Source organism: Pseudomonas sp. MS01C9 (assembly GCF_058202755.1).
The window spans coordinates 2084722-2311584 of sequence record NZ_CM177073.1 but is presented as its reverse complement, the minus strand read 5'-3'; the positions used below and the strand labels follow the sequence as shown (position 1 = coordinate 2311584).

203 protein-coding genes, 1 other RNA gene and 4 pseudogenes (1 of these 208 only partly in view) are annotated in these 226863 nt (G+C 62.7%); 108 read left to right on the top strand and 100 right to left on the bottom strand.

Annotated elements, in window-relative coordinates:
• From pstA to AC1M7R_RS10680, 6 genes are all read left to right on the top strand, one after another.
• Nucleotides 1–1066, top strand: partial view of a phosphate ABC transporter permease PstA gene (gene pstA, locus AC1M7R_RS10705; RefSeq protein WP_072397246.1) — the 3' portion only. 605 nt of this gene lie to the left of the window's left edge; only the last 1066 of its 1671 coding nucleotides appear in the window; its start codon lies beyond the left edge, outside the window; the stop codon is at nt 1064–1066.
• A gap of 138 nt (nt 1067–1204) precedes the next feature.
• Nucleotides 1205–2038 carry a phosphate ABC transporter ATP-binding protein PstB gene (pstB, locus tag AC1M7R_RS10700; protein WP_072397244.1) on the top strand — a complete coding sequence of 278 codons (834 nt, stop codon included), beginning with the start codon at nt 1205–1207 and terminating at the stop codon, nt 2036–2038.
• A gap of 109 nt (nt 2039–2147) precedes the next feature.
• Nucleotides 2148–2909 (top strand): phosphate signaling complex protein PhoU, encoded by a 762-nt coding sequence (gene phoU, locus AC1M7R_RS10695; protein ID WP_030139132.1) that lies wholly within the window; start codon nt 2148–2150, stop codon nt 2907–2909.
• Nucleotides 2910–3077: 168 nt separating this feature from the next.
• Nucleotides 3078–4049, top strand: a complete 972-nt coding sequence (locus AC1M7R_RS10690) for a response regulator (RefSeq protein ID WP_165888058.1) — start codon at nt 3078–3080, stop codon at nt 4047–4049.
• Between the two features lie 252 nt (nt 4050–4301).
• Nucleotides 4302–5387, top strand: coding sequence for a hypothetical protein (locus AC1M7R_RS10685; RefSeq protein ID WP_165888059.1), 1086 nt, complete (start codon nt 4302–4304; stop codon nt 5385–5387).
• Between the two features lie 151 nt (nt 5388–5538).
• Nucleotides 5539–6435, top strand: coding sequence for a peptidoglycan DD-metalloendopeptidase family protein (locus AC1M7R_RS10680; protein WP_072397236.1), 897 nt, complete (start codon nt 5539–5541; stop codon nt 6433–6435).
• Between the two features lie 84 nt (nt 6436–6519).
• Here the strand turns inward: AC1M7R_RS10680 and AC1M7R_RS10675 are convergent, their stop codons facing one another.
• The 3 genes from AC1M7R_RS10675 to phoB all read right to left on the bottom strand — a co-directional run bounded on the left by AC1M7R_RS10675 (nt 6520) and on the right by phoB (nt 10042).
• On the bottom strand, nt 6520–7860 hold the full coding sequence (locus AC1M7R_RS10675) for a hemolysin family protein (RefSeq protein ID WP_072397234.1): 1341 nt from the start codon (nt 7858–7860) through the stop codon (nt 6520–6522).
• A gap of 124 nt (nt 7861–7984) precedes the next feature.
• The gene (phoR, locus tag AC1M7R_RS10670; protein WP_243750511.1) at nt 7985–9271 is read right to left on the bottom strand and encodes a phosphate regulon sensor histidine kinase PhoR; all 1287 of its coding nucleotides are present in this window, start codon (nt 9269–9271) and stop codon (nt 7985–7987) included.
• A gap of 81 nt (nt 9272–9352) precedes the next feature.
• On the bottom strand, nt 9353–10042 hold the full coding sequence (phoB, locus tag AC1M7R_RS10665) for a phosphate regulon transcriptional regulator PhoB (protein ID WP_053148877.1): 690 nt from the start codon (nt 10040–10042) through the stop codon (nt 9353–9355).
• A 153-nt stretch (nt 10043–10195) separates the two neighbouring features.
• Here phoB and AC1M7R_RS10660 point away from each other — a divergent pair, with 153 nt between their 5' ends.
• Nucleotides 10196–10582: a COG4315 family predicted lipoprotein gene (locus tag AC1M7R_RS10660; RefSeq protein WP_072397230.1), complete on the top strand. Its 387-nt coding sequence runs from the start codon at nt 10196–10198 to the stop codon at nt 10580–10582.
• Nucleotides 10583–10665: 83 nt separating this feature from the next.
• Here the strand turns inward: AC1M7R_RS10660 and ubiA are convergent, their stop codons facing one another.
• Together ubiA and AC1M7R_RS10650 are read right to left on the bottom strand one after the other, a co-directional pair.
• Nucleotides 10666–11556: a 4-hydroxybenzoate octaprenyltransferase gene (gene ubiA / locus AC1M7R_RS10655; protein WP_072397228.1), complete on the bottom strand. Its 891-nt coding sequence runs from the start codon at nt 11554–11556 to the stop codon at nt 10666–10668.
• Nucleotides 11556–12119 carry a chorismate--pyruvate lyase family protein gene (locus AC1M7R_RS10650; RefSeq protein WP_072397580.1) on the bottom strand — a complete coding sequence of 188 codons (564 nt, stop codon included), beginning with the start codon at nt 12117–12119 and terminating at the stop codon, nt 11556–11558. Before AC1M7R_RS10650 ends, ubiA begins: the two co-directional genes overlap by 1 nt.
• A gap of 195 nt (nt 12120–12314) precedes the next feature.
• Here AC1M7R_RS10650 and AC1M7R_RS10645 point away from each other — a divergent pair, with 195 nt between their 5' ends.
• The 4 genes from AC1M7R_RS10645 to AC1M7R_RS10630 all read left to right on the top strand — a co-directional run bounded on the left by AC1M7R_RS10645 (nt 12315) and on the right by AC1M7R_RS10630 (nt 15991).
• Entirely contained in the window at nt 12315–12482 is a 168-nt protein-coding gene (locus AC1M7R_RS10645) for a rubredoxin (protein ID WP_072397226.1), read from the top strand.
• Nucleotides 12483–12518: 36 nt separating this feature from the next.
• Entirely contained in the window at nt 12519–13667 is a 1149-nt protein-coding gene (locus AC1M7R_RS10640; RefSeq protein WP_341965571.1) for an NAD(P)/FAD-dependent oxidoreductase, read from the top strand.
• Nucleotides 13668–13857: 190 nt separating this feature from the next.
• Complete coding sequence (locus AC1M7R_RS10635; protein WP_072397222.1) at nt 13858–14133, top strand: HU family DNA-binding protein; 276 nt, start codon at nt 13858–13860, stop codon at nt 14131–14133.
• 343 nt (nt 14134–14476) lie between these two features.
• Nucleotides 14477–15991 carry a DUF6630 family protein gene (locus AC1M7R_RS10630; protein WP_076405927.1) on the top strand — a complete coding sequence of 505 codons (1515 nt, stop codon included), beginning with the start codon at nt 14477–14479 and terminating at the stop codon, nt 15989–15991.
• A 128-nt stretch (nt 15992–16119) separates the two neighbouring features.
• On the opposite strand, the gene comJ is transcribed toward AC1M7R_RS10630, so the two are convergent.
• From comJ to tssA, 16 genes are all read right to left on the bottom strand, one after another.
• Entirely contained in the window at nt 16120–16599 is a 480-nt protein-coding gene (comJ, locus tag AC1M7R_RS10625; RefSeq protein ID WP_072397218.1) for a competence protein ComJ, read from the bottom strand.
• Nucleotides 16599–20963, bottom strand: a complete 4365-nt coding sequence (locus AC1M7R_RS10620; RefSeq protein ID WP_490610393.1) for an RHS repeat-associated core domain-containing protein — start codon at nt 20961–20963, stop codon at nt 16599–16601. The genes comJ and AC1M7R_RS10620 overlap by 1 nt, the downstream gene beginning before the upstream one ends.
• 85 nt (nt 20964–21048) lie before the next feature.
• A complete protein-coding gene (locus AC1M7R_RS10615; RefSeq protein WP_072399298.1) occupies nt 21049–21327 on the bottom strand; it encodes a hypothetical protein in 279 nt (92 codons plus the stop codon).
• Between the two features lie 2 nt (nt 21328–21329).
• On the bottom strand, nt 21330–25772 hold the full coding sequence (locus tag AC1M7R_RS10610) for an RHS repeat-associated core domain-containing protein (RefSeq protein ID WP_165888060.1): 4443 nt from the start codon (nt 25770–25772) through the stop codon (nt 21330–21332).
• 12 nt (nt 25773–25784) lie between these two features.
• On the bottom strand, nt 25785–26219 hold the full coding sequence (locus tag AC1M7R_RS10605) for a DcrB-related protein (protein ID WP_072430979.1): 435 nt from the start codon (nt 26217–26219) through the stop codon (nt 25785–25787).
• Nucleotides 26220–26237: 18 nt separating this feature from the next.
• On the bottom strand, nt 26238–28169 hold the full coding sequence (locus tag AC1M7R_RS10600) for a type VI secretion system Vgr family protein (RefSeq protein ID WP_165888061.1): 1932 nt from the start codon (nt 28167–28169) through the stop codon (nt 26238–26240).
• Nucleotides 28170–28341: 172 nt separating this feature from the next.
• Nucleotides 28342–31020 (bottom strand): type VI secretion system ATPase TssH, encoded by a 2679-nt coding sequence (gene tssH / locus AC1M7R_RS10595; RefSeq protein WP_072390847.1) that lies wholly within the window; start codon nt 31018–31020, stop codon nt 28342–28344.
• Nucleotides 31013–32065 (bottom strand): type VI secretion system baseplate subunit TssG, encoded by a 1053-nt coding sequence (gene tssG / locus AC1M7R_RS10590; protein WP_072430978.1) that lies wholly within the window; start codon nt 32063–32065, stop codon nt 31013–31015. The genes tssH and tssG overlap by 8 nt, the downstream gene beginning before the upstream one ends.
• Nucleotides 32029–33888 carry a type VI secretion system baseplate subunit TssF gene (gene tssF, locus AC1M7R_RS10585; protein ID WP_092179934.1) on the bottom strand — a complete coding sequence of 620 codons (1860 nt, stop codon included), beginning with the start codon at nt 33886–33888 and terminating at the stop codon, nt 32029–32031. Before tssF ends, tssG begins: the two co-directional genes overlap by 37 nt.
• The gene (gene tssE, locus AC1M7R_RS10580) at nt 33885–34397 is read right to left on the bottom strand and encodes a type VI secretion system baseplate subunit TssE (RefSeq protein ID WP_072390839.1); all 513 of its coding nucleotides are present in this window, start codon (nt 34395–34397) and stop codon (nt 33885–33887) included. The genes tssF and tssE overlap by 4 nt, the downstream gene beginning before the upstream one ends.
• Nucleotides 34391–34828, bottom strand: coding sequence for a hypothetical protein (locus tag AC1M7R_RS10575; RefSeq protein ID WP_072390836.1), 438 nt, complete (start codon nt 34826–34828; stop codon nt 34391–34393). The genes tssE and AC1M7R_RS10575 overlap by 7 nt, the downstream gene beginning before the upstream one ends.
• Nucleotides 34828–35277 carry a type VI secretion system amidase effector protein Tae4 gene (locus AC1M7R_RS10570; protein ID WP_072390833.1) on the bottom strand — a complete coding sequence of 150 codons (450 nt, stop codon included), beginning with the start codon at nt 35275–35277 and terminating at the stop codon, nt 34828–34830. The genes AC1M7R_RS10575 and AC1M7R_RS10570 overlap by 1 nt, the downstream gene beginning before the upstream one ends.
• A gap of 81 nt (nt 35278–35358) precedes the next feature.
• Nucleotides 35359–35847, bottom strand: coding sequence for an Hcp family type VI secretion system effector (locus AC1M7R_RS10565; RefSeq protein WP_072390829.1), 489 nt, complete (start codon nt 35845–35847; stop codon nt 35359–35361).
• 165 nt (nt 35848–36012) lie between these two features.
• Complete coding sequence (gene tssC, locus AC1M7R_RS10560; protein WP_072390825.1) at nt 36013–37509, bottom strand: type VI secretion system contractile sheath large subunit; 1497 nt, start codon at nt 37507–37509, stop codon at nt 36013–36015.
• A 2-nt stretch (nt 37510–37511) separates the two neighbouring features.
• Entirely contained in the window at nt 37512–38018 is a 507-nt protein-coding gene (gene tssB, locus AC1M7R_RS10555; RefSeq protein ID WP_003177230.1) for a type VI secretion system contractile sheath small subunit, read from the bottom strand.
• An 81-nt stretch (nt 38019–38099) separates the two neighbouring features.
• Nucleotides 38100–39137, bottom strand: a complete 1038-nt coding sequence (gene tssA / locus AC1M7R_RS10550) for a type VI secretion system protein TssA (RefSeq protein ID WP_072390822.1) — start codon at nt 39135–39137, stop codon at nt 38100–38102.
• 431 nt (nt 39138–39568) lie between these two features.
• On the opposite strand from tssA, the gene tagH reads away from it, so the two are divergent.
• The 12 genes from tagH to tagQ all read left to right on the top strand — a co-directional run bounded on the left by tagH (nt 39569) and on the right by tagQ (nt 56907).
• Nucleotides 39569–41032 carry a type VI secretion system-associated FHA domain protein TagH gene (gene tagH, locus AC1M7R_RS10545; RefSeq protein ID WP_337349428.1) on the top strand — a complete coding sequence of 488 codons (1464 nt, stop codon included), beginning with the start codon at nt 39569–39571 and terminating at the stop codon, nt 41030–41032.
• A 66-nt stretch (nt 41033–41098) separates the two neighbouring features.
• On the top strand, nt 41099–41605 hold the full coding sequence (gene tssJ, locus AC1M7R_RS10540; RefSeq protein ID WP_072390816.1) for a type VI secretion system lipoprotein TssJ: 507 nt from the start codon (nt 41099–41101) through the stop codon (nt 41603–41605).
• A 15-nt stretch (nt 41606–41620) separates the two neighbouring features.
• On the top strand, nt 41621–42955 hold the full coding sequence (gene tssK / locus AC1M7R_RS10535) for a type VI secretion system baseplate subunit TssK (protein ID WP_337349429.1): 1335 nt from the start codon (nt 41621–41623) through the stop codon (nt 42953–42955).
• A 6-nt stretch (nt 42956–42961) separates the two neighbouring features.
• On the top strand, nt 42962–44272 hold the full coding sequence (locus AC1M7R_RS10530) for a DotU family type VI secretion system protein (RefSeq protein WP_072390810.1): 1311 nt from the start codon (nt 42962–42964) through the stop codon (nt 44270–44272).
• Nucleotides 44269–47769, top strand: a complete 3501-nt coding sequence (gene tssM / locus AC1M7R_RS10525; RefSeq protein ID WP_072430973.1) for a type VI secretion system membrane subunit TssM — start codon at nt 44269–44271, stop codon at nt 47767–47769. Before AC1M7R_RS10530 ends, tssM begins: the two co-directional genes overlap by 4 nt.
• Nucleotides 47766–48419: a type VI secretion system-associated protein TagF gene (gene tagF / locus AC1M7R_RS10520; protein ID WP_072390804.1), complete on the top strand. Its 654-nt coding sequence runs from the start codon at nt 47766–47768 to the stop codon at nt 48417–48419. Before tssM ends, tagF begins: the two co-directional genes overlap by 4 nt.
• Nucleotides 48420–49151 (top strand): PP2C family protein-serine/threonine phosphatase, encoded by a 732-nt coding sequence (locus tag AC1M7R_RS10515; protein WP_072390801.1) that lies wholly within the window; start codon nt 48420–48422, stop codon nt 49149–49151.
• Complete coding sequence (locus tag AC1M7R_RS10510) at nt 49148–52252, top strand: serine/threonine-protein kinase (protein ID WP_072459696.1); 3105 nt, start codon at nt 49148–49150, stop codon at nt 52250–52252. The genes AC1M7R_RS10515 and AC1M7R_RS10510 overlap by 4 nt, the downstream gene beginning before the upstream one ends.
• Nucleotides 52252–52968, top strand: a complete 717-nt coding sequence (locus AC1M7R_RS10505) for an ABC transporter ATP-binding protein (protein WP_072390795.1) — start codon at nt 52252–52254, stop codon at nt 52966–52968. The genes AC1M7R_RS10510 and AC1M7R_RS10505 overlap by 1 nt, the downstream gene beginning before the upstream one ends.
• The gene (locus tag AC1M7R_RS10500; protein WP_072390792.1) at nt 52968–54164 is read left to right on the top strand and encodes an ABC transporter permease; all 1197 of its coding nucleotides are present in this window, start codon (nt 52968–52970) and stop codon (nt 54162–54164) included. The genes AC1M7R_RS10505 and AC1M7R_RS10500 overlap by 1 nt, the downstream gene beginning before the upstream one ends.
• A gap of 16 nt (nt 54165–54180) precedes the next feature.
• Complete coding sequence (locus AC1M7R_RS10495; RefSeq protein ID WP_371264377.1) at nt 54181–55884, top strand: formylglycine-generating enzyme family protein; 1704 nt, start codon at nt 54181–54183, stop codon at nt 55882–55884.
• A gap of 84 nt (nt 55885–55968) precedes the next feature.
• Nucleotides 55969–56907, top strand: a complete 939-nt coding sequence (gene tagQ, locus AC1M7R_RS10490; protein WP_490610392.1) for a type VI secretion system-associated lipoprotein TagQ — start codon at nt 55969–55971, stop codon at nt 56905–56907.
• 677 nt (nt 56908–57584) lie between these two features.
• Here tagQ and AC1M7R_RS10485 read toward each other — a convergent pair.
• A pseudogene (locus AC1M7R_RS10485) lies at nt 57585–57958 on the bottom strand (DUF6124 family protein).
• A gap of 463 nt (nt 57959–58421) precedes the next feature.
• On the opposite strand from AC1M7R_RS10485, the gene AC1M7R_RS10480 reads away from it, so the two are divergent.
• Nucleotides 58422–58805 (top strand): helicase, encoded by a 384-nt coding sequence (locus AC1M7R_RS10480; RefSeq protein ID WP_072430967.1) that lies wholly within the window; start codon nt 58422–58424, stop codon nt 58803–58805.
• An 82-nt stretch (nt 58806–58887) separates the two neighbouring features.
• Here the strand turns inward: AC1M7R_RS10480 and AC1M7R_RS10475 are convergent, their stop codons facing one another.
• The 6 genes from AC1M7R_RS10475 to exbB all read right to left on the bottom strand — a co-directional run bounded on the left by AC1M7R_RS10475 (nt 58888) and on the right by exbB (nt 65723).
• Complete coding sequence (locus AC1M7R_RS10475; RefSeq protein WP_072430966.1) at nt 58888–60288, bottom strand: aminoacyl-tRNA deacylase and HDOD domain-containing protein; 1401 nt, start codon at nt 60286–60288, stop codon at nt 58888–58890.
• A 78-nt stretch (nt 60289–60366) separates the two neighbouring features.
• A complete protein-coding gene (gene recG / locus AC1M7R_RS10470; RefSeq protein WP_076405947.1) occupies nt 60367–62442 on the bottom strand; it encodes an ATP-dependent DNA helicase RecG in 2076 nt (691 codons plus the stop codon).
• A 9-nt stretch (nt 62443–62451) separates the two neighbouring features.
• The gene (locus AC1M7R_RS10465; protein WP_072390764.1) at nt 62452–63372 is read right to left on the bottom strand and encodes a hydrogen peroxide-inducible genes activator; all 921 of its coding nucleotides are present in this window, start codon (nt 63370–63372) and stop codon (nt 62452–62454) included.
• 183 nt (nt 63373–63555) lie between these two features.
• Nucleotides 63556–64311, bottom strand: coding sequence for an energy transducer TonB family protein (locus AC1M7R_RS10460; RefSeq protein WP_072390761.1), 756 nt, complete (start codon nt 64309–64311; stop codon nt 63556–63558).
• A complete protein-coding gene (exbD, locus tag AC1M7R_RS10455) occupies nt 64308–64736 on the bottom strand; it encodes a TonB system transport protein ExbD (RefSeq protein WP_072390758.1) in 429 nt (142 codons plus the stop codon). Before exbD ends, AC1M7R_RS10460 begins: the two co-directional genes overlap by 4 nt.
• Before the next feature lie 6 nt (nt 64737–64742).
• Entirely contained in the window at nt 64743–65723 is a 981-nt protein-coding gene (exbB, locus tag AC1M7R_RS10450) for a tonB-system energizer ExbB (protein ID WP_072390755.1), read from the bottom strand.
• Between the two features lie 187 nt (nt 65724–65910).
• Here exbB and AC1M7R_RS10445 point away from each other — a divergent pair, with 187 nt between their 5' ends.
• A complete protein-coding gene (locus AC1M7R_RS10445) occupies nt 65911–66768 on the top strand; it encodes an SDR family oxidoreductase (protein WP_072390752.1) in 858 nt (285 codons plus the stop codon).
• Between the two features lie 30 nt (nt 66769–66798).
• Here AC1M7R_RS10445 and AC1M7R_RS10440 read toward each other — a convergent pair whose 3' ends face one another.
• A complete protein-coding gene (locus AC1M7R_RS10440; RefSeq protein WP_092179921.1) occupies nt 66799–68547 on the bottom strand; it encodes a diguanylate cyclase in 1749 nt (582 codons plus the stop codon).
• A gap of 146 nt (nt 68548–68693) precedes the next feature.
• Nucleotides 68694–69059, bottom strand: a complete 366-nt coding sequence (locus AC1M7R_RS10435; RefSeq protein WP_072390746.1) for a hypothetical protein — start codon at nt 69057–69059, stop codon at nt 68694–68696.
• A 189-nt stretch (nt 69060–69248) separates the two neighbouring features.
• Here AC1M7R_RS10435 and AC1M7R_RS10430 point away from each other — a divergent pair.
• Nucleotides 69249–69389: pseudogene (locus AC1M7R_RS10430) on the top strand (DUF6124 family protein); the annotation flags it as partial.
• 320 nt (nt 69390–69709) lie between these two features.
• Here AC1M7R_RS10430 and AC1M7R_RS10425 read toward each other — a convergent pair.
• The 7 genes from AC1M7R_RS10425 to AC1M7R_RS10395 all read right to left on the bottom strand — a co-directional run bounded on the left by AC1M7R_RS10425 (nt 69710) and on the right by AC1M7R_RS10395 (nt 76213).
• Nucleotides 69710–70453 (bottom strand): SDR family NAD(P)-dependent oxidoreductase, encoded by a 744-nt coding sequence (locus tag AC1M7R_RS10425; RefSeq protein WP_072390739.1) that lies wholly within the window; start codon nt 70451–70453, stop codon nt 69710–69712.
• A gap of 469 nt (nt 70454–70922) precedes the next feature.
• The gene (locus AC1M7R_RS10420) at nt 70923–71663 is read right to left on the bottom strand and encodes a hypothetical protein (RefSeq protein WP_072458526.1); all 741 of its coding nucleotides are present in this window, start codon (nt 71661–71663) and stop codon (nt 70923–70925) included.
• A 55-nt stretch (nt 71664–71718) separates the two neighbouring features.
• Nucleotides 71719–72099 (bottom strand): RidA family protein, encoded by a 381-nt coding sequence (locus AC1M7R_RS10415; protein ID WP_024780260.1) that lies wholly within the window; start codon nt 72097–72099, stop codon nt 71719–71721.
• 23 nt (nt 72100–72122) lie between these two features.
• A complete protein-coding gene (gene spoT / locus AC1M7R_RS10410; protein WP_072390731.1) occupies nt 72123–74228 on the bottom strand; it encodes a bifunctional GTP diphosphokinase/guanosine-3',5'-bis pyrophosphate 3'-pyrophosphohydrolase in 2106 nt (701 codons plus the stop codon).
• Nucleotides 74229–74285: 57 nt separating this feature from the next.
• Nucleotides 74286–74549 (bottom strand): DNA-directed RNA polymerase subunit omega, encoded by a 264-nt coding sequence (gene rpoZ / locus AC1M7R_RS10405; RefSeq protein ID WP_003177259.1) that lies wholly within the window; start codon nt 74547–74549, stop codon nt 74286–74288.
• A 167-nt stretch (nt 74550–74716) separates the two neighbouring features.
• Nucleotides 74717–75337 carry a guanylate kinase gene (gene gmk / locus AC1M7R_RS10400; protein WP_072390727.1) on the bottom strand — a complete coding sequence of 207 codons (621 nt, stop codon included), beginning with the start codon at nt 75335–75337 and terminating at the stop codon, nt 74717–74719.
• Between the two features lie 12 nt (nt 75338–75349).
• Nucleotides 75350–76213, bottom strand: coding sequence for a YicC/YloC family endoribonuclease (locus AC1M7R_RS10395; RefSeq protein ID WP_072458527.1), 864 nt, complete (start codon nt 76211–76213; stop codon nt 75350–75352).
• A 262-nt stretch (nt 76214–76475) separates the two neighbouring features.
• On the opposite strand from AC1M7R_RS10395, the gene rph reads away from it, so the two are divergent.
• Both rph and AC1M7R_RS10385 read left to right on the top strand, forming a co-directional pair.
• Nucleotides 76476–77198 (top strand): ribonuclease PH, encoded by a 723-nt coding sequence (rph, locus tag AC1M7R_RS10390; protein ID WP_003229494.1) that lies wholly within the window; start codon nt 76476–76478, stop codon nt 77196–77198.
• 30 nt (nt 77199–77228) lie between these two features.
• Entirely contained in the window at nt 77229–77597 is a 369-nt protein-coding gene (locus AC1M7R_RS10385) for a DUF4870 domain-containing protein (protein WP_072390721.1), read from the top strand.
• Nucleotides 77598–77661: 64 nt separating this feature from the next.
• On the opposite strand, the gene AC1M7R_RS10380 is transcribed toward AC1M7R_RS10385, so the two are convergent.
• On the bottom strand, nt 77662–77733 hold the full coding sequence (locus AC1M7R_RS10380) for a hypothetical protein (RefSeq protein ID WP_490610481.1): 72 nt from the start codon (nt 77731–77733) through the stop codon (nt 77662–77664).
• Nucleotides 77715–78494 (bottom strand): catabolite repression control protein Crc, encoded by a 780-nt coding sequence (crc, locus tag AC1M7R_RS10375; RefSeq protein WP_072390719.1) that lies wholly within the window; start codon nt 78492–78494, stop codon nt 77715–77717. Before crc ends, AC1M7R_RS10380 begins: the two co-directional genes overlap by 19 nt.
• Before the next feature lie 83 nt (nt 78495–78577).
• Between crc and pyrE the strand changes: the two genes are divergently transcribed.
• A complete protein-coding gene (gene pyrE / locus AC1M7R_RS10370) occupies nt 78578–79222 on the top strand; it encodes an orotate phosphoribosyltransferase (RefSeq protein ID WP_072390716.1) in 645 nt (214 codons plus the stop codon).
• A 167-nt stretch (nt 79223–79389) separates the two neighbouring features.
• On the opposite strand, the gene argB is transcribed toward pyrE, so the two are convergent.
• The 4 genes and pseudogenes from argB to coaBC form a co-directional block, all read right to left on the bottom strand.
• Nucleotides 79390–80295 carry an acetylglutamate kinase gene (gene argB, locus AC1M7R_RS10365; RefSeq protein ID WP_053192101.1) on the bottom strand — a complete coding sequence of 302 codons (906 nt, stop codon included), beginning with the start codon at nt 80293–80295 and terminating at the stop codon, nt 79390–79392.
• A gap of 24 nt (nt 80296–80319) precedes the next feature.
• Nucleotides 80320–81723: pseudogene (locus AC1M7R_RS10360) on the bottom strand (phosphomannomutase/phosphoglucomutase); the annotation flags it as partial.
• A 249-nt stretch (nt 81724–81972) separates the two neighbouring features.
• Nucleotides 81973–82428: a dUTP diphosphatase gene (dut, locus tag AC1M7R_RS10355; RefSeq protein WP_072390710.1), complete on the bottom strand. Its 456-nt coding sequence runs from the start codon at nt 82426–82428 to the stop codon at nt 81973–81975.
• A gap of 6 nt (nt 82429–82434) precedes the next feature.
• On the bottom strand, nt 82435–83643 hold the full coding sequence (gene coaBC / locus AC1M7R_RS10350) for a bifunctional phosphopantothenoylcysteine decarboxylase/phosphopantothenate--cysteine ligase CoaBC (RefSeq protein ID WP_072390707.1): 1209 nt from the start codon (nt 83641–83643) through the stop codon (nt 82435–82437).
• Nucleotides 83644–83790: 147 nt separating this feature from the next.
• Here coaBC and radC point away from each other — a divergent pair, with 147 nt between their 5' ends.
• Complete coding sequence (radC, locus tag AC1M7R_RS10345) at nt 83791–84465, top strand: RadC family protein (RefSeq protein WP_072390705.1); 675 nt, start codon at nt 83791–83793, stop codon at nt 84463–84465.
• A gap of 71 nt (nt 84466–84536) precedes the next feature.
• Here radC and AC1M7R_RS10340 read toward each other — a convergent pair whose 3' ends face one another.
• A complete protein-coding gene (locus AC1M7R_RS10340) occupies nt 84537–86126 on the bottom strand; it encodes an ABC transporter substrate-binding protein (protein WP_072430957.1) in 1590 nt (529 codons plus the stop codon).
• A 438-nt stretch (nt 86127–86564) separates the two neighbouring features.
• Here AC1M7R_RS10340 and rpmB point away from each other — a divergent pair, with 438 nt between their 5' ends.
• Entirely contained in the window at nt 86565–86798 is a 234-nt protein-coding gene (gene rpmB / locus AC1M7R_RS10335; protein WP_007921114.1) for a 50S ribosomal protein L28, read from the top strand.
• An 11-nt stretch (nt 86799–86809) separates the two neighbouring features.
• Nucleotides 86810–86965, top strand: coding sequence for a 50S ribosomal protein L33 (gene rpmG, locus AC1M7R_RS10330; protein WP_003177274.1), 156 nt, complete (start codon nt 86810–86812; stop codon nt 86963–86965).
• Nucleotides 86966–87090: 125 nt separating this feature from the next.
• Here the strand turns inward: rpmG and AC1M7R_RS10325 are convergent, their stop codons facing one another.
• On the bottom strand, nt 87091–87453 hold the full coding sequence (locus AC1M7R_RS10325) for a cupin domain-containing protein (RefSeq protein ID WP_072390701.1): 363 nt from the start codon (nt 87451–87453) through the stop codon (nt 87091–87093).
• A gap of 234 nt (nt 87454–87687) precedes the next feature.
• On the opposite strand from AC1M7R_RS10325, the gene AC1M7R_RS10320 reads away from it, so the two are divergent.
• A complete protein-coding gene (locus AC1M7R_RS10320; protein WP_072390699.1) occupies nt 87688–89181 on the top strand; it encodes an aldehyde dehydrogenase in 1494 nt (497 codons plus the stop codon).
• Between the two features lie 179 nt (nt 89182–89360).
• Nucleotides 89361–90503: an MFS transporter gene (locus tag AC1M7R_RS10315; RefSeq protein ID WP_490610391.1), complete on the top strand. Its 1143-nt coding sequence runs from the start codon at nt 89361–89363 to the stop codon at nt 90501–90503.
• Between the two features lie 23 nt (nt 90504–90526).
• Here AC1M7R_RS10315 and AC1M7R_RS10310 read toward each other — a convergent pair whose 3' ends face one another.
• Both AC1M7R_RS10310 and AC1M7R_RS10305 read right to left on the bottom strand, forming a co-directional pair.
• Nucleotides 90527–92095, bottom strand: a complete 1569-nt coding sequence (locus tag AC1M7R_RS10310) for a phospholipase D family protein (protein ID WP_072390693.1) — start codon at nt 92093–92095, stop codon at nt 90527–90529.
• A 60-nt stretch (nt 92096–92155) separates the two neighbouring features.
• Nucleotides 92156–93589, bottom strand: coding sequence for an aminotransferase-like domain-containing protein (locus AC1M7R_RS10305; RefSeq protein ID WP_072390690.1), 1434 nt, complete (start codon nt 93587–93589; stop codon nt 92156–92158).
• A 178-nt stretch (nt 93590–93767) separates the two neighbouring features.
• Between AC1M7R_RS10305 and AC1M7R_RS10300 the strand changes: the two genes are divergently transcribed.
• Nucleotides 93768–94013 carry a DUF1127 domain-containing protein gene (locus tag AC1M7R_RS10300; protein ID WP_072390687.1) on the top strand — a complete coding sequence of 82 codons (246 nt, stop codon included), beginning with the start codon at nt 93768–93770 and terminating at the stop codon, nt 94011–94013.
• A gap of 68 nt (nt 94014–94081) precedes the next feature.
• On the opposite strand, the gene AC1M7R_RS10295 is transcribed toward AC1M7R_RS10300, so the two are convergent.
• The gene (locus AC1M7R_RS10295; protein ID WP_072390684.1) at nt 94082–95395 is read right to left on the bottom strand and encodes an NAD(P)/FAD-dependent oxidoreductase; all 1314 of its coding nucleotides are present in this window, start codon (nt 95393–95395) and stop codon (nt 94082–94084) included.
• A 146-nt stretch (nt 95396–95541) separates the two neighbouring features.
• Here AC1M7R_RS10295 and AC1M7R_RS10290 point away from each other — a divergent pair, with 146 nt between their 5' ends.
• A complete protein-coding gene (locus tag AC1M7R_RS10290) occupies nt 95542–95895 on the top strand; it encodes a YkgJ family cysteine cluster protein (protein WP_072390681.1) in 354 nt (117 codons plus the stop codon).
• A gap of 17 nt (nt 95896–95912) precedes the next feature.
• Here the strand turns inward: AC1M7R_RS10290 and AC1M7R_RS10285 are convergent, their stop codons facing one another.
• On the bottom strand, nt 95913–96401 hold the full coding sequence (locus tag AC1M7R_RS10285; RefSeq protein ID WP_003206849.1) for an Lrp/AsnC ligand binding domain-containing protein: 489 nt from the start codon (nt 96399–96401) through the stop codon (nt 95913–95915).
• Between the two features lie 154 nt (nt 96402–96555).
• Between AC1M7R_RS10285 and dadA the strand changes: the two genes are divergently transcribed.
• The 6 genes from dadA to AC1M7R_RS10255 all read left to right on the top strand — a co-directional run bounded on the left by dadA (nt 96556) and on the right by AC1M7R_RS10255 (nt 102691).
• Nucleotides 96556–97860 carry a D-amino acid dehydrogenase gene (dadA, locus tag AC1M7R_RS10280; RefSeq protein ID WP_072458532.1) on the top strand — a complete coding sequence of 435 codons (1305 nt, stop codon included), beginning with the start codon at nt 96556–96558 and terminating at the stop codon, nt 97858–97860.
• Nucleotides 97832–98185 carry a RidA family protein gene (locus AC1M7R_RS10275; protein ID WP_053148623.1) on the top strand — a complete coding sequence of 118 codons (354 nt, stop codon included), beginning with the start codon at nt 97832–97834 and terminating at the stop codon, nt 98183–98185. Before dadA ends, AC1M7R_RS10275 begins: the two co-directional genes overlap by 29 nt.
• A 97-nt stretch (nt 98186–98282) precedes the next feature.
• Nucleotides 98283–99356: an alanine racemase gene (gene alr / locus AC1M7R_RS10270; RefSeq protein WP_072458533.1), complete on the top strand. Its 1074-nt coding sequence runs from the start codon at nt 98283–98285 to the stop codon at nt 99354–99356.
• 125 nt (nt 99357–99481) lie between these two features.
• Complete coding sequence (locus tag AC1M7R_RS10265) at nt 99482–100030, top strand: cupin domain-containing protein (RefSeq protein ID WP_072390670.1); 549 nt, start codon at nt 99482–99484, stop codon at nt 100028–100030.
• Nucleotides 100031–100214: 184 nt separating this feature from the next.
• Nucleotides 100215–100628, top strand: coding sequence for a c-type cytochrome (locus AC1M7R_RS10260; RefSeq protein ID WP_072390667.1), 414 nt, complete (start codon nt 100215–100217; stop codon nt 100626–100628).
• A gap of 140 nt (nt 100629–100768) precedes the next feature.
• The gene (locus AC1M7R_RS10255) at nt 100769–102691 is read left to right on the top strand and encodes an acetyl-CoA hydrolase/transferase C-terminal domain-containing protein (RefSeq protein WP_072430951.1); all 1923 of its coding nucleotides are present in this window, start codon (nt 100769–100771) and stop codon (nt 102689–102691) included.
• A 116-nt stretch (nt 102692–102807) separates the two neighbouring features.
• Here AC1M7R_RS10255 and AC1M7R_RS10250 read toward each other — a convergent pair whose 3' ends face one another.
• Nucleotides 102808–103380, bottom strand: a complete 573-nt coding sequence (locus tag AC1M7R_RS10250) for a xanthine phosphoribosyltransferase (protein WP_072390660.1) — start codon at nt 103378–103380, stop codon at nt 102808–102810.
• Nucleotides 103381–103434: 54 nt separating this feature from the next.
• Nucleotides 103435–105444 carry a DNA helicase Rep gene (rep, locus tag AC1M7R_RS10245; RefSeq protein WP_072390655.1) on the bottom strand — a complete coding sequence of 670 codons (2010 nt, stop codon included), beginning with the start codon at nt 105442–105444 and terminating at the stop codon, nt 103435–103437.
• Between the two features lie 273 nt (nt 105445–105717).
• Here rep and AC1M7R_RS10240 point away from each other — a divergent pair, with 273 nt between their 5' ends.
• Nucleotides 105718–107391, top strand: a complete 1674-nt coding sequence (locus tag AC1M7R_RS10240; protein WP_072390651.1) for a putative bifunctional diguanylate cyclase/phosphodiesterase — start codon at nt 105718–105720, stop codon at nt 107389–107391.
• A gap of 111 nt (nt 107392–107502) precedes the next feature.
• Here AC1M7R_RS10240 and AC1M7R_RS10235 read toward each other — a convergent pair whose 3' ends face one another.
• Nucleotides 107503–108903, bottom strand: a complete 1401-nt coding sequence (locus AC1M7R_RS10235; protein WP_490610390.1) for a NorM family multidrug efflux MATE transporter — start codon at nt 108901–108903, stop codon at nt 107503–107505.
• A gap of 151 nt (nt 108904–109054) precedes the next feature.
• Here AC1M7R_RS10235 and AC1M7R_RS10230 point away from each other — a divergent pair, with 151 nt between their 5' ends.
• From AC1M7R_RS10230 to AC1M7R_RS10220, 3 genes are all read left to right on the top strand, one after another.
• Nucleotides 109055–109975 carry a LysR substrate-binding domain-containing protein gene (locus AC1M7R_RS10230; RefSeq protein WP_072390645.1) on the top strand — a complete coding sequence of 307 codons (921 nt, stop codon included), beginning with the start codon at nt 109055–109057 and terminating at the stop codon, nt 109973–109975.
• Nucleotides 109976–110161: 186 nt separating this feature from the next.
• On the top strand, nt 110162–112138 hold the full coding sequence (locus AC1M7R_RS10225) for a methyl-accepting chemotaxis protein (protein WP_072390638.1): 1977 nt from the start codon (nt 110162–110164) through the stop codon (nt 112136–112138).
• 278 nt (nt 112139–112416) lie between these two features.
• Nucleotides 112417–113631: an aldose 1-epimerase family protein gene (locus AC1M7R_RS10220; RefSeq protein ID WP_072458537.1), complete on the top strand. Its 1215-nt coding sequence runs from the start codon at nt 112417–112419 to the stop codon at nt 113629–113631.
• A 5-nt stretch (nt 113632–113636) separates the two neighbouring features.
• Here the strand turns inward: AC1M7R_RS10220 and AC1M7R_RS10215 are convergent, their stop codons facing one another.
• Entirely contained in the window at nt 113637–115127 is a 1491-nt protein-coding gene (locus AC1M7R_RS10215) for a YifB family Mg chelatase-like AAA ATPase (protein WP_072390632.1), read from the bottom strand.
• A 200-nt stretch (nt 115128–115327) separates the two neighbouring features.
• On the opposite strand from AC1M7R_RS10215, the gene AC1M7R_RS10210 reads away from it, so the two are divergent.
• Nucleotides 115328–116605 (top strand): sensor histidine kinase, encoded by a 1278-nt coding sequence (locus AC1M7R_RS10210; protein ID WP_072390629.1) that lies wholly within the window; start codon nt 115328–115330, stop codon nt 116603–116605.
• A gap of 44 nt (nt 116606–116649) precedes the next feature.
• On the opposite strand, the gene AC1M7R_RS10205 is transcribed toward AC1M7R_RS10210, so the two are convergent.
• Nucleotides 116650–116910 (bottom strand): accessory factor UbiK family protein, encoded by a 261-nt coding sequence (locus AC1M7R_RS10205; RefSeq protein WP_072390626.1) that lies wholly within the window; start codon nt 116908–116910, stop codon nt 116650–116652.
• A gap of 414 nt (nt 116911–117324) precedes the next feature.
• Here AC1M7R_RS10205 and glnK point away from each other — a divergent pair, with 414 nt between their 5' ends.
• The 4 genes from glnK (at nt 117325) to sutA (ending at nt 120089) form a co-directional block, all read left to right on the top strand.
• Nucleotides 117325–117663: a P-II family nitrogen regulator gene (gene glnK, locus AC1M7R_RS10200; protein WP_002555808.1), complete on the top strand. Its 339-nt coding sequence runs from the start codon at nt 117325–117327 to the stop codon at nt 117661–117663.
• 33 nt (nt 117664–117696) lie between these two features.
• Nucleotides 117697–119031 (top strand): ammonium transporter, encoded by a 1335-nt coding sequence (locus AC1M7R_RS10195; RefSeq protein WP_072390623.1) that lies wholly within the window; start codon nt 117697–117699, stop codon nt 119029–119031.
• Nucleotides 119032–119241: 210 nt separating this feature from the next.
• Nucleotides 119242–119667, top strand: coding sequence for a secondary thiamine-phosphate synthase enzyme YjbQ (locus AC1M7R_RS10190; RefSeq protein ID WP_072390620.1), 426 nt, complete (start codon nt 119242–119244; stop codon nt 119665–119667).
• Nucleotides 119668–119768: 101 nt separating this feature from the next.
• A complete protein-coding gene (sutA, locus tag AC1M7R_RS10185; protein ID WP_072390617.1) occupies nt 119769–120089 on the top strand; it encodes a dormancy-specific transcriptional regulator SutA in 321 nt (106 codons plus the stop codon).
• Between the two features lie 211 nt (nt 120090–120300).
• Here sutA and AC1M7R_RS10180 read toward each other — a convergent pair whose 3' ends face one another.
• From AC1M7R_RS10180 to lptM, 6 genes are read right to left on the bottom strand one after another with little or no spacing between them, the layout of a single operon-like run.
• Entirely contained in the window at nt 120301–121005 is a 705-nt protein-coding gene (locus AC1M7R_RS10180; protein WP_072390614.1) for an HAD family hydrolase, read from the bottom strand.
• A complete protein-coding gene (xerC, locus tag AC1M7R_RS10175) occupies nt 121002–121901 on the bottom strand; it encodes a tyrosine recombinase XerC (protein WP_072390611.1) in 900 nt (299 codons plus the stop codon). Before xerC ends, AC1M7R_RS10180 begins: the two co-directional genes overlap by 4 nt.
• A 2-nt stretch (nt 121902–121903) precedes the next feature.
• On the bottom strand, nt 121904–122629 hold the full coding sequence (locus tag AC1M7R_RS10170; RefSeq protein ID WP_337349435.1) for a DUF484 family protein: 726 nt from the start codon (nt 122627–122629) through the stop codon (nt 121904–121906).
• Between the two features lie 13 nt (nt 122630–122642).
• Nucleotides 122643–123473, bottom strand: coding sequence for a diaminopimelate epimerase (dapF, locus tag AC1M7R_RS10165; RefSeq protein ID WP_072390607.1), 831 nt, complete (start codon nt 123471–123473; stop codon nt 122643–122645).
• Nucleotides 123474–123477: 4 nt separating this feature from the next.
• Nucleotides 123478–124725, bottom strand: a complete 1248-nt coding sequence (gene lysA, locus AC1M7R_RS10160; RefSeq protein ID WP_165888069.1) for a diaminopimelate decarboxylase — start codon at nt 124723–124725, stop codon at nt 123478–123480.
• 9 nt (nt 124726–124734) lie between these two features.
• Nucleotides 124735–124905 carry an LPS translocon maturation chaperone LptM gene (gene lptM / locus AC1M7R_RS10155; RefSeq protein WP_072390601.1) on the bottom strand — a complete coding sequence of 57 codons (171 nt, stop codon included), beginning with the start codon at nt 124903–124905 and terminating at the stop codon, nt 124735–124737.
• Nucleotides 124906–125117: 212 nt separating this feature from the next.
• Between lptM and cyaY the strand changes: the two genes are divergently transcribed.
• From cyaY to rnk, 3 genes are all read left to right on the top strand, one after another.
• Nucleotides 125118–125450, top strand: a complete 333-nt coding sequence (gene cyaY, locus AC1M7R_RS10150; RefSeq protein ID WP_072390595.1) for an iron donor protein CyaY — start codon at nt 125118–125120, stop codon at nt 125448–125450.
• 4 nt (nt 125451–125454) lie between these two features.
• Nucleotides 125455–125673 (top strand): DUF1289 domain-containing protein, encoded by a 219-nt coding sequence (locus AC1M7R_RS10145; protein WP_072390592.1) that lies wholly within the window; start codon nt 125455–125457, stop codon nt 125671–125673.
• A 279-nt stretch (nt 125674–125952) separates the two neighbouring features.
• Nucleotides 125953–126363, top strand: a complete 411-nt coding sequence (gene rnk, locus AC1M7R_RS10140) for a nucleoside diphosphate kinase regulator (RefSeq protein ID WP_072390586.1) — start codon at nt 125953–125955, stop codon at nt 126361–126363.
• Nucleotide 126364: 1 nt separating this feature from the next.
• On the opposite strand, the gene AC1M7R_RS10135 is transcribed toward rnk, so the two are convergent.
• The 3 genes from AC1M7R_RS10135 to AC1M7R_RS10125 all read right to left on the bottom strand — a co-directional run bounded on the left by AC1M7R_RS10135 (nt 126365) and on the right by AC1M7R_RS10125 (nt 130066).
• Nucleotides 126365–129208 (bottom strand): class I adenylate cyclase, encoded by a 2844-nt coding sequence (locus AC1M7R_RS10135; protein WP_072430944.1) that lies wholly within the window; start codon nt 129206–129208, stop codon nt 126365–126367.
• Between the two features lie 175 nt (nt 129209–129383).
• Nucleotides 129384–129632: a TIGR02647 family protein gene (locus tag AC1M7R_RS10130; protein WP_072390580.1), complete on the bottom strand. Its 249-nt coding sequence runs from the start codon at nt 129630–129632 to the stop codon at nt 129384–129386.
• Nucleotides 129633–129781: 149 nt separating this feature from the next.
• Entirely contained in the window at nt 129782–130066 is a 285-nt protein-coding gene (locus tag AC1M7R_RS10125) for a hypothetical protein (protein WP_072390577.1), read from the bottom strand.
• 123 nt (nt 130067–130189) lie between these two features.
• Here AC1M7R_RS10125 and AC1M7R_RS10120 point away from each other — a divergent pair, with 123 nt between their 5' ends.
• Nucleotides 130190–130849 (top strand): glutathione S-transferase family protein, encoded by a 660-nt coding sequence (locus AC1M7R_RS10120; protein ID WP_072458538.1) that lies wholly within the window; start codon nt 130190–130192, stop codon nt 130847–130849.
• Between the two features lie 125 nt (nt 130850–130974).
• Here AC1M7R_RS10120 and argH read toward each other — a convergent pair whose 3' ends face one another.
• Nucleotides 130975–132369, bottom strand: a complete 1395-nt coding sequence (argH, locus tag AC1M7R_RS10115) for an argininosuccinate lyase (protein ID WP_072390570.1) — start codon at nt 132367–132369, stop codon at nt 130975–130977.
• 462 nt (nt 132370–132831) lie between these two features.
• Between argH and AC1M7R_RS10110 the strand changes: the two genes are divergently transcribed.
• The 7 genes and pseudogenes from AC1M7R_RS10110 to AC1M7R_RS10080 all read left to right on the top strand — a co-directional run bounded on the left by AC1M7R_RS10110 (nt 132832) and on the right by AC1M7R_RS10080 (nt 139228).
• Nucleotides 132832–133578 carry a LytR/AlgR family response regulator transcription factor gene (locus AC1M7R_RS10110; RefSeq protein ID WP_072390564.1) on the top strand — a complete coding sequence of 249 codons (747 nt, stop codon included), beginning with the start codon at nt 132832–132834 and terminating at the stop codon, nt 133576–133578.
• 136 nt (nt 133579–133714) lie between these two features.
• A complete protein-coding gene (gene hemC, locus AC1M7R_RS10105) occupies nt 133715–134656 on the top strand; it encodes a hydroxymethylbilane synthase (protein WP_072390561.1) in 942 nt (313 codons plus the stop codon).
• A pseudogene (locus tag AC1M7R_RS10100) lies at nt 134653–135351 on the top strand (uroporphyrinogen-III synthase); the annotation flags it as partial. The gene hemC and the pseudogene AC1M7R_RS10100, both read left to right, overlap by 4 nt.
• A gap of 84 nt (nt 135352–135435) precedes the next feature.
• The gene (locus tag AC1M7R_RS10095) at nt 135436–136569 is read left to right on the top strand and encodes a uroporphyrinogen-III C-methyltransferase (RefSeq protein ID WP_256343717.1); all 1134 of its coding nucleotides are present in this window, start codon (nt 135436–135438) and stop codon (nt 136567–136569) included.
• Nucleotides 136566–137810 (top strand): heme biosynthesis HemY N-terminal domain-containing protein, encoded by a 1245-nt coding sequence (locus AC1M7R_RS10090; protein WP_072390555.1) that lies wholly within the window; start codon nt 136566–136568, stop codon nt 137808–137810. The genes AC1M7R_RS10095 and AC1M7R_RS10090 overlap by 4 nt, the downstream gene beginning before the upstream one ends.
• A gap of 242 nt (nt 137811–138052) precedes the next feature.
• Complete coding sequence (locus AC1M7R_RS10085) at nt 138053–138595, top strand: disulfide bond formation protein B (protein WP_072390552.1); 543 nt, start codon at nt 138053–138055, stop codon at nt 138593–138595.
• A gap of 174 nt (nt 138596–138769) precedes the next feature.
• Nucleotides 138770–139228 carry an Rsd/AlgQ family anti-sigma factor gene (locus AC1M7R_RS10080; protein WP_072390546.1) on the top strand — a complete coding sequence of 153 codons (459 nt, stop codon included), beginning with the start codon at nt 138770–138772 and terminating at the stop codon, nt 139226–139228.
• Nucleotides 139229–139285: 57 nt separating this feature from the next.
• On the opposite strand, the gene AC1M7R_RS10075 is transcribed toward AC1M7R_RS10080, so the two are convergent.
• The gene (locus AC1M7R_RS10075; RefSeq protein ID WP_072390543.1) at nt 139286–139951 is read right to left on the bottom strand and encodes an FKBP-type peptidyl-prolyl cis-trans isomerase; all 666 of its coding nucleotides are present in this window, start codon (nt 139949–139951) and stop codon (nt 139286–139288) included.
• Nucleotides 139952–140144: 193 nt separating this feature from the next.
• Between AC1M7R_RS10075 and AC1M7R_RS10070 the strand changes: the two genes are divergently transcribed.
• A complete protein-coding gene (locus tag AC1M7R_RS10070; RefSeq protein ID WP_490610389.1) occupies nt 140145–141287 on the top strand; it encodes an AlgP family protein in 1143 nt (380 codons plus the stop codon).
• On the opposite strand, the gene AC1M7R_RS10065 is transcribed toward AC1M7R_RS10070, so the two are convergent.
• Nucleotides 141284–141748, bottom strand: a complete 465-nt coding sequence (locus AC1M7R_RS10065; RefSeq protein WP_072430937.1) for a TIGR02444 family protein — start codon at nt 141746–141748, stop codon at nt 141284–141286. The two genes, AC1M7R_RS10070 and AC1M7R_RS10065, sit on opposite strands and share 4 nt — an antisense overlap.
• A 50-nt stretch (nt 141749–141798) precedes the next feature.
• Here AC1M7R_RS10065 and AC1M7R_RS10060 point away from each other — a divergent pair, with 50 nt between their 5' ends.
• From AC1M7R_RS10060 to rhtB, 3 genes are all read left to right on the top strand, one after another.
• Entirely contained in the window at nt 141799–143709 is a 1911-nt protein-coding gene (locus tag AC1M7R_RS10060) for an ATP-binding cassette domain-containing protein (protein WP_072390534.1), read from the top strand.
• Complete coding sequence (locus tag AC1M7R_RS10055; RefSeq protein ID WP_072390531.1) at nt 143709–144290, top strand: mechanosensitive ion channel family protein; 582 nt, start codon at nt 143709–143711, stop codon at nt 144288–144290. The genes AC1M7R_RS10060 and AC1M7R_RS10055 overlap by 1 nt, the downstream gene beginning before the upstream one ends.
• Before the next feature lie 100 nt (nt 144291–144390).
• Nucleotides 144391–145023, top strand: coding sequence for a homoserine/homoserine lactone efflux protein (rhtB, locus tag AC1M7R_RS10050; RefSeq protein ID WP_072390528.1), 633 nt, complete (start codon nt 144391–144393; stop codon nt 145021–145023).
• A gap of 59 nt (nt 145024–145082) precedes the next feature.
• Here rhtB and AC1M7R_RS10045 read toward each other — a convergent pair whose 3' ends face one another.
• The 4 genes from AC1M7R_RS10045 to AC1M7R_RS10030 all read right to left on the bottom strand — a co-directional run bounded on the left by AC1M7R_RS10045 (nt 145083) and on the right by AC1M7R_RS10030 (nt 148266).
• Nucleotides 145083–145826, bottom strand: a complete 744-nt coding sequence (locus tag AC1M7R_RS10045) for a hypothetical protein (RefSeq protein ID WP_053148498.1) — start codon at nt 145824–145826, stop codon at nt 145083–145085.
• A 3-nt stretch (nt 145827–145829) separates the two neighbouring features.
• Complete coding sequence (lpoB, locus tag AC1M7R_RS10040; protein ID WP_072430935.1) at nt 145830–146417, bottom strand: penicillin-binding protein activator LpoB; 588 nt, start codon at nt 146415–146417, stop codon at nt 145830–145832.
• Nucleotides 146418–146481: 64 nt separating this feature from the next.
• Nucleotides 146482–146853 (bottom strand): YcfL family putative periplasmic lipoprotein, encoded by a 372-nt coding sequence (locus AC1M7R_RS10035; RefSeq protein WP_003206754.1) that lies wholly within the window; start codon nt 146851–146853, stop codon nt 146482–146484.
• A gap of 18 nt (nt 146854–146871) precedes the next feature.
• Nucleotides 146872–148266: a COG3014 family protein gene (locus tag AC1M7R_RS10030; protein ID WP_490610388.1), complete on the bottom strand. Its 1395-nt coding sequence runs from the start codon at nt 148264–148266 to the stop codon at nt 146872–146874.
• 314 nt (nt 148267–148580) lie between these two features.
• Here AC1M7R_RS10030 and AC1M7R_RS10025 point away from each other — a divergent pair, with 314 nt between their 5' ends.
• Entirely contained in the window at nt 148581–150479 is a 1899-nt protein-coding gene (locus tag AC1M7R_RS10025) for a cytochrome c/FTR1 family iron permease (RefSeq protein WP_092179895.1), read from the top strand.
• A 55-nt stretch (nt 150480–150534) separates the two neighbouring features.
• Here AC1M7R_RS10025 and elbB read toward each other — a convergent pair whose 3' ends face one another.
• Complete coding sequence (gene elbB / locus AC1M7R_RS10020) at nt 150535–151203, bottom strand: isoprenoid biosynthesis glyoxalase ElbB (protein WP_072390514.1); 669 nt, start codon at nt 151201–151203, stop codon at nt 150535–150537.
• Between the two features lie 123 nt (nt 151204–151326).
• On the opposite strand from elbB, the gene AC1M7R_RS10015 reads away from it, so the two are divergent.
• Complete coding sequence (locus tag AC1M7R_RS10015) at nt 151327–152562, top strand: sterol desaturase family protein (RefSeq protein WP_490610387.1); 1236 nt, start codon at nt 151327–151329, stop codon at nt 152560–152562.
• Here the strand turns inward: AC1M7R_RS10015 and AC1M7R_RS10010 are convergent.
• The gene (locus AC1M7R_RS10010; RefSeq protein WP_072390509.1) at nt 152543–153166 is read right to left on the bottom strand and encodes a DedA family protein; all 624 of its coding nucleotides are present in this window, start codon (nt 153164–153166) and stop codon (nt 152543–152545) included. The two genes, AC1M7R_RS10015 and AC1M7R_RS10010, sit on opposite strands and share 20 nt — an antisense overlap.
• Nucleotides 153167–153523: 357 nt before the next feature.
• On the opposite strand from AC1M7R_RS10010, the gene hemB reads away from it, so the two are divergent.
• Together hemB and ppk1 are read left to right on the top strand one after the other, a co-directional pair.
• A complete protein-coding gene (hemB, locus tag AC1M7R_RS10005) occupies nt 153524–154537 on the top strand; it encodes a porphobilinogen synthase (RefSeq protein ID WP_072390506.1) in 1014 nt (337 codons plus the stop codon).
• Between the two features lie 17 nt (nt 154538–154554).
• Nucleotides 154555–156777, top strand: a complete 2223-nt coding sequence (gene ppk1, locus AC1M7R_RS10000; protein WP_072390503.1) for a polyphosphate kinase 1 — start codon at nt 154555–154557, stop codon at nt 156775–156777.
• A gap of 222 nt (nt 156778–156999) precedes the next feature.
• Here the strand turns inward: ppk1 and ppx are convergent, their stop codons facing one another.
• The 5 genes from ppx to AC1M7R_RS09975 form a co-directional block, all read right to left on the bottom strand.
• A complete protein-coding gene (gene ppx / locus AC1M7R_RS09995) occupies nt 157000–158502 on the bottom strand; it encodes an exopolyphosphatase (protein WP_072390500.1) in 1503 nt (500 codons plus the stop codon).
• A gap of 199 nt (nt 158503–158701) precedes the next feature.
• Nucleotides 158702–159439, bottom strand: coding sequence for an amino acid ABC transporter ATP-binding protein (locus AC1M7R_RS09990; protein ID WP_072430932.1), 738 nt, complete (start codon nt 159437–159439; stop codon nt 158702–158704).
• On the bottom strand, nt 159426–160076 hold the full coding sequence (locus AC1M7R_RS09985) for an amino acid ABC transporter permease (RefSeq protein ID WP_072390494.1): 651 nt from the start codon (nt 160074–160076) through the stop codon (nt 159426–159428). The genes AC1M7R_RS09990 and AC1M7R_RS09985 overlap by 14 nt, the downstream gene beginning before the upstream one ends.
• Nucleotides 160073–160753, bottom strand: coding sequence for an amino acid ABC transporter permease (locus AC1M7R_RS09980; protein WP_072430931.1), 681 nt, complete (start codon nt 160751–160753; stop codon nt 160073–160075). The genes AC1M7R_RS09985 and AC1M7R_RS09980 overlap by 4 nt, the downstream gene beginning before the upstream one ends.
• A 21-nt stretch (nt 160754–160774) precedes the next feature.
• Entirely contained in the window at nt 160775–161560 is a 786-nt protein-coding gene (locus AC1M7R_RS09975; RefSeq protein WP_072390488.1) for a transporter substrate-binding domain-containing protein, read from the bottom strand.
• A 255-nt stretch (nt 161561–161815) separates the two neighbouring features.
• On the opposite strand from AC1M7R_RS09975, the gene AC1M7R_RS09970 reads away from it, so the two are divergent.
• The 6 genes from AC1M7R_RS09970 (at nt 161816) to AC1M7R_RS09945 (ending at nt 168059) form a co-directional block, all read left to right on the top strand.
• On the top strand, nt 161816–162523 hold the full coding sequence (locus tag AC1M7R_RS09970; protein WP_072390485.1) for a FadR/GntR family transcriptional regulator: 708 nt from the start codon (nt 161816–161818) through the stop codon (nt 162521–162523).
• 121 nt (nt 162524–162644) lie between these two features.
• Nucleotides 162645–162974: a thioredoxin TrxA gene (trxA, locus tag AC1M7R_RS09965; RefSeq protein WP_072390882.1), complete on the top strand. Its 330-nt coding sequence runs from the start codon at nt 162645–162647 to the stop codon at nt 162972–162974.
• A 239-nt stretch (nt 162975–163213) separates the two neighbouring features.
• On the top strand, nt 163214–164473 hold the full coding sequence (gene rho, locus AC1M7R_RS09960; protein WP_003206716.1) for a transcription termination factor Rho: 1260 nt from the start codon (nt 163214–163216) through the stop codon (nt 164471–164473).
• Nucleotides 164474–164597: 124 nt separating this feature from the next.
• Nucleotides 164598–166064 carry a 4-hydroxy-3-polyprenylbenzoate decarboxylase gene (gene ubiD, locus AC1M7R_RS09955; RefSeq protein WP_072390482.1) on the top strand — a complete coding sequence of 489 codons (1467 nt, stop codon included), beginning with the start codon at nt 164598–164600 and terminating at the stop codon, nt 166062–166064.
• The gene (locus AC1M7R_RS09950) at nt 166064–167032 is read left to right on the top strand and encodes a CDP-6-deoxy-delta-3,4-glucoseen reductase (RefSeq protein WP_072390479.1); all 969 of its coding nucleotides are present in this window, start codon (nt 166064–166066) and stop codon (nt 167030–167032) included. Before ubiD ends, AC1M7R_RS09950 begins: the two co-directional genes overlap by 1 nt.
• 358 nt (nt 167033–167390) lie before the next feature.
• Entirely contained in the window at nt 167391–168059 is a 669-nt protein-coding gene (locus AC1M7R_RS09945) for a gamma-glutamylcyclotransferase (RefSeq protein ID WP_072430928.1), read from the top strand.
• On the opposite strand, the gene glpT is transcribed toward AC1M7R_RS09945, so the two are convergent.
• Both glpT and AC1M7R_RS09935 read right to left on the bottom strand, forming a co-directional pair.
• The gene (gene glpT, locus AC1M7R_RS09940; protein WP_072390475.1) at nt 168035–169384 is read right to left on the bottom strand and encodes a glycerol-3-phosphate transporter; all 1350 of its coding nucleotides are present in this window, start codon (nt 169382–169384) and stop codon (nt 168035–168037) included. The genes AC1M7R_RS09945 and glpT overlap by 25 nt on opposite strands.
• 285 nt (nt 169385–169669) lie before the next feature.
• Nucleotides 169670–170647: an NADPH:quinone oxidoreductase family protein gene (locus AC1M7R_RS09935; protein WP_072390472.1), complete on the bottom strand. Its 978-nt coding sequence runs from the start codon at nt 170645–170647 to the stop codon at nt 169670–169672.
• Between the two features lie 150 nt (nt 170648–170797).
• On the opposite strand from AC1M7R_RS09935, the gene AC1M7R_RS09930 reads away from it, so the two are divergent.
• Nucleotides 170798–171214 carry a flagellar basal body-associated protein FliL gene (locus AC1M7R_RS09930; protein ID WP_072390879.1) on the top strand — a complete coding sequence of 139 codons (417 nt, stop codon included), beginning with the start codon at nt 170798–170800 and terminating at the stop codon, nt 171212–171214.
• A gap of 60 nt (nt 171215–171274) precedes the next feature.
• On the opposite strand, the gene AC1M7R_RS09925 is transcribed toward AC1M7R_RS09930, so the two are convergent.
• The 4 genes from AC1M7R_RS09925 to AC1M7R_RS09910 form a co-directional block, all read right to left on the bottom strand.
• Nucleotides 171275–172393, bottom strand: coding sequence for an ABC transporter permease (locus tag AC1M7R_RS09925; RefSeq protein WP_490610386.1), 1119 nt, complete (start codon nt 172391–172393; stop codon nt 171275–171277).
• The gene (gene rbbA, locus AC1M7R_RS09920) at nt 172393–175119 is read right to left on the bottom strand and encodes a ribosome-associated ATPase/putative transporter RbbA (protein WP_490610385.1); all 2727 of its coding nucleotides are present in this window, start codon (nt 175117–175119) and stop codon (nt 172393–172395) included. The genes AC1M7R_RS09925 and rbbA overlap by 1 nt, the downstream gene beginning before the upstream one ends.
• The gene (locus tag AC1M7R_RS09915) at nt 175116–176081 is read right to left on the bottom strand and encodes an HlyD family secretion protein (RefSeq protein WP_371919345.1); all 966 of its coding nucleotides are present in this window, start codon (nt 176079–176081) and stop codon (nt 175116–175118) included. Before AC1M7R_RS09915 ends, rbbA begins: the two co-directional genes overlap by 4 nt.
• Nucleotides 176082–176162: 81 nt before the next feature.
• A complete protein-coding gene (locus AC1M7R_RS09910) occupies nt 176163–176612 on the bottom strand; it encodes an EVE domain-containing protein (protein ID WP_072390460.1) in 450 nt (149 codons plus the stop codon).
• A 195-nt stretch (nt 176613–176807) separates the two neighbouring features.
• Between AC1M7R_RS09910 and AC1M7R_RS09905 the strand changes: the two genes are divergently transcribed.
• Nucleotides 176808–176954, top strand: coding sequence for a hypothetical protein (locus tag AC1M7R_RS09905; RefSeq protein WP_092179885.1), 147 nt, complete (start codon nt 176808–176810; stop codon nt 176952–176954).
• Nucleotides 176955–176989: 35 nt separating this feature from the next.
• On the opposite strand, the gene AC1M7R_RS09900 is transcribed toward AC1M7R_RS09905, so the two are convergent.
• The 4 genes from AC1M7R_RS09900 to AC1M7R_RS09885 form a co-directional block, all read right to left on the bottom strand.
• Nucleotides 176990–177595 (bottom strand): 5-formyltetrahydrofolate cyclo-ligase, encoded by a 606-nt coding sequence (locus AC1M7R_RS09900; RefSeq protein WP_490610384.1) that lies wholly within the window; start codon nt 177593–177595, stop codon nt 176990–176992.
• A gap of 116 nt (nt 177596–177711) precedes the next feature.
• Nucleotides 177712–177891: non-coding RNA, 6S RNA (ssrS, locus tag AC1M7R_RS09895), on the bottom strand.
• Between the two features lie 30 nt (nt 177892–177921).
• Nucleotides 177922–178239 carry a cell division protein ZapA gene (locus AC1M7R_RS09890; RefSeq protein ID WP_072390454.1) on the bottom strand — a complete coding sequence of 106 codons (318 nt, stop codon included), beginning with the start codon at nt 178237–178239 and terminating at the stop codon, nt 177922–177924.
• Nucleotides 178236–178445, bottom strand: coding sequence for a TIGR02449 family protein (locus AC1M7R_RS09885; RefSeq protein WP_017845111.1), 210 nt, complete (start codon nt 178443–178445; stop codon nt 178236–178238). The genes AC1M7R_RS09890 and AC1M7R_RS09885 overlap by 4 nt, the downstream gene beginning before the upstream one ends.
• Before the next feature lie 121 nt (nt 178446–178566).
• Here AC1M7R_RS09885 and AC1M7R_RS09880 point away from each other — a divergent pair, with 121 nt between their 5' ends.
• The 8 genes from AC1M7R_RS09880 to gcvH all read left to right on the top strand — a co-directional run bounded on the left by AC1M7R_RS09880 (nt 178567) and on the right by gcvH (nt 187769).
• A complete protein-coding gene (locus tag AC1M7R_RS09880) occupies nt 178567–179121 on the top strand; it encodes a YecA/YgfB family protein (protein WP_072390451.1) in 555 nt (184 codons plus the stop codon).
• A gap of 27 nt (nt 179122–179148) precedes the next feature.
• Nucleotides 179149–180483, top strand: coding sequence for a Xaa-Pro aminopeptidase (gene pepP, locus AC1M7R_RS09875; RefSeq protein WP_072390448.1), 1335 nt, complete (start codon nt 179149–179151; stop codon nt 180481–180483).
• On the top strand, nt 180480–181679 hold the full coding sequence (gene ubiH, locus AC1M7R_RS09870) for a 2-octaprenyl-6-methoxyphenyl hydroxylase (RefSeq protein WP_072390445.1): 1200 nt from the start codon (nt 180480–180482) through the stop codon (nt 181677–181679). The genes pepP and ubiH overlap by 4 nt, the downstream gene beginning before the upstream one ends.
• Before the next feature lie 80 nt (nt 181680–181759).
• Nucleotides 181760–182977, top strand: coding sequence for a 2-octaprenyl-3-methyl-6-methoxy-1,4-benzoquinol hydroxylase (locus AC1M7R_RS09865; RefSeq protein WP_172834653.1), 1218 nt, complete (start codon nt 181760–181762; stop codon nt 182975–182977).
• A 113-nt stretch (nt 182978–183090) separates the two neighbouring features.
• Nucleotides 183091–184095 (top strand): extracellular solute-binding protein, encoded by a 1005-nt coding sequence (locus AC1M7R_RS09860; protein WP_072390439.1) that lies wholly within the window; start codon nt 183091–183093, stop codon nt 184093–184095.
• Nucleotides 184096–184309: 214 nt separating this feature from the next.
• Nucleotides 184310–185917: an ABC transporter permease gene (locus AC1M7R_RS09855; protein WP_123595380.1), complete on the top strand. Its 1608-nt coding sequence runs from the start codon at nt 184310–184312 to the stop codon at nt 185915–185917.
• 334 nt (nt 185918–186251) lie between these two features.
• Entirely contained in the window at nt 186252–187334 is a 1083-nt protein-coding gene (gene gcvT, locus AC1M7R_RS09850; RefSeq protein WP_072390433.1) for a glycine cleavage system aminomethyltransferase GcvT, read from the top strand.
• A gap of 48 nt (nt 187335–187382) precedes the next feature.
• Nucleotides 187383–187769: a glycine cleavage system protein GcvH gene (gene gcvH, locus AC1M7R_RS09845; RefSeq protein WP_072390428.1), complete on the top strand. Its 387-nt coding sequence runs from the start codon at nt 187383–187385 to the stop codon at nt 187767–187769.
• Nucleotides 187770–187858: 89 nt separating this feature from the next.
• Here gcvH and AC1M7R_RS09840 read toward each other — a convergent pair whose 3' ends face one another.
• From AC1M7R_RS09840 to AC1M7R_RS09830, 3 genes are all read right to left on the bottom strand, one after another.
• Nucleotides 187859–188179: a DUF2388 domain-containing protein gene (locus AC1M7R_RS09840; protein WP_172834654.1), complete on the bottom strand. Its 321-nt coding sequence runs from the start codon at nt 188177–188179 to the stop codon at nt 187859–187861.
• A gap of 85 nt (nt 188180–188264) precedes the next feature.
• A complete protein-coding gene (gene tfpB / locus AC1M7R_RS09835; RefSeq protein ID WP_072390422.1) occupies nt 188265–190049 on the bottom strand; it encodes a type IV pilus assembly ATPase TfpB in 1785 nt (594 codons plus the stop codon).
• 144 nt (nt 190050–190193) lie between these two features.
• On the bottom strand, nt 190194–190532 hold the full coding sequence (locus AC1M7R_RS09830; RefSeq protein WP_072458554.1) for an ACT-like domain-containing protein: 339 nt from the start codon (nt 190530–190532) through the stop codon (nt 190194–190196).
• Nucleotides 190533–190658: 126 nt separating this feature from the next.
• Between AC1M7R_RS09830 and AC1M7R_RS09825 the strand changes: the two genes are divergently transcribed.
• Nucleotides 190659–191129, top strand: coding sequence for an Lrp/AsnC family transcriptional regulator (locus AC1M7R_RS09825; RefSeq protein WP_072430920.1), 471 nt, complete (start codon nt 190659–190661; stop codon nt 191127–191129).
• 140 nt (nt 191130–191269) lie between these two features.
• Here AC1M7R_RS09825 and AC1M7R_RS09820 read toward each other — a convergent pair whose 3' ends face one another.
• Nucleotides 191270–192637, bottom strand: a complete 1368-nt coding sequence (locus AC1M7R_RS09820; protein ID WP_072390413.1) for a CYTH domain-containing protein — start codon at nt 192635–192637, stop codon at nt 191270–191272.
• 156 nt (nt 192638–192793) lie between these two features.
• On the opposite strand from AC1M7R_RS09820, the gene argE reads away from it, so the two are divergent.
• The 10 genes from argE to AC1M7R_RS09770 all read left to right on the top strand — a co-directional run bounded on the left by argE (nt 192794) and on the right by AC1M7R_RS09770 (nt 203055).
• Entirely contained in the window at nt 192794–193951 is a 1158-nt protein-coding gene (argE, locus tag AC1M7R_RS09815; protein WP_072430919.1) for an acetylornithine deacetylase, read from the top strand.
• Between the two features lie 132 nt (nt 193952–194083).
• Nucleotides 194084–195382: an amino-acid N-acetyltransferase gene (gene argA / locus AC1M7R_RS09810; RefSeq protein WP_072390407.1), complete on the top strand. Its 1299-nt coding sequence runs from the start codon at nt 194084–194086 to the stop codon at nt 195380–195382.
• A gap of 475 nt (nt 195383–195857) precedes the next feature.
• On the top strand, nt 195858–197177 hold the full coding sequence (locus AC1M7R_RS09805) for an OprD family porin (protein WP_072390404.1): 1320 nt from the start codon (nt 195858–195860) through the stop codon (nt 197175–197177).
• A gap of 282 nt (nt 197178–197459) precedes the next feature.
• Complete coding sequence (locus AC1M7R_RS09800) at nt 197460–198098, top strand: peroxiredoxin (protein ID WP_072390401.1); 639 nt, start codon at nt 197460–197462, stop codon at nt 198096–198098.
• A gap of 299 nt (nt 198099–198397) precedes the next feature.
• Entirely contained in the window at nt 198398–198991 is a 594-nt protein-coding gene (ssuE, locus tag AC1M7R_RS09795; protein ID WP_072458555.1) for an NADPH-dependent FMN reductase, read from the top strand.
• A 91-nt stretch (nt 198992–199082) separates the two neighbouring features.
• Nucleotides 199083–200048, top strand: a complete 966-nt coding sequence (locus tag AC1M7R_RS09790; protein WP_490610383.1) for a sulfonate ABC transporter substrate-binding protein — start codon at nt 199083–199085, stop codon at nt 200046–200048.
• 25 nt (nt 200049–200073) lie between these two features.
• Nucleotides 200074–201222, top strand: coding sequence for an FMNH2-dependent alkanesulfonate monooxygenase (gene ssuD / locus AC1M7R_RS09785; protein ID WP_072458556.1), 1149 nt, complete (start codon nt 200074–200076; stop codon nt 201220–201222).
• Nucleotides 201223–201229: 7 nt separating this feature from the next.
• The gene (gene ssuC / locus AC1M7R_RS09780) at nt 201230–202012 is read left to right on the top strand and encodes an aliphatic sulfonate ABC transporter permease SsuC (protein ID WP_072390390.1); all 783 of its coding nucleotides are present in this window, start codon (nt 201230–201232) and stop codon (nt 202010–202012) included.
• Complete coding sequence (gene ssuB / locus AC1M7R_RS09775) at nt 202009–202815, top strand: aliphatic sulfonates ABC transporter ATP-binding protein (protein WP_072390388.1); 807 nt, start codon at nt 202009–202011, stop codon at nt 202813–202815. Before ssuC ends, ssuB begins: the two co-directional genes overlap by 4 nt.
• A gap of 24 nt (nt 202816–202839) precedes the next feature.
• Nucleotides 202840–203055, top strand: coding sequence for a TOBE domain-containing protein (locus AC1M7R_RS09770; protein WP_072390386.1), 216 nt, complete (start codon nt 202840–202842; stop codon nt 203053–203055).
• A 237-nt stretch (nt 203056–203292) separates the two neighbouring features.
• Here the strand turns inward: AC1M7R_RS09770 and AC1M7R_RS09765 are convergent, their stop codons facing one another.
• A complete protein-coding gene (locus AC1M7R_RS09765) occupies nt 203293–203928 on the bottom strand; it encodes a TetR/AcrR family transcriptional regulator (protein ID WP_490610382.1) in 636 nt (211 codons plus the stop codon).
• A gap of 215 nt (nt 203929–204143) precedes the next feature.
• Nucleotides 204144–205520: a glutamine synthetase family protein gene (locus AC1M7R_RS09760; RefSeq protein WP_072390381.1), complete on the bottom strand. Its 1377-nt coding sequence runs from the start codon at nt 205518–205520 to the stop codon at nt 204144–204146.
• 604 nt (nt 205521–206124) lie between these two features.
• Here AC1M7R_RS09760 and AC1M7R_RS09755 point away from each other — a divergent pair.
• The 7 genes from AC1M7R_RS09755 to AC1M7R_RS09725 all read left to right on the top strand — a co-directional run bounded on the left by AC1M7R_RS09755 (nt 206125) and on the right by AC1M7R_RS09725 (nt 214619).
• A complete protein-coding gene (locus AC1M7R_RS09755; protein ID WP_072390379.1) occupies nt 206125–207483 on the top strand; it encodes a glutamine synthetase family protein in 1359 nt (452 codons plus the stop codon).
• A gap of 57 nt (nt 207484–207540) precedes the next feature.
• Complete coding sequence (locus AC1M7R_RS09750; protein WP_072390376.1) at nt 207541–208905, top strand: aspartate aminotransferase family protein; 1365 nt, start codon at nt 207541–207543, stop codon at nt 208903–208905.
• Nucleotides 208906–209227: 322 nt separating this feature from the next.
• On the top strand, nt 209228–210325 hold the full coding sequence (locus tag AC1M7R_RS09745) for a polyamine ABC transporter substrate-binding protein (protein WP_072390373.1): 1098 nt from the start codon (nt 209228–209230) through the stop codon (nt 210323–210325).
• A gap of 184 nt (nt 210326–210509) precedes the next feature.
• Nucleotides 210510–211607 (top strand): polyamine ABC transporter substrate-binding protein, encoded by a 1098-nt coding sequence (locus tag AC1M7R_RS09740; RefSeq protein ID WP_072390370.1) that lies wholly within the window; start codon nt 210510–210512, stop codon nt 211605–211607.
• A gap of 68 nt (nt 211608–211675) precedes the next feature.
• Nucleotides 211676–212818 carry an ABC transporter ATP-binding protein gene (locus tag AC1M7R_RS09735; protein WP_072390367.1) on the top strand — a complete coding sequence of 381 codons (1143 nt, stop codon included), beginning with the start codon at nt 211676–211678 and terminating at the stop codon, nt 212816–212818.
• The gene (locus AC1M7R_RS09730; RefSeq protein ID WP_072390364.1) at nt 212815–213735 is read left to right on the top strand and encodes an ABC transporter permease subunit; all 921 of its coding nucleotides are present in this window, start codon (nt 212815–212817) and stop codon (nt 213733–213735) included. The genes AC1M7R_RS09735 and AC1M7R_RS09730 overlap by 4 nt, the downstream gene beginning before the upstream one ends.
• Nucleotides 213732–214619 carry an ABC transporter permease subunit gene (locus tag AC1M7R_RS09725; RefSeq protein WP_072390360.1) on the top strand — a complete coding sequence of 296 codons (888 nt, stop codon included), beginning with the start codon at nt 213732–213734 and terminating at the stop codon, nt 214617–214619. The genes AC1M7R_RS09730 and AC1M7R_RS09725 overlap by 4 nt, the downstream gene beginning before the upstream one ends.
• Nucleotides 214620–214816: 197 nt before the next feature.
• On the opposite strand, the gene AC1M7R_RS09720 is transcribed toward AC1M7R_RS09725, so the two are convergent.
• The 3 genes from AC1M7R_RS09720 to AC1M7R_RS09710 form a co-directional block, all read right to left on the bottom strand.
• Nucleotides 214817–215158: a carboxymuconolactone decarboxylase family protein gene (locus AC1M7R_RS09720; RefSeq protein ID WP_072430913.1), complete on the bottom strand. Its 342-nt coding sequence runs from the start codon at nt 215156–215158 to the stop codon at nt 214817–214819.
• A 97-nt stretch (nt 215159–215255) separates the two neighbouring features.
• Nucleotides 215256–217664 (bottom strand): penicillin acylase family protein, encoded by a 2409-nt coding sequence (locus AC1M7R_RS09715; RefSeq protein WP_490610381.1) that lies wholly within the window; start codon nt 217662–217664, stop codon nt 215256–215258.
• 98 nt (nt 217665–217762) lie between these two features.
• Entirely contained in the window at nt 217763–218353 is a 591-nt protein-coding gene (locus tag AC1M7R_RS09710) for a DUF6436 domain-containing protein (RefSeq protein WP_072458559.1), read from the bottom strand.
• A gap of 99 nt (nt 218354–218452) precedes the next feature.
• Here AC1M7R_RS09710 and bipL point away from each other — a divergent pair, with 99 nt between their 5' ends.
• Nucleotides 218453–219400 (top strand): phospholipase BipL, encoded by a 948-nt coding sequence (bipL, locus tag AC1M7R_RS09705; RefSeq protein ID WP_072390348.1) that lies wholly within the window; start codon nt 218453–218455, stop codon nt 219398–219400.
• A gap of 33 nt (nt 219401–219433) precedes the next feature.
• Here the strand turns inward: bipL and AC1M7R_RS09700 are convergent, their stop codons facing one another.
• The gene (locus AC1M7R_RS09700) at nt 219434–220177 is read right to left on the bottom strand and encodes a DUF2059 domain-containing protein (RefSeq protein WP_072390346.1); all 744 of its coding nucleotides are present in this window, start codon (nt 220175–220177) and stop codon (nt 219434–219436) included.
• Between the two features lie 146 nt (nt 220178–220323).
• On the opposite strand from AC1M7R_RS09700, the gene AC1M7R_RS09695 reads away from it, so the two are divergent.
• A complete protein-coding gene (locus AC1M7R_RS09695) occupies nt 220324–220956 on the top strand; it encodes a 2OG-Fe(II) oxygenase (protein ID WP_072390344.1) in 633 nt (210 codons plus the stop codon).
• Nucleotide 220957: 1 nt separating this feature from the next.
• The gene (locus AC1M7R_RS09690; protein WP_072390341.1) at nt 220958–221449 is read left to right on the top strand and encodes a 2-thiouracil desulfurase family protein; all 492 of its coding nucleotides are present in this window, start codon (nt 220958–220960) and stop codon (nt 221447–221449) included.
• A gap of 193 nt (nt 221450–221642) precedes the next feature.
• On the opposite strand, the gene AC1M7R_RS09685 is transcribed toward AC1M7R_RS09690, so the two are convergent.
• A complete protein-coding gene (locus AC1M7R_RS09685; RefSeq protein WP_490610380.1) occupies nt 221643–223016 on the bottom strand; it encodes a DUF3482 domain-containing protein in 1374 nt (457 codons plus the stop codon).
• A complete protein-coding gene (locus tag AC1M7R_RS09680) occupies nt 223009–224376 on the bottom strand; it encodes a DUF2868 domain-containing protein (protein ID WP_072430982.1) in 1368 nt (455 codons plus the stop codon). The genes AC1M7R_RS09685 and AC1M7R_RS09680 overlap by 8 nt, the downstream gene beginning before the upstream one ends.
• 96 nt (nt 224377–224472) lie before the next feature.
• On the opposite strand from AC1M7R_RS09680, the gene AC1M7R_RS09675 reads away from it, so the two are divergent.
• Complete coding sequence (locus AC1M7R_RS09675; protein WP_072458562.1) at nt 224473–224985, top strand: dihydrofolate reductase; 513 nt, start codon at nt 224473–224475, stop codon at nt 224983–224985.
• A gap of 115 nt (nt 224986–225100) precedes the next feature.
• Here the strand turns inward: AC1M7R_RS09675 and AC1M7R_RS09670 are convergent, their stop codons facing one another.
• Nucleotides 225101–226492 (bottom strand): L-cystine transporter, encoded by a 1392-nt coding sequence (locus AC1M7R_RS09670; RefSeq protein WP_072430909.1) that lies wholly within the window; start codon nt 226490–226492, stop codon nt 225101–225103.
• Nucleotides 226493–226863: the final 371 nt, after the last annotated feature.

The window sequence follows — 226863 nt, the reverse complement described above, 5'->3', positions numbered from 1 at the left end:
CAAGCTGGAGCTGGACGGCAAGCTTGACGCCGCGGCCCAGGCCGACCTGGACAGCGAGCGTGCCGAGCTCAACGCTCGCTACAAGGACATCGAGGCACGCCTGACCGACCTGCACGCCCAGTTCAACCGCGACAGCCTGACCGCCCGGGATGCCAACGGCAAGGAAGTGGAAATCAGCATCGGCAAGGTGGTGCACGCCTATCAGCCGAACGGCATGGGTACCTTCACCAAGCTGGGGTTCTATTTCAGCAAGGTCTGGGAGTTCCTCAGCGACGACCCTCGTGAAGCCAACACCGAAGGCGGGATTTTCCCGGCGATCTTCGGCACCGTGATGATGACCCTGATCATGGCGATGATCGTGACGCCGTTCGGCGTACTGGCGGCTGTATACCTGCGCGAATATGCGCGCCAAGGCACCATGACCCGGCTGATCCGTATCGCCGTGAACAACCTGGCGGGCGTCCCGGCCATCGTCTACGGCGTGTTCGGCCTGGGCTTCTTCGTCTACGTGCTGGGTGGTTCGGTCGACCGGCTGTTCTTCCCCGAAGCCCTGCCGGCGCCGACCTTCGGGACTCCTGGCTTGCTCTGGGCGTCCCTGACCCTGGCGCTGCTGGCGGTGCCGGTGGTGATCGTGGCGACCGAGGAAGGCCTGGCGCGTATCCCGCGGACCGTGCGCGAAGGCTCCCTGGCCCTCGGCGCGACCAAGGCCGAGACGCTGTGGAAGATCGTGCTGCCCATGGCGAGCCCGGCGATGATGACCGGCATGATCCTCGCCGTGGCCCGCGCCGCGGGCGAAGTGGCGCCGCTGATGCTGGTGGGCGTGGTGAAACTGGCACCTTCGCTGCCGCTGGACGGTAACTACCCGTACCTGCACCTGGACCAGAAGATCATGCACCTGGGCTTCCATATCTATGACGTGGGCTTCCAGAGTCCGAACGTCGAAGCGGCGCGGCCGTTGGTCTACGCCACGGCGCTGCTGCTGGTACTGGTGATCGCGATACTGAACCTGTCGGCGGTGTGGATCCGTAACCACCTGCGCGAGAAGTACAAGGCACTGGATAGTTGATTACGCACTGATTTTCTGTGGGAGCGAGCCTGCTCGCGATGGCATCGCCTCGGTCCAGCGCCGGGCCGAGGTGCCAGAAACGCGAGCAGGCTCGCTCCCACACAACCGAACCGAATTTGTTAGCACAGGGAGCCTCCCATGCAACACGAAGCACATACACATGGCATCAACATGTCGGCCCTGGGCCGCGACAAGCAGAGCCTGAACCTGGCCGAAGAAACCGTCGCCATCGAAGTGCCCGGCCTGAACCTGTTCTACGGCCAGAAGCAGGCGCTGTACGACGTCAGCCTGAACATCCCGAAACAGCGCGTGACCGCGTTCATCGGTCCGTCGGGTTGCGGCAAGTCCACCCTGCTGCGCACCTTCAACCGCATGAACGACCTGGTGGACGGTTGCCGCGTCGAGGGTGAGATCAACCTCTACGGCAACAACATCTACCGCAAGGGCGAAGACGTGGCCGAGCTGCGCCGTCGCGTGGGCATGGTGTTCCAGAAGCCCAACCCGTTCCCCAAGACCATCTACGAGAACGTGGTCTATGGCCTGCGCATCCAGGGCATCAACAAGAAGCGCGTACTCGACGAAGCCGTGGAGTGGGCGCTCAAGGGCGCGGCCCTGTGGGATGAAGTCAAGGATCGCCTGCACGACTCGGCCCTGGGCCTGTCCGGTGGTCAGCAGCAGCGTCTGGTGATTGCCCGCACCATCGCCGTGGAGCCGGAAGTATTGCTGCTCGACGAGCCTTGCTCGGCCCTGGACCCGATCTCGACCCTGAAGGTCGAGGAGCTGATCTACGAACTCAAGTCCAAGTTCACCATCGTCATCGTGACCCACAACATGCAACAGGCGGCTCGGGTCTCCGACTACACCGCGTTCATGTACATGGGCAAACTGGTGGAATTCGGCGATACCGATACGCTGTTCACCAATCCGGCCAAGAAGCAGACCGAAGACTACATCACCGGTCGCTATGGCTAGTCGAGGCCGTTGCAAGCCGCAGAGCACAGGCGGCAGATGCGATCCGGATCAACATTTAACTGCTTGAAGCTTGCAGCTTGAAGCGTGCAACTTTCGCGGAGCGAACAAGATGATTTCGAAGGAAGGCCTTACTCACCACATTTCCGCACAGTTCAACGCCGAGCTGGAGGAAGTGCGCAGTCACCTGCTGGCCATGGGCGGGCTGGTGGAAAAGCAGGTCAACGACGCGGTGACCGCGCTGATCGAGGCCGATTCGGGCCTGGCCCAGCAAGTGCGCGAGATCGACGACCAGATCAACCAGATGGAGCGCAACATCGACGAGGAGTGCCTGCGCATTCTGGCCCGTCGCCAACCCGCTGCTTCCGACCTGCGCTTGATCATCAGCATCTCCAAGTCAGTGATCGATCTCGAGCGGATCGGCGACGAAGCCACCAAGATCGCTCGCCGCGCCATCCAGTTGTGCGAAGAGGGCGAGGCGCCGCGCGGTTACGTCGAGGTTCGCCACATCGGTGACCAGGTGCGCAACATGGTGCGCGATGCCCTGGACGCCTTTGCCCGTTTCGACGCCGACCTGGCGCTGTCGGTGGCCCAGTACGACAAGATCATCGACCGCGAATACAAGACCGCCCTGCGCGAGCTGGCGACCTACATGATGGAAGACCCGCGTTCCATCTCCCGGGTGCTGAGCATCATCTGGGTCCTGCGTTCCCTGGAGCGTATCGGCGATCATGCGCGCAACATCTCGGAACTTGTGATCTATCTCGTGCGTGGCACCGATGTACGGCACATGGGGCTCAAGCGAATGAAGGAAGAAGTTGAGGGCACCCCGTCCGAAACCGCTAATGTTCCGGGTGAAACTGACGATAAGTAAGATTGCCCAAGAAAAGCGCCCGGCCTTCTGGTCGGGCTTTTTTTTGTGGCCTTTTTAATCGAAAGCAGCACCCCGCGAACGAAAAGTCCCGGCGTGACTGACGGTTTTTGGCAATATGCCATCAGTAAAAGCGGTATGCTTGCCGGGATTTTTTAGAGGTGGATCTGGATGAGTAAGGTCAGTGTGTTGGTCGTGGACGATGCTTCGTTCATTCGTGACCTGGTGAAGAAGTGCCTGCGCAATTACTTCCCGGGCATCCGTATCGAGGACGCGGTGAACGGCAGGAAAGCCCAGGCCCTGCTGGCCCGTGAGGCATTCGACCTGGTGCTGTGCGACTGGGAAATGCCGGAGATGTCCGGTCTTGAGTTGCTCACCTGGTGCCGCCAGCAGGACAACCTCAAGGGTATGCCGTTCGTGATGGTCACCAGCCGTGGCGACAAGGAGAACGTGGTCCAGGCGATCCAGGCCGGCGTTTCCGGCTACGTCAGCAAGCCCTTCACCAACGAACAGTTGCTGACCAAGGTCAAGCAGGCCCTGCACAAGGTCGGCAAGCTCGACACCCTGATGAACAGCGCCCCGACCAAGATGAACTCGGCGTTCGGCAACGACTCCCTCAGCGCACTGACCGGCGGCAAGGGCGCGCCGGTAGTGACGGCTGCCGCGCCAGCTCCTGCTGCCGCCAGACCGGCCGCCGCTGCCCCTGCCCCTGCCGCTGTCGCACCGGCTGCTCCCGCCGCCGCGCCGGCCCGTGGCTTGCTCAACAGCCCGCCCGTCAAGGCGCCGGCCGCCTCCGCAGCGACCGCCAACCGCGGCCAGGGCCAGTTGCGCCTGTCCAGCGGCACCCAGCAATGCGTGATCAAGGCCCTGAGCCTCAAGGAAGCGCTGCTGGTGGTCAAGCGCACCGACACCCTGCCTCAGGTGCTTGAAAGCTCCGTACTGGACATGGAGCAGGGCGACAACGCCGAAACCGCGCGCCTGAACGGTTATCTGCACGCCATCGTCGCCCATGAGCAGACACCGGACAGCGAATGGCTGCAACTGACCTTCCGCTTCGTCGACAAAGACCCGCAGAAGCTCGACTACATCTCCCGCCTCATCGCCCGCGGCACGGCGCAGAAGCACTTCGTTCCCGGCGCCTGATCCGGCGACGGCCTCCAGCCCGCTGTCGCGAGCGGGCTCGCTTCCACATTGGTTTGCAGTATCCACAGTCCTCTGTGAGAGCATGCTCAAGACCGGCTCCTCCAATCTTGAGTGCAACATGCTCGTCATGTCGGACAGCAAGACTGACCATTGGTCCGGACTGTTATTTCCTACAGGTTGTTCTTCAGGTTTTTTCTCCTAAGTTGCTGCGGACAGTCGTCCTGATGGTTGCCTGCACAATGGGAGAGCGTGATGAGCCTATTTATCAGCCTGGAAGAAAGAAATCGAATAGCCGACGCATTACACCGTGATCAGGCACCGTTGCTCGAGGCTTCGGTCGATGAAGCCGTGGACGGGAAAGTCTCGTATGCCGATCTGGAGATGGGATTGACCATCCGTATTCCTTTTGTCGATGGGATGCGGGTGGATGGTCGATATCATGCAGTGCTGCAATCGGTGGATGGGCCTGGCGGGTTTGGTATGGGTGGAACAATCCAGGAAGCGAACCAGGACATCGTCGTGGACGTGCCGGCTGACCGGGCGTTGGAGTTCCAGGGGCAGCAGGCCGCACTCTATTATTTCTATCTGGAATATCCGGTCGAAGAGACGAAATCGCCAGTCGTCGTGCTGTCAATGGAGGGTCAGATATATAAGCCTGTAGTGGATGAAGCGGTTGACGGCATGATTGCCCTCCCGGTGGTTGTGCAAGGCGTCAACCTGCGCATCAGAGCCGGCTCATCGCTCACGTCGGGTGCTCTTGTTTCTGTCTATTGGTGGGGTTCGAGCGCGGATGCCTGTTTCGTAAAGCACATGGTTATTGGGCCGGGTCCGGTGGAGGATCTGGTCGTGCCCGTGGGGGCGGATTTTCTGGTACCGATCAAACACGGCACTGTCAGGGTTATCTACACGGTGCAATCGACAGCGGGAACGAGGGTATCCCCTGTCCTTGAACTCGGTGTCGCTGGCGACCTGGCCGTGCCCGCTGGGATCCACCAGCAAGGACAGGAAACTCGTAGCGTGGTCTATCTTTCGGCCATCAGTGAGGGAGGCTCTTATCCGTTTCGGCTGTTGACTCAGGGAATGGTTGCGGGCGATGTCGTGATATTTTTCTTCACCGGCTTTCGGCTCGGCTCTGAACTGGTGATACGGCATACGGTCAAGCAATCGGATATCACCGCTGGCCTGATAATGTTCGGGGTACCGATTTCGTATTTATCGTTGCAAGAGAGTGCCTGGGTTTGGAGTATGGTTGATCGTCCGGAGGGTGGTGCTGTAGGGTCTCCTGATCTGCCTTTGTTCCTTGTGTCCCCTTCCCGAAGCGGGGGCCAGTGCCTGTAGATTGATTTTGGGAACCCATCTGCTCGCGATCAGGCCATGGGCCTGAGCAAAGCGCCTGTGGCCTGCATTTTGAAACATCCGTCGACTACGCTGGTCCATCCCAGCTGCTAGGCTGCTGTGCAGGCCTTCACTTTTCGACAGAATCTTGCCCATGCTCGTGCCTTTGCTGTTTGCCTGTGGTCTTGTCCTGGCCTCCACGTCGGCCGTGGCCATGACAATCTACAAATCCACCGATGCCAATGGCGTGGTGTCCTATAGCGACCGCCCCAGCAAGGGCGCCCAGGTGTTCGTGTTCCGTGATCGCATGGTCGAGCGCCTGGAACGACAGGTGTTTCTTGATATCCGCAAGCAAAAAGGCGCGGACGCGGTGTTCGTGCGCAATGACCTGTACGCGCCGGTGGAGATCGAGTTGAGCTTCGCCGGGTTGAGCAACGTCAGTGGCGCGCCGAGCCGGCCGATTCGTCGGGTGTTGCCGGCGCGCAGCAACCTGCGCCTGGCGCTGCTCACGGCCACGCAGCCCGGCCGGCCCCTGGTGTACACCCCGCGGTTCGAATACTCCCTGGGCGACCCCGCCGGCACGGCGCAAGCCTACCGCTACCCATTGCCGTGGCGCGGCGGGCCGTTTCGCCTGAGCCAGGGCGCCAATGGCCAATACAGTCATTACGGCCCCAAGAATCGCTACGCCATGGACATCGCCATGCCCGAAGGCACGCCGATCATCGCGGCGCGTGGCGGCGTGGTCATCAAGACTGAAAACGAACAGACCGGCAGGGGGGACGATCCTTCGGGCAACTTCGTGCGGATACTGCACGACGACGGGACCATGGGGGTCTACCTGCACCTGCAGAAAGGCTCGGTGAGCGTGCGGGAAGGGCAACGGGTGGGGGTGGGTACGCCGTTGGCGTTGTCCGGCAACACCGGCAACAGCTCCGGTCCGCACCTGCATTTCGTGGTGCAGCGCAACACCGGCTTGGGGTTGGTGTCGATTCCCTACCAGTTCAACCAGCCCGTGGGGGACTTGCCCAACTTTGCGGTGGGCAAGCAGTAGCCTCTGCAGCAGCAAAAGCGCTTCTGTGGCGAGGGGACAAATCCCCTCGCCACAGAAGGGTCGTCGCCGCAAAGGTGTTGATGCTCAATCGAGCATCAACACCTTCGCCAGGATGATCTTCGGGCCTTTCATCTTCTTGATGATGATCCGCAGGCCTTCGACTTCCAGCACTTCTTCCTCTTCCGGCACCCGCTTGAGGGTTTCATAGACCAACCCTGCAAGCGTCTCGGCCTCGATGTGATCCAGGTCGATGCCCAGCAGACGCTCGACCTTGAACAACGGCGTGTCGCCCCGTACCAGCAGCTTGCCCGGCTGGTAGGCCAGGATGCCGCGCTCGGCCTTGCGGTGTTCGTCCTGGATGTCGCCCACCAGCACTTCCAGCACGTCCTCCATGGTCAGGTAGCCGATGATGTTGCCGTCGGCTTCCTCCACCAGGGCGAAGTGCGAGCCGCCCTTGCGGAACTGCTCCAGCAGCTGCGAAAGCGGCATGTGCCGCGACACACGCTCCAGGGGCCGGGTCAGCTCGGCCAGGTTGAACGATTCGGGGATGTGGTCCAGGGCCGCCAGTTCCAGCAGCAGGTCCTTGATGTGCAGCAGGCCCACGAACTCCTGGCGTTCGCTGTCGTACACCGGGTAGCGGCTGAATTTGTGACGGCGGAACATCGCCAGGATTTCCTTGAGCGGCGCGTTGAACTCCAGCGTCACCAGGTCTTCCCGGGAATTGGCCCAGTCCACCACCTCCAGCTCGCCCATTTCCACGGCCGAGGCCAGCACGCGCATGCCCTGGTCGCTGGGGTCCTGGCCACGGCTGGAGTGCAGGATGAGCTTGAGCTCCTCACGGCTGTAGTGGTGCTCGTGATGGGGCCCCGGTTCCCCTTGGCCGGCGATGCGCAGGATGGCGTTGGCGCTGGCGTTGAGCAGGTAGATGGCCGGATACATGAGCCAGTAGAACAGGTACAGCGGCACGGCGGTCCACAGCGACAAAAGCTCGGGTTTGCGGATGGCCCAGGATTTGGGCGCCAGTTCGCCGACCACGATGTGCAGGTACGAAATGATGAAGAACGCGGTGAAGAAGGAAACGCCCTTGATCACTTCCGGCGATTCGACGCCCACCGCGCCCAGCAGCGGTTCGAGGATGTGCGCGAACGCCGGCTCACCGACCCAGCCCAGGCCCAGGGAGGCGAGGGTAATGCCCAGCTGGCAGGCGGACAGGTAGGCGTCGAGCTGGCTATGGACGGTGCGCAGGATGTGCCCGCGCCAGCCGTTCTGCTCGGCGATGGCTTCGACCCGGGTCGAGCGCAGCTTGACCATGGCAAATTCGGCCGCAACGAAGAATCCGTTGAGCAGAACCAGGATCAGAGCAAAGAGAATCATGCCGAATTCGGCGAAAAGTGTGACGAGGGACAAGCCAGGGGATGGGTCCATGATGGGGTTTTGCAGGTTCCGTGAGTGCTTGGAGGGTCAAAAATGCATGCCTGCAAAGGCAGGCGCAAGTCAGCCAATGTAGCGGCTGACTCGGCAATTGCCTAGAGGGAAGCGCCGACGTGCGTCAATCGGCAGCGGTGGCGTGACGCGCGCGAACCACCTGCGCCGGGGCGAAATGGCAAGTAAAAGTGCTGCCGTGGCCGGGCACGCTGCTGATTTCCATGCGGCCTCGGTGCCGCAACAGGACATGCTTGACGATCGCCAGCCCCAAGCCGGTGCCACCGGTATTGGAGTTGCGGCTGGAGTCGACACGGTAGAAGCGTTCGGTCAGGCGCGGCAGGTGCTTGCTGTCGATGCCGATGCCGGAGTCCTGCACGCTCAGGTGCGCGCCTTGCACGTCGCCCCACCAGCGGATATGGATCCGGCCTTGTTCCGGCGTGTACTTGACCGCATTGAACACCAGGTTGGAAAACGCGCTGCGCAGTTCTGCCTCGCTGCCCTTGAGCTGCACCAGCGGGTCGGCTTCCAGGGTGATGGTCTGTTGCTTGGGGCCGGACAGCTCCTGGGCATCTTCGCTGATGATCTGCAGCAGGTCGTCGATGGGGACCGGCTGGTTGTCCGACGGGTAATCGGTGGCCTCCAGCTTCGCCAGCAACAGCAAGTCGTTGAGCAGGGTCTGCATGCGTCCGCTCTGCTGGTGCATCTGCTGCAGGGCCCGGCGCCAGCGCGGGTTCACCTCGTCGACATTATCGAGCAGGGTTTCCAGGTAGCCGCAGATCACTGTCAGGGGCGTGCGCAGTTCGTGGGATACGTTGGCGATGAAGTCCTTGCGCATCTGTTCCAGCTGATGAATGCGTGTCACGTCGCGCACCAGCATCAGGTGTTCGTTGTTGCCATAGCGGGTGATGTACAGCTGGATGCGCAGCCGGTCATTGGTGGGGGACGGGATTTCCAGGGGTTCGGCGTAGTTTTCCTGCTCGAAGTATTCCTTGAATCGCGGGTGGCGTACCAGGTTGGTCACCGGCTGGCCGCTGTCCTGGGGCGTCTTGAGGCCCAGCAGGGTCTCGGCGGCGCGGTTCCACCATTCCAGGTTGCCGTCGCTGTCGAGCATGATCACCGCGTCCTTGAGGGCCGCCGTAGACTCCTGCACCCGGTCGATCACCGCTTGCAGGCGGCCACGCACGCGCTGGTCGCGCCGTTGCAGGTGGTAGATGCTGTCGAACACCTCGCCCCACAGTCCGTAGCCGTCGGGCGGGGCCTCGTCGGGTTTGTGCAGGCGCAGCCATTCGTGCAGGCGCAGCAGTTGCTTGAGGGTCCAGGCCAGGTAGAGGGCCAGGCCCGCCGCCAGGCTCCAGGCGTAATGCCCGCTGATCAGGCCGATCACCAGGCAGCCGGTGACCAGCAACAACATGTGGCGAATCAGGGTGCCATGCCAGTTTTGATTCAATTGAACACGCGTCCTTGTCAGCTTGTCGGGCGGTAAGGGCTCGGATCAGGCCTTCGTCGAAAAACGATAACCGGTGCCACGCACGGTTTGTACCAGATTCTCATAGGCATCGCCGAGGGCCTTGCGCAGGCGACGGATGTGCACATCCACGGTGCGCTCCTCGACATAGACGTTGCCGCCCCAGACCTGGTCCAGCAGCTGGCCGCGGGTGTAGGCGCGTTCCTGGTGGGTCATGAAGAACTGCAGCAGGCGGTATTCGGTCGGCCCCATCTCGGCAGGCTTGCCGTCGATGGTCACCCGGTGGCTGATCGGGTCCAGCAGCAGGCCGCCGACTTCGATCGGCGCCTCGCCATCGGTCGGCCCGGCGCGGCGCAGTACGGCCTTCAGACGCGCCACCAGTTCCCGTGGGGAGAACGGTTTGGTGATGTAGTCGTCGGCGCCGACTTCCAGGCCCTGGATCTTGTTGTCTTCCTCGCCCTTGGCCGTGAGCATGATGATCGGAATGTCACCGGTCAGCTCGTCGCGCTTGAGGCGCCGCGCCAGCTCGATACCGGAGGTGCCGGGCAGCATCCAGTCCAGCAGGATCAGGTCGGGCTTGCGGTCGATGATGATCGCGTGGGCCTGTTGAGAGTTTTCTGCTTCCATGCAGTCATAGCCGGCCATCTCCAACGCAACGGCAATCATCTCGCGGATGGGCGCCTCGTCGTCGACGATCAGAATGCTCCTGCCAACCATGGGGTAATCCTCTTGTCATTTAACTGTCTTGCGCCGCATTAGATAACGGAATTATTGCAGTCGTGTGACAGTTATTTCGTGCTTCGGCAGCAAAAGGGATCCTGGGCTACGCTTTTCAGTCCGAATCCTGGCTACCACACAAGAAGGTTTTCCATGGCTTATTACACTCGATCCATCAACGCGCTGGGGCTGTTGGTTGCGTTGGCATTACCGGGAATGGCGTTTGCGGCTGGCGAGCCGGCGATGGTCAAGGACGGTGTGCTGGTCGATCACGCGGGCATGACGTTGTATACCTTTGACAAGGATGACGACGGCAAGTCGATGTGCAACGACAAATGCGCCGTGAACTGGCCGCCGCTCAAGGCTGAAAGCACCGCGACGCCCTCGGGCGAATGGACTGTGATCACCCGTGCCGATGGCTCTTCACAATGGGCCTATGACGGCGATCCACTGTATACCTTTGTTGGTGACAAGAAAGCGGGAGACATGACCGGCGACGGCAAAATGGATGGCGCATGGAAGATCGCCAAGCCCGACTGACTCCCGTCTGTCGAAGATCGCTGTGGCGAGGGGATTTATCCCCTCGCCACAAGGTCCGGTGACTACTAAGAAATAGGTGTGCCTCAGCGCAACGCGTAATCCAGCACGATCCCCGCGAAAATTGCCAACCCGGCCCAGTGGTTGTGCAGGAATGCCTTGAAGCAGCGCATCCGGTCCCTGCTGCGGGTGTACCAGAACTCCCAGGCAAAACACCCGGCGGCGACCACCAGCCCCAAGTGGAACCAGGTGCCCAGCTGGAACTTTACGCCGGCCAGCAGCAGGCAGCCCAGCGCCAGGCCCTGCAGCGTCAGGATGATCACGCGGTCGGCGTCGCCGAAGAGAATCGCCGTGGACTTCACCCCGATCCGCAGGTCGTCGTCCCGGTCGGTCATTGCGTAGTAAGTGTCATAGCCCACCGTCCACAGCAGGTTGGCGATGTACAGCAGCCAGGCGGCCGCCGGCAGGTGGCCGGTCTCGGCGGTGAACGCCATCGGCATTCCCCAGGAGAACGCCGCGCCCAGCACCACTTGCGGGTAATAGGTGTAGCGCTTCATGAAGGGGTAGGTGAAGGCCAGCGCCAGCCCGCCGAGGGACAGCAGGATGGTCGGTGCGTTGGTGCACAGCACCAGCAGGAAACTCACCCCCATCAGCACCGCGAAAAACACCAGCGCTTCCTTCGAACTGACCTTGCCGCTCACCAGCGGGCGCTGCTCGGTGCGTTTCACATGGCCGTCCACCTTGCGGTCGGCCCAGTCGTTGATGACGCAACCGCCAGCGCGGGTCAGTACCACGCCGAGGACGAAAATCACGATGTTGGCCAGGGAAGGGGAACCCTCTCCGGCGATCCACAACGCCCAGAGCGTCGGCCACAGCAACAGGTAGATGCCGATGGGCTTGTCCATGCGGGTCAGTTGCAGGAAATCCCAGGCCCGTGGGTTGAGGCGATTCAAGGATTTGAGCAGTTGCAGGTACATCAGCAAGTCTCCGAATAGGCGCGCGCGACGCTCCACAGGCGCGGCAGGAAGATTTCCGCCACCAGCACGCTCAACGCGCCGCGATCGAAACGCGAACGACGGCCCCACAGTTGTGGCGCGCGCACCTGCGCCGGCAGCCACGGCTCAGGGTAATGGCAAACCTCGATGGCGCGGCGCTGGAACGCCTGGTCGCAGAACAGCAGCTCCCCCAGGGAGCGGCTGCCCAGTGCGTCCATCTGCAACCCGTCCCCTTCCAATGCGCTGCGCGCCGCCACACTGCGGGCGAACACCCAAGGCTCGCCATGCCCCAGCAGGTACACCTCGCGGACCCAGCCTTCGCTGCCCTCGGCCAGGTCCAGGGCGGCGCATTCGTCGGCCCGCAATGGCTGCCAGCCTTCAAGCAGCGGCATCACACTGAAGTGGTCGTCCGACAGGCGCGTCAGGCGCCGGGTCAGGGAACCTTCGTCATACAGCCAGTCGAGCACACAGGCATCGGGGCGGGGCGAAAGCAGGTGCCGAGGCCACCAGTGAAGTGTAGGAAATATCGAATTTGTATGCGGCACAGGGGTCTTGAATGGCAGCAAAGGAGGTCGCGAGCTTACCATGGCGATCGTCGGTTTTGACGGCCCCGGCCTGCCATCGCGTCGATCGTGCTTGCATCTGCGGCGACCGATCAGTACAAAACGCCCTGAGCCGGAAGGGCGACCGCATCGACCCAACCATACCGGCAAACGCCTGATACCCGAGGAAGTACCCGAATGAAGAAGTGGCAATGTATCGTCTGCGGCCTGATCTATAACGAAGCCGACGGTTGGCCGGATGATGGCATCGCCCCCGGCACCCGCTGGGAGGATGTTCCGCAAGACTGGCTGTGCCCGGACTGCGGTGTCGGCAAAATGGACTTCGAAATGATCGAGATCGCCTGATCCGTCGTCCCCATCAAGAACAGCATGGAGAGCAACATGAGCGCACCTGTCGTCATCGTCGGTACCGGACTGGCCGGCTACAACCTGGCCCGGGAGTTTCGCAAGCTCGATAGCGAAACCCCGCTGCTGCTGATTACCGCGGACGACGGACGCTCCTACTCCAAGCCGATGCTCTCCACCGGCTTCGGCAAGAACAAGGACGCCGACGGCCTGAGCATGGCCGAGCCGGGCGCCATGGCCGAGCAACTGAAGGCCGAAGTGCGTACCCATACCCGCATCAGCGGTATCGATCCGGGCCACAAGCGCCTGTGGATCGGCGAGGAAGCGGTGAGCTATCGCGACCTGGTCCTCGCCTGGGGCGCCGAAACCGTGCGGGTGCCAGTACAGGGTGACGCCGCGGACCTGATCTTTCCCGTCAATGACCTGGAAGACTACGGGCGCTTCCGGGCGGCTGCTGTCGGCAAACGTCGGGTACTGCTGCTCGGCGCCGGCCTGATCGGCTGCGAATTCGCCAACGACCTGATCCTTGGCGGCTACGAAGTGCAACTGGTGGCGCCGTGCGAGCAAGTCATGCCGACGCTGCTGCACCCGGCTGCCGCCGCCGCGGTGCAAGCCGGGCTGGAAAGCCTCGGCGCGCGTTTCCACCTGGGGCCGGTGCTCAATCGCCTGCAGCGGGTGGCCGACGGGCTGGAGGCGCACCTGTCCGACGGCCAGGTGATTGCCTGCGACCTGGTGGTCTCGGCCATTGGCTTGCGCCCGCGCATCGACCTGGCGGCTGCCGCGGGCCTGGTGGTCAATCGCGGCGTGGTGGTCGACCGTCACCTGAAGACTTCCCACGCCAACATCTTCGCCCTGGGCGATTGCGCCGAGGTCGATGGCTTGAACCTGCTCTACGTCATGCCCCTGATGAGCTGCGCCCGGGCCCTGGCCCAGACCCTGGCCGGCAATCCGACCGCCGTGAGCTATGGCCCCATGCCGATCACCGTGAAGACACCGGTATGCCCGCTGGTGGTTTCACCGCCACCGCGAGGCCGCGAAGGCGTCTGGAGCGTCGAAGGGCAGGGCGCCGACATCAAGGCCCTGTGCCGCGATGCCCAGGGCAACCTGCTGGGCTATGCCCTGACAGGTGCGGCAGTGATGGAAAAGCTGGCGCTGAACAAGGAACTTCCGCCCCTGTTGGCGTAAATACTGGGGGTTCTGTCGCAAAAACCCTACTTTTCGTCCCACAAAGCTCATCCGGCCACTGGCGCCGCCTGCTGCCCCGTGCCATTCTCACTTCCGTCTGCCGCAGTGTAGAGCCTGCGGTGCCTTAGGGGCTGTTCCCATGAGACCAGCCCAGACATAACAACAAAAAACCGTCAAAGGGGCTTCATTCATGCGTAAACCAGAACTCGCCGCCGCCATCGCGGAAAAAGCGGACCTCACCAAGGAACAGGCCAACCGCGTCCTCAACGCCGTTCTCGAAGAAATCACCGGCGCCCTGCATCGCAAGGACAGCGTTACCCTGGTAGGTTTCGGCACCTTCCTGCAACGCCACCGCGGCGCCCGCACTGGCAAGAACCCACAGACGGGTGAGCCGGTGAAAATCAAGGCCAGCAACACCGTCGCTTTCAAGCCGGGCAAATCGTTGAAGGACATCGTCAATCCGTAATTGCTGCAACCACCTCGGTTGGGGGGAAGTGGCAACAAAAAGGGCACATCGGTGCGAATCGAGTGCCCTTTTTCATGGTTTTTTGCCTGAGCCTCCCGAGTCGCCGTGGGCGCTGACGTGAACATGGGCAGCGTCGGTGCGGCGCCATGCGGCTCCTGGAACGCCACAAGGCCGAGCGGGTGGCCGATACGCGCTGGGCGGGCGCGGCATGGCACAGCCCGGACGGCCTGTGGACGCCGTTGATGCATTCGCCCTGATGGTGCGGGACAAACGGGGCGGTCCGGATTTCGTGCCGGCCAATATCTGACGGGGCTGGCTCTTACATTCAAGGAGTGCAGGCGTGATGCGATCTCGTTTCGATCCGCTGGTTCATGTCGATTGGAAAATCCCGGGGGGCGAGCTCCTTGCGTTGCTCCAGCATTACTACCCCGATATCGACGTGTTTGTCGGCCGGCCCTTCGAGGCGCTGCTGGATGAGCTCTGCAATGAGATGCCCGAGATCTGCTTCCAGGCGCTGGCCAATGCCTTGGCCGAACGAGGCTACGACCTGTGGAACCTGGATGCCGGCGGCGATGACTACCGACCGGTCATTGTCCCGACCGATCAGCGCCAGGCATTTGCCAGGCACTGGCAGGACCAGGAGGACTTCACGCCGAGCCTGATCGAGCCCCGGCAACCGGTTGTCGCCGAGGGAAAAGCCCCGCGCAAGCCGGCCAGGTCCAAGCGCGGCAAGCTGAACTGGCTGCAGGAAGTGCACGACTATCCCGGCCCCACCTACGTCGATGAATACAACTACCGCAACGGTTGGGCCGCCGTTACCGAGCAGGACGATGAACGGTGGCTGTGCTTCCTGATCGACTATAACCAGTGGCCGCCTGCGGAGCAGGACATGCTCGAGCACCGTACCGATGGGCTCGACGGTGCCGACCTGCAACTCATCGATGCCAATGCCCGGCGCAGCCTGTGGAGACGTCGGGTCAAAAGCGGCGATTACAGTGCGGACGACCGCTACCGATACGAAGTGCGCCAGGGTGACGATATCCAGGATTTCGGCCCTGCCCAGGTGCAATGGCCGGGCTTCGAGCAGCCCTGTGTCGTGGTGGACGGCGAGGTCTTCGAACGCCAGCGTATTTACGAGCCAGTGCCGATGACGCGTATCTGGCGGATCACGGCGCAGGCCAGCGAAGTCATTTTCGAACACCCGGATGAACTGACGATATTGCCTATCGGGGCCCGTCGCCTGCTGTTCATGCAGCACAACGGCCCCCTGTGCTGGACCTGGAGTCAGGACCCACCGCACCAAGCCATCGCCGCCCAGCCGATGCCGGCGGTGGACGGTTACCACCTCCGAAGTTCGACCGCCTACCTGGGGGGTGATGAGATCCTGCTGTTCAGCGAAGACAAGCGAAAGAGCCTCCAAGACCCGCGCTACCACGAGACCGTGCTGCTGGCCTGGCGCTTCAACGTGGTCACGGGGGCCGCAACGAAGGCGCTGCTAGATGGCTTTGGCAGCGAGGTGCGCCAGGACACGCGCCTGCTTGTCACAGAACCCAGGAACGTCATCACGCTGCGCACGTTCCACGGGCGGGTTCATGTCAGCCGGGGGCACGGTGACTGGTGGGTCTGGAACTACGTCACTCAGACGTTCGGTTCCCACACCCTGGCCTGGTTCTGGAATCAGCGCAGCAACCAGGTGCTCAAGCTGTCCAGCCAGGATATCCGGCGTATCAAGCCGCAGGTGCGTTACCTGCCGGCCCAGGATCGCTACCTGGCGTTCGAAGCGGATTTCGTCGCCAGGTTGCCGACGTTCGACGCGATGCTCGAGGCCAAGGGCAGCGAGGTGCTGGGTTTCGACTGACCGTGGCGACAGCCAGGATGTGCGCCTGCGCCCAGCTTCCTGGGCGCTGCGCTCCGGCTGTGCCGGGATGGACGGATTGGCACCTTGTCCTGTTCGCCTTTGTCGACCCGCCCTGGAAACGTAGAGCGCTAGCGAACCCCTTCCACCAGGACCTTGTCTTTCTCACCGCCCCAAGGGTCGTCCAGCAGGTACTTGGCAGGTGCCTTGCTGTCTGAGGGCACCAGCGTGATCTTGTAGAAAATCTCGTCCCCTTCGCACACTTCGAAGTACAACGCGTAGTCGCGTGCCTGCAGGTCAAGCTCGACCTTGAATTTTTCAGCGGCGGAGGCGACTTCCACATGGTTGATGTCGGTGACTTGAAACGGCACGACGATGCAGCGCTGGGCGGTGGGATCAAGGTTGAAGTGATCTTCCAGTTTCAAATGCACATTGGCGCCGAAAGCGTCCTCGGGCAAAGGGTCGAACACCACATAGTCTTTATGGATGATCGCGCCTTGTTCCAGGTTGGTCTTGCCCCACTGGCTCGAGGTCTCGTCGAAGGGCCGTGAACGGAATTGAATCTGGCTGTGGGAGATCAACAGATCCACGGATTGAGCGGTATTTTTCATCAGTAAACCTCGATTTTGACTCTGGTTCCGTCGGGTAGGTCGGACAGGATGTTGCCGATACTCGAGCCGGCCCCCCGGTTGTCGCTGGGATCGATGTACTTGACGCTGGCGCCGGTGCCGCCTTCCTTGAACATTGCCATCGGCCACTCGTCCCGGTCCTTGCCTGCTTTGGTCTTGACGTCCTTCAGGCTGAGTTTGCGATTGAGCTTAGCGGTGTCGCGTTGAATGGTCACAATGTAGGGATGACCTTTTTTGATCGCGCCGTCGATGTGTCCAAATGTCTGGGGATACTCGGAGCGTTTCAATCGCAGCCTGTAATCGTACTGTTTTGACCGTGCCTTGATCAGCGTACAGCCGGCAAGGCCAAGGGGGTCCTGCCAAGTGAATGGATTCAGGACGAACGCGTAAAGATTGAACCCTCCGGCCAGCCCGATCGGATCCGGTGTGATGAATCGGCCGGTGTCGGGATCGTAATATCGGTGCAAGTTGTAATGCAGCCCCGTCTCCCGGTCCAGGTACTGTCCCTGGAACCGCAGGTTCTGCTCTTCGATGTAATACGGCTCGCGCAGCTCTTCCAGCGTGTTGCCCCACACCCGATAGGTCGCCCGCCAGATGTTGTGTCCGTCGGCTTCGGTGAGCTGCTCTGGCAGGCCATTGAGGTCGTTGTGGTAATAGCGGATTTTTTGCAGCGGGCCAGTGCCATCGACCCGGGCCAGGGGTTCGTAGCTGTTGTCGTCGTAAAGGTACAGGCTGGTCTGCTGGTGGCGATGCTCTTGCAACAGGCGCAGGCCGTCCCAGGCGAAACGGGTTTCGCCCAGCGGATAGCCATGGGTGTCATGCTCGGTTTTTGCGATGCGTCGGCCCAGCGGGTCGTAGGTCATGCGCACGATGCTGCCGTTCTCGTTGCGCACTTCGACCAGGCGGCTCTCGGCATCATAGGCAAAGCGTTGCAGGCCCCGTTTTGCGCTGCGCTTTTCGATCATCCGGCCAAAGGCATCGTAGCGGTAACGCTTGTCCTCATAAGTCAGCAGCTTGTTGTGCACCACCCGTCCAGCGCCGGCCTGCGGGCCGTCCAGCAGGTTGGCGGCGGCGTCGTAGGCGAACGTCTCGCGTTGGCCGTGGAGGCTGTCCTGGCTGGCGAGGATGCGGCCGGTGGCGTCGTAGTGCAGGAGTTGGCGGTGTGGTGCGGCCGGTTGCTGATCGAGCTTGCCGATCAGGTTGTCGGCGGGGTCGTACTCGAAGCGTTTTTGCAGCGTCGCCGGCAGGTTCGACGGTTGGCTGCCGTGGCGGCGTTGGCGCGCACGCAGGCGGCCGCAGCGGTCGTATTCGCTGCGGGTGCTGACCTGTCCTTGGGTACGTAGCACTTCGCGGTGCAGGCGGTCGCGCTCGAAGTCGCTGATGACCTGGCCGTCGAGGTTGATCTGGTGCAGATGCCCGCTGCCGTAGTACAGCCGGTTGAGCCAGCGGCCATCGGGCAGTTGGGTCTGGATCAGGTTGCCGAGTTCGTCGTAGTGGTATCGCAGGCTGCCGGCGGCGCTGTTTTCGGCCACCAACTGGCCGAGGGCGTCGTAGGCGAAGCTCAGGCCTTGGGCGTTGCCCTGATGGTCGGTGAAGGTGACGGCGGTAAGCTGGTCCAGCGGGTCGTAGGCGTATTCGGTGCGGCCATCGTCGGTGACTTTGGCAATCAGCCGGCCCACGGCGTCGCGCTCCAGTCGATGCACGATGGGCGATGGTGGCGTTTCGGGAACGACCGCCAGGCCTGTGCCGTAAGGGGCCGGAACGGCCGTTATCGCTGTGACGTTGTCCAGTCGGTCGTAGGTGTAGCGCTTGGCGCTGCCATCCAGGTCCTGCTGTTCGGCCAACCGGTCTCTCGCATCCCAGGCAAACCGATAGCTCTCGCCGTTCTCGTTGACCAGCGCCTGCAGTCGCCCATAGCTGTCATACGCAAACTGCACCTGCCGGCCCTGGGCGTCGGTGCGCTGGCGGACCTGGCCGCGGCGGTTGTGCTGGTAGAGCGTGGTGTGTCCGGCAGGGTCGGTGTAGCCGGTCAACTGGCCGGCGACGTCGCGCTGGTACTGCTCGGTGCGGCCGTCCGGCAATTGGCTGCCGATCAGACGGCCCCGGGCATCGTAGCTAAATTGGGTGCGTTCGCCCAGGGCGTTGGTGATGGTTTGCAGGTGGCCACGCGAGTCGTAGCTCAAGCGTGTCGGATAACCCGAGCAGTCGATGTGCTCCACCAGTTGCCCGAAAGGGTTCCAGCGCAGCTTCTTGCTTTTGCCGGTGGCGTCGATGATCTCGATGGCCTGGCCGTGGGCGTCGTAGCGGTAGCGGGTGACGTGGCCCAGGGGATCGGTTTCGCCGATGCAGTTGCCACGTTGATCGTAGCGGTATTTCCAGCTGTTGCCGGCCGCATCGGTGTACACCAGCGGCAGGGACCAGTGTTCGAGCCAGAGGGTCGATTCGCTGCGACCCAGCGGGTCGGTTTCGCCGATCAGGTTGCCGGCTGCGTCATAGCTGTAGGCGTAGCGCCCGCCCTGCGGGTCGGTGGCGCCGAGCATCTGGCGTTCGTCGTTCCACTCGAACGTCCAGGTCTGACCGAGGTTGTCACTGCATCGGGTGATCTGGTACTGGCTGTTCCAGTGTCGCGTGCTGACACGCTGCAGGCTGTCGGTGATGCGCGTGGTGCCGGCCGAAAGGTCGTAGTCGAACTGGTAGGCATCGCCCTCGTCGGTCCAGTGACGGACCACGCGCCATTCCTGGCCGTCGATCAAGGCCCAGTCGTAGAAGCAGCGCAGGCCCGTCGGTAACTGGTGTTCCACCATGCGCCGCCCTGCGTCATAGGCGAAGCGTCGTTGCACCAGGCCGGCGGCGTCGCGTACTTCGACCAGGTTGCCCAGCGCATCGTAGCCGTAGCTGACCAGTGCTTCGCGTTGCTGGTCGGGGTACAGGCGCTCGATCTGGATGACACGTTCACGCTCGTAGGCCAGCTCCACCTGTATCAGGTCGAAAGCATCGCGCAGCCGCACCAGGCGCCCGGTTTCGTCGTAGTCGAGGTGAATACGGTTGTCGTTGCGATCGCCCAGCTGGCTCAGGCGCAAGTGCGATGGGTTGGCAGGCGCGGGCTCGAACAAGCGGTACAGGCCGTCGTCGCTTTCGATCAGCAACTGGCCGTTGACGTGGCGACGCACGGCCAGGCCTTCGCCAGCGCTGAACACCGCACCGCCCAGGGGGATCGAGCCCATATCGATGGGGCGGCCCTGTTCGTCGGTGTAGACCAGGGTTTCGCCGCCCTCCGGATGCGGCCGGATTTCGACGCACACTTCGTAGGGCACGCTCCAGCCGACGCCGAACAAGCCTTCGCCGCGCTCGTCGCGGCTGCAGTAGAAACGTTGCCAATCGATGGGCAGGATCCCCGGCAGCACGAAATCCCGCTCCTCGTCACCACCCAGCACCTTGGCCCCGGTGGCGGCATGCACCGGATTCGACGAGCCCATGGCCGCATTGGCCGCCGCGCCCATCGCACTACTGACGGCCATCGAGGCCGCGCCGCCTATCAACATGCACGGCAGGTTGCTCAGGAACTTGCCCTTGCCACCCTTGAGCATCAGCAACGCAGTCACCGCCAGGCCCACGCCCGGTGTCTTGCCGCTGCGGATCTCGCGCACCACCACCGAACCGCCGCCGATGGTCACATCTGGAGAGATCAGCCCGGACGACACCACCTTGGCATCGCAGGTGCTGCGGTCGCCGCTGCGCACGGCGGGCTGGCCGTTGATGGTGACCTTGTCCGAGCCTTCGGCCAGGAACTGCGGTGGCATCGGCGGGTGCTTGGTGCAGATGACCAGGTCTTCTGGCTTGGGCACGGCACCGGGAGCAGGCGTGGCGACGGTGGGTCGCCACATCTGCGAGAAGAAGCTCTCGGCCATGTCCAGGTAGCTGGGCTCGGCCTCGGGGGCCTCCAGTTCGGTGCCGGCCGGCGCGACATGGGACTCGATCGCTCCGGCGGCGCGGGCCGCGGGAATGTTGTTGGTGAGCGTGTCGGTGGAGCCAGTGAGGATGTTGGCCTGCACCGTGGGGGGAAAGAGGGCATTGCCGATGCCCTCGCATAAATTGCTCAGGCCCTTGTCGGCTCCGGTCTTGCTCATGGCGATGCCGACGACGGCGCCGACCACGGCGCCCAGCAGGAAACAGCCCAGGCCGCCGGTGGCGACGGTGATCCCGGTGGCCGCCACCACGGCAGCGGTGGCCAGGGCGGTGATCGCGATATTCGCTGCCACCTCCAGCACGCCGCCGAGGATGTCGGCCATCATCGAGGTATGTTCCAGTGCATCGCCCAAGCGGGCCGCCCAGAGTGCGTCAGGCATATTGAATACTCATGGGACTCGGATGTCTGGCGGATGCGTTTGCATGTACTTCGATGCTTTCCATTGCATCCTTTTTCCTATGGGGTCAAGGCATGCTCATCAATGCCATTCTCAGGCGCCTGATCAGCTTCGGGCTCTTGAGGCAATCGGCCGGGCGTTTGTTACCCAAGGCCGGCACGACTTGTTCCATCCACCACAGGCCTTCCTTGAGCCCTCGTTTTCCATAGAGCACCACGGCCATGTCGAGGTTGTCGTCCATGGACTTGGCGAGCGTGCGGGCGTTGTCGTCGAGGTAGTCCTCTTCATACAGACGCACAAAAGTTTGCCAGTCGGCGTCGCCGACGTATTCGTCTTCCAGTCCCATTTCTAAAAGCCCGCGAAGGAAATCAGATTACTGCCGGTCGGGTTGCGCGCCGACGGCGCCAGGATCCCATCATAACCGTTGGCCTTGGCCCAGGCGCCGATCTGGTGGGTCTGGGTGTATTTGTTGCCAGTGATGCTTTTCAGCGACACGCCCAATTGCTTGCGCACATCGGCGCGGGTCAGGTCCAGGACGTTGTTGAGCTGAACTTTCTTGCTCACCAGGACCCGCGTGGACAGGTCCACGCCCCAGTGATTGACCTCGCCCATGGCGGTCTTGCGCGAGTTGGCGCCGTAGACGCCACCCAGGCCGGGGGCGGTATAACGGTGTCGGGCGGCGACGTTCCATTTATGCACCGTCCAGGTCGTGCTGATCCGCCCAGGCTCTTCAAAGCGATAAACCGTCCGGTTGACCTTGCGACCTTTCGGCGGGGTCGTGCACTTCATCAGCCCCAGGGGGTCGATCCAGCTCACCGGGTTTGGCGCGTATTGGTAGAGGTTCAATCCACCTGCCAGGCCGATGGGGTCCGGGGTGGTGAACCGGCCGATGTCCGGATCGTAAAAGCGCAGGGTGTTGTAATGCAGGCCGGTTTCCCGGTCCAGGTACTGGCCCTGGAACCGCAGGTTCTGCTCTTCGATGAAATACGGCTCGCGCAACTCTTCGGCGGTGTTGCCCCAGACCTGGTAATGGGCACGCCAAAGCGTGTGGCCGTCGGCTTCGGAAAGTTGTTCGGGCAGGCCGTTGAGATCGTTGTGGTAATAACGGACTTTCTGCTGCTCACCGATGCCATCGACCCTGGCCAGGGGCTCGTGGCTGTCGTCGGCATAAATGTAGAGGCTGGTCTGGCCGTTGCGGTGCTCCTGTAACAGTTGCAGCGCATCCCAGGTAAAGCGGGTCCGGCCGAGCACGTTGGCGTGACGGTCGTATTCGGCCTTTTCGATGCGTCGACCCAACGGGTCGTAGGTCATCTTCACGACCGAGCCGTTGTCGTTGTGGACCTCCAGCAAACGCTGCTCTGCGTCGTACTTGAAGCGCTGTACGCCGCGTCGGCTGCTGCGTTTTTCCACCATGCGGCCGAAACCGTCGTAGCGGTAGCGCTTGTCCTGATAGGTCAACAGGCGGTTATGGGTGACATGCCCGGTGCCCATCAGTCCGTCGAGCAGGTTGGCCGATGGATCGTAGGCGAAGCCTTCGCGCTGGCCCTTGAGGTTGTCCTGGCTGGCAAGGATCCGACCGGTGGCATCGTAATGCAGCAGTTGGCGATGAGGGGCTTCGGGCTGGTTGTCGAAGCGCTCCACCAGTTGATCGCTGCTGTCGTAGGCAAATAGCGACTGCGCTATTGGCGGCAGCAACGTCGACTGGCCCTGCTGCCGTCGCTGGCGAGCCCGCAGACGACCGCTGCGGTCGTATTCGCTGCGGGTGCTGAGGCGTCCCTGGGTGCGCAGTACTTCGCGGTGCAGACGGTCGCGTTCGAAGTCGCTGATGACCTGGCCATCAAGGTTGATCTGGTGCAGATGGCCGCTGCCATAGTGCAGGCGGTTCAGCCAGCGGCCATCGGGAAGCTGTGTCTGGGTGAGGTTGCCCAGTTCGTCATAGCGATGCTCGAGGCGTCCGGCCCAGCTCTGTTCAGCAATCAACTGCCCGAGGGCATCGTAGCTGAAGCCGACGCTCTGCTGGTCACCGGTCAGGCTGGTGAAGGTTACGGCAATGACCTGGTCGAGGGCGTCATAGCGATATTCGGTGCGCCCGTCGGCGGTGACCTTGGCAACCAGCCGTCCTACCGCGTCGCGCTCCAGTTCATGGACGATGGGCGCTTGTGGCGAGAGGTCCAGGTTGGTGCTGCCGGGAGCGGCGTGGGCTTGCACGCGAGTGACGTTGTCCAGTGCGTCGTAGGTGTAGTGCTTGAGGCTGCCGTCCAGGCTCTGCTGGGTGCTCAGCCGGTCGCCCGCATCCCAGGCGAACCGATAGCTTTCGCCGTTCTCGTTGGTCAGGGCCAGCAGGCGCCCGTAGTGGTCGTAGCTCAACTCCACCCGCCGGCCATGGGCGTCGGTGCGCAGGTGCAACTGGCCGCTTGGGGTGTGCTGGAAGCACGTGGTGTGCCCGGCGGCGTCGCTGTAGCCGATCAACTGACCGCTGGCATCGCGCTGATAGTGCTCGGTTCGCCCGTCGGGCAGTTGCTTGCTCAGCAATCGGCCCAGGTCGTCGTAGCTGAAACGGGTGCGTTCTCCCAGTGCATCGGTGCTGCCGAGCAACAGCCCACGCTCGTCGTAGCTCAGTCGCGTGGTGTAGCCGGAGCAGTCGGTGTGTTCGCTGAGTTGACCCAGCGGCGTCCAGCGCATCGTTTTGCTTTTACCGCTGGCGTCGATGATTTCGACGACCTGACCGTGGTTGTCGTAGCGGTAGCGGGTGACATGGCCCAGTGGGTCGGTTTCGCGGATACGGTTGCCACGCGCGTCATAGCGGTACTGCCAGGTGTTGCCCGCGGCATCGGTTTCAGCCAGGGGCAGGGCCCAGTGTTCGAGCCACAGCGTCGACTCGCTGCGCCCGAGCGGGTCGAGGGTCTGGCACAGATTGCCCGCTTCGTCATAGCTGAACCGATGCTGCCCGCCGTTGGGGTCGGTGGCCCCCAGCAACTGGCTTTCGTCGTTCCACTGGAAGGTCCAGGTGCGATCCAGTGCATCGGTGGCTTCGGTGATCCGGTAGCGCTCGTCCCAGCGCCGGGTACTGATGCGGTTCAAGCCGTCGGTGATGCGGGTGATGCCGCCGGCCAGATCATAGGTGAACGTGTAGGTATCGCCAGCGTCGGTCCAATGGCGCACCACGCGCCATTCCCGGTCTTCAAGCAGGGCCCATTCGTAGAAACAGCGCAGGCCGGTGGGCAGTTGGTGCTCCACCATGCGCCGCCCCGAGTCGTAGGCATAACGCCGTTTGACCTGGTTGTTGGAGTGGCGCACTTGCGCCAGATCCCCTTGGGCGTCGTAGCCGTAGTGCATCAGCACTTCGCGGCGCTGGTCGGGGTAGAGGCGTTCGATCCGACTGACGCGTTGTGGCCGGCGCTGGTCGTAGACCAGTTCGACCTGTACCTGATCGAAGCTGTCGCGCAGCCGCACCAGGCGCCCGGTTTCGTCGTAGTCGAGATGGATGCGGTTGTCGTTGCGGTCGCCCAGTTGATCGAGGCGCAGCTGCGCAGCATGGCCCGGTGTCGGTTCGAACAGGCGATACAGCCCATCCGCGCTTTCGATCAGCAGTTTTCCATCGGAGTGCCGCCGGACCGAGAGCCCTTCACCGGGGCTGAACACGGCGCCGCCCAGGGGGATCGAGCCCATGTCGATGCGGCGGCCCTGTTCGTCGGTGTAGACCAGGGTTTCGCCGCCCTCGGGATGGGGCAGGACCTCCACGCGTATTTCGTAGGCGACGCTCCAACCGGCGCCGAACAAACTGTCGCCCCGTTCGTCGCGGCTGTTATAGAAGCGCTGCCAGTCGATGGGCAGGATCCCGGGCAAGACGAAGTCCAGCTCCTCGACATCGCCCAGCACTTTTGCGCCGGTGGCGGCATGCACCGGGTTCGACGAGCCCATGGCCGCATTGGCCGCCGCGCCCATCGCACTACTGACGGCCATCGAGGCCGCGCCGCCTATCAACATGCACGGCAGGTTGCTCAGGAACTTGCCCTTGCCACCCTTGAGCATCAGCAACGCAGTCACCGCCAGGCCCACGCCCGGTGTCTTGCCGCTGCGGATCTCGCGCACCACCACCGAACCGCCGCCGATGGTCACATCCGGAGAGATCAGCCCGGACGACACCACCTTGGCATCGCAGGTGCTGCGGTCGCCGCTGCGCACGGCGGGCTGGCCGTTGATGGTGACCTTGTCCGAGCCTTCGGCCAGGAACTGCGGTGGCATCGGCGGGTGCTTGGTGCAGATGACCAGGTCTTCTGGCTTGGGCACGGCACCGGGAGCAGGCGTGGCGACGGTGGGGCGCCACATCTGCGAGAAGAAGCTCTCGGCCATGTCCAGGTAGCTGGGCTCGGCCTCGGGGGCCTCCAGTTCGGTGCCGGCCGGCGCGACATGGGACTCGATCGCTCCGGCGGCGCGGGCCGCGGGAATGTTGTTGGTGAGCGTGTCGGTGGAGCCGGTGAGGATGTTGGCCTGCACCGTGGGGGGAAAGAGGGCGTTGCCGATGCCCTCGCATAAATTGCTCAGGCCCTTGTCGGCTCCGGTCTTGCTCATGGCGATGCCGACGACGGCGCCGACCACGGCGCCCAGCAGGAAACAGCCCAGGCCGCCGGTGGCGACGGTGATCCCGGTGGCCGCCACCACGGCAGCGGTGGCCAGGGCGGTGATCGCGATATTCGCTGCCACCTCCAGCACGCCGCCGAGGATGTCGGCCATCATCGAGGTATGTTCCAGTGCATCGCCCAAGCGGGCCGCCCACAGTGCATCAGACATGCAAGCGACTCATCAGGCGGGAACGTCGAACAGCAGGGAGTTCTTGATGGTTGCCCAATGAGCGGCCTCGGCGTCGCCCAGCTTCTGGGCTTTCACATAGCTCAGGGCGAGCATTTTGCGGGTGCCGGGCAGCACCAGCGCCAACTGGTACTGGAAGACCTTTTCGTTGCCCTTGTTGAACTGGCTGCGCAGCTCGATGCCTTCGACTTCCTGATTGGCCCCCAGGCGCACGCTGGCACCTGGTTGGCAGCGCAGGTCCTGCACCTGTTTTTCCAGGCGCTTGAGCTGGTCGTCGAGGTTGCTTTGCAGGGTTTCGCCCTCGGCCAGCAGGCTGCGGCTGACGATCAGGGAAGTGCCCAGCTCGGGAAACTTGAGAATATTGATCGAGGCGTCCAGCAATTCGCTGGGCGGCAACTGGAACTGGAACTCATTGATGCGGTAGCTCATGGCGCGAAAAACTCGAGATTAGGCCTTGGGGAATGCAGCACTGATGTTGGCATCGATGCTCGCCTTGACGCCCTGGCCATCCGGCGTGGCACCGGGGCCGCCGCCGTTGTTCAGGTGCAGCACGCCGCCGGTGTTGAATTCGGCGTCGCCACTGGCATAGAAACTGATCTGCACGCCGGTCAGGTTGATCTGGCCGCTGGCGTTGAGCTCCAGGATGCTTTCACCGCATACCAGGCGCAGGTTCTCGCCCACTTCAATGACGTAGCTCTGGCTGATGCTGTCGGTCTTGCGCAGGCCGACGGACAAGATGTCCTCCTGCTTGACGATGCGCAGCCGGTTGTTGCCGATGGTCACCGTCTCGTCGTGGCCGATGCTCTTGTTGCGGTCGTGGCCCACTGAATGGCTTTCGTCCACCTCGACCACGATGTCCTGGTTGCGCTCGGCATGGATGTACAGCTGCTCGGCGCCCTTCTTGTCCTCCATGCGGATTTCATTGAAGTTCGCTGGCGTGCCGCCCTTGCTCGAACGGCTTTTCATGCCGCTCTGGGTAGCGTTCGCGGGCAGTTCGTAGGGCACGGTCTGTTCGGCGTTGTAGACGCGACCGGTGATGATCGGCCGGTCGGGGTCGCCTTCGAGGAAGCTGACGATCACTTCCTGGCCGATGCGCGGGATCTGCATCGAGCCCCAGTTCTTCCCGGCCCAGGATTGCGAGACGCGAATCCAGCACGAACTGTTTTCGTTGGATTGATCGTGACGGTCCCAGTAGAAGTGCACCTTCACCCGGCCGAACTGATCGGTCCAGATCTCTTCGCCCTTGGGGCCGACCACCAGGGCCGTCTGCGGTCCCTTGACGATGGGCCGGTGGGTAATGGGCAGCGGCCGATAGCTTTGCTGGGCCGCGATACAGGTCAGGCTGCTTTCGAACTGTGCCGAAGGCGCGCCACCACCGGTCTCCCCGCTTTCCTGGGAAATGTAATAGCGGGCGCCGACGATCAGGTATTCGCGGTTCTGGTCCTGGCGGGTAAAGCCGGTGAGGCTGAACAGGTGACCCGAACCCAGGCCACGGGCGTTGCCGGCCAGCTCGACCTGCTCGTGCAGGGTCTGCAAGGCTTCGATGCGGGTACGGGCATAGTGTTCGCCGTCTTCGCTCTGCACGTAGGTGCCGGGGTAATCGTACAGCGGATAGTCACCGGCGGCATGGGGGCGAGGCATGGCCGAGCGCACGTCGATGCGGGCGCTGGGGCGCTGGAAATCGTAGTCGTTGAGCTCCAGGGAGCCGGGCTGGACTTCCTGGGCCAGGTGCCAGTCGTGGATGTGGTCGCGCTCGCGCTGCTGCTCGTTCTTGGGGTAGTAGGGCACCGAGCCGTAGCCGGGTACCGTGGTGTGGGCGCCATAGGCGTCTGCCAGCACCAGCACATGCCGGCCCTGTTCATGGCGGAAGAAGTAATAGATCCCTTCCTGCTCCATCAGGCGGCTGACGAAATCGAAACTGGTCTCGCGATACTGCACGCAGTATTCCCACTCGCGATAAGGCCGGCTCAGGGCGTCCTCGAAATCCGAGAAACCCAGGTCGCGGAACACCTGCTTGATGATCTGCGGGATGGTCAGGTTCTGGAAGATCCGGCAATCGGAGGTCCGGGTCAGCAACCACAGCCAGGGCCGCAGCGTGGCCTGGTAACTGGCGAACTGGCCCTGGTCGACGTTCTGGCTGAAGCGGGCCACGATGCCGTGGAAATGCCGCTCGCCACCGCCGTCCAGCTGCATGCTCACGCACATGGGCTTGCCGAGCACCTGGTTGAGGTCGATGGCGTTGTCCAGCGAGTGCAACTGCAACTCATAGTTGAACAGCCGCCCCAGTTCTTCACCGCCGCCCATGTCCTTGAGCAGCAGCACCTCCGGCCCGAGGGGACTGGTGATTTTGGCCAGGCGTGAGGCTTGGTTCAATAACATCGGTTATCTCATCGTTGTAATGGCTGCGCCGCCGATTCCCTGAAGGGGCCGGATTCACTGTGGGAGCGAGCCTGCTCGCGATGGCGGTGTGTCAGTCAACATCGAGGTCGAATGTTATGCCGCTATCGCGAGCAAGGCTCTCTTGCACAGGGCTATCGGTGTACCTGCCAGGTCAGGCCGCGTCGCTGAAATCGTATCGCAGTTCGTTATCCTCGGCGCGGATCCGCACCCCGGCCAGGGCCTTGCCTTCGAGCATGCGGGTCAGGAATTCGCGGCTCATGTCCGGCAGCAGGCTGTTGGTCAGGATGGCGTCGATCATGCGTCCGCCGCTTTCGGTTTCGGTGCAACGGGAGACGATCAGGTCGATCACCGCGTCGTCGTAGTCGAACGCCACCTTATGGGTGTTTTCCACGCGCTTCTTGATGCGGTCCAGTTGCAGGCGGGTAATGGCCTTGAGCATCTCGTCGCTGAGGGGATAGTACGGAATCGTCACCAGGCGCCCCAGCAACGCCGGCGGGAAGATTTCCAGCAGAGGCTGGCGCAGGGCCTTGGCGATTTCCTCAGGCTCCGGCACGTCCTGCGGGTTCTTGCAGACATCCGCGATCAGCTCGGTGCCGGCGTTGGTCGTGAGCAGGATCAGGGTGTTCTTGAAGTCGATCACCCGGCCTTCGCCGTCTTCCATCACACCCTTGTCGAACACCTGGAAGAAAATCTCATGCACGTCCGGGTGAGCCTTTTCCACCTCGTCCAGCAGCACCACGCTGTAGGGCTTGCGCCGCACGGCTTCGGTCAGTACACCGCCTTCACCGTAGCCGACGTAGCCCGGTGGCGCGCCCTTGAGGGTGGACACGGTGTGGGCTTCCTGGAATTCGCTCATGTTGATGGTGATGACGTTCTGCTCGCCACCGTACATGGCCTCGGCCAGGGCCAGGGCGGTCTCGGTCTTGCCCACCCCGGAGGTGCCGGCGAGCATGAATACCCCGATCGGCTTGCTCGGGTTGTCGAGGCCGGCGCGGGAGGTCTGGATGCGCTTGGCGATCATCTGCAGGGCATGGTCCTGGCCGATGATGCGTTTTTTCAGGTGCTGGTCGAGGTTGAGCACGGTTTCCAGTTCGTTGCGGGCCATGCGGCCCACCGGGATACCGGTCCAGTCGGCGACCACCGAGGCCACGGCCTGGTAATCCACGGTCGGCAGGATCAGCGGGGTCTCGCCTTGCAGGGCGGTCAGGCGCTGTTGCAGGTCCACCAGTTTCTCGCGCAAATCGTGGCTGGCTTCGCTGCCGTCCTCGCTGTCCACTACGCCGACGCGCTCGCGAAGGGTGGCGCGGGTGGCGAGCAGTTCGTCCACCAGGGTTTTCTCTTCGGCCCAGCGGCTTTCCAGTTCGGCCAGGCGTTCGCGCTCGGCGCTTAGCAGGCTTTCGGTCTGGGTCTGACGGGTGCCGATGACCACGCCGATGGCATGCTCGCGAGCGATGATCTGCAGCTCGGTTTCCAGCGCTTCGATGCGCCGGCGGCTATCGTCCACTTCCGCCGGCACGGCGTGCAGGCTGATGGCGACGCGGGCGCAGGCGGTGTCCAGCAGGCTCACGGATTTGTCCGGCAACTGGCGCGCGGGAATGTAGCGGTGGGACAGCTTGACCGAGGCTTCCAGGGCTTCGTCGAGGATCTGCACCTGGTGGTGTTTTTCCATGGTCGAGGCCACGCCACGCATCATCAGCAGGGCCTTGTCTTCCGACGGCTCGGCCACTTGCACCACCTGGAAGCGACGGGTCAGGGCCGGGTCTTTTTCGATGTGCTTCTTGTACTCGGCCCAAGTGGTAGCGGCCACGGTGCGCAGGGTGCCACGGGCCAGGGCCGGCTTGAGCAGGTTGGCCGCGTCACCGGTGCCGGCGGCGCCACCGGCCCCCACCAGAGTGTGGGCTTCGTCGATGAACAGGATGATCGGCTTGGGGGACGCCTGGACGTCTTCGATGACCTGGCGCAAGCGCTGTTCGAACTCGCCCTTCATGCTCGCGCCTGCTTGCAGCAGGCCGACGTCGAGGCTGCGCAGCTCCACGTCCTTGAGGGACGGCGGTACGTCACCGGCGACAATGCGCAAGGCGAAGCCTTCCACCACGGCGGTCTTGCCCACGCCGGCTTCACCGGTGAGGATCGGGTTGTTCTGCCGACGTCGCATGAGGATGTCCACCAGCTGGCGGATCTCCTCGTCGCGCCCGACGATAGGGTCGAGCTTGCCGCTGCGGGCCTGTTCGGTGAGGTCGACGGTAAAACGCTTGAGGGCTTCCTGCTTGCCCATGGCGCTGGGGGCCATGGCGCCGCTGGCTTCGCCGGGCACGCTGCCGGCGTTGAAACCGTCGCTGGCGGTCAGGGCGTTTTCCGGTGAGTCGCCGATGTATTCGTCAAAACGCTCGCTCAAGGTTTCGACCTTGACCTTGTCGAATTCCGACGACAGCCCCAGCAGCGCATGGCGCAGGCTCGGGGTCTTGAGGATGCCGATCACCAGGTAGCCGGTGCGCACCTGGCTTTCGCCGAACATCAGGCTGCCGTAGACCCAGCCGCGTTCCACGGCTTCTTCCACATGGGAGGACAGGTCGGTGATGGAGGTCGAGCCTCGGGGCAGCCGGTCGAGGGCGTCGGTCAGGTCGCGGGCCAGGCGCGCCGGTTCGATGTTGAACTGGCGGATGATGCGATGCAGGTCCGAGTCCTGCAGCTGCAGCAACTGATGAAACCAGTGGGCCAGTTCCACGTAGGGGTTACCGCGCAACTTGCAGAACACGGTGGCGGCTTCGATGGCTTTGTAGGCCACGCTGTTGAGTTTGCCGAACAACGCGGCGCGACTGATTTCACCCATGCTCATGGCTCCTTGAGGTCTGTGAGGTGTTGGCCTGTTCGGCGTAATGCCGGGCCAGTATTAGATCGTTGGCATCGGTCTGCGGCCGTCCCAGCCAGGTATTGAAGCCCAGGCGGAAACGGCCGTTGAGTTGAAGCGGCGGGACTTCGGGCTGTTCAAGGACCAGGTTCAAATCCCAGTCCAGCTCATGACCCAGGTATTCGGCGACCCAGGCCACCAATTCGTTGAACGGTTGTCCGCCGGGCAGCATGCCCATGTAGTCGACGAGCTTGAGCGGCCCCAGGCGGATGCGGAATTTGTGCTGGCGATCCCACACATGGCGACCCAGGCAGAAGTCCACGCCCAATTGATGGGCGCTGACGCCCACGCGGCTGCGCTCCGGCAATTCCAGCCATTGGCCGACGTATTCTTCGATCTCCACCGGCAGGCCGAAGTACTCGCCGAGGATGGCCTTCAAACCGTCCGGGTAACGGGTCTGCGCCGCCAGGTGACCGCTGTAGTGCAGCTTCGCCGTATCGGGAATCAGCCCTTGTTCGAGCAGGCTTGGCATGCCCCGGCCGCTGAGGGCGGCCAGGCGCGCCGACCAGTAGTCATCGTCCGGGCGGTCGTGGCTGACGGTCGGCCGCGCCTCGGCCCAGGCCCGGTAGAACAGGCTGAGCAGGCGATGGTGAAACACGTCCAGGAAACGTTTGCTGGTGCTGTCGGCGTTGTTGCGCTGGCGTTCGCGCACGTATTCGGTGATGTGCAGCGGCATCGGGCCGTTGGGGCCACCGAGACCGAAGAAGAACTGCTCCAGGCGTGCCGGTGCCCCGTCGACACCGGGTTGCACCGAGGCCAGGGTCGCGGGCGCGAAGGTGCACTCGGCCTGTTGCCCCAGGCGCAGCGGGTCGTCGGCCAGGCGCAGGGAATGGCCCAGGCGCGGCAGGTCGGGGGATTCGCATTCGATACGCCGCAAGGCCTGGAAGAAGTCGTATTCCCAGGGCTCCTGGTGCATCGCATCCAGGGTACTCACAGGGTCGGACGTCGTCCGGGCTTGGCTTTCCATCGCATGATCTCGCCGCGTTCGGTGGTACGGATCACCGTCTCGGTAAAACTGTTGATCGACACGTAGCGTGCCAGGAAGCGCTCGAACACGGCGCCGAGCAGGAATACCCCGGTGCCGCGAAACGCGTTTTCATCGAATTCCAGCGTGATTTCCAGGCCTCGACCGAAGACGATCGGGCCGGGCATCGGCAGGCGTCGGGTGCAAGCCTTGCTGCTGACTTCCCGCAGGCCTTCGATCTGCAATTGCAACGCCGCATCGTTGCTGTCGCCGTACAGGCGCAGCAGTTCGCGCAGGGCGGCGGCGCCCTGGCCTTGCTCGCTGAGGGACAGGTAGTTCAACGACAACTGGCTGATCAGGCGCCAGGCCTTGGCGTCGTGGGCGTGGCTGGCGCGCGGGCGGCTCGGGCCGGCCACGCTGCGCACCGCGCCTACCGGCGCGCTGTCGGCGAGGGTGAAATCGGTCTTGCCATTGCCTACGCTCATGAACAGCGGCAGGTCGCGGTTGGTGCACAACGCGGTCACGCCCAGTTGGCGCAGGTCGTGGCGATAGGGCGCCTGATGGCTGTCCACCAGGCTGACGAAGGTTTCGCTGCCGACGTAGGTCGAGCGTGGGCCGTTGCGCCGCTGGTCGCTGGACAGCACCCGCGGCTCGCGGCGCACGGTGTAGTAGGCCTGGTCGCGGCCATAGCGGGACGGGTCGCGCACGGCATAGAACGGCAGGAACGGCTGCTCCGGCCCGGTTCCATGGCCGGCGAGGGACGTCAGTGAATGCACTTCGAAATCCATCGGCCGGGTACGGTCGGCGATGACGTGGTGTTCATTGACCCGTTCCGACAGGTGGATGCGATCCAGGCGCTTGGGAAACAGGTTGATCGCCGGGGTGCAGAACGGCAGGAACTGTGCGGCGCCGACGCTGCCTTCCAGGCTCGGGTCGTGACGGTCGAACAGCACGATCAATTCCAGTTCCTGGCCGTCGCAGCGTTTGACCGCCTGGCCCAGCTGGGTGAAGTCGACGAACAGGAACCGCTGGGGCAGGGCGAAGTATTCCTGCAACAGGCGATAGCCCTGGAAGGCCCGGGCAACCACCGGCAGCGCGGCATCCCTGTCATCGAAGCCGCGGGACTGCAGGGCGTCCTGGGGCAGGCGCTCGACCCAGTTGCCGCCGGGCTGGCGGGCGAATACCGCGCAGGCATTGCCCAGCAATTGTTCGTAGAGGCGGAACGGTTGCTCATCGGCACCGCTGAGGTACAGCGGCAGGTTGTCCAGGGCCAGGCTGTTGAACGGCAGTTCGGCGCCGGTGCGCAGGGTCAGGCGCAGGCCGGCCTTGGCCTTCGGCTCGCTGGCGGCCAGGCGCCCGAGCACGGTGGAGGGGTTGCCGAAATAGTCGGCCTGGCTGACCTGCAGCGGCCACAACGTCACCGCGTGGGCGGTGCGGTACTCGCAGCAGGTCTGGGTTTCGCGTCCCAGGGCCGCCCGCAGGACACTGTCCCGGGGCAGCTCGAAGCCGCTGCTCAATGAGCCCTCGTCCGGATCGGCCTGCATCTGCACCACGGTCATCGACGGCGTGGGTGCCAGGTAATGCGGGTAGGCGATTTCCAGCAGGTTATGGGTGAACGTCGGGTATTCGGCATCGAGCTTTAGCTGCACCCGCGCGGTCAGGTAGGCGAAGCCTTCCAGCAATCGCTCGACGTAAGGGTCGGCGCAGTCCATGCCGGACAACGTCAGCCGACTGGCGATCTTCGGGTATTCCTTGGCGAACTCCGCAGCGCTTTCGCGCACGTGGTGCAGTTCCTGGTTGTACAGCTCCAGCAGGCGCGGGTTCATGAGCGTCTCCGCTGGTCGGCGTTGACCACGCGTACGTGGCCGGTCTCAAGGTCCAGGTCGGTCTGCAGCATCAGGCGCAGCGGCACAGGCTGCGCCCAAAGGTCACCTTCGATCTCGAAACTCAAGGCGTTGTGGTTCATCTCCGCCGTCGCCCGGGCCCGCACACGCAGGGTGTGGCGCAGGATCCGCGGCTCGAAGGTGGCGATGGCCTGGTGAATCAAGGTTTCCAGGGCCGCGACATCGACATTCGATGCGCTGTTGCCGGCCAGGGCCGGCAGACCGAAATTCACCACCGATGTTCCAGCCGGCGTATGCAGCGTGGCATCGGCGTCGAGCAGGGAGGTGGTGTTGAGCAGCCACGCCAGGTCTCGCAGCACCGAGGCTTTCAGCTGGGTGAGCGACAGCACGCGCTTATCGGCGCTTTCCTTGGGATTGGTCGGGTCGTCGTCGGTCAACCGATCCAGCAGGGACGGTTGCAGGCGATCGCGGGTAGCGATTTCGGTTACCACGTAAAGGGCGCCACGTACATTTTCTGGTCCCAGTGGCCCGGCCCGCAGGAGGCGAACTGGCTCACTTGCGAGACTTCCATCGTTCCCTTGATCTGGCGCACCGCCTGGAGTTTGGTCAGACAATCGCGGCTGGGGGCTGGCATATGCTCGCTGCGTTCAACGGAGAAGATCGGAACTTGATTGAACATCTCCACGCGCAACTGCTTATCGGAACCCAGGCTGAACTGGCAAGGCCATTCCATATCGAGTGTCAGGCGGCTCTGGTCAGGTTTGACAAGTGTGCAGCGACCTTGATCATTGACCAGACTTATCGGCTGTCCGACGAAAACCGCCTGGGTCGGCGCAGCAACAGCGGCTGTGTCCTGCCCGGCGCATGCACTCAGGCTGACGAAGCTTGCCGTCAGCGCCGAAAGGAACATTGGGCTGCGCATCAGGTAAGCTCCCAGAACCAGACGGCCTTGGACCTCGAGAACAAGTCTCCACTCTTGGTCAGGCCACGGTTCCACAGGTCAATGTGGTCGCCGGTAGGTCGACCGGCCGTATCGCTGCTTTGCTGGTAGCAATCCTTGAAGAAAATGATGCCGGTCTTGCCCATCAGCGTTGTACGGTCAGCCACGCTATTGGTGTAGATCTTGGGTGGGCCGAGCTGGCTTTTTTTCCATAACCAGTTCGCTAATGACTCCGCGCCACGGGCGTGCCCATGCGCGCATCGAGGGTCGAGGGTATAAGTCGAGGAGTTGACGGGTAACGTCCGTTCGCCACACAAGGCGATACTCATGCGAATGGCGCACTGATTGATCCAGGGGCCGTCGCAGGCCGGCGTCGCCGACGGGTAGGGCGGATAGCTGTTCCACAAATTGATAAACGAAGGCTTGGCCATGACTCAGATACCGCGCTGTAGAGGATTGGATTCGAGCAAGCACCAAACACCCCCGGCGCGTTGCACCGGGGGTGTGTTTGACTACACCTTGACGTTCTGACGGATGTTCCAGCCGAACTTGACCGGACCGCCTTCCTTGGTGCCGTCGGCTTTCTGCGGCTGGTAGTCCACCAGCACCTTGGCGAAGTTCAGGGTAACGTTTTCGGTCAGGCGATCATCGCTGCCCGAGCCGCCGGTACTCAGGGAGGTGATCAGCACTTCTTCCAGGTTGATGATCATGTACTCGACCTGGCTTTCGCCGCCGGCCTTGCGCACGGTCAGCTTGACCTTGTCGATGTGCTTGCCGCTGGCGCAGTGCATCATCAGGTTCGGCGAAGCCTTGTCGACGAACTTGGTCAGCGACAGGTCCTGGACGTTGACCTTGCCCGCGCCGCCGCCGCTGCCCACGTGCATGTTGCCGGACTGGGACATGCCCCAGCTCCAGTTCAGGACGTCGATCTCGTCCTTGTGGGCCTTGTCCATGGACTCGCCCTTGATGTCGCCGATCTTGATGAAAATATCAACAGCCATGTTTTCTCCCTGTGTGGCTTCTAACCACATTGTTTGGTTGACGCTGACCTTGCGAAATTACGGGTGCTGAACGGGGGAAGACGATCTCCAGCCTGCTGGAGATCCTCTGTGGGAGCGAGCAAGCTCGCTCCCACAGGGTTACCGGCCACCCGTTTCAGTAAATCTTTACGCGCCCTTGGCCGACGGCAGTTTCGATACCAGGCGCAGCGACACGGTCAGCCCTTCGAGCTGGTAGTGCGGGCGCAGGTAGAACTTGGAGTTGTAGTACCCCGGGTTGCCCTCGACTTCTTCGACGATCACTTCGGCCGCCGCCAGTGGGTGCTGGGCCTTGGTGGTCTCGGTGGAGTGCGCCGGATCGCCATCGACGTAATTGAGGATCCAGTCCTGCAGCCAGCGCTGCATTTCGTCCTTCTCTTTGAAGGAGCCGATCTTGTCGCGCACGATGCACTTGAGGTAGTGAGCGAAACGGCAGGTGGCGAACAGGTACGGCAGGCGCGCGGCCAGGTTGGCGTTGGCAGTGGCGTCCGGGTCGTCGTATTCGGCCGGCTTCTGCAGCGACTGGGCGCCGATGAACGCGGCGAAGTCGGTGTTTTTCTTGTGCAGCAGCGGCATGAAACCGTTCTTCGCCAGCTCCGCTTCACGGCGGTCCGAAATGGCGATTTCGGTCGGGCACTTCATGTCCACGCCACCGTCGTCGGTGGGGAAGGTGTGGGCCGGCAGGTTTTCCACTTCACCGCCCGACTCCACGCCACGGATGCGCGAGCACCAGCCGAAGTGCTTGAACGAACGGTTGATGTTCACCGCCATCGCGTAGGCAGCGTTGGCCCAGGTGTACTTGGAGCTGTCGGCACCGTCGGTGTTTTCTTCAAAGGCGAAGGCCTCCACCGGATCGGTCTTGGCGCCGTACGGCAGGCGCGCCAGGAAGCGCGGCATGGTCAGGCCGATGTAGCGCGAGTCTTCCGATTCACGCAGCGAGCGCCAGCCGGCATATTCCGGAGTGGTGAAGATCTTGGTCAGGTCACGCGGGTTCGACAGTTCCTGCCACGAGCCCATGCCCATCACCGTTGGCGAGGCGGCGGAAATGAACGGTGCGTGCATGGCCGCGCAGACTTTGGACAGCTCGCCCAGCAACTCGACATCCGGTGGCGACTGGTCGAAGTAGTAGTCGCCCACCAGGCAGCCGTAAGGCTCGCCGCCGAACTGGCCGTATTCTTCTTCGTACATCTTCTTGAAGATCGGGCTCTGGTCCCACGCCGTGCCCTTGAATTTCTTCAGGGTCTTGTGCAGGTCGGTCTTGGAAATGTTGAGCACGCGGATCTTGAGCTGCTCATCGGTCTCGGTGTTGTTGACCAGGTAGTGCAGGCCACGCCAGGCGCTTTCCAGCTGCTGGAAGTCCGGGTGGTGGATGATCTGGTTGACCTGGGCGGTGAGCTTGGCGTCGATGGCGGCGATGATCGATTCGATCGACTTGATGGCGTCGTTGGACACCAGGTCAGTCTGCGCCAGGGCCTGCTCGGCCAGGGTGCGCACGGCGGTCTCGACCGCTTCGCGGGCGCGCTCGGTCTTGGGTTTGAATTCCTGCAGCAGCAGAGACGCGAACTCGCTGGTTTCTTGGGTCGCACCCAGGTTCTGGGCGCCTTCGCGGGCTGTATTGTCGGTCATGATCATTGATCCTGTGCTGGCTTCGGCGCGCTCGCCAGGGCCTGCAACAGCGCTGGGTCCTTGATCGCCTTCATGATGATTTCTTCGGCACCGGTCTTGCCGTCCATGTAGGTCAACAGGTTGGCCAGTTGGGTGCGCGCTTCGAGCAACTTGTTCAGCGAGTCGACCTTGCGGGCCACGGCTGCGGGGCTGAAGTCGTCCATGCTTTCGAATGTCAGGTCCAGGCTCAGGTTGCCTTCGCCGGTCAGTTCGTTGGGCACATGGAACGCCACGCGAGGCTGCATGGCCTTGAGGCGCGAGTCGAAATTGTCGACGTCGATCTCGAGGAACTTGCGATCGGCCACGGGTGCCAGAGGCTCGGCAGGCTTGCCGGCGAGGTCGGCCATAACCCCCATGACGAAGGGCAACTGGACCTTCTTCTCGGCGCCGTAGAGCTCGACGTCGTACTCGATCTGCACTCGAGGCGCGCGGTTGCGCGCGATGAATTTCTGAGAACTTTGCTTCGCCACGTTGCTGCTCCTGGTCGCTTGAGCGACGGTGTTGGCGTCATCCGGTGGGGCCGGTGACGTGACTGCGTGATCCGCTCGCTTTTATTCGCTGTCTGGGCCGCGCAGGTTTTCAAATTGACTCATGCCGTCGGGAATCAGGTTACGCACGATGGTCGCGAAGTCGGCGTTGACCAGAAGCTTGGCCCGGTTCAACAGCACCGGCAGGGGGCTGGAGGGCTCATGACGGGTGTAGTAAGCGAGAATCCGGTCGAGGCTGCGCTGCACATCGTCGCGGTTGTTGATTTCAGCGCTGCCAGCGTTCGTACCGGTGCTGCGCGGCGCGCTCGGCGCATAGGCATGTTCGGTGGATGCATCGCTGTCGTCGCCGCTGGCCTCGGGTTGCTCGCTGTCGCCGTTCTGCGCGGCGGGCTGGCCGAGAATCTGCAGGGCCATCTTCAGAGGTTGCTTGAGTGGACCGAGGTCTACGCCCTGGGCGGAACCGACCTGATCGCTGACCTGCTGCTCGATGGCTTCGGCGGCGCTGCGGGCCTCCAGCAGAGCGGCGCGGATGGTTTCCAGCTGCTCGGGGTCGCTGTCGCGCAAGGCACCGGCAAGTTGCTCGGCGCCGAGTGTTTCGTCGGGAAAGCTTTGCAAGCCGCTGGCGTTGGCGGCAGCGCGCAGGCTGACGGACCCGAAGGTGCGCGAACGGGTCAGGATGCTTTCGCGCAACAGGCGGATAGTGGCATCGGACGTCAGGCCGGCGAGGGCGTTGATGCGCACCGTGGGGTCATTGTCGTCGTCGGCGTCCAGGCGCGGGTGCAGGTCGGCCCAGTATTGCTTGAGCAACTCGCTGATCAGCGTCAGGGCGCGAGCGAGCCCGGGAATGCCTTCGAGGGCCAGGGAGCTCTGCAACAGGTAATGGGTGATGCGCAGGTCTTTGCTGCGTTGCAGCAGGTCCAGGCTCTGCTGCCGGACGCTGCGCCACTCGGGAGGTTCTGCGGGGAGGATCGAATCGCCCATGCTGCGCTCGGGCTGACCGCGGGAGTCACGTTCCAGGCGCAAGAAATCCGGGTCATATTCCAGGTCGTCGCCGCACGGCGAGGTCGCGGAAACGGCGGCGAGCAACAAAGGCACATCCACTTGGATCGATCTCCCTATCGCCCGATGAATGAAGTCGGGCAGTGCATACGCAAGTTCCAGACGGAACCTCGCATGAAACTTTGCATATTCCTTGAGGGTAATGGCCGTTTAGATGCTTAATGATCTTAAAGTGCCATCACGCTTAATCAAGAAGTTGTGCATTTTTGGTGTAGTACTTATCGCTTGTCAAGGTAAGCTATTTCCAGTCTGTTACAGTTGTGAGGCGCTTAACAACCCGCGCGACTGGCAGGTCGAGGAGGGTACGCAGACAGGTTTTTTGTCATGCAGGCCGGTTAATATCAGCCATCATGCTGGCAAAAAGCCGTTTCACGGCAGTTTGCAGGGGTTTTTCAAGCGAGTCGCCGAGGTGCGTATGCCTCGATACGCTCGCATGCGAAGACGAGTAAAGAAGTGTTCAGCAAGGAGGCGAGATGCCGCTGTGTTTGACTATCACTAGTTATCACAAGATTACTCCCGGTCAATGTTCTGAAAAGTCCATGGATCAAGGAGTGATGGCAATTGGCCGTAATTCCGATAATGATTGGGTATTACCGGACCCCGAGCGCCTGGTTTCCGGTAAACATTGCGTTATTCAATACAAGGATGGCCGGTATTATCTGACCGATAACAGCACTAACGGTGTGGAATTGGTCAAGGCCGGCGTTCGCCTGCGCAAGGGCAACAGCGAGCCCCTGCAGGACGGCGAAGTGATCCGCATCGGCGACTACGAGATCCAGGCGCGTGTCGATTTCAACCTGCCGGTCACCGACAGCAACCCGTTCGCCGAATCGCCCAGCAGCTTCGAAGCCCTGATGGGGCAGCAGAGTGCCCCCCTGCATACGCCTTCGCCAATTCCCGTGGTGTCGCCTGCGCAGTTCCAGGGTGTGTCCTCCATGGACACGATGCCGGATCTGTTCGACTTCCTGACACCCTCGAGCATCCCGCCGGCCACCCAGCCCGATCACGTACCGGCCCAGCAGCACGATTTCCGTCCGCCCACGCCGATGCCGCGCCCCAGCCCGCCGCCGCTGGTCGAGCCTGCGGCGATGACGGGCGCCCCGGTGATTCCGGAGGACTGGGACCCGTTCAGCGACAAGCCCGCGCCAGTGGCGGTCAACCCCCAGCCTGTTCCGCCGCCTGTGGTGGAGCCGGTATCGATACCGGTGTCTCCGAACCCGGTCCCTGCGCCGCAGATCAGCGTGTTCGAAACCCGTGTGCCGGACGAGCCTGTTCCACCTCCGGTCGCCCGTGTCGAGCCGCCGGTTGCACCGCCGGTCGCACCCGAGCAGCCCGTCGAAGGCGCCCGGCCCGATCTGCTGCAGGCCTTTTTGCGCGGAGCCGGGCTGGAGCAGTTGCGCCTGGACAAGGCCCAGGCCGAGGCGCAGATGGAAAGCATCGGTCGCAGCTACCGGCTGATGGTCGAAGGCCTGATCGATGTCTTGCGCGCCCGCAGCAGCCTCAAGGGTGAGTTCCGCATCCAGCAGACGATGATCCAGCCGGTGGAGAACAACCCGCTGAAGTTCGCACCCAACGTCGACGAGGCCATGCTGTTGCTGCTGCGCCATGGCAACCAGGCGTTCATGGCCCCGGACGCGGCGGTGCGTGACAGTTTCGATGACCTGCGCGCCCACCAATTGGCGGTGATGGCCGGTGTGGAAGCGGCCATCAAGCATCTGCTGGGGCGCTTCGAGCCGTCGCAACTGGAAGAACGCATGGCCAAGCCCGGTGGGCTTTCGGGTATTTTCAGCGGCTCGCGGCAGGCCCAGTACTGGCAGCAATTCACCGAGCTCTACAGCAACATTTCCCGGGAAGCCCAGGAGGATTTCCAGGACCTGTTCGGTCGGGAATTCAGCCGTGCCTACGAAGAACACAGCACACGACAGCGACGCCGTTGAGCGTCGCCGCCCCCTAACCTTTCATAGTCAAACAACGGATAGCTCAAACGTCATTGAGGACGCAGGATGATTCCCAGGTTTTTACTCGCAGTCGCCGCCGCGCTTGTGCTGACGGCGTGCGCCAAGGATGCGGCCAACAACCAGCCCGAAGAGGCTGAGGCCGATACCGCCGCCATCGAGCTGCACTTCCACGCCATAAACGGTCTCAACCCCGGTGCCACCGGCCAGCCGGCCCCGGTCCGGGTGCGGATTTTCGAACTGAAGAACGCCGCCACCTTCGGTCGCTCCGATTATTTCGCCCTGGCCGAACGGGCCCAGGCGACGCTGGGCGCTGACCTGATCGATCAGGACGAAGTGCTAGTCCAGCCCGGCCAGCAGCTGAGCCTGCAACGCGATCTGGACCCATCGACCCGCCATATCGGCATCCTGGTGGGTTATCGCGAGCTGGACCGCTCGTTGTGGCGCACGGTGTTGAATGTCCCGGCGCGCCAATACACCGAATACCAGATCAGCCTCGATGTACGCGCCGTGCGCAGCGACGTCGTCGTTACCCCATCCAGCCCTGCCCAATAAGCAATCGGAGCCCCCATGTCCTGGAACAATCGCGTGGTCTGGTCGGAAGGCATGTTCATTGGAACGCAGCACTTCCAGCAGCATGACCGTTACCTGGAAAACCTTATCGACGCTCGCAGCCGCCCGCTGTCGGCCGGCGCCTGGGGGTTTTCCGAATTGCTGATCGACCAGGGCCTGCTGGCCCAGGGCAAGCTGGCGATCATCTGCGCGCGGGGGCTGTTGCCGGACGGCACACCGTTCAACATCCCCCAGGACGATGTGGCGCCGACGCCCCTGAATGTCGATGACAACCTGCGCGATGGCCTGGTGTACCTGGCCTTGCCGCTCAAGCGCGCCGGTACCCGGGACACCGTCGATGAGGGCGAAGCCCTGGGCGCGGCGCGCTATGTGAGCCAGGTCTGCGAAGTGCGGGACGACAACGCGCCGTTCGAAAACCGCGCACCGGTGGCGGTGGGTTCGCGGGCGTTGCGCCTGTTGACGGAGCAGGACGGCATCGGTGACTACGCTGCCGTCGGCGTGGTGCGCATCAAGGAAAAGCGCGCCGACCGCGCCCTGGTGCTCGACGAGACCTACATCCCGCCGGTGCTCGATGTGCTCGCCTCCAAACCGTTGGCCGCGTTTCGCAGTGAGCTGCTGGGCCTGCTTCACCAGCGTGGCGAAGCCCTGGCCGGGCGCGTGGTGGCGTCCGGCGCCGGTGGTGCCTCGGAGATTGCCGATTTCATGCTGCTGCAACTGGTCAACCGGGCTCAGCCGCTGATCCAGCACCTGAGCCAGTTGAGCCCGCTGCACCCCGAGCGGTTCTACAGCGAGCTGGTGGCCCTGGCCGGTGAGTTCTCCACCTTCACCGCCTCCGGCCGACGACCGCAGGAGTACCCGCAGTACCAGCACGACGACCTGGCACTGAGCTATGCGCCGGTGATGCAGGCCCTGCGCGAAGCCCTGTCCATGTTGATCGACAGCAAGGCGATTCCCATTCCGATCGTGGAAAAGGCCTACGGCATCCACGTGGCGATGCTGGCCGACAAGACCCTGCTCGACAGTGCCAGCTTCATCCTGGTGGTGCGCGCCGACGTTCCCGCCGAGACCCTGCGCAGCCGCTTCGGCCAGCAGAGCAAGATCGGTTCGGTGGAGCACATCCGCGACCTGGTCAACCTGCAACTGCCGGGCATCGGCCTGTTGCCGTTGCCGGTGGCGCCACGCCAGCTGCCGTACCACGCCGGGTCCACCTACTACGAGCTCGACCGGGGCAGCGACCATTGGAAGCAGTTGGGCAACTCCGGCGGTTTTGCGTTCCACATCGCCGGCCAGTTCCCGGGGCTGAACCTGGCTTTCTGGGCGATCCGAGGATAATTGGCGATGAGCAACGACGATCGTACCCAGTTCATGCCGACGCCCGGTGGGCGTGGCGCCGATCCCTTCCGTCCGGAGGCGGGCCGCCCCGCACCGGCACCCGCGTCGACACCGCTGTCGGTGCCGGCCGCGCCGGTCCTGACCGGCAAGGCCCAGGGTCTCAATCCGCTGGAAAGCGCCGCCGGCCCCTTGCTGGCGTTGCTGACGCGCCTGCGCAACACCATCGCGCACCCGGCGCCGGCCAGCCTGCGGGCGCAGTTGCTGGCCTACCTGCGGCAGTTCGAGGAACGCGCCGAAGCCGCCGGCGTGGTGCGCAACGATGTGCTCCTGGCCCGCTACGCCTTGTGCACCGCCCTGGACGAAGCCGTGTTGAGTACGCCTTGGGGCGGCACCAGCGATTGGGGCAAGCAAAGCCTGTTGATCACTGTGCATAACGAAGCCTGGGGCGGCGAAAAGGTCTTCCAGTTGCTGGAGCATTGCCTGCAAAGCCCACGGGAGCGCCTGTACCTGCTGGAGCTTCTGTACCTGTGCATGTGCCTGGGGTTCGAGGGACGCTACCGAGTGATGAACGACGGTCGCAGCCAGTTGGAAGCCTTGCGCGAACGCACCAGCGCGGTAATCCGCAGCGCCCGTGGCGACTACGAGCGCGAGCTGTCGCCGCACTGGCGCGGCGTCACCGTGGGCCGGGATCGCCTGGCGCAATTCATGCCGCCATGGATCGCCGTGGCCATCGGCGCGGCCCTTTTGCTGGCGCTGCTGTTCGGCCTGCGCATGAAACTGGCCTCCGATGCCGAGCCGGTGTTCAAGAATATCCATGCCCTGGGGGAGATCCCGGTGCAGGCCATCGACCGACCCGTGGTGCAGCCCAAAGTCATCGAGCGCCCACGCCTGGCCGGTTTCCTGGCCGATGAAATCAGGGCCGGTCGGATCGCCGTGGAAGACGCCGTCGACCGTTCGGTGGTGACCATCCGCGGCGACGAACTGTTCGCCTCCGGCAGCGCCAGCATCAAGGACGATTTCCAGCCGCTGATGCTGCGCATCGCCGACGCGGTGCGCAAGGTCAAGGGCCAGGTGCTGGTCACCGGCCACAGCGACAACCGACCGATCGCCACGTTGAGGTTCCCGTCCAACTGGGCGCTGTCCGAAGCACGGGCCCAGTCGGTGCTGCAGATTCTTTCGGCCAAGACCGGTCAACCCGAGCGCTTCAGCGCCGAAGGCCGCAGCGACACCGAGCCGCTGGCGTCCAACGCCACCACCGAGGGGCGTGCACGCAATCGTCGGGTTGAAATCACAGTTTTGGCGGAGGGGGTCGAGTGAAAGCGTTTTTCAGTTTTATGATCCGCTGGGTCATCCCGTTGCTGGGGCTGATCGCCCTGAGCCTGATCATCTGGTTCGTGGGCCCGCTGCTGGACTGGCTGGTGCCCGAAGGCCGGCGTTGGGCATTGATCATCCTGGTGTTCGCGGTGTGGATCGCCTATCGGGTGTTGCGCATCATCCAGGCCCGCCGGCAGGCCGCCGAAGTCATGCGCAGCCTGGCCGCGCAAACGCCGCCCGACCCCACCAGTATCGCCACTGCCGAAGAGCTCGAAACCCTGCGCCAGCGCATGGACGAAGCCTTGGCGCTGCTCAAGAAAGCCAAGCTTGGGGGCGACGAGCGTCGCAACCTCTATGAACTGCCGTGGTACGTGATCATCGGCCCGCCGGGTTCGGGCAAGACCACCGCCTTGGTCAACTCGGGGCTGCATTTCCCGTTGGCCGCGCAACTGGGCGCCGGTGCGGTGCGCGGTGTCGGTGGCACACGCAATTGCGACTGGTGGTTCACCGACGAGGCCGTGTTGCTCGACACCGCCGGGCGCTATACCACCCAGGACAGCGATGCCACCGTCGACAAGGCGGCATGGCTGGGCTTTCTGGGCCTGCTGAAAAAGCAGCGCGCCCGTCGCCCGATCGACGGTGCCTTCATCGCCATCAGCCTCTCCGACCTGCTGCTGGGCAGCGACGCCGAGCGCGCCGCCCATGCCGCGGCGATCCGGTTGCGCATCCAGGAGCTGTACACCCAGCTGGGGGTGCGCTTCCCGGTCTACCTCATGTTGACCAAGCTCGACCTGGTGCCGGGGTTCATGGAGTTTTTCGACACCCTGAGCAAGGAAGAACGCGCCCAGGTCTGGGGAATGACCTTTGCCCTGGACGATGGCAAGAGCAACGACAGCCCGCTGGCCCACCTGCAAAGCGAATTCGCCGGCCTGGAGCAGCGCCTCAACGACCGTCTGGTAGAGCGCCTGCAGCAGGAGCGCGATCCGGCGCGACGCGACCTGATCTATGGCTTCCCGCAACAGTTCGGCGCCCTGAAGGATTGCCTGCAAAGCTTCCTCGAAGGGGTGTTCAAGCCCAATGCTTTCGAAGAGCGCGTGTTGCTGCGTGGGGTGTATTTCACCAGCGGTACCCAGGAAGGCAGCCCGATCGATCGACTGATCGGCTCCATGGCCCAGAGCATGAACCTGGACCGCCAGCATCTGGCGCGCCAGACCGGTACCGGGCGCAGTTACTTCATCGAGAAGCTCTTCACCGCCGTGGCCTTCGCCGAGCGTGGGCTGGTGGGCGTCGACCCCAAGGTCGAGCGCCGGCGCAAGTGGATCGCCCGGGGCGTGCTGGCTAGCACCGTGGTGCTGGTGCTGGTGGTCGGCACCTTGTGGTGGGTCAGTTATCGCGCCAACCAGGCCTATATCGCCCAGGTCGACCAGAAGGTCGCGCCGCTGGGCCAGACGGTGCAGAACCTCAGCCCGGCGCAGCGCGATGTGCTGGCGGTGCTGCCATTGCTCAACGCCGTGAAACATCTGGCCGACGACGCCCCGAGCTGGGCCGAAGGCCTGGGCCTGTACCAGGGCGACATGCTCGAAGCCGAGTCCGGCAGTGTCTACCGCAAGCTGCTGATCGCGGTGTTCGCCCCGCGCCTGCTGACGCGCATCGAAGAGCAACTGCACAGCGGCGGCAATTCGGACTTCCTCTATGAGGGCTTGAAGGCCTACCTGATGCTCGCCGACAACGAGCACTACGATGCCGATTTCATCAAGGCCTGGGTCGCCCTGGACTGGGATCGCAGCCTGCCGCGAGACCTGCCGGCCGAGCAGCGCCTGGCCTTGGGCGAGCATCTGCAGGCGTTGTTCGAGCGCCGTCCGCCGACCGCGCGCCTGGACCCGCGGCTGATCGACGACCTGCGTCGGCAATTGCAACAACTGCCGGTGGCCCAGCGTGTCTACGACCGGATCAAGCGGCAGAAACTGCCCGACGGCGTACCCGACTTCCGCATCAACGAAGCCGCCGGGCGCGACGCCGCGCTGGTGTTCAGTCGCAAGAGCGGCAAGCCGCTGGGCGAGCCGTTGAGCGGGTTCTTCACCGTCAAGGGTTATCGCCAGGGCTTCCTGCTCGCCAGCCTGAGCCAGACCGGCACCCTGGCCGAAGAGCAGTGGGTGCTGGGCTTTGAGCAGGCCGACCAGCAGAACGTCGCCAGCCTGGCCGCCGATGTGCGTCGCCTGTACTTCGAGGACTATCAGCGGCAATGGGACGCACTGCTGGCCGATATCGACTTCGTGCCCATCACCAGCGTGGCCCAGGCCGCCGACGTGTTGCGGGTGATTTCCGGTCCGACGTCGCCCCTGAAAAAACTGCTGGTGGCCGTGGCGAAGGAAACCGATCTGCAACAGCAAGAGCGCCAGCTGGCCGCCCAGGGCGTGCCCACGGAGGGGGGGGTCGACAAACTCAAGGAACGCCTGGGCAGCCTGCTGGGCCAGGAACAGGCGACCCAGAGCGCACCGGCGCAAAGCGACGATCCAGTGACCGCGCACTTCGCCGAGCTCAACAGCATCGTCAGCAAGACGGATGGCGAGCCGGCGGCCATCGATGGCCTGTTGGCCGACATGAACGCCCTGTACGTGCAGGTCAGCGCCATGGTCGGTGCCAGCGGCGACGCGCTGCTCGGTGAAGCCAAGAACCAGGCCGCCGCTGCGGCCACCCGTGTCAGCCTGAACGCCGAGCGCCAGCCGCCGCTGGTGCAAGGGCTGGTCAAGTCGGTGGTCAACTCCACCACCAACAGCATGATGGGCGGGGTACGCAATCAACTGAACGCCGCCTGGACCAGCGAAGTGGTGAACATCTATCGCCAGTCCCTGGCGGGGCGTTACCCCATGTCGCCGGGCAGCGCGCGGGATGCGACCCTGGATGACTTCGGCCAGTTCTTCGGGGTGGGCGGGGTGATGGACAATTACTTCCGCAAATACCTGCAGCCCTACGTCGACACATCGACGCCGACCTGGCGCTGGCAACCGGGCGCCGCCCAGAAGCTCGGCATCGCCCCCGGCGTGCTGCAGACCTTCCAGCGCGCGGCCACCATCCGCGATGCGTTCTTCCGTTCCGGCGGCACGCAACCGATGGTGCGTTTCGAGCTCAAGCCAGTGGCGATGGATTCCACCATCACCCAGTTCCTGCTGGACCTCGACGGTCAACAGCTGAGCTACGACCACGGTCCGAGCCGGCCGACCGCCATGCAATGGCCCAACCCCGGCAGCATCGGCGTGGTACGGATTTCCATCATGCCGCCATCGTCCAGCGGCCGTTCCGGCATCACTCTGGACGGTCCGTGGGCCTGGTTCCGCCTGCTGGAACAATCGGACCTGACGGCTGGCAACTCGCCGGACCGCTTCAACCTGCGGCTGCGGGTCGATGGCGCCAGCGCCTCCTACGAGCTGCGGGCCAACAGTGCCTTCAACCCGTTCAAGAGCCGGGTACTGAGCGGCTTCAGCCTGCCGGAGCGGCTATGAGTACACCGGGCTTCTATGGAAAGTTGGCCAGCCGGGGGGACTTCGTCAGCCGTGGCTTGCCCCAGAGCTTCATCGCCCCGTGGGACTCCTGGCTGGCGGCGGGGCTGCTCGCCAGCCAGACCAGCCTTGGCGAGCGCTGGCTGGACGCCTATCTGGTCAGCCCGCTGTGGCGCTTCATGGTCGCGCCGGGCGTATGCGGGCCGGAGGCGGCCGTGGGCGTGGTGATGCCCAGCATCGACCGGGTCGGCCGCTATTTCCCCTTGACGGTGGCGGTGCTGCTGGAACCCGACGCCGATCCGGCGTCGGTGGTGGGTGGTGCGGACGAGTGGTTCGAGCGGGTGGAAAACCTGCTGTTGAGCACCCTGAACGTGGAGGCCAGTTTCGAGGCTTTCGGCACGGAGCTGGAAAGCCTGGGCAGCCCTGCGTATCGAACGCGCCTGCCGAGCAGCCAGTTCGCCAGCCTGCATCGCTTCGATGCCACCGACCCACAGGCGCGCATGACCGCGCTCGCCGAGTCGGCCTGCGAAGGCACAAGCCTGTGGTGGGGGCAGGGTTCGGAGCGCATCGCGCCCGGTTTGATGCGGTGTCGGGGCCTGCCGGCTGCCGCCGATTTCGCGCAATTTTTGCTCGGCCAAGAAGGTGTTGTGTAGATGCGTCCAAGTGCTGGGAAAGCATTCAAGTCTGCAAGCAAGAGCCATGTCGGCATGGTCCGCCAGGTCAATGAAGACGCCTGCCTGGACCTGCCGGAAAACGGCCTCTGGGTGGTGGCCGATGGCATGGGCGGGCACGCCGCGGGCGATTACGTCAGCAGCCTGATCGTCGACAGTCTGCGATCCATTGCCGTGGGCCGCTCCCTGGATGAATACGTCGCGGCGCTGCAGAGCGATCTGCTGCGGGTCAACGCCGCCGTGCGCGAAGAAACCGCCAACCGCGGCGTCACCATGATGGGCAGCACCGTCGTGGTACTGGCCACCCGAGACCTGCGCGGCATGTGCCTGTGGGCCGGTGACAGCCGCTTGTATCGCCTGCGCGACGGGGTGCTCGAAGGCATCTCCCGGGACCACAGCTACGTCCAGGACCTGCAGGACAGTGGCCTGCTCAGCGAAGCCGAAGCCCGGGTCCATCCCCGGGCCAACGTGGTCACCCGGGCCATCGGGGTCGAGGCGCAGTTGAAGCTGGCGCTGGTCGAACTGCTGCTGGTGCCCGGCGACAGTTACCTGCTGTGCAGCGACGGGCTGACCAAGACCGTCGAGGACGATGAGATCCGCGAAGTGCTGAACCACGACGACCCCGGCGAAATTGCCAGCAGCCTGGTGTCCCTGGGCCTGATGCGCGGTGCGCCGGACAATATCACCGTGGTGGTCGTGAAGGTGCCGTCATGAGTTCCGTGTTGAATATCCAGATCCCCGGCTACGACATCGAAGGGGAGATCGGCGAAGGCGCCATGGCGAGTGTCTACCTGGCGACCCAGCGATCCCTGGAACGCAAGGTGGCATTGAAAGTCATGGCCGCGGCACTGGCCGCCGACCCGACGTTCTGCGAGCGCTTCCTGCGCGAAGGCAAGACCCTGGCCCGCCTGTCGCACCCTCACACGGTCACCATCCATGACATCGGCAACGTCGGTGAGCTGTATTACATGGCGATGGAGTACCTGCCCAACGGCACGCTCAAGGAGCGCATCGCCGCCGGCCTTTCGCCGGAGCAGGGGCTGGCCTATATCCGCCAGATCGCTTCCGCGCTGGGCTATGCCCATGGGCTGGGCCTGGTACACCGCGACGTCAAGCCGGCCAACATCCTGTTCCGCGCCGACGGCACGGCGGTGCTCTCGGACTTCGGCATCGCCAAGTCACTGGACGACCGTACCCAGTTCACCCAGGCCGGTTTCGCCGTGGGCACGCCCAGCTACATGAGCCCGGAACAGGCTCGCGGACAGGACATCGACGGCCGCGCCGACCTGTATGCCCTGGGCGTGGTGCTGTATGAAATCCTCGTCGGCAAACTGCCCTATACCGGCAACGACGCGCTGTCCACGGCACTGGCCCACCTGACCGAACCGCTGCCGGAACTGCCGGTGCATCACGGCCGGTACCAGGACGTGCTGCGCAAGCTGCTGGCGAAGGATCCGGCGGAGCGCTTCCCGGATGCGGCCGCCTTGCTGCGGGCCCTGGACAACCTGCCGCCGGAGTCCGACGCGACCCTGATCCGGCCTTTGCCGCTGCCGGTGTCGACGAAGCCTGTGGGGGATGACCTGGCCGGCCTGACGCCGATGTCCATTGATATCCCGAGCGGCCCGGTGCCGCCCTCGTCCCAGGCTCAACCCCAGGCCAGGCCGGTTCCACCGCCGGTGAGCCCGTCGCGACCGGCGGTTTCGCCACCGCGCAAGACCCCGGTATTCGCCCTGGCCGCCGTGGCGGTGGCCGTGGCGCTGGCATTGGGCGGCGCGGGTTATTGGTGGCTGTCCGGCGACAGCGGCCAGGCCAGCAAGCCGCCGCTTGCTTCCGGTTCATCGGCCACGAAACCGCCGGCCAAGACCCCCGACGTGCCACCGGCGAAAGCCCCCGATGCCTCACCGGCCCAGCCTCCCGTGACGCCCCCAGTGAATCCGCCCGTGGCGAACCAGGCCGATGGCGGCCAGCGGCCGTTGTTGATGGCTGGCAAGAAAACCCTGTTCCAGCGGGTACTGAGCAAGCCGGGCGCGACCCTGGTCGATGAGCCGGGTGCCGCGCCGGGCAAGGCGCTGCCGGCGTTTTCCGTGTTGTATGTCTACCAGCGCAAGGACGTCGATGGCAGTCCGTGGGTACGGGTGGGCGCCGCCACGGACGGACGCAGCGATGGCTGGCTGCCGGCCGCCCAGGTCAGCGACTGGAAGCAGAGCCTGGTGCTCAAGTTCACCGAGCGTTCGGGCCGCGCGCCGGTCATGTTCCTGCGTCAGCCCGGTGAAGTGGAGAAGCTGCTGGCGAATCCGACGAACGCCAGGAACGTCCTGCTCAAGGCCCAGCAGAACCGCGAGGACAACCAGCAAGTGTTGGCCCTGGAACCGGCCGCCAGTGCGGTGCCGCAGAATCAGTTCTACCTGTTGCCGATCTTCGATTCCCGCGAGAGCTTCGATGAAAACGGCCAGCCGGTGCAGTTGTTGAACGTGGCCTCCATCGACCCGGGCAACACGCCCCGCGCCTCGACCAACACCCCGATCACCACGGCCAACGCCGATGCGTTCCGTACCGCCGTGGTGCTGGTGGTGGACACCACCGTGTCCATGCAGCCCTACATCGACCAGGTTCGCGACGTGGTCCATCAACTGCAGACCCGTATCGCCGAACGGGGCGAGCTGGACAGCGTCAGCTTCGGCATGGTGGGTTTCCGCAGCAGCGTCAAGAAGACCCCGGGCCTGGAATACGTCGCCAAGACCCTCATCACCCTGGAGCAGGGGCGCGACCCGCAACGTTTCATGGATCTGGCGCGGCAGGTCAAGGCTTCCATGGTATCGAGCCATTCGTTCAACGAGGACGCGTTTGCCGGTGTCATGGAAGCGGTGGAAGGCATGGACTGGTCCGGCTACGGCGGGCGCCTGATCCTGTTGGTCACCGACGCCGGTGCCTTGCGCAAGAACGACCCGTTCGCCGCCACCCAGATGAACGAGGCCGAAGTGCGCCAGGCGGCCCTGGGCAAGCAGATCAAGATCTACGCCCTGCACCTGCTCAGCGACGCCGGCAAGAAAACCCACGCCGGCGCCCAGAGCCAGTACCGCATCCTGACCGCCGACGCCAACCCGCAGATCGGCGACCTGTACATCCCCGTGCCTGGAGCCGATGTGCGCAAGTTCGGCGAGCGCGTGGACGAGATCGGTTCGGTGTTCGCCGACCTGGTGCACCAGGTGCGCAGCAACAAGCCGCAAAGCGTACCGATGTTGAGTGCCGCGCCGAGCCTGGCCGACAAGTCGGCAGCGGTGGGCTATGCGATGCACATGGATTTTCTGGGCCGCAAGGCCGCCAGCCAGGCGCCACAGCTGGTCAGCGCCTGGACCGCCGACCGCGACCTGACCAATCCGGCGCTGCCGGCGTTCCAGGTCTGCGTGATGCTGACCAAGCTGCAACTCAACGACCTGCAGCAGTCGCTGAAGCTGATCGTCGACGCGGCTCGCAAGACCCAGCGTTCGCCCAAGGACTTCTTCCAGGAAATCGCCAGCGCCAGTGCCTACATGAGCCGCGACCCGTCGGCCTTGCGCAAGGGTGGCAACCTGGCCGATGGCGGGATTCTCGGCGAGTACCTGGAAGGGCTGCCGTACCGCAGCAAGTCGCTGAACATGACCCAGGATCTGTGGCTGTCGTTGAGCGTGGCCGAGCAGGAAGATTTCATCGATGAGCTGGATTCCAAGATCCGCCTCTACGAGACCTTCCACAACGACCTGGCGAACTGGGTACGGTTCGGCGATGCCGAGCCGGGCGATGCCTTGTACCGTGTTCCGCTGTCGACGCTGCCGTGATGCTGACCCTGAACGCCGTGCACAAGAGCCGGGGCACCGGCAGCCAGCGCTACAGCCTGGTAATTGGGAGGCTGCACCTGCGTGCCGGTGAACAATTGGCGGTGGTCGGTCCCAGTGGCTGCGGCAAAAGCACGTTGCTGGACTTGCTGGCGCTGGTGCTGGCGCCGGACCAGGCCGGGCAGTTCGACTTCGCGCCCGGCAATATGTCGCTGGATATCGGCAAACTGTGGCGTGGGTCGCAACAGGACACCTTGGCTGAGCTGCGCAGTCGTCACCTGGGCTATGTTCTGCAGACCGGTGGCCTGCTGGGCTTCCTGAACGTACGCGGCAACATCGAGTTATCGCGCAAACTGCTGGGCTTGAAGGATGACGGCAGCGTGACGCGCCTGGCCGAAAAATTGGACATAGCCGACCAACTGGACAAGAAGCCGGCGGACCTCTCCGTGGGCCAGCGCCAGCGGGTCAGTTGCGCGCGCGCCCTGGCCCACGGCCCGCGCCTGTTGTTGGCGGACGAACCGACCGCTGCCCTCGACCCCTTGAACGCAGAGCGAGTCATGCAGTTGCTGGTGTCCCAGGCCCGTGACAGCGGCGTGTGCTGTGTCGTCGCCACCCACGACGAAGCCTTGGCCCGGGCCAGCGGTCTGCAGGTACGGCGTATCAGTTGCCGTCGCGACACGGACGGCGGCGTGACCGCCACCCTCGGGGAGGCTTGCTGATGCGCGGCGCGCTGGTGGCTTCCCTGGCCTGGCAGGATTACCGCAACGATGCCTGGCTGTCGGCGTGCTCGGTGCTGGCGCTGGTGGCCGTGGTGGCGCCGTTGCTGGTGCTGTTCGGCCTCAAGTTCGGCCTGGTCACCAGCCTGACCGAACGCCTGCAGAACGATCCGGCCACCCGGGAAATCATCCCTCTGGGCGGTGGCCGGTTCAGCGCCGCTTTCATCGAACAATTGAGCCAGCGCGGTGACGTGGCCTTTGCCTTGCCGCGAACCCGGCAGATCGCCGCCACGGCGGACTTGAGCAGTGCCACGGCGGGCGTCACCGTCGAGATGATACCCACCGCCGCCAACGATCCCTTGCTGGAGCGTCTGCCGCTGCCACAAGGACTGGACCAGGTGGTGCTCAGCCAGACCGCGGCCGAGAAGCTCGGTGCCAGGGCGGGTGATTGGTTGCAGGCCAGTTTCGGCCGGCAGGTGGCCGGTCGCAGCGAGGCGCAGCGCACGCGGGTCCAGGTGCTGCACGTGCTGCCCCTGGAGGCCTTTGCCCGGGATGGCCTGTTTGCGCCACTGGCCTTGCTGGAGGCGGCCGAGGACTACCGCGACGGTCGTGCCGTAGCCGCGTTCGGCTGGTCCGGCGATGCGGTGGGCGTGGCCGAGCAGCGGGTGTACCCGGCATTCCGCCTGTATGCCCGCAGCCTCGGCGACGTGGAGCCGCTGCGTCAGTACTTCGCCGCGCAGAACCTGCTGGTGGCCACCCAGGCCCAGGCCATCGCACAAGTGCAATCGCTGAGTCGCAATCTGTCGATCGTGTTCTGGATCATCGCCGGCTTGGCCCTGGCCGGGGCATTCGCGGCGATCTTCGCCGGAGCGCTGGCGGCGGTCGAGCGCAAGCGTCGGGAGCTGTCGGTGCTGCGCCTGCTGGGAGTCTCCACCGCGGCGCTGTTGTTGTTCGTGGTGCTGCAGGCGCTCTACAGTGCCACGTTTGCGGCCTTGCTCAGCGCCGGCCTGTATGGCCTGGCGCAGTCGGGCCTCAATTATCTGTTTGCGCAGATGCCGGGCGAGTACGCCAGCCATCTGCTGGTGCGTCACTACATCCTGGCCCTGGTGGCCGTGCTCGGCACCAGTGCCTTGGCGGCGGCGTGCGGCGGCTGGCGGGTGGCGCGCATCCAGGCCTCTGAAGGAATCCGCGATGTATAAGCTATTGGGCGCCGCCATGGCGCTGAGCCTGGCCGGCCTTGTGTGTGCCGATGAAGGCACCGACAAGCTGGACAACCCCAAGCCGTTGCCCGACGACGTCAGCCTGCCGCTGCCGTGCGAGGGGCAGATGGTGTTCCGCTACGTCTACATCCTCGCCCAGGGCACCCTGGACGACCGCGAGATCAGCCTGGGCTATCCGTTCAGCGAGGGTGAGGCCGGCTACCAGCAGTCGTTCATTTCCGGTTACCGGCGCGACTTCATCAACGGCCAGTTCACCCTCAAGGACCTGCCCAAGGAGTGGAACAAGACCATCACGCCGTTGATGCCCAAGACCGATGCCCAGACCCCGCTCAAGCCGATGCTGTACTTCATCGGCAAGTACGAAGTCACGGCCCGGCAATACGCCCAGGTGATGGCCCAGGCACAGTCCCTGGCCAGCGGCGAACCGGCACCGGCCTGTGAGGCTTTGCTGGCCGAGCTTCCCCAGGGCATGGCCGGGCGCCTGCCCAAGGTGAAATTGTCGAAATTCGAGGCTGAGCGTTTCTCGGCCGTTTACAGCGCCTGGCTGATGAAATACCACAAGGACCTGTTGCCGGTGAGCGGCCGCGGTACGTCCGCCGAAGACGGCGGGTTGGGCTTCGTGCGCCTGCCCACCGAAGTGGAATGGGAATTCGCCGCCCGGGGCGGGCAAGCCGTCAGCCGCCAGGATCTGGAAGGGCGGCTGTTCCCCCGGCGGGTCGAAGGCAGCGAAGGCGATGGCCCATTGGCTGACTGGGCGGTGTTCAACCAGGTGGCCGGCGGCACCGGCCAGGCCGCACGCTTGATGCCTATCGGCACCAAACTGCCGAACCCTGTCGGTCTGTTCGACGTGATCGGCAACGCGGCGGAAATGGTTCAGGAGTCCTTCCAGCTGGTGCATTCCGGACGTCGCCAGGGGGCCTATGGCGGCTTTGTGGTCAAGGGCGGCAATTACCTGGAAGGCGAGGGCACGCTGTTCACCGGCATGCGCCGCGAGTACCCGCTGTTCGCCGCTGACGGTACCGAGCAAAGCAACGAAACCACCGGTTTCCGGGTGGCCGTGGGGGCCTTGTCGGCACCGCGCTCACGCTACAAGGAACTGTTCGCCCAGTGGCAGAAAGAGGGCCGCCTCGCGTCCCTGACCGATGCCATCGACGACGCCCAGGATCCCACCAAGCGCCTGGACAGCATCATCGCCGCCAGCGTCGATCCACGCCTGCAGGCCGAGCTGGGGCTGGTCAATGAAGAGCTCAAGCGCAACGTGTCGCTCATCGCCCAGCAGCGTGAGGAAGCGGCCGGCAACCTGATCCAGTCTGCGGCCCTGGTGGCCGAGACCGTCAACAACTACAACATTCGCCTGACCAATCTGCAGCGCAGTCGCGAGGCGGCCGTGGAGGCCAAGGACGAAGCCAGCGCCCAGCTGTTCGCCACGGCCATCGACAACGGCCGCAGCGCGCTGGACGGCGCGGTGGCGATCTACATCGACAACCTCGCCACGGGCACGCGCTACACCGATGCCGTGATCCAGGCGCAGTTTCAACGCATCAAGGAGGAATTGGAGCGCAAGCCGGTGCTGGGCAAGAGCCTGGTGGCGCGCGCAACGTTGTTCGTTCGCCATGTCGGTGACTATCGTCAGCAAAAACGAGCCGATCCGGCGGCGATATTGAAGGAATTGCTCGCATCGAGCGGTCAACGATCATGACCGCCCGTTGTCAGCGAGCTTGGAAGGGACTCAGGCGGCGTTGGGCCGTGCTGAGCTGGTCAAAACTTAAAAGAGAACACAACTATGCTTTTCTCCCGTAAACCTTTTGCTTCGGTTTCCAAGCGTCATTTGCTGATGGTCGCGGTCGGCTTCAGCACCGTCCTGACCGGCTGCGCGACGTCGCCGACGTCCAAGGTCGCATCGAGCACCAAGGTCGAGTACTACCCCAACTGCTACGAGCCGGTGCAGCACCTGCGGGCCACTGAGGGGAACATGACCAAGTCGGTCATCACCGGTGCCGCTGTCGGTGCCGTCGGTGGTGCGCTGCTGGGCGCCCTGACCGCCGACAAGGAAGACCGTGGCCGCAACGTCGCCATCGGCGCGGCGGGCGGCGCCTTGGCAGGCGGCGCCGCCGGTTACTACACCGAGCGCCAGAAGCAGATCGCCGACGACAACCAGCGCATCGCTTCCTACGCTGCCGACGTCAACAAAAGCGTCACCGACATCGACCGCAGCACGGCGTACGCCAAGGCTTCGCAACAGTGCTACCAGAGCGCGTTCACCAAGCTGGTCGCCGACCGCAAGGCCAAGACCGTCAACGACACCGAGGGCCGCAAGCGCCTGGCGGAAATCGTCGCCGGCCTGAAAGAGTCCAACGACCTGATCGTCGCGGTCAACGGCAAGGCTTCGGAAGACCTGAACAACTACACCCAGGCCTATGAAAAAGACCTGCAGCAAGTGGGTGTGCAGCGCACCGACGTCGTGACCGTGGCGACCGCCGAGACCACCCCAGTCGTGGCGACCACCACCAAGACCAAGAAATCCGTGAAGCCTGCGAAAAAGCCGCCAGTGCTGCCAACCGTGCCGAAAGAGGCGGTGACCACCGAGAAGACCCTGCAGACCGCCAAGGCCAAGCAGGATGAAAGCAAGCAGGTGGCCAGCGCCGGTACCACCCAGGTCAACAGCATGTGCAAAAACCCGGACCTGGGCGACTGGGCACCGGTGCCTTGCCCGAATGTTTGATTGAGTGAGGGCTGCTGATCATTCCCTCGGGGAGTGATCGCTGCGTTAAAGCTGTGGGAGCGAGTTTGCTCGCGATAGCGTCCGTTCAGTTGGCATTCATGTTGACTGACCCGCCGCCATCGCGAGCAAGCTCGCTCCCACAGTTGTTTTGTGCTGGTCGCAGTATCCGCGTTATCCCCGATTCCCTTGTGAGAGCGAGCTTGCTCGCGATGGCTGCCTGGCAGTTGGCGGGGATTTTGTTGACCGTGTGCATATCCATTGCTGCGGTAACGGCTGCTTATGGTTCCGCCCTTACGGCGGGTTACTTTTGGCAAACGCCCCAAAAGTAACCAAAAAGGCTTCGCCCCACCACTGGGCACCTCGCCAAGGCGAGGTGTTCCCGAACGAAGGCATTGCTCCGTGGGCCCGCCGCGAAGGGCCATCCATGGCCCAGCGCGGCTATCCCGACATCCATGCCGGGATGCCCACTCCACAATGCCTGCGTTCGGCCCTTGTGGTTAATGGGGCGCCTAAGATCAAAAGCTAAAGCCAAAGCCAAAGCCAAAGCCAAAGCCAAAGCCAAAGCGAGGCGGCCTGACAGCCGACCTATCTCGTCCGGCCATGCGTCGGTCCAATTGTGGGAGCGAGCCTGCTCGCGATGGCCTCGCCGCGGTTTGCCTCATTGCAAGGCTTTACATCTAGGCGTTCTGCACCGTCTCTCGGGTTTCCAGATCATCCAATGCCCGCTCGACCAGCAACTGAACCCCATCGGCCATGCGGCTGATGGCCAAGGCTATGCTGCGGCGGGAGTCGTCGACGTCGTCGGCCAGGTCGGCGGCGATGGTGTTGATCGATTGCAGGTCTTCGGAGGCGTTGGCCAGCAGGGTTTCGGTGTCGATATGAGGGGCAACGATGAACAGCTGGTTTTTATCGGGTGCGGGAGATGGGGAGGGGTGGGGTTTGAGGTAGTAGTCGAGGGCGCGGGTGGCGGCGTCTTCGAGCTTTTTTCTTCGAGGGCATCGACGCGGGACATGTGACCGCTTGGCGGTGGATTAGGGGTGACCTTGAACATAGTGAATATCCTGAGAGTGATGGAGCCGACACCCTTCGATTGCACTTCGAAAGTGGTGGCAGCTGTGCGCAGGTGTGCAAGACCGGTCTCAGGAACCCGGCAGATCCGAAGATCTCCCACGCGCAGCCGCCATAACAGTCCGCGAGCATAGAAAAATGCTCGACGAATAGCCATAAACGAATGCGACCTGAGACGGACTTGCACGTCCGTGTCACCGTTTTTTTGCGATGACGAACAGAGGTTAGCGGCGCTCGGAAGCCCTGCCTAGTTCATGGACAGCCCGGCGTTTTGAAGGAAATCTCCGAGGGAGCTGAAGGGAAACGGTCATGCTGGGAAAACGTGACTTGGCAGTCATCATGCAGGAAATACTGCTCATCTTCCGCTAAAGCGTCACGATGATGGCGTTCCGCCAAAGAATCGCTAAACTGCCCCGGCCATTCATCTTTCTTACGAGGCCGTGCCGATGAAATTTCGTTTCCTGCTGTGGATGCTGGGGTTGTTGATGGGCAAGGCCAGCCGGACCAACCCGGCGTTTCAGCAGCAACTGGGCGACAAGGACCTGGTGTTCCAGCTGCAGACTCTGGATGGCAAGGTCGCCCGGCATTTCACCGTGAAAAACCAGCGCATCACCAGCCAGTCCGGCACCCACCCAACTCCAGCGTTCGCCATTGCCTTCAAGGACGCTGCCTACGGCTTGGCCACGATGCAGGCCAAGAACAAGCAACTGGCGTTCATGAGCGGTATCCAGGACAAGTCCATCCAGATCAAGGGCAACCCGGCGCTGGTGATCTGGTTTCAGGGGTTGACCCGGTACTTGAAGCCGAAGAAGGCCAAGTCCAAGGTCTGAGGTGCTGCGGATACTTGTGGCGAGGGGATAAATCCCCTCGCCATAAGAGCTTCACTGACCTGCACAAGCCAGGTGAGTCTACTCAGCCGTGGCTGAACTGCGATGCCAGTTCCCGCAGCAACACTTCAGCTTCAAGCACTTTGCTGACCACGTCGTTGGCTTTCTCTCGCGCCAGGCCCACGCGTTCGAGCAGGGCGTCGGGGATTTCCTCGTCGGGACCCGAGCCGATGCCCCGGGCGCGCAGCAGACGCACCGCCAGGCAGACCAGGTTCGGGTAGGCGGCGTATTCGCCGTCGTAATGCGGATCGTGCTGGAAGCGCAGGGCGGTGGCCAGTTCGTCGGGCATGTCCCAGTAGCGCATCAGCCATGAACCGATCTGCTCGCGGCTGATGCCCAGCAGGTGCTGCTCGACATAGCTGTGGCACAGGTGCGGGTTGACTTCCAGGTGCCGGCACATCAACGAGAAGTGCGGTGGAAAGACGTGGGCAAGCAGCAGGTAGCCGAAATTGTGCAGCAGGCCGGAGAGGTACGTCAGGCCGCCTTCCGGGCGCTGGGCGCGAGGCATGGCGCGGGTCAGGCCTTCGATGACGGCGGCGGTGTAGATCGATTGTTGCCAGTACGGCGTGGTGTGTTGCGGATGGTCCTTGGGCAGGCTCAGGGTCTTGCCCAGGGCCAGGCCCAGCGCCAGGTTGATCACCAGGTCGAAGCCCAGCACCCGGACGATGGCGTCTTCCACCGAACGGATCTTGCCCGGCGAGGCGTAGTAGGGTGAGGCGGCCCAGCTCACCACTTGCGCGGCCAGGGCCGGGTCGGTTTCGACGACGCCGGTGATGTCATCGATGGTGGCGTCCGGATCGACCCGCAGCTTGATGATTTTCTGAGCGGTCTCGGCCAGCGGCGGAATCTCGATGGTTTCTTCCAGCCGTTGCTGGATGCGCCGGGCCGTGAAGGCCTGTACCGCCTGGGTGATTTCCGCGCGGTCGTCGTGGGGACGGTCCAGGTTGGGGGTGATATTGCTCAAGGCTTCGCCGAATGTGGCGGCGCTGGCCTTGGTGAGCATGCTCTTGAAGGCCTCGCTGGTCACTTCCAGCAACACCCCCGGCTCGCCCGAGTTGATCAGCAGCATCGGCTCGCGCAGCAGGCTTTCTTCATACAGGCACGGGGAGCTGGTGAGCGCGGGCAGGCCTGGCAACATGTTCAGGCTGTGTTTGCCGAGCATGCGCTCCAGCTTTTCGGTCGGCACCGCCGTGAGCTTGCGGCCGGTGAGCTCGGCCAGGCGATTGAGATCCAGCAACTGGCTTTGGGGAAACAGCACCATGAGTGCGCCGACGGCATCGTGCAGCAGAACGGCCTGCACCTTGCGGGCAGGGTTCAGGCCCGGTCGTTCGAGAACTTCGTCGAAGGCGATGCCTGATTTCTCGAGCAGCAGCCGAATAACAGACGGAGCATGCGGGATTTCTGGGGCGAGAGCAGCGTCAGTCATGGTCTGTATCCGTTTTCCAACAAGTTGAGCAGTATAACCAGCTTGCCCGGCGGACGCGCCCGGAAACTGAGAGACTGCTCACACTTGGCCGTATTGCTGCCCATGACGCAGCCAGCGATCCAGCAACGGGCTGACGTGGTCCGGCCAGCGCTCCAGCAGAGCCTGGGCTGCGTCGCGTACCGCAGGCAGCAGATCGGCGTCACGCATCAGGTCGGCTACCTTGAATTGAAGCAGACCGGTCTGGCGCGTGCCGAGCATTTCACCGGGGCCGCGCAGTTCAAGGTCTTTTTCGGCGATGACGAAACCGTCGTTCGTTTCGCGCATGATACCCAGGCGCTGGCGGCCGATCTGGGACAGCGGCGGGTGATAGAGCAGGACGCAATGGCTGGCGGCGCTGCCTCGACCGACCCGGCCGCGTAGCTGGTGCAACTGTGCAAGGCCCAGGCGCTCGGGGTTCTCGATGATCATCAGGCTGGCGTTCGGCACGTCCACCCCCACTTCGATGACCGTGGTGGCGACCAGCAACTGCAAGGCTCCGGCCTTGAATTCGGCCATGACGGCGGCCTTCTCGGCGGGCTTCATGCGCCCGTGGATCAACCCGACCTTCAACTCGCCGAGGGCGGCGGTGAGGTCTTCATAGGTGCTCTGCGCCGCCTGGCAGGTCAGCTCTTCGGACTCTTCGATCAACGTGCACACCCAATAGGCCTGACGCCCTTCGGCGCAGGCGCTGCGCACGCGCTCGATCACTTCCACCCGGCGGGTGTCGGTGACCAGCACGGTGTTGACCGGCGTTCGCCCCGGCGGCAGTTCGTCGAGGATCGAGGTGTCGAGATCGGCGTAGGCGCTCATGGCCAGGGTGCGGGGGATCGGTGTGGCGGTCATGATCAACTGATGCGGGCACATGCGCCCGCCCACGCCTTTCTGCCGCAGGGCCAGGCGCTGTTGCACGCCGAAGCGATGCTGTTCGTCGATGATCACCAGAGCCAGGTTCTTGAACTGCACTTCGTCCTGGAACAGCGCATGGGTGCCCACCACCATCGGCGCGCCTTCGGCGATCTGCGCCAGGGCGGCGGTGCGGTTCCTGCCCTTGAGCTTGCCGGCCAGCCAGGCGACTTCGATGCCCAGCGGTTCGAGCCAGCGCTGGAAGGTGATGAAATGCTGTTCGGCGAGGATCTCGGTGGGCGCCATCAGCGCTACCTGATACCCCGCTTCCAGGGCTTGCAGGGCGGCGAGGGCGGCGACCACGGTCTTGCCGGCGCCCACGTCGCCCTGGATCAGCCGCAGCATCGGCTCGGGCTGGCTCAGGTCGTAGGCAATCTCGTTGCCCACCCGTTGCTGGGCGCCCGTGGGGGTGAAGCCGAGGTTGGCGAGGTAGCGTGCCGGCAGATCCCTGGCCTTGGGCATCGCCGGGGCGCGCAACGAGCGCAGGCTTTCCCTCAGGCGCTGCTGGGACAGTTGATGCGTCAGCAACTCTTCGAAAGCCAGGCGGTGCTGGGCCCAGTGATGACCGAGGGCAAGCTCCTCGACATCGGCATCGGCGGGTGGGTGATGCAGATAGCGGATCGCATCGGCCAGCGGCGCCAGTTGGTAGTCCCGGGCCAGCTCCGTGGGCAGCCAGTCCGGCAGGCTGCTGGGGCCGAGCAGGGTCAGGGCCTGCTGGCAGAGCTGACGCAGGCGCTGTTGGGTCAGGCCTTCGGTGAGGGGATAGACCGGAGTCAGGGTCTCATCTACCGGAGGCGGCTCGTCGCCGGTGATGGCGCGGTATTCCGGGTGATAGATTTCCAGCCCGGAAGCGCCAGGCCGCGCCTCGCCGTAGCAGCGCACGCGAGTGCCACGCTTGAGGCCTTCCTTCTGGGCATTGCTGAAATGATAGAAGCGCAGGCTGAGCCCGCCGGTGCCGTCCTGCAGGCGCACCACCAGGCTGCGGCGCCGGCCCATGACCACATCGGCGCCGCTGACGGTGCCTTCGATCACCGCGTCCTGCCCCGGCCGCAAGTGGCCGATGGGCACCACGCGGGTACGGTCCTGGTAACGCAACGGCAGGTGGAACAACACGTCCTGGAGGTTTTCCAGCCCGACCCTGGCCAGTTTCTCGGCCATGGCCTCGCCTACACCCTTGAGTGCCGTGACCGGTACTTTGGACAGCTCAGTCATGGCAGCGGCTTACTTGGCGGACGGCGGCTTGGCCACGGAACACAGGCGGATCGAATCAGCGAGGATCTCGATGGCCTTGGGTCGCGGGAAGCTGGCGCGCCAGGCAATGGCGACGGTGCGGAACGGCACGGGGGCGGTCATCGGGCGGACTTCGATCACGCCGGGGGCATAGTGATGGCTGTCCACCGCCGACAGCGGCAGGATCGAAATCCCCAGGCCCGAGGCGACCATGTGGCGAATGGTCTCCAGGGAGCTGGATTCCACCGTGGTGTGCTTGGCGCCTTCGCTGCCCTTGGTCAGGGTCGGGCAGGCCTCGAGCACCTGGTCGCGGAAGCAATGGCCTTCGCCCAGCAGCAACAGGCTCTTGTCGTTGAGCAGGGCGGCGTCGATGGTCTTTTTCTGGGTCCAGGGGTGCTGGGCCGGCATCAGGACGTAGAACGGCTCGTCGTAGAGCGGCAGGGTCAGCACGTCGGCTTCGTTGAACGGCAGGGCGATAATGATCGCGTCCAGCTCGCCGTTGCGCAGTTTGTCGCGCAGCACATGGGTGAAGTTTTCTTCGATGTACAGCGGCATCTGCGGGGCGACCCGGTGCAGCTGTGGAATCAGGTGCGGGAACAGGTACGGACCCACCGTGTAGATCGCGCCGACCTTCAGCGGAGCGGTGAGCTGGTTCTTGCCGGCCTGGGCCAGTTCGCGGATGCCCTGGGCCTGCTCAAGGACCTTCTGGGCCTGGGCAACGATGCCTTCGCCTACCGGGGTCAGGCGCACGGCGCTTTTGCTGCGCTCGAAAATCAGCACACCGAGTTCGTCTTCAAGCTTCTTCACGCCCACCGACAACGTCGGCTGGCTGACGTGGCAACGCTCGGCCGCATGGCCGAAATGCTGCTCTTGGGCGAGGGTCACGATGTAGCGTAATTCTGTGAGGGTCATAGCGAGCATCCATGAAGTTGCGAGCCAAGCATACCGGCTGCAATCGATAGACGCACGTTATCAGACTGAAGGTGCGGTGTGACACCGGGCAATAGGGGGCGGTGGCGAAAGAAACAACCTGTGGCGAGGGGATAAATCCCCCGCCACAAGGTCACAAGCCCCTGTAACAGGGGCTTGCAAATATCAGCGCCTGCGCTTGTCGATGGAATACACGAACGGCGCAACGATTTCGATGGAGCCGTTGGTCAGCATGTCCGCCGGGGGCTTGGGCAGTGGCTGGGCGCGGCGGATCATTTCCAGGGTGGCCCGGTCCAGATCGGCGTTGCCCGACTTGCCTACCAGTTCGAAGGACAACACGTTGCCTTCGGCGTCCACCACGAACCGCAGGCGGTTCAAGCCTTCCTTGCCCCGCGCTTGTGCGCTGGCCGGGTACTTCTTGTACTTGCCCAGGTGGGCCAGCAAGGTACCTTGCCAACTGGCCTTGGCCGCCAACTGTGCGGGCGAAGGGCCAGGGGCCGGCTGCGCGGATTTTTCCGTCGGTGCCTGGGTCGGCTGGGCGTCGCTGGGCTTCTGCTCCGAGGGCTGTTCCTTCGGCGGCTCCGGCTTTTTCTCCACGGGCTTGGGCTTGGGCGGTTGAGGCTTGGGCTTGGGCTTGACCGGCTTGGGCACGGCGATTTCCGCCTTCGGCGCTTCGGCGAGTTTGGGCAACGGCAGCTCTTCGACCGGCTCCGGCGGTTTCGGCGGCGTGACGACTTTAGGCGGCGCCGGCGGTGGCGGGGCGGGAACCGGTGCCAGCTCCACCATCATCGCCTGGGGCGGCAGTTCGATGGGGGGCCGTGTCGTCCAGTTCAGCGCCAGCGCGATGGCGAGCGCATGCACGCCCAGCACCACGGCCAGGCTACCGCTGTAACGCGTCAGCTTTTGGCGCGTCGTGATCATTTCTTGGGCGCCGTCTCTAAGCCGACCAGACCGACCTTCAAGTAGCCGGCGCCGCGCAGGGCATCCATCACGCTCATCAGGTCGCCGTAGTCCACGCCTTTATCGGCCTGGAAGAAGATCGTCGTGTCCTTCTTGCCCTGGGTCTTGGCATCGAGGGCCGCGCCGAGGTTCTCGGCCTTGACCTCCTCTTCGCCCAGGAACAGGCGCTGGTCGGCCTTGACGCTCAGGAACATCGGTTTCTCAGGCCGGGGCGAGGGCTTGGCCGTCGACGCCGGAAGGTCGACCTTGATGTCCACGGTGGCCAGCGGGGCCGCCACCATGAAGATGATCAACAGCACCAGCATCACATCGATGAATGGGGTGACGTTGATTTCGTGGTTCTCGGCCAGATCGTCGTCTGCGCCTTCTTTCAAATGCAGGCCCATGGCCGATTACCCCACTTTCACCATGTGCGGTTGCGAGCTGCGCTCAGGCGGCAGGTGGTCGAGGTCGCGGCTGACCAGCAGCAGCACCTCGGCCGACGCGTCGGACACCTGGGCCTTGTAGCCGGCAATGGAGCGGGCGAAAACGTTATAGATGACCACGGCGGGGATCGCCGCCACCAAGCCCAGCGCAGTCGCCAGCAAGGCTTCGGCGATGCCGGGCGCCACGACGGCGAGGTTGGTGGTCTGGGTCTTGGCGATGCCGATGAAGCTGTTCATGATGCCCCACACGGTACCGAACAGGCCCACGAACGGCGCGGTGGAACCGATGGTGGCGAGTACGCCGGTGCCGCTGCTCATGTTGCGACCGCAGGCGGCCACCAGGCGCTCGAGGCGGAAGCTCACGCGTTCCTTGATGCCTTCCTTCTCGCGGCTGTTGGCCGACAGGCGCATCTCTTCGAGCGCATCGTGCACCAGCAGGTTGGCGAGGGTGCCTTCCTTCGCCGCAGTGGCGCTGGCTTCCTTGAGGGTGGTGGCTTTTTTCAGGGCGGCGATCTCACCGCGCAGGCGACGCTTGGCTCCCAGCAGCTCGAAGCCCTTGGCGATCCAGATGGTCCAGGTGATGATCGAGGCGATGGCCAGGCCGATCATCACGGCCTTCACGATGACGTCGGCGTTCTGGTACATGCCCCATGGGGACAGGTCATGGGCCATGCCCAGGGTGTTGTCGGCTTCAAGCACTTCAGGCGCGTCGGTCGGTGTGGCTTCGACGGCCTGGGCCGGCTCGGTGGCCACCGGCGTTGCAGCCGGAGCGGCCGCATCGGCAGGTGCCTGGGTGGCAGGCGCGGTGGCTGGGGCAGTCGTCGCGGGCGTCTGCGCATCGGCGAACGCGGCGGCCGGCGCCAGCAGCAGGCTGAACAACAGCGCAGCCACGGCGCTCCAGGCGCGAGGTCGTTGGGTTGGCGAAGCGAAGGATAGAGAGTGTTTCATGCTGGCCGGACCTGAGAGATAAGAAGGTTGATGTTCTTCCAGGCCTCGTGGGGCCGAGAACAAAAGTGGCGAGCATTATTGCAAGTAATTCTTGTTAGCAGAAGTAATAGAGTATCTTTTTTTCCGACATCGCTAGCCGCTCGTCCCTTTCGAGGGCTAGTCTGCGGCTTTAAACGAGGAGTTTCTGATGTCCGCGCCTTCTGTTCTGATCGCCGGTTGCGGTGATATCGGCGGCCGTCTGGCCAGCCAGCTACAGGCCCGACACTGGCAGGTGTATGGCTTGCGCCGTACGGTTTCCAACCTCCCGGCGGGTGTGCTCGGGGTGGCGGGAGACCTGTTCAGCCAGCAATGCCCCGCCGATTGGCCTACCGCTCCGCTGGACTACCTGGTGTATAGCGCCGCAGCCACCGAACATGACGAAGCGGGCTATCGCGCCGCCTATGTCGAAGGGTTGAAGCATGTGCTGGGCTGGTTGAGGCAGCACGGGCAGCAACCGAAACGGCTGCTGTTTGTCTCCAGCAGCAGCGTGTACGGGCAACAGGCGGGGGAGTGGGTCGATGAAACCTCGCCCACCGTGGCCGGCGGCTACTCCGGCCGGCTGATGCTCGAGGCTGAGCAAGTGGCGCTCGAAAGCGGCATCCCGGCCAGCCGTGTCCGCCTGACCGGCATCTACGGCCCGGGCCGCGAATGGCTGCTGACCCAGGTGCGCCAGGGCTACAGTGTGGTGGAAGACCCACCCCTGTACGCCAACCGCATCCACGCTGATGACGCCGCAGGCCTGCTGGCCTTCCTGCTGGAAGCCGATCGCCAGGGCAAGACCCTGGACGACTGCTACATCGGCGTCGACGATGCTCCCGCCGCCCTGGCCGACGTGGTGGGCTGGCTGCGGGACTACCTGGGTGTCACCCAATGGGCCGAAAACGCCAGCGTCCGTCGCGCCGGCAGCAAGCGTTGCAGCAACGCCCGGGCCAAGGCCCTGGGCTGGTCGCCGCGTTATCCGAGCTTTCGCGAGGGGTATGCGGCGATTCTCGAAGGGCGTTGCTGATCCGTCAGCCTGCGGTGGATGCGGCTGTGCTCAGGGCACCTGCGGGTGCACCGGGCTTGCAGTCGCCTCAGGGCGGCAGGCTTGCAAAACAACCCGGTCGCGCCCCGTCTCCTTGGCGTGGTAAAGCGCCTTGTCCGCCATCCCGACCAGCTCCGCCGCATCGAAATGACCGATGCCCGTCGAGGCCACGCCAAACGAGGCCGTGACCGAGATGGCCTTGCCGGCCTCGGTGATGATCAACGCACGCACCGAATCGCACAGCTGTTGTGCCTTCTGCACGGCGTGCTCGCTGGTGCAGTTGGGAAGGATGAGCATGAGCTCCTCGCCGCCATACCGACAGGCCACGTCCGAAGTCCGTAGCGACTGTTTCAGCAGATTCGCCACCGAACGCAGCACGGCATCGCCGACAGCGTGGCCATGCATGTCGTTGATCTGCTTGAAGTGATCGAGGTCCAGCATGACCACACTCAACGGCGACTCCATGCGTTGTGCCCGGGCCATCTCCCGGTTGAGGGTTTCCTCCATATAACGGCGGTTGAACAGCCCGGTCAGTGGGTCGCGGATCGACTTGTCATGCAGCGCATTGCGCAGCTTGACGTTGGACAGGGCCAGCGCGACCTGCTCGGAAATCGACTTGGCGATCTCCATTTGCGTCTCGCTGAAAGCTTCCTGGCTACCGGCCTCGGCAAGCTTGCGAATGTAGAACATCCCCATCACTTCGCCGTAGGCGATGAGCGGAAGGCAAAGGTTGGACTGGTTGCGCTCGGAGGCTGGGTCCAGCGGCGAGTAATGCTCGCAGCAAATCAGTGGCTGGCCGAGCACACCATGGTGGGCATTGCCACGCCGCAGGCCCCAGCATTCGTGGGGGATGATGGTCGGGGAGGCGGGTTGTCCATCCCCCCATTCACCGGCCAGCTCGAACAGATCGGCTGCCTGGCTGTACAGATAAACGGAACCTGCGGTTCCCGCCAGCAGATGATTGCAATATTCCGCAGTGACTTTCAGGCCTTCGGCCAGGGTCATTTCGGTCTGCAGCAGTTGGGACATTTCTCCGAGTAGCGAGATTTCCCTGTTGCGTTTTCGCAGCAACACCATGCCCGCCTCGACACGACTCGACTCCTGGGACGCCTCCAAAGCCGAGTTTTCGGTCTGGCGTATGGCTTCACGCATCCTCAGGAAAAGCCAGGTCAGCAGCACCAGCGTGAGCAAAGTGCCCGACAGGGAAAAGGCAACGGCCAACAGGGCTTTTTGCACCAGTTGCTGATCGAGCTGCACGACTTCATCCATTTCGCCTTTGACCTGGGTGGCGATGCTTTCCCTGATGCGGTCCGTCAGCCCCTTGCCGACGCCCTGCATCACCACTTGCATGGCCGCGTCGTAGCCTTTGTCACGGCGCAGCTTGATGGTCTCGGCCAGGTTCGCCATCTTCTCGTCCACCAGGGCCCGTATGCCCTGGACGGCCTGTTGTTCTTGCTCCGGATCGGTGGCGTACAGCGCTTCGAGCGTGCGCAGTCCTTCGGGCAGATTGGTCATGGTGGCGTAGTAGGGCTGCAGAAAACGGTCATCGCCGGTGATGATGTAGCCGCGCTGCCCGGTTTCAGCATCCACCACCAGCTCGAGCAAGCCACGAAGGGAGGTCAGTTGGTCCTCGACCAACTGACGGTCACGTTGGGTCTGCCCCACCCAGGACAGGCACAGCGGCGCAACGGCGGCATTGAAGCTCATGATGATCACCGCCGCGGCGGCTGCGATTTTCAAGCTGGGTTTACGGTATCCCATCAAGGCCCCTGCACATGGAGGTAAACGACCTGCGCTTTGAAGATACGGAACAGGAGGTTTCGTTGGAGTTCATCCCAAGCCTAGTCCGTGTGGGCCAAAGCCCGGGGTGGGAATGCTCTCAAGGGGTTTCAACCAGGCGTCATTGCTCAGAAAGGCGACGGCGGCAAGAACCGTCCCCACGCTGAAATACGTTCGGCGGTCACGGCGCCCATCATGATCAAGGTGAGAAATCCCAGGCAGAGCACCACGAGGGGAAGTTTGGTAAAGGCGAACCGGATGCCGCCCAAGGGGCCTGGGTATTGCTTGAGGTAGGCCTTGGCGACCCGCCGGTAACCGTCGCCCGACAGATAGCCCCAAAGAAAAAACAGCGCAGTGACGATCATCGCGAAGGGGCGGGGATCGGGGAATTGCAGGCAGGTGAAGCCAGCGCTAATGCCAAACAGGGCGCCAATGTCCTGGGAGGAGCGGAAGTAGCGCTCGGCGATCAGCTCGTCATCGGTTTTGAACAGCATGGTTTCTCTTCCAAGCGAAGTGGTGGATTGCGCCGCTGCCTTGTGGCAGAGCGACTCGACACCATAGATCAAAGCCTGGCGGCCAGGGCAATGAGAGGCTCCCGCCGCGTGCTTCATCTCCTGACTGCCAGGCTTCCACCAGGCCACGCCGCTTTGCGCCTCTGCCTACGACTACGCCAGAATCCGCCGGCTTGTGCGGATGCCATGGTCAGCGACTTGGCTTTCGAACTGGATGGCTCCCGCCGCCATGTTGCCCATGGAATTCAGCAATTGATCGAGCTGGGTACGTTGCTGGCGAATCGGGCGTTGGATAACGTCGAGCCGCGATAACGGCAAGTGGGACCGATGAAAAAACCGATGCGTTGTATCGGGTTTTTCAGGGGGGGCGCCATCTAGAGCAGCTTTTCGCAAGGCTGCCTTTACGGAACATCAGCCGGATCGAACCGGTAATCGTGGATGCGATTCACATCTTCCTGATCTGGCGAGGCGAGAGCCGTGAAGATAATGTCGCGGATTCTGGAGCGTAATGGATACCGGTTGATCAGAAGCACCTGCCTCGCTCTTCGGGCAGATGCTTCGTTCGCAGCCGGTCCATGGGTGCGTAGCCCAGCATCATCACGCGTTGTAAGTCATTCGATATGTCGCTGCGTCTAGCGCAGTGTGTAGCCGCCGTCCACCACGATGTCCTGTCCATAGATACCGCGTGAGCGGTTGGACAGCAGCAACAGGATCACATCGGCCACTGCCTCAGGCTGGAGAAACTCGCCTTCGATCAAGCGTTCATTAACCGCTTCCGCTACCGCCGACAATTGAGCATTGTCCAGCCCTAATGTCTTCCAGATCGGCGTCGCGGTTGGCCCCGGCGATACAACGTTGACCCGGATGCCCGCACTGGCCAGTTCCACCGCCAGCGTGCGTGCATGAGCGGTCAATGCCGCTTTTGAAGCGATGTAGCCGGCAAGGCCTGGAAATGCCAGCGCGCTGAGAAAGGTTCCGATGAATACCACCGAAGCGGACGTTGCCAATTGCGAACGTAATGCCGATAAGGTGTTTAGTGCTCCTGCTCCGTTCACCTCCCAGTTGCGGGCAAAGCCAGTGCTGTCCAGGCTGTTTTCCAAGATTGCCACTCCTGCATTGGGCACCAGGAAATCCACCGGGCCGAGCTCGCTGCTGTAGCGCGCCAGCCCTTCCAGGTCAGCCATCGAGGTGACATCGCCCTTGAACAGATGCAGGCGATCTCCATGGATATCCTTGAGTTCGGTAAGTCCGCCTCGCCCTCGCGCCATTGCCACCACCGACGCGCCCTGAGTCAGCAATTGCTGCACCACGGCCAGGCCGATGCCTGAACTGGCACCCGTTACCACTGCAATGCGATTGTCGTACTCACTGTCCATTACGCTGCTCCGCGATCATTGAAATAACCGCATTGCTTTTTACATTTTCTGTGCCAGCAGCATGATGCTAATAAAATCAGCAGGTTGAGAGCATTAGGTGTCTTTATGACAACTTACTAGAGTTGTCGTAAAGACTAGGGAGGAGGTCTTAATGACCCCATCTCGCTCTCTACTGCCTATATACATCACACGCGTCGACCGCCTGAATTGGGCACTACTGAAGTGAAAAACCTTGGATCCTAGAGAGTCTGGGCTGGGTGCGGGTCGCCTTCCGGCGTATTCAGGGGAGGGGCGCCGCTGGGGGGTTATCGGCGAGAGAATGTGCGATAGAGATTCATTGGGTGGGTAACTGGTCTACTGAGTTCGCTAGCGGCAGTCGCACCGGCATCGATCAGTCAACCTTGCTCGCGATGGCTGCGGCGCTTCACCGCGCTATCGCGAGCAGAGGATTGAAAGGCTCAGGTCCAGCTTATTGCTGTTCCAATACCCACTGTCGGTTGCCCGGCGAGAACGACGGCATTTCATCCGCCAGTGCCGCGTTCACGGTCTGGAAGATTTCCAGCGTCTTGCCATTGCGGGCGAAGATCCAGGTGTTGCCCTGGCCATTCTGTTGCAGCCAGATGTTGTCGTTGCCGCCGCTCATGGAGGCGCAGTCGCCTGCCAGGCACAGGGCATAGCGGTCGGCGCCCGGTAGGCCGCTGACCTGGCCGTCGGGCTGGAATTGCACGGTGGCGCCCTGGCCGGGGCCGCTTTGGATGTGCCAGGTGCCGCCCAGGTAGGCGGCGTACAGGGTGCGTTCGAAGCTGGCACCCAGGGGAGCGCCTGCCGGGACCTGAACCTGGGCACGGTCGAAGACTTGTTCGGGTTCGTTCTCGGTGGCGGCCTGGTTCAGCTGATCGCCGTCGCGCTTGAGTTCGCTGGCGGAGCTGCCATAGAAATCGACTTTCCACGCGCCGTCTTCTTCGCCCAGCAGCTTGCCTTCGACGTTTTCAAAACCATTGGTGTAGCGCGCCTGGCCGGCCCGGGTGTTGACGTCCCATTCCAGGTTCGGGCCATAGGCCTGCAGCGCTTCGCGCAGTGGACCGCCCTTGGCGGCAGCGTCGATGGCCGCCTGGTTGATCCAGGTGCCGCTGATATCACGGTCGGCGGGGTCGCTGGCGCAGGCGGCCAGGAGAAGGGCGAGCAGCGGGAGAGCAAGCGCTTTGCGCATGGTGAAATCCTTTCAAAACGAAAACGGCGCAGCGGGGGACGCTGCGCCGGCCTTGTTACTCGATGACCAGGATGGCATCCATCTCGACCTGCGCGCCCTTGGGTAGGGCGGCTACGCCGATGGCGGCGCGGGCAGGGTAGGGCTGTTCGAAGTACTTGCCCATGATCTCGTTGACCTTGGCGAAGTGGCTCAGGTCGGTGAGGAAGATGTTGAGCTTGACGATGTCCTTGAACGAACCGCCGGCCGCTTCGGCCACGGCTTTCAGGTTTTCGAATACCTGCACGGTCTGGGCTTCGAAGCCTTCCACCAGCTCCATGGTTTTCGGGTCCAGTGGGATCTGGCCCGACATGTACACGGTGTTGCCTGCCTTGATCGCCTGGGAATAGGTGCCGATGGCGGCCGGGGCCTTGTCGCTGGTGATAACGGTCTTGGTCATGAGGACTCCTTGTTATGGGTGGGCTACGCGCGCATGCGGGTGATGCGGATGACCCCGGCCAGGGCGCGCAGTTTCTTGATCACGCGGGCCAGGTGCACGCGGTCGTGCACGCTGACCACCAGTTGGACGACGCTGATGCGGCCATCGCGTTCGTCCATGCTGATTTTCTCGATATTGCCGTCGGCGGCGTTGACACTGCTGGCCAGCAGGGCGATCAGGCCGCGCTGGTGTTCAAGCTCGACTCGCAGCTCGACGTTGAATTCGCCAGTGACATCCTTGGCCCAGGAGAGCTGGATGCATTTTTCCGGGTTGTGGCGGATTTCGCTGATGTTGCGGCAGTTGTCCAGGTGCACCACCATGCCCTTGCCGGCGGACAGGTGTCCGACGATAGGGTCGCCCGGGATCGGCGTGCAGCACTTGGCGTAGCTGAGTACCAGGCCTTCGGTGCCGCGAATCGCCAGCGGGCCTTCGGGGCTTGGCAACTGTTCGCCCTCACCGAGCAAGCGGCGGGCGACCACATAGGCCATGCGGTTGCCCAGGCCGATGTCTTCGAGCAGGTCTTCGATGAGTTCGAGGCGGTACTCGTTGAGCATCACCTGCACGCGCTCGGCCGGGATCTTGTCCAGGGAGCTGTCAAAGCCGTTCAGCACTTTGTTCAGCAGGCGTTCGCCCAGACTGATGGATTCGGAGCGGCGCTGCAGTTTCAGGGCGTGACGGATGTGGGTGCGGGCCTTGCCGGTGACCACGAAGTTGAGCCACGCCGGGTTCGGCCGCGCGCCGGGGGCGCTGACGATTTCCACGGTGGAGCCGCTTTGCAGCGGCTCGGACAGCGGCGCCAGGCGACGGTTGATCCGGCAGGCGATGCAGCTGTTGCCGACGTCGGTATGCACCGCATAGGCGAAGTCCACCGCCGTGGAGCCCTTGGGCAGCTCCATGATCCGGCCCTTGGGCGTGAACACGTAGACCTCGTCCGGGAACAGGTCGATCTTCACGCTCTCGATGAATTCAAGGGAGTTGCCGGCCCGCTGCTGCATTTCGAGCACGCCCTTGACCCACTGTCGGGCCCGGGCATGGGTGCTCTTGGGCTGTTCGTCGCCGCTGGACTTGTAGAGCCAATGGGCGGCGATGCCGTTGTTGGCCATTTCTTCCATTTCACGGGTACGGATCTGGATCTCGATCGGTACGCCGTGCATGCCGAACAACGTGGTGTGCAGCGACTGGTAGCCGTTGGCCTTGGGGATCGCGATGTAGTCCTTGAAGCGCCCCGGCAACGGTTTGTACAAATTATGCACAGCACCCAGTACGCGGTAGCAGGTGTCGACCTTGTCGACGATGATCCGGAACGCGTACACGTCCATGATCTCGTTGAAGGCCCGGCGCTTGCCGCGCATTTTCTTGTAGATGCCGTAGAGGTGTTTCTGTCGGCCGCTGACTTCGCCTTCGATGCCGTCGATGGCCAGGCAGTGGCTCAACGACTCCTCGATCTTGTTGACGATTTCCTTGCGGTTGCCCCGGGCGCGCTTGACGGCCTGGTTGATCCGCGCCGAACGCATCGGGTGCATGGCCTTGAAGCCGAGGTCTTCGAATTCGATGCGGATCGCATGCATGCCCAGGCGGTTGGCGATGGGTGCGTAGATTTCCAGGGTTTCCTTGGCGATGCGCCGGCGTTTTTCACCGGACAGCACTTCCAGGGTGCGCATGTTGTGCAGGCGGTCGGCGAGCTTGACCAGGATCACGCGGATGTCGCGGGCCATGGCCATGGCCATTTTCTGGAAGTTCTCGGCCTGGGCCTCGGCCTTGGTCTCGAAGTTCATCTGGGTCAGCTTGCTGACTCCGTCGACCAGTTCGGCCACGGTTTCGCCGAACTGCGCTTGCAGTGCTTCCTTGGCGATGCCGGTGTCTTCGATCACGTCATGGAGCATGGCCGCCATCAGGCTCTGATGGTCCATGTGCATGTCGGCAAGAATGTTCGCCACGGCAAGGGGATGCGTGACGTACGCCTCGCCGCTGCGGCGGCGTTGGCCGTCGTGGGCTTGTTCGGCGTAGAAATAGGCTCGGCGGACCAGGTTGACCTGGTCCTTGCCGAGGTAGGCCGATAAGCGATCGGCGAGGGCGTCTATGCTCGGCATGATGACTCCTGCCGTTTGCTGTGACCCCGCGCCGTGCTACGTCGACCAGGCATAGGCTTAGACCGCCTCGTTGGACTCGTCCTCGAACGCTGCGAACAGCGGCTCGTCTTCAACGATTTCGGCATTGGCGATGAACTCGTAGCTCATCAGGCCTTCGGCGATTTCACGCAGCGCTACCACGGTAGGCTTGTCGTTTTCCCACTGGACCAACGGCTCTTTGCCACCGGTGGCCAGCTGACGGGCCCGCTTGGTAGAGAGCATGACCAGCTCAAAGCGGTTTTCCACGTGTTCTAGGCAGTCTTCAACGGTTACGCGGGCCATGGTATTCCTCGGAGCGAATGCAATATGCGCGCTGCCCGGTTGGGCGAGCGGACTCGACAGTTTAAAAAAACACCAGCGTTTAGGGAAGCGCTGATTTTTTAACCAAACCCCTCGGCGCGCTGCGAGTACCAATGTAAGGCCGTCGCAACGGTTTTGGGAAGGGCTGTTCAGCCCAATAATTCAGCCAGCAATTTGCCGAAACGTTGTTGCTGGCGTTTCTGTTGCAGCTGGCTGGCGCGGAAAATCGCCTTGAGGTCGTCCAGTGCGTGGGCAAAATCGTCGTTGATGATCAGGTAATCGTAGTCCACGTAGTGGCTCATTTCGCTGACCGCTTCGCGCATCCGGCCTTCGATGATGTCGTCGCTGTCCTGGCCGCGATTGGTCAAGCGCTGGCGCAACGCTTCCTGGCTCGGTGGCAGGATGAAGATCGAACGGGCCTGGGGCATCAGCTTGCGCACCTGTTCGGCACCTTGCCAGTCGATTTCCAGGATCAGGTCGTGGCCTTCGTCCAGGGTCTGCTGCAAGAAGCTCTGCGAGGTGCCGTAGAGGTTGCCGAAGACTTCGGCACGCTCCAGGAAGTCGCCGTGCTCGGCCATCCTCACGAACTCTTCGCGGTCGACGAAGTGATAGTTCACGCCGTTCACTTCGCCCGGGCGCATGGCGCGGGTGGTGTGGGAGACGGAGACGCGGATCTGCGGCTCGGCGTCGATCAGTGCCTTGACCAGGCTGGTCTTGCCGGCGCCCGAGGGCGCGGAGATGATGTAGAGAGTGCCGGTGCTGTGGGTCATGTCGGGTTAGCCTTACTCAATGTTCTGCACTTGTTCGCGCATCTGCTCGATCAACACCTTGAGGTTGACCGCAGCCTGGGTACTGCGCGGGTCGAAGGCCTTGGAGCCCAGTGTGTTGGCTTCGCGGTTGAGCTCCTGCATCAGGAAGTCGAGGCGGCGGCCGGCCGCGCCGCCGGACTTGAGCACCCGGCGCACTTCGATGATGTGGGTGCTCAGGCGATCCAGTTCTTCGGCCACGTCGCTCTTCTGTGCGAGCATGACCATTTCCTGTTCCAGGCGCTGGGGGTCCAGCTCGGCCTTCATGTCGGTGAAACGGTCGAGCACTTTCTGACGCTGGGTGGCCAACATCTGCGGGACCAGTTCGCGCAGGGTCGCCACGTCTTCCTCGATGGAGGTCAAGCGTTCGTTGATCAGCCGGGCCAGTTCCGCACCTTCGCGCTCGCGCCCGGCCTTGAGCTCCTGCAATCCCTGGTTGAACAACGCCAGTGCCTCGGCGTTGAGAGCCTGGGGATCGCTGGCGTCACCCACCAGCACGCCGGGCCAGGCCAACACTTCCAGAGGGTTGAGGGCGGCGGGGTTCTTGATCAGGCTGGCGACGGTTTCGGCGGCGGCCACCAGTTGCGCGGCGCGTTCGCGATCTACCTGGAGGGTCTTGCCGGTATTTTCCTCGGTGAAGCGCAGGGTGCATTCCAGCTTGCCCCGGGACAGGCCCTGGCGCAGCGCTTCGCGTACGCTGCCTTCGAGGTCGCGGAAGGATTCAGGCAGGCGCAGGTGGGGCTCCAGGTAACGGCTGTTGACCGAGCGCAGCTCCCAGCTCAGCGTGCCTTGTGCGCCGGCTTTTTCGACGCGGGCGAAGGCGGTCATGCTGTGCACCATGGGGGTTCCTCGCAATGCAGGCTGGGCACGACGGTGGTCGTGAGGCCTGGAATCTGTGAATTAAAGCCGAAGGGCCGCAAAGGCGCAGGATTGTAGCGCAGTGGGGCGCATGCCCCAAACCGAGCATGTGACAAAGCGCTGCAGCCCGTCGGCCGGGCCCGGGAGAGGCTTCGCTCGTCGCACCGGTTTTTTAGAACTGCCCTCCGCAGGCTCACGGCTCTATAATGCCGGCAGTTTTCCGTCCTCTGTACAGGTGTCCCCTATGAAACGTCCAAGTGGTCGCGCTGCCGATCAGCTTCGCTCGATCCGCATTACCCGCAACTACACCAAACACGCCGAGGGATCTGTACTGGTCGAATTCGGTGATACCAAAGTCATCTGCACGGTGAGCGTCGAAAACGGCGTGCCACGGTTCCTCAAGGGCCAGGGTCAAGGCTGGCTGACCGCCGAATACGGCATGCTGCCGCGTGCCACCGGCGAGCGGAACCAGCGCGAAGCCAGCCGTGGCAAGCAGGGTGGCCGGACCTTGGAAATCCAGCGCCTGATCGGCCGTTCGCTGCGCGCCGCCCTGGACATGTCCAAGCTGGGCGATGTGACGCTGTATGTCGATTGCGACGTGATCCAGGCCGACGGCGGGACCCGCACCGCGTCCATCACCGGTGCCATGGTCGCGCTGGTCGATGCCTTGAAAGTCATCAAGAAGCGTGGCGGTCTCAAGGGCGGCGATCCTCTCAAGCAGATGATCGGCGCGGTGTCCGTGGGCATGTACCAGGGTGAGCCGGTGCTGGACCTGGACTACCTGGAAGACTCCGCCGCCGAGACCGACCTGAACGTGGTCATGACCAGCACCGGTGGCTTCATCGAGGTGCAGGGCACCGCCGAAGGCGCCCCGTTCCAGCCTGAAGAATTGAACGCTATGCTGGAGCTGGCGAAGAAAGGCATGAACGAGATCTTCGAACTGCAAAAGGCCGCACTGGCCGACTGATCGTGACACGCTTCAGACAAGGAGAGCGACATGAGTGATGAGCAAGTCCTGCTGCCTAAGCCAAGCCAGGAGGCACGTCAGTGGGCAATGTTTTGCCACCTGTCCGCCCTGCTGGGCATCGTGATTCCGTTCGGTACGCTGATCGGGCCCCTGGTGCTCTGGCAGGTCAAGCGCGAGTCTGACCCGTTCATCGATGCCCAGGGCAAGGAAGCACTGAACTTCCAGATCACCGTGGCGATCGCTTCGATGATCAGTTTCCTGCTGATGCTCGTGGTGATCGGTTTCTTCCTGTTCGGACTGATCGCCATTGGTGCGCTGGTGTTGACCATCATTGCCGGGGTCAAGGCCAACGAGGGGCAGCCGTATCGGTATCCGTTCACTTGGCGGCTGATCAAATAATGATCAGCTAGTCATTGATAGGGGAGGCGAGCAGGTTCGCTTCCCTTATCGAAAAAATGGTCGCTCACAAAAAAACCGACAGTTCTGTCGGTTTTTTTTGTGGCGGCCGGACGACACTCAGATCGTCAGCGTCCAGTCGTAGTCCACGATCAACGGTGCGTGCTGCGAGAACCGTGGCTGGCGGGGCAGGCGTGCGCTGCGTACGAAACGGCGCAAGCCTGGCGTCAGCAGCTGATAGTCGAAACGCCAGCCGAGGTTGAGCATCTCGGCCTGTTCGTTGTCTGGCCACCAGCTGTACAGGTCGCCTTCGCGGCTGACTTCACGCAGGGCATCGACATAACCCATGTTGCCGATGATCTCGTCCATCCAGGCCCGTTCCGGCGCCAGGAAGCCAGGCGATTGCTGGCTGTCGCGCCAGTTCTTGATATCCAGCTTCTGTTGCGCCACGTACAGCGAGCCACAATAGATGTACTCGCGACGTTTGCGCCGCTGTTTATCCAGGTAACGGGCGAAGTCGTCCATCAACTTGAATTTCTGATTCAAATCTTCATCGCCGTTCTGCCCCGACGGGAGCAGTAAGGTCGCGATGCTGACCTTGTCGAAATCGGCTTGCAGGTAGCGCCCGTAGCGGTCCGCCGTCTCGAAACCGAGACCGTTGATGACAGCCTTCGGTTGCAGCCGCGAGTACAAGGCCACGCCACCCTGGGCGGGGACTTCGGCATCGCAGGCATAAAGGAAGTAACCATCCAGTTGGAAGGCTGCATCGTCCAGTTCAAAGGCGGAGGCGCGGGTGTCCTGCAGGCAGATGACGTCGGCATTCTGTGCTTGCAGCCAACTGAGCAAACCTCGCTCCACTGCAGCCTGAATACCATTGACGTTCACACTGATGATCCGCATAAATGGCCCCAAAAATCACGTGCGTGTATGATACACGCCGTCTACCTATTTAGCTAAATCCGCGGTATCTGAGGCTTTTTTTCATGCAGGCGTATCAACGCGATTTCATTCGTTTTGCCATCGATCGCGGCGTTCTGCGCTTCGGTGAGTTCACCCTCAAGTCCGGGCGTACGAGCCCGTATTTCTTCAATGCCGGCCTGTTCAACAGCGGTTCGGCCCTGGCGCAGCTGGGGCGTTTCTACGCGGCGGCCATTGTCGAGAGTGGTATTTCGTTCGACGTCCTGTTCGGCCCCGCCTATAAAGGTATCCCGCTGGCCGCCAGCACCGCCGTCGCCCTGGCCGAACACCACGGCCGCGACCTGCCCTGGTGCTTCAACCGCAAGGAAGCCAAGGCCCATGGCGAAGGGGGCAGCCTGGTGGGCGCGCCGCTGACCGGTGACGTACTGATCATCGACGACGTGATCACCGCCGGCACCGCCATCCGCGAGGTGATGCAGATCATCGCTTCACAGGAAGGCGCCAAGGCCGCCGGTGTGCTGATCGCCCTGAACCGCCAGGAGCGCGGTAACGGCGAACTGTCGGCGATCCAGGAAGTGGAGCGTGATTTCGGCATCCCAGTGATCAGCATCGTGTCGCTGAATCAGGTCCTGGAGTTCCTGGCCGACGATCCGCAGCTCAAGCAGCATCTGCCGGCGGTGGAGGCCTACCGGGCGCAGTTCGGTGTTTAAAAGGCCTGTGCCAAGCCTTGTGGGAGCGTGCTTGCTCGCCATAGCGGCTTATCATTCAGCATTGATATTGACTGACCCACTGCTATCGCGAGCAAGCTCGCTCCCGCAATAGTCAAAAAAAGACCCCGCTCAACCCGTTGAGCGGGGTCTTTTTTTACCGATATCGCTTAAGGACGCTTGCGATTGCTGATCAACGTACCCACGCCGGTATCGGTGAAGATTTCCAGCAGGATGGCGTTCGGTACCCGGCCGTCGATGATCAACGAGCTGCCCACGCCGCCTTGTACCGCTTCCAGCGCGCAGCGGATCTTCGGCAGCATGCCGCCGTAGATAGTGCCGTCGGCGATCAGGTCGTCGACCTGTTGGGTCGACAGCCCGGTCAGGACCTTGCCCGACTTATCCATCAAACCGGCGATGTTGGTCAGCAACATCAGTTTTTCGGCCTTCAGGGCTTCGGCGACCTTGCCGGCCACCAGGTCGGCGTTGATGTTGTACGACTCTCCATTGGCGCCCACGCCGATCGGCGCGATCACCGGGATGAAGTCGCCCTTGACCAGCAGGTTCAGCAGGTCGGTGTTGATGCCGACCACTTCGCCCACGTGACCGATGTCGATGATTTCCGGCTGGGTCATTTCCGGTGTCTGGCGGGTAACGGTGAGTTTCTTCGCCCGGATCAGCTCGGCGTCCTTGCCGGTCAGGCCGATGGCGCTGCCGCCATGGCGGTTGATCAGGTTGACGATGTCCTTGTTGACCTGGCCGCCGAGGACCATTTCCACCACATCCATGGTCTGCGCGTCGGTGACGCGCATGCCATCGATGAAGTGGCTTTCGATCGACAGGCGCTTGAGCAGGTCACCGATCTGCGGGCCACCACCATGTACTACCACCGGGTTGATGCCCACGGCCTTCATCAGCACGATGTCGCGGGCGAAGCCGGTCTTCAGCTCCTCGCTCTCCATCGCGTTGCCGCCATATTTGATCACCAGGGTCTTGCCGACGTAGCGTCGGATATACGGCAACGCTTCGGACAGAACCTTGGCGGTATTGGTGGCGGCTTCGCGTTCGAGGGTCATTCAGGGCTCCGGAGCTTCAAAAAGTCAGAACGGTAGTTTGAGATCGGGTGCAACACGTTTGAGTTGGGTGTGGAACACATCCTTGATGCGCTGCAGTTCGGCTTCGTTATCGGCCTCGAAACGCAATACCAGCACCGGTGTGGTGTTGGATGCGCGAACCAGGCCCCAGCCATGGGGATAGTCGACCCGTACACCGTCGATGGTGGTCAGCTCGGCCCCTTCGCCCCATTGAGCGTCGTGCAGTGCATCAATGATGCTGAATTTGCTCTCTTCGGTCACATGGATATTGATTTCCGGCGTAGAAATATCGTTCGGGAAGGTCGCGAACAGCTCTTCGGCGCTCGCAGGCTCCTTGCTGAGGATCTCCAGCAGGCGCGCGGCACTGTAGATACCGTCGTCAAAACCGAACCAGCGCTCCTTGAAGAAGATGTGGCCGCTCATCTCGCCAGCCAGCAGGGCGCCGCTCTGCTTCATTTTCTTCTTGATCAACGAATGACCGGTCTTCCACATCAGGGGGCGACCACCATATTCCTTGATCAGCGGCACCAGGCGACGGGTGCATTTGACGTCGAAGATGATTTCCGCGTCGGGGTTGCGAGCCACCACATCCTTGGCGAACAGCATCAACAGACGGTCGGGGAACACCACGCTGCCGGTATTGGTCACTACGCCTACGCGGTCGCCGTCACCGTCGAAGGCCAGGCCCAGGTCGGCATTGGTTTCCTTGACCTTGGCGATCAGGTCTTCGAGGTTTTCCAGCTTGCCCGGGTCCGGATGGTGGTTGGGGAAGTTGCCATCCACGTCGCAGAACAGCGGGATGACCTCGCAGTTCAGGGCTTCGATCAGTTGCGGGGCGATCACGCCGGCCGCGCCGTTGCCGCAATCGACCACCACTTTCAGGCGACGGGCGAGTTTCACGTCCTTGACGATTTCGTCGTTGTAGCGCTCGAGGATATCGACCTTGGTCACGCTGCCCTTGCCGCTGCTCAGGTCGTTGGTCTTGAGGCGGGTATGCAGGGCCTGGATCTGCTCGTTGGCAAGGGTGTCGCCAGCGATCACGATCTTGAAGCCGTTGTAGTTGGACGGGTTGTGGCTGCCGGTGAGCATCACGCCCGATTTACCTGCCAGCACATTGGCGGCGTAGTACAGCGCAGGGGTCGGGACCAGGCCCACGTCGCTGACGTGGCAGCCGCTGTCGGCAATGCCCTTGATCAGTTGTTCGACCAGTTCGGGGCCGGACAGGCGGCCATCGCGACCGACGCATACGTTGGGTTCGCCTTGGGCCAGGCTCTGGGAACCGATGGCACGACCGATCCAGTAGGCGGTTTCGGCGGTCAGCGTCTCCGGCACCACGCCACGGATGTCGTAGGCGCGGAAGATGCTGTCAGGGAAGATCGGGGCGATTGCGGCTGGGGTGTTCATGGACGGGGCGCTCTATCAGAAGGTGACTGGACAGGCCGACGGACAGCGTCGGCAGGCTCAAGCTGAAGGGTATGACGGCGTTTTTGACAGAGAGTTCGTGGTGGGAAAGTGCCATGAGACAGCGTTACCCCGGCCTCGCACGCCTAATACATTGATTCCGGATGGGAAACCTAGCAGAAAGCCATTGCGCATTTTTTGCCCTGAAACAGAAGCTTAATAAACCGGCCGGGCAGGACGCCCGGCCGATCTCACCGGTCAGTGGCTGCCCGAGTGCCCGAAACCGCCTGCGCCGCGCTGACTCTCGTCGAATTCCTCGACCAGTTCGAAGTGGGCCTGGACCACCGGTACGAGCACGAGTTGGGCGATGCGTTCGCCCACCGCGATGTTGAATGTCGTATGGCCACGGTTCCAGCACGAGACCATCAGCTCACCCTGGTAGTCGGAATCGATCAGGCCCACCAGGTTGCCCAGCACGATACCGTGCTTATGACCCAGGCCCGAACGCGGCAGGATCAGAGCGGCCAGGCCCGGATCGCCGATGTACACCGACAAACCGGTGGGAATCAGCAGGGTCTGGCCTGGTTCCAGGATGGTGTCCTGCTTGAGCATGGCCCGCAAGTCGAGACCGGCGGAGCCCGGTGTGGCGTACTGCGGCAGCGGGAATTCGCTGCCGATGCGGGGGTCGAGGATCTTGGCTTGTAGAGCGTGCATGGAAAATTAAACCTGGTTCAGCCGTTCGGCGATAAAAGTGATCAGTTGGCGGGCGATCTTGCCCTTGCTGGTCTGGGCGAAAAGGGTGGCGTGCAACTGGCGGTCGATCACGCTGCAGGCGTTTTCTTCGCTGTTGAAGCCGATGCTCGGGTTGGCGACGTCGTTGGCGACGATCAAGTCCAGATTCTTGTCCTTGAGCTTGCGCGCGGCGTAATCGAGCAGGTTTTCGGTTTCGGCGGCGAAGCCGACGCTGAAAGGGCGGTCGGGACGGGTGGCGATGGTGGCAAGAATATCCGGGTTGCGGACCATTTGTAATAACAGGCCGTCGCCGCTTGTAGGGTCTTTCTTCAATTTTTGTGGGGCGACGACCTCGGGACGGTAGTCCGCAACCGCCGCCGAGGCGATGAACAGGTCGCAAGGGATGGCCGCTTCGCAGGCCGCCAGCATGTCCCGGGCGCTGACCACGTCGATGCGGGTCACCCGGTCCGGCGTCGGCAGGTGCACCGGGCCGGTGATCAGGGTGACCCGGGCGCCGGCTTCCACGGCGGCTTCGGCCAGGGCGAAGCCCATTTTCCCGGAGCTGTGGTTGGTGATGTAGCGCACCGGGTCGATGTTTTCCTGGGTGGGGCCGGCGGTGATCAGCACGTGTTTGCCGGTCAGCGCCTGGCGCTTGAAGCAATCGGCGGCGCATTGGGCCAGGTCGGTTGCTTCGAGCATGCGACCCATGCCGACATCCCCACAGGCCTGGCTGCCGGAGGCCGGGCCGAAGACTTTCAGGTCGCGGCTTTCGAGCAGTTGCAGGTTGGCCTGGGTGGCCGGGTCGCGCCACATGGCCTGGTTCATCGCCGGCGCGACCGCGACCACCGCGTCGGTGGCGAGCACCAGGGTGGTCAACAGGTCGTCGGCGATGCCTTGGGCCAGGCGGGCGATCAGGTCGGCGGTGGCCGGTGCGATCAGCACCAGGTCGGCCCACTTGGCCAGCTCGATATGCCCCATGGCGGCTTCGGCCGCCGGGTCGAGCAGATCCAGGTGGACCGGGTGCCCGGACAGGGCCTGCATGGTCAGCGGAGTGATGAACTCACTGCCGCCGCGGGTCATGACGACCCGTACTTCCGCGCCCTGGTCGATGAGTCGGCGAACCAGCTCGGCGCTCTTGTAGGCGGCAATGCCGCCGCCGACGCCCAGAACGATGCGTTTCCGATACAGCCGCTGCATAGGCCTGCCTTTCGATTTCAGTGGTCAGTGCAAGGCGAACCTCTTGGCAACCGCTTGCCAGGGTGCAAATCGCCTGCAAAAAAGATGGGCTACGATATCACAGCGTCCGCTATGGAACAGCGGCGCACCACTGACCAGGGAGGTCCTATGAGTATTCGTGATTGGCCGGCGGCCGAGCGGCCCCGGGAAAAGTTGTTGGAGTTGGGCCCGGCGAGTCTTTCCGACGCCGAGTTGCTGGCGATTTTCCTGCGAACCGGTGTTTCGGGCAAAAGCGCGGTGGACCTCGCTCGACACCTGCTGCGGCAATTCGGTTGCCTGCGCGTGCTGCTGGAGGCCGACCTGCGAACGTTCAGCGCGCAGTTGGGCCTGGGGCCGGCGAAATTCGCGCAATTGCAGGCGATCCTGGAGATGGGACGCCGGCACCTGGCCCAGGATCTGCGCCGCGCGTCGGTGCTGGAGAGCCCGTTGGCCGTGCGTGATTACCTCAAGGCCATGCTGCGCCATGAACCCCATGAAGTGTTCGGTTGCCTGTTCCTGGATTCGCGACACCGGGTGCTGGCCTACGAAGCGCTGTTTCGCGGTTCAATCGACAGCGCCAGCGTCTATCCGCGGCAAGTGGTCAAGCGCGCCCTGGCCCACAATGCCGCCGCGCTGATCCTGTGTCACAACCATCCTTCGGGCAACACCGAGCCGAGCCAGGCCGACCGGGTCCTCACCGAGCGCCTCCAGGAGGCGCTGGAACTGATCGATGTGCGGGTGCTCGATCATTTCATCGTGGGCGACGGGGAGCCGCTGTCCATGGCGGAGTCTGGGTGGATGTGAGGCGGTGGCAAGCTGTCAGCTTCAAGCCGCAAGTCCAGGGCAGGGTGTGATCTGAGCTTGCGGCTTGCGGCTTACGGCTTGAGATTGACCTTCGAGTAATCCTGTCGACCAAACGGGCTGACCGCGTAACCCTGGACTTCCTTGCGAGCCAGCGCGAAGGCGGTGGGGTGCGCCAGGGGCAGCCATAGGGCCTGTTGCTGGATCTGTGCCTGGGCCTGCTCATAGAGCTTGGTGCGCACGCCCTGTTCGCTGGTGGTCTTGCCGGCTGCGATCAGCTTGTCCAGGTCGGCATTGCAATAGCGAGCGAAGTTGGTGCCGGACTTGACCGCCGCGCAGGAAAACTGCGGCGTGAGGAAGTTGTCCGGGTCGCCATTGTCGCCGGCCCAGCCCATGAACAGCAGGTCGTGCTCGCCGGCCTTGGCGCGGCGGATCAACTCGCCCCATTCGATCACGCGGATCTCGGCCTGGATGCCGATTTCCGCCAGGTCCGATTGCAGCAGTTGTGCGCCGAGGCTGGGGTTGGGGTTCAGCAGGCTGCCGGAAGGTCGGGTCCAGATCGTCGTCTTGAAACCGTCCTTCAGGCCCGCCTTGGCCAGCAGGTCGCGGGCCTTGGCCGGGTCATGGGCGTAGCCGGGCAGGTTCTTGGCGTAGCTCCAGGTGTTTGGCGGGTAAGGGCCGTTGGCCGCCTGGGCGGTGCCTTCGAAGACGGTCTTGAGGTAGCTGCCCTTGTCGAAGGCGAGATTGATGGCCTGCCGGACCTCGGGTTTGTCCAGCGGTGGGTGCTGGCTGTTGATCGCTACGAAAGCGGTCATGAAGGCGTCGGTCTGTTCCACTTTCAACGTCGGCTCCTGTCGGGCGGCCTGTACGTCGAGCGGCTTGGGCGAGAGGGCGATCTGGCATTCGTTGCGTCGCAGTTTCTGCAGGCGCACGTTCGCATCTGGCGTGATGGCGAAGACCAGCGGGTCTACCTGGGGCTTGCCGCCGAAATAGTCGCTGTTGGCCTTGTAGCGGATCGAAGCATCCTTCTGGAACCGGTTGAAAATGAACGGGCCGGTGCCGATGGGCTGGCCGTTGAGTTTTTCCGGCGTGCCGGCCTTCATCAACTGGTCGGCATATTCAGCCGAATAGATCGAGGCGAACCCCATGCTCAAGGTGGCCAGGAAGGTCGAGTCCGCGTGGTCAAGGGTGAAGCGCACGGTCAGCGGGTCGAGGGCGTCGATCTTCTTGATCAGCGCCGGCAGTTGCATGGATTGGGCGTGGGGGAAACCGCTCTGGGCGACTTTATGCCAGGGGTTGGCCGGATCCAGCATGCGCTCGAAACTGAACTTCACGTCCTCGGCGGTCAGCTCGCGGTGCGGAGTGAAATATTCGGTGCGATGGAATTTGACCTTGGGCCGCAGCTTGAACACATAGGTCAGGCCGTCGGGCGAGATATCCCACTGTTCGGCCAGGCTGGGGACCACCTTGCCGCTGGCGGTGTCGAAATCCACCAGTCGGTTCATCAGGACGTCGGCCGAGGCGTTGGTGGTCGTCAGGGAGTTGTATTGGACGACGTCGAACCCTTCCGGGCTGGCTTCGGTGCAGACGCTCAGGGCAGCGGCCTGGGCCAGGGGGCTGGCCAGCAGGGGGACGAGCAACAGTGATAGGGCAGCGAGGCGCATGAGCAGGTTCCTTGTGCAGGTCGGAGGCCCATCTGCGAGTGCAGTCTGGAAAAGGCCTACCCTAGTGGGCTCGTTGGCAAATGACTATCCCCTTTTTGCTTTTTCCGGCAGGCTTTGCAGGTCAATTGATGAGGCGAAACCCACTGGCGGTTGAAAAAACCTCAATCCAGCGACGAGCGGTCATGGGTCTCGCCAGCCTTTGCCCCAGTGATCCGGGGCTGCAGGCCTATGCATTCTCATGAAGACAAATCACACGGGCTGTTGTTGCACCGAGGTCTTTCTGGTATAAAGCAGCGCTCTTTTCTAGGGGCCCGGTTCCTTCACTGTAGGTGTAGCCGGTAAGACCCTTAAAGAAACGCGGCGCCTGGCGCCAAATGACTGAGAGATTAAGCGGCCAACCCATGCCGGGTTGGGCATGTGGTTTTAGAGGGCTGAGGCATGTCTAGAGTCTGTCAAGTTACCGGTAAGGGTCCGGTGACTGGGAATAACATTTCCCACGCAAACAACAAAACCCGTCGTCGTTTCCTGCCGAACCTGCAGCATCACCGCTTCTGGGTTGAGTCCGAGAAACGTTTTGTACGTCTGCGCGTATCTGCCAAGGGCATGCGTATCATCGACAAGCGCGGCATTGATGTCGTGCTGGCCGAACTTCGCCGCGATGGCAAGGTTTAAGGGAGCTAATCATGCGTGAATTGATTCGTTTGATCTCGAGCGCCGGTACTGGTCACTTCTACACTACCGACAAGAACAAGCGTACTACCCCGGACAAAATCGAGATCAAGAAATATGATCCGGTTGTTCGCAAGCACGTGATCTACAAGGAAGGCAAAATCAAGTAATTGATTTTTCCTTCTTACGAAAAAGGCCCGTATCGCGAGATACGGGCCTTTTTTGTTGCTTGTCGGATCAGGAGCGCACCGCAATACCTGTCCGCCGTGAGGTCAGGCCCGCAAGACTCCCATCCTCAAGCCTTCTGTTCGAACACCACGTAGATCTTGCGGCACGGTTCCAGCACTTCCCAGGTACCCTTGAAACCTGCCGGGATCACGAAGCGGTCGCCGGCCCGCAAGGTCTTGGCATTGCCTTCCTGGTCTCGTAGTACGGATACGCCCTGGACGATCTCACAGTATTCATGCTCGGTGTAGTTGACGGTCCACTGACCGACGGCGCCTTCCCACACGCCAGCATTCATCTGCCCGCAAGGGCTGTTGTAGTGGTTGAACACGGCCTGCTCGGGGTCACCCTTGAGGACCTTGGCCGGATCCGGGCGATAACGGTCGGCGGCGGTGCTGGCCTGACTGAAGTCGACGATGTCCTGGATGTTCATTTGCGTAATCCCTGGTGAATGCCTGGAAGGTTCCGAGTCTATGTTTATTAAAATGAACATCGCAAGGCCGTTTACTGGCCTTGTGTCAAATATATTGAAACTTGAGGGGCGGCTGGTTTAGGGTGGCGGGTGCCCTGTGCCAAAAACGTATGCCGCGAATAGGCTGGCCGGGCAGAATTCTTGAGCGCTGCGCGCAGCACGGCGTTTATTTTCCAATAAGAGGAGGACACTCGCATGACCACCCTGACTCGTGCCGACTGGGAACAGCGTGCCCGCGATCTGCGCATTGAAGGCCGCGCCTTCATCAATGGCGAATACACCGATGCAGTGTCCGGTGAAACCTTCGAGTGCGTCAGCCCGGTCGATGGCCGTTTGCTGGGCAAGATCGCCAGCTGCGACGTTGCCGATGCCCAGCGAGCCGTAGAGAACGCACGCGCCGTCTTCAATTCCGGCGCCTGGTCGCGCCTGGCGCCGAGCAAGCGCAAAGCCACCATGATTCGTTTCGCCGGCCTGCTCAAGCAGCACGCCGAAGAGCTGGCCCTGCTCGAAACCCTGGACATGGGCAAGCCTATCAGCGACTCGCTCAACATCGACGTTCCCGGTGCGGCCCAGGCATTGAGCTGGAGCGGCGAAGCCATCGACAAACTCTATGACGAAGTGGCCTCGACCCCGCACGACCAACTGGGCTTGGTAACCCGCGAGCCGGTGGGTGTCGTGGGAGCTATCGTGCCGTGGAACTTCCCGCTGTTGATGGCCTGCTGGAAGCTGGGCCCGGCGCTGTCCACCGGTAACTCGGTGGTACTCAAGCCCTCGGAAAAATCCCCGCTGACCGCTATCCGTATCGCCGCCCTGGCTGTCGAGGCGGGCATTCCGAAAGGCGTGCTGAACGTGTTGCCCGGCTATGGTCATACCGTAGGCAAGGCCCTGGCCCTGCACATGGACGTCGATACGCTGGTGTTCACCGGTTCCACCAGGATCGCCAAGCAGTTGATGATCTATTCCGGCGAATCCAACATGAAGCGCATCTGGCTGGAGGCCGGTGGCAAGAGTCCGAATATCGTGTTCGCCGATGCCCCGGACCTGCAGGCCGCCGCCGAAGCGGCCGCCAGCGCCATTGCCTTCAACCAGGGCGAAGTCTGCACCGCCGGCTCGCGCCTGCTGGTGGAGCGCTCCATCAAGGACACTTTCCTGCCCCTGGTGATCGAAGCCCTCAAGGGCTGGAAGCCGGGTAATCCACTGGATCCGGCCACGACGGTCGGTGCGCTGGTGGACACCCAGCAGATGAACACCGTGCTGTCCTACATCGAGGCCGGTCATGGCGATGGTGCCAAGCTGGTGGCTGGCGGCAAGCGGATCCTGGAAGAAACCGGTGGCACCTACGTCGAACCGACGATTTTCGACGGTGTGAGCAATGCCATGAAAATCGCCCAGGAGGAGATCTTCGGCCCGGTCTTGTCGGTCATCGCCTTCGACACCGCCGAGCAAGCCATCCAGATCGCCAACGACACGCCCTATGGCCTGGCGGCGGCGGTATGGACCCGGGACATCTCCAAGGCCCACCTCACCGCCAAGGCCCTGCGGGCCGGCAGCGTGTGGGTAAACCAGTACGACGGCGGCGACATGACCGCGCCGTTCGGTGGCTTCAAGCAGTCGGGCAACGGACGCGACAAGTCGCTGCATGCGTTCGATAAATACACCGAGCTGAAGGCGACCTGGATCAAGCTCTGACAACGAAGACCCCGCGCTTCATGTAGCCCGGGTCCCTTGTGGGGGCGAGCTTGCTCGCGATAGCGGTAAGGCAGTCGACGACTCTGTTGAATGTTGCGCCGTCATCGCGAGCAAGCTCGCTCCCGCATTTGTTTTGGGCGAACACTGAAAAGCGAATAACTGTCCACAGGAGCGTGGAAATGCGTTGGGCGACTTATTTCGCCGTGTTGTCGTCAGTCCTGAGCGTCGGCCTGGCCCTGGGCGTAAGCATGCCGCTGGTGTCGCTGCGCCTGGAGAGCTGGGGCTATGGCTCGTTTGCCATTGGAGTGATGGCGGCCATGCCGGCCGTGGGAGTGTTGCTCGGTGCCAAGGTGTCGAGCCGCCTGGCGGCGCGTTTCGGCACGGCGGCCTTGATGCGCCTGTGCCTTTGGGGCGGCGCGGTGTCCATCGGGATGCTGGCGCTGTTGCCCAGCTATCCGGTATGGCTGGTATTGCGGTTGTTGATCGGTGTGGTCCTGACCCTGGTGTTCATTCTGGGTGAGAGCTGGATCAACCAGTTGGTCGTTGAACAGTGGCGGGGCCGACTTGTGGCGCTGTATGGCAGCAGCTACGCCTTGAGCCAACTGTCTGGTCCGTTGCTGCTCGGCGCCTTGGGCACCGAGCACGATTACGGCTTCTGGGTGGGCGTAGCCCTGCTGCTGGTCTCGCCGCTGTTATTGCTTGGCCGTAGCGGTGCTCCCAGCAGCGAAGCCTGCAGCGTTACGCTCAGGGATCTATGGGGTTTCTGCCGGGGCTTGCCCGCGATTGCCTGGGCCGTGTCGCTGTTCGCCGCGTTCGAGGCGATGATCCTGACGCTGTTGCCGGTGTATTGCCTGCGCCAGGGGTTCAGCGCCGATATCGCCCTGGCGATGGTCAGTACGGTGGTTGTGGGTGATGCCTTGTTGCAACTGCCCATCGGAGCCTTGGCCGATCGGTTGTCGCGCCGCTCGCTGTTCACCGGTTGCGCGGTGGCGCTGACCTTGTCCAGCCTCGCTGTTCCATTGTTGATCGAAACCTTGCTGATCTGGCCCCTGTGGGTGCTGTTCGGTGCCAGTGCGGGCGGATTGTTCACCTTGTCCTTGATCCTGATCGGCGAGCGTTATCGCGACGATGCGCTGGTGCGGGCCAATGCCCATGTCGCCCAGCTGTGGGGAATCGGTTGCTTGATCGGCCCCTTGGTGGCGGGCGCGGGCAGCCAGTGGATCAGCGGCCATGCACTGCCCTTGTTCATGGCCGTGGGAGCGTTCGGGCTGGTGATCCTGTTGTTGCGCCAGGGAGCGTTTGGCACCGCGCAGACCGCCTGAATCCTGCAAGCGCGACACAGCGCCTACAGCATTCGCTCCAGTCCCACGGTGGTGGCGAACCAGGCGTTGAAGCGTCGCCACCAGCTACCCGGCTCGCTGTCCAGGTCGTGCAGTTTGCCGTTGTCCTCGGTGCTCCACACGAGCCTGCCATCCTTGAGCCGGGCTTGATAGCTGAGCGGCGGCGCCATGCCTTGCAAGGCCAGCTCACGCACTTGGCCGGCAAGTTCCGGGCTGTCCACCAGGACGCCTACCTCGGTGTTCCACAGCACTGAGCGCGGGTCGAAATTGAAAGACCCGATGAAGGACTTCTGCCGGTCGAAAATGATCGCCTTGCTGTGCAGGCTGGAATCCGATTCGCCGTAGGACTTGCTGTAGAACAGGTGGGGGCTGCTGCCTCCGGTATCCCCGGGTTGGCGGCGCAGTTCGAACAGGCGTACCCCATGCTCCAGCAACGCCCTGCGATAGGGCGCATAACCGCCATGCACCGCGGGTACATCGGTGGCTTCCAGTGAGTTGGTCAGCAGGCTCACCGAGACTCCGGCATCGGCGCGGCTGGTGAGGTACACCAGCCCTGGCTGACCGGGCACGAAATAGGCCGAAATCATGATCAGTTCGTCCTGCACCCCCGTCAGCTCCGGTCCCAACTGCGTGGTCAACAGCAACTGCGGATCCGGCTCGTCCTTGGCCAGCACTTTGCTGGGGGCGTCCCACAATGCCTGGTTCCAGGCCCAGATCAACTGAGTGCGCCAGATATCCAGGCGTGGCTGAGTCCTGTAGGTGGTCAGCTGTCGGTACAGCGCCTGGTTCTCCTTGTGCGTCTGTTCCAGGGACTCCTGCAGGCGTTGGCGACTGTTGGCCAGGTCCTGGGCGGTGGGGCGATGGGACAGGAATTGCTCGATGGGCTTGCTCAGGGCACTGTTCCAGTACTGGTCGAAGCTGTGTCCCAGCTGTTCGGCTACCGGGCCGACGCCTAGCAGGTCGATGTCGGTGAAGTTGAGGTTGGGCTCGGCATCGAAATATTCATCCCCCAGGTTGCGCCCGCCGACGATCGCCATGCTGTTGTCCGCCAGCCAGAGCTTGTTGTGCATCCGCCGATGCTGCAACGACAGGTTGAACAGGCGCCCCAGGCCACGGGTTACACCGGTGGCGCGCCCCAGGTGCAGCGGGTTGAACAGGCGGATCTCGATCTGTGGATGTGCGGCGAGGGTGGCGATGATTTGCTCCTGGCCGTCGCTGGTGGTGTCGTCCAGCAGGATCCGCACTCGCACGCCGCGGTCGGCGGCCTTGAGCAACTCATCCACCAGCATCCGCGTGCTGATGCCGTCGTGCACGATGTAGTACTGCAAATCCAGGCTGCTCTGGGCCTGGCGAATCAGCTCGGCGCGGGCGGAGAAGGCGTCGGCGCTGTCGGACAGCAGGCGGAACCCCGAGCGCCCCTCGTGCGGGGCGGCCTGGCTCTGGACCGAGCGGCCGAAGGAAGACTGTGAGGCCGGCAGCGCCTGGGACGGCTCGCGAGTGACATCAAGACTGGCGCAGCCACCCAACAGCGAGGCGATTAACAGTAGAGCAGTCAGGATCGGTCTGGGTCTCACGTAGGAGCGTTCCGCAAGTTGGCATCTATCGGCTGTCGGGTGCTGCTTCCCTGCGTAAGTTCAGACGACGTCGCGTTGGCTTTCGTTCAACAACGCGATGGCGGCCGCACCGACCCTGCGCACGGCTTCTTCGATCTGTGCCGTTGGTTTGGCAGCGTAGTTCATCCGCAGGCAATTGCGGTATTTGCCCGACGCGGAAAAGATGCTGCCGACGGCGACCTGTACGCCCTGGTCGTTCAGGACCCGGTTGAGCTTCAGCGTATCGAAGCCTTCGGGCAACTCGACCCACAGCATGAAGCTGCCCCGCGGGCGACTGGCCCGGGTGCCCGGCGGAAAGTAGCGACTGACCCAATCGATCATCACGTCGCGATTGCGCTGGTACTGGGTGCGCATCCGGCGCAAGTGGGGTTCGAAATGCCCGGCCTTGAGGAACTCGGCGATGGCGATCTGCGGCTGCGGGGCGGTGGAACCGGTGCTGATGTATTTCATGTGCAGCACCCGTTCCAGATAGCGTCCCGGCGCTACCCAGCCGACCCGCAGGCCGGGTGCCAGGGTCTTGGAAAACGAACTGCAAAGCAGGACTCGGCCGTCTTCGTCGAAGGACTTGATCGTGCGTGGTCGTGGATAGGTGTAGGCCAGTTCCCCATACACATCGTCTTCGATAATCGCCACGTCGAAGCGTTGAGCCAGGGTCAGCAGGGCGCGTTTATTGGCGTCCGGCATGATATAGCCCAGCGGGTTGTTACAGCTGGGCGTCAACTGTATGGCCTTGATCGGCCACTGTTCCAACGCCAGTTCCAATGCATCCAGGCTGATACCGGTCAGTGGGTCGGTGGGGATTTCCAGTGCTTTCATGCCCAGGCCCTTGAGGGTCTGCATGGCGCCGTGAAAGCTGGGGGAGTCTACCGCGACGATATCGCCTTGCTCGCAAGTGGCGCGAATGCTGACCGACAGCGCCTCGTGGCAACCGGTAGTGACGATCAGGTCACCCGCCCCGAGTGTGCAGCCGCAAGCCAGTAACAGGCGGGCGATCTGCTCGCGCAGTGCCAGGTTGCCGTAGATATTGTCGTAATACAGCCCCGGCATATCCTGCCGGCGGCTGATTTGCGCCAGGCTGCGCAGCAGCGGTTTCATGGTCGGTGAGTGGATATCCGGCATGCCGCGCCCCAGCTGTACCACGTCCTTGCGCGGTACCGCACGTATCAGTTCAAGCACCTGGTCCCATTGGGAGATGTCCACCGGACGCTGGGCCGGGCGGCCAACCGCCGGCAGCTCGGGCAATTCTCGGCTGACCGGCACGAAATAACCGGACTTGGGCTTCGGCATCGCCAGGCCGCTGTCTTCCAATACGCGGTAGGCCTGCTGCACCGTACTCAGGCTGACCCCGTGCTCCACGCTCAGGGCCCGCACCGACGGCAGCCGGTCGCCCGGACGATAGAAGCCCTGTTCGATGCGAGTGCCGAGCAATTCGGCGAGGTTCACGTAGAGGGTCATGGCGTACTCTCGATAGAGGTGAGAACGATACCGATACAGTTGGCCGGGAAAAACAGGATTCAGTGACGGAAAAGCCTTATCTGTATGTTTCTAAAAGACAATGGTTGAATCTGTATTGCATTTGGCCGTCCGCGCATCATGAAAGCTCTGGCTACCCAAGTAAACAGGAGCGATGAAAATGAACGGCTTGAGCGATGTACGGCTGGCGCTGCACGGTCAGGAACTCCAGGCGGGGCAGGAAAGGGAGTTGCGCAATCCAATGTTGCGCAGCGGGCCTGCCTGCCTGAGCCGCTGGGGCCTGTTCTGGCATCGCTTGCATACACGCAAGGCCTTGCTGGAGCTGACGCCCGAACAGTTACGGGATATCGGGTTGACGCGTGAACAGGCGAGGGAGGAGGGGCTCAAGCCATTCTGGCGGCTTTGAGCAATCGCTCGCCAAGCGCAGACGGGGATGGCGAGAGTCTGGATGCCCTCGCCACACCCCACCATGGATCAGACCAGCTCTTTCATCCTGTGCCACAGCATGCCCAGCGCCAGCAGCGGCGAGCGCAAGTATTTGCCGCCGGGGAAGGTGATATGGGGCACCCGGGCGAACAGATCGAACCTGCCGCTTTGTTGCCCGCTGATGGCCTCGGCCAGCAACTTGCCGGCCAGGTGCGTGGCATTCACCCCATGGCCTGAGTAAGCCTGGGCGAAATACACATTGGGTTGATCCTTCAGCCGGCCGATCTGCGGCAGGCGATTGGCGCCGATGCCGATCATCCCACCCCACTGATAATCGATTTTCACATCAGTCAGTTGCGGGAAGACCTTGAGCATCTTCGGACGCATATAGGCGCCGATGTCCTGCGGATCCCGCCCCGAATAATGACAGGCGCCGCCGAACAGCAAGCGTCGGTCCGCCGAAAGCCGATAGTAATCCAGCGCCACTCGCTGATCGCAGACAGCCATGTTCTGTGGCAATAGACGCTGTGCCAGGTCCTCGCTCAGGGGTTGTGTGGCAATGATGTAGCTGCCGGCCGGCAGCACCTTGCCGCTCAGTTCCTGGTTGAGGCCATTGAGATAGGCATTGCAACCCAGGACCAGGGTCTTGGCGCGGACCGAGCCCTGTTGTGTATGTACCGTCACTTCCGGGCCGTAGTCGATGCGCGTGACCGCCGATTGCTCGAACAGGCCGACCCCCAGGCGCTGTGCCGCATCGGCTTCGCCCAGGGCCAGGTTCAGCGGGTGCAGGTGGCCCGAGCCCATGTCGATCAGGCCACCCACGTAGCGATCCGAACCCACTACGCTGTGCATCTCGTGGGCCTGCAGCAGTCTCGTTGTGTGGCGATAACCCAGGGCGCGCAATTCTTCGGCGTCTTCGGCGAAACCTTCCAAGTCGGCAGGTTTGTTGGCGAGGTCGCAATAACCCCAGGTCAGGTCGCAAGGAATCTGAAAACGCTCGATGCGTTGTCGGACGATTTCTACCGCTTCCAGGCCCATGAGTTTCATCTCGCGCACGCCATCGGCCCCGATGACCGGGGCGAACTGATCGAGGCCATGGCCGACGCCACGGATCAACTGGCCGCCGTTACGCCCGCTCGCCCCCCAGCCGATCTTGTGTGCCTCCAGCAAGATGACGCTCATGCCGCGCTCGGCCAGTTCGATGGCGGTGTTCAGCCCGGAAAACCCGCCGCCGACCACGCACACATCCGCCATCCGCTCGCCTTGCAGCACTGGGTGGTCCGGCTGTGGCAGGCTGCTGGCGGCGTAATAGGAGGCGGCGTGTGCGTGGCTCGGGACAGCTTGCTGAACACGGGCGTTCATGTGCGTAATCCTGATTGTCATGTTTGAGAAATTTTACGGAGCATAAGCCGCGACTTCGCTCATGGGCAACATCGGTCGGCCGACGCTGTCTGGCCCACTGCTTTTAAGGCAGAATCCCGAACTGTCTCGCCTTGGTAGCCGTTTCGATGAGTTGCAACAGTCAAAAAATCCGCACGCTGCGCCAGCAGATCCCGTCGTTCGAATGTGTGCCGGGCTGCCATGACTGCTGCGGACCGGTGACGACGTCCCCCGAGGAAATGGCCCGTCTGCCGCGCAAGACCCGGGCCGAACAGGACGCCGCCCTGGAAGCGCTCGATTGCGTTCACCTGGGACCGAACGGTTGCACCGTCTATGACGAGCGACCGTTGATCTGTCGGCTGTTCGGCACCACGGCGAGTCTGCCATGCCCCAATGGCCGGCGCCCGGTGGAGCTGATTCATCCGCGGGTCGAACAGCAGATCCATGAGTACATGGCCAGCAATCGGCAGGTATTGGTTTGACGCCGCAACGCCCAGGTTCAATCCGGAATCGGCAGGTTCAGGCTCTCCTTCACCTCTTCCATCACGATGTAGCTCTTGGATTCGCGCACGTGGGGCAGCTTGAGCAGGATGTCTCCCAGCAGCTTGCGATACGAGGCCATTTCGGAAATCCGTGCCTTGACCAGGTAGTCGAAATCCCCCGACACCAGGTGGCATTCCAACACATGGGGCAATTTCAGCACGGCGCGTCGGAACTCTTCGAAAGTGTCGCCGGACTTGTAGTCGAGGCTGATCTCGACAAACACCAGCAGGCTTCCTTTGAGGTGCTGCGGGTTTAGCCGGGCGTTGTAGCCCATGATGATCCCTTCGCGCTCCAGGCGCCGCACCCGCTCGGTACACGGTGTGGTGGACAGGCCGACCTTTTCGCCCAGCTCGGTGAAGGAGATCCGCCCGTCGGCCTGGAGGATGCGCAGGATGTTGCGGTCGATTTTGTCCAGCTCGCGTTTGGTCTGTGTATTGGTACGCACAGGGGATGCTCCTCCATGAAAAGGGTTTTTGCCGAGAATTCTCGCCAAATATAGGCATTTATATAGTGAAAAGCACTGGCTGATCTTTTTTAAACTGCGCGCATCAAAGCTGTGTACAACAAACGTCAGCGGTTATCCGCGATGAGGTCATAAAATGCGCGTTCTGGTCTTGGGTAGCGGCGTCATCGGCACTGTCAGTGCTTACTATCTGGCCCGGGCCGGGTTTGAAGTGGTGGTGGTCGACCGTCAGCCGGCGCCGGCCATGGAAACCAGCTTCGCCAACGCCGGCCAGGTATCGCCGGGTTATGCCTCGCCGTGGGCCGCGCCGGGTGTGCCGCTCAAGGCCATCAAGTGGCTGCTGCAGCGTCATGCCCCGCTGGCCATCAAGGCCACTGCCGACATCGACCAGTACCTGTGGATGGCGCAGATGCTGCGCAATTGCACCGCCAGCCGTTATGCCATCAACAAGGAGCGCATGGTGCGCCTGTCGGAGTACAGCCGCGACTGCCTCGACGAACTGCGCGCCGAAACCGGCATTGCCTACGAAGGCCGTACCCTGGGGACGACACAGTTGTTCCGTACCCAGGCCCAGCTCGACGGCGCGGCGAAAGACATCGCGGTGCTGAAGGAGTCCGGAGTGCCCTTCGAGGTGCTCGATCGCGAAGGCATCGCGCGGGTCGAGCCGGCCCTGGCCAATGTCACCGATATCCTCGCCGGCGCCTTGCGGTTGCCCAACGACCAGACCGGCGATTGCCAGATGTTCACCACGCGCCTGGCGGAAATGGCCGTCAAGCTCGGTGTGGAATTCCGCTTCGGCCAGAACATCCAGCGCCTGGACTCTGCCGGCGACCGCATCAACGGCGTCTGGATCGACGGCAAGCTGGAAACCGCCGACCGCTACGTCCTGGCCCTGGGCAGCTATTCGCCGCAATTGCTCAAGCCCCTCGGTATCCGTGCACCGGTGTATCCGCTCAAGGGTTACTCCCTGACCGTGCCGATCACCAATCCGGCAATGGCGCCCACCTCGACCATCCTCGACGAAACCTACAAGGTGGCGATCACCCGCTTCGACAACCGCATCCGCGTGGGTGGCATGGCGGAAATCGCTGGTTTCGACCTGTCCCTGAACCCGCGTCGCCGCGAAACCCTGGAGATGATCGTCAACGACCTTTATCCTCAGGGCGGTGACCTGGCCCAGGCCAGTTTCTGGACCGGCCTGCGCCCGACCACCCCGGACGGTACGCCGATCGTCGGCGCCACGCCGTTCAGGAATCTGTTCCTGAACACCGGCCATGGCACGCTCGGCTGGACCATGGCTTGCGGTTCCGGTCGTCTGCTGGCGGACCTGATGGCTCGGAAAAAGCCACAGATCAGCGCCGAAGGTCTCGATATTTCCCGTTATGGCAGCAAACATCAGGAGTCTGCGAAACATGGCAATCCAGCGCCAGCTCACCAATGACCGCATGAGCCAGGTTGTGGTGCACAACGGCACCGTTTACCTGGCCGGGCAAGTCGGCGACGACATGAGCGCCGGCATTGAACAACAGACCCGCGAAACCCTCGCCAATATCGAGCGTCTGCTCGACCTGGCCGGGACCGACAAGAGCCGCTTGCTGTCGGTGACGATCTACCTGAAAGACATCGAGGCGGATTTCGCAGGCATGAACGCGGTCTGGGACAAATGGCTGCCCCAAGGTGTCGCGCCGGCACGGGCCACAGTGCAGGCCCGGCTCTGCGAGCCGGAAATCCTCATTGAACTGTCGGTCGTGGCCGCGCTGCCGTAAACCGATCGAACCAGTCCCTCTCCCGGCGCTGTTGATGGTGCATGCCGTCAGCCAGCGCCGGTTTTTTACCCTGTCCGACTATTAGAAGTCTGCCGCCATGCGTCCTGCCCGTGCCCTGATCGATCTCCAAGCCCTGCGTCATAACTACCAACTGGCCCGCGAAGTCACAGGGGCCAAGGCCCTTGCGATCATCAAGGCCGACGCCTACGGGCACGGTGCGGTACGTTGCGCCGAGGCCCTGCAGGACAGTGCCGATGGGTTCGCCGTGGCCTGCATCGAAGAGGCCCTGGAGTTGCGGGCCGGTGGGATCCGTGGGCCGATCTTGCTGCTGGAAGGCTTTTTCGAAGCCGATGAATTGGCGTTGATCGTCGAGCATGACTTGTGGTGTGTCGTGCACTCGTTGTGGCAGCTCGAAGCGATCGAGAAAGCGACGATGAGCAAGCCGATCACCGTCTGGCTCAAGCTTGACTCCGGGATGCATCGGGTCGGCTTGCACCCGGCGGACTATCAAGGCGCCTACCGTCGACTGCTGGCCAGCGGCAAGGTGGCGAAGATCGTGTTGATGACTCACTTTGCCCGTGCCGATGAGCTGCATGACCCCAGCACTGTCCAGCAACTGACGGTGTTCGAGGCTGCGCGCCAGGGCCTGGTGGCGGAAACGAGCCTGCGCAATTCACCGGCGGTTCTGGGTTGGCCGCAGATACCAAGCGACTGGGTGCGTCCGGGCATCATGCTGTATGGCGCGACGCCCTTCGAGGAGGCCCAGGCCACGGCGTCACGCCTGCAACCGGTGATGACACTGGAGTCGAAGATCATCAGCGTGCGGGAATTGCCCGCCGGCGAGCCGGTGGGATACGGCGCCCGTTTCGTGACCGCGCAACCGACCCGGGTCGGGGTGGTTGCCATGGGCTATGCAGACGGCTATCCGCGCCAGGCGCCGACCGGTACGCCGGTGCGGATCGACGGACAGCCCAGCCAACTGGTCGGGCGAGTGTCGATGGACATGCTGTGTGTCGACCTGACGCACCTGCCCCAGGCCGGCCTCGGTTCCACCGTTGAGCTTTGGGGAAAGCACGTGCTCGCCAGTGACGTGGCGAAGGCCGCCGGGACGATTCCCTATCAGATTTTTTGTAACCTGCGACGAGTGCCACGGCTCTATTCCGAGGGCTGAGGCGAGGCTGGGTCGACCGGAGGTCGCTTCACCGCACGGGATTCGGGCCAAAGTGTTGTAAATACTGAACGCTGTCGCCATGATAACGCTCACTTACCACACAACACTCCCTGGAGGTTCCTGCATTGGACGTCGGTGAACGACTGCAAGCCATTCGTAAACTCAAAGGTCTTTCCCAGCGTGAACTCGCCAAGCGCGCGGGCGTTACCAATAGCACCATTTCCATGATCGAGAAAAACAGCGTCAGCCCCTCGATCAGCTCGCTGCGCAAGGTTCTCGGCGGGATTCCCATGTCCATGGTCGAATTCTTTTCCGAGGAAATCCTCCAGGAGAAACCTACCCAGATCGTCTACAAAGCCAACGAATTGATCGACATCTCCGATGGTGCCGTGACCATGAAGCTGGTGGGCAAGGCGCACCCGAGCCGGGCGATTGCCTTTCTGAACGAAATCTATCCGCCTGGCGCCGATACTGGTGACGAGATGCTCACCCACGAGGGCGAGGAAACCGGGATCCTGGTGGAGGGCCGGTTGGAGTTGGTGGTGGGGGCCGAGACATTCGTGCTCGAGGCAGGCGACAGCTACTATTTCGAGAGCACCAAGCCACACCGTTTTCGTAATCCGTTCGATGCGCCGGCGCGACTGATCAGCGCAGCTACGCCGGCCAATTTCTAGGAAAAAACGGCGCCGAGCCTGGATGGCAAAGGCGCCTGGGGGTGAGCGGGCCATGGCTGACAAGACCCTTGCGACTTTAGGGTTGTTTCAGTGTGGCAGGCTTACCGCTATACTTGCGCCCGCCTGCAAACCGTGGCCGCAGGCGTGACTAGCCACCATTGAGGGTGTACGCGTGAACCTAATTATGAAAATGCTGGCTGCACCAGCAACCGTATTGGCCCTATGGGCTGCGAGCGCTCAAGCGGCGCCCAACGATGAAATCGCCAAGCGTCTTGAACCCGTCGGCCAGGTTTGTGTTCAGGGGAAAGAATGCAAGGGCATGGAAGTCGCCGCTTCGGCTGGTGGCGCTGGTGGGGCCAAGGCACCGAAGGATGTCATTGCGAAACACTGCAATGCATGCCACGGCACTGGCTTGCTGGGTGCCCCTAAAATCGGTGACAAAGCGGCCTGGAAAGAGCGTGCCGATCACCAGGGCGGTCTTGACGGTATCCTGGCCAAGGCCATCACCGGTATCAATGCCATGCCGCCTAAAGGCACTTGCGCCGATTGCTCGGATGAGGAGCTCAAGGGCGCAATCAAAGAGATGTCTGGCCTGTAAAAGCCAACAGCCCGCATCCATCCGGAAAAGCCGCTTACGAGCGGCTTTTTTGTGCCTGCGGCTTTGCAACGCTGTTCATCGCAACCAAGACCCGTCAATCTCGGTCCAACCCACATTCACGGAGCAGGTCGGAGGGGCCGATGGTGCAATTGTGTTCAATCGAACAGGCGGTGGACGAGGTGCTGGAGCGGTTGCCGACGCACATTCACCTTGGCATGCCCCTGGGGCTGGGCAAGCCCAACCTGTTCGTCAACGCGCTTTACCGACGCATCGCCCAACTGCCGGAGCGGCAGCTGACCCTCTACACGGCGCTGAGCCTGGGACGGCCGAACCTGGGCGATGGTTTGCAGAAGCGTTTCCTGGAGCCCTTCATCGAGCGTGTCTTTGGCGACTACCCCGAACTGGATTATCTCGCCGACCTGCATCGGGACAGCCTGCCGGCCAATATCCGGGTCCAGCAATTCTTCCTGCAGCCCGGCAGCCTGTTGCACAGTGCTTCGGCCCAGCAGGACTACGTCAGCAGCAATTACAGCCATGCGGCCCGGGACATCAACGCCGCCGGCCTGAACCTGGTGGCACAACTGGTGGCGAGCGACCCGCAATACCCGGATCGCCTGAGCCTCAGCTGCAACCCCGACATCACCCTCGACCTGTTGCCGATGATCGCCAAGCGGCGCGCGGAGGGGGAGACGATCCTCATGCTGGGGCAGGTCCACAGCGACCTGCCCTACATGCCGGGCGATGCTGAGGTCGGCATCGACACCTTCGACCTGTTGATCGATGAGAAGGACAGCCACCGGTTGTTTTCCACGCCGAACATGCCGGTGGGGTTCCAGGATCATTTCATCGGCCTGCACGCCAGCACCCTGGTGCGCGACGGCGGCACCTTGCAGATTGGCATCGGCTCGATGGGCGACGCGCTGACGGCGGCACTGTTGGCGCGCCAGGCCGACAACGCCGGATACCAGGCCCTGCTGGCGGACCTGAACCTCAGCCAGTGGGCCCGGTTGATCGAGCGCGAGGGCGGGGTCGAACCGTTTGCCAAGGGGCTGTACGGCTGCAGTGAAATGTTCGTCAACGGCCTGTTGGCGCTGGCGGAAGCGGGGATCATCCGGCGCAAGGTCTATCCCGACGAGCCGACCCAGGAACAGGCCAACGCCGGTACCCTCGACGAGGCGGCCCAGCCCGATGGCGTCTGCATCCATGGCGGGTTCTTTCTTGGGCCGCGCAGTTTCTACGAGCGCCTGCACGAGCTGCCCCAGAGCAGGCGGCTCGAATTCAATATGACCCGTATCAGTTTCATCAACGAGCTGTACGGCCAGGAGCGGCTCAAGCGCTTGCAACGGCTCGATGCCCGGTTCATCAACACGGTGTTCACCATGACATTGCTGGGCGCCGGGGTGGCTGACCAGCTGGAAGACGGGCGGGTGCTCAGCGGCGTGGGAGGGCAATACAACTTCGTTGCCCAGGGCCATGCGCTGGAGGGCGCGCGTTCGATCCTGCTGCTGCGCAGCTGGCGCGAGGCAGGGGGCGAGGTCAGCTCCAACATCGTCTGGGAGTACGGCCACTGTACCATTCCCCGGCATTTGCGAGACATCGTGGTTACCGAGTACGGTATCGCCGACCTGCGGGGCAAGACCGATGCCGCAGTGATCGAGGCGCTGCTCAATATCAGCGATTCCCGGTTCCAGCCGGGGCTGATCGAGCAGGCACAAAACGCCGGCAAGCTGCCGAAGGATTTCCGTCTCGATCCGCGATTCGCCGAGAACACTTCGCAGCGCTTGCAGACGATCCAGGCACGGCATCCGAATCTTTTCCCGGAGTACCCGCTGGGCTGCGATTTCGACGCTGAAGAGCGGGACCTGCTGCGGGCGCTGAACTGGCTCAAGAGCAAGTTCAAGCTCACCGAGATCCTGGAATTGGGTAAAGCCGCGCTGGACGCACCGCAGCCGTGGGAATTTGCCCAGCACCTGGAGCGGATGCAACTGACGAGCCCTGAAGGCCTGAAGGAGGAGCTGGCCCAGCGGTTGTTGCTGGCGGGTCTCAAGGCCACTGCGCCATAGCGATCAGCCTGAGACGCCTGTGGGCGCGCGCCTGCTCGCGATAGCGGACTATCAGCCAACTCGATGCTGGATGTGCGACCTCATCGCGAACAGGCTTGCGCCCACAGGGTTGCGGATCAATCGATAAAGGTCACGACCCCGCCTTCCAGGGATTGCACCCGGGCCAGGGATTCGACGCGATAGCCTTGGGCATCCAGCTCCGCGCGCCCGCCCTGGAACGATTTCTCGATCACGATCCCCAGTCCGGCCACGGCTGCGCCTGCCTGCTTGATGATGGAGATCAGCGCCTGGGACGCCTTACCGTTGGCCAGGAAGTCATCGATGATCAGCACGCGGTCGCTGCTGGTCAGGTGGCGCGGGCTGATAGCTACGGTGTTTTCGGTTTTCTTGGTGAACGAATACACGGTAGCCGACAGCAGGTTTTCCGTCAGGGTCAGGGATTGCTGCTTGCGGGCGAAGATCACCGGTACGCCCAGGTTCAGGCCGGTCATGATCGCCGGGGCAATGCCCGAGGCTTCGATGGTGACGATCTTGGTCACGCCCGAATCCCTGAACCGCGCGGCAAATTCGTCGCCGATCAGCTTCATCAGCTGCGGGTCGATCTGGTGGTTCAGGAAGGCGTCGACTTTCAGAACCTGATCGGAAAGCACGATGCCTTGTTCACGGATTTTCTGGTGCAGGGCTTCCATGAAGCCTCCTTTGGTGGCGCTTTCGACGCCTGGGGTCAGTTGAAAAAATCGATTCTAGCGTTTGAGCATCGCGCGTATATCGGCCAGGGCGTTGTTGCCTCGCACGGCCTTCACTTCGGTCGGCGTGTCGTCGTTGCCTTCCCAGGCCAGGTCATCCGGCGGCAGTTCGTCGAGGAAGCGGCTCGGGGCGCAGTCGATCACCTCGCCGTATTGCTTGCGCTTGGCGGCGAATGTGAATGCCAGCGTCTGGCGTGCCCGGGTGATGCCGACGTAGGCCAGGCGCCGTTCTTCTTCGATGGTGTCGGCTTCGATGCTGGAGCGGTGGGGCAGGATTTCCTCTTCCATGCCCATGATGAACACGTAGGGAAACTCCAGGCCCTTGGAGGCATGTAGGGTCATCATCTGCACGCCTTCGGCACCTTCTTCCTCTTCCTGCTGGCGCTCGAGCATATCGCGCAGCACCAGCTTGCCGATGGCGTCCTCGACGGTCATTTCGCCGTCTTCGTCTTTTTCCAGGGTGTTCTTCAACGCTTCGATCAGGAACCAGACATTGCCCATGCGGTAGTCGGCGGCCTTGTCGCTGGAGCTGTTGGTGCGCAGCCAGTTTTCATAGTCGATGTCCATGACCATGCTGCGCAGCGCCGAGATCGGGTCTTCCCCGGCGCACTGCTCGCGTACCTTGTCCATGAAGCGCTTGAAGCGCGCCAGGCGATCGGTGAAACGGCTGTCCAGGTGTTCGCCCAGGCCGATTTCATCGGTGGCGGCATACATCGAGATCTTGCGCTCGGTGGCGTAGTTGCCAAGTTTTTCCAGGGTGGTGGAACCGATTTCCCGGCGCGGGACGTTGATCACCCGCAGGAAGGCGTTGTCGTCATCCGGGTTCACGATCAGGCGGAAATAGGCCATCAGGTCCTTCACTTCCTGGCGGCCGAAAAAGCTGTTGCCACCGGACAGGCGATAAGGGATCTGATGATGCTGAAGCTTGAGTTCGATCAGCTTGGCCTGGTAGTTGCCGCGATACAGGATGGCGAAGTCGCTGTAGGGCCGGTCGGTGCGCAGGTGCAGGCTGAGGATTTCCATGGCCACGCGCTCGGCTTCGGCATCTTCGTTGCGGCAGCGGATCACACGGATCTCGTCACCGTGGCCCATCTCGCTCCACAGCTGTTTTTCGAATTCGTGAGGGTTGTTGGAAATCAACACGTTGGCGCAACGCAGGATACGGCTGGTGGAACGGTAGTTCTGCTCCAGCATCACCACCTTGAGCGATGGGTAGTCTTCCTTGAGCAGCATCAGGTTTTCCGGCCGGGCACCGCGCCAGGCGTAGATCGACTGGTCGTCGTCGCCCACCACGGTGAACTGGTTGCGTTTGCCGATCAGCAGCTTCACCAGCAGGTACTGGCTGGCGTTGGTGTCCTGGTATTCGTCCACCAGCAGGTAGCGGACCCTGTTCTGCCATTTCTCCAGGATGTCGGCGTGGTCCTGGAACAGCTTGACCGGCAGCAGGATCAGGTCGTCGAAGTCCACCGCGTTGAAGGCCTTGAGCGTGCGCTGGTAATGGGCGTAGACGATGGCGGCGGTCTGTTCCTTGGGATTGCGAGCGTTCTCCAGGGCTTCGGGAGGCAGCACCAGGTCGTTCTTCCAGGCGCCGATCATGTTCTTGATCTCGTCGACGCCGTCGTCGCCGGAGTATTCCTTCTGCATGATGTCGGTCATCAGGGCCTTGACGTCGGTCTCGTCGAAAATCGAAAAGCCCGGCTTGTAGCCCAGCCGCACATGCTCCTTGCGGATGATGTTCAGCCCCAGGTTGTGAAAGGTGCAGACCGTCAGGCCCCGGCCTTCGCCAGGGCGCAGCAGGCCGCCGACCCGTTCCTTCATTTCCCGGGCAGCCTTGTTGGTGAACGTCATGGCGACGATGTATTGGGCACGGATGCCGCAATTCTGGATCAGGTGCGCGATCTTGCGGGTGATTACGCTGGTCTTGCCGGAGCCTGCACCGGCGAGCACCAAAAGTGGGCCGCCGACATAGTTCACGGCTTCTTGCTGCCGGGGGTTGAGTCGGGACATGACGGGGTCAGGGAGTCGTTTGCGAAAATGGGCCGGCATTTTAACAGGCTCAGCGAATTGTGCTGCTCTGTCCGACTTGTGACTCGACAACTGACGCAAATCACCGTTTTGCCTGTGCCATGCGGAATTTGCGGCAGATTTGCGGAGAATGTTCGATTTTTGGATGAAAAAATCGCCAGAAGCCTGTATTTGAGAACCATTGACATTGGTCATTGCCGATTGGCAGGTCATAATGCCCGGCGCCTACCACCTTGCAGAGTCTAGGGAGTCAGCTTGTCCACGCCTGTCGAACCCTTGCGTTTGCTGTTATTGGCCGAAGAGCCTGAGTGGCCGGCGATACTGCGCGAGTGCCTGGCGCCCATGGCGGGCTCGATCGTGTTGACCAGCGCCCCGGACTGGGAGTCGGTCAGCGACCTGTTCGAAGACAATCGTAGTGCCGTGCTGCTGACCGTCGCGGCATTGCAGCCGGCACCCGGCCGTTGCCGCCTGCCGACTGTCCTGCTGTTGGAGCAGGAACCTGCGACACCGCCCGATGGCGCCAGCGACTGGCTGGTGCGCGACACGCTCGACAGCGCGACCCTGCGTCGTTGCCTGCGCCATGTACGCGAGCGCGGTGTGCTGGAAAACACGTTGCAGCGCCTGGCCGAGCAGGACCCCTTGACGGGCATCGCCAACCGCCAGGGTTTCCAGACCCTGCTGGCGGCGCGCCTGGCCGAGAACGAAGGTCGCGGCCTGGCGCTTGGTCATCTGGACCTGGACAACTTCCGCCACGCCAACGATGCCCTGGGCCACCAGGCCGGCGACCGCTTGATCCTGCAAGTGGTGTCGCGCCTCAAGGGTTCGCTCGAGGCCGGCGACCAATTGGCGCGATTGGGCAGCGACGAATTCGCCTTGCTGATCGATACCCGCCGCGCGCCGCAACGGGCCGAGTGGATCGCCGAGCGCATCACCCAGGCCATGGCCGAGCCGTATTGGGTGGACGGCGAGAGCCTGCTGATCGGTTGCAGCCTGGGCATCGCCCATGCCCGCGCCCAGGCCGGCGCCGACCCGCTGATGTGGCACGCCCACATCGCCATGCAGCAGGCCAAGAGCACCCAGGGCTGTACCTTTCATATCTTCAACGAACGTATCAACCGCAATGCCCGCAGCCTCGCCGACCTTGAGAGCGAACTGCGCCGGGCACTGCGTCGCGATGAGCTGGAACTGCATTACCAACCGCGACTGGACCTCGATAGCGGCAACATTGTCGGCCTCGAAGCCCTGGTGCGCTGGCGTCACGGCGAGCGCGGGTTGCTGCCGCCGAGTGAGTTCGTGCCGCTGGCGGAGCAGAGTGGCCTGATCGTGCCGCTGGGTTACTGGGTGATTTCCCGGGCACTGCGGGACATGCAGGCGCTGCGCGAGCGAGGGCTGGCGCCGTTGCACATGGCGGTCAACCTGTCATTCCGGCAGTTCCAGGACAGCCAGTTGCTGTCGACCTTGAGCCGGCTGATCGCCGAACGCGGCGTCGAGGCGCAATGGCTGGAGTTCGAGCTCACCGAAACCGCCGTCATGCGTCGCAGCGAGCTGGTCAAGCAGACCATGGACGCCCTGGGGCGCCTGGGGGTGCGTTTTTCCCTGGACGATTTCGGTACCGGGTTCTCCTCGTTCGTGCACCTCAACAGCCTACCCATCGCCTTGCTCAAGATCGACAAGAGCTTTGTCGGCGGCATGGAGCAGCGCGAAGAGAACCGCAAGCTGGTGCACGCGATGATCAACCTGGCCCACAACCTGAACCTGGAAGTTGTGGCCGAAGGGGTGGAGACCCCCGAGCAGCTGGACCTGCTGCGTGGCTTCGGTTGCGACCAGGTCCAGGGCTACCTGATCAGCAAGCCGTTGCCGTTGCCGGAATTGGTCGAGTACTTGACGTTCGAGGGTGATCAGCAGTCCACACACGATGTCGTGGTCTGACACAAACCCTTGTGGAAGCGAGCTTGCTCGCGATAGCGGGGTACCAGCCAAAATGGATGTGACAGACCTATCGCGATCGCGAGCAAGCTCGCTCTTACAAAGAGATGGATTTCACTTGGCCTGAATGGCTTCGAAACCGGGCTGTCCAGCCTCACTGCGAATCATCCGCTTCATCTTCCATTCAAATGCCAGCGTCAGGCTCACCGCCGCGCAGGCCAGCCCCAGGGCCAGGCCCCACCAGACACCGGTCGGCCCCCAGTTCAGGTGGAAAGCCATCCACCACGCGGCCGGCGCGCCGATCAGCCAATAACACCCCAGGCCCACCAGGAAGGTCGTCTTGGCATCCTTGAGTCCGCGAATGCAACCCATGGCGATGGTCTGCGTGCCGTCGAACAGCTCGAACCACGCCGCCACGGCCAGCAGGCTCACCGCCAGGTCGATGACCGCGCGGAATGCCGGGTCGTCATGGTCCAGGAACAGACCGACCAGCTGGTTCGGCAGCAGCCAGAACACCATGGCGAAAGCCAGCATCACCGACGCGCCGAAGCCGATGCCGACCCGCCCGGACAGCCGCGCCATCGACAATTGCCCGGCCCCGTAGTGCTGGCCGACCCGCATGGTGATCGCATACGACATCCCCGCCGGGACCATGAACGCCACCGAGACGATCTGCAGGGCGATCTGGTGGGCCGCCAGCGGCGTGCTGCCCATGGTGCCCATGCACAGCGCGGCGAACGCGAAAAGGCCGACCTCCACTGCGTACGTGCCGCCAATCGGCAGGCCCAGGCGCCAGAGCTCCTTGAGGTACTGGCGGTTGGGGCGCGACAGGCCTTCGAGCAGCGGATAGGCGCGGTAGGCCGGGTGCCGGTGGATATGCCACGCCAACGCCAGCGCCATGCAGTTGGCGACAATGGCGGTTACCAGGCCGATCCCCATCAGGCCCGGTTTCGGCAGGCCGAACATGCCGGTGATGAGTGCGTAATTGAGCAGGAAATTGATGACCGTGCCCCACAGGCTGATGACCATGACCGGCGTGGCGCGGCCGATGGCGCTGGTAAAGCCGCGCAGGGCCATGAAGCTCAGGTAACCAGGCAGGGCGAACGGCAGCGCCAGCAGGAATTGCCCGGCGGACAGCACGTTGGTTTCGGTCTGGCCGAACATCAGCAGTACCGGCTTGAGGTTCCACAGCAGCAGTCCGGCCATCAGGGCCATCAGCCAGGCCAGCCACAACCCGGCCTGGGTCAGGCGGGTGGCGCCCTCGACATCGCCCGCGCCCCGGCGGATCGCCACCAGGGTACCCACGGCCGCGATCACGCCAATGCAGAAAATCGAGACGAACGAGTAGGCCGCGGCACCGAGACCGCCGCCGGCAAGGGCTTCGGGGCTCAAGCGCGCCATCATCAGGGTGTCGGTCAGCACCATCAACATATGCGCCAGCTGCGAGGCAATCAATGGCCCCGCCAGCCGCAGGATGGCCCCGAGTTCGGTACGCACCGGATGCCGCATGATCATCACACTCCCTGTCCAGACGAGGCAGTAAAGCGCTGATTCTCGGCCCTTGCCGGGCTTTGCACAAAAGGATAAAAAAGATCGCTGGCATGATTAAAACTCATGCAGGGCAACTATTTGCTAAGGTGCAGGACTCATCCCCGGAGCTTTTCTCATGTCCCGTCGTCTTCCTCCCCTGTATGCGCTGCGGGCATTCGAAGCGGCGGCGCGATACAGCTCGTTCACCCGGGCGGCGCAAGAGCTGTCGATCACCCAGAGTGCGGTCAGCAGGCATGTCCGCACCCTCGAGGAGCACTTTGCCTGTCGATTGTTCCAGCGCAGTGGTCGCAACCTGCAACTGACCGAAGCGGCGCGGTTGCTGTTGCCAGGCGTGCGCGAAGGCTTCATGGCGCTGGAGCGGGCCTGCCACACCCTTCACGGGGAGGACGGCATCCTGCGCATGAAGGCGCCCTCGACCCTGACCATGCGCTGGTTGCTGGCGCGCCTGAGTCGCTTTCGACATCTGCAGCCTGGCAATGAGGTGCAGTTGACCAGCGCCTGGATGGACGTCGACTCCGTGGACTTCAACACCGAACCCTTCGATTGCGCGGTGCTCCTGGGTAATGGGCATTTTCCAGCGGATTGGGAGGCCAGTTTCCTTTTCCCCGAGGAGTTGATTCCGGTAGGCGCGCCGAACCTGGGAAGCGATCGACCCTGGGATGCGCAACGGCTGGCCAGTGTCGAATTGCTGCACCCGACGCCCGACCGTCGGGACTGGCGCAAGTGGCTCGAGTGCATGGGGCTGTCAGATAAGGTGTCCCTCAAGGGTGGGCAGGTGTTCGATACGCTGGAGCTGGGCATGATTGCGGCGGCCCGAGGTTACGGCGTATCCATGGGTGATCTGTTGATGGTGGCCGAAGACGTGGCCCAGGGACGTTTGAGCCTGCCGTGGCCCACCGCCGTGGCCAGCGGAGAGCACTACTATCTGGTCTGGCCGAAAACCCGGCCAGGGGGTGAGCGTTTGCGTCGGCTCAGTGACTTCCTCCAGGGTGAGGTCAAGGCCATGCAATTGCCTGCGGTGAAGCGCCTGGGCTGAATCGTTGAAGCTTGGATGGTGGCTAGTTGGCATTAATCCGTCCAACGCGCTCAAGTATTCGGCTTTGCCGCCGAATCCGTGAAGATGGAACCTTCGTTCAGAAAGGGCTTACCGATATTTCACCCCGAAAAAAAGCCGAGTGTGCGACTCGATCAGGATGATCTGGTCACTCGTCCAGGAGCCGTCATGTCTCAACCCCGTGCCCGTATCGCCTCACAGCTGGGGCTTGCCCTTGCCGTGATACTGGCGGTCGTAATTTCCGGCAGTACTGTATTTGCCTTGCGTTCGCTGGATACAGCCAACCTCGCCACCCGTGAAGAGCATCTGGCCAGTGAAGCGCGTCTTCTAGCCGATCAACTCAGCACTTTCCATGGCACCCTGAGGGAAAGCACCCAGCGGTTGGCCGGCCTGTTCGAAAAACGTTTCAGCGCCGGCCTGAGCGTGCATCCCGACCAGCCAGTCGCAGTGGCGGGCGTGCAGCTCCCGAGCCTGAACCTGGGCAATGCGGTGCTGAACAACGATTTCACCGAAGTCGATGAGTTCAAGCAGATGACTGCCGGCACCGCCACGGTGTTCGTGCGCAACGGTGACGATTTCGTCCGCGTCAGCACCTCGGTCACCAAGCAGGACGGCACGCGAGCCATCGGTACCGTGCTCGACCATGCCAGCCCGGCCTATGCCCGCCTGATGGGTGGGCAAAGCTACATCGGTCGCACCCTGCTGTTCGGGCGCTACTACATGACCCAGTACAGCCCGGTTCGTGACAGCGGCGGCAAGATCATTGCCGCACTGTACGTAGGATTCGATTACACCGACGCGCAAAACGCGCAATTCGAGAATCTCAAGCGCTTCCGCATTGGCCAGACCGGTTCGCTTGCCCTGTTGGACGAGCAAAACAAATGGCTGGTGCCGCCTGCCGGCGTGCAGGCCCTGGACCAGGCGAGCACGACGATCCAGAAGCTGGTCAAGACGCCGGGCAAGGGTGAGTTCTGGAGCGATAGCGCCGAGACGTTCTACAGCGTTGCCGTGCCGTTCGAAGGCGGGCCCTGGGCCGTCGTGGCGAGCATGCCGAAAACCGAGATCAACGCGGTGACCTGGAGCGTGGGCACCCAGTTGGCCATCGGCAGCCTGCTGGCGATGCTGCTGGCCGTTGGTGCGGCGGTATGGCTGCTGCGCAGCAAGCTGGCGCCGCTGGGGGATCTGGTACGCCAGGCGGAAGCCTTGGGAGCCGGTGATCTGAGCGTGCGCTTGAACGTATCGAGCCACGACGAAATCGGTCAGCTATCCCGGGCTTTCAATCAGATGAGCCAGGCCCTGTCGACCATGGTCGAGCACATCCGCAAGGCCTCCCATGAAGTCAACAGCCGCGCCCAGGCCCTGTCCGGTCTGTCCAGCGGTGCGTATGAGGGTATGGAGCAGCAGTCGGGCGAGATCACCAGCATGGCCGGTGCGGTGGAGGAGTTCAGTGCAACGTCGGCGAACATTGCCGACAACATGGGCAATACCCAGCGCCTGGCCCAGGAAAACGCGCAACAGACCCAGATCGGTCGTACCTCGATGGACGAAGCGTCGTCCTCCCTGGAGCAGATTGCCGGGGCGCTCAACAGCACCGCCACGGTCATCAATACCCTGGGCCAGCGCTCCCAGGAAATCGGCGGCATCGTGGGCGTGATCACGTCCATCGCCGAGCAGACCAACCTGCTTGCCCTGAACGCCGCCATCGAAGCGGCTCGTGCGGGTGAGCAGGGCCGCGGTTTCGCGGTGGTGGCCGACGAAGTCCGTAGCCTGGCGTCTCGTACTCGTCAGGCCACTGATGAAATCTCCAGCATGATCACCAGCATCCAGCAGGAAACCGGCAACGCTATCAGCACCATGGAGCAGGGCAACCTGCTGATGCAGGAAGGCCTGTCGCGCAACGCCAATGTGGCCTCGGCGCTGGCGCGCATCGACGAGCAGAGTCGCTCCGCCGGCCAGCAATTCGCGGCCATCACCACCGCCACCCAGGAGCAGAGCAGCACCGCGACCTTGCTCAGCAGCAACCTGCAGAGCATTGCCATGGCCAACAGCGAACAGCGTGAAGTGGTCTCTAACCTGGCGATCACCGCCAAGGAACTGGAAAAGCTGGCCCAGGACCTGCGTCAGGAAGTTGATCGGTTTCGCTGAGGCTTAGCCGAACGCCCCCCATTCCTGTGGAAGCAGGCCAGCTTCCACAGGAATTGCCGTGTACGCCGATCTTTGCATCCCCGATCAGCGAACCACCCCCCGCGTTAGCGTTGATCGTTGGCACCCGTTGTTCCGTCGTCCTTGCGGGTAAGCCCGCTGCTGCCCCCGCCCCCTCTTTTCCATCGCCTCGTTTTTGATCGATTGCGGTTTTTCGTCTTGCTGAAACGTTTCTCCAAGACTATAAAACCCGCACAACTCCAAAAAAGAAGGCCATCTCCATGACTCCGCTCCGACTTATCATTGCCCTTGGCGCCTTGGGCGCTGCCTCCCAGGCCATGGCCTGGGACTATGTCCTGCTGGACACCGACAAAGCCGCCCAACCCTGGCAGATCACCAGCCAGCAGCTGGGCGTCAAGACCGACAAGCCATTTTCCGTCACCCTGCGCACACTGCACGGTGGGCGGCAGGAGGGTGTCAGCGTCGTCGACATCGACAATGGCACCCTGAAACTCTCCGTGGTCCCGACCCGGGGCATGAATGTGTTGCAGGCCTCGGTGGGGAATGTGCGCATGGGCTGGGATTCGCCGGTCAAGGAAGTCGTCAACCCGGCTTTCATCGAGCTCAACGGCCGAGGCGGACTGGGATGGCTCGAAGGGTTCAACGAACTGGTGACGCGTTGTGGCTACGAATGGGTGGGCCACCCTGGCATGGATAACGGCGAGTTGCTGACCCTCCACGGTCGCGCCGCCAACATCCCGGCCAACAAGGTCACCCTGCATATCGATGAAAAGCCGCCGTACGCGATCACCCTGCGGGGCGAGCTGAAGGAACAGGCCTTCAAGAAGGTGGATTTCTCGGTGCAGACCGAATTGGTCACCGAACCTGGCAGCGTGACCTTTTCGCTCAACGATACCCTGACCAACAATGGCGATTATCCCAAGGAGTACCAGGCGCTTTATCACAGCAATTTCAGCACGCCGTTCCTCGAGCAGGGTGCCCGCTTCGCTGCGCCGGTCAAGCAGGTCTCGCCGTTCAACGACAAGGCCAAGGGCGACCTGGCCGACTGGCAAACCTACCGGGGGCCTACCAGGGACTACGACGAAACTGTCTATAACGTCGTGCCCTATGCCGATGCCAAGGGCGACACGCTTACCGTCCTCCATAACAGGGCCGGTAACCTTGGCGTATCGGTGGGTTTCAACACCGCGACGCTCCCGGTGTTTTCCCTGTGGAAAAACACCGATACCCAAGGCCAGGGGTACGTGACCGGATTGGAGCCGGGTACCAGTTTTTCCTATAACCGTCGCTACCAGAGGCCGTTGGGCCTGGTGCCTGTCATCGGCCCGAAAGAGCACCGCCAGTTCATGATCCACTACAGCCTGCTGGCGGATAAGGGCGCTGTGGACAAGGCGCTCAAGCATATCGACTCGATCCAGAACGGCCAGAAAACCGAGGTGCGGGAAATGCCCCTGGTCGACCTGAGCAAGCCATGAAGCGGTCAGGCGGAGGGTCGATACTGCAACGCCTCGGCCAGATGATCCCGGCTGATGCGGCCCTTTTGCTCGAGGTCCGCCAGTGTCCTGGCGACCTTGAGCAGGCGATGGGCAGCGCGTAGGGACAGGGACAGTCGTTCGCACGCCGTTTCCAGCCATGTCTCGTCGGCCGGGGATAACGTGCAATGTCGCCGCAGGCCTGGCAGGTCGAGGAAAGCGTTGGCGCAGCCCTGGCGTCTTTGCTGGCGTTCACGGGCTTCGGCCACTTGCTCGGAAACGGTGGCCGTATCCTCGCCCGGTTCACCCTTGGGATTCAGTGCCGTGGCTTCCCGGGCGACGGTCAGGTGCAGGTCGATGCGATCCAGCAAGGGGCCGGAAAGCTTGTTGCGGTAGCGCTGCACCATGTCCGGCGTGCAGGAACAGCGCCCGGTGGGCTCCCCCAGATAACCGCAGGGACAGGGGTTCATCGCCGCCACCAGCTGGAAACGCGCTGGAAATCGCACACGGTCACGGGCGCGTGAGACGACGATATGCCCTGATTCCAACGGCTCCCTCAGGACCTCCAATACCTTGCGGTCGAACTCCGGCAGTTCGTCGAGAAACAGTACGCCATGGTGGGCCAGGGTGATTTCCCCCGGCTGCGGCTTGGACCCGCCGCCGACCAGTGCCGGACCGGACGCCGAATGATGGGGCTGGCGAAACGGCCGCTGCGGCCAGTGGCTCAACGGCACGCAACTGGCGACCGACTGAATCGCCGCGACCTCCAGGGCCTCGCACTCGGCCAGGGGCGGCAGCAGCCCTGGCAGGCGGCTCGCCAGCAACGTCTTGCCGGTGCCCGGTGGCCCGCTGAGCAACAGGTTATGGGCACCGGCGGCGGCAATCAGCAAGGCACGCTTGGCCCCGACCTGGCCTTGCACTTCGTTGAGGTCGGGGTATGGCTTGCTGGCGGCGAGCAGCCCGTTGGACACGAAGGCCTCGACCGGGGTGTGGCCGTTGAAGTGCGCCACCGCTTCGAGCAGGTGGTCGACGGCGATCACCTTCAGGCCCGACGCCAGGCAGGCTTCCTCGGCATTGGCCCGTGGAACCAGCAGCGTCCGCCCCGCCTGGCGTGCCGCCAGCGCTGCGGGCAAAACCCCGCGCACCGGGCGCACCGCGCCGGACAAGGCCAGCTCACCGAGGCATTCCACATCTTCCAGGGCCAGGGTCGGCACCTGCACGCTGGCGGCCAGGATACCCAGGGCAATCGCCAGGTCGAACCGCCCGCCATCCTTGGGCAGGTCGGCCGGCGCCAGGTTCAAGGTGATGCGTCGGGCCGGAAAGTTCAGCCCCGAATTGATGATCGCGCTGCGCACCCGGTCCTTGCTTTCCTTCACCGCGGCCTCGGGCAGACCGACCATCGTCAGCGACGGCAAGCCGTTGGCCAGGTGAACCTCTACGGTAACGGCGGGAGCCTGCACCCCTACCTGGGCGCGGCTATGGATGATGGCGAGCGACATGAATCGTTCCTTGAGTGAATAAGGGCCGCGTCCTGCGGTTCCTGAAGGGTAGTCGTGACAGAGTGCGTCGGAGCGGCAATTGCAGCGCAAATTTTCGCAGAATGTTGCCGAAGGCCCGGGCGGTCCTGAGCGTCCCGGGCCTCTGCTAGACTGCATTTGATCGGCATCTGTCGGTTCAAAGGCACAGGGAGGACGCGGCCATGGACGATCTGCTGGCGCTGTTGACCGACAAACGCTTCATGCCCCATGGGCACTGCTACATGTGGCGCCCGGACCTGCTCTGGACCAATGTGATCGCCGATAGCCTCATTGCCCTGTCATACGTCACCATCCCCTTCACCCTCATCTACTTTATCCACAAGCGCAAGGACGTGCCGTTCGACTGGATGCTGGCGGCCTTCGGCGTCTTCATCCTGGCCTGTGGCACCAGCCACCTGATCGAAATCCTGACGATCTGGCAACCCTACTACTGGTTGTCGGCGCTGATTAAGGTGGTCACGGCGATTGCCTCGGTGATCACTGCCATTCTCCTGGTCCGGCTGGTGCCCGCTGCGCTGAGGATCCCCAGTCCGCAGCAGTTGGCCAGGGTCAACGATGAACTGCGCGAGGCGCAGGCCGAGCTGGTCACCACGGCGCGTCGGGCCGGCATGGCGGAAATCGCGACGAATGTGCTGCACAACGTGGGCAATGTGCTCAACAGCGTCAACGTGTCGGCCCAGGTCCTGTACGACAAGGTGCACGCATCGAAGGCGGTGGGGGTGGCCAAGGTCGTTCAACTGATGAGAGAGCATTCGGACAACCTGGGGGATTTCATCAGCCGCGATCCGAAAGGCCGCGCGCTGCCGGAATACCTTGGCATGCTGGCCGAATCGCTGGCGACCGAGCGCGAGAGCATGATCAAGGAGCTGGCCCTGCTCACCAGGAGCATCGACCACATCAAGGAGATCGTCGCCACCCAGCAGTCCTATGCCGGCAATTCCAGCGTGCTGGAGCCAGGTTCACTGAAAGAGCTGATGGAGGACGTGGTCCGCATCTGCCATGGATCCCTGGCTCGCCATGACGTGACGCTGGTCCAGGAGCTCGACGACATACCGCTGATGGCACTGGATAAGCACAAGGTGCTGCAGATACTGATCAACCTGATCAACAACGCCCGGCAGGCGCTCGAGTCGGTGACGGACCGCCCGTCACGGATCGTCCTTCGCCTGAAAGCCGTGGGTGATCAGCGGGCACGTATCGAAGTCGAGGACAACGGCGAAGGCATTGCCATGGGCAATATCGCCCATGTCTTCGAGCATGGCTTCACGACACGGGCCGACGGCCACGGTTTTGGCCTGCACAGCTGCATCCTGGCCGCGCACGAGATGGGCGGTGACCTGGCGGTGCAGAGCGCCGGTCCGGGGCAGGGGGCGCTCTTCATCCTGGAGTTGCCGATGGTGACGCTGTCGGAGCAGGCTCGGCAGGTGCTCAGTGGCTGAACGGCGAAAAGCCGATCGGGCCTGTGCCCCTTGATGCGTCTTCGTTACTCGGCCGCCGAGCCCAGCCTGGCTTCCAACTCCGCCACCTTCGCCTCCAGGCTCTCGAGGCGCGCGCGCGTGCGGGCCAGCACGACCATCTGGCTGTCGAATTCTTCCCGGCTCACCAGGTCCAGCTTGCTGAAGCCACTTTGAAGCAGGGCCTTGAGCTGGCTTTCGATTTCACTCCTGGGCAGGGGCGTGTCGCCACTCAGGAGGCGGGAGGCGTGGCCGCTCAGGGCGTCGAGGAGGTCTTTTGGCGCAAGCATGGCAGGTGTCCTGGAAACGATGACGGGCAGTGTATCACGCAGTGTCTATAGTCAATCCGCAAGCCCGGGATGCACGCTTTTCGCGCATGGGGGCGGGCGCTGTCGCACCGTTGTTGTGCGTATCGCTGCGGTTCGTGGCGTCATGCGGGCTGGCTGTGCAGGTAAGAGACTGAAATCAGAGGGTTTGGGCACAGATGGCAAGGTTTCTGCTTAGAGGCTGGTGACCCATGCACTGATGCAGTCGTTGTGACGAATGCAGTGCAGCGGACGGAGCGGGGAGCTCCGTCAGGAACGGTTAACTGGCGCTGGTCGGGCAACTTGGGCCGACGACGCGTTACAAAGCCAGGCACTGCGCTTAGACTTGAGTCGGGTTTGTTTTCCTGGGGCAAGTCCACCAATTCGGGAGAGAGTTTCATGAAGCTAGTCACTGCCATCATCAAGCCGTTCAAGTTGGACGACGTGCGCGAGTCGCTGTCCGAAATCGGCGTGCAGGGCATCACCGTTACCGAGGTCAAAGGCTTCGGCCGGCAGAAAGGCCACACCGAGCTGTATCGCGGCGCGGAATACGTGGTCGACTTCCTGCCCAAGGTGAAGATCGACGTCGCCATCGACGACAAGGATCTTGACCGGGTCATCGAGGCCATTACCAAGGCTGCCAACACCGGCAAGATTGGTGACGGAAAGATCTTTGTGGTCAATCTGGAACAGGCTATCCGCATCCGTACCGGCGAAACCGATACCGACGCCATCTAAGCCGCCAAACCCAACGCCCCAGGAGAAAACAATATGACTCTGCGTAAATTCGCAGGGCTAGGAGCCCTGTTGTCCTTCGTAATGCCTGGCCTGGCCATGGCGGAAGAAGCGGCAGCCCCCGTACTGAATTCCGGCGACACCGCCTGGATGCTGACTGCCACGATTCTCGTGCTGTTCATGACCATTCCCGGTCTGGCGCTGTTCTATGGCGGCATGGTCCGGTCGAAAAACATTCTTTCCGTGATGATGCAGTGCTTTGCCATTACCGGTCTGATCAGCATCCTGTGGGTCATCTATGGCTACAGCATCGCGTTCGACACCACCGGCATGGAGCAGGGCGTCGTCAACTTCAACTCCTTCGTCGGCGGCCTGGGCAAGGCGTTCCTGGCAGGCGTCACCCCGGCCAGCCTGACCGGTCCGGCGGCGCTGTTTCCCGAAGCGGTGTTCATCACCTTCCAGATGACGTTCGCCATCATCACTCCGGCCCTGATCGTCGGCGCCTTCGCCGAGCGGATGAAGTTCTCCGCCATGCTGATCTTCATGGGCGTGTGGTTCACCCTGGTGTATGCACCGATCGCACACATGGTCTGGTCCGGCAACGGTGGCCTGATGTGGGACTGGGGCGTGCTGGACTTCGCCGGTGGCACCGTGGTGCACATCAACGCCGGTATCGCGGGCCTGGTGGCGTGCCTGGTACTGGGCAAGCGCAAGGGCTTCCCCACCACGCCGATGGCGCCGCATAACCTGGGTTACACCCTGATGGGTGCCGCCATGCTGTGGGTCGGCTGGTTCGGCTTCAACGCCGGTTCCGCCGTCGCCGCCAACGGCACCGCCGGCATGGCCATGCTGGTGACTCAGATCGCTACCGCCGCCGCGGCGCTGGGCTGGATGTTCGCCGAGTGGATCACCCACGGCAAGCCAAGCGCACTGGGCATTGCCTCGGGCGTGGTGGCGGGTCTGGTCGCGATCACTCCGGCAGCCGGTACCGTGGGCCCGATGGGCGCCCTGGTCATCGGCCTGGCGGCAGGCGTGGTGTGCTTCTTCTGTGCAACCACCCTCAAGCGCAAGCTCGGCTACGACGACTCCCTGGATGCCTTCGGCGTGCATGGTATCGGCGGTATTCTCGGTGCGATCCTCACTGGCGTGTTCGCTGCGCCGGCCCTGGGCGGCTTCGGCACCGTCACCGATATCGGTGCGCAAGTGTGGATCCAGATCAAGGGCGTGGGTTTCACCGTGATCTACACCGCGATCGTCACCTTCATCATCCTCAAGGTTCTGGATGCGGTCATGGGGCTGCGTGTCTCCGAGGAAGAAGAGGCTGTCGGCCTGGATCTGGCCCAGCACAACGAGCGTGGCTACAACCTGTAAGCGCACGCAAAAAAATATGCCCGGCTTGCCGGGCATTTTTTTGTCTGGAATTTGTCATTGCTCAAGGAAGGGGCCGTTTTCCAGGCGCTTTTTGCCATGCAGGCGACAGGACTTTTCTACCGTCAAAGGCTTACATCGAAGGAGGAATATTAGGCTCTTTGTTTTTTCCCAGAGCGCGCTAGAATGCGCGCCGAACGTGCGGAGAACTGTATGTGGCAACAGACGCTGATTACCCTGCGGGCAAGGCCCCGGGGCTTTCACCTGGTGACGGACGAGTTGCTCGCCGGCCTGCCTGAACTCAGGGCGTGTCGTGTCGGTCTGTTGCATCTGTGGCTGCAGCACACCTCGGCCTCGTTGACCATCAACGAGAACGCCGATCCGGCGGTACGTCGAGACTTCGAACGATTTTTCAATCGGCTGATCCCACAAGGAAATGCCGACTATGAGCACAACGACGAAGGCCTGGACGACCTCCCGGCGCACTTCAAGGCCAGTGTGCTGGGATGTCAGCTCAGCCTGCCGGTAACGGACGGGCGACTGGCACTGGGCACCTGGCAAGGTGTTTATCTGGGCGAGCACCGTGATCATGGCGGTGCCCGTAAAGTCCTCGCCACCTTGTACGGTGAAGGGGCATGACCGCCGATTGCCGGTGGATGTTGAATTTTTTCTGGCAGCCTTCGACAGATGGCGAAGCTGGGCTATAACTAATCTGCTTTTCGCAAGTCATGAGGTAGAACATGAGCGACGATGATCTGGAAAACGACGACCTCGAAGTAGGTGACGAAGACGAGGCCGAAGACGGTCTGGAAGCGGCGGCTGAAGATGTGGCCGACGATGATGTTGCCGATGTCCCGGCGCCTGCCAAGGGCAAGGCCAAGGCAGCAGTATCGATCGACGAGTTGCCGAGCGTAGAGGCCAAGAACAAGGAGCGTGATGCGCTCGCCAAGGCCATGGAAGAATTCCTGGCCAGGGGCGGAAAGGTGCAGGAAGTGGAGGCCAATGTGGTCGCCGATCCGCCCAAGAAGCCCGACAACAAGTACGGCAGCCGTCCTATCTGAGCTTCTGCTTCTTGCTTGCCGAAAAAGCCCGCCGTCGTCGCGGGCTTTTTCATGGGCGCTATTGTATTTCCCGAATCAGGCGCAGTTCCTGTGTAGCGAGCTGCTCACGATAGCGGTGGCTCTGCTGGCATTGATGTTGGCTATGCCACCGCCTTCGCGAGCCAGCTCGCTCCCACGGAGGGGGAGGGTTCTGGCGACTGTGAAGCAGCGTTCAGCGCTGGCTATGCCAGCCCGCCAGCAGGCTTGGCAGTTCGGTCAGGCTGCGGATTTCGGCGTCCGGCGCATGCTCTGCATCCCAGGTCTTGCCCGCCGGGTTGAACCACACTGCGCGCAGGCCAGCCTGTTGCGCGCCGGCGATATCGTCGCCCGGGTGGTCGCCGATGTGCACGGCGGTCTGCGCAGTGGCGCCACCGCGTTGCAGGGCCTCGTAAAAGAGCCGGGCGTCAGGCTTGGCGATGCCGATGTCTTCGGCACACAGGGCGAACTTGAAGTAATCGGCCAGCCCAAGGCGGCGTACATCGGCGTTGCCGTTGGTGACCACGCCCAGGGCGAAGTGGTTGGCCAGGATCTCCAGGGTCGGTTGCACCTCGGGGAACACCTCCAGTTGATGGCGGGCGTGCAGGAAGGTCTCGAAGGCCTGGTCTGCCAGCTCGGAGGCTTGCCACTGGTCATAGCCGGCTTCTTGCAGCGCACGGAACAGCACGCGCCTGCGCAATGCACTGATGCGGTGTTTCAGGCCCGGTTCTTCGCGCAACACCTGTTCGCGGATCGTCCAGAGATGCTCCACCGGTACACCGCCCAGATTCGGTGCGTTATCGGCCAGCCATTGGCGTAAGACGGCTTCGGCGCTGGCGATCACCGGGGCGGTGTCCCACAGGGTGTCGTCCAGGTCGAAAGTGATCAGCTCGATGGTCATGATTCGTCGCCCTTGATGCGTTTGGCCCTGGGATGGGCACTGTCATAGACCGTCGCCAGGTGCTGGAAGTCCAGGTGGGTGTAGATCTGGGTGGTCTTGATGTCCGAATGGCCTAGCAGCTCCTGGACAGCGCGAAGGTCCTGGGATGACTCCAGGACATGGCTGGCGAAGGAGTGCCTGAGCATGTGCGGATGCAGATTCTGCCCCAGTTCACGTTCGCCGGCTGCCTTGACCCGCAGCTGGATCGCCCTGGGGCCGAGGCGGCGGCCCTGCTGGCTGACGAAAACGGCATCATCGGCGGGGTTGGCCAGTGCCCGTAGCGGCAGCCACAGCTCCAGGGCTTCCCGGGCCTTGCGGCCGATGGGCAGCAGGCGAGTCTTGCTGCCCTTGCCCAGCACCTGGACCATGCCGTCGGCCAGGTCCAGTTGATCGAGATTCAGCCCCGTCAGCTCCGATAGCCGCAGGCCGGAAGAATAGAACAGCTCGAGGATCGCCTGGTCCCGTCGTGCCAGGAAGTCATCCTCGACCGCTCCTTCGAGCAGTTGCAGGGCCCTGTCGGTGTCGAGGGTCTTGGGCAACCGGCGTTCGCCCTTGGGGGGCGCCAGGCCGGTGGCCGGGTCGTGATCGCACAGGCCTTCGCGATTGAGGTAGTGATACAGGCCGCGCACCGCTGACAGCAGGCGGGCCAGGCTGCGGGAGGATTGGCCCTGTTGGTGCAGGCGGGCGACCAGGCTGCGCAGGCGCTGGATGTCCAGTGCCGACCAACTGCCGACGTTCTGTTTCTGACACCAGCCCAGCACTTTTGCAAGGTCGCGACGGTAGGCTGCCAGCGTATGGGGCGACACCTGGCGCTCACTGCGCAGGTGCTCGCAGTAGGCGTCCAGCTGCCGCTCCATCATCAGCGTACCGAGCGCAGCGAGCCGGTGAACCGTGGCAGCAGCCGGCCGGTGACCTCGGCGATGTAGCTGAGGAACAGCGTGCCCACCGAGCTCTTGTAGTGCTGGGGATCGCGACTGGCGATGGCCAGAACGCCATGCACGCCCTGATGGGCAATGGCGACAACGGCGGTGGAGCCGATCTGCTTGCGCTGTTCTTCGCCGAACAGGAAGTCCAGCTCGTGTTCGCGCAGGCTGCCGCTGACGCTCTTGTTTTCAGTCAGCAAGCCACCGATGGCCGTCTGTGCGTCGGCGTGGGTCACCCAGCGACCCACCGGCATGGCGTTGTCGCTGAACAGGATGAGGCTGACAAAAGGCACCTGGAAGTCCTGGCGTAGGCTGTCTTCGACACTCATCACCAGGTCTTCGAGGGTGTTGGCGTCCATCAAGGCCAGGATCAGGCGACGGGTCTTGTCGAAGAGCCGGTCGTTGTCCCGAGCGACGTCCATCAGGTGCGAGAGACGATGGCGCATCTCGATATTGCGTTCGCGCAGGATCTTCATCTGGTGCTCCACCAGCGACACCGTATCGCCGCGTCGGTGGGGGATGCGCATCACTGAAAGCAAGTCTTCACGCTCGACGAAGTAGTCCGGGTGAGCCTCCAGATAAGCGGCCACCGCCGCGGCATCCGGAAACTGGCCAGGGGATTCGTCGGGCTGCGAGGCTGGAACCTGTGGCTTGTCGGTCATGGGTTTGGCTCATTCAAAGACGAACTTGTCCTTCGTATACGCGAACTGCCGGGCCGGTCATCATCACCGGTTGGCCGGGGCCTGCCCATTCGATGGACAGGCGCCCGCCCGGCAGGTCGATCAGCAGGGGCGAATCCATCCATCCCTGGCTGATCGCGGCGACCGCGGCGGCGCAGGCGCCGGTTCCGCAGGCCTGGGTTTCCCCGGCACCCCGTTCCCAGACGCGCAGTTGGGCGCGGTGACGGTCGATGACTTGCAGGAAACCGACGTTCACGCGCGCTGGGAAGCGCGGGTGATGCTCGATCTTCGGCCCCAGCTCATGCACCGGCGCACTGTTGATGTCGGTGACCCGGAGTACGGCATGGGGGTTGCCCATGGACACCGCGGCCAGTTCCACCGTGGCGCCATCGACTTCCAGCGGGTAGCTCAGGGCCTGGGCCGGCGCTTCGAACGGAATCTCTGACGGCTTCAGGCGCGGGGCGCCCATGTTGACGCCGATCTGGCCATCGTTGCGCACGTCCAGCTCGATGATGCCGCTCTTGGTCTCGACGCGGATCCTGCGTTTGGCGGTCAGGCGCTTGTCCAGCACGAAGCGGGCGAAGCAGCGCGCACCGTTACCGCATTGCTCCACTTCCGAGCCGTCGGCGTTGAAGATCCGATAGCGGAAATCCACATCCGGGTTGGTGGGCGCTTCGACGATCAGCAACTGGTCGAAACCGATGCCGGTGTGCCGGTCGCCCCATTGCTTGGCGTGCTTGGGCAGGATGTGCGCGTGCTGGCTGACCAGGTCGAGGACCATGAAATCGTTGCCCAGGCCGTGCATCTTGGTGAAACGCAGCAGCATGGTCTTACTCCGGCAGCAGGCTTTCGCCGGCGAACAGCTCGGCTATCGTCTCGCGGCGACGTACTTCGAATGCCTGATCACCGTCCACCAGCACCTCGGCGCAACGGCCCCGGGTGTTGTAGTTGGAACTCATGACAAACCCGTAGGCTCCGGCCGAATGCACGGCCAGCAGATCCCCTTCCTGCAATGCCAGTTCCCGGCCCTTGGCCAGGAAGTCGCCGGTTTCGCAGATCGGCCCGACGATATCGTAGCCGCGTGGGGCGGTATCGCGTGGGCGAACCGCGGACACGTCCATCCAGGCCTGGTACAGCGCCGGGCGGATCAGGTCGTTCATGGCCGCGTCGACGATGGCGAAGTCCTTGTGCTCGGTGTGCTTGAGGTATTCGACCTGGGTCAGCAGCACGCCGGCGTTGGCCACGATGTACCGGCCAGGCTCGAACATCAGTGCCAGATCGCGGCCTTCGAGGCGCTCGCGCACGGCCTTGATGTAGTCGGCCACCAAGGGCGGCTCTTCGTCGCGGTAGCGCACGCCGACACCGCCGCCCAGGTCGATATGGCGCAGGTAGATGCCGCAGTCGCCGAGGCGGTCGACCAATGCCAGCAGGCGGTCGAGGGCATCGATGAAGGGCTCCAGGGTGGTCAGCTGCGAGCCGATGTGGCAGTCGACGCCCAGCACTTCCAGGTTCGGCAGTTGGGCGGCGCGCACGTACACGTCTTCGGCGTCGGCAATGGCGATGCCGAACTTGTTTTCCTTCAGGCCGGTGGAGATGTACGGGTGGGTGCCGGCGTCGACGTCCGGGTTCACGCGCAGGGAAATCGGCGCGCGCACACCCAGTTCGGCGGCGACAAGCTGCAAGCGTTCGAGCTCGTCGGTGGATTCGATGTTGAAGCAGTGCACGCCGACTTCCAGGGCGCGGCGCATGTCTTCGCGGGTCTTGCCGACGCCGGAGAACACGATCTTGTCGGCACTGCCGCCTGCGGCCAGGACGCGTTCGAGCTCGCCACCGGAGACGATGTCGAAGCCGGCGCCCAGGCGTGCCAGGACGTTGAGCACGCCCAGGTTGGAGTTGGCCTTGACGGCGAAGCACACCAGGTGCGGCATGCCGACGAGGGCGTCGGCGAAGGTCCGGTATTGCGCTTCTATGTGGGCACGGGAATAGACATAGGTCGGCGTGCCGAAACGTTCGGCGATCGCAGACAGGGCAACCCCTTCCGCGAACAGCTCCCCGCCACGGTAGTTAAAAGCGTCCATGGCAATCCCTTAGTAAGTGGTCTGGGTGTCGTGGGAGTGGGACCTGGATTGTGACGACTTGGCCTGCTCTTCGGGAGACTTGCTGTCGTCGGGCAGGTACAGCGGACCTTTTTGACCACAGGCTGTCACAAGGCAGGCAACCGCGACGAGCGCAGCAAGGGAAGAGATCAGGCGCTTCATGGCGAAATCCTTGAAAATGCGTTAATTGCGCCGGAGTATACCGGCCACCCGGCGGCTTGCCTATGCAACGGGCCTCCCGTCCGGCGGGGCTGGCGCCGTTATCGATTGCGGTGGCTGCGGTTGTCGTTGGTCGGTATATCCTTTGCAATCGTCGGGAAGCGCCCGTATCTTGCGGCGCTTGAGCATAAGCAGACATTTTCGAGGTTGCCGCAATGAGTTTGACTGAAGCCCGTTTCCACGATCTGGTCGATGCGACCCAGCAAACCCTGGAGGATGTATTCGAAGACAGCGAGCTGGATATCGACCTGGAAAGCTCCGCCGGCGTGCTGACTGTCAAGTTCGAAAACGGTACCCAATTGATTTTCAGTCGCCAGGAGCCACTGCGCCAGCTTTGGCTGGCGGCGGTCTCGGGTGGCTTCCACTTCGACTACGACGAGGAGAGCGGGCGCTGGCTGTGCGACAAGAGCGAAGAGCAACTGGGCGAGATGCTCGAACGCATCGTCAAGCAGCAGGCTGGTGTGGAATTCGACTTCGAAGGCCTGTGATCGCGTGAACCAGACTGCCCCGGTTCGGCCACCCAAGCCGCTCTACAGCAACGTCAGCCCCGCCGTGCCGTCGCCGTGCATCAGCCTTTGTCGACTTGACGAGCAAAAGGTCTGCCTCGGATGCTTTCGTCATGTGGAGGATATCCGCGAGTGGCGCTCGGCCGATGATGAGCGGCGGCGGGTCATCTGTGCCGAGGCGGCCAGGCGCAAACCTCAGGTGTAACCATCCGTGGCGAGGGGATTTATCCCCGCTGGTTGCCAAGCAGCCCGAAAGACTGAACGCAGCCAGGCAGGTCGATCGGGCAGGCAAGTTCAGGGCTGCACAGCCCAGATGGGATAAATCCTCACGCCACAGTTGGGTGTGCCAGCCCCCCGACTTGTATATTTATTGAGCTGTGTTAGTGTCCGGCTATGCCTCACCTTGCCGAGGCCCGTGAAAACCCCGTCTTCCTGTGGCGGGGTTTTGCTTTTTTCGTGCAGAAGAAAGGAGTCTGCCTGGATCATGACCGCACCTTCCATCACCCTTACCCGCCTGGACGTTCAGCGTCTGGAGCGTCTGATCGACAGCCTGGACGAAACGCTCCCGGGCGTGATCGCGTTGCAGACCGAACTGGATCGCGCCGAGACCCTGGTGGGCCATGAAGACGTGCCCGCCGACGTCGTGACGATGAATTCGCGTGTGCATTGCCGCGAGGAAGGCAGCGGCAAGGACTATCGCCTGACGCTGGTCTATCCACAGGACGCGAATGCCGATGAAGGCAAGGTCTCGATCCTGGCGCCGGTAGGCAGCGCGCTGCTGGGCCTGAAGGTGGGCCAGCACATCGACTGGCCGGCGCCGGGCGGCAAGACCCTGAAGCTGACATTGCTGGCCGTGGAATACCAGCCCGAAGCGGGCGGCGATTTCCACCTCTGATTCAGACCAGGGTCAGCGCCTCGTTCAGGGCGCGTTCCAGGTCGGCCTTGTAGCGCAGGTACAGATTGCTCGAGCAGGCACCGTCACCCACCAGGCCCGAGAGGTCCAGGTCGGTGATGTAGCAGCGATAGCGTTCGGCCTCGCGGCGCTGGCCGACGATTTCCCCGGCAACCACGCGGAACAGCTGGTCGCCGTGTTCCAGTTCAGAGAACTCCTGCTGGTTGCAGTACAGGGTGACGTGCACCTGGCCATGGGCCGCTTTGCCGATGATGGCCTGTACGTCATAGAACGGTTTGTTCACCGGTGTCTGCGGAGCCTGGCGTGCCTCGATCCGCCGCGCCCGTCCGTTGCCCGAGGGCAGCAACTGGTAATACAGGGTTTCCAGGTTCAACGGCTGGGCGGCATCCATTGGCAGCAGGGCGTCGCGGCGGTACAGCACCGATTGCAGGAAGCGTTGCAGCGGCACCAGCAGGCTTTGCTCGTCGTGATAGGGCAGGCGCTGCTGCCACAGGGCGTTGAGTTCGTCGAGCACGTACAGGTCGGCGTCGTCCTCGTTGACCCGGTAGAACACCTGGATGCACTCGGGTTGGCCCATGGGCAGGACCAGTGCCAGGTCATGATCTTCCAGGGCCATCGAGTCCAGGTGCAGCGGACTGTAGGCGGCCAGCTCTTCACCCAGGTAATCCATCAGCGCCGAGAGGCTGGCCAGGGGAATGTGGTTGACCTGGCCGGGCACCAGTTCCAGCACATGGTAGTGCTGCTGGACCTGAAGCAGATAGCGATGGTTGAGGTTGCTGAGCAGCAGCGTCTGGGCCGTTTCGATGACTTCTTCGACCCTTCGCGCAATGAACTGCGCGCGGTTGTGGCAGAAGCAGCGGACCTGCAAGCGCGGCTGGCGCGGCCCGGAGGGCAGGTCGTTGAGGTAGTCACGCAGGCAGTCGAGCAGCGCGTGCTCGCCGTCGAAGCGGTTGACCAGCACTTCGTTCCAACTGTTGAGCGTGACCTGGTCGAGGGTCAGCACCAGGTTTTCCCGGACACCGGCATAGCTCAGCGAGTCGGTGCGTTCGGTGGTCATCAGGATGTTCAGGTCGCGGTGATGCTTGAGCGGGTCGATGCCGACGTTTACCAGGATCAGCACCTCGCTGGGCACGCTGGCATGCAGCAGCCGTTCTTCGTCGACCGTGGCCAGGGGCAGCGCGATGGCCTGTTGCAGGCTGCCCAGCAGGTTGAACAGCTCGAACTCGCTCAGGTCGCTCTCGCCGGGGTGCAGCGCCAGCCGCGTACTGCTGTCGATCACGCCGTTGCGATGGCACCAGGTCAGCAGCTCCAGCAATTCCCGGCTGCGCTTGATCGGCGCGAAATTCTCCCACTCCAGGGCATTGAGGCTGCCGTTATAAAGGCCCCACTGGTTTTGCCCGGGTTCTTTCTTGTTGGGTGACTGAACCAGCGTCAGGGTGTCTTCGGCCAGGTCCGGCGCGATGCCGGGATTGATGAACTCCACCTTGTCGGCCTTGCGTTCGAACGCCGCGTACAACCGTCGGCCAAGGACGTTGAGGTCACGCTTGTTGATCAGGCTGACGGTTTTCTCGGTGCGGGCGAACTGGGTCAGGAAGCGGTAGCTGTAGGTCAGTTCATTGACCAGGGCCCGTCTTTCGTTGCTGACCTGGCGCACCTTCCACTGGCTGCGGCTGTCCAGCAGCGCCAGTTGGCGCTGATCCCAGCCCCATTCGCTGGCCAGGCGCTCGAGCAGCGTGCGTTGCCAGCCGCTGCTGCGCGCCGGGCCGGTGAGCTTGCGGTTGACCTTCAGGTAGAGCGCGCGCCGGATCAGTTCCAGACGCTCGGGCTCGCCGCGGGCCTTGAGGTATTCCTCGATGCGGCGATAGATCAGCATGTACGGGTCCAGTTCTTCCAGGTCCAGGCGATTGGCGAATACCGCCTGCTTGAAGCGCAGGCTCAGGCACCGGACGTCGGGGTGCTCGCTGGCATAGACCTCGGTCAGCAGCAGCTTGAGCACGGACTTGTAAGGGGACTCGATACCCTTGAACAACTGCCAGAGGCCGGCGCCAATGAACTCTCCCGGCGGGATGTAGGCCAGGTGTCCGAGGTCCAGTGTCTCGTCCGCTCGGATAAAGCGCTTGGAAATCAGCGTGTGGGTGTACTGCTCATAGTTGTCTTCTTCGTAGACCGGCACCAGCCACCAGATCGGCGTACGCCCCGCCAGCCAGATCGCGGTGCGGTAGAACTCGTCCAGCAGCAGGTAGTGCTGGGTCGTTCCGCAATCGTCGGAGCTGAGCTGGTTGTCCCTTTCGCCCCGTACGAACCGGGCCGGGTCGATGAGGAAGAAGTGGGCTTCGGCGCCCTGGGTCGCCGCCCAGGCCTCGAGCAACTGGCATTTCTTGCGCAGCTCGGCCAGTTCATCGTCGCTCAGGTCCGGTCCGTGACAGACCCATACGTCCATGTCGCTCTGATCCGCCTGGGCGAGCGTGCCCAGGCTGCCCATCAGGAACAGGCCGAGGATCGGCCTTGGTGGGTTGCTGCCGTGGCGCGGCTTGTAGGAGAAGGAGCGGGTCAGCCGCTGGGCCTCGGTGAGGACGCTGGCGTCGGGTTCGTAGTTCGACAGCCCTGCCGGAGTCGTGCTCGAGACGTAGCCGGGCAACAAGGGGTGATTGACGTGGAAAAACAGGGGCAGCAAGGTCAATACGCTTTGCTGGCGAGGCGAGAGGCCTTCCAGGGCACGTTCCATCCGGATGGTGTTGAGCTTGAGAAAACGTGCGCGCAACTGGCTCAAGACCTTGCGGTCGATTCCCTCATCCAGATCGGGGCGTATTTCGTGATTGCGGGTCATGTCGGCTCAAACCGCTCGCGGCGTCGAACGTGGGAGATCGAAGGTGATGGCAGTTTAGCGTCCGGGGCGTGGAATTCTTAAGCTGAAATATGATTTTTGACGCCGGAATTTCTACAGGGGGCGCAGTGCGCCTGCGGAAACCCCGGCGCAGGGATTTCCGTGGGCGACAGGAAGGTCAGGCGGCTTGCGATACGACGTTGAGAATGGTCAACAGGCCTTGCACGTGCTCGGCGGCATCCCGGCCCAGGCTGGTCAGGTAACCGCCGTCGGACTGGGTGATCAGGTCTTTTTCGTAAAGGCGTTTGGCGGCGGCGATGGCAGAAGGGGCAGCGGTCTGATGGATTTTCAGGCCTTCCTGGGAACTGTCCAGGTTGAAGAGTGCAAGGATTTCCAGTTCGGCAACCAGCTCAGGGGTAAGCGACATAAGGACTCCAGACTTTCTAGGAATTTGGACGACAGCGCCCTTAAGTTGAGCGCACTCTGGCGAACTGTCCAGTACCAGTGTCGTGCTTTTTGGTTTCGAGTGACGCAACACCGCTGTTCTGCCAGGCACAAGAGCCGTGCGCCTGGGGCTCATTGCTTTTCCGGTGGCAGCTCGGGCAGGGCACGCAACGCGGTTTCGTACCACTGGGCATCGAACGGGCGATCCTGTTCGAGCATGGCGTCGATCTCATGGGCCAGCACATGGGCCATGAGGTTCAGGATTTCTTCCCGTTCGTACCCGACCAGGGTCAGTTTGTTGAAGGTTGCCTTGGCGGCGGGCGGGTTGTCGCTTTCGATCTGGTTTTCGATGGCTTCGATCAGCGTCGTTTCGACGAACTCTTCTTCGTCGTTGTCGATGTCGGTTGGCTCGCTCATGGCAGGCTCCTTTGAGAAAGGCCGCCAGTCTACCCCTATTCGCCAGGCTGATGGGCCTGGCGGGAAGTGCCCCGACCGTCTATAACGCAAGGCTGCCAACCCCGCACGGCCTGGAGGCTTGCAATGCTTGAGCTTTATGGTTTCTCTGTCAGTAACTACTACAACATGGTGAAGCTGGCGCTGCTGGAGAAGGGCCTGCCCTTCGCAGAGGTGCCGTTCTATGGCAACCAGGCTCCCGAAACCCTGGCCATCAGCCCCCGGGGCAAAGTTCCTGTACTGAAGACCGACCAGGGCTTCATCAATGAAACCAGCGTGATCCTCGAGTACATCGAGCAAACCCAGCCAGGCAAGCCCCTGCTGCCCGAAGACCCGTACGCCCGTGCCCAGGTGCTGGCCCTGTGCAGGGAAATCGAGTTGTACATCGAGCTGCCGGGGCGGGCGTGTTACGCCGAGGCATTTTTCGGCATGACGTTGCCCGACGCCATCAAGGAAAAGACCAGGACCGAACTGCTGCTGGGGTTCGCCACGCTCGGCCGCCACGGCAAGTTCGCACCCTATGTGGCGGGTGACAGCATGAGCCTTGCCGATCTGTACTTTCTCTACAGTGTCTCGCTGGCGTTACAGGTGGGCAGGAAGCTGTTCGATATCGATCTGTTGGCCGACGTGCCGGCAGCCAAGGCGCTGATGGAGCATCTGGAGCAGAACCCGAACGTACAAAGGATTGCGGCAGACAAGGAAGCAGCGATGCCGACGTTTTTAGCGATGATCGCCGCCAAGAAGTGAGCTTTTCGGTGAGTTGAAGCCGGCTATCACGAGCAGGCTCGCTCCCGCGTTTGAATCTCTGGATGTTCACTAGGGGTGTTCACCAAAGATCCGTCGTGGGAGCGAGCTCGCGATGCTTCTGGCTTTCAGCGGCTGGCGAGCAACGCCTGGCCCCGCACAACCGCTGCCTTGACCTGGGCCGGCGCGGTGCCGCCGATGTGGTCACGGGCATTGACCGAGCCTTCGAGGGTCAGCACGGCAAACACGTCCTGCTCGATCTGGTCGCTGAACTGGCGCAGTTCATCCAGGCTCATTTCCGCCAGGTCCTTGCCGGTGTCCACGCCGTATTTCACGGCATGGCCGACAATCTCATGGCAATCACGGAACGGCAGGCCACGGCGCACCAGGTAGTCGGCCAGGTCGGTGGCGGTGGAGAAGCCGCGCAAGGCTGCTTCGCGCATCACTGCGTGCTTGGGCTTGATGGCCGGGATCATGTCGGCGAAGGCTCGCAGCGAGTCGCGCAAGGTGTCGGCGGCGTCGAACAGCGGCTCCTTGTCTTCCTGGTTGTCCTTGTTGTAGGCCAGCGGCTGACCCTTCATCAGGGTCAACAGGCCCATCAGTGCGCCGAATACCCGGCCGCTCTTGCCCCGTACCAGTTCCGGCACGTCGGGGTTTTTCTTTTGCGGCATGATCGAGCTGCCGGTGCAGAAGCGATCGGGCAGGTCGATGAACTGGAATTGCGCGCTGGTCCACAGCACCAGCTCTTCGGAGAACCGGGACAGGTGCATCATCGCGATGCTGGCTGCGGAACAGAATTCGATGGCGAAATCGCGGTCCGAGACGTTATCCAGCGAGTTGCCGCCCACGGCGTCGAAGCCCAGCAACTGCGCGGTGTATTCACGATCGATCGGGTAGGTGGTGCCGGCCAGCGCGGCGCTGCCCAGGGGCATGCGGTTGGTGCGCTTGCGGCAGTCCACCAGGCGCTCGTAGTCGCGGCTGAGCATTTCGAACCAGGCCAGCATGTGATGCCCAAACGTTACAGGTTGAGCGGTTTGCAGGTGCGTGAAGCCCGGCATGATGCTCTCGGCCTCGCGCTCGGCCTGTTCCAGCAGGCCTTTTTGCAGGCGCGTGATTTCGCCCAGGATCAGGTCGATTTCATCGCGCAGCCACAGGCGAATGTCGGTGGCAACCTGGTCGTTGCGGCTGCGGCCGGTGTGCAGCTTCTTGCCGGTCACGCCGATGCGGTCGGTCAGGCGTGCCTCGATGTTCATGTGCACGTCTTCGAGATCGACGCGCCAGTCGAACTGGCCGGCCTCGATCTCGCCCTGGATGGTCTTCAGGCCATCGATGATGCTGTCGCGCTCGGCATCGGTCAGTACGCCGACCTTGGCCAGCATGGTGGCGTGGGCGATCGAGCCCATGATGTCGTGGCGATACAGGCGCTGGTCGAAGTTGACGGAGGCGGTGAAGCGGGCGACGAAGGCGTCGACGGGTTCACTGAAGCGGCCGCCCCAGGACTGATTGGTCTTGTCAGTGCTCATGAATTCGCTCGTGATCGGCTGTGGAAAAAGTAGCGGTAAAGGCTGCGGCGGATGATAGCAGGGTTACCGGGGCTGGCGCTGGCACTGCCCGGCAGGTTTTTTCGGTGGCGGCCCCGGCTTTCGACGGAGGGTTTGCACAACGATATTTTCCGATTGAGCAATATCATCCCGGCAACCGTCTACAGTGGACGATAGGACGTCGGATTTTTAATCCATGGTGCATCGGACGAACCCAGACGCGGAGGTGCTCATATTGATCGGATCGAGTCTTGATAACCCTTACGGCGACGCCGTGCGACAACGGGCCCCGAGCATCGGTCGGCAAGCGCTGGTAAAGATAGGCAACCGCCTCGCGGCACTTTTTGGCCCTCGAACGAGTCTTAGCGTGGATCGCGGTGACGGATGTCACTTCCCCTGTCTACGCTATCCTTGTGCGAGACTCACGCAGGAATCCAGCGCAATATGAATGTCCTGATCGTTGATGACGAACCCCTGGCCCGCGAGCGCCTGAGCCGAATGGTTGGCGAGCTCGAGGGTTACAGTGTCCTGGAGCCGAGCGCCACCAATGGCGAAGAGGCGTTGGCCCTTATCGACAGCCACAAGCCGGATATCGTGCTGCTCGACATCCGCATGCCTGGCCTGGATGGCTTGCAGGTCGCGGCGAAGCTGTGCGAGCGAGAGTCGCCGCCCGCGGTGGTGTTCTGCACCACACGGGACGACTTTCCCCCCGATGTGTTGCAGGCCGGTGCCGTGGGCTACCTGGTCAAGCCAGTGGCCTCCGAGGCGTTGCTCGACGCCTTGCGCAAGGCCGAGCGGCCCAACCGGGCGCAACTGGCGGCATTGACCCGCCCGGCAGCCGAAAGCGGCAGCGGTCCGCGCAGTCACATCAGCGCGCGTACCCGCAAGGGTATCGAACTGATTCCGCTCAATCAGGTGGTCTATTTCATTGCCGACCATAAATACGTGACCTTGCGCCATGAGAGCGGCGAAGTCCTGCTGGACGAGCCACTCAAGGCCCTCGAAGACGAGTTCGGCGAGCGGTTCGTACGCATCCACCGCAACGCCCTCGTGGCACGCGAGCGTATCGAGCGTCTGCAACGGACCCCACTGGGGCATTTCCAACTGTTCCTCAAGGGCCTCAATGGCGATGCCCTGATCGTCAGCCGGCGGCACGTGGCTGGCGTGCGCAAGATGATGCAACAGCTTTAACCGCCACTGCGGAGCGTCCATGCGCTCCCTTTCCAGGATATTGACGGGCAGGGAGGCCCCGGGGTCGTGATTCAAGTCAAAGCGTATTTGGCTGAGCTGTTATTATTCGCCGTATCTTTTAAGTACGGATTGATCCATGTCCCCTCGCGAGATCCGCATCGCCACCCGTAAAAGCGCCCTGGCCCTCTGGCAGGCCGAATACGTCAAAGCCCGCCTGGAAGCGGCCCATCCCGGCCTGATCGTGACCCTGGTGCCCATGGTCAGCCGCGGTGACAAGCTGCTGGATTCGCCGCTGTCGAAAATCGGCGGCAAAGGCCTGTTCGTCAAGGAACTGGAAACCGCGCTTTTGGACAACGAAGCCGACATCGCCGTGCATTCGATGAAAGACGTGCCCATGGATTTCCCGCAAGGCCTGGGTCTGTTCTGCATCTGCGAGCGCGAAGATCCGCGGGATGCGTTTGTCTCCAACACCTTCGCCAGCCTTGATGCCTTGCCTGCCGGGAGCGTGGTCGGCACCTCCAGCCTGCGTCGCCAGGCGCAGTTGCTGAGCCGTCGTCCGGACCTGCAGATCCGCTTCCTGCGCGGCAATGTCAATACGCGCTTGGCCAAGCTCGATGCCGGTGAGTACGACGCGATCATCCTGGCCGCCGCCGGCCTGATCCGCCTTGGCTTCGAAGACCGCATCACCTCGGCCATCAGCGTCGACGACAGTCTGCCCGCCGGCGGACAAGGCGCGGTGGGCATCGAGTGTCGCAGCGCCGACAGCGAAATCCATGCCTTGCTCGCGCCTCTGCACCACGACGACACCGCCACCCGGGTATTCGCCGAGCGTGCCCTCAACAAACACCTCAATGGTGGCTGCCAGGTTCCCATCGCCTGTTATGCCGTGCTCGAAGGCGAGCAGGTCTGGCTGCGCGGCCTGGTGGGCGATCCGAATGGCGGCCAACTGCTGGGCGCCGAAGGCCGCGCGCCGCGCGCCGACGCCGAAGCCCTGGGCGTGCGTGTGGCCGAAGACCTGCTGAGCCAGGGCGCCGACGACATCCTCAGGAAAGTCTACGGCGAGGCCGGCCACGCGTGACGGGCTGGCGGCTGCTGTTGACCCGGCCGGCGGATGAGTCGTCGGCCCTGGCGGCCGTACTGGCCGATGCCGGTATATTCACCAGCAGCCTGCCGCTGCTGGATATCGAGCCGCTTCCCATCGTCGATTCCGCACGGGCGATTCTCCAGCGCCTGGACCAGTACTGTGCCGTGATCGTGGTCAGCAAGCCCGCAGCCCGCTTGTGCGTGGAGCAATTGCGTCAGCACTGGCCCGAACCACCGGCGCTGCCGTGGTTCAGCGTGGGCGCCGCCACCGGGCAGATCCTCGCCGATGCCGGCCTGTGCGTGTTCTACCCGGACAATGGCGACGACAGCGAAGCCTTGCTTGAACTTCCCGCCTTGCGTCAGGCTCTCACCGGGCCCGAGCCACGAGTGTTGATCGTGCGTGGCGAGGGTGGACGCGGTTTGCTGGCTGAGCGTTTGCGTGAGCAAGGTGCTAGTGTCGACTATCTGGAGTTGTACCGGCGCACCCTGCCACGGTACCGCGAAGGTGAATTGCCGGCGAAGGTGCAAGCGGAACGCCTGAACGCGCTGATGGTCAGCAGTGGGCAGAGTTTCGAGCATCTGCACCGACTGGCCGGCTCAGCGTGGCCCGCCCTGGCGCGGCTGCCATTGTTTGTTCCAAGCCCAAGGGTTGCCGAGATGGCGCGTGCCGCCGGGGCCCGAACAGTTGTGGATTGCCGTGGCGCCAATGCCGCGGCTTTGCTGGCGGCGTTACGGGAACAAGCCGTGCCGTTTTCTAATGCAAAGGATGGACACGTGAGCGAAACAGCCTTGCCAAAAGAAGATCAAGACCGGCCTGCGATCGATGCGCCGGTTGAAACCCCGGCCCCAGCGGCGCCGCGTCGCGGCAACGGGTTGGCCATTGTTGCGTTGCTGCTGGGGGCCGCTGGCGTGGCCGTGGGTGGCTGGGGCGTCTGGCAGGTGCGGCACCTGCAGGCCAACAACCAACAGCAGGCCGCCCAGGTCCAGGCGCTGAATGACCAGGCGCAGAATCTCAAGCTCAACGAGCAGCGCCTCACTGATCGCCTCGCCCAGTTGCCCGCCGCCGAGGAGCTGGAGGAGCGGCGGCGCCTGGTCGCCCAGTTGCAAAGTGACCAGCAGCATCTGAACCAGCGCCTGGAGACGGTACTGGGCGCCAGCCGCAAGGATTGGCGTCTGGCCGAGGCCGAGCACCTGCTGCGCCTGGCCAGCCTGCGTCTTTCCGCCTTGCAGGACATCACCAGTGCCCAGGCGCTGGTCCAGGGCGCCGACGACATCCTGCGCGAGCAGAATGACCCGGGCTCGTTCGCTGCCCGGGAACAATTGGCCAAGACCCTCGCGGCGTTGCGCAGCACCGAACAGCCGGACCGGACCGGGCTGTTCCTGCAACTGGGCGCCCTGCGTGACCAGGTGCTGCAACTCTCGGAACTGGCACCTGAATACAAGGATCGCGGCGAGTCGCTGCTGGGCCTGACCGCCGATGGCGATGGCGCCAGCCGCTGGGCCCAGTGGTGGGATCAGATCTCGCGCTATATCCGCATCGATTTCAATGCCGACGAGAACGTCCGTCCGCTCCTGGCGGGGCAGAGCCTGATGCAGGTGCGCCTGGCCTTGAGCCTCGCCCTGGAACAGGCGCAGTGGGCCGCCCTCAATGGCCAGGCACCGGTCTACACCCAGGCGCTGACCGAGGCCCGCGATGTACTCAAGAACAACTTCAACCAGGATAACCCGCAAAGCAGGATCATGCTCGAGCGCGTGGTTGAGCTGGCCCGGCAACCGGTCACGGTGGTCACACCGGACCTGACGAGTGCCCTGAGCAGCGTCCAGGCTTACCTGGAGCGTCGCAACCTGAACGCCGAAGAGTCGGTCAAGCCGCTGGCCAAGCCTGGCGAGCAGGGGGCCACGCCATGAAACGTCTCTACGTGATTCTGTTCGTGGTCATCGCTGTCGCCGCCTTGCTGGGCGTCGCGATCAGCGAGCATTCGGGTTACGTGCTGGTGGCGTACAAGAACTTCCGGTACGAGGCTGGCCTGTGGGTCACCCTGGCATTGGTGGTGTTGCTCTGGCTGCTCTGGTGGGGCCTGAGGGCCTTGCTCGGATTGGTGACCACGTCCGGCGGGGTGGTCAATCCCTGGTCGCGGCGCAATCGCAGTCGTCGCGTGCAAGTGGCGATCGAGCATGGCCAACTGGATCTGGCCGAAGGTCGCTGGGCCAGCGCCCAGCGGCATCTGCATCGTGCCGCCGAAGCCGAACGTCAACCCTTGCTCTACTACCTCGGCGCGGCTCGCGCGGCCAATGAACAAGGTCTTTACGAGCAGAGCGACAGCCTGCTGGAGCGGGCCCTGGAGCGACAGCCCCAGGCGGAGCTGGCCATTGCATTGACTCACGCCCAGTTGCAGATGGACCGGGGCGATACCGACGGAGCCTTGGTCACCCTGCAAGCCATGCACGATCGCCATCCTCATAACGCCCAGACCCTGCGCCAGTTGCAGCGCCTGCATCAACAGCGCGGGGATTGGTCGGCGGTGGTTCGCCTGTTGCCGGAACTGCGCAAGGACAAGGTCCTGCCGCCGGCGGAATTGGCGGAGCTGGAGCGTCGGGCCTGGGGGGAAAACCTGTCCCTGGCGGCCCACCGTGACGAAGACGGTAGCGTTGGTCTGCAATCGCTCAACCGTGCCTGGCAGCAACTGACCGCCGCACAGCGCCAGGAGTCGGCGCTGGTATTGGCCTACGCCGAACAACTGCGCCAACTGGGTGCCCAGGGCGAGGCCGAGGAGGTGTTGCGCACGGCGCTCAAGCGTCACTACGACAGCCACCTGGCACGCCTGTACGGGCTGGTCCGTGGGAACGATCCGATCCGGCAATTGCAGGCGGCCGAAGGCTGGCTCAAGGATCATCCGGCTGACTCCAGCCTGCTGCTGACATTGGGACGCCTGTGTCTGCAGAACAGCTTGTGGGGCAAGGCAAGGGATTACCTCGAAAGCAGCCTGCGGATCCAGCGCAACCCGGAAGCCTGTGCCGAACTGGCGCGCCTGCTGGCGCAACTGGGGGATGCCGAGCGCAGCAACCAGCTGTTCCAGGAAGGCCTGGGCTTGCTGGACGAGCGTCTGCTCGCCGCGCCGCTTCCGGCGTCCCAGGCCTTGCCTGGCTGATGCCGCGATCAACAGTGTCGGCGGTTCGTCTTGGCATCGCCAATGATTCGACCGCCGATAATGGTCCGGTTCAAGGCTCGGATGATGTCCTGGGGAAAGTCCTACAGGGGATCGCGCTGAATCCTCGAGTGTCTGTCGGGAATTCCCTACACCCCTGGTGAAGTGTCTGCGCGGGCCCGCCTTGAAAGGCCCGAGGGCTTTCCTCTACCGTAACTACCTGTCTCTTCTGTTACGGAACCGCCATGTCTTTGGCCTGCTCACGCTTCTTGTTTTTCATGGCTTCCATCGCTGCGGCCCTGGCCCTGGGCATCGCCAGCTACCTGGAATATGCGGTCGGCCTGACACCGTGCAGCCTGTGTGTCCTGCAGCGGTTGTGCCTGCTGCTGTTCCTGGGGAACTGCCTGGCGGCCTGTGTGCACGGCCCGGGCCACAAGGGCAGCATCGTCTACGGGGGCGTGGGGCTGATCCTGGTGTCGGGAGCGATGACATTGGCCTGGCGCCAGGTCCTGGTACAAAGTCATTCGGTCGAGCCGTTGCCCGATTGCTTCACCCGCATGGAGGGAGCGGGCTCATGGTGGAGCGCTGTGCATCGCGTCATCGACGGCGCGGTCGATTGCGCGAGCGTCACCTGGACGTTGTTCGACTTGAGCGTTCCCGAATGGAGCCTGCTGTTTTTTCTCGCCGTGTCCATCGCCATGACCTACCTGCTGCTTCGCCTTGTCTGGAACGCGCTGATCCGACCACTGGGCGGCAAGACGTCGCAGTTGGTCCGTGCTGTGGATTAAACACTTGTATGAACTTTATCTCCTGCGTACCTTGAAGCAGCTGTCGTGCGGGCATAATCTGGCCCGCACGTATCATTGGAATTATGCCGCTCGATCAAGTTGTGTCCGGCTTGCCATGAATCATCAGGCGTATGCAGGCTGCGAGGGGCATGACTCACAAGGGAAGAAATCGCCATGCTCGAAAGTTGTCAGAATGCTCAGGAACGCTGGGGTGGAGTGCATCTGCTGATCGACCGCTGGTTGCAGGAGCGTCACGAACTGGTTCGGGCCTATGATGCTCTCGGCGACAAGCCTGAAGCGCTGGGAGAGAGCCGCAAGCCGTTGCAGGAATTCTGCGGTGTGCTGGTCGACTACGTCTCTGCCGGTCATTTCGAGATCTACGAGCAATTGACGAGCGAAGCCAAGGCCTTCAACGACAAGCGTGGCCTGGAACTCGCCGAACAGATCTATCCACGTATCGATGTCATCACCGAAAAGCTGCTGGCCTTCAACGACCTCTGTGATGAAGGCAAGTGCGTGGCGGAAAAATTCAAGGAACTGGGTGGCTTGTTGCATGAGCGTTTCGAGCTGGAGGACTGCCTGATCGAAGTGCTGCACAACGCCCACAAGGAAGAGGCCGCGGTCCAGGCTTGAAGGATTTGAGGCAATGAAAAACGGTGCGCATTGCGCACCGTTTTTCATTGCCGGGCTTCAGGTCGTTGCGCCCAGCAGTTCGATCTCGAACACCAGCGGCGTGAAGGGGGGGATCACATCCCCGGCACCTTCGGCGCCGTAGGCCTGTGTCGAAGGAATCACCAATCGCCACTTCGCGCCCACCGGCATCTGCGGCAACGCGCTGCGCCAGCCATCGATCACGCTGTCGAGGCTGAACCATTGCGCCTGGCGGTTGGAGTCGAAGACGGTGCCGTCAGGCAGTCGACCCGTATACAACACCTGGACCTTGCCGTGGGGGCCGGCTTTCGTGCCATGGCCTGGCTTGAGTTCGGTCAGCAGGATGCCGTCCGCCAACTGCTGCACGCCAGGGCGGCTCCTTTCTTCAGCGAGAAATTTCTGTTCCGTCTTCAGCGCCACTTCGACCTGCGGTGTCGTCGACTGCGCGGTCAGTCGCGCCTGGTGTTCGGCCAGGAGCTGTTCGATACGCTCGTCACTGAGGGCCAGGGGCTTGCCCTGGTAGGCCTGTTTCAAACCTTCCACCAGCGCCTGGATCTGCAGATCCGGTACGTCCTGGCGCAATCGTTCTCCCAGGCTCGCGCCCAGGCTGTAGGCCAGGTCGCGGTCATCGTTCGTGCCGGCTTTCTCGGTGGCCTGGACCATGGAGCAAACCATGCACAGACATAAAAACAGGTGACGCCACATGTGTACTTTCTCCGGCCTCGAATCGAGGAATTATGCCAGCGCTGGTATCGATGGACATGGGTGGCTCTGGCAATGACACAGAAGATTTTTCGTCCCTTGCAACGCAACGTCCCGTGTACTGTCAACATGCCCTAGCGGCGGTTGCAGCAGAGGTCTAGTATGAGCCGCACTCACGTCAGTCAGGAGGTAAACCATGTCGGCCCCCAAGAAGCCAGTAAACACTCCGTTGCACTTGCTCCAACAACTGTCGGGCAGCCTGCTCGAGCATTTGGAAAATGCCTGCTCCCAAGCCCTGGCTGATGCTGAAAAACTGCTCGCCAAACTGGAAAAACAACGCGGCAAGGCTCAGGAAAAACTGCACAAGTCACGCACCAAGTTGCAAGAGGCGGCAACCGCCGGCAAGGCCAAGGCTCAAGCCAAGGCGAAAGACGCAGTGAAAGAACTCGAGAGCCTGCTCGATGCCTTGAAGGATCGTCAGTCCGAAACCCGCGCCTACATCCTGCAACTCAAACGCGATGCCCAGGAAAGCCTGAAGCTGGCTCAAGGCGTTGGTCGTGTACAGGAAGCCGCCGGCAAAGCGCTGACGCTTCGCGCCACCAAGCCTGTCGCTGTATCGGCCAAGAAGCCTGCCGCTAAACCTGCCGCAGCAAAAACACCGGCCAGAGTGGCAGCCAAACCTGCCGTGAAGGCGCCTGCCAAAGCGGCGAGCAAACCGGCTGCCAAGCCTGCGGCGACCAAGCCGGTCGCTGCCAGCGCAGCCAAGCCCGCAGCGAAGAAACCAGCCGTCAAGGCTGCCGCCAAGCCGGTCGCGAAAGCGCCTGCTGCCAAACCTGCAGCAGCCAAACCGTCCGCTGCCAAGCCTGTCGCCAAACCCGCTGCCGCCAAACCTGCAACATCGAAGACCGCCGCGGCCAAGCCTGCTGCAAAAGTCGCTGCGAAACCAGTCGCCGCGAAAACGGCAGCCAAGCCAGCGGCAACCAAAACAGCAGCTGCAAAACCTGCTTCGGCCAAGCCGGCCGCTGCCAAGGCGCCTGCCAAGACCGCAGCCAAACCTGCTGCTGCCAAGCCCGCCGCGACCAAGACCGTCGCCAAGCCTGCTGCTGCCAAGCCGGCCGCAGCCAAGCCTGCTGCCAAGCCCGCAGCCAAGCCTGCGGCGAAACCGGCTGTGAAAAAGCCAGCCGCCGCAAAACCGGCGACGCCTACCGCAGCCAAGCCAGCGACAGCCGCTCCAGCTCCATCCTCGACACCCGCACCAACCGCCAGCACGCCGGCTCCGGCGCTGAACCCGAGCGTCACCACGACGTCGGGCACCAGCACCCCAACCAGCGCCTCCTAACGGCCGGATGCCGCGACGCGCAGCTGATGCAGCGCGTCGCGGTTCGGTTGGGCGATACTCGCCACTATTTCTTGCAGCCACAGCGCTGAATCTAAGGGGGGCCCTCCAGGCCATTCCCCGGTCGCGACTTGCAATCGCTCCAGCAACTTTCTCTCGGCCTCGAGTTCCAGCTGCTTGACCTGCTCGCGCAATTCATCGAGCGCAGTGTCATCAAGCGCGCGGACTTTCCATTGGGTGCGAAGGGTGCGTAACGGCTGGACGACCTCCATGTCCCAGGTTTCGGTCAATTGCCGAAGCTGCTCCAGCCTTCGTTCATCGCAGGTCACGCCGCGTTCTGCCAGCCACAGGCCGCAAAGCAGCAGGCAGACATTGGCGCCGCTGTCTTGCAGCGTCAGGCAAGCCTGCTCTACGCCGGGCCTGGCGTACAGGTCGAGGGAAAAACTCCACAGGTCAGGGGACATCGTGCTACTCGCGCCAGTTGCGAGCGAAGCTGGTAGACTCCGCCGCCATTATGATCCGACTTCAGAACCTGACTTTACAGCGTGGCCCGCAACGTCTGCTAGAAGACGCCGAGCTGACCCTGCACGCCGGCCACAAAGCCGGCCTTATCGGCGCCAACGGTGCCGGCAAATCCAGCCTGTTCGCCCTGCTGCGCGGTGAGTTGCATCCGGACTCCGGTGATTGCTCGCTGCCCGCCGACTGGCGTATCGCCCATATGCGCCAGGAGGTCGACACCCTCGAACGCCTGGCGGTGGACTATGTGCTCGACGGCGACGTGCGCCTTCGTCAGGTCCAGCGGGATCTGGCAGCCGCCGAAGCGGCTCACGACGGTGCCGCGCTGGCTCGCCTGCATTCGGAGCTCGACACCGCCGACGGCTATACCGCCGACGCCCGTGCGCGTAAATTGCTGGCAGGCCTGGGCTTCACCAACGAACAGATGGACCGCCAGGTCGGCGATTTCTCCGGTGGCTGGCGGATGCGCCTGAACCTGGCCCAGGCCTTGATGTGCCCCTCGGATCTTTTGCTGCTCGATGAACCGACCAACCACCTGGACCTCGACGCCATCATCTGGCTCGAAGACTGGCTCAAGAGTTATCCGGGCACGCTGCTGCTGATTTCCCACGACCGTGATTTCCTCGATGCCGTGGTGGATCACGTGGCCCATGTCGACCAGCGCAAGCTTGTGCTGTATCGCGGCGGCTACACCGCTTTCGAGCGCGCCCGTGCCGAGCGCCTGGCCCAGCAACAGCAGGCCTACGAGAAACAACAGGCGCAACGTGCGCACATGGAAAGCTACATCGCACGCTTCAAGGCCCAGGCCACCAAGGCCCGGCAGGCCCAGAGCCGGATCAAGGCACTGGAGCGGATGGAAGAGCTGTCCGCGGCCCACGTCGATTCGCCGTTCGACTTCGTCTTTCGCGAGTCGACCAAGATCTCCAGCCCACTGATCGACCTGTCGGATGCTCGACTGGGTTACGGCGACAAGACCGTGCTGGAGAAGGTCAGGCTGCAGTTGACCCCCGGTGCGCGCATCGGCCTGCTGGGCCCCAACGGTGCCGGTAAATCGACCCTGATCAAGAACCTCTCCGGTGAGCTCGAGCCCCTGGCCGGACGCCTGACCCGTGGCGAGAACACCGTGGTGGGCTACTTCGCCCAGCATCAGTTGGATTCCCTCGACGCCAAGGCCAGCCCGTTGCTGCATTTGCAGCGTCTGGCGCCGACCGAGCGCGAGCAGACGTTGCGCGACTTCCTCGGCGGCTTCGACTTCCGCGGTGCTCGCATCGACGAACCGGTACTCAATTTCTCCGGTGGCGAAAAGGCCCGCCTGGCATTGGCCTTGATCGCCTGGGGACGGCCGAACCTGCTGTTGCTCGACGAACCGACCAACCACCTGGACCTGGAGATGCGCCTGGCCCTGACCATGGCGTTGCAGGAATTCAGCGGGGCTGTGCTGGTGGTGTCCCACGATCGGCATCTGCTCAAGAGCACCACGGACAATTTCTTCCTGGTGGCCGACGGCAAGGTCGAGGAATTCGACGGCGACCTGGAAGACTACGCGCGCTGGCTGGTGGAATACCGCCAGCGCAACGCGCCGGTCAGCACCACGCCGGTGAACCCGGACAAGACTGACAAGAAAGCCCAGCGCCAGGCCGCGGCGGCGCTGCGTCAACAGTTGGCGCCCCATAAGCGCGAGGCCGATAAGCTGGAGGCCGAGCTGGGCAAGGTGCACGAAAAACTGCAGAAGATCGAAACCAGCCTGGGCGACAGTGGTCTCTACGAAGCGGCGCGCAAGGATGAGTTGCGCGATCTGTTGGCCGAACAGGCCCGGTTGAAGATTCGTGAAGCGGAACTTGAGGAGGCGTGGATGCAAGCCCTGGAGTTGCTGGAAACCCTGCAGGCGGAGCTGGAGGCACTGTCCTGATGGAAGCGTTGACCGTGCCCATCCCCGTGATGTGGATCGAGCCGATCTGGCTCGGTGTACAGGTGCTGCTGATCCTGCTGGCCGGCTACATCGCACAGCGTTTCGTGGCGCGAGCCCTCACCGGCCTTGGCGAGCGCTACCCCATTCCACCGCAACTGGTGATCATCCTGCGCGGCGTGCTGCGCTGGTTGATCATGGGCAGCGCGATGCTCGTGGTGCTCGAACGCCTGGGTGTCTCCGCCACGGTGCTGTGGACAGCGTTGTCGGGGTTTGTCGCCGTGGCGGCGGTGGCGTTCTTTGCCATCTGGAGCGTGCTGTCCAACCTGCTGTGCGCCGTCTTGATCTACACCGTCGGTCCGTTTCGCCTGGGGGATGTGGTCGAGCTGGTGGAAGCCACCGACAAGCCCGGTATCAAGGGCCGGGTGGTGGCGATCAACCTGCTTTACACCACTCTGATCGAGCCCGAGGAGCTCGGCACCGGCAGTTCCATGATCCAGGTGCCGAACAGCCTGTTCTTCCAGCGCTCGGTCCGTCGCTGGCGCGGTAGCGAGGCGTTTCCGGTGGGTGGCCTGATCGAGTGACCCACCCCTGGCGGGGCGCCGGTCTTGAAAAATAACGGTGGTCAAGCGCGCGGCGGAGCATTAGCTTATTCGTTTCGACGAATCTTGGCCGAGGTGTGCAATGCTGCTGGAAACATGGCTGGCGTTTTTCGCCGCTTGCTGGGTGATCAGCCTGTCGCCGGGCGCCGGTGCCATCGCATCGATGTCCAGCGGCCTGCAATATGGTTTCTGGCGCGGTTACTGGAATGCCCTGGGCCTGCAACTGGGCCTGGCGCTGCAGATCGTGATCGTCGCCGCGGGTGTCGGCGCGATCCTCACCGCGTCGGCCACGGCGTTCTATGCCATCAAATGGTTTGGCGTCGCCTACCTGGTTTACCTGGGCGTCAAGCAGTGGCGCGCCATTCCTGGCGATATCAGTGACGATGCGGCCGTACGGCCTATCGGCAAACCCATGGCGCTGGTGTTCCGCGGTTTGCTGGTCAACATCAGCAACCCCAAGGCCCTGGTGTTCATGCTGGCGGTACTGCCGCAGTTCATCGACCCCCACGCACCCCTGGTCAAGCAGTACCTGATCCTGGGCGTGACCATGATCTGTGTCGACCTTGTCGTCATGGCCGGCTACACCGGGCTGGCGTCGAAGGTCTTGCGCCTGTTGCGTACGCCCAAGCAGCAACGGCGGATGAACCGGACCTTTGCCGGGTTGTTCATCGGCGCGGCGGGCTTGCTGGCGACGATTCGCAAGGCTGCGGTGTAAAGCGAACGAAACCTGTGGCGAGGGGATAAATACCCTCGCCACAGGGGATCGCTGAACCTTCAGCGCAGGATCACCGGCGCGCTATCCCGGGGCAGGTTATTGCGCTGCACCGGCTCGCCGGGTTGCTGGTAGCTCGGGCCACCGAGCTGTTCGCTCATCTGCCGCGCCACATCTTCGCCCAGCGCCTTGGACACCTCGCGTACGACCCGTGGGCGATTCAGGCTGATGCGCACGTCCCGGTGGTTCAACAGCTTGGTGTCCTGGCCTTCACCCATGGCGGTGAACGCCGAGGTGATCTCGAAGGTCCTGGTGTTGATCAGGCTGAAGTCGGCCACCAGGGTCAGGGCGAGCACCGCCGAGTAGCTGTCGGTGTTGGCCAGTTCGTTGACGTCGCGGGTGAAGTCGATGTCCGACACGGTGCCGAAGAGCACGTAGTCGGCGCCCTTGAAATGGCCGGCCTTGATGCGCTTGATCACGTCATAGACATCGCCCTTGGACGACGCGGTGTAGGGCGTGCCCTGCACCAGCTGGAACATCCCGCTGCGCAGGATCTCGCCCTTGATGTCACCGGTGAATTTGCGCAGTTCGCCCTGCTCGATGTAGCTGCTGGTGGCTTCCATCTCGTCGTAGCTCGACGATGCGCTGGCGCTGTAGGCGCCCGCCTGGAAGTTGCTCTGGGCCGACACCGTATGGATGTATTCCTCCACCCGCTCCTGGTACGCCAGGTCGGTGACGGCGACTTTCGGGGCCGCCTGCGCGCCGAACGCACAGGCCAGGGCCATGATGCCTATCCATGTGCGCATGGCTTAGCGCTCCGTGGTCTTGCGGATTTCTTTCTCGTCCATCCACTCGGCCAGACCGCTTTCGACGTCGATCAGTTGCAGGCTGAATTTGTAGAAGACGTCCTTGTAGTCGCTGCTGCGCTTGACGATGGAGCTGATGGAACCTTCGAGACGGTACTTGGCGGCGATCATGTTGCCGGTCTTGGCCACGGTGCTCTTCTTGTACAGGCCGCTCTGGTTCTGCAGCTTGAGCTGGTCGACCTGGCTGTCCATGGCGTTGTTGTCGCTGGCGAAACGCGCCGCGCCGGTCTTCATCAGCTGGGTCTTGATGCTGGTGGTGATTTCGCGGGTGTCGATGTACTCGCTGGTCTTGTTCTTCACGTCATAGACCTGGACCACAGGGCGACCCTGCAGGACTCCGGACTGGGCCAGGGAGCGGGTCATGGACTCGGCGATCATCTGCAGGTCGGTGGAGCCGAACTCGTTGGTCACGGTTTCAACGGCCTTGGTGTCACCGTAGGTGATGTTCTTGTTGCCCAGCACCGGGGAGTTATTGGCGCAGCCGCTGACCAGCAGGGCGGCGAGGGCGAGGGATGAAATGCGTACGAACATGTAGGGCTCTCGAAAGCTGAAAAAGGGATAACGCGTCACTCGGGCGTTTTTTGTGGGAGCGTCTTTAAGGGGTATTGATTTCCAACCGGAAATCCACGGCCTTTGGTGTCGGAGCGATGGCCGGCAGGAAGCTGGTCTGTTCGCCATAGAGCGTCAGGCTTTTCCAGGTTTCTTCCTCGGCGATAGGGAAACCCTCAGGTCCCAGCCAGGCGAAGCGGTAGTACATCGTCTTGTTGTTGTAGCTGGTATTGCTCAGTTGCACATTGACGGTCATGTAGCCGTTTTCCCGTGCCACGCGCATGGCACCCACCACGATGTTCTTGGTTTTGCCCATGGCCACGACCTTGCTGGCAGCGCTGCCCGGCTCCGGTGGCGGCGGGGTGGCGCAACCGGCCAGCAAGGCCAGGGCGCCGACGGCGATCAGTTTTAAACGCATGTGAGCAAGACTCCGTTCTTAAGGTAGCTTGAGGCTGGCGATGGCGGTCGGGTTGGCGCTCGGGATCACCCGGGCGGCCAGGCCACCGGCGAAGACCTGATTGCCCACGGCCCGCAGGCTGACCACTTGGTAACGCTGGTCGACCATCACCTTGACCACCGAGCCGCCTGTGGCGTTGGGCAGGGTGACTTCGTGCTCGCCTTTCTTGAGGCGCAGGCGTACCACTTGGGTGTAGTCCGGCAGGGTGCGCCAGGTCCGGGTGTCTGCGCCTTCGAGCACGGCCGAGGTGAGGCCTACGGCCAGGCCGGCCAGTGGGTTGGTTTCGTTGATCTGTTTCTGCGCTACGCCACGGGTGATGGCGCGCACGGTGGTGCGCAGGATGATGCCCGGCATGTCATCGCGCAGGGCGCGGCGGGACATGGCGGTGGTGCTGTTGAGTTGGGTCAGGTCCAACTGGCGGCCATCGACGCCGATCTGGGCGAAGGTGGCGGTGGAGGTGTCGGGCTTGATCACCGGGAACGACAATGGCGTGATGACGACATTGCCGCTGATGGGCAGGGGCAGGGGGATGCGGATCGAATCACGGGACGGCGCCAGGCCGCTCTGCACCACGATCAGGACGTCGCTGTCATCGTTCTTTGCGGCAGGTTTGTCGAGGTTGAGCAGTGCCTGTTCCAGCAGCGGGGTATTGGGACGCAGCTCGGCGGCTTTGCGATAACCCGGTGCGGCCAGGTTTTTCTCGCCCAGGGCCTCATAGACGAAACCGGCCAGATAATGGCTGAATGCGCTCTGATAACTGTTCTTGAGGCCGACCACTTCCGGCGCGTCGAGGCTGGCCACCGGATAGCCCTGCAGGTCCTTGTACTCGGTCCTGACCCCTTGCTGCTCGGCCTCTTCTTCGCGCTTGAGGTACTGCTTGTCCCGCAGGTCGGCGATCACCGCTTCGCGTTCGTGGGTTTTCTTGATCTGGGTCCGGGCGCCATCGAAGTCGTTCACGGCGAGCAGGTTCAGGGCCATCTGCGTGGTCAGCATGACCTTTTCGTAGTCATAACCCTCATAGCGCCGGACCTTGTCGTTGACCAGGAAGCTGCCGAACTGGGCGGCATACCTGGCGGTGTCCAGCTTGACCGCGTCTTCCCACTGGCCGACCTGCTGGTCCGCGCTGGTCCAGGCCGTCTGGCTGCCGGACAGATCGCCCTTGGCCCGCAGCAGCTCCCCTTTTTCGAAGTAGTACAGCAGGTCCTTGTCCTTGCTGTTGTTCTTTTCCAGCAGGGTCAGGGCCGCATCGACGTTGCCGGAGGCGAGCTGTTGGTTGGTCTGGGCCAGTTCGCTGTCGTAATTACGGAAAACCGAACAGCCGGACAACAAGGTGATCGCACCGAGAGCGACCGAGAAAACGGCACGGGAGGCCATGAACATTCTTCCCTGAGGTATCAGCCAGGTGTGCGGGTCGGGCTGGGGCGATCCACGGACATGCGTCGGAACGCTGTCGGTTCCTCGCATTCGGAGGAGCTTTTTTTTGCCTCGGACATCGAGAAGGCGGCGGGATTATAAACATGGCCGTTGGCTATGTAATGGCTTTTCAATTCCTAAATGCCGTTTTTGTGACATCACTTCCAAAGCATGAAGATCCGATGAAAAAGCACCTGCGGAGCATCTCGGCGCTTGAGTCGAAGGCTGTGGACGTGAACAATGTGTTACTTCTTATTTCCAACTGAGAATTGTTGATGATTGCCCCGCTTCGTTTTCTGGGCTGGCTTGCGCTACCGTTGCTGGCCCTGTGTAGCCCCCATTTGCTGGCCGATACTCTTGAAGGCGCCCCACAGGCGCTGCATCTGCTGGATTACATCGGTGCGGATTACCCGGCGACAGTGGAGGCGGGGAAGGTCATCGACGAGTCCGAATACCGCGAACAACTGGAATTCATCCAGGTGCTGGAGGGGCTGGTCGTTGCGCTGCCGGCCAAGCCGGAAAAGGCCGAGCTGACACAGGGCATCGGCGCCCTGCGTAACGCGATCAGCCAACGCCAGGATGGTGCCGAGGTGGCCCGAATGGCCCGCCAGATGGGGGCCCGGCTGGCGGTGGCCTATGAGGTCAGCCAGGCACCGGTCATCACCCCGGACCCTGCTCGCGGGGCACCGCTGTACGCTCAGAACTGCTCGGTTTGCCATGGCGACAGCGGCGCTGGCGATGGCCCTGCCGGTGTCGGCCTGGAGCCGCCGCCCGCCAACCTGCGCGACAGCAAACGACTGGACAACCTGAGCCTCTATGCCATCTACAGCACCCTCGGCCTGGGCGTCGAAGGCACCGACATGCCGGCATTCGCCGACCAGCTCGACGACCGTCAGCGCTGGGACCTGGCGACCTACATCGCCAGCTTCAGTGCCGATCCTGCCGCCGCGAAGGGCGAGCAGACCTTCAATCTCGCCGACCTGGCTCGCCAGACGCCGGCCGAAGTCCTGGCGACGCAAGGCCCGGCCGCTGCGGCCACCTTCCGCGCCCAGCGTGCCCAGCCGCCTCAGGTCCAGCGCGGCCCGGCGCAATTGCTCGACTACACTGCCGCCACCCTGGATAAAAGCATCGCGGCGTACCGTGCCGGTGAGCATGACCAGGCTTACGATCTGTCGGTAGCCGCCTATCTGGAAGGTTTCGAGCTGGTGGAGAGCTCGCTGGATAACGTGGATGCAAACGTGCGCAAGGATACGGAAAAAGCCTTGATGGCCTACCGTCAGTCCTTGCAGGACGGCCTGCCGGTGGAGCAGGCCGAGCAGCGCCTGACGGCGGCGAAGGCCAAGCTGGAGGAATCCGCGGGCTTGCTGGGCGGCGATGGCCTGAGCTGGTCGCTGAGCTACATTTCCGGCCTGCTGATCCTGTTGCGCGAGGGGTTGGAAGCGATCCTGGTGCTGGCGGCGATCCTGGCGTTCCTGCGCAATACCGGTCAGCAATCGGCGGTTCGCAGCGTCAACGTCGGTTGGGGGCTGGCGCTGCTGGCCGGCCTGGCGACCTGGGGCCTGGCTGCCTATGTGATCGACGTCAGCGGCGCCCAGCGTGAGCTGCTCGAGGGCGCAACGGCCCTGTTCGCCAGCGTGATGGTGCTGTGGCTGGGTGTGTGGATGCACGACCGGCGTCACGCCGCGGCCTGGCAGGACTACATCAAGAGCAGCCTGGTCGGCGGTGGTGGCCGTTTCGGCTTTGCCATCCTGGCGTTTTTCTCGGTTTATCGCGAGCTGTTCGAAGTGATCCTGTTCTACGAGACCCTGTGGCTGCAGGCTGGCCCTGCCGGGCATGACGCCGTGCTGGCGGGTGGCGCGACGGCTCTGGTACTACTGGTGGGGCTGGCCTGGGTGATCCTGCGCGGTTCGGCGCGCTTGCCGCTGGCGCTGTTCTTCAGCATCAACGCGGCGTTGCTGTGCGCCTTGTCGGTGGTGTTCGCCGGCCATGGCGTGAAGGCCCTGCAGGAGGCCGGCATCTTCGGAACTCGTCCGGTGGCGTTCTTTGACTTCGACTGGCTGGGCATTCACGCCGATGCCTATTCGTTGGCGGCCCAGGTGATCGCGATCGTGGCGATTGTCGTGTTGTATGGACGCAGTTGGGTGGCGGAGAAGCGGCGGGTTCAGGCGTCCTGACGGACTGCCCGTTCGGTTCGCTGCGGGAGCGAGTCGGCTCGCCCCCGCGGCGGTTTCAGATGTCGTTCTCGTGGGTCAGTTCCAGCACGCGGTCCACCAGTTTATTGATGCCTGAGGCCGCTTCGCTGATGTTCTGCGCCAGCATGTAGGCCGGGGTACTCACCAGTTTGCGCGCAGTGTCTTCGACGATGTCGGTGACGGCGCAGTCTTCGTGGGAGCCCCCCATCTTGGTCACCGCCGCCGCTGTGTCGACATCCGTGCCGATGGTGCAGGTTACGCCGGGGCCGTAGATCTTCGCGGCCAGCGCCGGGGAAATGCAGATCAGTCCTACCGGCTTGCCGGCCTCGGCGAAGGCTTCGGTCAGCTCCAGGACTTGCGGTTGCACCGTGCAACCGGCCCCTTCGACGGCAAAGTTGGACAGGTTTTTCGCCGAGCCGAAGCCCCCGGGAATAATCAGGGCATCGAAGTCCTCGACCCTGGCTTCGCGCAGGTCCTTCACGTTGCCCCGGGCGATCCGGGCCGACTCCACCAGCACGTTGCGGCTTTCGGGCATTTCCTCGCCGGTCAGGTGATTGATCACATGCAACTGGGCGATATTGGGGGCGAAGCACTGCACTTGCGCGCCGCGCTGATCAAGGCGCAGCAAGGTGATCACGCTTTCGTGGATCTCGGCGCCGTCGTACACGCCACAGCCGGAAAGGATCACTGCAACTTTTTTGCTCATGGGCTTTTCTCCAGATTCATGGCGTTAAATGTCCACTAATTTGTCACTCGTTGCCATAGGGTTCTCGGGCGGCTACACCTAATCTGCCGACTATCTCCTTGTCTCGCGTGCCCGGGTCGCGTCATGAATTTCATTCTGTATGCCGTGCCGTTCTTCTTCGTCCTGATAGCCGTCGAGCTGCTGGCCGACCGTTGGCGTGGCGTGAGCCACTACCGGGTCGCCGACGCGATCAACAGCCTGAGCACCGGCGTGCTGTCCACCACTACCGGCCTGCTGACCAAGGGCGTGGGATTGGTGACCTATGCCTTCGCCCTGGAGCATCTGGCCATTGTGCGGTTGCCTGCCGACCAGACCTGGGTCTGGGTGCTGGCCTTCGTGTTCTACGATTTCTGCTACTACTGGCTGCACCGCATGGGGCATGAACGCAATATCCTCTGGGCCGCTCATTCTGTGCATCACCAGAGCGAGGACTACAACCTCTCCACCGCCTTGCGCCAGACCAGCACGGGCTTTGCGTTGAGTTGGATTTTCTACTTGCCGCTGGCGGTGCTGGGCGTGCCGCTGGTGGTGTTCGTCAGCGTCGCGGCGTTGAATCTGCTGTATCAGTTCTGGGTTCATACCCAGCACATTCCCAAGCTCGGCTGGCTGGAGTGGTGCTTCGTTACGCCGTCCAATCATCGTGCCCACCATGCGCAGAACCTTCTCTATATGGATCGCAACTACGGAGGGGTGTTCATTATTTGGGACCGTCTGTTCGGCACCTTCCAGGAAGAAGACGATAACGAGCCGGTGATCTTTGGCGTGACCACGCCGCTGGCGAGCTGGAATCCGCTGTGGGCCAACCTGCAGTTCTACGCACAATTGTGGACGGATGCTCGGCGGGCAGAGCATGGGTGGGACAAGCTGCGCATCTGGTTCATGCCCACAGGCTGGAGGCCGGCGGACGTCGCGGCCAGGTACCCGCTGAACAAGCCGGACCTGAGCCGTTTCCGCAAGTTCGACGTACCGCTGGACAGGCGCCAGCAGTGGTATGTGGCGCTGCAGTTCTGTGTCTACATAGCGCTGGGCAGTTATCTGATGAACCTGGAGAACAGCCTGCCGGTCGCCGCCCTGGTGCTGGGCTGGGGGACGGTTGCGTTCGGGATCTTCGTGTTGGGCGTGGCCCTGGAGGATCGGCCGTGGGCGCGGCGGCTGGAACTGTTGCGCCTGGCTTCGAACCTGCCCCTGGTGTGGCTGGCGCCCTTGGTCGGATTATGGCCAGCCAGCCCGGTGGCTTGGGTCGGCTTGCTCTGCTACAGCCTGCTCAGCGGCATCGGCCTTTACTGCTGCCGCCATCGCCTCACTCGTTGGGCGTCGTAGGTTCGCCTGGCCTGGCTTGCTCCAGCCGCTCGGCTTCGAGGGTCTTGCGAGCCAGGCGTGCATTCTTGATACGGCGTCGCAACCACAGGCACAGGCCCAGCACCAGCAGTGCGCCAAGTACCCACAATTCATATTTCTTGATGCTGCCCAGCATGCCTTCGAGGACCGCGCCGAAGTGATAAGCGGCGGCGGCCAGCGCCGTGGCCCAGATGGCTGCGCCAATGCCGTTGAGCAAGAGGTAGCGGCCCGGCGGATAGCCCGAGAGGCCGATGGCCACCGGCATGACCGTACGCAGCCCGTAGACGAAGCGGAAGCTCAGGACCCAGATGTCCGGATGCCGACGAATGTGCTCCAGGGCACGATCACCCATCAGTTGCCAGCGAGGCTTGCGCGCCAATAGCTTGCGACCATGCTTGCGACCCAGGAAGTACCACAGCTGGTCGCCCGCGTAGCTGCCGCAGAACGCCACGACGACCACCAGGTTGATGTCCATGTAGCCACGGAACGCCAGGAAGCCTGCGAGCACCAGGATGGTTTCACCTTCGAAGAACGTGCCGATGAACAGGGCCAGGTAGCCGAAGTCATTGAGAAATTGTTGGAGCATTGTCTGGGTGCTGGCGAAATGAACGCGCAGCCTAACCCTTCAGACACATTCAGGAAAGTATCGAAATGTGTCTCGACGTGAACAATTCCTACAACGACAATAACTGCGACGACAGGTCACAGTTGCGCAAGTGCTGCTCCTGGGTCGCAATGTTCCTGCTGAGGCGATTGGATCCGGTTGCCAGGCAAGGTGCTGCGCCCGGTCATGGTCCGCCATGACGGGAGACGGCGACCGGCCTGCCCGCAAAGCCGCCGCAGCAGCCCTGTGGTTCAAATGCAACACTTCTGTAATGTGTTCGTCATAATGACCGCTTATAACTGTCACGCTCGCCCGTCTGCGCGGGCTCAGGAGTCTGCCGTGAGCTTTACCCCCGCCAACCGTCTGTTCCCTGCCACCCGCCTGCGTCGCAATCGCCGCGATGAGTTCTCTCGTCGGTTGGTGCGTGAAAACGTTCTGACCACCAACGACCTGATCCTGCCGGTGTTCGTACTGGATGGGGAGAACCGCCGTGAGGAAGTGGCATCGATGCCCGGCGTGGAACGCCTGACCATCGACCTGCTGCTGGAAGAGGCCGCCAACTGGGTGGAGCTGGGCATTCCAGCGCTGGCGTTGTTTCCGGTGACGCCACCGGGGCTCAAGTCCCTGGATGCCGCCGAAGCCTGGAACCCGGAGGGTATCGCCCAACGCGCGACCCGTGCCTTGCGCGAGCGTTTCCCTGAACTGGGGGTGATCACCGACGTGGCGCTGGACCCGTTCACCACCCACGGGCAGGACGGCATCCTCGATGAAGACGGTTACGTGCAGAACGATATCACTGTCGATGCGCTGGTCAGGCAGGCGCTGTCCCACGCCGAGGCGGGTGCCCAGGTGGTGGCGCCGTCTGACATGATGGACGGTCGCATCCAGGCGATCCGCGAAGCCCTCGAGGTGGCCGGTCACGTCAACGTGCGCATCATGGCCTATTCGGCCAAGTACGCCAGCGCCTATTACGGCCCGTTCCGCGATGCGGTCGGCTCGGCCCTGAACCTGGGCAAGGCGAACAAGGCCTCCTACCAGATGGACCCGGCCAACAGCCAGGAAGCCCTGCACGAAGTGGCCGCCGACCTGTCGGAAGGGGCCGACATGGTCATGGTCAAGCCAGGCATGCCTTACCTCGACATTCTTTGCCGGGTGAAAGACGAATTCAAAGTCCCGACCTTTGTCTACCAGGTCAGCGGCGAATACGCCATGCACATGGCCGCCATCCAGAACGGCTGGCTGAGTGAAGGGGTGATCCTCGAATCATTGACCGCTTTCAAGCGCGCAGGGGCTGATGGCATCCTGACTTACTTCGCCGTGCGCGCCGCCCAATTGCTACGAGAGCAGAAATAGCCTCCCAGGAACTTGCGATGAATACCGAAGGACTCACTGAAGTTGCCGTAAAAGACGCTCAACCCGTGGTCGAGCAGGTCGCCGAAACGCCGCCGGAGCTGGACCCCGTTCCTGCGGTCGCCGCCGAGCCGGCTCCGACCCCGGCCCCGGCGATTGCGATCCCCAACCTGGATGACAGCAGCCTGTACATCCATCGTGAGCTGTCGCAACTGCAGTTCAACATCCGCGTGCTGGAACAGGCGCTGGACGAGTCCTATCCCTTGCTGGAGCGGCTGAAATTCCTGCTGATCTTCTCCAGCAACCTGGACGAGTTCTTCGAAATCCGTGTGGCCGGCCTGAAGAAGCAGATCACTTTCGCCCGCGAGCAGGCCGGCGCTGACGGTCTGCAGCCGCATCAGGCCCTGGCGCGCATCAGCGAGCTGGTCCACGGTCATGTCGACCGCCAGTACGCGATCCTCAACGACATCCTGTTGCCGGAGCTTGAAAAGCATCAGGTCCGCTTCATTCGTCGTCGCTACTGGACCACCAAGCTCAAGACCTGGGTGCGCCGTTATTTCCGCGATGAGATCGCCCCGATCATCACGCCGATCGGCCTCGACCCGACGCACCCGTTCCCGTTGCTGGTCAACAAGAGCCTGAACTTCATCGTCGAGCTGGAGGGCATCGACGCCTTCGGTCGCGATTCCGGCCTGGCGATCATTCCCGCGCCGCGCCTGCTGCCGCGCATCATCCGCGTGCCGGAAGATGTCGGTGGTCCCGGCGACAATTATGTATTCCTGTCCTCGATGATCCATGCTCACGCCGATGACCTGTTCCAGGGCATGAAGGTCAAGGGCTGTTACCAGTTCCGCCTGACGCGTAACGCGGACCTGTCGGTGGATACCGAGGACGTCGAAGACCTGGCGCGCGCCCTGCGTGGCGAGTTGTTCTCCCGCCGCTATGGCGATGCAGTCCGCCTGGAAGTGGCCGACACCTGCCCCAAGCACCTGTCCGACTACCTGCTCAAGCAGTTCAACCTGCACGAGACCGAGCTGTATCAGGTCAATGGCCCGGTCAACCTGACCCGGCTGTTCAGCATTACCGGCCTGGACAGCCATCCGGAGCTGCAGTACTCGCCCTTCACACCGCAGATTCCGAAGCTGTTGCAAAACAGCGAGAACATTTTCAGCGTGATCAGCAAGCAGGACATCCTGCTGCTGCACCCGTTCGAGTCGTTTACACCCGTGGTCGACCTGCTGCGCCAGGCCGCCAAGGACCCTCACGTCCTGGCGGTGCGCCAGACTCTGTACCGCAGCGGTGCCAACTCGGAAATCGTCGATGCCCTGGTGGATGCGGCGCGCAACGGCAAGGAAGTCACGGCGGTGATCGAATTGCGGGCGCGTTTCGATGAAGAGTCCAACCTGCAGCTGGCCAGCCGTCTGCAAGCGGCCGGTGCGGTGGTGATCTACGGCGTGGTGGGTTTCAAGACCCACGCCAAGATGATGCTTATCCTGCGCCGTGAGGCCGGTGAGATCGTGCGTTACGCCCACCTGGGTACCGGCAACTACCACGCGGCTAACGCCCGCCTGTATACCGACTACAGCCTGCTGACCTCCGACGATGCCTTGTGCGAAGACGTGGGCAAGCTGTTCAGCCAGTTGATCGGCATGGGCAAGACCCTGCGCATGAAGAAGCTGCTGCATGCGCCGTTCACCCTGAAGAAGGGCATGCTCGACATGATCGCCCGGGAGACCCAGTTCGCCCTGGACGGCAAGCCGGCGCATATCATCGCCAAGTTCAACTCGCTGACCGATCCGAAAATCATCCGTGCGCTGTACAAGGCCAGCCAGTCAGGCGTGCGCATCGACCTGGTGGTGCGTGGCATGTGCTGCCTGCGACCGGGTATTCCGGGGGTTTCCCATAACATCCATGTGCGTTCGATCATCGGCCGCTTCCTGGAACACACGCGGGTGTTCTACTTCCTCAACGGCGGCGAGGAACAGATGTTCCTGTCCAGCGCCGACTGGATGGAGCGCAACCTCGACAAGCGCGTCGAGACCTGCTTCCCGGTGGAAGGCAAGAAACTGATCCTGCGAGTGAAGAAAGAGCTGGAAAGCTATCTCACCGACAATACCCACAGCTGGATCCTGCAATCGGATGGCCGGTACATCCGCAACACGCCGACCGGCAACCAGAACCCACGCAGCGCCCAGGCGACATTGCTGGAGCGCTTGAGCAGCCCGGTGCTGGCGGTTCGTTAAGGTCGGGGTGATGCAGTTCTGATGGTTAAGGGGTATCTGTGGCGAAGGATTCAGCGAAACGTCGCACCACCCCGCTGGGCTGCGAAGCAGCCCTGAAACCTGCCAGCCCGTTGTGTCAGGTTGATTACCTTCCAACTCTCTGGGGCCGCTTCGCGGCCCGGCGGGGCGGTGCGACGTTTCGCTAAATCCCCTCGCCACAATGGATCTGTGTTGTGGCGGGGCTCAGTGAATGTTCAGCACGATCCCGACCCGGGTCAGCCACTCGGCTTCCTGGGCGAAGTCGGCCTGGGTCAGTTGGTTTTCTTCCAGCCAGCCGTCGGGGAACATCACATCCAGTTGATCGCCATCGGCGCGCAGGGCGACCTGGGGCATTTCCTGGGTGCCGCGGATGTGGTGGAACAGGATCGCGAAACGCAACAGCACGCACAGGCGAATCAGCTTGATGCCGTCGTCGCCGAATTCGGCGAACTTGTCCTTGGGGATATTGCGCCGATGGCCGCGCACCAGCAGGGCGAGCATCTGCTGGTCTTCCCGGGAAAAGCCCGACAGGTCGGAATGCTCGATCAGGTAGGCGCCGTGCTTGTGGTAATGGTAGTGCGCGATGTCCAGCCCCACTTCGTGGACCTTGGCGGCCCAGCTGAGCAGCTCGCGCCAGATGCCATCGCCCAGGTTCCAGTCGTCGGCCACCTGGTCGAAGGCGTGCAGTGCCTTGCGCTCGACCCGCACGGCCTGTTCCTGATCGACGTGGTAACGCTCCATGAGCGAGCCCAGGGTGCGCTCGCGGACGTCCTCGTGATGGTGGCGGCCCAGCAGGTCATAGAGCACGCCTTCGCGCAGGGCACCTTCACAGTGGTCCATGCGCTGCAATTCGAGGGCATCGAAGATCGCTTCGAGAATCGCCAGGCCTGCCGGGAAGATCGCTCGGCGGTCGGGCTTGATGCCCTCGAAGTCGATCTTGTCCGACTCGCCCAGCTTGAACAGCCTGCGCTTGAGCCAGGCCAGGCCCTCGGCGTTCACTTCACCGTTGCCATGGCCGCCGGCCTTGAGCGCCAGGCCGATGGCGCGGATGGTGCCCGAGGAGCCGATGGCTTCGTCCCAGGTCAGGCGGTGCAGGGCGTGTTCGATGCTCATGATTTCCAGGCGCGCCGCCGTGTAGGCCTGGGCGTAGCGGGCCGGGGTGATCTTGCCGTCACGGAAATAACGCTGGGTGTAGCTGACGCACCCCATCTGCAGGCTTTCGCGCAGCAGCGGCTCGAAGCGTTGGCCGATGATGAATTCGGTACTGCCGCCGCCAATGTCCGCCACCAGTCGCTTGCCAGGGGTGTCGGCCAGGGTATGGGACACGCCGAGGTAGATCAGGCGGGCTTCTTCACGCCCGGAAATGACTTCCACCGGATGGCCGAGGATCTCTTCGGCACGGCGGATGAACTCGCCGCGATTGCGCGCCTCGCGCAGGGCGTTGGTGCCCACGATCCGCACCGCGCCCAAGGGCATGCCGTTGATCAGTTGGGCAAACCGCTTGAGGCAATCGAGCCCGCGCTGGATGGATTCTTCGCTCAGCTTGCGTTCTTCGTCGATGCCGGCGGCCAACTGGACCTTCTCGCCGAGCCGCTCAAGAATGCGGATTTCCCCGTTCTGGGCCTTGGCGACGACCATGTGGAAGCTGTTGGAGCCCAGGTCTATGGCGGCGATCAGGGACAGATTCTTGGCTTGGGATGGCGGCATGGTCAAAAGGTCTCGGTCGATAACCTTGCCATCCTGCCACGATCGCTCGCTTACGCCAACGCAAAGGCGACCGCTTCGCGGTCCGTCGCGAGCAGGCTCGCTCCCACACCTGTTTTGTCTCGCCTGCGCAATAGCCGGCAACCGTGAACCTGTGGGAGCGAGCCTGCTCGCGATGAGGCCAGAGCCGGCAGCGCAAATCTCAGGCCACAGGTTCGGCCGTCCCGATGAAATTGGCCAGCTCCGGTGTCTGCGGATTGGCGAACAGCACCTTGGGATCTCCCACCTCGTGCACCTTGCCCTGATGCATGAACACCAGCTTGTCCCCCACTTCGCGGGCGAAACGCATTTCGTGGGTGACCATGATCAGGGTCATGCCTTCCTTGGCCAGTTGCCGGACCACGCTGAGCACTTCGTTGACCAGTTCCGGGTCCAGGGCCGAGGTGATCTCGTCGCACAGCAACACCTTGGGAGACATCGCCAGGGCGCGGGCGATCGCGACCCGTTGCTGCTGGCCGCCGGAGAGGCGCTCAGGGAAGGCGTCGAATTTCTCGGCGAGCCCGACCCGATCCAGCATCTGTCGAGCCAGTTCGGTGGCCTTGGCCTTGGAGACTTTCTGTACCACCTGTGGGGCGAGCATCACGTTTTCGCCAACGGTCAGGTGCGGAAAAAGGTTGAACTGCTGGAACACCATCCCGACTTTCTGGCGCAGGCTGCGCAGGTCGGCACGGGCCGAGTCCAGGTACTCGCCGTCCACTTCGATGACGCCGTCGTTGATCGATTCCAGGCCATTGAGGGTGCGCAGCAAGGTGGATTTGCCCGAGCCACTGCGGCCGATGATCGCCACCACCTGGCCTTCCTCGACGCTCAGGTCGATGCCTTTGAGCACGTGATGATCGCCGTAGTATTTATGCAGGGCGGTAATTCTAAGCAGAGGCATGCAGTCTCCTTTCCAGGTAGCGCGCGCTGAGGGACAAGGGGTAGCAGAGCAGGAAGTATCCGAGAGCCACCAGGCCATACACCATGAAGGGCTCGAACGTGGCGTTGGCGAGCATGCCGCCGGTCTTGGTCAGTTCGGTGAAGCCAATGATCGAGGTGACCGCCGTGCCCTTGATCACTTGCACCGAGAAACCCACGGTCGGCGCCACGGCGATGCGCAGGGCCTGGGGCAGGATCACGTAGCGCAACTGCTCCAGCCGGTTCAGTGCCAGGCTCGAGGACGCTTCCCATTGACCGTTGGGGATGGCCTCGACACAGCCGCGCCAGATCTCTGCCAGATAAGCACTGGTGAACAGCGTCAGGGCAATGGCCGCGGCCATCCAGGGAGAAATCTCCACCCCGGCCAGGGCTACGCCGAAGAACACCAGGAACAGCTGCATCAGCAGCGGGGTGCCCTGGAACAACTCGATGTAGATGCGGGCGATGTTGAGGGGCAGGGCGTTTTTGGAGATGCGCAGCACCATCACCAGCAAGCCGATCACGCCGCCGCCGATAAACGCCACCAGCGACAGCGCCAGGGTCCATTGCAGGCCGGTGAGCAGGTTGCGCACCACGTCCCAGAAAGTGAAATCGCTCATGGGCGGCTCCCGGTGCTGCTTTTGTACAGGCAGCGGCGGCCCACCCAGTTGAGGAACTGGCGGATCAACAGCGCCATGCACAAGTAGATGAGCGTAGTCAGTGCATAGGTTTCGAACGCGCGGAAGTTGCGCGACTGAATGAAGTTGGCGGCAAAGCTCAACTCTTCGGTGGCGATCTGCGAACAGACCGCCGAGCCGAGCATCACGATGATGATCTGGCTGCTCAGGGCCGGCCAGACCTTGCCCAATGCTGGCAGCAGCACCACGTGGCGGAAGGCTTCGAAGCGGCTCATCGCCAGGGCTGCGGCCGCTTCCAGCTGGCCCCGCGGAATGGCCTGGATACCGGCGCGGATGATCTCGGTGGAGTAGGCGCCGAGGTTGATCACCATCGCCAGTACTGCCGCCTGCCATTCGGAAATCTGCAGGCCCAGGGACGGCAAGCCGAAGAAGATGAAAAACAACTGCACCAGGAACGGCGTGTTGCGGATCAATTCCACGTACACACCGAAGAACGCCGAGAATGGACGAATGTTCCAGGCCCGCACCACGGCCCCGACGATGCCCAGGCCAACCCCGAGCAGCGTGCCGATGGCCGTCAGTTCCAGGGTGAATAGCGCACCGCGCAGCAGCAGCTCGGTGTTTTGCACCACCGGCAGAAAATCGAACTGATAAGCCATGCTCAGCCTCTCAAGCGACGATCAGAGATCGGCCGGCAGCGGCTGTTTGAGCCAGGTCTGGGAATTCTTCTCCAGGCTGCCGTCGGTCTTGGCGGTGGCCAGGATCTGGTTGACCTTGTCCAGCAGCGCTGGCTCGTTCTTGTTTACGCCCACGTACACCGGCGAGTCCTTGAGTTTCACCTTCAGCGCCGGAACACGCTTGGGGTTGCGTTCGCTGATGGCGACCATCACCACGTTGCCGCTGGCGATCAGGTCCACCTGGCCGGCCAGGTAGGCGGCGATGGTCGAGTTGTTGTCTTCGAAGCGCTTGATGGTGGTGCCTTCGGGGGCGACCTTGGTCAACTCGATGTCTTCGATGGCGCCACGGGTGACGCTGATGGTCTTGCCCTTGAGGTCTTCCAGGCCATTGATGGCGGCTTCGGGCGGGCCGAACACAGCCAGGTAGAACGGCGCGTAGGCGCCGGAGAAGTCGATGACCTTTTCCCGTTCCGGGTTCTTGCCCAGGCTGGAGATCACCAGGTCGACCTTGCCGGTGGTCAGGAAAGGAATGCGGTTGGTGCTGTTGACCGGCGTCAGTTCGAGCTTGACCTTGAGCTGGTCGGCCAGCAGTTGCGCTGTATCGATGTCCAGGCCGCGGGGCTTCATGTCCGGACCTACCGAGCCGAATGGCGGAAAGTCCTGGGGAACCGCGACTTTGAGGGTGCCGCGCTTGACCACGTCTTCCAGGCCATCAGCGTGGGCGGGCAGCTGACAGAGCATCAGGCTGGCAAACAGGGCAGTGAGCAGGGCGCTGCAACGCTGGATCATGGCGAGTCTCCGGAATCGATGAGGTGATTTCTGGGTTTCGACAGAGCACGGGCCGTGCCAAAGCGATTCATGAGGTGCCAAAGCCACGGTTTTACAGGCGGCGCGCGGTCTTACTGGTCTGAACAGTTGCGCCGGGTTTTGCACCGTTATCGAGCGTTGGTGTTGGCCGCCGAACCCCGGCGGGGCACGACTTGCCGGGCACGACGAATAGTTTTACAACTAGCCGCTCCTTGGCCCGGTTCGTCGAAAAAAAACATGAATTCCATCTCTCGCGCCGTTCCTGAAGTGGCGTTGCAAGCCATCCGCAAACTGATTGCCGAACAGGGCATCGGGCCGGGCGATGCGCTGCCGTCGCAGCGCGACCTGGCCATGCAGCTGGGAGTGAGCCGGGCGTCGCTGCGCGAGGCACTTTCATCACTGAGCGCCCTGGGCATGATCAGCGTGCAACCGGGCAAAGGGGTGTTCGTGCAATCGCTGGTGGAGGTTTCGCGCAACGAGTCGACGCCGGGCTGGCCGTTCGCGGCCCAGGCTTCGCCCATGGATATCTTCCAGTTGCGTTATGCACTGGAAGGCTTCGCGGCCGGGATAGCGGCGGTGACGCTGACCCCTGGCGAGCTCGATGTGCTGGAGGACAATGTGGAGGCCATGCGCCGCGAATTGAAGTCCGGGCATTTCGACGCGGCGGCGCGGCTGGATTTCGAGTTCCATCGACGAATCCTGCTGGCCAGCGGCAACCAGGCGATGCTGAGCATCCTTACCGCCAGCGCCGAGATCTTCCTGGAGAGCCAGAAGCTACCGTTCATCCGGGCCGAGCGGGCGATGGAAACCTGGCAGGAGCATCGCAAGATCCTGCGCGCCCTGGCCCGCCGTGCATCGGGCCCCGCGCAAAAAGCCATGCAGGAACATGTACGTAACGCTGCGCTGCGCACTGGAATCGCCTTTGTGGCGCCCGCCGCTTCGTGAGCCGGGCGATACACGGTTGCATGCCTCGTCATAGCGAGACTCAATCAACTGCGGCTTCCTGAACCCGGGAAGGGCCGTTATGATGGGCCACGTTTTTTTGCTGATGACCCCGGAGATTTCCATGAGCAGCGATCTGATCAAACACGTTAGCGACGCTAGCTTCGAAGCTGATGTACTCAAGGCCGAAGGCGCAGTGCTGGTCGACTATTGGGCTGAGTGGTGCGGTCCGTGCAAGATGATCGCGCCGGTCCTGGACGAAATTGCCGAGACCTACAAGGACAAGCTGACCGTTGCCAAGCTGAACATCGATGAAAACCAGGAAACTCCCGCCAAACACGGCGTGCGTGGTATCCCGACCCTGATGCTGTTCAAGAACGGCAACGTCGAGGCCACCAAGGTCGGCGCACTGTCGAAGTCGCAATTGGCGGCTTTCATCGACGCCAACCTCTAAGCGCTGAATGCCGTTGTAAAAGCCCCGCCAATCGCGGGGCTTTTTCGTTCCCCGGGGCTAGACGCTCGTAAATCCAGGTGTTACATTCGGCCCCGCACTGGTTTCTCCAGTGCCCCCTGCAAGCCGTCGCCGACGCTCTCCTTTCGAATAAGTACGCGATCCTGTCGCCTTCTCCGCGGCGCGGCCTCATTAAGCCAAAAGCTTAATTTCCCCTCCATAAATGATTACGTCATTCCTATATGAATCTGACTGAACTCAAGCAAAAGCCGATTACCGAACTGCTCGAATTGGCCGAACAGATGGGCATAGAAAATATGGCCCGTTCGCGCAAGCAGGACGTGATTTTCTCCCTGCTCAAGAAGCACGCGAAGAGCGGCGAGGAAATCTCCGGTGATGGCGTGCTGGAGATTCTCCAGGACGGCTTCGGCTTTCTCCGTTCCGCGGACGCTTCCTACCTTGCCGGCCCGGACGATATCTACGTCTCGCCGAGCCAGATCCGTCGCTTCAACTTGCGCACCGGTGACACCATCGTTGGCAAGATTCGCCCTCCCAAGGAAGGCGAGCGTTACTTCGCACTGCTCAAGGTCGACACGATCAACTTCGATCGTCCGGAAAACGCGAAGAACAAGATCCTGTTCGAAAACCTGACCCCGCTGTTCCCGACGGTGCGCATGAAGATGGAGGCCGGCAACGGCTCCACCGAAGACCTCACCGGCCGTGTCATCGACCTGTGCGCCCCTATCGGCAAGGGCCAGCGTGGCCTGATCGTGGCGCCGCCGAAAGCGGGCAAGACGATCATGCTGCAGAACATCGCGGCCAACATCGCCCGTAACAATCCTGAAGTTCATCTGATCGTGCTGCTGATCGACGAGCGTCCTGAAGAAGTGACCGAGATGCAGCGCACCGTGCGCGGCGAAGTGGTCGCCTCGACCTTCGACGAGCCGCCGACCCGCCACGTGCAGGTAGCCGAAATGGTGATCGAGAAGGCCAAGCGCCTGGTCGAACACAAGAAGGACGTGGTGATCCTGCTGGACTCCATCACCCGCCTGGCCCGTGCCTACAACACCGTGATCCCGAGCTCCGGCAAGGTGCTGACCGGTGGTGTCGATGCCCACGCCCTGGAAAAGCCCAAGCGCTTCTTCGGTGCCGCACGGAACATCGAGGAAGGCGGCTCGCTGACCATCATCGCCACCGCGCTGGTTGAAACCGGCTCGAAGATGGACGAAGTGATCTACGAGGAATTCAAGGGTACCGGCAACATGGAGCTGCCCCTGGACCGTCGTATCGCCGAGAAGCGTGTCTTCCCGGCCATCAACATCAACCGTTCCGGCACCCGTCGCGAAGAGTTGCTGACGGCCGACGACGAGCTGCAGCGCATGTGGATCCTGCGCAAGCTGCTGCATCCGATGGATGAAGTGGCAGCAATCGAGTTCCTGGTGGACAAGCTGAAAACCACCAAGACCAACGATGAGTTCTTCCTGTCGATGAAACGCAAGTAAATCGGGCAGGACAGGCAGTAGAAGCCGGGGAAACCCGGCTTTTTGCTATCTGTGCATTCACTATTCCGAACGGGCGGCGTTAAACTCGGGCCCCCGAACGCCACGGCCACCATGAGGCTTTTGCATGCAGTATCGCGATCTGCGCGACTTTATCAGCGGTCTGGAACAGCGCGGTGAACTCAAGCGCATCCAGGTGCCGGTGTCTCCCGTGCTCGAAATGACCGAGGTCTGCGACCGCACCCTGCGAGCCAAAGGCCCGGCGCTGTTGTTCGAAAACCCGACGGGCTTTGACATCCCGGTCCTGGGCAACCTGTTTGGCACACCGGAGCGAGTGGCCCTGGGCATGGGGGCCGAGGCCGTCAGCGAGTTGCGGGAAATCGGCAAGCTGCTGGCGTTTCTCAAGGAGCCCGAGCCGCCGAAGGGGCTGAAGGATGCCTGGTCCAAGCTGCCGATCTTCCGCAAGATCATTTCCATGGCACCGAAAGTCGTCAAGGACGCGATCTGCCAGGAAGTGGTGATCGAGGGCGACGATGTCGACCTGGCCATGCTGCCGGTGCAGACCTGTTGGCCGGGCGACGTGGGACCCTTGATCACCTGGGGCCTGACGGTTACCAAGGGGCCGAACAAGGAGCGCCAGAACCTGGGCATCTACCGCCAGCAGGTGATTGGTCGCAACAAGGTCATCATGCGCTGGCTGAGCCACCGCGGCGGTGCGCTGGACTATCGCGAGTGGTGCGAGAAACACCCCGGCCAGCCATTCCCGGTCTCGGTGGCCCTGGGGGCGGACCCGGCAACCATCCTCGGTGCTGTCACGCCCGTGCCGGACAGCCTCTCCGAATATGCCTTCGCCGGCCTGCTGCGGGGCAATCGTACCGAACTGGTGAAATGCCGCGGCAACGACCTGCAAGTCCCGGCCACCGCCGAGATCATCCTCGAAGGCGTGATCCACCCCGGCGAAATGGCGGACGAAGGACCATATGGCGATCACACCGGCTATTACAACGAAGTCGACAGCTTCCCGGTGTTCACCGTCGAGCGCATCACTCACCGGACCAAACCGATCTACCACAGCACCTACACGGGACGTCCACCGGATGAGCCGGCGATCCTCGGCGTGGCGCTGAACGAAGTGTTCGTGCCGATCCTGCAGAAGCAGTTTCCGGAAATCACCGACTTCTACCTGCCGCCGGAAGGTTGCTCGTATCGGATGGCCGTGGTGACCATGAAGAAGTCATATCCAGGGCATGCCAAGCGGGTGATGCTGGGGGTATGGTCGTTTCTACGACAGTTCATGTACACCAAGTTCGTTATCGTCACTGACGACGATATCAATGCACGGGACTGGAACGACGTGATCTGGGCCATCACCACGCGCATGGATCCCAAGCGCGATACGGTGATGATCGACAACACGCCCATCGACTACCTCGACTTCGCCTCGCCAGTGTCCGGCCTGGGGTCGAAGATGGGGCTCGATGCCACGCATAAATGGCCCGGTGAAACCACTCGTGAGTGGGGCCGGGTTATCGTCAAGGATGAAGCCGTTACCCAACGGATCGATGCCATCTGGAATCAGTTAGGAATAGATTGATGCGTGTAACCCTGCAGCCTTCCGGCGCGATACTTGAGATACAGCCCGCCGAGCGGATTCTCGATGGTGCGCGGCGCCTGGGCTATGAATGCCCGCAAAGCTGCCGCAACGGCAATTGCCATGTCTGTGGTGCGCTGCTGGTGGAAGGCCGCGTCCAGCAGGCTGGCGAAGTGCGCGATCACGGTGAGATTTTCACCTGCATCGCCGAGCCCCTGGAAGATTGCGTGGTGCTATGGGATGGGGTGCTGGCGCCGGGGGAGTTGCCGGTGCGCAACCTGGCCTGCCAGGTGGTCGAGTGCGTCGAGGTGGGCGGCGATGTCTGGCGGGTCAACCTGCGTGCGCCAGCGGGCAAGCCGCCGCGTTATCACGCCGGGCAATACCTGATGATCGAACGGGAGAACGGTGAGAAGTCGGCTTTCTCCCTGGCTTCGGCGCCGCATTCCGGACGAGACCTGCAACTGCACGTGCTGGTGCGTGAAAACAGTGCGCGAATGCTGCTTGAGCAGTTGCGTCGCAACCCCAGCGTGCGCGTCGAAATGCCGTTTGGCGACACTCACTTGTCCGAATTGCCGGAGGGTCCGCTGGTGCTGATTGCCGCCGGGACCGGCATGGCGCAGATGCACAGCCTGATCGAGCATTGCCGCGCAGCAGGTTTCAACCACCCGGTCCATCTGTACTGGGGCGTGCGCCGTCCGGAGGATTTCTACGAAATCGAGCATTGGGACGAGTGGAAGAAGCTTGCGAATCTGTTCCTGCACAAAGTCGTCAGCGACGTGTGTGGCTGGGAAGGACGCTGTGGGATGCTCCACGAAGCGGTGTGCCAGGACATTGACGATCTCTGCGGTGTGCATGTCTACGCCAGCGGTTCGCCGGCCATGATCTATGCCACTCTCGATGCACTGGTCGAAGCCGGAATGGACGCCCACCAAATGCGCGCCGATGTGTTCGCCTATGCGCCGCGGGCTTGAGTCTCGCGCATTGATCCAGACCCAGGATCTGCTTTTGTGACGAGGGGATTGATCCTGTTGCGAAGGGATTTATCCCCGTTGGGCTGCGCAGCAGCCCCCCTTACAAGACCCCCGCATTAAGCCGGCCTACCGGGTTGACTGCTTTCAGGAGCTGCTGCCTAGCCCGGCAGCCCCTCTCCAAAGATATATATCTGCACATATGCCCATTCGATATTTAGCTCATGAGCCAGATGCCGTTAAGGTATATGCCATCGCCCCATCATTCATGGCATTCAATTTGCGTCGCTTCGCTCAGACGTCAGCCCCCTGACGCGCGACGGTCCACTTCCAACCCGCGAGGAGCCAACCGCTACCGGCCATGACCGCTATCGAATCCGCCATCCCCTGTGTCCCGTACCCACCGCGGCTCGACCTGGGGCCACAGCTGACTGGCGAGCAATTGCTCGCTTCGATGCAATCGACCATGCGCCTGCACCAAGGTGGCCCGGTCTGGTTGTTCGCCTACGGTTCGTTGATCTGGCGGCCGGAGTGCACAGCGGTGGAGCGGGTGCGCGGGCGAGTCCATGGTTATCATCGCGGCCTGTATCTATGGTCCCATGAACACCGTGGCACGCCGGAGTTGCCGGGGCTGGTGTTCGGGCTGGACCGCGGCGGTTCGTGCAGCGGTTTCGCTTATCGGTTGCCGCAAGAGAACCTCGAGGACTCGCTGTTTGCCTTATGGCAGCGCGAGATGCCCTTCCCGTCGTATCGGCCCCACTGGCTCAGTTGCCGCCTCGAAAATGGCAACCGGGTGCAGGCGCTGGGATTCGTACTGGAGCGACACCTGCCCAGCTATGCCGGCAACGTGCCGGACCATGTGCTGAACCAGGTGTTCGAAAGTGCGTGTGGGCGTTATGGCACGACCCGCGATTACGTCGAGCAGACCATCCAGGCCCTGCGTAGCCACGCCATGCCAGACCGGAATCTGGAGGCGCGGCTCAAGCGCTGCGGGTCAGTGCGCGATCAGGCCGTCACTTCTCGGCTCTGACTGGCGACTTGCTTGTGCCCCAGGGTGGGCGCGAGGAAGGCCATTGCCAGCAGGCAGGCGCCGACCAGCAGGACAAAACCGCCGTTCCAGCCGAAATGGTCCACGGTATAGCCCATGGCGGCACTGGCCGCGACCGAGCCGCCCAAGTAGCCAAACAGACCGGTGAAGCCGGCAGCGGTGCCAGCGGCTTTCTTCGGTGCCAGCTCCAGCGCCTGCAGGCCGATCAGCATGACCGGGCCATAGATCAGGAAGCCAATGGATACCAGGGCGATCATGTCGACGGTCGGGTTGCCCGCCGGGTTCAGCCAGTACACCAGCGTCGCCACGGTCACCAGCGCCATGAACACCATGCCTGTCAGGCCACGGTTGCCACGGAAGATCTTGTCCGACATCCAGCCGCACAGCAGCGTGCCCGGAATACCTGCCCACTCGTAGAAGAAATACGCCCAGGAGCTCTTGTCCACCGTGAAACCCTTGGCTTCCTTGAGGTAGGTGGGCGCCCAGTCCAGCACACCGTAGCGCAGCAGGTAGACGAACACGTTGGCCAAGGCGATGTACCACAGCATCTTGTTGCGCAGCACGTACTTGACGAAGATTTCCTTGGTGCTGAATTCGTTCTCGTGGCTGGCGTCGTAACCTTCCGGGTAATCGTCCTTGTATTTCTCGATGGGCGGCAGGCCCACCGATTGCGGGGTGTCGCGCATGGTCGCGAAGGCGAACAGCGCAACCATCAGCGCTACGGCCGCCGGGACATAGAACGCAGCGTGCCAGTCATTGAACCAGCCCATTCCCAGCAGGAACAGTGGACCGATCAGACCGCCGCCGACGTTATGCGCAACGTTCCACACCGACACCACGCCACCGCGTTCCTTCTGGGACCACCAGTGCACCATGGTCCGGCCACTGGGCGGCCACCCCATGCCCTGGGCCCAGCCGTTGATGAACAGCAGGATGAACATCATGGTCACGCTGGACGTCGCCCAAGGTGCGAAACCGAAAATAAACATCACCCCCGCAGAGACCAGCAGGCCGAATGGCAGGAAGTAGCGTGGGTTGGAACGGTCGGACACCAGGCCCATGAGGAACTTGGATAATCCATAGGCAATGGCGATGGCCGACATGGCCACGCCCAGCTGACCGCGGGTATAGCCTTCGTCGATCAGGTACGGCATGGCCAGGGAAAAGTTCTTGCGCAGCAGGTAGTAGCCGGCGTAGCCAATGAAGATGCCAGCGAAGATCTGCCAGCGAAGGCGTCGGTAGGTGCTGTCTATTTTTTCTTCAGGCAGAGGTGCCTGATGAGTGGCGGGACGAAAGAAAGCAAACATTCAAGGGCTCCAGATTCTTGTTATGACTGCGGATGCGAATGTTACAGTTTCGTTACCGAAAATAGCATTGCTTCTCATCGCTTAAATAGCAAAAACTTCCCGCAACGAATGTTCTTAAATGAACATGTCGCTCAGATATAAACAGATGGCGTTGTAGGAGATGTCGGCGCAGACCGTTTAGGCGTGATCCGATATCACGCCGCAAAGCTGCTTGAGGAAGGGGGGAGGGGAAAAAGCTCGTCCAGGGCGGCCTGCGCAAATCCGGCCAGGACCGCCCTGGTGCATTCAACGCACTTGCACGACCACCTTGCCAACGGCCTTTCGCTGGCCCAGGTCATTGATGGCCTGGGCGGCCTGGCTCAGGGGGTACACCTGGGAAACCAGCGGCTTGAGCTTGCCTTCGGCGAACCAGCCGAACAGCTGCCGGAAGTTGGCGGCGTTGTCCTGGGGCTGGCGCTGGGCGAAGGAGCCCCAGAACACCCCTACCACGGCGGCGCCCTTGAGCAACGCCAGGTTCACCGGCAACTCGGGGATGCGACCGCTGGCGAACCCCACCACCAGCAGTCGGCCATTCCAGGCGATGGCGCGAATGGCCTGGTCGAACAGGTCCCCACCCACCGGGTCGTAGATCACATCGGCGCCCTGGCCGTCGGTGAGGCGCTTGATTTCATCCTTCAGGCTCGTTTCGCTGTAGTCGATCAATTCGTCGGCGCCCGCGGCCTTGGCCACGGCGAGTTTTTCCGCGCTGCTGGCGGCGGCAATCACCCGGGCGCCCATGGCCTTGCCGATCTCCACCGCGGCCAGGCCGACGCCGCCGGAGGCGCCCAGCACCAGCAGGGTTTCGCCGGGTTGCAGGTTGGCTCGCTGCTTGAGGGCGTGCATCGAGGTGCCGTAGGTCATGCTGAATGCCGCGGCGGTGTTGAAGTCCATGGACGATGGAATGGGCAGGACGTTATAGCCCGGCACCGCGACCTGTTCGGCAAAGCTGCCCCAGCCGGTCAGCGCCATGACCCGGTCGCCGACTTTCAAGTGGCTGACCTTTTCGCCCACTTCACGGATGACTCCCGCCGCTTCGCCGCCGGGCGAGAAAGGGAAGGGAGGCTTGAACTGATACTTGCCCTCGATGATCAGCGTGTCAGGGAAATTCACCCCGGCGGCATGCACATCCAGCAACACTTCGTTCTTTTTCGCGACAGGGCTGGCGACTTCTTCCAGCACCAGCGATTCGGCGGGGCCGAATTCTTTGCACAGCACGGCTTTCATCAGGGCTATTCCTTTGGGAGTGTTGGCCGATAAGTGTAGGTGTGAGAGTCAATGGGTCAACGAGCATGCCCTGCCCTGATAGCCGGCCATAAGCTTGTGCTTGAGCGGCGGGGCGGTATGCTGGGCCGCAAACCGGATGAGGAGTCGAATGTGAAAGCGTGGATCATGTTGATGCTGGCCCTGTCGCTGCCTGTGATGGCGACGGCCGAAGAGGCCAAGGAGGCCAAGGAAGGCGAGGCGCCGAAGGTCAGTTACATCACCCTTAGCCCGCCTTTCGTGGGCAACTATGGCCTGGACGGTACGGCGAAGCTCAAGGTCTACAAGGCCGACGTGGCCCTGCGCGTCACGGGCGATGCCGCGGCGGCGGCGGTGAAGGCCAACGAGCCGCTGATCCGTAACCAGCTGGTTGCGCTGTTCGCCCAGCAGACCAGCGAGACGATGAACAACCTTGAAGCCAAGGAAAAGTTGCGTCAGGAAGCGTTGAAGCAGACCCAGCAGGTCATGAACGACGAGACAGGCAAGCCGATGGTGGATGACCTGCTCTTCAACAACCTGATCATCCAGTAGGTCGCTGCATCGCAGCCTTGAGGCACGCGCCGAGAATCGCGCGCGTGGCTCAAGGCCGCATCAAGAGGCCAGGCTCTTGCGGAACCGCCCCAGCGCGATCGCGAAGAACAGCAGCCCGATGGCCGCCAGCGCCAGCAGGTCCGGCCACACCACATCGACGCCAGCGTCACGGAACAGGATCGCCGCCCCCAGGCTGACGAAATGGGTGGATGGCGAGCCCTGCATCACCCACTGCAGCCATTGCGGCATGCTGTCCAGCGGCGTACTGCCGCCGGATAGCAGCAGCATCGGGATAATGACGGGAATCGACAGCAGCCCGAACTGTGGCGTGGAGCGAGCCAGGGTAGCCAGAAAAATACCCAGCGCGGTGCTGGCGAACAGGTAGAGGGCAGTCACTGCCAGGAAGAGTGGCAGGGAGCCGGCGAGGGGCACCCCCAGTGCGAACTTGACGACGACTTCCAGTGAGATCCAGGTACACAGGACCACCACCAGCATATTGCTGCAGATTTTCGCCAGCATGATCTCCAGCGCCGTCAATGGCAGCACCAGCAGGTGATCGAGGGTTCCGTGCTCGCGTTCGCGCAGCAGCGCAGTGCCCGTCAGGATGATGGCCAGGATCGTGATGTTATTGACGATCTGGATCACGGCCAGGAACCAGCCGCCTTCCAGGTTGGGGTTGAACAGTGACCGGGTGGCCAGCTTCACGGGCGTTCGCTCAGCCGCTTGCGCCTGGCCGCTGTAGCTCATCAATTCCTGCTGGAAAATCCGCCCGATGTAGCCAGCCCCCATGAAGGCCTGGCTCATGGCCGTGGCATCGACGTTCAGTTGCAGCGCCGGCTCGCGGCCGGCCAGCAGGTCGGTCTGGAAATTGGCGGGCACGTCGATGACAAACGTGTAGCGGCCACTGTCCATGACCTTGTCCAGCTCCCCATAGGGTAGCGCCACCGGTGTCTGGAACTCTGGTGGCTGCAGCGCCTGGGCCAGTTGGCGGGAGAGGTGGCTCTGATCCTCATCCACCACCGCCACGCTGGCGTTGTGAACGCCGATGACTGAACCTGCGGCCGGCATGTAGATGGCCACGGTGAAGGCGTAGACCAGGAACAGCAGCAGGACCGAGTCATATCTCAGGCTGGTCAATTCCTTGAATCCGAGGCGCCAGATGTGTGAAAGCGTATGCATCAGGCCTCCTGCTTCTTCAGCATGAGCAGGCTAAGCCCGGTGAATCCCAGGAAAAAGCCGCACAAGGCCAGGCATTGCGGCCACAGCTGGCGCAGGTCCAGGGCCTTGGTGAAGGTGCCGACAGCAATGTCCAGGAAGTAGCCGGCGGGAAACAACTGGCCCATCAGCGCCGCGGAGCCTTCCAGGGACGAGCGCGGCACGATCAGCCCGGAGAACTGGATGGTCGGCAGGCTGGTGATGATCATGGTGCCGAGGATCGCCGCGATCTGGGTGCGGGTGAATGCCGAGATCAGCATCCCCATGCTGGTAGTCGCCAGCACGTAGAGCAGGCCGCCCAATGCCAGTGCCAGGCCACTGCCCTTGAACGGCACGCCGAACAACCAGCGATTCATCGCCGTCAGCAAGGCCAGGTTGATCAGGCTGACAACCAGATAGGGCGCCTGTTTGCCCAGGAGGAACTCCAGGCGGGTCAGTGGTGTGGCGTAGAAGTTGGTAATCGAACCGAGCTCCTTTTCCCGGACGATGCCCAGCGCTGTCAACATGGCCGGGATGAAGGCCAGGATCAGCGCCATGACCCCTGGGCCAATGGCATTCACGCTGACCACGTCCTGGTTGTAGCGAAACCGGGTCTGCAGCTTCGCCCCGGCCTGTGGGTTCAGCGCCGGGCTGCTCTGTTCGGCCAGCTGCTCGAGATTGGCTTGATGCACGGCCTGGACGTAGTTACGGCTGGTTTCGGCGCGAAACGGCATGCCTCCGTCCAGCCAGGCGCCGACGGTGGGCTGCCGGCCGGCATACAGGTCACGTCCGAAGCCGGGCGGGATCTCCAGGGCCAGCTTGATTTCCGAGCGTTGCAGGCGTCGATGCAGCTCATCGGCGTCCCGGATGGCCGGTTGCTCCTTGAAGTAGCGTGAGCTGCGAAAAGCTTCCAGGTAGGCGCGGCTCTGCGGGCTCTGATCCTGGTCGAACACGGCGAATGCGAGGTTTTCCACATCCAGGGAAATGCCGTAGCCGAAGATCACCATCATGAACAGCGCCCCGAGCAAGGCGAATGCCATGCGGACCTTGTCCCGCAGCAGTTCCTTGCCCTCCCGGCTGGCGACGGCCAGCAACCGACCGAGGCTCAGGCCATGCCGGTCTCGCGGGGCCTCGCTGCTGTCGAGGGTTACCGGGGGAGTGCCTGACTGGGTCTGACCCTGGGCCTGCTCCAGACAAGTGACGAACGCGGCCTCCAGGGTCTGGCCGTTGAATTGTGCCTGCAGGGCTTGCGGCGTATCGCAAGCCAGCACCTTGCCGGCGTGCATCAGCGAAATGCGGTCGCAACGCTGGGCTTCGTTCATGAAGTGCGTGGAGAGGAAAATCGTCACGCCTTGTTCGCGAGACAGCTCGATCAGCAATCGCCAGAAGTCGTCCCGCGCCGCCGGGTCGACGCCTGATGTCGGTTCGTCCAGGATCAGGACTTCCGGACGGTGCAGCACCGCCACCGCCAGTGACAAGCGTTGGCGCAGGCCCAGGGGCAGGGCGCCGGAAGGCTGGTCGGCGTGGTCCCGCAGCTTGAAGCGCTCGATCAGTTCTTCGATGCGGCTGCCACTTTCGGCCTTGGGCAGGTCGAACAGCCTGGCGTGCAGGGCCAGATTCTGGCGCACGCTCAATTCGCCATACAGTGAAAAGCTCTGAGACATGAAACCTACCCGTTTGCGGGTGGCGAGGTCCCTGGCATCGACCGGGTTGCCCAGCAGCCGGGCGCTGCCTTCGCTGGCGGGCATGAGCCCGGTCAGCACTTTCATGGTGGTGGTCTTGCCGCAACCGTTGGAGCCCAGGAAGCCGAAGATCTCCCCGCGTCCAATCGCGAAGCTGACCTTGTCGACTGCCGTGAAGTCGCCGAAGCGCAAGGTGAGGTCGTGAGCCTCGATGGCGATGTCGGCGGTGTCGCTGTTCCTGGGCGGAATCGCCAACGGCTCGGTGTCGCGGCTGCTGTCGCCCTGGAAATGGGTAAACGCCGAGTCGAGCTTGCCGGTGGGTGTGACCGCCGCCAATTCCTTGCTCAATCCCTCGGCCAGCAAGCGACCGTTGTCGAGCATCAGGCAGTGCTCGAACTGCTCGGCCTCTTCCATATAGGCCGTGGCGACCAGCAGGGTCAGTTGCGGCCGTTGTCGGCGTACATCCTCTACCAGTTCCCAGAAGCGGCGCCGGGACAGCGGATCCACGCCAGTGGTGGGTTCGTCGAGAATCAGCAGGTCCGGTTCGTGGATCAGGGCGCAACACAGGCCCAGTTTCTGTTTCATGCCGCCGGACAGCTTGCCCGCCGGGCGGTCGGCAAAGCCCTGCAGATCGGTCGCCAGCAGCAGTTTGCCCATGCGCTGTTCGCACTCGCCCCGGGATAACCCGAACAGCGTGCCGAAGAACCGGACGTTCTCGCGTATCGACAAGTCCGGGTAAAGATTGCCTCCCAGCCCTTGAGGCATGAAGGCGATGCGACGATAGAGGGTGTTGCGATGGCGCCGCTCCTCGATCGAGGCGCCCAGTACCTCCAACCGACCCTGCTGGAGCTTCTTCACGCCGGCAATCAGCCCCAGCAGGCTCGACTTGCCTGCCCCGTCCGGGCCGATCAGGCCGCAACGGGTGCCGGCGGGCAGGCTGAAGGCGATGTCGCTCAGGGCGACATGCGGGCCGTAGCGGTGCTCGAGGCCTGAGGCGTGCAGTGCCAGCTCGCCGCCGCTGGCGTTCATTGCAGGTTGGCCGGCCAATCGACGGGGGCCGTGCGCACGTAGCCGGCGCCGGGCATGCCGGGCTTGGCCTGGGGAACTTCGCCCGGCCGGGTCAGGCGTATCTTGACCCGAAATACCAGTTTCTGGCGTTCGTCGCGGGTTTCGACTTCCTTGGGAGTGAACTGGGATTTGGCCGCCACGAAGCTGACCGTCGCCGGCAGCGGTCGCTCGGGCAGGGCGTCGAGCAACAGCCGCGCCTCGTCCCCCACGGTCAGCTTACCGGCCACCGACGCCGGCAGATAAAGGTTCATGTACTGGTCGTTCGGATCGATCATCAGTAGCACCCGTCCGCCTGCGCCCAACACTTCGCCGGGTTCGGCCAGGCGCAGCTGGATCACGCCGTCGATGGGCGCGCGCAGGCTGCTGTCGTCTATTTCGCTGGTCAGTTGGGCGACCTGGGCCAGGCTCGCACCGATGGCGGCGACGGCCGCCGATACCTGGGCCCGGGCCGCGTTGACGGCGGCGTTGGCGGTATCGAAGCGGGCTTGCTGCTGGTCGATGGTCTGTTCGCTGGCGTAGCCGCGCTTGAACAGTTCCTGGGTTCGCTTGAGCTCCTGGTGGGCGAGCAGTTGCTCGCTGTGTCGCAGTTGCACGTTGGCCTCGGTGGCCGCCAGGTTCTCCCGGGCCCGCGTCACTTCGGCCTCGGCCTGGTTGCGCTGGGCCTCGAGGGTCCGGGTGTCCATGCGCGCCAGCAACTGGCCCTTGACCACATGGTCGCCTTCATCGACATGGACTTGCGCCAGCCGGCCCGGGGTTTTGCTGGCGATCTGGACTTCGGTGGCCTCGAGGCGACCGTTGCCCATGCTCAGACCCTCCGGCAGGCGATCCTGCCGGGATTTCCAATAGCCGAATCCACCGGCGGCCAGCAACACCGCCATCAGGGCGAAGACAAAAAAGCGAGAGAGGTGAGGGGGCGTCGACATGTCCGGCATCCTGCGGCTGTAGCGCTGCAGTCTAGCTGCACAATCCTGGGTCGAGCTTGATATCCATCAACTCATGACCTGTCAGCGCAGCGCTATGATCGCTGCCCACTGCTCGGGCGTCACCGGCATGACCGACAGGCGCGAGCCTTTGTGCACCAGTGGCATCTCGGCCAGGGCGCTCTGCTGCTTGAGCAAGTCCAGCTTCAGAACGCGGGGGAATGTCTCGACATGGCCCACGTCCAGCGCGCTCCAGGGGTTCTTGTCCGGACCGGCCTTCGGGTCGAAGTAAGGACTATCGGGTTCCAGGGCCGTAGGGTCGGGATAGGCGGCCTTGACGATTTTTCCGATACCGGCGATTCCGGGTTCGGGGCAGCTGGAGTGGTAAAAGAAAAAGGTGTCGCCCTGGGCCATGGCCCGCAGGAAGTTGCGTGCCTGGTAATTGCGCACGCCATCCCAGCGTGCCTGGCCGAGCTGCTCCAGGCCTCGGATGGACAGTTCGTCGGGCTCGGATTTCATCAGCCAATGGGCCATGGTTTCTACTCCTGGAGACAGGGTTTGAAAAAAGTTCTACGATTTTATGACAAACCGACAGTCGGTTGACGCCAGTGTTTGCGTGTCGGTTCAGGTTGCCGCAAAATGCCGGCCTTCCAAGCTTGACGCTGCTGCACGGCCAATAAGAAAACCGCTGCTGTCATCGTGTGTGATATGCCTTGAGGGGGGCAATCGATGAAACGCAAACCGGATTTGTTGTGGATTCTGGTCATTCTGTTCGGCCTGGGTGTCGTGACCACGGGTTACGCCCAGAGTCTTTGGGCCAGCAAGACCGAAGCGCCGATGGATATCACCCAGCCCGCGCCGTCGCTTAAACGCTGAACCTGCCTTTCGGACGCCGCTGTCCAATGCGGCGTCTATTGCGCGATATACCAGCGCCTGTCACTGACCGTTCCTTGCAGCGGTACGTCCCAACTCGCCTGCGCCAGCCTTTCGACCTTCTGACATTCATGAGCCAGGCCCAGCAACGTCGGCTTTCGCCATTGCTTGCGCCGCGCCAGATAGGCCAGGCTGCGGTCGTAGAATCCACCCCCCATGCCCAGCCGGCCTCCCACATCGTCGAATCCCACCAGTGGCAACAGCACCAGGTCCAATGCCCAGACCTTGCGTTGCCGGGCGATGCTGACATGGGGTTCAAGGATGCGAAAACGGTTGGGGCGCAGTTTCTCGCCGGGGCGGATGCGTTGAAAAACCATTTTGGTGCGAGGCCACGGGCTGAGCACCGGCAGGTAGGTGGCCTTGCCTCGACGCTGGGCGGCGCGCAGCAGCAGGCGCGGGTCGATCTCGCCGTCGTTGGGCAGGTACAGGGCGATGTGCCTGGCACGGCGAAACAAGGGGTGCTGGGCCAGTTGCCGATGGAGGCCGCGGGCGGCTTCGCGTTGCTGGGCCGGTGTCAGGGCGCGGCGGGCCTGGCGCAACAGGCGTCGCAGTTGTGGACGAGGCAGTAGCGCGGGTTCGGTCATGGTCGGTGCTTGGAATGGTTCATGGACGCACAGCGTAACCGTAAACGATGCCACCAGAAATGCCGATGCCAGACACAACAATGCCAGTCTTGATGACCGGCATTGTCTGAAGATTCAGGCTCCCCGGATGAACCGCTGTCGGCTTAGCCCTTGAACCCGAGAGTTCAAGGTGGAAGTTGCAGGAGGCGTTAAGGCTTTCCGTCAAGCGGACATGCACACCGGCCCCAACGTGCAACCCCCGTGGTTGTGCGTATCGGCTCAGGGACATCACCAACTGGCAAGCACCCCAGGGAGTGAGGCGAGTATACCTCAGGCTGTCTCGCGAATCAGCCCTTGCTGACGTCCGGATCGGTGGCCAGTACCAGATCCACCCGTTCGAGCAGGTCGCGGACCTGTTCGCGGGTCGAGCCGCTGATCTGTACCTCGGGCGTATCCTGGCGATGCAAGAGGTCGTGGGTGATGTTCAAGGCGGCCATCACGGCGATGCGGTCGGCACCGATGACTTTGCCGCTGCTGCGGATCTCGCGCATCTTGCCGTCCAGGTAGCGGGCGGCGCTCACCAGGTTGTTGCGCTCTTCCTGGGGGCAGATGATCGAATACTCTTTGTCGAGGATCTGCACGGTAACGCTATTGCTTGAACTCATGAGTCTTGCTCCAGGGCCTTGAGGCGCGAAATCATCGATTCGACCTTACGCCGGGCGATTTCGTTTTTTTCAATGAGGTGCGCGCGTTCCTCGCGCCAGGTCTTTTCCTGAGCTAATAGGAGTCCGTTTTGACGCTTAAGTTGCTCGACCCGGTCAATTAGCAGCTCGAGTCTGGCCATCAGCGCTTGCAGGTCGGTGTCTTCCATTGTGATCCACTGTCTGATGGGGGATGTGGGTCGCACAGCCTTTAATGGTCTTGGCGAGTCTGTCGATGTAGGATACAAGGCCTCCATTCTAGACATAGCGCCGTCTGGCGCCTAGCTGCCCATGCCCATTCAGAATTCCCCGTATCAAGCTTTCGCCACCCTGCTGAGCACCAGCGGCCACCCCGTATCGCCTGCCGAACTGCATGGCCTGCTGCTCGGCCGCAGCTGCGCCGGTGCCGGCTTCGACGCCGAGGGTTGGCTGGCCGACGCCGCCGAGCTGCTGGAAGGCGAGCCGGCGGACAACGTCCGCAATGCTCTCATCGGCCTGCAGGAGATGGTCAAGGGTGAGTTGACCAGCGATGACATGACTGTCGTCCTGCTGCTGCCCACCGACGATGCGCCGCTGGCCGAACGCGCTGCCGCGCTGGGCCAGTGGTGCCAGGGTTTCCTTGCCGGCTTCGGCCTGACTCGCCGCGCCTATGCGCTGAGCGCCGAGGCGAACGAAGTGCTGCAGGACCTGGCGGCGATTTCCCAAGTCCAGGATGCCCTGGAAGAGTCCGATGACGGCGAAAGCGATTACATGGAAGTGATGGAATACCTGCGGGTCGCGCCCCTGTTGCTGTTCACCGAGACCCGGAAAACCGCCGAGCCGGCCGCCAAGCCGTCCTTGCACTGATTGCTGGAAAGGGAAAGCCGTCTGCCCATGATCCATATCCCGAAATCGGAATACAGCCGTCGCCGCAAGGCCCTGATGGCGCAGATGGAACCCAACAGCATCGCCATCCTGCCCGCGGCCGCCGTGGCGATCCGCAATCGCGACGTCGAGCATGTCTATCGCCAGGACAGCGATTTCCAGTACCTCAGCGGGTTCCCCGAGCCTCAGGCGGTGATCGTGCTGATGCCGGGCCGGGTCCATGGCGAATACATCCTGTTCTGCCGCGAGCGCAACGCCGAGCGTGAATTGTGGGATGGCCTGCGAGCCGGCCAGGAGGGCGCGATCCGTGACTACGGCGCCGACGACGCGTTTCCCATCACCGACATCGACGACATCCTGCCGGGGCTGATAGAAGGCCGCGACCGGGTCTATTCGGCCATGGGCAGCAATCCCGAATTCGACCGGCACCTGATGGAGTGGATCAACGTGATTCGCTCCAAGGCCAACCTCGGCGCCCAGCCGCCGAACGAATTCGTTGCCCTGGATCATCTGCTGCATGACATGCGCCTGTATAAATCGGCGGCGGAAGTGAAGGTCATGCGCGAGGCAGCCCGGATTTCCGCCCGTGCGCATGTGCGGGCGATGCAGGCAGCGCGTCCGGGGCTGTACGAATACAGCCTGGAAGCCGAACTGGATTATGAGTTCCGCAAGGGCGGGGCGAAGATGACGGCCTATGGCTCGATCGTCGCGGCGGGTCGCAATGGTTGCATCCTGCACTACCAGCAGAACGATGCGCTGCTCAAGGATGGCGACCTGGTGTTGATCGACGCCGGTTGTGAAATCGACTGCTACGCCAGTGACATCACGCGGACGTGGCCGGTCAACGGCCGGTTCTCGCCCGAGCAGAAGGCGATCTACGAGCTGGTGCTGGCCGCCCAGGAAGCCGCGTTCGCCGAGATCGCGCCAGACAAGCACTGGAACCAGGCCCATGAAGCGACCGTGCGGGTCATTACCGAAGGGCTGGTGCGCCTGGGGTTGCTGGAGGGGGACGTGGACGAGTTGATCGCCAGCGAAGCCTATCGCACGTTCTATATGCACCGTGCCGGCCATTGGCTGGGCATGGACGTGCACGACGTGGGTGAATACCGGGTCGGTGGCGAGTGGCGGGTGCTGGAAGTCGGCATGACATTGACCGTGGAGCCGGGCATCTACATCGCGCCCGGCAACCGCAGCGTAGCGAAAAAATGGCGCGGCATTGGCGTGCGCATCGAGGACGACGTGGTAGTGACCAAGAACGGCTGTGAAATCCTGACCAGGGATGTACCGAAGACAGTAGCCGAAATCGAGGCCCTGATGGCCGCCGCGCGGACGCAAGCGGCATGAGCCGGGTCAATCTGGCAATCATCGGCGGAGGCCTGGTCGGCGCGAGCCTGGCCCTGGCCCTGCAGGCCGGTGCCAAGGCCCGGGGCTGGACGATCACCCTGATCGAGCCTTTCGCCCCCGGCGACGCCTGGCAGCCGAGCTACGATGCCCGCTCCTCGGCGCTGTCGTTCGGTTCCCGGCAGATCTACCAGCGCCTCGGTCTCTGGCAGGAGGTTTCCCGTCGCGCCGAACCCATCAAGCAGATCCACGTGTCCGATCGCGGGCGGTTTTCCACGGCGCGGCTGTCGGCCATGGAAGAGGGCGTGCCCGCCCTGGGCTACGTGGTGGAAAACGCCTGGCTCGGCCAGTGCCTGTGGCAGGGCCTGGACAGGGACGTAGTGAGCTGGCGGTGCCCGGCGCAGGTCATTCGGATGGAGCCCCTGGCAGGCGGCTACCGCCTGACCCTGGATGATGAAACCACCCTGGAATGCGACCTGGCGGTGCTGGCAGACGGCGGCCGTTCCAATCTGCGGGAGCAGTTGGGCGTAGGCGTGCGGCACCGTCCTTATGACCAGAGCGCGTTGATTGCCAATATCACCCCTGGCGAAGCCCATAACGGCATGGCCTTCGAACGTTTCACCGACGAGGGGCCGATGGCCCTGCTGCCGTTGCCGGAGAACCGCTGCGCACTGGTCTGGACCCGCCAGGGTATGGACGCGCAACGTCTGGCGGCCCTCGACGAGCGCAGTTTCCTGGAGGAACTGCAGGGCGTGTTCGGGTATCGACTGGGCATCCTCAAGCAGGTAGGCGCGCGCCATCTGTATCCGTTGGCGCTGGTGGAGGCCGAAGAGCAGGTGCGCCCGCACCTGGCGATCCTGGGCAATGCTGCCCATAGCCTGCATCCGATCGCCGGGCAGGGGTTCAACCTGTCCTTGCGCGATGCCCAGGCCTTGGCGGACGCCTTGCTCGACAGTGACACCCCGCCAGGGGACTTCGCCGTGTTGCAAGCCTATCGCGAACGCCAGCGACTGGATCAGAACCTGACGGTCGGGTTCTCCGACCAGGTGACTCGCCTGTTCAGCAGCAGCCTGCCGCTGGTTTCCCTGGGGCGTAACCTGGGCCTGCTGGGCCTCGACCTCTTGCCTGGGGCCAAGCGCTGGTTCGCCCGCCAGGCCATGGGCCTGGGAACGCGGCCCGATGTCTGGAGCGATGTATGAGCGATGCCATGGGCACCAGGTCCGATCAATCTTTCCAAGGGCGGCTGATGTCGCCCGCAGCACAGGCTTGAAGCATGGAATTGCGTGCAGATCTGCTGATTGTCGGCGCCGGTATGGTCGGCAGCGCCCTGGCGCTGGCCTTGCAAGGCAGTGGCCTGCAAGTGTTGCTGGTCGATGGCAGCCCGATGAGTGTCAAACCCTTCGACTCCCAGGCCCCGTTCGAACCCCGGGTCAGTGCCTTGTCGGCGGCCAGCCAGCGGATCCTGGAGCGTCTGGGCGTCTGGGGGGGGATCGCCGCACGGCGTGCCAGCCCGTATACCGATATGCACGTCTGGGACGGTAGCGGTACCGGACAGATCCATTTCTCGGCTGCCAGCCTGCATGCCGACGTACTGGGGCACATCGTGGAAAACCGTGTGGTGCAGGATGCGTTGCTGGACCGGCTGCACGACTGCGACCTGGGCTTGCTGGCCAACGCACGGCTGGAGCAGATGCGCCGCTCCGGTGACGAATGGCTGCTGACCCTGGCCGATGGCCGTACCCTGCGGGCCCCCCTGGTGATCGCCGCCGACGGCGCGAACTCCGCGGTGCGCCGGCTGACTGGGGTAGCCACGCGCGAGTGGGATTACCTGCATCACGCCATCGTCACCAGCGTGCGCAGCGCCCGGCCGCATCGGATGACGGCATGGCAGCGGTTCACCGATAACGGGCCATTGGCGTTCCTGCCCCTGGAGCGCGATGGTCGACACGACTGGTGCTCGATCGTCTGGTCCACCACGCCCGGCGAAGCGCAGCGTTTGATGGCCCTCGATGACGGCACTTTCTGCGGCGAGCTGGAGCGGGCCTTCGAAGGCCAGCTCGGCCAGGTCATCGAGGCCGACCCACGCCTGTGCGTACCGTTGCGTCAACGGCACGCCAAGCGCTACGTGGCCGAAGGCCTGGCGCTGATCGGCGATGCGGCCCACACCATTCACCCCCTGGCTGGCCAAGGGGTCAACCTGGGGTTCCTCGATGCGGCGGTGCTGGCCGAAGTGTTGCTCCAGGCGAGCGGGCGGGGCGAGCGGCTGGCGGACGTCAAGGTGCTGAGTCGCTACGAACGTCGGCGCATGCCCCATAACCTGGCGTTGATGGCGGCGATGGAAGGTTTCGAACGGTTGTTCCAGGCCGATCCGCTGCCGGTGCGCTGGTTGCGCAACACCGGGCTGCGGCTGGTGGACCGGTTGCCCGAGGCCAAGGCGTTGTTCGTACGCGAGGCGCTGGGATTGACCGGGGACTTGCCGGACCTGGCCAAGGCCTGAACGCTGTTGCCCCGACGTGCAACATTTGGAAACGTCTTGGCCCAAGGTTCGATTGTGACGCCAAATGTGAGTCCTTATCATTTGCGCTCGTTCATAATCGAGAGACCGCTACCATGTTGGCATCCAAGCGCCTGCTGTCCGCCCTCGCCCTGACCCTGCTCGGCACCACGGCCGTCCAGGCCGCCGATGAGGTGGTGGTCTACTCCTCGCGTATCGATGAACTGATCAAGCCGGTCTTCGATGCGTACACTAAGAAGACCGGCGTCCCGGTGAAGTTCATCACCGACAAGGAAGCGCCGTTGATGCAACGCATCAAGGCCGAAGGCGAAAACGCCACTGCCGACCTGCTGCTGACCGTCGATGCCGGCAACCTCTGGCAGGCCGAGCAGATGGGCATCCTCCAGCCGTTCACCTCCCCGGTGATCGATGCCAACATCCCGCCCCAGTACCGCGCGTCTTCCCATGCCTGGACAGGCTTGAGCCTGCGGGCGCGGACCATTGCCTATTCCACCGAGCGGGTCAAACCCGGCGAGCTGACTACGTATGAAGCCCTGGCAGGCGATGAGTGGGAAGGCCGCCTGTGCCTGCGCACCTCGAAGAAGGTCTACAACCAGTCCCTGACCGCCACCCTGATCGAAACCCACGGTGCCGAAAAAACCGAGCAGATCCTCAAGGGCTGGGTCCGCAACCTGTCCACGGATGTGTTCTCCGACGATACCGCGTTGCTGGAGGCCATCAATGCCGGGCAGTGCGATGTCGGCATCGTCAACACCTACTACTTCGGTCGCCTGCACCAGCAGAAACCGGACTTGAAGGTGAAACTGTTCTGGCCCAACCAGGCAGACCGTGGGGTGCACATCAACCTCTCGGGTATCGGCCTGACCAAGTACGCGCCGCATCCGGAGGCGGCGAAGAAGCTGGTGGAGTGGATGACCACGCCCGAAGCCCAGAGCATCTTTGCCGACATCAACCAGGAATTCCCGGCCAACCCGAAGGTGCAGCCGTCCAAGGAAGTGGCTGCCTGGGGCCCGTTCAAGGCAGACACCCTGCCGGTGGAAGTGGCGGGCAAGCGTCAGGCCGAAGCCATTCGCATGATGGACCGCGCTGGCTGGAACTGATCGCCGGCCAGGCTCTGTGACGAGGGAGTCGATTCCTGCGGGGCGAAGCGATCCGGATACGAGCGCCGCTTGGAGAGGCTCATCGCGACGCATGCCTGGAAAGCCAACCGAAGGCGCCCCTTCATCACCACATGTCCTGTGCGGCTGAATGGCTGCGTCATAGAATAAGTGCCCACGCAAAACGTGGGCACAGTCATTTGAACGAGAATCCCCCTTGACCCACCCTGTCCAACGCCGCTGGTACCCCCTGGTCTTCGTCATCGCCGCGTTGGTCCTGCTGCCCCTGAGTGTCCTGCTGCTTTCCTGGCAGAGCATTGACTGGCAGATCTGGTCCCATCTCTGGGACACCCAGATGCCACGTCTGCTGGGCAACACGTTGACGTTGATCATCGGTGTGGGGGTGGGTGTCACCTTGCTGGGGGTCAGCCTTGCCTGGCTCACCAGCCTCTGCGAATTTCCCGGCCGACGTTGGCTCGACTGGGCGTTGATGTTGCCATTCGCGATCCCTGCCTATGTGTTGGCCTTTGTTTTCGTCGGCCTGCTGGATTTTGCCGGCCCGGTGCAGACCTTGCTGCGCGAAGGGTTCGGCAGTGGCCTGCGCCTGCCTCGGGTGCGCTCCACCGGTGGGGTGATCCTGGTGCTGGTGCTGGTGTTCTATCCCTATGTGTATCTGCTGGCGCGAAGCGCGTTCCTGGCCCAGGGCAAGGGCTTGATGGAGGCGGCCCGGGTGCTGGGCCAATCGCCCTGGCAGGCCTTCTGGAGAGTGGCGCTGCCGATGGCCCGGCCAGCCATCGGAGCCGGCGTGGCACTGGCGTTGATGGAGACACTGGCGGATTTCGGCGCGGTGTCGGTGTTCAACTTCGACACGTTCACCACCGCCATCTACAAGACCTGGTACGGCTTCTTCAGCCTCTCCAGTGCGGCGCAATTGGCCAGCCTGCTGTTGCTGGCGGTGATGCTGGTGCTTTATGGCGAACGTCGCGCCCGGGGAGCCCAGCGGGCCAGCAACGAGCGGCCCAGGGTCAAGGCTCTGTACCACCTGCGGGGAGTCAAGGCCGTGGCGGCCAGTGGCTGGTGCCTGCTGGTGTTCGCCTGTGCTTTCATCATTCCAGTACTGCAACTGGTGGTGTGGTTCTGGCAGCGGGGGCGCTTCGACCTGGATGAGCGCTATGCCGGGTTGATCCTCCACACACTTTACCTGGGTAGCCTGGCGGCACTGGTCACCGTGTGTGTGGCGCTGCTGCTGGCTTTCGCCCGCCGCCTGGCGCCAACCCGTACGATCCGGGCCGGCGTGGGCCTGGCGAACCTGGGGTATGCCTTGCCGGGTTCGGTACTGGCAGTGTCGATCATGCTTGCGTTCAGCTACCTGGATCGGGAACTGGTCATACCGTTGTCGACCCTGCTTGGCGGTGCGGGCCAGCCGTTGTTGCTGGGCAGCCTGTCGGCCCTGTTGCTGGCGTACCTGGTGCGCTTCCTGGCGGTGGCATACGGCCCGCTGGAAAGCAGCCTGGGACGAATCCGTCCTTCACTGCCCGAAGCTGCACGCAGTCTTGGGGCCAGTGGCCCAAGACTGTTTTTCAAAGTGTATCTGCCCTTGCTGCTGCCCGGCACCTTGAGTGCGGCGTTGCTGGTGTTCGTGGATGTCCTCAAGGAAATGCCCGCGACCCTGCTGATGCGCCCGTTCGGCTGGGACACGCTGGCGGTGCGGATCTTCGAGATGACCAGCGAGGGGGAGTGGGCGCGGGCTGCTTTGCCGGCGTTGACCCTGGTGCTGGTGGGGCTGTTGCCGGTCATCGGATTGATACGTCGTTCGGCACGCTAGGCCCTGTCTGAAAAGCCTTGATACTCATTCATGCTGCGTTGAAAACGCCGGCTCGTGCGCGAGTCCGATCGCAATGCTCATTTACTCCAGTAAAGTCGAGCGCGACCCCGGTCGTTTCTCGCCGTTTTTCGCCCTGCCTGACCTTAGTCTCAAGACTTTTCAAACAGAGCCTAGCGGTCGCAGGTGCCAGTCTACTGTCATGCGGCTACAATGCGCGGCATTCGGTGCGGTCTGTCTGTCAGACCGGGTAACTGAGAGCGGCTGAAAATACTCTTCGGCGTTCGCGCTGTGCAGTGCCCGTCCGCATCTTCGCCAAGCCCGGAAGGAGAAACCCATGGGACAGCGTACGCCTCTGTATGACCTTCATCTCGCCCTTGGCGCGAAGATGGTCGATTTTGGCGGTTGGGATATGCCCTTGCATTACGGTTCGCAAGTCGAGGAGCACCATCAGGTGCGTCGCGACTGCGGTGTGTTCGACGTATCCCACATGACCGTGATCGATGTCGACGGTCCCCAGGCCAAGGCCTGGCTGCAACGCCTGCTCGCCAACGACGTGGACCGCTTGCAGCAAACGGGGCGTGCCCTCTACAGCGCCATGCTCAACGAACGCGGCGGCATCGTCGACGACATGATCATCTATCGGATCGAGGACAGTTACCGTCTGGTCTTCAATGCCTCGACCCGCGACCAGGACCTGGCCTGGATGCAGGCGCAGCTCGGCGGATATGACGTGCAACTGCGCGAACGTCCCGAGCTGGCGATGCTGGCGATCCAGGGGCCCCAGGCCCGGCACAAGATTGCCGAGCTGGTCACTCAATCACGTGGCCAGTTGATCCAGCAGCTAAAGCCTTTCGAAGGGCGCGCCGACGGTGACTGGTTCATCGCCCGCACCGGCTACACCGGTGAGGATGGCCTGGAAATTGTCCTGCCTGCACACGAAGCGCCAAGTTTCTTCAACGACCTGGTGGGCGCCGGTATTTCTCCCATAGGCCTCGGCGCCCGGGACACCCTGCGCCTGGAGGCCGGCATGAACCTCTACGGTCAGGACATTCACCAGGACATTTCCCCACTGGCCTCGAACATGGCCTGGAGCATTGCCTGGGAGCCGGCGAGCCGTCAGTTCATCGGGCGCGCGGCGCTGGAAGCCGAGCTGGCCGCAGGCGTGCAGCATAAACTGGTCGGCCTGGTGCTGGAGGAACGCGGCGTCCTGCGTGCCCATCAGGTGGTACGCATCGCCGATGTTGGCGAAGGGGAGATCACCAGTGGTAGTTTTTCTCCTACGCTTAGCAAGTCAATCGCCCTGGCACGCGTTCCGATGGCCACCGCCGACCGTGCCGAGGTGGAAATTCGCGGTAAGTGGTACCCGGTACGGGTGGTCAAGCCGACCTTCGTCCGCCATGGCAAAACCCTGATCTAACCTTTTGCTGGCCATTGGCCGCTGACACTTCTCTAGAGGACACAGAATATGAGCGACATCCCTGCCGAACTGCGTTTTGCCGAAAGTCACGAGTGGGCGCGCCTGGAGGCTGACGGTAGCGTCACCGTGGGTATTTCCGATCACGCTCAGGAGGCACTGGGTGATGTCGTGTTCATCGAGCTGCCGGAGCTTGGCAAAGAATTGGCGGCCGGTGATGCGGCAGGGGTGGTGGAATCGGTGAAGGCAGCTTCGGACATCTATTCGCCCGTGTCGGGTGAAGTCGTTGCAGTCAACGAAGCCCTGGGTGACGAGCCGGAAGCGCTGAACAATACGCCCTACGAATCGTGGATCTTCAAGATCAAGCCTTCCGATGCAGATGCCGACCTGGGCAAATTACTGGATGCGGCGGGTTACAAAGCCGCTATCGGCGAATAACCGCGCCCACAGGATGGTCGATGTTGACATCGACTTTTCTCAGCCCAAAAAAAAGCCGCTCGATCGAGCGGCTTTTTTTTGGCGTTGAATCAGTCCTGGGCGATGGCGTTTTTCGCCAGGATCGCGTTGGCCAGTTCCATGTCGCTGGCCTGCAGGCCAGGGTTGTCGGCACGGACTTTCTGCATGGCCGCTTCCAGGTATGGGCCGCGGATGTTGCCGTCACTGGCGACGAAGCTGCCGGCGTCGTCCTGGGCGGCGACGATCAGCTTGTTGTCCTTGAACGTCAGGTAGGTGGAACCGGTGGTCGCACCGGATGAAATGACGTTACGCCAAAACGTGTCGGCCATCGCCGAGCCAACAGGAAGAGACAGCAAGGCCAGGGTCGCGACAGCAAGTTTGAGACGCATGATAGGTGACTCCACAGGGTTAACTATGACTTTGGATTACCTGCGCCTCGATTCAGTTCCGTGACTGCCTGGTCAGGTATCGCCGAACTCATTTCTGTTCGCTTTGCGGCGTCACCCGGAGCACTTCCTCCACGGTCGTCAGCCCGGCGGCGACCTTCTGGGCGCCGGACAGTCGCAAGCTGCGCATACCTTCTTTGAAGGCCTGGCGACGCACCGCCAGCAGGTCGGTGTCGGCGTGGATGAGCCCCTTGATGCTGTCGCTCAATTGAAGAATTTCATACACCCCGGCGCGCCCGCGATAGCCGGTGTCGCGACACTCCAGGCAGCCGACGGCCTGCTGGGCGTTGCTGGGCAGCGGGGCTTGCCAGGGGCGCGTCAGGGTTTGCCAGTCGTCCTCGTCCAGGGCCAGGGGGGCCTTGCAATGGGGACACAACGTGCGCACCAGGCGCTGGGCCATGACCCCCAGTACCGTGGCCTTGATGAGGTAATGGGGCACGCCGAGTTCCAGCAGGCGGCTGATGGCGCTGGGGGCGTCGTTGGTGTGCAACGTCGAGAGCACGAGGTGTCCGGTGAGCGCGGCCTGGATCGCCATCTCGGCGGTTTCCAGGTCGCGGATCTCGCCGATCATGATGATGTCCGGGTCCTGGCGCATCAGCGCCCGGACTCCGGCGGCGAAGCTCAGGTCGATGTTGTGCTGCACCTGCATCTGGTTGAAGGAGGCCTCGACCATTTCGATCGGATCCTCGATGGTGCAGAGATTCACCTCAGGTGTCGCCAGCTTCTTGAGGGTGGTGTAGAGGGTGGTGGTCTTGCCGGACCCGGTGGGGCCGGTCACCAGGACGATGCCGTTGGGCTGGCGGGTCATGTCCTGCCAGCGCCGCAGGTCATCGGCGGAAAAGCCGAGCTGGTCGAAGTCCTTGAGCAGCACTTCCGGGTCGAAGATCCGCATGACCATCTTTTCGCCGAAGGCCGTGGGCAGTGTCGACAGGCGCAATTCCACCTCGCCGCCGTCCGGGGTCTTGGTCTTGACCCGGCCGTCCTGAGGCTTGCGCTTTTCCGCGACGTTCATTCGCCCCAGGTTCTTGAGGCGACTGATGATCGCCATCGTCACCTGCGGCGGGAACTGGTAGACGGTGTGCAGCACCCCGTCGATGCGAAACCGCACCGTCCCCTGTTCGCGACGTGGTTCGATGTGGATATCGCTGGCACGTTGCTGGAAGGCGTACTGGAACAGCCAGTCGACGATATTGACGATGTGCGCGTCGTTGGCGTCCGGCTCCTGGTCGCTGGCGCCAAGGTTGAGCAGTTGCTCGAAGTTGCTCAGGTTGCTCGGTTGCTGGTCGGTCGTGCTGGCACCGCTGACCGATTTGGCGAGGCGGTAGAACTCCACGCTCAGGCGCTGGATATCCACGGGGTTGGCCACCACTCGCTTGATCGGCAGCTTGAGGACGTGGGTCAGGTCCGATTCCCAGCTCCTGACGTACGGCTGGGCGCTGGCGACGGTGACCGCGTCGCGATCGACCGCCACCGCCAGGATCTTGTGGCGCTGGGCGAAGGCGTAGGACATCAGGGGCGTGACGGCCGCGACGTTGATCTTCAGCGGGTCGATGCGCAGGTAGGGTTGGCCGGCCTGCTGGGACAGCCACAGGGTCAGGCTTTCCAGGTCGAGTCGCTTGCCTGGGCGGCTCAGGTCGTCCAGGTGCTGGTTGGCGATGAACTCCAGCGGATGCAACTGGGCATTGGCACCGTGGCGCCGCCGGGCGTTGAGCGCGGTCTCGGCCGAGTCCTGGCTGATGAAGCCCTGGGCGACCAGTTGGCGCAGCAGATCGTTGAGGTCCAGCCAGCGGTCCTGAGTGGCGTGTTTGGTGGACATGCGGGTTTCCTATTGGACAAATTCAGCAAAGCCGCGATGTAGACGCTTCGGCGCCTTCCCGGTCTGCAAAAGGATAGTCCCGACCCCATGCACCGTTGGGCCACTATTCGACCAATGCGTTTCAATTTCCTGCTCCGGCGTTCTTCAGCCGCTGGCCTGGACCGGTTCGACCCATGTTTCGTCGATGTTTTGCAGGTCCACCGAGCACACGCTGATCAGGTTGCGCAATTTTTCCGCGATGACCTGGGCACGGTGCCAGCTCAGTCCATCCATCAAGACCTCCATGCTCAGCAGATCATCCTCGCGTTCGACATGGACCTGTTGCGGTGTCAGGCCTTGCAGTGCGAACAGGTTCAGGGCGCGACACAACACATCGGCCTCGGCTTCGGCCAGCAACCGGTACCACGCGCGGCAATGGGCATTGGCGTGGTGCCAGGCGTCGGTACGAGATGGCGCGGCGATGACGGCGTCGAAAGAAGGCATGTTCTATCTCCAGAAAGGCGGGAGAAATATTTACATGCGTGGCGGGGTATTTCTTATCTAATATGGGTGACTTCAGCCATTAAACGAATGATTCAAGTCTCATATATTGGATTTTAAGGTGGATTCATGCACGGCGAGCTGGATGCCTATGATCGCAGGATACTGGCACTGCTGCAGGAGGATGCTTCGCTGTCCAGCGCGCAGATCGCCGAGCAGGTGGGCTTGTCCCAGTCGCCATGCTGGCGCCGGATTCAGCGGATGAAGGAAGAGGGGATCATTCGGGGGCAGGTGACATTGCTCGATCGCAAGAAAATCGGCCTGAATACGCAGATCTTCGCCGAGATAAAGCTCAACGCCCACGGTCGTTCAAATTTTACCGAGTTCACCGAGGCGATTCGCGGCTTCCCCGAGGTGCTGGAGTGCTACGTACTGATGGGCTCGGTGGACTTCCTGCTGCGCATTGTCACGGCGGACATAGAAGCTTACGAGCGATTCTTTTTCGAAAAGCTGTCGCTGGTGCCGGGGATCCAGGAAGTGAACTCCATCGTGGCGCTTTCGGAAATCAAGTCCACGACGAGTTTGCCGGTGGTGCGCTGATTTCCCTGGAGGATGGGCTGGCCCCGTTGCGAGCAAGTTGGTTCCCACAGGGATCTTCGGCGAACGCAAATCGGCGAAGATCGGCCGTGGAGGCGAGCTTGCTCGCGATGGCGATGTGAAAGGCGCCGCAGTTACCCAGGTTATAGCCGCAACAGCGTTTTCCAGGCCCGGTTCTGGTAGACCGCGATGGCCTGCTGCTTGCGCGCATCGAGGGCTTGATCGGTGATCGGTTCGTTGGCCAGTTGCGCCAGTTTGTTCAACTCGCCATAGAGACGGTCCATTTCCGGAATGTCCAGTACCTGGCGGGCGTGGTGCAGCCAGACCTGGATGCGCTCGATGCGCGGCAATTGCTCGGCCAGGTCTTCCGGCTGCTGCTGGTAGCGTTGCAGTTGCAGCGACGTCGACTCCTCACCCAACAGGCGTGGCAGCCAACTGCTCAGTTGCGCCGCCCCCTGGCGGTTGCCACGGGTGTTGCGCTCGGCGGCCCAGCTGCGGGCCAGCAGCCAGCGCGAGGCCTTGAGGGAGAACAGGCCCCAGCGTGGATCCTGGAGTTCCTCGAGGAACTGCTCTGGCGCTGCCTTGCGCACGTCTTCGTCGTCCAGGCCTGCCTGGACCAACGGGCGCCAGTCTTCGAGCAAGGCATCCAGGGCGACGCGCAGGTCATGGGTCGACTGGCGTGGCGCGGCCTGGCCGAGGCTGCTGAGCAAGGCACGCAGTTCGGCGAGGTTTTCCACCCAGTCCTGCAGCAGGCGCCAGTGACCATTGAAGCGGTACTGCTCGGCCAGACGCTGGCTGCTGCCCAGCAAATGCCAGCCCAGCGCGGCGAAGGCGTCGTCCAGGGGCATTTCGGCGGTCAGTTGTGGCGCCGGCAGGCTCAGGGCGTAGCTGTTCGCATCATGCAGGCGATAGCCGCGCTCGGCCTTGCTGATGTCGCACGGCATCAGGGGCAGGGTTTCGGCCAGTTCGGCGGCCAGTTCCAGCAGCGCGGCGGGTTCGCCTTCACGCAGTTCCAGCTCCAGTTCGCAGATTTCTTCCTTCTGCTTGCCGACCACGACATGGCCCAGGTCCAGCGCGGCTTCGATGACCACCTTGCCTTTGCCGCGACCCCAGGCGATTTCGGCGCGTTCACGTACGAAATCGGTGGTGAAGATGGCCTTGAGGGTCTTCTTGTCCAGTTCGGCCAGGGCCTCGGGCCAGCATTCGCCATCGAGTTTCTTCAGATCGAGCTTGGCCTTGGGCAGGTGCCAATCGTACTCGTTGCGCTCGGACAGACCGGCGACGCTCTGGCCACGGGTCTTGAGGGTCTGGATTACCTCTTCGCCGTCGCGACGCAGGCGCAGGGCCACCTTGGCTCGCGCCAGGTCGCGCTCGGGGGTGTCGAAATACTGATTCATCAGTTCGCGGCGTTCCCAGCCGCTCTTGTTGCGTTTTTTCAGCAGCGGATGCTCGCGCAGGGCTGCCAGGGTCTCGCGGCTGACGCGGAGTTTGATTTCGGTTTCTTTCTGCATGGCCGGAAAATCCAGGAATCGGGTGCGCAGCCGGGAAGGTATGGCTGCCAAGGTCGTGCAGTGTACAGGAGTCATTGGTCCTACGTGCCGCGACGGTTTCTTCCTGGCGCCGGATGGTTCTATGATGAACGTCAATTTGCATGCCCGGAGCCAGCGATGCCTTTGCCGTCCATGAAAGATCAGTTCGCTGCCCTGATCGCCGCCCCCTCGGTCAGCTGTACCCAGCCCGGGCTGGACCAGTCCAACGCTGCGGTGATCGAACTGCTGGCGGATTGGCTCGGCGACCTGGGCTTCAGCTGCGACATCCAGCAAGTGAGCCCCGGCAAGTTCAACCTGCTGGCAAGTTTCGGCAGTGGCCCCGGTGGGCTGGTATTGGCCGGGCATAGCGACACGGTACCGTTCGACGAAGCGTTGTGGCAGACCGACCCGCTCAGGCTCACCGAAGTCGATGGCCGTTGGGTCGGGCTGGGCAGTTGCGACATGAAGGGCTTTTTCGCCCTGGTGATCGAAGCGGTCAAGCCGCTGCTGGACCAGCCGTTCAAGCAGCCGTTGCTGATTCTCGCCACATGCGACGAAGAAAGCTCCATGGCCGGCGCCCGGGCCCTGGCCGAAGCCGGTCGCCCACTGGGGCGGGCAGCGGTGATTGGTGAGCCGACCGGCCTCAAGCCGATTCGCCTGCACAAAGGGGTGATGATGGAGCGCATCGATATTCTTGGCCGCAGCGGCCATTCCTCCGACCCGAGCCTGGGCCACAGCGCCCTCGAAGCCATGCACGACGCCATGGGGGAACTGCGTGGCCTGCGCCTGCGATGGCAACGAGAGTTTCGTAACCCGCAATTCACGGTGCCACAGCCGACCCTGAATTTCGGCTGCATCCATGGTGGCGACAACCCCAACCGGATCTGTGGCCAGTGCTCCATGGAGTTCGACCTGCGACCCTTGCCGGGCATGGACCCACAGAGCCTGAGGGCGGCTATCCGGCAGAAGCTCGACCCCATCGCCGAACGGCACAAGGTCAGGATCGACTACGCCCCGCTGTTTCCCGAGGTCCCCCCTTTCGAGCAGGCCGAGGATGCGGAACTGGTGCGGGTGGCAGAACGGCTCACCGGCCATCGTGCCGAAGCAGTGGCGTTCGGCACCGAAGCGCCTTATCTTCAGCGCCTCGGTTGCGAAACCCTGGTCCTGGGCCCCGGCGATATCGCCTGTGCCCATCAACCCGGCGAATACCTTGAAATGTCACGCCTGCAACCTACCGTACACGTGTTGCGACAGTTGATCGGGCATTACTGCCTGTCACCTGCCGCGGCCGGTTAAATTGCCCCTGTCCGGGCCCGTATTCATGAGGAGAGCGCGCGTGTCGCCAAGCCTGTTCCGACGATAACCACCAGCCTGCTGTGCGTTCTGTTTCGTCCTTTTTTGGCTGTTATTTGTTACAGGTCCAGGTTCATGCCCGAATACGTCAATTGGCTTCGCCACGCTTCGCCGTACATCAATGCCCACCGCGATTGCACCTTCATCGTCATGCTGCCCGGCGACGGTGTGGAACACCCCAACTTCGGCAACATCGTCCATGACCTGGTGCTGCTGCACAGCCTCGGCGTGCGCCTGGTACTGGTGCATGGCTCGCGCCCGCAGATCGAGACTCGCCTCGCCGCCCGCGGCCTGACCCCCCATTACCACCGCGGCATGCGTATCACCGATGCCGCGACTCTCGAGTGCGTGATCGATGCGGTCGGCCAGTTGCGCATCGCCATCGAGGCGCGCCTGTCCATGGACATGGCTTCGTCGCCCATGCAGGGTTCGCGGCTGCGTGTCGCCAGCGGCAACCTGGTCACCGCACGGCCCATCGGCGTGCTGGAGGGGGTCGATTACCACCACACCGGAGAAGTGCGTCGGGTCGACCGCAAGGGCATCAACCGCTTGCTGGACGAGCGCTCCATCGTGTTGCTGTCGCCGTTGGGCTATTCCCCCACCGGGGAGATCTTCAACCTCGCCTGCGAAGATGTCGCCACTCGCGCGGCCATCGACCTGGCCGCCGACAAGTTGCTGCTGTTCGGCTCCGAGCAAGGCTTGATCGGCGAGGACGGCAGACTGGTGCGCGAGTTGCGTCCGCAACAGGTCCCGGCCCATATGCAACGCCTGGGCAGCGACTACCAGGCCGAGCTGCTGGATGCGGCGGCCCAGGCCTGCCGTGGCGGTGTGGCGCGCAGTCATATCGTCAGTTACGCCGAGGACGGTGCGCTGCTGGCCGAACTGTTCACCCGCGACGGCAGTGGCACGCTGGTGGCCCAGGAACAATTCGAAGTGGTGCGTGAAGCGGCCATCGAAGACGTCGGCGGCCTGCTGGAATTGATCAGCCCGTTGGAAGAACAGGGGATCCTGGTGCGTCGCTCTCGTGAGGTGCTGGAACGCGAAATCGAGCAGTTCAGCGTGGTCGAGCGCGAAGGCATGATCATCGCCTGCGCGGCGCTCTACCAGATCGCCGACTCGGATGCCGGGGAACTGGCCTGCCTGGCGGTGAACCCGGAATACCGCCATGGCGGGCGCGGCGACGAACTGCTGGAGCGGATCGAAGCCCGCGCTCGCGCCCAAGGGCTCAAGACGCTGTTCGTACTGACGACCCGGACTGCCCACTGGTTCCGCGAGCGTGGCTTCGAGCCCAGCAGCGTGGAACGCCTGCCGGCGGCACGGGCATCGTTGTACAACTATCAACGCAATTCGAAGATCTTCGAAAAAGCCCTGTAGGCCGTTGCTGCCAATCGTCGCGCTGCCGCGTTCTTCTTGATTTCAGACAATGAGCGTCTAGTCTGGAAAGCCTCAAGATCGTGGCATGCGCGAACATCTGTCCTGCGAACCCAAGCCATTCGAAGCTCACAGGTTCAATCCCTGTGCCTGGATTCGGCTGACCTCGCAAAAGCCCGACGAAGCACTATTCAGTTATCCCAAACGTCGCCGATACGCCATGCCATCGGCATGATGACGCTTTGATGGCAAACATATGTCGAAACGAGCTGAAAACTAATGAAACAATTCTTTTTGGATTTATAGAGAATCCATTATTCTTCGGGCCGGTGTCGCGGGGTTAGACCATGGTCGTAGTCCGAAAGGGTTGCGGTTGACTTGCCGGTCACGGTCTGGCGCTAATCGCGCATCCGCGGATTCCGGGCGTGCGACCCGGGACCAAAGACACACAAGAATTAGAAAACGAGAGGAGCGATACATGAAGAAGTCCACCTTGGCCCTGGCTGTGGCCGTTGGGGTATTGGCGCAGCAGGCAGGCGCCGCCGGTTTTATCGAGGACAGCAAGGCGTCCGTCAGTTCTCGTACTCTGTACTTCAATAACGATAACCATGAAACGGGCAGCGAGGACCTGCGCGAAACAGGGACTGGCCTCAAGTTCGACTACAAGTCTGGTTTCACGCAAGGTGTCGTCGGTTTCGGTATCGATGCTCAGGCGCTGGTGGGGATTCGTCTCGATGGGGGACGGGGGCGTAACGCTGGCTCCTATATGCCAAGCGACACCGATGGTTCGGCGGTCCACGAGTGGAGCCGTCTGTCGGGTAACGTGAAGGCGCTCTTCTCCAAGACCGAGGCTCACCTGGGTGGTGCCCTGCAGCCTAACCTGCCGATCCTGGTGGCCAACGACAGCCGTCTGCTGCCACAGACCTTCGAAGGTGGCACCATCACCTCCAAGGAAATCGACAATGTGACCTTCAACGCAGGTCAGCTGGAACATGCCACTGGCCGTGCATCGAGCAACAGCACCGGTCTGGCAGTGGCGGGCGGTACCGAGGACAGCAACCAGTTCCGTTTTGCCGGCGCCGACTGGAAGGTCACCAAAGACCTGACCCTGCAGTACTACTACGCCAACCTGCAAGACTATTACAAGCAGCACTTCCTGGGCGCCGTACACGTATTCCCGATCAGCGAAGGCCAATCGTTCAAGACTGACCTGCGTTATTTCGACAGCAGCTCCGACGGCCGTAACGGCGATGCTGGCTACCGCTTCAACAACAACGGTGGCTATGCCAAGACGCCGGGCGAGGTCGATAACAAGACCTGGAGCGCCATGTTCACTTACACCCTCGGCGGCAGCGCGTTCCTGTTGGGTCACCAGCAAGTCGGTGATGACGGTGGCTTCGTCTACCTGAACCAGGGCAACGTGGTCGATGGCAACGGTCGTCCTGAAGGGGCTGGTGGTGCGAGCTTCTACCTGTTCACCGACAGCATGATCAACGGGTTTGTCCGTGCCGGTGAAAATACCACCTTCGGTCAGTACTCCTACGACTTCGCTTCCTTGGGCGTTCCAGGCCTGAAAGCCTCGGTCGCCTATCTGCGTGGTGACGATGTCAAATCCGCCACGGGTGGAAGCGACTACTCCGAGTGGGAACGCGACATGCGTGTGGATTACGTAATCCAGCAAGGCGCATTGAAAGGCTTCGGCACTACCCTGCGCCAGGGTACCTACCGCAGCAGCGGTGCAGGCGACAGTCAGGACCAGACCCGTCTGATCTTCAACTACACTTACAACTTCATGTAAGACGTAGCGCAAAAAAAAGCCCCGCCCGGCAACATGCCCGGCGGGGCTTTTACGTTTTCGGGTCAGGCCCACCCCTGTAGCCTTTCCCGAAACCTTCTCCTCTTTTCAGCAACTCGAGGCCTTCTCGAACCTCGGGAACGATCTTGGCCCGCTATGCGTCACGGCACCAGTGAACAGTTTTTTATATTCACTAAGGATCTAACCAAATGGGTATTCATTCTTTTTAAAGCAGTGAAAAGCGGTGCACAGTTGGGCTCACAAAAAACCACCAGGAGCCGCACCATGAGCCTCAGACTCGGCGACATCGCCCCCGATTTCGAACAGGATTCCAGCGCCGGCAGGATTCGCTTCCACGAATGGCTTGGCACTAGCTGGGGTGTGCTGTTTTCTCACCCGGCGGATTTCACCCCCGTGTGCACCACCGAACTGGGTTTGACCGCCAAGCTCAAGGATGAATTCGCCAAGCGCGGCGTCAAGGCCATCGCCCTGTCGGTAGACCCGGTGGACTCGCATCACAAATGGATCGAGGACATCAACGAAACTCAGAACGCCATCGTCGATTTTCCCATCCTGGCCGATGCCGACCGCAAGGTCTCCGACCTGTACGACCTTATCCATCCCAATGCCAGCGATACCTTGACCGTGCGTTCGCTGTTCGTGATCGACCCGAACAAGAAGATCCGCCTGACCATCACCTACCCGGCCAGCACCGGGCGCAATTTCAACGAGATCCTGCGGGTGATCGATTCCTTGCAATTGACCGATAACTACAAGGTCGCTACCCCGGCCAACTGGCAGGATGGCGATGAAGTGGTGATCGTGCCGTCGCTCAAGGACGAGGAGGAGCTCAAGCAACGCTTCCCCAAGGGCTATCGCGCGGTAAAGCCTTACCTGCGCTTGACACCGCAGCCCAACAGGTAGTCATTCAACGATCGTTCCCACGCTCCGCGTGGCAGCCAAGGACAGTCCGGCAGCCGAACGCGGAGCGTCCGTTGAGGCGCTTGCGCGCAGCGCGTGGGAATGATCAAGGCTTGTGTACCAAGGGTTTTGGCCGTTCCGACGGCCTTTTTTTATGGCCTGGAAAAAACAATCTTATATCTCTTTATCGAATAACCAAATGAATAAATATGATTTAAAGATATAAAAATCCGCTGTTATGGTGGGGGCCTAAACGCGAGATCGCCCATCGCGAATCGCACAGGACGTTTAAGGATGTTGGCATGTTTGTCGTCTCACTCGGTGGCAGTCCCAGTCAGCGTTCCCGTTCCGGGGTATTGCTGGAGCGGTCGCAGCGCTGGTTGCAGCAGCAAGGTGTGGAAGTGGTGAGCTATCAGGTGCGTGATTTCCCCGCCGAAGACCTGCTCCATGCCCGTTTCGACAGTCCCAAGGTGGTCGACCTGCTCCAGCGAATCGAAAACGCCGACGGTTTGTTGATTGCCACGCCGGTGTACAAGGCTTCCTTTTCCGGCGCGTTGAAAACCGTGCTGGACTTGCTTCCCGAACGTGCCTTGAGCCACAAGGTGGTATTGCCCATGGCCACGGGCGGCAGCATTGCCCACATGTTGGCCGTGGACTACGCCCTCAAGCCCGTGCTTTCGGCGCTCAAGGCCCAGGAAATGCTCCAGGGCATCTTTGCCGAAGACAGTCAGATCGCCTACGGCGAAGGCTCTGCCCAGGCCCAGCTGACGCCCGCCTTGCAGCAGCGCCTGGACGAAGCGCTCGAGCAGTTTCTCAGCGCCATGGCTCGTCGACCCAAGCCGCTGGATCCAGGCCTGTTGAACGAACGTTTGTTGAGTGCTCGCTGGAGCATTTGAACCCGATACACCCTGATTCACTTCACCTTACTCAGCCGCCAACGGCCAAGCAGGTGCAGCCAAAACCCCATAGCAAAAAAGGAGAGGCGCCATGCGCTCTGTCATTTTGCGTCGCGGGCTGGTCGCTCTGTTTGCTGCGGCTGTGTCCTTCGGCGCCATCACCCAGGCCCAAGCCGAGACCCTGCGGATCGGTTATCAGAAGTACGGCACGCTGGTGCTGCTCAAGGCCAAGGGCTCGCTGGAAAAACGTCTCGCCGCCCAAGGCGTGGACGTGCAGTGGACCGAGTTTCCCGGTGGCCCGCAGTTGCTCGAAGGCCTGAACGTCGGCTCCATCGATTTCGGTGTCACGGGGGAAACCCCACCGGTGTTCGCCCAGGCGGCGGGTGCCGATCTGCTCTATGTCGCCTATGAACCGCCAGCGCCCGGCAGCGAGGCGATCCTGGTGCCCAAGGGCTCGCCCATCCAGTCGGTGCAGGACCTCAAGGGCAAGAAGGTCGCCCTGAACAAGGGCTCCAACGTGCATTACCTGCTGGTGCGCGCGCTGGAGGACGCTGGCCTCAAGTATTCCGACATCCAGACCGTGTTCCTGCCCCCGGCTGACGCCCGCGCGGCGTTCGAACGTGGCAGTGTCGATGCCTGGGTGATCTGGGACCCTTACCAGGCCGCCGCCGAACAACAGTTGCAGGCCCGGACCCTGCGTGACGGCAAGGGCATTGTCGACAATCATCAGTTCTATCTCGCCACCCGACCCTATGCGCAAAAGCATCCCCAGGTCATCACGACCCTGGTGGAAGAAGTGCGCGCCGTGGGCGAATGGTCCAGGACCAATCCTGAGGACGTGACACGACAGGTATCGCCACTGCTTGGCCTGCCCGCCGACATCACCCTGACGTCGGTGAAGCGCCAGGGCTACGGAGCGCTGTTCCTCACACCGCAAGTGATCGCGGCGCAACAGAAGATCGCCGACAGCTTCTATCAGCTCAAGTTGATACCCAAGCCGCTGAGCATCAAGGACGTGATCTGGACGCCACCGGCGGCCGTTGCGAACGCGCAGTAAATTCGACCCCCAGGGAGACCACTCCATGAGCCTCAATATTTTCTGGTTCCTGCCTACCCACGGCGACGGCCATTACCTTGGCACCGCCGAAGGCGCTCGCGCCGTCGATCACGGTTACCTGCAGCAGATTGCCCAGGCGGCGGATCGGCTGGGGTTCGGTGGGGTGCTGATCCCCACCGGGCGCTCCTGCGAAGATTCCTGGTTGGTGGCCGCTTCGCTGATTCCCGTGACCCAGCGCCTGAAATTCCTCGTGGCGCTGCGCCCAGGGATCATTTCCCCGACGGTGGCGGCGCGTCAGGCCGCGACCCTGGATCGCTTGTCTGGGGGGAGGGCGCTGTTCAACCTGGTAACCGGGGGCGACCCGGACGAACTGGCCGGCGACGGCCTGTTCCTGGACCACGAGGCACGCTACCAGGCGTCGGTGGAGTTCACCCGTATCTGGCGCCGCGTGCTGGAAGGCGAGACGGTGGACTACGACGGCGAGCACATCAGCGTGAAGGGTGCCAAGCTGCTTTATCCGCCGATCCAGCAACCACGCCCGCCGCTGTATTTCGGCGGCTCCTCGGAAGCCGCCCAGGACCTGGCCGCCGAGCAGGTGGACATGGTGCTGACGTGGGGCGAGCCGCCAGCGGCCGTGGCGGAAAAGATCGAACAGGTCCGGGTCAAGGCGGCCAGGCTCGGGCGCACGGTGCGCTTCGGCATTCGCCTGCATGTGATCGTGCGAGAAACCAATGCCGAAGCCTGGCAGGCGGCCGACCGATTGATCTCCCATCTGGACGACGACACCATCGCCCGTGCCCAGGCCTCCCTGGCGCGCTTCGATTCGGTGGGCCAGCAACGCATGGCTGCGCTGCACGGTGGACGGCGCGACAAATTGGAGGTCAGCCCGAATCTATGGGCCGGTGTCGGCCTGGTTCGGGGCGGAGCCGGGACGGCACTGGTGGGCGATGGCCCGACCGTCGCTGCGCGGGTCAAGGAATACGCCGAGTTGGGGATCGACACCTTTATCTTCTCCGGCTACCCGCATCTGGAAGAGTCCTACCGCGTGGCGGAGTTGCTTTTCCCTCATCTGGATGTGGAGCGTGCGCCGTTGCCGCAGAGCCAGGGGTACGTAAGCCCGTTCGGTGAGATGGTCGCCAACGATATCCTGCCTAAAGCCGCTTCCCAGAGTTGAGGCGGCCATGAAGAAACTTATCCACAACCTGGCGCCGTGGGCGGTGCCGCTGTTGTTGCTGGTGGTGTGGCAGCTGTCGGTATCGGCGGGCTGGTTATCCACGCGGATCCTGCCGGCCCCGGTGGCAGTGATCGAAGCCGGAGCGCAGTTGGTGCGCAGCGGCGAAATCTGGACTCACCTGGCAATCAGTGGCTGGCGAGCGGCGCTGGGTTTCCTGATCGGTGGCGGCATCGGCCTGGCCCTGGGTTTCATCACCGGCCTGTCGAAATGGGGCGAGCGCCTGCTGGACAGCTCGGTGCAGATGCTGCGAAACGTGCCCCACCTGGCGTTGATTCCCCTGGTGATCCTGTGGTTCGGCATCGATGAGTCGGCGAAGATTTTCCTGGTGGCGCTGGGCACGCTATTTCCGATCTACCTCAATACTTACCACGGGATCCGCAACGTCGATCCGGCGTTGGTGGAGATGTCCCGCAGCTACGGGGTGTCCGGGTTCAGCCTGTTTCGGCAGGTGATCCTGCCGGGTGCATTGCCCTCTATCCTGGTGGGCGTGCGCTTCGCGCTGGGCTTCATGTGGCTGACACTGATCGTGGCGGAAACCATTTCCGCCAACGCCGGCATCGGTTACCTGGCCATGAATGCCCGGGAGTTCCTGCAAACCGATGTGGTGGTGCTGGCGATCCTTTTGTACGCCGTGCTCGGCAAGCTGGCCGACCTGGCGGCTCGTGGGCTTGAACGGGTCTGGTTGCGCTGGCATCCGGCCTATCAGGCACGCAGCGCAGGTGCCGCATGAGCGCTCAACAACCTCCACGCCTGTTGCGCGGCATTCCTCTGGTCGTGCGCCAATTGCAGAAGACCTTCGGTTCGCGACAGGTACTGCAAGACCTCGACCTGCACATCCCGGCCGGGCAGTTCGTGGCGGTAGTGGGGCGCAGCGGTTGCGGAAAAAGCACCTTGCTGCGCCTGCTGGCCGGCCTCGATCAGCCTTCGGACGGTCAGTTGCTGGCCGGTTCGGCGCCGTTGAGCGCGGCGCAACAGGACACGCGCCTGATGTTCCAGGAGGCGCGATTGCTGCCCTGGAAAAGAGTCATCGACAACGTCGGCCTGGGCTTGAAAGGCCACTGGCGAGCCCAGGCGCTACAGGCCTTGGAAGCCGTCGGCCTGGCCGACCGGGCGCAGGAGTGGCCGGCGGCGCTGTCCGGCGGGCAGAAACAACGGGTGGCCTTGGCCCGGGCGCTGATTCATCAACCGCGCCTGTTACTGCTCGACGAACCCCTGGGAGCGCTCGATGCCCTGACCCGCATCGAGATGCAACAACTGATCGAGCGTCTGTGGCAGCAACATGGTTTCACCGTGTTGCTGGTTACCCATGACGTCAGCGAAGCCGTGGCCGTCGCCGACCGGGTGATCCTGATAGAAGACGGTCGAATTGGCCTCGACCTGCCCGTCGACCTGCCACGACCACGGGCTCGCGGCTCCCATCGTCTGGCAGCCCTGGAAGCCCAGGTGCTCAATCGTGTGCTGTCCTTGCCCGGCCAACCGCCGGAACCCGAACCCGTTTCACCCTTGCCCACGCAATTGCGTTGGGCTCAATAGCCTCATCCAGAAGGAATCGACACTATGACTATCAAAGCCATCAACGTACGTAACCAGTTCAAAGGCGTCATCAAGGAAATCGTGGAGGGCGACGTACTGTCGGAAATCGACGTACAGACCGCTTCCGGCATCGTCACGTCGGTGATCACTACGCGCTCGGTGAGGGAGTTGGAGCTGGCCATCGGCAGCGAAGTGATCGCCTTCGTCAAATCCACCGAGGTGTCTATCGCCAAGTTGTGAGCGATGCCTTGCCCGCAGCCCCGGACGGCGAGAGCCCTTCGGGGCTTTTCAGTTATTGGACGTGCTGAGTCACTGCGCACACTTTGGCTTGACGCTTGAGCAGGCGACCGATGCCGTGGATGAAGTGATCAACTGGGAAGCTGAGCTCGGCGAGCACTCCGCAAGCCTTTTGAGAAGTGTCGAGTTGGCGTTGGCCGCCGCCATAGGGGCCCATCGCATGAAGAGCTGATCGGCACATCAGGCGACTTCACGCTTGGGCAAATAGGGTGGCAGGTACAATCCCAGGTACGCATCGAACACCCGCATGCCTTCCTCGGCCATGCGAGGGGTGATCTGGCCGTGCAACTGCACCGAGCGGGCATAGACGCGGTCGCCCAATTCCATGGCGAGGGCGAATACGTCGACATCACCAGGCAGCGCCGGCAGTTCGAAGTGGCGGGCGAAGAGTTTGTGCATCAGGTCGCTCAGTTCCAGGTCGTGCTGGCGGTCGGCCTGGGTGACTTCGGTCAGCCCGTGCTGGGCCAGGATCAATTGGCGAGCGGCGGCATCCTGGCTATAGATCGTCAACATGCGCTGCTCCACCAGTCGTGACAATTCGCGCCAATGATTCAGCGAACCGTGATCGATCGGCGCTAGCAGGCAGGCGCGGAAGGCGGCATGGACGTCCGCGGTCAATGCTTCGAGCAGGGCCGGAACGCTGGCAAAGAAGTGATACACGGAAGAGGGCGGAATGCCCGCGCGCTCGGCGACGCTGTAGATCGAAAGGCTGGCCACGCCTTCGGCCGCCAGCAGCGTGCGGGCGGCATCGAGGATCGAATCGATCCGGGCCTGGCTGCGTGCGCGGGGTTTGCGAGGGGTGGCAATGCGCGTCATGGGACTCTCCTGCGGGGCTGCCGGGCATTGTACGAGCAGGGATTTGTATTGTCTGCCAGGCCGTCATCGCGAGCAGGCCCGCTCCCACATGGATCTTCGTCGGGCTCAAGAATGGGGGGCGTTCAAATATCCTGTGGGAGCGAGCCTGCTCGCGATAGGCATAAAAAAACGCCGCAGCCTCGAAGGCCTGCGGCGTTGTTCGTTGCAGCAACCGCTTAGACGGTATGCAGGTACCAGTTGTACTCGAGGTCGGAGATGGAATGTTCGAACTCTTCCAGCTCACTCTCCTTGCAGGCCACGAAGATATCGATGTATTTCGGGTCGATGTACTTGGCCATGACTTCGCTGTCGTCCAGTTCCCGCAGGGCATCGCGCAGGTTGTTCGGCAGGCTCTGTTCGTTCTGCTCGTAACTGTTGCCTTCCACCGGCGCACCGGGCTCGATCTTGTTGACCAGGCCGTGGTGCACTCCCGCCAGCACGGAGGCCATCAGCAGGTACGGGTTGGCATCGGCGCCGGCGACGCGGTGTTCCAGGCGCACGGCATCGGCCGAACCGGTGGGGACGCGCAGGGCCACGGTGCGGTTGTCCAGGCCCCAGGTCGGCGAGTTCGGCACGTAGAACTGTGCGCCGAAACGGCGATAGGAGTTGACGTTGGGGCAGAGGAAAGCCATCTGCGCGGGCAGGGTCTCGAGCACACCGCCGATCGCGTGACGCAGCGCGGCGTTCTGCTCGGGATCCTCGCTGGCAAAGATATTCTTGCCATCTTTGTCCAGGATCGAGATGTGAACATGCAGGCCGTTGCCTGCCTGGCCCGGATAGGGCTTGGCCATGAAGGTGGTGTCCATTTCATGGTCGTAGGCGATGTTCTTGATCAGGCGCTTGAGCAGGACGGCGTAGTCGCAGGCCTTCATCGGGTCGGCCACGTGGTGCAGGTTCACTTCGAACTGCGCCGGGGCACTTTCCTTGACGATGGCGTCGGCGGGAATGCCTTGCTCCTTGGCACCTTCCAGGATGTCCTGGAGGCAGTCGACGTATTCGTCGAGGTCGTCGATCAGGTAGACCTGGGTCGAATGCGGGCGTTTGCCGGAAATGGGCGAGCGGGGCGGCTGTGGACGGCCATTCACGTTCTCCTGGTCGATCAGGTAGAACTCCAGCTCGAACGCTGCGCAGATGGTCAGGCCCAGTTCATCGAACTTGGTCACGACCTGGCGCAGGACTTCGCGAGGGTCGGCGAAGAAAGGCTCGCCTTCGAGCTCGTGCATGGTCATCAGCAGCTGCGCGGTAGGGCGCTTCTGCCAGGGTTCGTTGGAGAGGGTGCCAGGGATTGGATAGCAGATGCGGTCGGCATCGCCGATGTCCAGGCCCAGGCCGGTGCTTTCCACCGTCGAACCATTGATATCCAGGGCAAACAGGGAGGCCGGCAGGTTGATGCCTTTCTCGTAAACCTTGTGGAGGCTGGTGCGTTCGATGCGCTTGCCGCGCACCACACCATTCATATCCGCAATCAGAAGGTCAACGTACAGAACCTCAGGATGTTCCTTAAGGAACGCGTTCGCTTCGTTAAGCTGAACGGCACGCGGGGGTACCGACATGATGCAACACCTTTGTTGTTAAAAATATCAATCATTGATCTCTTTGAAACCCAGTCAACCCGAACGGCATGCCGAAGTCAAGCAGGGCCTTTTTTGCCCTAAAAAAGCACTTGAGGGGCTTTTTTGGAGCAGTTTGGGGCGTTTTTTCCCCTTCAAGGGGCTTGGCGCCCGCAGGCTTGAGCGGGCCGTGTTGTATTTTTTACGGGGGTGTTGTGTAAAAAAATGAACAAGGCTAAGCTCGATTCAAACCCATAACAGCAATAATACCGGGGTGCTTCATGTCTCGCCTGCCGTACCAACGGCGTCACCACCTGTCCCAGCAGATCGGTTGGCATGCTCGTCGCATCAGTGGCGAGGCGTGTCCCCAGGCCATGACGACGGCCACCGAGCGCCTGCCCATGTCGACTTCATCCCTGGTGCGTCAGCCGTCATCTTCGTCCAATATTCTGGACGCTCTGGACGAAACTCTCTTTAGCAGCTCTCCTTTCAATGTAGAACCTTTTCCCGGGCATTTGTCGGGCAGGGGCAACACAACGCGACGCCGATGCGTCAAACAACCCCTGGCTAGCCTTGGCAGCCAGGAAAATCACGCCTAGAGGCATTTATGAGTAACAACCTCGACCAGCTCACCGATTGGTTGAAAGACCATAAGATCACAGAAGTCGAATGCATGATTGGCGACCTGACCGGTATCACCCGGGGCAAGATTTCGCCGACCAACAAGTTCATTGCCGAAAAAGGCATGCGCCTGCCCGAGAGCGTTCTGCTCCAGACCGTTACGGGCGACTATGTCGAAGACGACATCTATTACGAACTGCTGGATCCGGCCGACATCGACATGGTGTGCCGTCCGGACGAAAACGCTGTATTCCTGGTGCCCTGGGCCATCGAGCCCACCGCCCAGGTGATCCACGACGCCTATGACAAGCAGGGCAACCCCATCGAGCTGTCGCCGCGCAACGTGCTGAAAAAGGTGCTCAAGCTCTACGCCGACAAGGGATGGCAGCCCATCGTCGCACCGGAAATGGAGTTCTACCTGACCAAGCGCAGCGACGACCCGGACTTCCCGTTGCAGCCGCCCATCGGTCGCTCAGGCCGCCCGGAAACCGGTCGCCAGTCTTTCTCCATTGAAGCGGCCAACGAATTCGACCCACTGTTCGAAGATGTCTACGACTGGTGCGAGTTGCAGGAGCTGGACCTCGACACCCTGATCCATGAGGACGGCACGGCGCAGATGGAAATCAATTTCCGTCATGGCGATGCCTTGTCCCTGGCCGACCAGATCCTGGTGTTCAAGCGCACCATGCGTGAAGCCGCGCTCAAGCACGATGTGGCCGCGACCTTCATGGCCAAGCCCATGACCGGCGAACCGGGCAGTGCGATGCACCTGCACCAGAGCATCATCGACAAGGAAACCGGCAAGAACGTCTTCTCCAATGAAGACGGGACGATGAGCGAGCTGTTCCTGCACCACATCGGCGGGCTGCAGAAGCTGATCCCCGAGCTGTTGCCGCTGTTCGCGCCCAACGTCAACTCGTTCCGCCGCTTCCTGCCGGATACCTCGGCGCCGGTGAACGTCGAATGGGGCGAGGAGAACCGTACCGTCGGCCTGCGGGTGCCGGATGCCGGGCCGCAGAACCGTCGGGTGGAAAACCGCCTGCCGGGTGCCGACGCCAACCCGTACCTGGCCATCGCCGCCAGCCTGCTGTGTGGCTTCATCGGCATGGTCGAAGGCCTCAAGCCGAGCGCACCGGTGGTGGGCCGTGGTTATGAGCGCCGCAACCTGCGCCTGCCGCTGACCATCGAGGACGCCCTCGAGCGCATGGAAAACAGCACCACCATCGAGAAGTACCTGGGTAAGAAATTCATCACAGGCTACGTCGCGGTCAAGCGGGCCGAGCATGAAAACTTCAAGCGCGTCATCAGTTCGTGGGAGCGGGAATTCCTGCTCTTTGCCGTCTGATGCGCCGGGCGGGGCGGTCCAGGCCGCTTCGCCCCAACCGATACAAGGAGAATTCGCATGACCCGCAACAATCCGCAGACCCTCCAATGGCAAGCCTTGAGCAGCGAGCACCACCTGGCACCATTCAGCGACTTCAAGCAGCTCAAGCAGAAAGGGCCGCGCATCATCACCCGTGCCAAGGGCGTCTACCTTTGGGACAGCGAAGGCAACAAGATCCTCGACGGCATGGCCGGCCTCTGGTGCGTGGCGGTCGGCTACGGCCGTGATGAGCTGGCCGAAGCCGCCAGCCAGCAGATGCGTGAGTTGCCGTACTACAACCTGTTTTTCCAGACGGCCCATCCGCCGGCGCTGGAGCTGTCCAAGGCCATCGCCGACGTCGCCCCGCCCGGCATGAGCCATGTGTTCTTCACCGGTTCCGGCTCGGAAGGCAACGACACCATGTTGCGCATGGTCCGCCACTACTGGGCGATCAAGGGCCAGCCGAACAAGAAGGTCATCATCAGTCGCAAGAACGGCTATCACGGCTCGACCGTGGCCGGCGCGAGCCTGGGTGGCATGACCTATATGCATGAGCAGGGCGACCTGCCGATCCCGGGCATCACCCATATCGCCCAGCCATACTGGTTCGGCGAAGGCGGCGACATGAGCCCCGAAGAGTTCGGTGTGTGGGCAGCCAACCAGCTGGAAGAGAAGATCCTGGAGATTGGCGTCGACAATGTCGGTGCATTCATTGCCGAGCCGATCCAGGGCGCGGGCGGGGTGATCGTGCCGCCGGACACCTACTGGCCGCGCATGAAGGAAATCCTCGCCAAGTACGACATCCTGTTCGTGGCCGACGAAGTGATCTGTGGCTTCGGCCGCACCGGTGAGTGGTTCGGTACCGATCATTACGGGTTGAAACCCCACATGATGACCATCGCCAAGGGTCTGACCTCCGGATACATCCCCATGGGCGGCCTGATCGTACGCGACGACGTGGTCGCGGTGCTCAACGAGGGCGGCGACTTCAACCACGGGTTCACCTATTCCGGTCACCCGGTGGCTGCGGCAGTGGCCCTGGAAAACATCCGCATCCTGCGCGAAGAGAAGATCGTCGAGCGTGTCAACGACGAAACGGCACCTTATTTGCAGAAGCGCTTGCGGGAACTGAACGATCATCCGCTGGTGGGTGAAGTGCGTGGCGTCGGTTTGCTGGGGGCGATCGAACTGGTCCGGGACAAGGCCACGCGCCAGCGTTATGAAGGCAAGGGTGCGGGCATGATCTGCCGGCAGTTCTGCTTCGATAACGGCCTGATCATGCGCGCGGTGGGAGACACCATGATCATTGCGCCGCCACTGGTGATCAGCAAGGCCGAGATCGATGAATTGGTGACCAAGGCACGACACTGCCTGGACCTGACCCTCGGTGTGTTGCAAGGCTAGGGTTTGTACGAAAAGGCGCCGAGCGGCGATCAGGCAAGGCGAAAACACGCGAGCAAGCGCAGTTGACGGGTCGTCATTGAGCATTGCGAGCCTGTTTTCAACGCAGCATGGTCGTTGCGCAAGCACTTATCGTACAGGGCCTAAGTGCTAGGCTCTGAGGGAGGCGCCTTGAAGGGCCTCCCCCGGTTTGAAAAGGCTGGGTTTGTGTTGAAAGCCTGCCCTGTAACTTGCCAGACTACCGCCTGTTCAAGTTGCCCGCGAGCCGGCTACTGAACTGTGGCTTAAAAGAATAACTGGAGCATCATCCATGAAGGCATTAGGTATGAAGATAGCTGGCAAGACCCTCCTCGCCATGTCTCTGATGGGCGCGATGGCGGGTGCCGTCCAGGCGGACGACAAAGTGCTGCACGTCTATAACTGGTCCGACTACATCGCCCCGGACACGATCGCCAAGTTCGAGAAAGAGTCGGGGATCAAGGTGGTCTACGACGTATTCGACAGCAATGAAACCCTGGAAGCCAAGCTGCTGGCCGGCAAGTCCGGCTATGACATCGTGGTGCCGTCGAACAACTTCCTGGCCAAGCAGATCAAGGCGGGCGTCTATCAGCCGCTGGACAAGTCCAAGTTGCCGAACTGGAAGAATCTCGACACCGACCTGCTCAAGGCGGTGGGTGATGCCAGCGACAAGGGCAACCAGTACGCTTTCCCTTACATGTGGGGCACTATCGGCATCGGCTACAACCCCGAGAAGGTCAAGGCGGCACTGGGTATCGACAAGATCGATTCCTGGGATGTCCTGCTCAAGCCGGAAAATATCGCCAAGCTCAAGAGTTGCGGGGTGAGCTTCCTCGATTCGCCGACCGAGATGATCCCGGTGGCCTTGCACTACCTGGGCTACCCGACCGACACCCAGGACAAGAAACAACTGGCTGAAGCCGAGGCGCTGTTCCTCAAGATCCGTCCTTCGATCGGTTACTTCCACTCGTCCAAGTACATCTCCGACCTGGCCAACGGCAACATCTGCGTGGCCGTGGGTTACTCGGGCGATATCGAGCAGTCCAAGTCCCGTGCCGCCGAAGCGGGTGGCAAGGTCAAGGTGGCCTACAGCATTCCCAAGGAAGGCGCCGGTTCGTTCTACGACATGGTCGCCATTCCCAAGGACGCCGAAAACGTCGAGGCCGCCTACAAGTACATGGACTTCCTGATGAAGCCGGAAATCATGGCCGAGATCACCGACAACGTCCGTTTCCCGAACGGCAACAAGGCCGCGACGCCGTTGGTGGACAAGGAAATCTCCGGTGATCCGAACATCTATCCGTCGGATGAAGTGAAAGCCCATCTGTATGCGATCAGCGACTTGCCGCCAGCCACCCAGCGGATCCTGACCCGCAGCTGGACCAAGATCAAATCCGGTAAATAAGCCGGCCTGAGGCACCCTCCTGTTGTCGCCGTCCTCGCGACGCCCGGCAACAGGAGCAATTAAATAACTAAAAGTTTTGCTGGATCGGTTTATCGAGGGTAAGTTGCGCGCCGGTTTTGTTGCAGGGCCTATCGCGGCCGGTAACGGGGGGCAACTTGGGCCCAACTATTTAGAGGACCTCCACGTGCCAGTCTTTTCTTTGTTACGCAACGCCTTGCTGGTCGGTGCCGGCCTGACACTCGCGGTCAGTGTCCAGGCGGCTTCCACCGTGCATATTTATAACTGGTCGGACTACATCGGCGAATCCACCCTGGCGGATTTCGAAAAAACCACCGGGATCAAGCCGGTGTACGACGTGTTCGATTCCAACGAAACCCTGGAAGGCAAGTTGCTTGCCGGCCGTACCGGCTATGACGTGGTCGTGCCGTCCAACCACTTCCTGGGCAAGCAGATCAAGGCCGGGGCGTTCCAGAAGCTCGACAAGGCACAACTGCCCAACTACGCCAACCTCGACCCGTCGCTGCTCAAGCGCCTGGAGCGCAACGACCCGGGCAACCAGTACGCCGTCCCCTACCTGTGGGGCACCAACGGCATCGGCTACAACGTCGAGAAGATCAAGGCTGTGCTGGGCGTCGAGAAGATCGATTCCTGGGCCGTGCTGTTCGAGCCGGAGAACATCAAGAAACTGTCCAGTTGTGGCGTCTCGTTCCTCGACTCCGGTGACGAGATGATTCCGGCGATGCTGAACTACCTGGGCCTGGACCCCAACAGCGAAAACCCGGAAGACTACAAGAAGGCCGAGGCCCAGCTCCTCAAGATCCGGCCCTACGTGACCTACTTCAATTCCTCCAAGTACATCTCCGATCTGGCCAACGGCGAGATCTGCGTGGCAGCCGGTTTCTCCGGGGACATTTTCCAGGCTCGCGAACGTGCCAGCGAAGCCGGCAAGGGCGTCGAAATCGCCTATGTGATCCCCAAGGAAGGCGGCAACCTCTGGTTCGATATGCTGGCGATCCCGCGTGACGCCACCAATGTCAAGCAGGCCCATGCATTCATCAATTTCCTGCTCCAGCCCGAGGTGATCGCCAAGGTCAGCGATTACGTCGGTTATGCCAACCCCAACCCCAAGGCTGGCGAACTGATGGACCAGCAAGTGCGTACCGACGAGGCGGTCTACCCACCGCAGGCAGTCGTCGACAAGCTCTACGTCAACTCCGAGTTGCCGCCCAAGATCCAACGACTCATGACCCGCAGCTGGACTAAGGTCAAGTCGGGTAAATAGCGTCAAACGCTCTAACTTAAAGGTTCGCCCGTGAGGGGCGAACTGCAAATTCTGTGGGAGTTTCGTAAATGGCAGTTGCCTCCGGCGCCTATAAGAAAGCCCTCGAGGGCGACCAGACACCCAAGCAGGTGCTGGTCAAGATCGACCGGGTCACGAAGAAGTTCGACGAGACGATTGCCGTGGACGATGTGTCCCTGGAAATCAAGAAAGGCGAGATCTTCGCCTTGCTCGGCGGCTCGGGATCGGGCAAATCCACCTTGCTGCGCATGCTCGCAGGATTCGAGCGGCCCACGGAAGGGCGCATTTTCCTCGATGGTGTGGATATCACCGACATGCCGCCCTACGAGCGGCCGATCAACATGATGTTCCAGTCCTATGCGCTGTTTCCCCACATGACCGTGGCGCAGAATATTGCGTTTGGCCTGCAGCAGGACAGGATTCCCAAGGCGGAGATCGAAGCCCGCGTGGCGGAAATGCTCAAGCTGGTGCAGATGAGCCAGTACGCCAAGCGCAAGCCCCATCAGCTTTCCGGTGGCCAGCGCCAGCGCGTGGCCCTGGCCCGTTCCCTGGCCAAGCGGCCCAAGCTGCTGTTGCTCGACGAACCGATGGGGGCCCTGGACAAGAAGCTGCGTTCGCAGATGCAGCTCGAGCTCGTGGAAATCATCGAGCGGGTCGGCGTGACTTGCGTCATGGTGACCCACGACCAGGAAGAGGCCATGACCATGGCCGAACGGATCGCGATCATGCACCTGGGCTGGATCGCCCAGATCGGCAGCCCGATCGACATCTACGAGACCCCGACCAGCCGGCTGGTCTGCGAGTTCATCGGCAACGTCAACATCTTCGAGACCGAAGTGGTGGATGACGCCGAGGGACATGCGGTGCTGACCTGCAAGGATCTGGACCGCAACATCTACGTGGGCCACGGCATCAGCACCTCGGTGCAGGACAAGTCCGTGACCTACGCCATCCGCCCGGAAAAGCTGCTGGTGACCGCCGAACAGCCGACCTGCGAGCACAACTGGTCCAGCGGCAAGGTCCATGACATCGCCTACCTGGGTGGCCATTCGGTGTTCTACGTCGAGTTGCCGAGCGGCAAGCTGGTGCAGTCCTTCGTGGCGAACGCCGAGCGCCGTGGCCAGCGGCCGACCTGGGGCGACCAGGTGTTCGTCTGGTGGGAGGATGACAGCGGCGTGGTGCTTCGCTCATGAACATGCGCAAACTCAAGCGTCGACTCGCCCGAATAACGCCCGGTGGCCGGCAACTGGTCATCGGGGTGCCCTTCATCTGGCTGTTCCTGTTCTTCATGCTGCCGTTCTTCATCGTCCTGAAGATCAGTTTCGCTGAAGCCGACGTGGCGATTCCGCCTTACACCGAGATCTACAGCTACGTCGACCAGAAGCTGCAGATACTGCTCAACCTGGCCAACTACGCGATGCTCAGCGAGGACGAGCTGTATATCGCCGCGTACCTGGGCTCGCTGAAGATGGCCCTGATCAGTACGGTCCTGTGCCTGCTGATCGGTTATCCGATGGCCTATGGCATCGCCAACGCCCGCAAAGAGACGCAGACGGTGCTGGTGCTGCTGATCATGATGCCGACCTGGACCGCGATCCTGATCCGCGTCTACGCGTGGATGGGCATCCTCAGCAACAACGGCCTGCTCAACGGCTTCCTGATGAGCATGGGCTTGATCAGCGAACCCCTGCAGATCCTCAACACCAACCTGGCGGTGTACATCGGTGTCGTCTATTCGTACCTGCCGTTCATGATCCTGCCGTTGTACGCCAACCTGGTCAAACATGACCCCAGCCTGCTGGAGGCCGCCTCCGACCTGGGATCGAGTACCTTCAACAGCTTCTGGAAGATCACCGTGCCGCTGTCCAAGAACGGCATCATCGCCGGCTGCATGCTGGTGTTCATCCCGGTGGTGGGGGAATTCGTGATCCCGGAACTGCTGGGCGGCCCCGAGACCCTGATGATCGGCAAAGTGCTGTGGCAGGAATTCTTCAACAACCGTGACTGGCCGGTGGCATCCGCCCTGGCGGTGGTGATGCTGGCGATCCTGATCGTGCCCATCATCCTGTTCAACCGCAGTCAGGCCAAGGAAATGGAGGGCAAGGAATGAAGCGCTTTCGTTTTTCGAGCCTGATGCTGGTGCTGGGATTGCTGTTCATCTACGCGCCGATGGTGATCCTGGTGATCTTCTCGTTCAACGCCTCGAAGCTGGTGACGGTGTGGGGCGGCTGGTCGATCAAATGGTATGTCGGCCTGCTGGACAACACCCAGTTGATGGGGTCGGTGCTGCGCTCCCTGGAAATCGCCTGCTATACGGCGGTCGCCGCGGTGGCCCTGGGCACGCTGGCCGCCTTCGTGTTGACCCGCATCACCCGGTTCAAGGGGCGTACGCTGTTCGGTGGCCTGGTCACCGCGCCGCTGGTGATGCCGGAAGTGATCACCGGCCTGTCCTTGCTACTGCTGTTCGTGGCCATGGCCCAGATGATCGGCTGGCCCCAGGAGCGTGGCATCGTCACGATCTGGATCGCCCACACGACCTTCTGTGCGGCCTATGTGGCGGTGGTGGTCTCCTCGCGCTTGCGTGAGCTGGATCTTTCCATCGAGGAGGCTGCCATGGACCTTGGCGCGCGGCCCTGGAAGGTGTTCATCCTGATCACCATCCCGATGATCGCGCCATCGCTGGCGGCGGGGGGCATGATGTCGTTCGCGCTGTCCCTGGATGACCTGGTGCTGGCGAGCTTCGTGTCGGGTCCAGGTTCCACGACCTTGCCCATGGAGGTGTTCTCGGCGGTGCGTCTGGGTGTGAAGCCGGAGATCAACGCCGTGGCGAGCCTGATCCTGCTGGCGGTGTCGCTGGTGACGTTCCTGGTCTGGTACTTCAGCCGCCGGGCCGAGGAAAACCGCCGGCGGGCCATCCAGCAAGCCATCGAGGAAAGCGCCGCCGACTCCTGGAAACAGCCGCAGGTACGCCGGCCCGAGGCCGCACCGGTCTAACCGGACGCCGCGTCACCGTGGGAGCGGGCTTGCCCGCGAAAGTGGTGTGACAGTCGACGAAAAGGTTGAATGTCAGTCCGCTATCGCGAGCAAGCTCGCTCCGATGTTTTCTGGGATCGCCTACAAGTCCGCAGCCGAGCGCAGATCCCATTGTGGGGGCGAGCTTGCTCGCGAGCGAAGGTGTCAGTTATCGCCGCTCATTTCTTCAGCGCGTCATGGGCCTCCAGCGCCCGCAGAGAGTAAATGTAGGCCGCGCCGGCATTCAGCGATACCGCGGTTGCCAGGGTGGCGGCAATTTCCTCGCGGGTGGCGCCGGCCTTGATGGCGGCGTCGGTGTGCACGCCGATGCAGCCGTCGCAGCGAGTCGTGATCGCCACCGCGATGGAAATCAGCTCCCGGGTCTTGGCATCGAGCACATTGTTTTCGGCCGAGGCTTCATCCAGGGCCATGTAGGCCTTGACCATTTTCGGGTTGCTCTTGCCCAGGGCACCGAAGGCACTCTTGATGGTGGGCAGCAGTTCGGACCAGTTGTTGAACATTGCATTGACTCCATGGGGGCGGGAAAACCTTGTGTAGTCTTGACCAATAATCACGATCGGGCCCGCTGGCACCGAAAAAAGACGACGCCTCGCCCGTTCAGCGTGCCGTGCCGGCCGGTAGCAGCTTGAGGGTGTCCCGGGTATTGGCCAGCACTTCTTCTTCGGCCAGGTGCGCCTGGTGATACAGCCCCTCGATGTAGGCCTCGGCCTGGTCCGCGTAATACTTGTCGAACGGCACGCCACTCTGGCCGACGGGGTTGATGGTGACGCTGTGGGCCGGGTCGGCGAAATCGATGATGCGTCGCGTGGAAGGTCCGTAGGTCACAGGCCAGGGAGCCGGGCCTATCTTGGCCGAGAGATTGTTGGGCACTTCATGGGTGCCGGGGGCGGCGAACGGGCCGATGTTGAAGATCCGGTCCAGGGGCTTTTGCAGGCCCAGCGGATGCCCGTGGGTCAGGGTATGGGCCTTGCCCCAGCGCCACTGCGTGGCATCGTCGCCCAGGGTGGCCTTCAGGTGCGCCAGGCTCTTGCCCCAGGCTATTTTCACCACGTCGGCACGGGTCTCCGTACCCAGGGTGGTGCGGTCGTCCCACCATGGCGAATCCTTTGTCGCGGCCAGGCGAGGCAGTGCGGCGTCAATGACCCGGGTCGAGAGCGCGGTTTCGAAGAAACTGTCTCCCAGCTCGTCGTGCAGCGCGGCGTCGGCCAGGTTGAACAGGAACTGGTTGAACAGCGTGGCGCTGATGGAGTCCAGCGGGTAATCGCCTTGCCATTGGGCCAGCTGCTCCACCCATTTGCGTTCCTGCGGGTCGCTGATCACGTCTCGCAGCACTGGCAGCAAGGGTGCCAGCAGGCGCGGGCCATAGGCGGTCGTCGTGCCCAGTTGCAGCTTACGGGTGGTTTCGATGTCCCACTTGGCCTGTTTGTCGCCCAGCTGCAGGTTGAGCTGCTGGCCGCGGTCGGCGAGGTTGTAGTAGCCCGGGATCTCGATGCCGCTGGGGGATACCGGCTGGAAATTCGCCGAGACGATATAGCCTCGGGCAGGATTTTCTTCTTGCGGGTTGTCACTGAACGGGTAGAAACCGTCCTTCTCCGCCTCCGGGCTGCTGCCATCGAGCATGAAGCCAGGTTTCGCGCCCGCCGACCTCTTGGGCAACTGTGCCGCGGCCCACCAGCCGATGTCTCCCTGGGCGCTGGCCCAGACGATATTCAGCCCGGGGGCATGAATCCTGGACGATGCGTCTCGTGCCTTGGCCAATGTATCGGCGCGGTTGAGCCGGTAGAACGCCTCGAGGATGGGGTTGCGGCTTTCCAGGAACCCCCACCACATGGCAATCGGCGTCTTGCCGGCATTGGCGCCAAGGGCGTCGTTGACGATCGGGCCATGGGGCGACTGGCGCAACACCAGCGTCACCGGGGCCTGGCCCTTGACCGCGATCTGCTGTTCGCTGCGGGTCATGTCCACCCATCCGTCGCGGTACCAGACCTGTTCCGGGTTGTCCGGGTTGGTCTTCTCGGCGACCAGGTCCAGGTCATCGTTCTGGAACATGGTCACGCTCCAGCCGAAATCCTGGTTCATGCCCAGCGTGGCGAACGGCATCAGGGCCTGGTAATGCCCGTAGAGTTCGAAGCCCGGTGCCGAAAGGTGCGCTTCGTACCATACCGACGGTGCCGAAAAGCGGATGTGCGGATCGCCCGCCAGCAAAGGCTTGCCGCTTTGGGTACGGCTGCCCGAGACCGCCCAGGCGTTGCTGCCTTCGAACTGCGGCAGGCCGTTCTCGGCCATGGCCTGCTCGGTCAGGCGCGCCAGGGCGTTGAGGTCTTTCCAGTCACCGTCGGCCAGTGGCAGGCCGGGCTGGCGACGTTCCTCCAGGGCGCCCTTGGGCTGCCAGTCGAGGTCGAAAATGTCCAGGTACCGGGCACCGAGCTGGTCGCGCACGTAGGTCAGCAAGGGTTCGGTGCGAAAGGCGGCGGCAAAGCTGTAGGCCATGTAGCCGGTGATGCTCACGGTGTCTTCGGCGGTGAAAGGGCGCTTGGGGATGCCCAGCACATCGAACTCCACCGGTCGGGTATGGGTGTCCTGGTAGTGGTTGATCCCGTCCAGGTAGGCCTGCATGGCGACCCAGGCGGGGGATTGCGGATCCTGTTCCGTCACGTAAGTGGCGGCGCGCTCGCGGATGCGCAGGCTGCGCATCAGTTTATCGGTGTCGAGCAATTTCGGTCCCAGTACCTCGGCGAGTTCACCCCGGGCGAGGCGGCGCATGATTTCCATCTGGAACAGCCGGTCCTGGGCATGGACATAACCGAGGGCGCGGTAGAGATCGGTTTCGTTGCCGGCACGAATGTGTGGTACGCCGCGTTCGTCGTAGCGTACGGTGACCGAGCCTTGCAGCCCCTGCAACTGCACCACGCCCTGGCGGGTCGGTTGCTTGCTGTAGAGGTAGCCACCGGCAACGATGATGGCGGTGACCACCAGTGACAGGAGTGCGATGAGACTGCGTTTCATGGTGCTTCCTTATGCCGTTGACAGCGGTTCCATGACCGCGCTGTTCATTCCCTGTTTAACATGGCGCCGCGTGCCTGCGCATCGTCCCTCGGAGGGATTTACCGACTGGTGGCCGATGCCTCCTGGCCCCATGGGCAATAACAGCCCACTGCCAGGGTATGGGTCGCGTTGACCGCCCGGCCGACGCTCAATGCCTCGAGGATCGGTTCGATGAAGCTGTTGCTCGAATTGCAGGTCAGGCCTTCGCTGTAGGGGCCGAAATAGGCCAGCGCACCGTTGCGGTCCCAGATCGCCACCGCCGGGCTGGCGGGAATCTGGCCCGAGCCCGGCAAGGCCGCAAGGGGTTTGAGGCTGCCCAGCGTGGCCGGCAGTTGGCCTTGGGTCGCGGTCTTTTGTACCGCGTAGAACTCGACGCCTTGCGATGCATATCTATCGATCAGTTCGGCGAGGTGTTGCTGGTTGCCGACGTTGCAGGGGCAAGCCGGATCCCAGAAGTGCACCAGGCGGATCGGGCCAGGACCGGCAAGGTCGGCGGGCAAGCGCAAGGGGTCGCCGGAAAACACCGCGGTGTGTTGGCTGAAAGCCCGCAGGTAACGGCCCTGGAACCAGTCGTAGGCGAACCACAATACGGCGGCGCACCCGAGGGCAAGCAGGCTGGCAAGCAAGGTCGTGCGGTGGGACGGGCGCATGGAGTCGATCCTCTGGAGCCGCGTAGCTTGCCACGCCTGCCGCGACAGATGAATATCGCAGACCATAAAGTCCGTTTTCGCTTTCGCCTGGGAATATCAATGCCTGCCACTTTCGACCCCGATAACCTGCGTGCCAGCCTGCAATCCATGGCCCAGTGGCAGCCACTGTCGGAACAGGCCCGGGCCTACCAGCGTTTCTATGGGCTGGACTTTCCCCAGCGCGAGGTGCGCAAAGGGCTGGGGCGTTTCCGGATCGATGGGTATGAGTTGGTCGGGCAGGTCTGGTGGCCGGAGAAAGCCGTGGCGACCTTGTTCGTGTTCCATGGTTACTACGATCACATGGGGCTGTACCGGCACTTGATCGAATGGGCGTTGGCGCAGGGATTCGCGGTGATTGCCTGTGACCTGCCGGGCCACGGACTGTCCAGCGGAGAGCGCGCCAGCATCGGCGATTTCGCCGAATACCAGGCTACGCTGCAAGGGCTGCTGGCCGAGGCCGCGACCCTGGGCCTGCCGCAACCCTGGCACCTGTGCGGACAGAGCACCGGCGGTGCCATCGTGGTGGATCATGTGCTCAACCAGGGCGCGGACAGTCCGGCCCAGGGCCAGGTGATCCTGCTGTCGCCCCTGGTGCGGCCGCGGGCCTGGGGGTGGTCGCGCCTGAGCTACTACTTGCTCAAGCCTTTCGTGACCGGCATCGCCCGACGCTTCAGCGAAAATTCCACCGATCCTGATTTCCTGCCCTTCCTGCAAGCCGACCCCTTGCAGCCGTTACGCCTGCCGACCGCATGGGTCGGAGCGTTGGCACAATGGATCAAACGCATCGAGGCGGCGCCGAACAGCCCGCGCCGGCCTCTGATCGTGCAGGGCCAGGCGGACATGACGGTGGATTGGAAACATAACCTGCAGGTGTTGTGCAGCAAGTTCGATCGACCGCAGGTGATGATGTTGCCCGAGGGACGCCATCACCTGGCGAACGAGTCCCTGGCGTTGCGGCAGGAGATGTTCGGGTTCCTGAACAAGCGGATGAGCCGGAATCGGCGGTGACCAGGCGATAGCGCCAGTCAACGCATCGCGAAGCTACTGCCCGAGATTCTGCCCTACGGCCAAGCCTGCCCGGACCGCCGCCAAAGCCGCCTGGTAATAGGCCTGGCCCTCGGCCGACTCGGCGAAAGTGGCGAATTCTTCCAGTTCGGTATCCGACAGGTCACGGTAGACATACAGCAGCGTGTTGTTCAGGTCCGCGCCGATCTGCTCCATGAGCCGCTGGCGCTGGCCGTTCAGCATGCCCTGGGCCTGGCCGGCGCCCAGCAGGCCGGGAATCATCGAGCTCAGGCTGTCGGCCGCCACGCCGGCGATCGCCAGGCTGACTTCGGCACCGGCCTCACGGGCGGGCAGGGCCTGGGCCAGGTGGCCGATGATCAGCAGGCGGTTGTCGCTGGCCTGCATCTTGGGCAGGCCCTTGGCGTTCTTTGCCAACTGGTCGCGACGGGTGGCCAGCAGCTCGGCGGCCACCACCTTGCGGCCCAGGGGTGACTGGAAGAAGTCCAGGGCCGGGACGGGGTCGTTGAGATGCTTGCGCAGTTGCGCTTCGGCCCGCTGGTCCATGGCCTGGGGAGCGAAGCGTTGATTGCTGTTGTTGACCAGCGCCTGGAATACCGCTGGCGGCAAGCTGCTTTGATAGCGCTGCTGCGCGGCATTCAAGGCATCGTTGAAATGCGCCCGCTGTTCCGGCCAGCCGGCGACCTTGTACAACTGGTCGTAGCTGTCTGCCCAGGCGGGCAAAACGCAGAACATCAACAGTGAGAAAAGCAAACGGCGCATAGGGACTCCTGTCAGCAGCCGACTATTCTCCGTGGGGTGCGGGAACTTGTCGAGAATTCGTATCAAGTTCGTACGGCGGTGCCATCTGCAAACCGCCCCGCAAACCCGCTGCGTGGCGCTGTCGGTTTTACGTGGGCAGGCATACTATGCGCGCCATGCAGATACCTTTTGATCACCCCTCGCTGTTACGTATCGTCGACGACCTGGCCGAGCGTGGCTGGTCGCAGCAGAACGTCTTCCTGCCGGACGCGCTGACCCGTGCCCTGGCGGCGGAATGCCGGCAGCGCGCCATTGAAGGCGAACTGGCACCAGCCGCGGTCGGGCGCGGGCCGTCTTCGCAGATCCAGGAAGGTATCCGGGGGGATCGCATCCAATGGATCGAGCCCGGCCAGGCCGAGGCCTGCGATCGTTACCTGGAATGGATGGACAGCCTGCGCGAAGCCCTGAACCGTGGCTTGTTCCTGGGGCTTGAAGACTTCGAAAGCCATTTCGCCCTGTACCCACCCGGTGCGTTCTACCTCAAGCACGTCGACCGATTCCGCGACGATGATCGGCGCACGGTGTCGGCGGTGCTCTATCTCAATGACGCCTGGCTGCCGGACCAGGGGGGGCAGTTGCGCATGTACCTGGATGACGGCGTCGAACATGACGTAGTGCCCGCCGGTGGTTGCCTGGTGGTGTTCCTGTCGGGGAACGTTCCCCATGAAGTCCTGCCGGCCACCCGGGATCGCCTGTCCTTGACCGGCTGGTTCCGACGCCGCGGCAACGAGCTGTTCTGACATGCACAGGATTCTCGTCAGCCGTTGCCTGCTCGGACACCGCGTGCGCTATGACGGCGGCGCCAGCGGGCCGTTCGATCAGCTCCAGCAGTGGCTGGATGAAGGCCGTGTCGTGCCGCTGTGTCCGGAAGTCGCCGGCGGCTTGCCGACGCCCCGGGCGGCGGCGGAGATTCCCGGCGGCCAGGGAGAGCAGGTTCTCGACGGGCAGGCAGTGGTGATCACCACGGAAGGTGAAGACGTGAGTGCGCAATTCCTGTCTGGTGCGTACCAGGCGCTGGAGCGGGTGCGGGAACATGGCATCCGCATCGCCGTGCTCAAGGCCAACAGCCCATCGTGTGGTAACCGGCTGACCTATGACGGGACGTTCAGCGGTGTGAAGGTCACGGGTGAAGGCGTGACGGCGGCATTGCTCAAGCGCCATGGGGTGCAGGTTTTCAGTGAGCTGCAATTGCCTGAAGCGGCCTTGGCGCTCGAGGCATTGGTCGACGACTGACCACAGCGCTGCTTTTGGTGGTGAGCGGATGCCTGGGCTCTGCGAGTCTAGGGACGAAGGCCAGGCGAGGCGAAACCGACGAGGAACGGCCGGGGTCGCCCTCCACTTGAAGTAACGAACATTCCGATCGGGCTCGCGCACGAGCCGGTTTCCAACGCAGCATGAACGAATATCAAGGCTTTTCAGACAGAGCCTAGAGCTCCTCGGCCAGTTGTTCGATCTGTTCCTGGCGTTCGGCCTGGCTCAACCGGGGTCGTGGATTGAGCGATGACCAGTGCGGATAGGCACGAGCCTTGGCCAGGGCTTCGGGCAGCTTGCCTTCGCGCCAGCCTTTGTCCTGGGGCGTGTCGATGCGGATGCTGTCCAGCGCCGCATGGCCGCGTTGGTTGAGGGCCAGCAGCAGTTGCCTCTGGCGCAGGGCCAACAGGCGTAGCACGTTGTCGTCCACCGTCAGTTCCCGCTGACCCTTGAGCTTGCCCATCAATCGGTTGCCGTAGCTGCGGGCGGTTTGCAGGGCGCCTCCGGCGATGGCCCCGGCCAGGGCGGCGGCGCCCAGGGTCAGGCCGCCCACCAGCAAATCCACACCGGCACCGGCCGCCGCCCCCGCGGCGATCCCGCCTCCGACCCGTACGCCCAATTGCTTGAGGGTTTCGGGGTTGAACAGATCATCGCCCCAGCGCCCGTCGAGCAGCGGCAGGTCGCCGGCGGCGGCATTCTGCGGGCGGAAGGCGTAGAGTGCGAGCAGGGCTTCGACACAGCGCTGTTCACGTTGACGCACCGCGTTGCGCAATTCGCTGATGGCCTGGTGTTCCAGCTCGGCGTCGCTGGCCACGCTGCGCCGGCACGCCGCGCAATCGATCAGCAACTCGGCGATCAAGCGCGCGGCGCTCCGCTGGCGGGCCAGGCGTTGAGCCTGCTGGTCGGCGATCAAGCGTTCCAACTGACCACGAGCACTTTCCAGCAACAGGGCAAGACTCTCGTACAGGCGGCGCTCGCCGTCCTCGGGCGGGGCGACGCTGTCGAAGCGTACCAGGGCATGCAGCCCCAGCCGCGCCAGTGCTTCGCGCCAGTCGGGTTCGCGATGCTGGGCACTGCTGACGAAGTTCAGTACCGGCAGCAGGGGCTTGCCGCAACTGGCGAGGACCGCCAGTTCATCGCGATACTTGGCCAGCACCGGCTCCCGGGCATCGATCACGTAGAGCCCGGCATCGCTGGCGAGCAGCTGCCGCAGTACTTTGGCCTCCTGTTCGAACCGCTGGCGCGCCTCGCTGGCGTCCAGGAAGCGCGCCAGCCGCGCCGGTCCGTCCAGGCGCTCGCCGGGGCGCTCCAGTCGTTCGAGGTAATCGAGCAGGGCGATGGCATCCTCCAGGCCCGGTGTGTCGTACAGTTCCAGGAGGGCTTCGCCGTCCACCGACAGGCGCGCACCTTCGACGTGCCGGGTCGTGCTGGGACGGTGGGACACCTCGCCGAAGCCGACGTCCCGGGTCAGGGTACGCAGCAGGGACGTCTTGCCGACATTGGTGTGGCCGACCACGGCCAGCTTCAATGGCTTCATAGGCTCAGTCATGGCCGGTCTCCAGCCAGTTGAGGGGGATGCAGTCGGCGAACGGCAATTGCAGTTGTCGCAGCGCGTCGCGCCAATCGCCCAGGCGCTGAGCATCCAGCGCTTCACCGGGTGGTGCCTGCATCAGCCAGACGCGGGTGGCGCTGGCGCTGCGGGCCAGTTCGGCGATCAAGGCCAGGCTGCCGCGATCCGGCGAGCGCCGTGGGTCGCAGGCAATCGCCAGGCGTGCCGGGGGAAAGCGCGACAGTTGTTCGAGGAGCTTGTGCCGCGATTCACGGCTGTCGAGGATACCGGCGTTCTTCACCGTGTCCGGCAGCTTCGGTGGCCATGGGCGGTCGTCCAGTTCGATTGCCACCAGCAAGGCGCCATCGCTTTCCGGGGCGCCGGACGTCCCCTCGATGCGATGCAACTGCGCGGGCGCGGCATCATTGACCCCCAGGCGTTCGCTGCTGGGCATGAGTCGTTCGCGCAGTTGGGCATAGCCCGGCAGGTTCAGGTCCAGGCGCAGCGTGCTGCGGCCACGCCGCCAGCGCCACAGGCACAGCAGCGCCAGGCATAGGCGCGGCATCACGCCATAGACCAGGGTCACGCCCACCAGCCAGGCGGCCCAGGCCTGGCGAGCGCTTTCGAGGTTCAGGGCGCCATCGCCGCTGGCGCGAATCATCGCTTCGGCCGGCACATCGAACCCCACCATGGCAGGCAGGGCGCCAAGGGCCTGGGTCAGGACGACGAAGGTTTCGGCGCCAAGCAGGGTGGTTTCCCATACGAAGCCATAGCGTCGGGTCGCCATGAGCATCAAGACGACAACCAGCGCGCTGACCATCGCCAGCAGCCACAAGCCGTTGACCAGGACACCGAGGGCCCAGCGGTTGAGCCGCTGGCGTTGCAGCAACAGCAGCAGGGCTGGCGCCAGTTGGGCGGCCTTGGCGTCGCGGGCGAGTTTTTCACTGAGCCACAGCCACAGGCGTCCCAGCGCGGCGCCTTGTTCCCCGGCGAACAGCAAGCCCAGGGCCCAGCCGACGAGCAGGATCAAATTCAGTCCCAGCAGGCTGCCCAGGGCCCAGAACACATTGACGGGCATGCGGCCATCGCCAAGGGCGGCAAAACCCAGGCCCGCGCCGCTGATGACGGCGACTGTCGCCAGCACGATCAGGGCCAGGCGGGCGCCTTGCAGCCAATGGCGCAAGGCTTCGGTGAGGCCGTCGCGTGCGGCCAGGCGGTGGGCGCGGTGGTGGATACGGGTCGATAGATCGCCACCCGCCGCACGGGCCAGGCGATTGGCTTCCTGGTCTTCGAGCGGGCCGGCGTGCTCCTCACGCAGGCGTACCGTCTCGGTCAACCAGATTTTCTGCAGTTCAGTCAGGGGCTCAGACACGGGCACTTCCGTCGTAAATGAGGGATGAGCATAACTGCTGTGGCGCCTGTCGGGGTACGTCGAGCCTCTGGTATCCTCGCCTACATGAAAAAAACTCTTCCTTTAAGCCTGATCGCAGCCCTCGGTGAAAACCGTGTGATCGGCATCGACAACAGCATGCCCTGGCACTTGCCGGGGGACTTCAAATACTTCAAGGCCACCACCTTGGGCAAGCCGATCATCATGGGCCGCAAGACCTGGGATTCCCTCGGTCGACCGCTGCCGGGACGGCTGAACATCGTGGTCAGCCGCCAGCCGGGCCTGGAGCTGGAGGGGGCGCAAGTTTTCTCCTCGCTTGAAGCTGCGGTGGCGCGGGCCGAGGCGTGGGCCCTGGAGCAGGGCGCCGACGAACTGATGCTGATCGGCGGTGCGCAACTGTACGCCCAGGCCCTGGCGCAGGCCGATCGCCTGTACCTGACCCGCGTGGCGTTGAGCCCGGAGGGAGACGCCTGGTTTCCGGAGTTCGATTCAAGCCAGTGGCGGTTGGTCTCCAACCAGCCGAACCCGGCGCAAGGGGACAAGCCGGCCTACAGCTTCGAGGTATGGGAAAAGCTCTAAGGCAAAAAGCTTCGCGAGCGAGCCCGCTGCCGCAGTCGAGCGGTTTGCGCTGATACAGCTCGGTCAGCTGTGCAAGCGGACTCATTCGCGAAGGCGATCTACCAGGCGCCGCCAATCAAGCCTGCACCAACTCCCCATGCTCCTCGGCACCCAGCACTGCCTTGTCGGTCTGCTGCATCACCTGGCTGGTGAGTGCTCCGGCGGTGATCGAACCGCTGACGTTCAATGCCGTGCGCCCCATGTCGATCAGCGGTTCGACGGAAATCAGCAACGCCACCAACGAGACCGGCAGGCCCATGGCCGGTAGCACGATCAATGCGGCGAACGTCGCGCCGCCACCCACGCCGGCGACTCCGGCCGAGCTCAGGGTGACGACCGCCACCAAGGTTGCGATCCAGACCGGGTCCAACGGATCGATACCCACGGTTGGAGCGACCATCACCGCCAACATGGCCGGATAGAGGCCGGCGCAGCCGTTCTGTCCGATGGTGGCGCCGAACGAGGCGCTGAAGCTGGCGATGGCGCGCGGAATGCCGAGACGGCTGGTCTGGACCTCGATACTCAAGGGAATGGTCGCGGCGCTGGAGCGGCTGGTGAAGGCGAAGGTCAGCACCGGCCAGATCTTGCGGAAAAAGCGCAAAGGGTTGATCCCGGCGGCGGACACCAGCAGGCCATGTACCACGAACATCAGGCCCAGCCCCAGGTAAGACACCACCACGAAACTGCCAAGCTTGATGATGTCCTGCAGGTTGGAACCGGCCACGACCTTGGTCATCAAGGCCAGCACACCGTAAGGGGTCAGCTTCATCACCAGGCGTACCAGGCGCGTCACCCAGCTTTGCAGGGTGTCGATGGCGTTGATCACCTTCTGGCCCTTGTCCGCGTCATCCTTGAACAATTGCAGCGCCGCGATGCCCAGGAACGCCGCGAAAATCACCACGCTGATGATCGAGGTCGGCTTGGCCCGGGCCAGGTCGGCGAAAGGATTCTGTGGGACGAAAGAGAGCAACAGTTGCGGGATGTTCAGGTCGGCGACCTTGCCGGCGTAGTCGCTCTGGATCACCTGCAGTCGCGCCAGCTCCTGGGTGCCGGCCACCAGGCCTTCGGCGGTGAGGCCGAACAGGTTGGTCAGGCCGATGCCGATCAGGGCGGCGATGGCGGTGGTGAACAGCAGCGTGCCGATGGCCAGGAAGCTGATCTTGCCCAGGGACGAGGCGTCATGCAGGCGGGCCACGGCGCTCAGGATCGAGGCGAAGACCAGCGGGATCACGATCATCTGCAACAACTGTACATAGCCATTGCCCACCAGGTCGAACCAGGCGATGGACGCTTTGAGCACCGGGTTGCCGGCGCCGTAGACGGTATGCAGGGCGACACCGAACGCGACGCCCAGCGCCAGGGCCAGCAGCACTTTCCTGGCCAGGCTCCAGCTGCCGTGGCGGGTTTGCGCAAGGCCGAACAGCAAGGCGAGAAACACCAGCAGATTGAGGATCAGTGGAAGATTCATCAGGAGACTCCGATAAGACTTGTGCAGTCGCCTACGCTCTGTACGAAGGCCTTGATACTCATCCATGCGGCGTTGAAAACTGCCTCGCGATGCTCATGTATTCCAATGCACTGCGCTTGCTCGGCTGTTTTCGCCTTGCCTGATCTTCGTCTCAAGACTTCTCGAACAGAGCCTGGGCCAGACTGTGAAGCGAGGAGCCTAACAGCCTGATAACTAAAGAATTAATACTAAAAAAGCATGTGGTATGTCGTTTATGGAATAAGGACGTGGCGTTTGCAGGTATGCCGCTGGCGTTATCAAGATGCAAGCGGTCGCGGGGAGACGAGGGTTGTCATCGGCATTTGTTAGCGTCGAGCTCTTTGAACCAGGAG

What these genes read in the sequence shown, in the direction of transcription:
- AC1M7R_RS10260 (WP_072390667.1), top strand. Translation starts at nt 100,215, where the DNA reads ATGAAAATGCTGGCTGCACCAGCAACCGTATTGGCCCTATGGGCTGCG.
- tfpB (WP_072390422.1), bottom strand. Translation starts at nt 190,049, where the DNA reads ATGTCCACCAAACACGCCACTCAGGACCGCTGGCTGGACCTCAACGAT.
- glnK (WP_002555808.1), top strand. Translation starts at nt 117,325, where the DNA reads ATGAAGCTAGTCACTGCCATCATCAAGCCGTTCAAGTTGGACGACGTG.
- AC1M7R_RS10680 (WP_072397236.1), top strand. Translation starts at nt 5,539, where the DNA reads ATGCTCGTGCCTTTGCTGTTTGCCTGTGGTCTTGTCCTGGCCTCCACG.
- AC1M7R_RS10215 (WP_072390632.1), bottom strand. Translation starts at nt 115,127, where the DNA reads ATGTCGCTCGCCATCATCCATAGCCGCGCCCAGGTAGGGGTGCAGGCT.
- AC1M7R_RS10480 (WP_072430967.1), top strand. Translation starts at nt 58,422, where the DNA reads ATGAAATTTCGTTTCCTGCTGTGGATGCTGGGGTTGTTGATGGGCAAG.
- AC1M7R_RS09755 (WP_072390379.1), top strand. Translation starts at nt 206,125, where the DNA reads ATGAGTAACAACCTCGACCAGCTCACCGATTGGTTGAAAGACCATAAG.
- AC1M7R_RS09790 (WP_490610383.1), top strand. Translation starts at nt 199,083, where the DNA reads ATGCGCTCTGTCATTTTGCGTCGCGGGCTGGTCGCTCTGTTTGCTGCG.
- argA (WP_072390407.1), top strand. Translation starts at nt 194,084, where the DNA reads ATGCCCGAATACGTCAATTGGCTTCGCCACGCTTCGCCGTACATCAAT.
- tssH (WP_072390847.1), bottom strand. Translation starts at nt 31,020, where the DNA reads ATGGGTGAAATCAGTCGCGCCGCGTTGTTCGGCAAACTCAACAGCGTG.
- AC1M7R_RS09885 (WP_017845111.1), bottom strand. Translation starts at nt 178,445, where the DNA reads ATGGAAGACACCGACCTGCAAGCGCTGATGGCCAGACTCGAGCTGCTA.
- AC1M7R_RS10135 (WP_072430944.1), bottom strand. Translation starts at nt 129,208, where the DNA reads ATGACCCGCAATCACGAAATACGCCCCGATCTGGATGAGGGAATCGAC.
- AC1M7R_RS10015 (WP_490610387.1), top strand. Translation starts at nt 151,327, where the DNA reads ATGAATTTCATTCTGTATGCCGTGCCGTTCTTCTTCGTCCTGATAGCC.
- AC1M7R_RS09945 (WP_072430928.1), top strand. Translation starts at nt 167,391, where the DNA reads ATGACCGCTATCGAATCCGCCATCCCCTGTGTCCCGTACCCACCGCGG.
- AC1M7R_RS09985 (WP_072390494.1), bottom strand. Translation starts at nt 160,076, where the DNA reads ATGAGCGATTTCACTTTCTGGGACGTGGTGCGCAACCTGCTCACCGGC.
- AC1M7R_RS10180 (WP_072390614.1), bottom strand. Translation starts at nt 121,005, where the DNA reads ATGACCATCGAGCTGATCACTTTCGACCTGGACGACACCCTGTGGGAC.
- AC1M7R_RS10325 (WP_072390701.1), bottom strand. Translation starts at nt 87,453, where the DNA reads ATGAACATCCAGGACATCGTCGACTTCAGTCAGGCCAGCACCGCCGCC.
- AC1M7R_RS10575 (WP_072390836.1), bottom strand. Translation starts at nt 34,828, where the DNA reads ATGCGCAGCCCAATGTTCCTTTCGGCGCTGACGGCAAGCTTCGTCAGC.
- AC1M7R_RS09735 (WP_072390367.1), top strand. Translation starts at nt 211,676, where the DNA reads ATGGCAGTTGCCTCCGGCGCCTATAAGAAAGCCCTCGAGGGCGACCAG.
- AC1M7R_RS10220 (WP_072458537.1), top strand. Translation starts at nt 112,417, where the DNA reads ATGACTCCGCTCCGACTTATCATTGCCCTTGGCGCCTTGGGCGCTGCC.
- exbD (WP_072390758.1), bottom strand. Translation starts at nt 64,736, where the DNA reads ATGGGCCTGCATTTGAAAGAAGGCGCAGACGACGATCTGGCCGAGAAC.
- AC1M7R_RS09750 (WP_072390376.1), top strand. Translation starts at nt 207,541, where the DNA reads ATGACCCGCAACAATCCGCAGACCCTCCAATGGCAAGCCTTGAGCAGC.
- lysA (WP_165888069.1), bottom strand. Translation starts at nt 124,725, where the DNA reads ATGGACGCTTTTAACTACCGTGGCGGGGAGCTGTTCGCGGAAGGGGTT.
- AC1M7R_RS10615 (WP_072399298.1), bottom strand. Translation starts at nt 21,327, where the DNA reads ATGGGACTGGAAGACGAATACGTCGGCGACGCCGACTGGCAAACTTTT.
- AC1M7R_RS10420 (WP_072458526.1), bottom strand. Translation starts at nt 71,663, where the DNA reads ATGCGCAAAGCGCTTGCTCTCCCGCTGCTCGCCCTTCTCCTGGCCGCC.
- AC1M7R_RS09910 (WP_072390460.1), bottom strand. Translation starts at nt 176,612, where the DNA reads ATGGCCCATTGGCTGATGAAATCCGAGCCCGACGAACTGTCCATCCGA.
- AC1M7R_RS10065 (WP_072430937.1), bottom strand. Translation starts at nt 141,748, where the DNA reads ATGTCCCCTGACCTGTGGAGTTTTTCCCTCGACCTGTACGCCAGGCCC.
- AC1M7R_RS10385 (WP_072390721.1), top strand. Translation starts at nt 77,229, where the DNA reads ATGAGTGATGAGCAAGTCCTGCTGCCTAAGCCAAGCCAGGAGGCACGT.
- AC1M7R_RS09935 (WP_072390472.1), bottom strand. Translation starts at nt 170,647, where the DNA reads ATGAAAGCCGTGCTGTGCAAAGAATTCGGCCCCGCCGAATCGCTGGTG.
- AC1M7R_RS10605 (WP_072430979.1), bottom strand. Translation starts at nt 26,219, where the DNA reads ATGAGCTACCGCATCAATGAGTTCCAGTTCCAGTTGCCGCCCAGCGAA.
- phoU (WP_030139132.1), top strand. Translation starts at nt 2,148, where the DNA reads ATGATTTCGAAGGAAGGCCTTACTCACCACATTTCCGCACAGTTCAAC.
- AC1M7R_RS09770 (WP_072390386.1), top strand. Translation starts at nt 202,840, where the DNA reads ATGACTATCAAAGCCATCAACGTACGTAACCAGTTCAAAGGCGTCATC.
- AC1M7R_RS10465 (WP_072390764.1), bottom strand. Translation starts at nt 63,372, where the DNA reads ATGACCCTCACAGAATTACGCTACATCGTGACCCTCGCCCAAGAGCAG.
- AC1M7R_RS10415 (WP_024780260.1), bottom strand. Translation starts at nt 72,099, where the DNA reads ATGACCAAGACCGTTATCACCAGCGACAAGGCCCCGGCCGCCATCGGC.
- AC1M7R_RS09950 (WP_072390479.1), top strand. Translation starts at nt 166,064, where the DNA reads ATGCGTGTAACCCTGCAGCCTTCCGGCGCGATACTTGAGATACAGCCC.
- AC1M7R_RS10110 (WP_072390564.1), top strand. Translation starts at nt 132,832, where the DNA reads ATGAATGTCCTGATCGTTGATGACGAACCCCTGGCCCGCGAGCGCCTG.
- AC1M7R_RS09745 (WP_072390373.1), top strand. Translation starts at nt 209,228, where the DNA reads ATGAAGATAGCTGGCAAGACCCTCCTCGCCATGTCTCTGATGGGCGCG.
- AC1M7R_RS10025 (WP_092179895.1), top strand. Translation starts at nt 148,581, where the DNA reads ATGATTGCCCCGCTTCGTTTTCTGGGCTGGCTTGCGCTACCGTTGCTG.
- AC1M7R_RS09700 (WP_072390346.1), bottom strand. Translation starts at nt 220,177, where the DNA reads ATGCGCCGTTTGCTTTTCTCACTGTTGATGTTCTGCGTTTTGCCCGCC.
- rbbA (WP_490610385.1), bottom strand. Translation starts at nt 175,119, where the DNA reads ATGAACGCCAGCGGCGGCGAGCTGGCACTGCACGCCTCAGGCCTCGAG.
- AC1M7R_RS09830 (WP_072458554.1), bottom strand. Translation starts at nt 190,532, where the DNA reads ATGCCTTCTTTCGACGCCGTCATCGCCGCGCCATCTCGTACCGACGCC.
- AC1M7R_RS10300 (WP_072390687.1), top strand. Translation starts at nt 93,768, where the DNA reads ATGAACGGCTTGAGCGATGTACGGCTGGCGCTGCACGGTCAGGAACTC.
- AC1M7R_RS09690 (WP_072390341.1), top strand. Translation starts at nt 220,958, where the DNA reads ATGCACAGGATTCTCGTCAGCCGTTGCCTGCTCGGACACCGCGTGCGC.
- alr (WP_072458533.1), top strand. Translation starts at nt 98,283, where the DNA reads ATGCGTCCTGCCCGTGCCCTGATCGATCTCCAAGCCCTGCGTCATAAC.
- AC1M7R_RS10205 (WP_072390626.1), bottom strand. Translation starts at nt 116,910, where the DNA reads ATGCTTGCGCCAAAAGACCTCCTCGACGCCCTGAGCGGCCACGCCTCC.
- AC1M7R_RS10055 (WP_072390531.1), top strand. Translation starts at nt 143,709, where the DNA reads ATGGAAGCGTTGACCGTGCCCATCCCCGTGATGTGGATCGAGCCGATC.
- comJ (WP_072397218.1), bottom strand. Translation starts at nt 16,599, where the DNA reads ATGAAAAATACCGCTCAATCCGTGGATCTGTTGATCTCCCACAGCCAG.
- AC1M7R_RS10475 (WP_072430966.1), bottom strand. Translation starts at nt 60,288, where the DNA reads ATGACTGACGCTGCTCTCGCCCCAGAAATCCCGCATGCTCCGTCTGTT.
- AC1M7R_RS10090 (WP_072390555.1), top strand. Translation starts at nt 136,566, where the DNA reads ATGAAACGTCTCTACGTGATTCTGTTCGTGGTCATCGCTGTCGCCGCC.
- AC1M7R_RS10495 (WP_371264377.1), top strand. Translation starts at nt 54,181, where the DNA reads ATGGCGCTGAGCCTGGCCGGCCTTGTGTGTGCCGATGAAGGCACCGAC.
- phoB (WP_053148877.1), bottom strand. Translation starts at nt 10,042, where the DNA reads ATGGTTGGCAGGAGCATTCTGATCGTCGACGACGAGGCGCCCATCCGC.
- AC1M7R_RS09805 (WP_072390404.1), top strand. Translation starts at nt 195,858, where the DNA reads ATGAAGAAGTCCACCTTGGCCCTGGCTGTGGCCGTTGGGGTATTGGCG.
- AC1M7R_RS10085 (WP_072390552.1), top strand. Translation starts at nt 138,053, where the DNA reads ATGTCTTTGGCCTGCTCACGCTTCTTGTTTTTCATGGCTTCCATCGCT.
- elbB (WP_072390514.1), bottom strand. Translation starts at nt 151,203, where the DNA reads ATGAGCAAAAAAGTTGCAGTGATCCTTTCCGGCTGTGGCGTGTACGAC.
- hemC (WP_072390561.1), top strand. Translation starts at nt 133,715, where the DNA reads ATGTCCCCTCGCGAGATCCGCATCGCCACCCGTAAAAGCGCCCTGGCC.
- AC1M7R_RS10305 (WP_072390690.1), bottom strand. Translation starts at nt 93,589, where the DNA reads ATGACCCTCTACGTGAACCTCGCCGAATTGCTCGGCACTCGCATCGAA.
- AC1M7R_RS10170 (WP_337349435.1), bottom strand. Translation starts at nt 122,629, where the DNA reads ATGACCGACAAGCCACAGGTTCCAGCCTCGCAGCCCGACGAATCCCCT.
- lpoB (WP_072430935.1), bottom strand. Translation starts at nt 146,417, where the DNA reads ATGTTCGTACGCATTTCATCCCTCGCCCTCGCCGCCCTGCTGGTCAGC.
- AC1M7R_RS09695 (WP_072390344.1), top strand. Translation starts at nt 220,324, where the DNA reads ATGCGCGCCATGCAGATACCTTTTGATCACCCCTCGCTGTTACGTATC.
- rep (WP_072390655.1), bottom strand. Translation starts at nt 105,444, where the DNA reads ATGTCCCGACTCAACCCCCGGCAGCAAGAAGCCGTGAACTATGTCGGC.
- AC1M7R_RS09685 (WP_490610380.1), bottom strand. Translation starts at nt 223,016, where the DNA reads ATGACTGAGCCTATGAAGCCATTGAAGCTGGCCGTGGTCGGCCACACC.
- AC1M7R_RS09760 (WP_072390381.1), bottom strand. Translation starts at nt 205,520, where the DNA reads ATGTCGGTACCCCCGCGTGCCGTTCAGCTTAACGAAGCGAACGCGTTC.
- AC1M7R_RS09905 (WP_092179885.1), top strand. Translation starts at nt 176,808, where the DNA reads ATGAAACGCAAACCGGATTTGTTGTGGATTCTGGTCATTCTGTTCGGC.
- xerC (WP_072390611.1), bottom strand. Translation starts at nt 121,901, where the DNA reads ATGGAGCGGCAGCTGGACGCCTACTGCGAGCACCTGCGCAGTGAGCGC.
- glpT (WP_072390475.1), bottom strand. Translation starts at nt 169,384, where the DNA reads ATGTTTGCTTTCTTTCGTCCCGCCACTCATCAGGCACCTCTGCCTGAA.
- AC1M7R_RS10660 (WP_072397230.1), top strand. Translation starts at nt 10,196, where the DNA reads ATGGCTTATTACACTCGATCCATCAACGCGCTGGGGCTGTTGGTTGCG.
- AC1M7R_RS10255 (WP_072430951.1), top strand. Translation starts at nt 100,769, where the DNA reads ATGGTGCAATTGTGTTCAATCGAACAGGCGGTGGACGAGGTGCTGGAG.
- AC1M7R_RS10600 (WP_165888061.1), bottom strand. Translation starts at nt 28,169, where the DNA reads ATGTTATTGAACCAAGCCTCACGCCTGGCCAAAATCACCAGTCCCCTC.
- AC1M7R_RS09975 (WP_072390488.1), bottom strand. Translation starts at nt 161,560, where the DNA reads ATGATCCAGCGTTGCAGCGCCCTGCTCACTGCCCTGTTTGCCAGCCTG.
- AC1M7R_RS10190 (WP_072390620.1), top strand. Translation starts at nt 119,242, where the DNA reads ATGTGGCAACAGACGCTGATTACCCTGCGGGCAAGGCCCCGGGGCTTT.
- AC1M7R_RS10570 (WP_072390833.1), bottom strand. Translation starts at nt 35,277, where the DNA reads ATGGCCAAGCCTTCGTTTATCAATTTGTGGAACAGCTATCCGCCCTAC.
- AC1M7R_RS10500 (WP_072390792.1), top strand. Translation starts at nt 52,968, where the DNA reads ATGCGCGGCGCGCTGGTGGCTTCCCTGGCCTGGCAGGATTACCGCAAC.
- gcvT (WP_072390433.1), top strand. Translation starts at nt 186,252, where the DNA reads ATGGGACAGCGTACGCCTCTGTATGACCTTCATCTCGCCCTTGGCGCG.
- AC1M7R_RS10435 (WP_072390746.1), bottom strand. Translation starts at nt 69,059, where the DNA reads ATGCTGTTCAAAACCGATGACGAGCTGATCGCCGAGCGCTACTTCCGC.
- AC1M7R_RS10315 (WP_490610391.1), top strand. Translation starts at nt 89,361, where the DNA reads ATGCGTTGGGCGACTTATTTCGCCGTGTTGTCGTCAGTCCTGAGCGTC.
- AC1M7R_RS10505 (WP_072390795.1), top strand. Translation starts at nt 52,252, where the DNA reads ATGCTGACCCTGAACGCCGTGCACAAGAGCCGGGGCACCGGCAGCCAG.
- AC1M7R_RS10635 (WP_072397222.1), top strand. Translation starts at nt 13,858, where the DNA reads ATGCGTAAACCAGAACTCGCCGCCGCCATCGCGGAAAAAGCGGACCTC.
- AC1M7R_RS10250 (WP_072390660.1), bottom strand. Translation starts at nt 103,380, where the DNA reads ATGGAAGCCCTGCACCAGAAAATCCGTGAACAAGGCATCGTGCTTTCC.
- AC1M7R_RS09980 (WP_072430931.1), bottom strand. Translation starts at nt 160,753, where the DNA reads ATGGCTTATCAGTTCGATTTTCTGCCGGTGGTGCAAAACACCGAGCTG.
- AC1M7R_RS10645 (WP_072397226.1), top strand. Translation starts at nt 12,315, where the DNA reads ATGAAGAAGTGGCAATGTATCGTCTGCGGCCTGATCTATAACGAAGCC.
- ssuC (WP_072390390.1), top strand. Translation starts at nt 201,230, where the DNA reads ATGAAGAAACTTATCCACAACCTGGCGCCGTGGGCGGTGCCGCTGTTG.
- AC1M7R_RS09900 (WP_490610384.1), bottom strand. Translation starts at nt 177,595, where the DNA reads ATGACCGAACCCGCGCTACTGCCTCGTCCACAACTGCGACGCCTGTTG.
- dapF (WP_072390607.1), bottom strand. Translation starts at nt 123,473, where the DNA reads ATGCTGCTGCGTTTCACCAAGATGCACGGCCTGGGCAACGATTTCATG.
- recG (WP_076405947.1), bottom strand. Translation starts at nt 62,442, where the DNA reads ATGACTGAGCTGTCCAAAGTACCGGTCACGGCACTCAAGGGTGTAGGC.
- dut (WP_072390710.1), bottom strand. Translation starts at nt 82,428, where the DNA reads ATGCACGCTCTACAAGCCAAGATCCTCGACCCCCGCATCGGCAGCGAA.
- gcvH (WP_072390428.1), top strand. Translation starts at nt 187,383, where the DNA reads ATGAGCGACATCCCTGCCGAACTGCGTTTTGCCGAAAGTCACGAGTGG.
- AC1M7R_RS10565 (WP_072390829.1), bottom strand. Translation starts at nt 35,847, where the DNA reads ATGGCTGTTGATATTTTCATCAAGATCGGCGACATCAAGGGCGAGTCC.
- bipL (WP_072390348.1), top strand. Translation starts at nt 218,453, where the DNA reads ATGCCTGCCACTTTCGACCCCGATAACCTGCGTGCCAGCCTGCAATCC.
- coaBC (WP_072390707.1), bottom strand. Translation starts at nt 83,643, where the DNA reads ATGCAGCGGCTGTATCGGAAACGCATCGTTCTGGGCGTCGGCGGCGGC.
- AC1M7R_RS10195 (WP_072390623.1), top strand. Translation starts at nt 117,697, where the DNA reads ATGACTCTGCGTAAATTCGCAGGGCTAGGAGCCCTGTTGTCCTTCGTA.
- AC1M7R_RS09825 (WP_072430920.1), top strand. Translation starts at nt 190,659, where the DNA reads ATGCACGGCGAGCTGGATGCCTATGATCGCAGGATACTGGCACTGCTG.
- AC1M7R_RS10295 (WP_072390684.1), bottom strand. Translation starts at nt 95,395, where the DNA reads ATGAACGCCCGTGTTCAGCAAGCTGTCCCGAGCCACGCACACGCCGCC.
- tssJ (WP_072390816.1), top strand. Translation starts at nt 41,099, where the DNA reads ATGATTCCCAGGTTTTTACTCGCAGTCGCCGCCGCGCTTGTGCTGACG.
- AC1M7R_RS09765 (WP_490610382.1), bottom strand. Translation starts at nt 203,928, where the DNA reads ATGACGCGCATTGCCACCCCTCGCAAACCCCGCGCACGCAGCCAGGCC.
- AC1M7R_RS09860 (WP_072390439.1), top strand. Translation starts at nt 183,091, where the DNA reads ATGTTGGCATCCAAGCGCCTGCTGTCCGCCCTCGCCCTGACCCTGCTC.
- rpoZ (WP_003177259.1), bottom strand. Translation starts at nt 74,549, where the DNA reads ATGGCCCGCGTAACCGTTGAAGACTGCCTAGAACACGTGGAAAACCGC.
- AC1M7R_RS09800 (WP_072390401.1), top strand. Translation starts at nt 197,460, where the DNA reads ATGAGCCTCAGACTCGGCGACATCGCCCCCGATTTCGAACAGGATTCC.
- AC1M7R_RS10120 (WP_072458538.1), top strand. Translation starts at nt 130,190, where the DNA reads ATGCTTGAGCTTTATGGTTTCTCTGTCAGTAACTACTACAACATGGTG.
- AC1M7R_RS09890 (WP_072390454.1), bottom strand. Translation starts at nt 178,239, where the DNA reads ATGAGTTCAAGCAATAGCGTTACCGTGCAGATCCTCGACAAAGAGTAT.
- AC1M7R_RS10010 (WP_072390509.1), bottom strand. Translation starts at nt 153,166, where the DNA reads ATGCTCCAACAATTTCTCAATGACTTCGGCTACCTGGCCCTGTTCATC.
- AC1M7R_RS09915 (WP_371919345.1), bottom strand. Translation starts at nt 176,081, where the DNA reads ATGTCGACGCCCCCTCACCTCTCTCGCTTTTTTGTCTTCGCCCTGATG.
- AC1M7R_RS09970 (WP_072390485.1), top strand. Translation starts at nt 161,816, where the DNA reads ATGAATTCCATCTCTCGCGCCGTTCCTGAAGTGGCGTTGCAAGCCATC.
- AC1M7R_RS10510 (WP_072459696.1), top strand. Translation starts at nt 49,148, where the DNA reads ATGAGTTCCGTGTTGAATATCCAGATCCCCGGCTACGACATCGAAGGG.
- ppk1 (WP_072390503.1), top strand. Translation starts at nt 154,555, where the DNA reads ATGAATACCGAAGGACTCACTGAAGTTGCCGTAAAAGACGCTCAACCC.
- AC1M7R_RS10460 (WP_072390761.1), bottom strand. Translation starts at nt 64,311, where the DNA reads ATGATCACGACGCGCCAAAAGCTGACGCGTTACAGCGGTAGCCTGGCC.
- cyaY (WP_072390595.1), top strand. Translation starts at nt 125,118, where the DNA reads ATGAGTTTGACTGAAGCCCGTTTCCACGATCTGGTCGATGCGACCCAG.
- pyrE (WP_072390716.1), top strand. Translation starts at nt 78,578, where the DNA reads ATGCAGGCGTATCAACGCGATTTCATTCGTTTTGCCATCGATCGCGGC.
- AC1M7R_RS10630 (WP_076405927.1), top strand. Translation starts at nt 14,477, where the DNA reads ATGCGATCTCGTTTCGATCCGCTGGTTCATGTCGATTGGAAAATCCCG.
- AC1M7R_RS10290 (WP_072390681.1), top strand. Translation starts at nt 95,542, where the DNA reads ATGAGTTGCAACAGTCAAAAAATCCGCACGCTGCGCCAGCAGATCCCG.
- AC1M7R_RS10530 (WP_072390810.1), top strand. Translation starts at nt 42,962, where the DNA reads ATGAGCAACGACGATCGTACCCAGTTCATGCCGACGCCCGGTGGGCGT.
- AC1M7R_RS09880 (WP_072390451.1), top strand. Translation starts at nt 178,567, where the DNA reads ATGCCCATTCAGAATTCCCCGTATCAAGCTTTCGCCACCCTGCTGAGC.
- AC1M7R_RS09730 (WP_072390364.1), top strand. Translation starts at nt 212,815, where the DNA reads ATGAACATGCGCAAACTCAAGCGTCGACTCGCCCGAATAACGCCCGGT.
- AC1M7R_RS10620 (WP_490610393.1), bottom strand. Translation starts at nt 20,963, where the DNA reads ATGCCTGACGCACTCTGGGCGGCCCGCTTGGGCGATGCACTGGAACAT.
- AC1M7R_RS10235 (WP_490610390.1), bottom strand. Translation starts at nt 108,903, where the DNA reads ATGATCATGCGGCATCCGGTGCGTACCGAACTCGGGGCCATCCTGCGG.
- argE (WP_072430919.1), top strand. Translation starts at nt 192,794, where the DNA reads ATGCCTTTGCCGTCCATGAAAGATCAGTTCGCTGCCCTGATCGCCGCC.
- AC1M7R_RS10125 (WP_072390577.1), bottom strand. Translation starts at nt 130,066, where the DNA reads ATGAGCGAGCCAACCGACATCGACAACGACGAAGAAGAGTTCGTCGAA.
- tagQ (WP_490610392.1), top strand. Translation starts at nt 55,969, where the DNA reads ATGCTTTTCTCCCGTAAACCTTTTGCTTCGGTTTCCAAGCGTCATTTG.
- rpmG (WP_003177274.1), top strand. Translation starts at nt 86,810, where the DNA reads ATGCGTGAATTGATTCGTTTGATCTCGAGCGCCGGTACTGGTCACTTC.
- AC1M7R_RS10070 (WP_490610389.1), top strand. Translation starts at nt 140,145, where the DNA reads ATGTCGGCCCCCAAGAAGCCAGTAAACACTCCGTTGCACTTGCTCCAA.
- gmk (WP_072390727.1), bottom strand. Translation starts at nt 75,337, where the DNA reads ATGACCCACAGCACCGGCACTCTCTACATCATCTCCGCGCCCTCGGGC.
- AC1M7R_RS10425 (WP_072390739.1), bottom strand. Translation starts at nt 70,453, where the DNA reads ATGGACAGTGAGTACGACAATCGCATTGCAGTGGTAACGGGTGCCAGT.
- AC1M7R_RS10130 (WP_072390580.1), bottom strand. Translation starts at nt 129,632, where the DNA reads ATGTCGCTTACCCCTGAGCTGGTTGCCGAACTGGAAATCCTTGCACTC.
- pstB (WP_072397244.1), top strand. Translation starts at nt 1,205, where the DNA reads ATGCAACACGAAGCACATACACATGGCATCAACATGTCGGCCCTGGGC.
- AC1M7R_RS09670 (WP_072430909.1), bottom strand. Translation starts at nt 226,492, where the DNA reads ATGAATCTTCCACTGATCCTCAATCTGCTGGTGTTTCTCGCCTTGCTG.
- AC1M7R_RS10515 (WP_072390801.1), top strand. Translation starts at nt 48,420, where the DNA reads ATGCGTCCAAGTGCTGGGAAAGCATTCAAGTCTGCAAGCAAGAGCCAT.
- rpmB (WP_007921114.1), top strand. Translation starts at nt 86,565, where the DNA reads ATGTCTAGAGTCTGTCAAGTTACCGGTAAGGGTCCGGTGACTGGGAAT.
- AC1M7R_RS10340 (WP_072430957.1), bottom strand. Translation starts at nt 86,126, where the DNA reads ATGCGCCTCGCTGCCCTATCACTGTTGCTCGTCCCCCTGCTGGCCAGC.
- tagH (WP_337349428.1), top strand. Translation starts at nt 39,569, where the DNA reads ATGCCGCTGTGTTTGACTATCACTAGTTATCACAAGATTACTCCCGGT.
- AC1M7R_RS09820 (WP_072390413.1), bottom strand. Translation starts at nt 192,637, where the DNA reads ATGCAGAAAGAAACCGAAATCAAACTCCGCGTCAGCCGCGAGACCCTG.
- tssG (WP_072430978.1), bottom strand. Translation starts at nt 32,065, where the DNA reads ATGGAAAGCCAAGCCCGGACGACGTCCGACCCTGTGAGTACCCTGGAT.
- ubiA (WP_072397228.1), bottom strand. Translation starts at nt 11,556, where the DNA reads ATGTACCTGCAACTGCTCAAATCCTTGAATCGCCTCAACCCACGGGCC.
- ubiD (WP_072390482.1), top strand. Translation starts at nt 164,598, where the DNA reads ATGCAGTATCGCGATCTGCGCGACTTTATCAGCGGTCTGGAACAGCGC.
- ssuD (WP_072458556.1), top strand. Translation starts at nt 200,074, where the DNA reads ATGAGCCTCAATATTTTCTGGTTCCTGCCTACCCACGGCGACGGCCAT.
- AC1M7R_RS10045 (WP_053148498.1), bottom strand. Translation starts at nt 145,826, where the DNA reads ATGCGCACATGGATAGGCATCATGGCCCTGGCCTGTGCGTTCGGCGCG.
- AC1M7R_RS10640 (WP_341965571.1), top strand. Translation starts at nt 12,519, where the DNA reads ATGAGCGCACCTGTCGTCATCGTCGGTACCGGACTGGCCGGCTACAAC.
- AC1M7R_RS09675 (WP_072458562.1), top strand. Translation starts at nt 224,473, where the DNA reads ATGAAAAAAACTCTTCCTTTAAGCCTGATCGCAGCCCTCGGTGAAAAC.
- AC1M7R_RS10440 (WP_092179921.1), bottom strand. Translation starts at nt 68,547, where the DNA reads ATGGGATACCGTAAACCCAGCTTGAAAATCGCAGCCGCCGCGGCGGTG.
- AC1M7R_RS10080 (WP_072390546.1), top strand. Translation starts at nt 138,770, where the DNA reads ATGCTCGAAAGTTGTCAGAATGCTCAGGAACGCTGGGGTGGAGTGCAT.
- AC1M7R_RS10675 (WP_072397234.1), bottom strand. Translation starts at nt 7,860, where the DNA reads ATGGACCCATCCCCTGGCTTGTCCCTCGTCACACTTTTCGCCGAATTC.
- AC1M7R_RS10230 (WP_072390645.1), top strand. Translation starts at nt 109,055, where the DNA reads ATGTCCCGTCGTCTTCCTCCCCTGTATGCGCTGCGGGCATTCGAAGCG.
- AC1M7R_RS09720 (WP_072430913.1), bottom strand. Translation starts at nt 215,158, where the DNA reads ATGTTCAACAACTGGTCCGAACTGCTGCCCACCATCAAGAGTGCCTTC.
- tssF (WP_092179934.1), bottom strand. Translation starts at nt 33,888, where the DNA reads ATGAACCCGCGCCTGCTGGAGCTGTACAACCAGGAACTGCACCACGTG.
- argB (WP_053192101.1), bottom strand. Translation starts at nt 80,295, where the DNA reads ATGACCCTCGAACGCGAAGCCGCCACCAATACCGCCAAGGTTCTGTCC.
- ssuE (WP_072458555.1), top strand. Translation starts at nt 198,398, where the DNA reads ATGTTTGTCGTCTCACTCGGTGGCAGTCCCAGTCAGCGTTCCCGTTCC.
- AC1M7R_RS10445 (WP_072390752.1), top strand. Translation starts at nt 65,911, where the DNA reads ATGTCCGCGCCTTCTGTTCTGATCGCCGGTTGCGGTGATATCGGCGGC.
- AC1M7R_RS10210 (WP_072390629.1), top strand. Translation starts at nt 115,328, where the DNA reads ATGGACGATCTGCTGGCGCTGTTGACCGACAAACGCTTCATGCCCCAT.
- rhtB (WP_072390528.1), top strand. Translation starts at nt 144,391, where the DNA reads ATGCTGCTGGAAACATGGCTGGCGTTTTTCGCCGCTTGCTGGGTGATC.
- ppx (WP_072390500.1), bottom strand. Translation starts at nt 158,502, where the DNA reads ATGCCGCCATCCCAAGCCAAGAATCTGTCCCTGATCGCCGCCATAGAC.
- AC1M7R_RS10610 (WP_165888060.1), bottom strand. Translation starts at nt 25,772, where the DNA reads ATGTCTGATGCACTGTGGGCGGCCCGCTTGGGCGATGCACTGGAACAT.
- argH (WP_072390570.1), bottom strand. Translation starts at nt 132,369, where the DNA reads ATGAGCACTGACAAGACCAATCAGTCCTGGGGCGGCCGCTTCAGTGAA.
- AC1M7R_RS10075 (WP_072390543.1), bottom strand. Translation starts at nt 139,951, where the DNA reads ATGTGGCGTCACCTGTTTTTATGTCTGTGCATGGTTTGCTCCATGGTC.
- AC1M7R_RS10225 (WP_072390638.1), top strand. Translation starts at nt 110,162, where the DNA reads ATGTCTCAACCCCGTGCCCGTATCGCCTCACAGCTGGGGCTTGCCCTT.
- AC1M7R_RS10395 (WP_072458527.1), bottom strand. Translation starts at nt 76,213, where the DNA reads ATGGTGCACAGCATGACCGCCTTCGCCCGCGTCGAAAAAGCCGGCGCA.
- AC1M7R_RS10275 (WP_053148623.1), top strand. Translation starts at nt 97,832, where the DNA reads ATGGCAATCCAGCGCCAGCTCACCAATGACCGCATGAGCCAGGTTGTG.
- AC1M7R_RS10030 (WP_490610388.1), bottom strand. Translation starts at nt 148,266, where the DNA reads ATGGCCTCCCGTGCCGTTTTCTCGGTCGCTCTCGGTGCGATCACCTTG.
- AC1M7R_RS09725 (WP_072390360.1), top strand. Translation starts at nt 213,732, where the DNA reads ATGAAGCGCTTTCGTTTTTCGAGCCTGATGCTGGTGCTGGGATTGCTG.
- dadA (WP_072458532.1), top strand. Translation starts at nt 96,556, where the DNA reads ATGCGCGTTCTGGTCTTGGGTAGCGGCGTCATCGGCACTGTCAGTGCT.
- tssK (WP_337349429.1), top strand. Translation starts at nt 41,621, where the DNA reads ATGTCCTGGAACAATCGCGTGGTCTGGTCGGAAGGCATGTTCATTGGA.
- AC1M7R_RS10685 (WP_165888059.1), top strand. Translation starts at nt 4,302, where the DNA reads ATGAGCCTATTTATCAGCCTGGAAGAAAGAAATCGAATAGCCGACGCA.
- AC1M7R_RS09990 (WP_072430932.1), bottom strand. Translation starts at nt 159,439, where the DNA reads ATGCCTCTGCTTAGAATTACCGCCCTGCATAAATACTACGGCGATCAT.
- AC1M7R_RS09710 (WP_072458559.1), bottom strand. Translation starts at nt 218,353, where the DNA reads ATGCGCCCGTCCCACCGCACGACCTTGCTTGCCAGCCTGCTTGCCCTC.
- ubiH (WP_072390445.1), top strand. Translation starts at nt 180,480, where the DNA reads ATGAGCCGGGTCAATCTGGCAATCATCGGCGGAGGCCTGGTCGGCGCG.
- phoR (WP_243750511.1), bottom strand. Translation starts at nt 9,271, where the DNA reads ATGTTGTTGCTGGTCACCGGCTGCCTGGTGATCGGCCTGATCAGCGGG.
- rnk (WP_072390586.1), top strand. Translation starts at nt 125,953, where the DNA reads ATGACCGCACCTTCCATCACCCTTACCCGCCTGGACGTTCAGCGTCTG.
- crc (WP_072390719.1), bottom strand. Translation starts at nt 78,494, where the DNA reads ATGCGGATCATCAGTGTGAACGTCAATGGTATTCAGGCTGCAGTGGAG.
- trxA (WP_072390882.1), top strand. Translation starts at nt 162,645, where the DNA reads ATGAGCAGCGATCTGATCAAACACGTTAGCGACGCTAGCTTCGAAGCT.
- pepP (WP_072390448.1), top strand. Translation starts at nt 179,149, where the DNA reads ATGATCCATATCCCGAAATCGGAATACAGCCGTCGCCGCAAGGCCCTG.
- tssC (WP_072390825.1), bottom strand. Translation starts at nt 37,509, where the DNA reads ATGACCGACAATACAGCCCGCGAAGGCGCCCAGAACCTGGGTGCGACC.
- ssuB (WP_072390388.1), top strand. Translation starts at nt 202,009, where the DNA reads ATGAGCGCTCAACAACCTCCACGCCTGTTGCGCGGCATTCCTCTGGTC.
- AC1M7R_RS09925 (WP_490610386.1), bottom strand. Translation starts at nt 172,393, where the DNA reads ATGCATACGCTTTCACACATCTGGCGCCTCGGATTCAAGGAATTGACC.
- lptM (WP_072390601.1), bottom strand. Translation starts at nt 124,905, where the DNA reads ATGAAGCGCCTGATCTCTTCCCTTGCTGCGCTCGTCGCGGTTGCCTGC.
- AC1M7R_RS09715 (WP_490610381.1), bottom strand. Translation starts at nt 217,664, where the DNA reads ATGAAACGCAGTCTCATCGCACTCCTGTCACTGGTGGTCACCGCCATC.
- AC1M7R_RS10060 (WP_072390534.1), top strand. Translation starts at nt 141,799, where the DNA reads ATGATCCGACTTCAGAACCTGACTTTACAGCGTGGCCCGCAACGTCTG.
- tagF (WP_072390804.1), top strand. Translation starts at nt 47,766, where the DNA reads ATGAGTACACCGGGCTTCTATGGAAAGTTGGCCAGCCGGGGGGACTTC.
- radC (WP_072390705.1), top strand. Translation starts at nt 83,791, where the DNA reads ATGAGTATTCGTGATTGGCCGGCGGCCGAGCGGCCCCGGGAAAAGTTG.
- AC1M7R_RS10035 (WP_003206754.1), bottom strand. Translation starts at nt 146,853, where the DNA reads ATGCGTTTAAAACTGATCGCCGTCGGCGCCCTGGCCTTGCTGGCCGGT.
- rph (WP_003229494.1), top strand. Translation starts at nt 76,476, where the DNA reads ATGAAACGTCCAAGTGGTCGCGCTGCCGATCAGCTTCGCTCGATCCGC.
- AC1M7R_RS10320 (WP_072390699.1), top strand. Translation starts at nt 87,688, where the DNA reads ATGACCACCCTGACTCGTGCCGACTGGGAACAGCGTGCCCGCGATCTG.
- sutA (WP_072390617.1), top strand. Translation starts at nt 119,769, where the DNA reads ATGAGCGACGATGATCTGGAAAACGACGACCTCGAAGTAGGTGACGAA.
- exbB (WP_072390755.1), bottom strand. Translation starts at nt 65,723, where the DNA reads ATGAAACACTCTCTATCCTTCGCTTCGCCAACCCAACGACCTCGCGCC.
- rho (WP_003206716.1), top strand. Translation starts at nt 163,214, where the DNA reads ATGAATCTGACTGAACTCAAGCAAAAGCCGATTACCGAACTGCTCGAA.
- spoT (WP_072390731.1), bottom strand. Translation starts at nt 74,228, where the DNA reads ATGCCGAGCATAGACGCCCTCGCCGATCGCTTATCGGCCTACCTCGGC.
- AC1M7R_RS10690 (WP_165888058.1), top strand. Translation starts at nt 3,078, where the DNA reads ATGAGTAAGGTCAGTGTGTTGGTCGTGGACGATGCTTCGTTCATTCGT.